The sequence below is a fragment of the Streptomyces sp. BA2 genome, from assembly GCF_009769735.1.
Taxonomy (GTDB): Bacteria; Actinomycetota; Actinomycetes; order Streptomycetales; family Streptomycetaceae; genus Streptomyces.
This window is the reverse complement of sequence record NZ_WSRO01000002.1, coordinates 3,686,687-3,915,907: the sequence shown is the minus strand read 5'-3', so window position 1 is coordinate 3,915,907 and position 229,221 is coordinate 3,686,687. Positions and strand designations below refer to the sequence as shown.

199 protein-coding genes, 4 tRNA genes, 1 other RNA gene and 2 riboswitches (2 of these 206 only partly in view) are annotated in these 229,221 nt (G+C 70.1%); of the genes, 133 read left to right on the top strand and 71 right to left on the bottom strand.

The window, feature by feature from the left end:
- Both hpf and E5671_RS20230 read left to right on the top strand, forming a co-directional pair.
- Window positions 1–633, top strand: partial view of a ribosome hibernation-promoting factor, HPF/YfiA family gene (gene hpf / locus E5671_RS20235; protein WP_443032660.1) — the 3' portion only. 60 nt of this gene lie to the left of the window's left edge; only the last 633 of its 693 coding nucleotides appear in the window; its start codon lies beyond the left edge, outside the window; the stop codon is at window positions 631–633.
- Between the two features lie 196 nt (window positions 634–829).
- Window positions 830–1,573, top strand: a complete 744-nt coding sequence (locus E5671_RS20230) for a response regulator (RefSeq protein ID WP_160505372.1) — start codon at window positions 830–832, stop codon at window positions 1,571–1,573.
- Window positions 1,574–1,601: 28 nt separating this feature from the next.
- Here E5671_RS20230 and E5671_RS20225 read toward each other — a convergent pair whose 3' ends face one another.
- Window positions 1,602–2,789 carry a winged helix-turn-helix domain-containing protein gene (locus E5671_RS20225; RefSeq protein WP_160505371.1) on the bottom strand — a complete coding sequence of 396 codons (1,188 nt, stop codon included), beginning with the start codon at window positions 2,787–2,789 and terminating at the stop codon, window positions 1,602–1,604.
- Between the two features lie 81 nt (window positions 2,790–2,870).
- Entirely contained in the window at window positions 2,871–3,443 is a 573-nt protein-coding gene (locus E5671_RS20220; RefSeq protein ID WP_160505370.1) for a GNAT family N-acetyltransferase, read from the bottom strand.
- A 223-nt stretch (window positions 3,444–3,666) separates the two neighbouring features.
- On the opposite strand from E5671_RS20220, the gene secA reads away from it, so the two are divergent.
- On the top strand, window positions 3,667–6,510 hold the full coding sequence (gene secA / locus E5671_RS20215) for a preprotein translocase subunit SecA (protein WP_160505369.1): 2,844 nt from the start codon (window positions 3,667–3,669) through the stop codon (window positions 6,508–6,510).
- A 71-nt stretch (window positions 6,511–6,581) separates the two neighbouring features.
- Here the strand turns inward: secA and E5671_RS20210 are convergent, their stop codons facing one another.
- A complete protein-coding gene (locus E5671_RS20210; RefSeq protein WP_160505368.1) occupies window positions 6,582–7,031 on the bottom strand; it encodes an Rv3235 family protein in 450 nt (149 codons plus the stop codon).
- 359 nt (window positions 7,032–7,390) lie between these two features.
- Here E5671_RS20210 and E5671_RS20205 point away from each other — a divergent pair, with 359 nt between their 5' ends.
- Entirely contained in the window at window positions 7,391–7,891 is a 501-nt protein-coding gene (locus E5671_RS20205; protein WP_160505367.1) for a DUF6912 family protein, read from the top strand.
- Window positions 7,892–8,201: 310 nt separating this feature from the next.
- Window positions 8,202–8,879, top strand: a complete 678-nt coding sequence (locus E5671_RS20200; protein ID WP_160505366.1) for an HAD family hydrolase — start codon at window positions 8,202–8,204, stop codon at window positions 8,877–8,879.
- Window positions 8,880–8,898: 19 nt separating this feature from the next.
- Here E5671_RS20200 and E5671_RS20195 read toward each other — a convergent pair whose 3' ends face one another.
- On the bottom strand, window positions 8,899–9,465 hold the full coding sequence (locus E5671_RS20195) for a DJ-1/PfpI family protein (protein ID WP_160505365.1): 567 nt from the start codon (window positions 9,463–9,465) through the stop codon (window positions 8,899–8,901).
- A 543-nt stretch (window positions 9,466–10,008) separates the two neighbouring features.
- On the opposite strand from E5671_RS20195, the gene E5671_RS20190 reads away from it, so the two are divergent.
- From E5671_RS20190 to E5671_RS20180, 3 genes are all read left to right on the top strand, one after another.
- Window positions 10,009–14,958 (top strand): NAD-glutamate dehydrogenase, encoded by a 4,950-nt coding sequence (locus E5671_RS20190; protein ID WP_160505364.1) that lies wholly within the window; start codon window positions 10,009–10,011, stop codon window positions 14,956–14,958.
- Between the two features lie 163 nt (window positions 14,959–15,121).
- Window positions 15,122–18,010, top strand: a complete 2,889-nt coding sequence (locus tag E5671_RS20185) for a bifunctional glycosyltransferase/CDP-glycerol:glycerophosphate glycerophosphotransferase (RefSeq protein ID WP_160505363.1) — start codon at window positions 15,122–15,124, stop codon at window positions 18,008–18,010.
- Window positions 18,007–19,182, top strand: coding sequence for a glycosyltransferase (locus tag E5671_RS20180; protein ID WP_336605796.1), 1,176 nt, complete (start codon window positions 18,007–18,009; stop codon window positions 19,180–19,182). Before E5671_RS20185 ends, E5671_RS20180 begins: the two co-directional genes overlap by 4 nt.
- 15 nt (window positions 19,183–19,197) lie before the next feature.
- Here the strand turns inward: E5671_RS20180 and E5671_RS20175 are convergent, their stop codons facing one another.
- Window positions 19,198–20,028 (bottom strand): ABC transporter ATP-binding protein, encoded by an 831-nt coding sequence (locus E5671_RS20175; protein WP_336606058.1) that lies wholly within the window; start codon window positions 20,026–20,028, stop codon window positions 19,198–19,200.
- 7 nt (window positions 20,029–20,035) lie between these two features.
- Complete coding sequence (locus E5671_RS20170) at window positions 20,036–20,947, bottom strand: ABC transporter permease (RefSeq protein ID WP_160505361.1); 912 nt, start codon at window positions 20,945–20,947, stop codon at window positions 20,036–20,038.
- Between the two features lie 115 nt (window positions 20,948–21,062).
- Between E5671_RS20170 and E5671_RS20165 the strand changes: the two genes are divergently transcribed.
- Window positions 21,063–21,695, top strand: a complete 633-nt coding sequence (locus tag E5671_RS20165; protein ID WP_160505360.1) for a TetR/AcrR family transcriptional regulator — start codon at window positions 21,063–21,065, stop codon at window positions 21,693–21,695.
- Between the two features lie 162 nt (window positions 21,696–21,857).
- On the opposite strand, the gene galE is transcribed toward E5671_RS20165, so the two are convergent.
- The 4 genes from galE to E5671_RS20145 all read right to left on the bottom strand — a co-directional run bounded on the left by galE (window position 21,858) and on the right by E5671_RS20145 (window position 29,709).
- Complete coding sequence (gene galE, locus E5671_RS20160) at window positions 21,858–22,841, bottom strand: UDP-glucose 4-epimerase GalE (RefSeq protein ID WP_160505359.1); 984 nt, start codon at window positions 22,839–22,841, stop codon at window positions 21,858–21,860.
- A 75-nt stretch (window positions 22,842–22,916) separates the two neighbouring features.
- Window positions 22,917–24,554: a glycosyltransferase family 2 protein gene (locus E5671_RS20155; protein ID WP_336605795.1), complete on the bottom strand. Its 1,638-nt coding sequence runs from the start codon at window positions 24,552–24,554 to the stop codon at window positions 22,917–22,919.
- Between the two features lie 35 nt (window positions 24,555–24,589).
- The gene (locus tag E5671_RS20150; RefSeq protein ID WP_237330201.1) at window positions 24,590–26,200 is read right to left on the bottom strand and encodes a hypothetical protein; all 1,611 of its coding nucleotides are present in this window, start codon (window positions 26,198–26,200) and stop codon (window positions 24,590–24,592) included.
- Window positions 26,197–29,709 (bottom strand): CDP-glycerol glycerophosphotransferase family protein, encoded by a 3,513-nt coding sequence (locus E5671_RS20145; RefSeq protein WP_160505358.1) that lies wholly within the window; start codon window positions 29,707–29,709, stop codon window positions 26,197–26,199. The genes E5671_RS20150 and E5671_RS20145 overlap by 4 nt, the downstream gene beginning before the upstream one ends.
- A 151-nt stretch (window positions 29,710–29,860) precedes the next feature.
- Here E5671_RS20145 and E5671_RS20140 point away from each other — a divergent pair, with 151 nt between their 5' ends.
- The gene (locus E5671_RS20140) at window positions 29,861–31,957 is read left to right on the top strand and encodes a bifunctional glycosyltransferase/CDP-glycerol:glycerophosphate glycerophosphotransferase (protein WP_160505357.1); all 2,097 of its coding nucleotides are present in this window, start codon (window positions 29,861–29,863) and stop codon (window positions 31,955–31,957) included.
- Here the strand turns inward: E5671_RS20140 and E5671_RS20135 are convergent.
- Window positions 31,942–34,767: a stealth conserved region 3 domain-containing protein gene (locus E5671_RS20135; protein WP_160505356.1), complete on the bottom strand. Its 2,826-nt coding sequence runs from the start codon at window positions 34,765–34,767 to the stop codon at window positions 31,942–31,944. The genes E5671_RS20140 and E5671_RS20135 overlap by 16 nt on opposite strands.
- Window positions 34,764–35,699: a hypothetical protein gene (locus tag E5671_RS20130; RefSeq protein ID WP_160505355.1), complete on the bottom strand. Its 936-nt coding sequence runs from the start codon at window positions 35,697–35,699 to the stop codon at window positions 34,764–34,766. Before E5671_RS20130 ends, E5671_RS20135 begins: the two co-directional genes overlap by 4 nt.
- A 133-nt stretch (window positions 35,700–35,832) precedes the next feature.
- Between E5671_RS20130 and E5671_RS20125 the strand changes: the two genes are divergently transcribed.
- The 7 genes from E5671_RS20125 (at window position 35,833) to E5671_RS20095 (ending at window position 48,137) form a co-directional block, all read left to right on the top strand.
- A complete protein-coding gene (locus tag E5671_RS20125) occupies window positions 35,833–37,581 on the top strand; it encodes a hypothetical protein (protein ID WP_160505354.1) in 1,749 nt (582 codons plus the stop codon).
- Window positions 37,578–38,741, top strand: coding sequence for an acyltransferase family protein (locus E5671_RS20120; protein WP_160505353.1), 1,164 nt, complete (start codon window positions 37,578–37,580; stop codon window positions 38,739–38,741). The genes E5671_RS20125 and E5671_RS20120 overlap by 4 nt, the downstream gene beginning before the upstream one ends.
- A gap of 59 nt (window positions 38,742–38,800) precedes the next feature.
- Window positions 38,801–39,541, top strand: coding sequence for a methyltransferase domain-containing protein (locus E5671_RS20115; protein ID WP_160505352.1), 741 nt, complete (start codon window positions 38,801–38,803; stop codon window positions 39,539–39,541).
- Between the two features lie 56 nt (window positions 39,542–39,597).
- Complete coding sequence (locus E5671_RS20110; protein WP_160505351.1) at window positions 39,598–40,422, top strand: TylF/MycF/NovP-related O-methyltransferase; 825 nt, start codon at window positions 39,598–39,600, stop codon at window positions 40,420–40,422.
- A gap of 187 nt (window positions 40,423–40,609) precedes the next feature.
- A complete protein-coding gene (locus E5671_RS20105; protein ID WP_160505350.1) occupies window positions 40,610–44,104 on the top strand; it encodes a bifunctional glycosyltransferase/CDP-glycerol:glycerophosphate glycerophosphotransferase in 3,495 nt (1,164 codons plus the stop codon).
- The gene (locus E5671_RS20100) at window positions 44,101–46,959 is read left to right on the top strand and encodes a bifunctional glycosyltransferase/CDP-glycerol:glycerophosphate glycerophosphotransferase (RefSeq protein ID WP_160505349.1); all 2,859 of its coding nucleotides are present in this window, start codon (window positions 44,101–44,103) and stop codon (window positions 46,957–46,959) included. Before E5671_RS20105 ends, E5671_RS20100 begins: the two co-directional genes overlap by 4 nt.
- Window positions 46,956–48,137 (top strand): glycosyltransferase, encoded by a 1,182-nt coding sequence (locus E5671_RS20095; protein ID WP_160505348.1) that lies wholly within the window; start codon window positions 46,956–46,958, stop codon window positions 48,135–48,137. The genes E5671_RS20100 and E5671_RS20095 overlap by 4 nt, the downstream gene beginning before the upstream one ends.
- Before the next feature lie 12 nt (window positions 48,138–48,149).
- Here the strand turns inward: E5671_RS20095 and E5671_RS20090 are convergent, their stop codons facing one another.
- The 6 genes from E5671_RS20090 to E5671_RS20065 form a co-directional block, all read right to left on the bottom strand.
- On the bottom strand, window positions 48,150–49,064 hold the full coding sequence (locus E5671_RS20090; RefSeq protein WP_160505347.1) for a class I SAM-dependent methyltransferase: 915 nt from the start codon (window positions 49,062–49,064) through the stop codon (window positions 48,150–48,152).
- Between the two features lie 39 nt (window positions 49,065–49,103).
- On the bottom strand, window positions 49,104–51,359 hold the full coding sequence (locus E5671_RS20085) for a bifunctional glycosyltransferase/CDP-glycerol:glycerophosphate glycerophosphotransferase (protein ID WP_160505346.1): 2,256 nt from the start codon (window positions 51,357–51,359) through the stop codon (window positions 49,104–49,106).
- 161 nt (window positions 51,360–51,520) lie between these two features.
- Window positions 51,521–52,402 carry a carbohydrate ABC transporter permease gene (locus E5671_RS20080; RefSeq protein WP_160505345.1) on the bottom strand — a complete coding sequence of 294 codons (882 nt, stop codon included), beginning with the start codon at window positions 52,400–52,402 and terminating at the stop codon, window positions 51,521–51,523.
- The gene (locus E5671_RS20075; RefSeq protein ID WP_160510298.1) at window positions 52,399–53,679 is read right to left on the bottom strand and encodes a carbohydrate ABC transporter permease; all 1,281 of its coding nucleotides are present in this window, start codon (window positions 53,677–53,679) and stop codon (window positions 52,399–52,401) included. The genes E5671_RS20080 and E5671_RS20075 overlap by 4 nt, the downstream gene beginning before the upstream one ends.
- 73 nt (window positions 53,680–53,752) lie before the next feature.
- A complete protein-coding gene (locus E5671_RS20070; RefSeq protein ID WP_160505344.1) occupies window positions 53,753–55,144 on the bottom strand; it encodes an ABC transporter substrate-binding protein in 1,392 nt (463 codons plus the stop codon).
- Window positions 55,145–55,299: 155 nt separating this feature from the next.
- A complete protein-coding gene (locus tag E5671_RS20065; protein ID WP_160505343.1) occupies window positions 55,300–58,440 on the bottom strand; it encodes an FHA domain-containing protein in 3,141 nt (1,046 codons plus the stop codon).
- A gap of 419 nt (window positions 58,441–58,859) precedes the next feature.
- On the opposite strand from E5671_RS20065, the gene E5671_RS20060 reads away from it, so the two are divergent.
- The 4 genes from E5671_RS20060 (at window position 58,860) to E5671_RS20045 (ending at window position 64,627) form a co-directional block, all read left to right on the top strand.
- Window positions 58,860–60,482, top strand: a complete 1,623-nt coding sequence (locus E5671_RS20060; protein WP_160505342.1) for a protein kinase domain-containing protein — start codon at window positions 58,860–58,862, stop codon at window positions 60,480–60,482.
- A gap of 141 nt (window positions 60,483–60,623) precedes the next feature.
- Window positions 60,624–61,859 (top strand): serine/threonine-protein kinase, encoded by a 1,236-nt coding sequence (locus tag E5671_RS20055; protein ID WP_160505341.1) that lies wholly within the window; start codon window positions 60,624–60,626, stop codon window positions 61,857–61,859.
- 707 nt (window positions 61,860–62,566) lie between these two features.
- Window positions 62,567–63,673 (top strand): peptide chain release factor 2, encoded by a 1,107-nt coding sequence (prfB, locus tag E5671_RS20050; RefSeq protein ID WP_160505340.1) that lies wholly within the window; start codon window positions 62,567–62,569, stop codon window positions 63,671–63,673.
- A 282-nt stretch (window positions 63,674–63,955) separates the two neighbouring features.
- The gene (locus tag E5671_RS20045; protein ID WP_160505339.1) at window positions 63,956–64,627 is read left to right on the top strand and encodes an LPXTG cell wall anchor domain-containing protein; all 672 of its coding nucleotides are present in this window, start codon (window positions 63,956–63,958) and stop codon (window positions 64,625–64,627) included.
- 143 nt (window positions 64,628–64,770) lie between these two features.
- Here the strand turns inward: E5671_RS20045 and E5671_RS20040 are convergent, their stop codons facing one another.
- On the bottom strand, window positions 64,771–64,962 hold the full coding sequence (locus tag E5671_RS20040) for a hypothetical protein (RefSeq protein ID WP_160505338.1): 192 nt from the start codon (window positions 64,960–64,962) through the stop codon (window positions 64,771–64,773).
- Between the two features lie 240 nt (window positions 64,963–65,202).
- Between E5671_RS20040 and ftsE the strand changes: the two genes are divergently transcribed.
- The 9 genes from ftsE (at window position 65,203) to dacB (ending at window position 73,370) form a co-directional block, all read left to right on the top strand.
- Complete coding sequence (gene ftsE / locus E5671_RS20035; protein ID WP_030788113.1) at window positions 65,203–65,892, top strand: cell division ATP-binding protein FtsE; 690 nt, start codon at window positions 65,203–65,205, stop codon at window positions 65,890–65,892.
- A gap of 43 nt (window positions 65,893–65,935) precedes the next feature.
- Window positions 65,936–66,847: a permease-like cell division protein FtsX gene (gene ftsX / locus E5671_RS20030; protein WP_160505337.1), complete on the top strand. Its 912-nt coding sequence runs from the start codon at window positions 65,936–65,938 to the stop codon at window positions 66,845–66,847.
- Between the two features lie 98 nt (window positions 66,848–66,945).
- Window positions 66,946–67,605, top strand: coding sequence for a hypothetical protein (locus tag E5671_RS20025; protein ID WP_160505336.1), 660 nt, complete (start codon window positions 66,946–66,948; stop codon window positions 67,603–67,605).
- A 116-nt stretch (window positions 67,606–67,721) separates the two neighbouring features.
- Complete coding sequence (locus E5671_RS20020) at window positions 67,722–68,903, top strand: S41 family peptidase (protein ID WP_160505335.1); 1,182 nt, start codon at window positions 67,722–67,724, stop codon at window positions 68,901–68,903.
- A gap of 18 nt (window positions 68,904–68,921) precedes the next feature.
- Window positions 68,922–69,443, top strand: coding sequence for an SsrA-binding protein SmpB (gene smpB / locus E5671_RS20015; protein WP_160505334.1), 522 nt, complete (start codon window positions 68,922–68,924; stop codon window positions 69,441–69,443).
- Window positions 69,444–69,575: 132 nt separating this feature from the next.
- Window positions 69,576–69,964, top strand: a transfer-messenger RNA (tmRNA) gene (ssrA, locus tag E5671_RS20010).
- A 188-nt stretch (window positions 69,965–70,152) separates the two neighbouring features.
- The gene (locus E5671_RS20005; protein ID WP_160505333.1) at window positions 70,153–70,425 is read left to right on the top strand and encodes a hypothetical protein; all 273 of its coding nucleotides are present in this window, start codon (window positions 70,153–70,155) and stop codon (window positions 70,423–70,425) included.
- Entirely contained in the window at window positions 70,422–71,222 is an 801-nt protein-coding gene (locus E5671_RS20000) for a collagen-like protein (protein ID WP_160505332.1), read from the top strand. The genes E5671_RS20005 and E5671_RS20000 overlap by 4 nt, the downstream gene beginning before the upstream one ends.
- A gap of 555 nt (window positions 71,223–71,777) precedes the next feature.
- Window positions 71,778–73,370, top strand: a complete 1,593-nt coding sequence (dacB, locus tag E5671_RS19995) for a D-alanyl-D-alanine carboxypeptidase/D-alanyl-D-alanine endopeptidase (RefSeq protein ID WP_202121189.1) — start codon at window positions 71,778–71,780, stop codon at window positions 73,368–73,370.
- On the opposite strand, the gene E5671_RS19990 is transcribed toward dacB, so the two are convergent.
- A complete protein-coding gene (locus E5671_RS19990) occupies window positions 73,294–74,574 on the bottom strand; it encodes an MFS transporter (RefSeq protein WP_160505331.1) in 1,281 nt (426 codons plus the stop codon). The two genes, dacB and E5671_RS19990, sit on opposite strands and share 77 nt — an antisense overlap.
- A gap of 105 nt (window positions 74,575–74,679) precedes the next feature.
- Between E5671_RS19990 and E5671_RS19985 the strand changes: the two genes are divergently transcribed.
- The 5 genes from E5671_RS19985 to E5671_RS19965 all read left to right on the top strand — a co-directional run bounded on the left by E5671_RS19985 (window position 74,680) and on the right by E5671_RS19965 (window position 81,838).
- A complete protein-coding gene (locus E5671_RS19985; protein WP_336605794.1) occupies window positions 74,680–75,702 on the top strand; it encodes a LysR family transcriptional regulator in 1,023 nt (340 codons plus the stop codon).
- A 154-nt stretch (window positions 75,703–75,856) separates the two neighbouring features.
- The gene (locus tag E5671_RS19980; RefSeq protein ID WP_202121188.1) at window positions 75,857–76,633 is read left to right on the top strand and encodes a hypothetical protein; all 777 of its coding nucleotides are present in this window, start codon (window positions 75,857–75,859) and stop codon (window positions 76,631–76,633) included.
- Complete coding sequence (locus E5671_RS19975) at window positions 76,630–78,903, top strand: glycosyltransferase (RefSeq protein WP_160505330.1); 2,274 nt, start codon at window positions 76,630–76,632, stop codon at window positions 78,901–78,903. Before E5671_RS19980 ends, E5671_RS19975 begins: the two co-directional genes overlap by 4 nt.
- Window positions 78,900–80,150, top strand: a complete 1,251-nt coding sequence (locus E5671_RS19970) for an acyltransferase family protein (RefSeq protein ID WP_160505329.1) — start codon at window positions 78,900–78,902, stop codon at window positions 80,148–80,150. The genes E5671_RS19975 and E5671_RS19970 overlap by 4 nt, the downstream gene beginning before the upstream one ends.
- A 224-nt stretch (window positions 80,151–80,374) precedes the next feature.
- Window positions 80,375–81,838, top strand: coding sequence for an RICIN domain-containing protein (locus E5671_RS19965; RefSeq protein WP_160505328.1), 1,464 nt, complete (start codon window positions 80,375–80,377; stop codon window positions 81,836–81,838).
- On the opposite strand, the gene E5671_RS19960 is transcribed toward E5671_RS19965, so the two are convergent.
- On the bottom strand, window positions 81,822–82,466 hold the full coding sequence (locus E5671_RS19960; RefSeq protein ID WP_160505327.1) for an NAD(P)-dependent oxidoreductase: 645 nt from the start codon (window positions 82,464–82,466) through the stop codon (window positions 81,822–81,824). The genes E5671_RS19965 and E5671_RS19960 overlap by 17 nt on opposite strands.
- A 47-nt stretch (window positions 82,467–82,513) precedes the next feature.
- Window positions 82,514–83,482, bottom strand: a complete 969-nt coding sequence (locus E5671_RS19955; RefSeq protein WP_160505326.1) for an EamA family transporter — start codon at window positions 83,480–83,482, stop codon at window positions 82,514–82,516.
- A gap of 128 nt (window positions 83,483–83,610) precedes the next feature.
- Between E5671_RS19955 and E5671_RS19950 the strand changes: the two genes are divergently transcribed.
- The 3 genes from E5671_RS19950 (at window position 83,611) to E5671_RS19940 (ending at window position 87,087) form a co-directional block, all read left to right on the top strand.
- Window positions 83,611–84,138 (top strand): MarR family winged helix-turn-helix transcriptional regulator, encoded by a 528-nt coding sequence (locus tag E5671_RS19950; RefSeq protein WP_160505325.1) that lies wholly within the window; start codon window positions 83,611–83,613, stop codon window positions 84,136–84,138.
- A 313-nt stretch (window positions 84,139–84,451) separates the two neighbouring features.
- On the top strand, window positions 84,452–85,798 hold the full coding sequence (locus tag E5671_RS19945) for a nitrate/nitrite transporter (RefSeq protein WP_237330200.1): 1,347 nt from the start codon (window positions 84,452–84,454) through the stop codon (window positions 85,796–85,798).
- Between the two features lie 131 nt (window positions 85,799–85,929).
- Window positions 85,930–87,087: a uroporphyrinogen-III synthase gene (locus E5671_RS19940; protein ID WP_160505323.1), complete on the top strand. Its 1,158-nt coding sequence runs from the start codon at window positions 85,930–85,932 to the stop codon at window positions 87,085–87,087.
- Here the strand turns inward: E5671_RS19940 and E5671_RS19935 are convergent.
- Entirely contained in the window at window positions 87,039–87,662 is a 624-nt protein-coding gene (locus E5671_RS19935; protein ID WP_237330199.1) for an anthrone oxygenase family protein, read from the bottom strand. The genes E5671_RS19940 and E5671_RS19935 overlap by 49 nt on opposite strands.
- 166 nt (window positions 87,663–87,828) lie before the next feature.
- On the opposite strand from E5671_RS19935, the gene E5671_RS19930 reads away from it, so the two are divergent.
- The 6 genes from E5671_RS19930 (at window position 87,829) to E5671_RS19905 (ending at window position 94,771) form a co-directional block, all read left to right on the top strand.
- Complete coding sequence (locus E5671_RS19930) at window positions 87,829–88,416, top strand: CGNR zinc finger domain-containing protein (RefSeq protein WP_160505322.1); 588 nt, start codon at window positions 87,829–87,831, stop codon at window positions 88,414–88,416.
- A 116-nt stretch (window positions 88,417–88,532) separates the two neighbouring features.
- Entirely contained in the window at window positions 88,533–89,117 is a 585-nt protein-coding gene (locus tag E5671_RS19925) for a sigma-70 family RNA polymerase sigma factor (RefSeq protein WP_160505321.1), read from the top strand.
- Complete coding sequence (locus E5671_RS19920) at window positions 89,114–89,905, top strand: zf-HC2 domain-containing protein (protein ID WP_160505320.1); 792 nt, start codon at window positions 89,114–89,116, stop codon at window positions 89,903–89,905. The genes E5671_RS19925 and E5671_RS19920 overlap by 4 nt, the downstream gene beginning before the upstream one ends.
- Window positions 89,906–89,998: 93 nt before the next feature.
- Entirely contained in the window at window positions 89,999–92,344 is a 2,346-nt protein-coding gene (locus tag E5671_RS19915) for a HelD family protein (protein ID WP_336605793.1), read from the top strand.
- A gap of 404 nt (window positions 92,345–92,748) precedes the next feature.
- Window positions 92,749–94,194: an NAD-dependent malic enzyme gene (locus E5671_RS19910; protein WP_160505319.1), complete on the top strand. Its 1,446-nt coding sequence runs from the start codon at window positions 92,749–92,751 to the stop codon at window positions 94,192–94,194.
- A 295-nt stretch (window positions 94,195–94,489) separates the two neighbouring features.
- Window positions 94,490–94,771, top strand: coding sequence for an HU family DNA-binding protein (locus E5671_RS19905; RefSeq protein ID WP_016645140.1), 282 nt, complete (start codon window positions 94,490–94,492; stop codon window positions 94,769–94,771).
- A 95-nt stretch (window positions 94,772–94,866) separates the two neighbouring features.
- On the opposite strand, the gene murA is transcribed toward E5671_RS19905, so the two are convergent.
- Complete coding sequence (gene murA / locus E5671_RS19900) at window positions 94,867–96,207, bottom strand: UDP-N-acetylglucosamine 1-carboxyvinyltransferase (RefSeq protein WP_160505318.1); 1,341 nt, start codon at window positions 96,205–96,207, stop codon at window positions 94,867–94,869.
- Window positions 96,208–96,460: 253 nt separating this feature from the next.
- Here murA and E5671_RS19895 point away from each other — a divergent pair, with 253 nt between their 5' ends.
- Window positions 96,461–97,066, top strand: a complete 606-nt coding sequence (locus tag E5671_RS19895; RefSeq protein WP_160505317.1) for a YqgE/AlgH family protein — start codon at window positions 96,461–96,463, stop codon at window positions 97,064–97,066.
- 134 nt (window positions 97,067–97,200) lie between these two features.
- Here the strand turns inward: E5671_RS19895 and E5671_RS19890 are convergent, their stop codons facing one another.
- Window positions 97,201–97,383 carry a hypothetical protein gene (locus E5671_RS19890; RefSeq protein WP_160505316.1) on the bottom strand — a complete coding sequence of 61 codons (183 nt, stop codon included), beginning with the start codon at window positions 97,381–97,383 and terminating at the stop codon, window positions 97,201–97,203.
- 225 nt (window positions 97,384–97,608) lie between these two features.
- On the opposite strand from E5671_RS19890, the gene E5671_RS19885 reads away from it, so the two are divergent.
- The 6 genes from E5671_RS19885 (at window position 97,609) to E5671_RS19860 (ending at window position 102,400) form a co-directional block, all read left to right on the top strand.
- Entirely contained in the window at window positions 97,609–98,259 is a 651-nt protein-coding gene (locus tag E5671_RS19885; RefSeq protein WP_336605792.1) for a hypothetical protein, read from the top strand.
- Window positions 98,256–99,281, top strand: a complete 1,026-nt coding sequence (locus tag E5671_RS19880; RefSeq protein WP_336605791.1) for a hypothetical protein — start codon at window positions 98,256–98,258, stop codon at window positions 99,279–99,281. The genes E5671_RS19885 and E5671_RS19880 overlap by 4 nt, the downstream gene beginning before the upstream one ends.
- Window positions 99,282–99,322: 41 nt before the next feature.
- Window positions 99,323–99,640, top strand: coding sequence for a hypothetical protein (locus E5671_RS19875; RefSeq protein WP_160505314.1), 318 nt, complete (start codon window positions 99,323–99,325; stop codon window positions 99,638–99,640).
- On the top strand, window positions 99,637–100,983 hold the full coding sequence (locus tag E5671_RS19870; RefSeq protein WP_160505313.1) for a putative T7SS-secreted protein: 1,347 nt from the start codon (window positions 99,637–99,639) through the stop codon (window positions 100,981–100,983). Before E5671_RS19875 ends, E5671_RS19870 begins: the two co-directional genes overlap by 4 nt.
- A 92-nt stretch (window positions 100,984–101,075) precedes the next feature.
- Window positions 101,076–101,693, top strand: a complete 618-nt coding sequence (locus E5671_RS19865; RefSeq protein WP_160505312.1) for a hypothetical protein — start codon at window positions 101,076–101,078, stop codon at window positions 101,691–101,693.
- Window positions 101,690–102,400 carry a hypothetical protein gene (locus E5671_RS19860; RefSeq protein WP_160505311.1) on the top strand — a complete coding sequence of 237 codons (711 nt, stop codon included), beginning with the start codon at window positions 101,690–101,692 and terminating at the stop codon, window positions 102,398–102,400. Before E5671_RS19865 ends, E5671_RS19860 begins: the two co-directional genes overlap by 4 nt.
- 41 nt (window positions 102,401–102,441) lie before the next feature.
- Here E5671_RS19860 and E5671_RS19855 read toward each other — a convergent pair whose 3' ends face one another.
- Window positions 102,442–103,329, bottom strand: coding sequence for a LysR family transcriptional regulator (locus tag E5671_RS19855; protein ID WP_160505310.1), 888 nt, complete (start codon window positions 103,327–103,329; stop codon window positions 102,442–102,444).
- A 118-nt stretch (window positions 103,330–103,447) separates the two neighbouring features.
- On the opposite strand from E5671_RS19855, the gene E5671_RS19850 reads away from it, so the two are divergent.
- The 7 genes from E5671_RS19850 to E5671_RS19820 all read left to right on the top strand — a co-directional run bounded on the left by E5671_RS19850 (window position 103,448) and on the right by E5671_RS19820 (window position 113,031).
- The gene (locus E5671_RS19850) at window positions 103,448–104,704 is read left to right on the top strand and encodes an MFS transporter (RefSeq protein ID WP_160505309.1); all 1,257 of its coding nucleotides are present in this window, start codon (window positions 103,448–103,450) and stop codon (window positions 104,702–104,704) included.
- Between the two features lie 471 nt (window positions 104,705–105,175).
- Window positions 105,176–105,484, top strand: a complete 309-nt coding sequence (locus tag E5671_RS19845; RefSeq protein ID WP_160505308.1) for a DUF3039 domain-containing protein — start codon at window positions 105,176–105,178, stop codon at window positions 105,482–105,484.
- 170 nt (window positions 105,485–105,654) lie between these two features.
- Entirely contained in the window at window positions 105,655–107,271 is a 1,617-nt protein-coding gene (locus tag E5671_RS19840; protein WP_160505307.1) for a beta-N-acetylhexosaminidase, read from the top strand.
- A gap of 297 nt (window positions 107,272–107,568) precedes the next feature.
- Window positions 107,569–108,471, top strand: a complete 903-nt coding sequence (locus E5671_RS19835) for an FAD binding domain-containing protein (protein ID WP_160505306.1) — start codon at window positions 107,569–107,571, stop codon at window positions 108,469–108,471.
- The gene (locus E5671_RS19830) at window positions 108,468–110,099 is read left to right on the top strand and encodes a 2Fe-2S iron-sulfur cluster-binding protein (protein WP_160505305.1); all 1,632 of its coding nucleotides are present in this window, start codon (window positions 108,468–108,470) and stop codon (window positions 110,097–110,099) included. The genes E5671_RS19835 and E5671_RS19830 overlap by 4 nt, the downstream gene beginning before the upstream one ends.
- On the top strand, window positions 110,096–112,408 hold the full coding sequence (locus E5671_RS19825) for a molybdopterin cofactor-binding domain-containing protein (protein ID WP_160505304.1): 2,313 nt from the start codon (window positions 110,096–110,098) through the stop codon (window positions 112,406–112,408). The genes E5671_RS19830 and E5671_RS19825 overlap by 4 nt, the downstream gene beginning before the upstream one ends.
- Window positions 112,409–112,482: 74 nt before the next feature.
- The gene (locus E5671_RS19820) at window positions 112,483–113,031 is read left to right on the top strand and encodes an AAA family ATPase (protein WP_443032658.1); all 549 of its coding nucleotides are present in this window, start codon (window positions 112,483–112,485) and stop codon (window positions 113,029–113,031) included.
- Between the two features lie 38 nt (window positions 113,032–113,069).
- On the opposite strand, the gene E5671_RS19815 is transcribed toward E5671_RS19820, so the two are convergent.
- From E5671_RS19815 to E5671_RS19805, 3 genes are all read right to left on the bottom strand, one after another.
- A complete protein-coding gene (locus tag E5671_RS19815; RefSeq protein ID WP_160505302.1) occupies window positions 113,070–113,432 on the bottom strand; it encodes a hypothetical protein in 363 nt (120 codons plus the stop codon).
- 104 nt (window positions 113,433–113,536) lie between these two features.
- Window positions 113,537–113,608, bottom strand: a tRNA-Cys gene (locus E5671_RS19810).
- Between the two features lie 1,620 nt (window positions 113,609–115,228).
- On the bottom strand, window positions 115,229–115,732 hold the full coding sequence (locus E5671_RS19805) for an ATP-binding protein (protein WP_160505301.1): 504 nt from the start codon (window positions 115,730–115,732) through the stop codon (window positions 115,229–115,231).
- A 162-nt stretch (window positions 115,733–115,894) separates the two neighbouring features.
- Here E5671_RS19805 and E5671_RS19800 point away from each other — a divergent pair, with 162 nt between their 5' ends.
- The 7 genes from E5671_RS19800 to E5671_RS19775 all read left to right on the top strand — a co-directional run bounded on the left by E5671_RS19800 (window position 115,895) and on the right by E5671_RS19775 (window position 122,671).
- Window positions 115,895–116,761 carry a helix-turn-helix domain-containing protein gene (locus tag E5671_RS19800; RefSeq protein ID WP_160505300.1) on the top strand — a complete coding sequence of 289 codons (867 nt, stop codon included), beginning with the start codon at window positions 115,895–115,897 and terminating at the stop codon, window positions 116,759–116,761.
- Window positions 116,758–116,967, top strand: coding sequence for a DUF397 domain-containing protein (locus E5671_RS19795; protein ID WP_160505299.1), 210 nt, complete (start codon window positions 116,758–116,760; stop codon window positions 116,965–116,967). Before E5671_RS19800 ends, E5671_RS19795 begins: the two co-directional genes overlap by 4 nt.
- Before the next feature lie 117 nt (window positions 116,968–117,084).
- Window positions 117,085–118,533 carry an MFS transporter gene (locus E5671_RS19790; protein WP_160505298.1) on the top strand — a complete coding sequence of 483 codons (1,449 nt, stop codon included), beginning with the start codon at window positions 117,085–117,087 and terminating at the stop codon, window positions 118,531–118,533.
- Window positions 118,534–118,719: 186 nt separating this feature from the next.
- Complete coding sequence (locus E5671_RS47435; RefSeq protein ID WP_336605790.1) at window positions 118,720–118,851, top strand: hypothetical protein; 132 nt, start codon at window positions 118,720–118,722, stop codon at window positions 118,849–118,851.
- A 116-nt stretch (window positions 118,852–118,967) separates the two neighbouring features.
- Complete coding sequence (locus E5671_RS19785; protein ID WP_160505297.1) at window positions 118,968–120,770, top strand: DEAD/DEAH box helicase family protein; 1,803 nt, start codon at window positions 118,968–118,970, stop codon at window positions 120,768–120,770.
- A 341-nt stretch (window positions 120,771–121,111) separates the two neighbouring features.
- Window positions 121,112–121,753, top strand: a complete 642-nt coding sequence (locus E5671_RS19780) for a helix-turn-helix domain-containing protein (RefSeq protein WP_160505296.1) — start codon at window positions 121,112–121,114, stop codon at window positions 121,751–121,753.
- Between the two features lie 111 nt (window positions 121,754–121,864).
- A complete protein-coding gene (locus E5671_RS19775) occupies window positions 121,865–122,671 on the top strand; it encodes a S16 family serine protease (protein ID WP_160505295.1) in 807 nt (268 codons plus the stop codon).
- 148 nt (window positions 122,672–122,819) lie between these two features.
- On the opposite strand, the gene E5671_RS19770 is transcribed toward E5671_RS19775, so the two are convergent.
- The 7 genes from E5671_RS19770 to E5671_RS19740 form a co-directional block, all read right to left on the bottom strand.
- Complete coding sequence (locus E5671_RS19770; protein ID WP_160505294.1) at window positions 122,820–123,419, bottom strand: winged helix-turn-helix domain-containing protein; 600 nt, start codon at window positions 123,417–123,419, stop codon at window positions 122,820–122,822.
- Between the two features lie 75 nt (window positions 123,420–123,494).
- On the bottom strand, window positions 123,495–123,632 hold the full coding sequence (locus E5671_RS19765; RefSeq protein WP_160505293.1) for a hypothetical protein: 138 nt from the start codon (window positions 123,630–123,632) through the stop codon (window positions 123,495–123,497).
- 52 nt (window positions 123,633–123,684) lie between these two features.
- Window positions 123,685–124,653: a glycine betaine ABC transporter substrate-binding protein gene (locus E5671_RS19760; protein ID WP_160505292.1), complete on the bottom strand. Its 969-nt coding sequence runs from the start codon at window positions 124,651–124,653 to the stop codon at window positions 123,685–123,687.
- On the bottom strand, window positions 124,650–125,549 hold the full coding sequence (locus E5671_RS19755; RefSeq protein ID WP_443032793.1) for an ABC transporter permease: 900 nt from the start codon (window positions 125,547–125,549) through the stop codon (window positions 124,650–124,652). Before E5671_RS19755 ends, E5671_RS19760 begins: the two co-directional genes overlap by 4 nt.
- Before the next feature lie 5 nt (window positions 125,550–125,554).
- Window positions 125,555–126,844: a betaine/proline/choline family ABC transporter ATP-binding protein gene (locus tag E5671_RS19750; protein WP_160505291.1), complete on the bottom strand. Its 1,290-nt coding sequence runs from the start codon at window positions 126,842–126,844 to the stop codon at window positions 125,555–125,557.
- Window positions 126,837–127,484 carry an ABC transporter permease subunit gene (locus E5671_RS19745; RefSeq protein WP_160510291.1) on the bottom strand — a complete coding sequence of 216 codons (648 nt, stop codon included), beginning with the start codon at window positions 127,482–127,484 and terminating at the stop codon, window positions 126,837–126,839. The genes E5671_RS19750 and E5671_RS19745 overlap by 8 nt, the downstream gene beginning before the upstream one ends.
- Before the next feature lie 141 nt (window positions 127,485–127,625).
- On the bottom strand, window positions 127,626–128,096 hold the full coding sequence (locus E5671_RS19740) for an Lrp/AsnC family transcriptional regulator (protein WP_160505290.1): 471 nt from the start codon (window positions 128,094–128,096) through the stop codon (window positions 127,626–127,628).
- A gap of 133 nt (window positions 128,097–128,229) precedes the next feature.
- On the opposite strand from E5671_RS19740, the gene hppD reads away from it, so the two are divergent.
- From hppD to nthA, 4 genes are read left to right on the top strand one after another with little or no spacing between them, the layout of a single operon-like run.
- Window positions 128,230–129,390 carry a 4-hydroxyphenylpyruvate dioxygenase gene (gene hppD, locus E5671_RS19735; protein ID WP_160505289.1) on the top strand — a complete coding sequence of 387 codons (1,161 nt, stop codon included), beginning with the start codon at window positions 128,230–128,232 and terminating at the stop codon, window positions 129,388–129,390.
- 59 nt (window positions 129,391–129,449) lie between these two features.
- Entirely contained in the window at window positions 129,450–129,779 is a 330-nt protein-coding gene (locus E5671_RS47055) for an SH3-like domain-containing protein (protein WP_160505288.1), read from the top strand.
- Complete coding sequence (locus E5671_RS47050) at window positions 129,772–130,062, top strand: SH3-like domain-containing protein (protein WP_160505287.1); 291 nt, start codon at window positions 129,772–129,774, stop codon at window positions 130,060–130,062. Before E5671_RS47055 ends, E5671_RS47050 begins: the two co-directional genes overlap by 8 nt.
- Window positions 130,062–130,649, top strand: a complete 588-nt coding sequence (nthA, locus tag E5671_RS19720) for a nitrile hydratase subunit alpha (protein WP_202121186.1) — start codon at window positions 130,062–130,064, stop codon at window positions 130,647–130,649. The genes E5671_RS47050 and nthA overlap by 1 nt, the downstream gene beginning before the upstream one ends.
- 714 nt (window positions 130,650–131,363) lie before the next feature.
- On the opposite strand, the gene E5671_RS19715 is transcribed toward nthA, so the two are convergent.
- A complete protein-coding gene (locus tag E5671_RS19715) occupies window positions 131,364–132,956 on the bottom strand; it encodes a tetratricopeptide repeat protein (RefSeq protein ID WP_160505286.1) in 1,593 nt (530 codons plus the stop codon).
- Between the two features lie 98 nt (window positions 132,957–133,054).
- On the opposite strand from E5671_RS19715, the gene E5671_RS19710 reads away from it, so the two are divergent.
- Window positions 133,055–134,434: an FAD-binding oxidoreductase gene (locus tag E5671_RS19710; RefSeq protein WP_160505285.1), complete on the top strand. Its 1,380-nt coding sequence runs from the start codon at window positions 133,055–133,057 to the stop codon at window positions 134,432–134,434.
- A 46-nt stretch (window positions 134,435–134,480) separates the two neighbouring features.
- Here the strand turns inward: E5671_RS19710 and E5671_RS19705 are convergent, their stop codons facing one another.
- Window positions 134,481–134,960, bottom strand: a complete 480-nt coding sequence (locus tag E5671_RS19705) for an SsgA family sporulation/cell division regulator (protein WP_160505284.1) — start codon at window positions 134,958–134,960, stop codon at window positions 134,481–134,483.
- Window positions 134,961–135,192: 232 nt separating this feature from the next.
- On the opposite strand from E5671_RS19705, the gene E5671_RS19700 reads away from it, so the two are divergent.
- Both E5671_RS19700 and E5671_RS19695 read left to right on the top strand, forming a co-directional pair.
- Window positions 135,193–136,695, top strand: coding sequence for an RDD family protein (locus E5671_RS19700; protein ID WP_160505283.1), 1,503 nt, complete (start codon window positions 135,193–135,195; stop codon window positions 136,693–136,695).
- 194 nt (window positions 136,696–136,889) lie between these two features.
- Window positions 136,890–137,540, top strand: coding sequence for an RDD family protein (locus E5671_RS19695; protein ID WP_160505282.1), 651 nt, complete (start codon window positions 136,890–136,892; stop codon window positions 137,538–137,540).
- Window positions 137,541–137,615: 75 nt separating this feature from the next.
- On the opposite strand, the gene E5671_RS19690 is transcribed toward E5671_RS19695, so the two are convergent.
- Window positions 137,616–137,909: a hypothetical protein gene (locus E5671_RS19690; RefSeq protein WP_160510289.1), complete on the bottom strand. Its 294-nt coding sequence runs from the start codon at window positions 137,907–137,909 to the stop codon at window positions 137,616–137,618.
- A 486-nt stretch (window positions 137,910–138,395) separates the two neighbouring features.
- On the opposite strand from E5671_RS19690, the gene E5671_RS19685 reads away from it, so the two are divergent.
- Together E5671_RS19685 and E5671_RS19680 are read left to right on the top strand one after the other, a co-directional pair.
- Complete coding sequence (locus E5671_RS19685) at window positions 138,396–140,810, top strand: immune inhibitor A domain-containing protein (protein WP_160505281.1); 2,415 nt, start codon at window positions 138,396–138,398, stop codon at window positions 140,808–140,810.
- Window positions 140,811–140,957: 147 nt separating this feature from the next.
- Window positions 140,958–141,311, top strand: a complete 354-nt coding sequence (locus E5671_RS19680; protein WP_160505280.1) for a hypothetical protein — start codon at window positions 140,958–140,960, stop codon at window positions 141,309–141,311.
- A 64-nt stretch (window positions 141,312–141,375) separates the two neighbouring features.
- Here the strand turns inward: E5671_RS19680 and E5671_RS19675 are convergent, their stop codons facing one another.
- Complete coding sequence (locus tag E5671_RS19675) at window positions 141,376–141,960, bottom strand: nicotinamidase (RefSeq protein ID WP_160505279.1); 585 nt, start codon at window positions 141,958–141,960, stop codon at window positions 141,376–141,378.
- 147 nt (window positions 141,961–142,107) lie between these two features.
- Window positions 142,108–143,436 (bottom strand): nicotinate phosphoribosyltransferase, encoded by a 1,329-nt coding sequence (locus E5671_RS19670; RefSeq protein WP_160505278.1) that lies wholly within the window; start codon window positions 143,434–143,436, stop codon window positions 142,108–142,110.
- A gap of 80 nt (window positions 143,437–143,516) precedes the next feature.
- Here E5671_RS19670 and clpS point away from each other — a divergent pair, with 80 nt between their 5' ends.
- The 10 genes from clpS to E5671_RS19625 all read left to right on the top strand — a co-directional run bounded on the left by clpS (window position 143,517) and on the right by E5671_RS19625 (window position 151,450).
- Window positions 143,517–143,831, top strand: coding sequence for an ATP-dependent Clp protease adapter ClpS (gene clpS, locus E5671_RS19665; protein ID WP_160505277.1), 315 nt, complete (start codon window positions 143,517–143,519; stop codon window positions 143,829–143,831).
- Window positions 143,832–143,842: 11 nt separating this feature from the next.
- Window positions 143,843–144,439 carry a DUF2017 domain-containing protein gene (locus tag E5671_RS19660; protein WP_160505276.1) on the top strand — a complete coding sequence of 199 codons (597 nt, stop codon included), beginning with the start codon at window positions 143,843–143,845 and terminating at the stop codon, window positions 144,437–144,439.
- 361 nt (window positions 144,440–144,800) lie between these two features.
- Window positions 144,801–146,273 (top strand): amino acid permease, encoded by a 1,473-nt coding sequence (locus E5671_RS19655; RefSeq protein ID WP_160505275.1) that lies wholly within the window; start codon window positions 144,801–144,803, stop codon window positions 146,271–146,273.
- A 100-nt stretch (window positions 146,274–146,373) separates the two neighbouring features.
- Window positions 146,374–146,796 carry a Mov34/MPN/PAD-1 family protein gene (locus tag E5671_RS19650; RefSeq protein WP_160505274.1) on the top strand — a complete coding sequence of 141 codons (423 nt, stop codon included), beginning with the start codon at window positions 146,374–146,376 and terminating at the stop codon, window positions 146,794–146,796.
- Window positions 146,797–146,914: riboswitch (cobalamin riboswitch) on the top strand. It begins immediately after the preceding gene.
- Window positions 146,915–146,959: 45 nt separating this feature from the next.
- Window positions 146,960–147,919: an ABC transporter substrate-binding protein gene (locus tag E5671_RS19645; RefSeq protein WP_160505273.1), complete on the top strand. Its 960-nt coding sequence runs from the start codon at window positions 146,960–146,962 to the stop codon at window positions 147,917–147,919.
- A 56-nt stretch (window positions 147,920–147,975) separates the two neighbouring features.
- Window positions 147,976–149,097, top strand: coding sequence for a FecCD family ABC transporter permease (locus E5671_RS19640; protein WP_160505272.1), 1,122 nt, complete (start codon window positions 147,976–147,978; stop codon window positions 149,095–149,097).
- Complete coding sequence (locus E5671_RS19635) at window positions 149,094–149,888, top strand: ABC transporter ATP-binding protein (RefSeq protein ID WP_160505271.1); 795 nt, start codon at window positions 149,094–149,096, stop codon at window positions 149,886–149,888. Before E5671_RS19640 ends, E5671_RS19635 begins: the two co-directional genes overlap by 4 nt.
- Before the next feature lie 69 nt (window positions 149,889–149,957).
- A complete protein-coding gene (locus tag E5671_RS47430; protein ID WP_336605789.1) occupies window positions 149,958–150,059 on the top strand; it encodes a putative leader peptide in 102 nt (33 codons plus the stop codon).
- Window positions 150,060–150,211: 152 nt separating this feature from the next.
- Window positions 150,212–150,490: a MoaD/ThiS family protein gene (locus E5671_RS19630; RefSeq protein WP_160505270.1), complete on the top strand. Its 279-nt coding sequence runs from the start codon at window positions 150,212–150,214 to the stop codon at window positions 150,488–150,490.
- A gap of 6 nt (window positions 150,491–150,496) precedes the next feature.
- Window positions 150,497–151,450: a PLP-dependent cysteine synthase family protein gene (locus E5671_RS19625; RefSeq protein WP_160505269.1), complete on the top strand. Its 954-nt coding sequence runs from the start codon at window positions 150,497–150,499 to the stop codon at window positions 151,448–151,450.
- A 67-nt stretch (window positions 151,451–151,517) separates the two neighbouring features.
- Here the strand turns inward: E5671_RS19625 and E5671_RS19620 are convergent, their stop codons facing one another.
- A complete protein-coding gene (locus E5671_RS19620) occupies window positions 151,518–151,979 on the bottom strand; it encodes a type II toxin-antitoxin system PemK/MazF family toxin (RefSeq protein WP_160505268.1) in 462 nt (153 codons plus the stop codon).
- A gap of 223 nt (window positions 151,980–152,202) precedes the next feature.
- Between E5671_RS19620 and E5671_RS19615 the strand changes: the two genes are divergently transcribed.
- Window positions 152,203–152,955 carry an MBL fold metallo-hydrolase gene (locus E5671_RS19615; RefSeq protein WP_160505267.1) on the top strand — a complete coding sequence of 251 codons (753 nt, stop codon included), beginning with the start codon at window positions 152,203–152,205 and terminating at the stop codon, window positions 152,953–152,955.
- A gap of 105 nt (window positions 152,956–153,060) precedes the next feature.
- Here the strand turns inward: E5671_RS19615 and E5671_RS19610 are convergent, their stop codons facing one another.
- Together E5671_RS19610 and E5671_RS19605 are read right to left on the bottom strand one after the other, a co-directional pair.
- The gene (locus tag E5671_RS19610; RefSeq protein WP_160505266.1) at window positions 153,061–154,326 is read right to left on the bottom strand and encodes a PTS transporter subunit EIIC; all 1,266 of its coding nucleotides are present in this window, start codon (window positions 154,324–154,326) and stop codon (window positions 153,061–153,063) included.
- Window positions 154,327–154,593: 267 nt separating this feature from the next.
- A complete protein-coding gene (locus tag E5671_RS19605) occupies window positions 154,594–155,907 on the bottom strand; it encodes a PTS transporter subunit EIIC (RefSeq protein WP_160505265.1) in 1,314 nt (437 codons plus the stop codon).
- Window positions 155,908–156,088: 181 nt separating this feature from the next.
- Here E5671_RS19605 and E5671_RS19600 point away from each other — a divergent pair, with 181 nt between their 5' ends.
- The 4 genes from E5671_RS19600 (at window position 156,089) to rdgB (ending at window position 158,383) form a co-directional block, all read left to right on the top strand.
- Window positions 156,089–156,391 carry a PTS glucose/sucrose transporter subunit IIB gene (locus E5671_RS19600; protein WP_336605788.1) on the top strand — a complete coding sequence of 101 codons (303 nt, stop codon included), beginning with the start codon at window positions 156,089–156,091 and terminating at the stop codon, window positions 156,389–156,391.
- Window positions 156,392–156,507: 116 nt separating this feature from the next.
- Window positions 156,508–157,239, top strand: coding sequence for a ribonuclease PH (gene rph, locus E5671_RS19595; protein ID WP_160505263.1), 732 nt, complete (start codon window positions 156,508–156,510; stop codon window positions 157,237–157,239).
- A 93-nt stretch (window positions 157,240–157,332) separates the two neighbouring features.
- A complete protein-coding gene (locus E5671_RS19590; RefSeq protein WP_160505262.1) occupies window positions 157,333–157,728 on the top strand; it encodes a hypothetical protein in 396 nt (131 codons plus the stop codon).
- 49 nt (window positions 157,729–157,777) lie between these two features.
- On the top strand, window positions 157,778–158,383 hold the full coding sequence (gene rdgB, locus E5671_RS19585; protein WP_160505261.1) for an RdgB/HAM1 family non-canonical purine NTP pyrophosphatase: 606 nt from the start codon (window positions 157,778–157,780) through the stop codon (window positions 158,381–158,383).
- Between the two features lie 56 nt (window positions 158,384–158,439).
- On the opposite strand, the gene E5671_RS19580 is transcribed toward rdgB, so the two are convergent.
- From E5671_RS19580 to bcp, 4 genes are all read right to left on the bottom strand, one after another.
- Window positions 158,440–158,524: transfer RNA gene (locus E5671_RS19580), tRNA-Leu, on the bottom strand.
- Between the two features lie 54 nt (window positions 158,525–158,578).
- Window positions 158,579–159,577: an HNH endonuclease signature motif containing protein gene (locus tag E5671_RS19575; RefSeq protein WP_160505260.1), complete on the bottom strand. Its 999-nt coding sequence runs from the start codon at window positions 159,575–159,577 to the stop codon at window positions 158,579–158,581.
- A gap of 135 nt (window positions 159,578–159,712) precedes the next feature.
- Complete coding sequence (gene proP / locus E5671_RS19570; RefSeq protein ID WP_160505259.1) at window positions 159,713–161,209, bottom strand: glycine betaine/L-proline transporter ProP; 1,497 nt, start codon at window positions 161,207–161,209, stop codon at window positions 159,713–159,715.
- A gap of 116 nt (window positions 161,210–161,325) precedes the next feature.
- Window positions 161,326–161,793 carry a thioredoxin-dependent thiol peroxidase gene (bcp, locus tag E5671_RS19565; protein ID WP_160505258.1) on the bottom strand — a complete coding sequence of 156 codons (468 nt, stop codon included), beginning with the start codon at window positions 161,791–161,793 and terminating at the stop codon, window positions 161,326–161,328.
- Between the two features lie 155 nt (window positions 161,794–161,948).
- On the opposite strand from bcp, the gene E5671_RS19560 reads away from it, so the two are divergent.
- From E5671_RS19560 to E5671_RS19550, 3 genes are all read left to right on the top strand, one after another.
- The gene (locus tag E5671_RS19560) at window positions 161,949–162,278 is read left to right on the top strand and encodes a DUF3618 domain-containing protein (RefSeq protein WP_160505257.1); all 330 of its coding nucleotides are present in this window, start codon (window positions 161,949–161,951) and stop codon (window positions 162,276–162,278) included.
- A gap of 43 nt (window positions 162,279–162,321) precedes the next feature.
- Window positions 162,322–162,678: a co-chaperone GroES gene (locus tag E5671_RS19555; protein WP_160505256.1), complete on the top strand. Its 357-nt coding sequence runs from the start codon at window positions 162,322–162,324 to the stop codon at window positions 162,676–162,678.
- Between the two features lie 60 nt (window positions 162,679–162,738).
- Window positions 162,739–162,800: riboswitch (guanidine-III (ykkC-III) riboswitch) on the top strand.
- Between the two features lie 49 nt (window positions 162,801–162,849).
- The gene (locus E5671_RS19550) at window positions 162,850–163,170 is read left to right on the top strand and encodes a DMT family transporter (RefSeq protein ID WP_160505255.1); all 321 of its coding nucleotides are present in this window, start codon (window positions 162,850–162,852) and stop codon (window positions 163,168–163,170) included.
- Window positions 163,171–163,222: 52 nt separating this feature from the next.
- On the opposite strand, the gene E5671_RS19545 is transcribed toward E5671_RS19550, so the two are convergent.
- Window positions 163,223–165,718, bottom strand: a complete 2,496-nt coding sequence (locus E5671_RS19545) for a transglycosylase domain-containing protein (RefSeq protein WP_160505254.1) — start codon at window positions 165,716–165,718, stop codon at window positions 163,223–163,225.
- Between the two features lie 196 nt (window positions 165,719–165,914).
- Here E5671_RS19545 and E5671_RS19540 point away from each other — a divergent pair, with 196 nt between their 5' ends.
- The 4 genes from E5671_RS19540 to E5671_RS19525 are packed head-to-tail and all read left to right on the top strand — an operon-like array spanning window position 165,915 to window position 169,351.
- Complete coding sequence (locus E5671_RS19540) at window positions 165,915–166,736, top strand: ABC transporter permease (protein ID WP_160505253.1); 822 nt, start codon at window positions 165,915–165,917, stop codon at window positions 166,734–166,736.
- Window positions 166,737–166,785: 49 nt separating this feature from the next.
- Entirely contained in the window at window positions 166,786–167,550 is a 765-nt protein-coding gene (locus E5671_RS19535; protein ID WP_160510288.1) for an ABC transporter permease, read from the top strand.
- A gap of 6 nt (window positions 167,551–167,556) precedes the next feature.
- Window positions 167,557–168,522: an ATP-binding cassette domain-containing protein gene (locus E5671_RS19530; RefSeq protein WP_160505252.1), complete on the top strand. Its 966-nt coding sequence runs from the start codon at window positions 167,557–167,559 to the stop codon at window positions 168,520–168,522.
- Window positions 168,523–168,532: 10 nt separating this feature from the next.
- Complete coding sequence (locus E5671_RS19525; protein WP_160505251.1) at window positions 168,533–169,351, top strand: DUF1707 SHOCT-like domain-containing protein; 819 nt, start codon at window positions 168,533–168,535, stop codon at window positions 169,349–169,351.
- Between the two features lie 19 nt (window positions 169,352–169,370).
- Here E5671_RS19525 and E5671_RS19520 read toward each other — a convergent pair whose 3' ends face one another.
- Window positions 169,371–170,690 carry an SGNH/GDSL hydrolase family protein gene (locus E5671_RS19520; protein WP_160505250.1) on the bottom strand — a complete coding sequence of 440 codons (1,320 nt, stop codon included), beginning with the start codon at window positions 170,688–170,690 and terminating at the stop codon, window positions 169,371–169,373.
- Between the two features lie 244 nt (window positions 170,691–170,934).
- Between E5671_RS19520 and E5671_RS19515 the strand changes: the two genes are divergently transcribed.
- The 4 genes from E5671_RS19515 (at window position 170,935) to E5671_RS19500 (ending at window position 175,568) form a co-directional block, all read left to right on the top strand.
- On the top strand, window positions 170,935–172,305 hold the full coding sequence (locus E5671_RS19515) for a DUF445 domain-containing protein (protein WP_160505249.1): 1,371 nt from the start codon (window positions 170,935–170,937) through the stop codon (window positions 172,303–172,305).
- Between the two features lie 121 nt (window positions 172,306–172,426).
- Window positions 172,427–173,884, top strand: coding sequence for an MFS transporter (locus E5671_RS19510; protein ID WP_160505248.1), 1,458 nt, complete (start codon window positions 172,427–172,429; stop codon window positions 173,882–173,884).
- 74 nt (window positions 173,885–173,958) lie between these two features.
- Window positions 173,959–174,951 carry a GlxA family transcriptional regulator gene (locus E5671_RS19505; RefSeq protein WP_160505247.1) on the top strand — a complete coding sequence of 331 codons (993 nt, stop codon included), beginning with the start codon at window positions 173,959–173,961 and terminating at the stop codon, window positions 174,949–174,951.
- 95 nt (window positions 174,952–175,046) lie between these two features.
- On the top strand, window positions 175,047–175,568 hold the full coding sequence (locus E5671_RS19500; RefSeq protein WP_237330197.1) for a hypothetical protein: 522 nt from the start codon (window positions 175,047–175,049) through the stop codon (window positions 175,566–175,568).
- A 39-nt stretch (window positions 175,569–175,607) separates the two neighbouring features.
- On the opposite strand, the gene E5671_RS19495 is transcribed toward E5671_RS19500, so the two are convergent.
- The gene (locus tag E5671_RS19495) at window positions 175,608–175,919 is read right to left on the bottom strand and encodes a hypothetical protein (RefSeq protein ID WP_160505246.1); all 312 of its coding nucleotides are present in this window, start codon (window positions 175,917–175,919) and stop codon (window positions 175,608–175,610) included.
- Between the two features lie 195 nt (window positions 175,920–176,114).
- Between E5671_RS19495 and E5671_RS19490 the strand changes: the two genes are divergently transcribed.
- From E5671_RS19490 to E5671_RS19480, 3 genes are all read left to right on the top strand, one after another.
- A complete protein-coding gene (locus E5671_RS19490) occupies window positions 176,115–177,404 on the top strand; it encodes an FAD-dependent oxidoreductase (protein ID WP_160505245.1) in 1,290 nt (429 codons plus the stop codon).
- 228 nt (window positions 177,405–177,632) lie between these two features.
- On the top strand, window positions 177,633–177,932 hold the full coding sequence (locus E5671_RS46315; protein WP_237330196.1) for a hypothetical protein: 300 nt from the start codon (window positions 177,633–177,635) through the stop codon (window positions 177,930–177,932).
- A gap of 212 nt (window positions 177,933–178,144) precedes the next feature.
- Window positions 178,145–178,561, top strand: a complete 417-nt coding sequence (locus tag E5671_RS19480; protein WP_160505244.1) for a hypothetical protein — start codon at window positions 178,145–178,147, stop codon at window positions 178,559–178,561.
- Window positions 178,562–178,800: 239 nt separating this feature from the next.
- Here the strand turns inward: E5671_RS19480 and E5671_RS19475 are convergent, their stop codons facing one another.
- Window positions 178,801–179,916, bottom strand: a complete 1,116-nt coding sequence (locus tag E5671_RS19475) for a DNA cytosine methyltransferase (RefSeq protein WP_160505243.1) — start codon at window positions 179,914–179,916, stop codon at window positions 178,801–178,803.
- Between the two features lie 246 nt (window positions 179,917–180,162).
- Between E5671_RS19475 and E5671_RS47425 the strand changes: the two genes are divergently transcribed.
- The gene (locus E5671_RS47425; RefSeq protein WP_160505242.1) at window positions 180,163–181,146 is read left to right on the top strand and encodes a YDG/SRA domain-containing protein; all 984 of its coding nucleotides are present in this window, start codon (window positions 180,163–180,165) and stop codon (window positions 181,144–181,146) included.
- Window positions 181,147–181,222: 76 nt separating this feature from the next.
- Here the strand turns inward: E5671_RS47425 and E5671_RS19465 are convergent, their stop codons facing one another.
- Window positions 181,223–182,248 (bottom strand): SEC-C domain-containing protein, encoded by a 1,026-nt coding sequence (locus tag E5671_RS19465; RefSeq protein ID WP_160505241.1) that lies wholly within the window; start codon window positions 182,246–182,248, stop codon window positions 181,223–181,225.
- A gap of 264 nt (window positions 182,249–182,512) precedes the next feature.
- Here E5671_RS19465 and E5671_RS19460 point away from each other — a divergent pair, with 264 nt between their 5' ends.
- Window positions 182,513–183,280 carry a class E sortase gene (locus tag E5671_RS19460; protein ID WP_336605787.1) on the top strand — a complete coding sequence of 256 codons (768 nt, stop codon included), beginning with the start codon at window positions 182,513–182,515 and terminating at the stop codon, window positions 183,278–183,280.
- 12 nt (window positions 183,281–183,292) lie between these two features.
- On the opposite strand, the gene E5671_RS19455 is transcribed toward E5671_RS19460, so the two are convergent.
- Entirely contained in the window at window positions 183,293–184,699 is a 1,407-nt protein-coding gene (locus E5671_RS19455) for an MFS transporter (protein ID WP_160505239.1), read from the bottom strand.
- A gap of 131 nt (window positions 184,700–184,830) precedes the next feature.
- Between E5671_RS19455 and E5671_RS19450 the strand changes: the two genes are divergently transcribed.
- The 4 genes from E5671_RS19450 (at window position 184,831) to E5671_RS19435 (ending at window position 187,637) form a co-directional block, all read left to right on the top strand.
- Window positions 184,831–185,361 (top strand): winged helix-turn-helix transcriptional regulator, encoded by a 531-nt coding sequence (locus tag E5671_RS19450; RefSeq protein ID WP_160505238.1) that lies wholly within the window; start codon window positions 184,831–184,833, stop codon window positions 185,359–185,361.
- 50 nt (window positions 185,362–185,411) lie between these two features.
- Window positions 185,412–185,732, top strand: a complete 321-nt coding sequence (locus E5671_RS19445) for a DUF6412 domain-containing protein (RefSeq protein WP_160505237.1) — start codon at window positions 185,412–185,414, stop codon at window positions 185,730–185,732.
- Between the two features lie 120 nt (window positions 185,733–185,852).
- Window positions 185,853–186,638: a YidC/Oxa1 family membrane protein insertase gene (locus tag E5671_RS19440; protein WP_202122090.1), complete on the top strand. Its 786-nt coding sequence runs from the start codon at window positions 185,853–185,855 to the stop codon at window positions 186,636–186,638.
- A gap of 141 nt (window positions 186,639–186,779) precedes the next feature.
- Window positions 186,780–187,637, top strand: coding sequence for a fumarylacetoacetate hydrolase family protein (locus E5671_RS19435; RefSeq protein ID WP_160505236.1), 858 nt, complete (start codon window positions 186,780–186,782; stop codon window positions 187,635–187,637).
- Between the two features lie 138 nt (window positions 187,638–187,775).
- Here E5671_RS19435 and E5671_RS19430 read toward each other — a convergent pair whose 3' ends face one another.
- Both E5671_RS19430 and E5671_RS19425 read right to left on the bottom strand, forming a co-directional pair.
- Window positions 187,776–188,243: a heme-degrading domain-containing protein gene (locus E5671_RS19430; protein ID WP_160505235.1), complete on the bottom strand. Its 468-nt coding sequence runs from the start codon at window positions 188,241–188,243 to the stop codon at window positions 187,776–187,778.
- Window positions 188,240–189,328, bottom strand: a complete 1,089-nt coding sequence (locus tag E5671_RS19425; RefSeq protein ID WP_160505234.1) for a Gfo/Idh/MocA family protein — start codon at window positions 189,326–189,328, stop codon at window positions 188,240–188,242. Before E5671_RS19425 ends, E5671_RS19430 begins: the two co-directional genes overlap by 4 nt.
- 122 nt (window positions 189,329–189,450) lie before the next feature.
- On the opposite strand from E5671_RS19425, the gene E5671_RS19420 reads away from it, so the two are divergent.
- The 13 genes from E5671_RS19420 to E5671_RS19360 all read left to right on the top strand — a co-directional run bounded on the left by E5671_RS19420 (window position 189,451) and on the right by E5671_RS19360 (window position 202,593).
- Entirely contained in the window at window positions 189,451–190,584 is a 1,134-nt protein-coding gene (locus E5671_RS19420) for an ROK family transcriptional regulator (RefSeq protein WP_160510285.1), read from the top strand.
- Window positions 190,585–191,106: 522 nt separating this feature from the next.
- Window positions 191,107–191,991, top strand: a complete 885-nt coding sequence (locus E5671_RS19415) for a hypothetical protein (RefSeq protein ID WP_160505233.1) — start codon at window positions 191,107–191,109, stop codon at window positions 191,989–191,991.
- Window positions 191,992–192,098: 107 nt separating this feature from the next.
- On the top strand, window positions 192,099–192,890 hold the full coding sequence (locus E5671_RS19410) for a UTRA domain-containing protein (RefSeq protein ID WP_160505232.1): 792 nt from the start codon (window positions 192,099–192,101) through the stop codon (window positions 192,888–192,890).
- Between the two features lie 147 nt (window positions 192,891–193,037).
- Entirely contained in the window at window positions 193,038–194,162 is a 1,125-nt protein-coding gene (locus E5671_RS19405) for a TIGR03364 family FAD-dependent oxidoreductase (RefSeq protein WP_160505231.1), read from the top strand.
- Window positions 194,163–194,179: 17 nt separating this feature from the next.
- The gene (locus E5671_RS19400; RefSeq protein WP_160505230.1) at window positions 194,180–194,872 is read left to right on the top strand and encodes a phosphonatase-like hydrolase; all 693 of its coding nucleotides are present in this window, start codon (window positions 194,180–194,182) and stop codon (window positions 194,870–194,872) included.
- Complete coding sequence (locus E5671_RS19395; RefSeq protein WP_160505229.1) at window positions 194,869–195,921, top strand: ABC transporter ATP-binding protein; 1,053 nt, start codon at window positions 194,869–194,871, stop codon at window positions 195,919–195,921. The genes E5671_RS19400 and E5671_RS19395 overlap by 4 nt, the downstream gene beginning before the upstream one ends.
- A complete protein-coding gene (locus tag E5671_RS19390) occupies window positions 195,914–196,849 on the top strand; it encodes a 2-aminoethylphosphonate ABC transporter permease subunit (protein ID WP_160505228.1) in 936 nt (311 codons plus the stop codon). Before E5671_RS19395 ends, E5671_RS19390 begins: the two co-directional genes overlap by 8 nt.
- A complete protein-coding gene (locus E5671_RS19385) occupies window positions 196,836–197,633 on the top strand; it encodes an ABC transporter permease subunit (protein ID WP_160505227.1) in 798 nt (265 codons plus the stop codon). The genes E5671_RS19390 and E5671_RS19385 overlap by 14 nt, the downstream gene beginning before the upstream one ends.
- 43 nt (window positions 197,634–197,676) lie before the next feature.
- Entirely contained in the window at window positions 197,677–198,759 is a 1,083-nt protein-coding gene (locus E5671_RS19380) for a 2-aminoethylphosphonate ABC transporter substrate-binding protein (RefSeq protein WP_160505226.1), read from the top strand.
- Window positions 198,760–198,917: 158 nt separating this feature from the next.
- Entirely contained in the window at window positions 198,918–200,414 is a 1,497-nt protein-coding gene (locus E5671_RS19375) for an alkaline phosphatase family protein (RefSeq protein WP_160505225.1), read from the top strand.
- Between the two features lie 71 nt (window positions 200,415–200,485).
- A complete protein-coding gene (locus tag E5671_RS19370; protein ID WP_160505224.1) occupies window positions 200,486–201,265 on the top strand; it encodes an HAD-IIA family hydrolase in 780 nt (259 codons plus the stop codon).
- A 71-nt stretch (window positions 201,266–201,336) separates the two neighbouring features.
- The gene (locus E5671_RS19365; protein ID WP_160505223.1) at window positions 201,337–201,888 is read left to right on the top strand and encodes a hypothetical protein; all 552 of its coding nucleotides are present in this window, start codon (window positions 201,337–201,339) and stop codon (window positions 201,886–201,888) included.
- A gap of 15 nt (window positions 201,889–201,903) precedes the next feature.
- A complete protein-coding gene (locus tag E5671_RS19360; protein ID WP_160505222.1) occupies window positions 201,904–202,593 on the top strand; it encodes a class F sortase in 690 nt (229 codons plus the stop codon).
- A gap of 301 nt (window positions 202,594–202,894) precedes the next feature.
- Here the strand turns inward: E5671_RS19360 and E5671_RS19355 are convergent, their stop codons facing one another.
- Window positions 202,895–203,650 (bottom strand): GAF and ANTAR domain-containing protein, encoded by a 756-nt coding sequence (locus tag E5671_RS19355; RefSeq protein WP_160505221.1) that lies wholly within the window; start codon window positions 203,648–203,650, stop codon window positions 202,895–202,897.
- Window positions 203,651–203,810: 160 nt separating this feature from the next.
- Between E5671_RS19355 and E5671_RS19350 the strand changes: the two genes are divergently transcribed.
- Window positions 203,811–204,842 (top strand): glycoside hydrolase family 6 protein, encoded by a 1,032-nt coding sequence (locus tag E5671_RS19350; RefSeq protein WP_160505220.1) that lies wholly within the window; start codon window positions 203,811–203,813, stop codon window positions 204,840–204,842.
- A 122-nt stretch (window positions 204,843–204,964) separates the two neighbouring features.
- On the opposite strand, the gene E5671_RS19345 is transcribed toward E5671_RS19350, so the two are convergent.
- The 4 genes from E5671_RS19345 to E5671_RS19330 all read right to left on the bottom strand — a co-directional run bounded on the left by E5671_RS19345 (window position 204,965) and on the right by E5671_RS19330 (window position 210,079).
- A complete protein-coding gene (locus E5671_RS19345; RefSeq protein WP_160505219.1) occupies window positions 204,965–206,905 on the bottom strand; it encodes a kelch motif-containing protein in 1,941 nt (646 codons plus the stop codon).
- Window positions 206,902–208,893, bottom strand: coding sequence for a glycosyltransferase family 2 protein (locus E5671_RS19340; RefSeq protein ID WP_160505218.1), 1,992 nt, complete (start codon window positions 208,891–208,893; stop codon window positions 206,902–206,904). Before E5671_RS19340 ends, E5671_RS19345 begins: the two co-directional genes overlap by 4 nt.
- A gap of 302 nt (window positions 208,894–209,195) precedes the next feature.
- Complete coding sequence (locus tag E5671_RS19335) at window positions 209,196–209,927, bottom strand: FadR/GntR family transcriptional regulator (protein ID WP_160505217.1); 732 nt, start codon at window positions 209,925–209,927, stop codon at window positions 209,196–209,198.
- Window positions 209,928–210,005: 78 nt separating this feature from the next.
- A tRNA-Lys gene (locus tag E5671_RS19330) sits at window positions 210,006–210,079 on the bottom strand.
- A 243-nt stretch (window positions 210,080–210,322) separates the two neighbouring features.
- On the opposite strand from E5671_RS19330, the gene E5671_RS19325 reads away from it, so the two are divergent.
- The 9 genes from E5671_RS19325 to E5671_RS19285 all read left to right on the top strand — a co-directional run bounded on the left by E5671_RS19325 (window position 210,323) and on the right by E5671_RS19285 (window position 219,081).
- A complete protein-coding gene (locus tag E5671_RS19325; RefSeq protein ID WP_160505216.1) occupies window positions 210,323–211,636 on the top strand; it encodes a peptidoglycan-binding protein in 1,314 nt (437 codons plus the stop codon).
- 70 nt (window positions 211,637–211,706) lie between these two features.
- Window positions 211,707–212,897, top strand: a complete 1,191-nt coding sequence (locus E5671_RS19320) for an SPFH domain-containing protein (protein WP_160505215.1) — start codon at window positions 211,707–211,709, stop codon at window positions 212,895–212,897.
- Window positions 212,884–213,570 carry a nucleoside/nucleotide kinase family protein gene (locus tag E5671_RS19315; protein WP_160505214.1) on the top strand — a complete coding sequence of 229 codons (687 nt, stop codon included), beginning with the start codon at window positions 212,884–212,886 and terminating at the stop codon, window positions 213,568–213,570. The genes E5671_RS19320 and E5671_RS19315 overlap by 14 nt, the downstream gene beginning before the upstream one ends.
- Before the next feature lie 125 nt (window positions 213,571–213,695).
- The gene (locus E5671_RS19310; RefSeq protein ID WP_160505213.1) at window positions 213,696–214,298 is read left to right on the top strand and encodes a lytic polysaccharide monooxygenase auxiliary activity family 9 protein; all 603 of its coding nucleotides are present in this window, start codon (window positions 213,696–213,698) and stop codon (window positions 214,296–214,298) included.
- Window positions 214,299–214,416: 118 nt separating this feature from the next.
- A complete protein-coding gene (locus E5671_RS19305) occupies window positions 214,417–214,935 on the top strand; it encodes a DUF3592 domain-containing protein (protein WP_237330195.1) in 519 nt (172 codons plus the stop codon).
- Between the two features lie 53 nt (window positions 214,936–214,988).
- The gene (locus tag E5671_RS19300; protein ID WP_160505211.1) at window positions 214,989–216,662 is read left to right on the top strand and encodes a long-chain-fatty-acid--CoA ligase; all 1,674 of its coding nucleotides are present in this window, start codon (window positions 214,989–214,991) and stop codon (window positions 216,660–216,662) included.
- A 117-nt stretch (window positions 216,663–216,779) separates the two neighbouring features.
- Window positions 216,780–218,084: a sensor histidine kinase gene (locus tag E5671_RS19295; protein WP_160505210.1), complete on the top strand. Its 1,305-nt coding sequence runs from the start codon at window positions 216,780–216,782 to the stop codon at window positions 218,082–218,084.
- The gene (locus tag E5671_RS19290) at window positions 218,045–218,722 is read left to right on the top strand and encodes a response regulator transcription factor (RefSeq protein ID WP_336605786.1); all 678 of its coding nucleotides are present in this window, start codon (window positions 218,045–218,047) and stop codon (window positions 218,720–218,722) included. Before E5671_RS19295 ends, E5671_RS19290 begins: the two co-directional genes overlap by 40 nt.
- Before the next feature lie 77 nt (window positions 218,723–218,799).
- A complete protein-coding gene (locus E5671_RS19285; protein WP_160505209.1) occupies window positions 218,800–219,081 on the top strand; it encodes a hypothetical protein in 282 nt (93 codons plus the stop codon).
- Here E5671_RS19285 and E5671_RS19280 read toward each other — a convergent pair.
- The 9 genes from E5671_RS19280 to ehuB all read right to left on the bottom strand — a co-directional run bounded on the left by E5671_RS19280 (window position 219,056) and on the right by ehuB (window position 227,644).
- Window positions 219,056–221,233, bottom strand: a complete 2,178-nt coding sequence (locus E5671_RS19280; RefSeq protein ID WP_160505208.1) for an MMPL family transporter — start codon at window positions 221,231–221,233, stop codon at window positions 219,056–219,058. The genes E5671_RS19285 and E5671_RS19280 overlap by 26 nt on opposite strands.
- 233 nt (window positions 221,234–221,466) lie before the next feature.
- Window positions 221,467–222,138 (bottom strand): response regulator, encoded by a 672-nt coding sequence (locus E5671_RS19275; protein ID WP_160505207.1) that lies wholly within the window; start codon window positions 222,136–222,138, stop codon window positions 221,467–221,469.
- Window positions 222,071–223,303, bottom strand: coding sequence for a sensor histidine kinase (locus tag E5671_RS19270; protein WP_160505206.1), 1,233 nt, complete (start codon window positions 223,301–223,303; stop codon window positions 222,071–222,073). The genes E5671_RS19275 and E5671_RS19270 overlap by 68 nt, the downstream gene beginning before the upstream one ends.
- A 146-nt stretch (window positions 223,304–223,449) precedes the next feature.
- Window positions 223,450–223,523 (bottom strand) — tRNA-Lys (locus E5671_RS19265).
- Window positions 223,524–223,584: 61 nt separating this feature from the next.
- On the bottom strand, window positions 223,585–224,343 hold the full coding sequence (locus tag E5671_RS19260; protein WP_160505205.1) for an IclR family transcriptional regulator domain-containing protein: 759 nt from the start codon (window positions 224,341–224,343) through the stop codon (window positions 223,585–223,587).
- Window positions 224,344–224,531: 188 nt separating this feature from the next.
- Window positions 224,532–225,302: an ectoine/hydroxyectoine ABC transporter ATP-binding protein EhuA gene (ehuA, locus tag E5671_RS19255; RefSeq protein ID WP_443032792.1), complete on the bottom strand. Its 771-nt coding sequence runs from the start codon at window positions 225,300–225,302 to the stop codon at window positions 224,532–224,534.
- 34 nt (window positions 225,303–225,336) lie between these two features.
- The gene (gene ehuD / locus E5671_RS19250; RefSeq protein WP_160505203.1) at window positions 225,337–225,984 is read right to left on the bottom strand and encodes an ectoine/hydroxyectoine ABC transporter permease subunit EhuD; all 648 of its coding nucleotides are present in this window, start codon (window positions 225,982–225,984) and stop codon (window positions 225,337–225,339) included.
- On the bottom strand, window positions 225,981–226,715 hold the full coding sequence (ehuC, locus tag E5671_RS19245) for an ectoine/hydroxyectoine ABC transporter permease subunit EhuC (RefSeq protein ID WP_443032655.1): 735 nt from the start codon (window positions 226,713–226,715) through the stop codon (window positions 225,981–225,983). Before ehuC ends, ehuD begins: the two co-directional genes overlap by 4 nt.
- A complete protein-coding gene (ehuB, locus tag E5671_RS19240) occupies window positions 226,715–227,644 on the bottom strand; it encodes an ectoine/hydroxyectoine ABC transporter substrate-binding protein EhuB (protein WP_160505202.1) in 930 nt (309 codons plus the stop codon). The genes ehuC and ehuB overlap by 1 nt, the downstream gene beginning before the upstream one ends.
- Before the next feature lie 97 nt (window positions 227,645–227,741).
- Between ehuB and E5671_RS19235 the strand changes: the two genes are divergently transcribed.
- The gene (locus E5671_RS19235; RefSeq protein ID WP_160505201.1) at window positions 227,742–228,242 is read left to right on the top strand and encodes a DUF3830 family protein; all 501 of its coding nucleotides are present in this window, start codon (window positions 227,742–227,744) and stop codon (window positions 228,240–228,242) included.
- A gap of 15 nt (window positions 228,243–228,257) precedes the next feature.
- On the opposite strand, the gene E5671_RS19230 is transcribed toward E5671_RS19235, so the two are convergent.
- Window positions 228,258–229,221: the 3' portion of an amidase gene (locus tag E5671_RS19230; RefSeq protein ID WP_160505200.1), read on the bottom strand. Its footprint extends 440 nt past the window's final position; 964 of the gene's 1,404 nt are visible here — the last part of the coding sequence; the start codon falls outside the window, past its right edge; the stop codon is at window positions 228,258–228,260.

The window sequence follows — 229,221 nt, the reverse complement described above, 5'->3', positions numbered from 1 at the left end:
GCCGAGAAGCTGAACCTGGAGAAGATCCAGAAGCTCGACGGCAAGGTGATCAGCCTGGACGTCGAGGTGTCCAAGGAGGCGAACCCGCGTCAGGCCGACCGTTCCGACCGCGTGGAGATCACACTCCGCGGGCGCGGACCCGTGATCCGCGCGGAGGCCTCGGCAACCGATCCGTACGCGGCGCTCGACCTGGCCACGGCCAAGCTGGACGCACGACTGCGCAAGCAGCACGAGAAGCGCCACAACCGGCGCGGCAACGGCAGGCTCTCCGCCGCCGAGGTCGCCGAGCGGGTGCCGGACGCGGCGACTCTCAACGGAGACGGCACCGTCGCACGTGAGGAAGAGCCGGACGGCATCCCCGTCAAGAGGATCGGCTCACTGGAGATCCAGGGCGAAGGCCCGCTCGTGGTCCGCGAGAAGACCCACGTGGCGGCCCCGATGTCGCTCGACCAGGCGCTCTACGAAATGGAACTCGTCGGGCACGACTTCTACTTGTACGTCGACTCGGAGACGAAGGAACCGAGTGTCGTCTACCGGCGGCACGCCTACGACTACGGCGTCATCCGCCTCAACACCGACCCCATGATCACGCGGCCCGAGTCCGCGGGCGGGGGCGGTGCGCTCGGCGGCTGATTCAGGCCGGTCGAGAGATGAGACGGTGCCCCTGGAGCGCGTGTGCGCCCCCAGGGGCACCATCATGCGACCCCTGTGCGCACCGCGCGACCGTCCGGGCATGAAATCATGGGCGGAGCCGGCCAACCGGTGTGCTGCTGCCTCGGGTTGGCGGCAGCCGACGCACAAGGGGCCATGGCCTTCAGGGGGAGGAACGATGGCGGACAGCTTCGGACCGATGCGGGATGCCGATGACGACGACGGCATCGGTATCGGCACGGACGCGGGCGCACCGCGCAAGGAGCCCATCAGGGTCCTTGTGGTGGATGACCACGCGCTCTTCCGCCGGGGCCTGGAGATCGTCCTCGCCGCCGAGGAGGACATCCAGGTGGTCGGGGAGGCGGGCGACGGCGCCGAGGCGGTGGACAAGGCCGCGGACCTGCTGCCGGACATCGTGCTGATGGACGTACGCATGCCTAAGCGCGGCGGCATCGAGGCGTGCACCTCCATCAAGGAGGTCGCGCCCAGCGCGAAGATCATCATGCTGACGATCAGTGACGAGGAGGCCGACCTCTACGACGCGATCAAGGCGGGCGCCACGGGCTATCTCCTCAAGGAGATCTCCACGGACGAAGTGGCCACGGCGATTCGCGCGGTGGCCGACGGGCAGTCGCAGATCAGCCCGTCCATGGCGTCGAAACTGCTCACCGAGTTCAAGTCGATGATCCAGCGCACCGACGAGCGCAGACTGGTGCCCGCGCCGCGGCTGACCGAGCGCGAGCTCGAAGTGCTGAAGCTGGTGGCCACGGGCATGAACAACCGCGACATCGCGAAGGAATTGTTCATCTCCGAGAACACCGTGAAGAACCACGTGCGCAACATCCTGGAGAAGCTGCAGCTGCACTCCAGGATGGAGGCGGTCGTGTACGCGATGCGGGAGAAGATCCTCGAGATCAGGTGAGGCCCCCGCCGCGGGCTCAGCCCAGGGCTCAGCCCAGGGCGCGGACCAGCTCGGCGGTCAGCTCGGGACGGTTCACCCGCTCGACCCGTACGGAATCGCAGTTCACCCACGTCGCCGCTTCACGCAGCGCCTGGGCCACCGCGGGCACGGACTTGGGGCTGTCCAGCGACACCTGCTTGGCGACCAGCGTGCTGCCCTCGCGGGCGGGGTCCACGCGGCCGACAAGGCGGCCCCCGGCCAGGACCGGCATGGCGAAATAGCCGTGGATGCGCTTCGGCTTGGGGACGTACGCCTCCAGGCGGTGGGTGAAGCCGAAGATCCGCTCCGTGCGGGCCCGCTCCCAGATCAGGGAGTCGAAGGGCGACAGGAGCGTCGTGCGGTGGCGGCCGCGCGGGGCCGTCGCCAGGGCCTCGGGGTCGGCCCAGGCGGGCTTGTCCCAGCCCTCCACCGTCACCGGAACAAGGCCCGAGTCCGCGACCACCGCGTCGAACTGCTCGCCCTTGAGACGGTGATAGTCCGCGATGTCCGCGCGCGTGCCGACGCCGAGAGCCTCTCCCGCCAGACGCACCAGACGGCGCAGGCACTCCCTGTCGTCCAGGTCGTCATGGAGCAGCGTGTCAGGGATCGCGCGCTCCGCGAGGTCGTACACCCGCTTCCAGCTGCGCCGCTCGGTGCAGACCACCTCGCCGTACATCAGCGCCCGCTCGACGGCGACCTTCGCGTCCGACCAGTCCCACCACTCGCCCTTGTTCTTCGCGCCGCCCAACTCCGTGGCGGTGAGCGGGCCTTCGGCGGTGAGCTGCTTGATGACCGTGTCGTACGCACCGTCCGGCAGGTCGTGGTGCCAGTGCGGGCGGGTGCGGTAGGCGCGGCGGCGGAAGGCGAAGTGCGGCCACTCCTCGATGGGCAGGATGCACGCGGCGTGCGACCAGTACTCGAAGGCGTGCGGCCGGGCGGGGCCTGTGCCCGATGTCCCGTCCCAGTACGCCGCCTCGATCCTGCCGCGGCCGACGGCGCCGAGGCGGGCGTACGGAACGAGCTCGTGGGAGCGGGCGAGGACCGAGATGGTGTCGAGCTGGACCGCCCCGAGATGCCGCAGCACGCCCCGCACACCGGACCTGCGGTCCGGCGCGCCCAGGAACCCCTGGGCGCGGAGCGCGATGCGGCGGGCCTCGTCGGCGGAGAGGTCTGTGGCGGGGCGCGGCAGGCTCGTCATGCCGGAAACGATAGGGGGCGGCACTGACAACGCCACCTGGCCTGCGGGAACACGTCGGCGGAGGAGCCGAGGGGCGCGCCTTCAGCCCCGGACCGGCAGGTACGGCTGGATCGACGGCAGGCCGATGTCGCCCGGCAGCAGGGCGCCCACCCAGCAGTCACGGAGCGTGGCCTTGTTCAGGAGGGCGCCGCGCAGGGTGCCCTCGAAGGTGAAGCCCGCCTTCTCCACCACCGCGCGCGACCCGGTGTTGCCGACCTCCGCGCGCCACTCCAGGCGGTTGCAGCCCAGGTCGGTGAAGGCCCACCTGGCCAGGCCGAGGACGATCTCCGTCATGTAGCCGCTGCCCCGGTGCTCCTTCGCCGTCCAGAAGCCGACCTCCCACGCGCCCGAGCGCGGGTGGTGGAGGCTGGCGGCGGCGATCAGCGGGCCGCCGCCCCGGGGACGTACGGCGAAGGTGTACTCCGTGTCGTGGCGCCAGCCGTCCGGCACCATGCGCGTGATGAAGCCCTCCGCGTCCGTGCGCGCGTAGGGCGAGGGGATCGTGGTCCAGCGCTGGATGTCGGCGTCCTGGCAGGCTTCGAACGTCTCGTCCGTGTCGGCGGGCGTGAAGGTGCGCAGAATCAGGCGTTCGGTGGTGAGTGTGACGGGCTCCATCCGGCGATTCTGCGGGGGTGAGGGCCTGTGGGCCAGTGCTTTTGGCCGAGCTTTCACCCGCATTTCGCCGAGCGCTGATCGGCACAACCCGGCACCTTCCAGGCCCCCCGGCCGTTGACGTATCGGCAGACCTCCCGGCGCGGCCCGCTCCTCGCTTACGATGGCCGTTGCCCTATGAGTAAACCGACCATGCCAGGCCCGACCGGCAAGGAGACCAACCCCCGTGTCCGTCCTCTCGAAGATCATGCGTGCAGGCGAAGGCAAGATCCTGCGCAAGCTGCACCGCATCGCGGACCAGGTCAACTCCATCGAAGAGGACTTCGTCAGCCTCTCCGACGCCGAGCTGCGCGCGCTGACCGAGGAGTACAAGGAGCGTTACGCCGACGGCGAGACCCTTGACGACCTCCTCCCCGAAGCCTTTGCCACGGTCCGTGAGGCCGCCAAGCGCGTCCTCGGCCAGCGGCACTACGACGTCCAGATGATGGGCGGCGCCGCGCTGCACCTCGGCTATGTGGCCGAGATGAAGACCGGTGAGGGCAAGACACTCGTCGGCACCCTCCCTGCGTACCTCAACGCCCTGTCGGGCAAGGGCGTGCACCTGATCACGGTCAACGACTACCTGGCCGAGCGCGACTCCGAGATGATGGGCCGCGTCCACAAGTTCCTGGGCCTGTCCGTCGGCTGCATCATCGCCAACATGACGCCGGCCCAGCGCCGCGAGCAGTACGCCAGCGACATCACGTACGGCACGAACAACGAATTCGGATTCGACTACCTGCGCGACAACATGGCGTGGTCGAAGGAAGAACTGGTGCAGCGCGGCCACAACTTCGCGATCGTCGACGAGGTCGACTCGATCCTGGTGGACGAGGCCCGTACGCCGCTGATCATCTCCGGCCCCGCCGACCAGGCCACCAAGTGGTACGGCGACTTCGCCAAGTTGGTGACCCGCCTCACCAAGGGCGAGGCGGGCAACACCCTCAAGGGCATCGAGGAGACCGGGGACTACGAGGTCGACGAGAAGAAGCGCACCGTCGCCATCCACGAGTCCGGTGTCTCCAAGGTCGAGGACTGGCTGGGCATCGACAACCTGTACGAGTCGGTGAACACCCCGCTCGTGGGTTACCTCAACAACGCCATCAAGGCCAAGGAACTCTTCAAGAAGGACAAGGACTACGTCGTCATCGACGGCGAAGTCATGATCGTCGACGAGCACACCGGCCGTATCCTCGCCGGCCGCCGCTACAACGAGGGCATGCACCAGGCGATCGAGGCGAAGGAAGGGGTGGACATCAAGGACGAGAACCAGACCTTGGCCACGATCACCCTTCAGAACTTCTTCCGCCTCTACAAGCGCCACGACCACGACGGCAAGGAAACCCCGGGCCTCTGCGGCATGACCGGTACGGCCATGACCGAGGCCGCCGAGTTCCACCAGATCTACAAGCTGGGCGTCGTGCCGATCCCGACGAACCGGCCCATGGTCCGCGCCGACCAGTCGGACCTGATCTACCGCACCGAGGTCGCGAAGTTCGCCGCCGTCGTCGACGACATCGCCGAGAAGCACGACCGCGGTCAGCCGATCCTGGTCGGCACGACCTCCGTGGAGAAGTCGGAGTACCTCTCCCAGCAGCTCTCCAAGCGCGGCGTCCAGCACGAGGTCCTGAACGCGAAGCAGCACGACCGTGAGGCGCCGATCATCGCCCAGGCCGGCCGCAAGGGCGCCGTCACCGTCGCCACGAACATGGCCGGACGAGGCACGGACATCAAGCTCGGCGGCAACCCCGACGACCTCGCCGAGGCGGAGCTGCGCCAGCGCGGCCTCGACCCCGTCGAGCACGTAGAGGAGTGGGCCGCCGCGCTGCCCGCAGCCATGGAGAAGGCCGAGCGGGCCGTCAAGGCGGAGTTCGAGGAGGTCGTCGACCTCGGCGGGCTCTACGTCCTGGGCACCGAGCGCCACGAGTCGCGCCGCATCGACAACCAGCTGCGCGGTCGTTCCGGCCGTCAGGGCGACCCGGGCGAGTCCCGCTTCTACCTCTCGCTGGGCGACGACCTGATGCGCCTGTTCAAGGCGCAGATGGTCGAGCGCGTGATGGCCATGGCGAACGTCCCGGACGACGTGCCGATCGAGAACAAGATGGTGACGCGCGCGATCGCGTCCGCCCAGTCGCAGGTCGAGCAGCAGAACTTCGAGACGCGCAAGAACGTCCTGAAGTACGACGAGGTCCTCAACCGCCAGCGCGAGGTCATCTACGGCGAGCGTCGCCGCGTCCTGGAGGGCGAGAACCTCCAGGACCAGGTCACGCACTTCATGGACGACACGATCGAGGCGTACATCGCGGCGGAGACCGCCGAGGGCTTCGCCGAGGAGTGGGACCTGGACCGGCTGTGGGGCGCCTTCAAGCAGCTCTACCCGGTGAAGGTCACCGTCGAGGAGCTGGAGGAGGACGCGGGTGACCGTGCGGGTCTGACCGCCGAGTTCATCTCCGACTCCATCAAGGACGACATCCACCAGCAGTACGAGGCGCGTGAGGAGCAGCTCGGCTCCGAGATCATGCGTGAGCTCGAGCGGCGGGTCGTCCTCTCGGTGCTCGACCGCAAGTGGCGCGAGCACCTCTACGAGATGGACTACCTCCAGGAGGGCATCGGCCTCCGCGCCATGGCGCAGAAGGACCCGCTGGTCGAGTACCAGCGCGAGGGCTTCGACATGTTCAACGCCATGATGGACGGCATCAAGGAAGAGTCCGTCGGCTACCTGTTCAACCTGGAGGTCCAGGTCGAGCAGCAGGTCGAGGAGGTTCCGGTGTCGGACTCGGCCGAGGCCGGGGCTTCCCTGGAGAAGAAGGACGCCGTTCCCGCCGGTGGCGGTCGTCCCGAGATCCGCGCCAAGGGCCTTGAGGCTCCGCAGCGGCCCGACCGTCTCCACTTCCAGGCGCCGAACGCCGAGGGCGGCGTCGACGAAGGGGACTTCGAGACCGAGGACGCGGGTGTGCGGTCCGAGTCGGACGGGATGACGCGGGCGGAGCGGCGTAAGGCTCAGAAGGGTGGGCGTCGCCGCAAGAAGTAGTGGCGTGACGCTGTAGCAGTGCGAAGGGGCCGGGCGCCGTTGGTGCCCGGCCCCTTCGCGTTGGCCTCTTGTCATCTGGCGGGCGTTCCCACTTCGACCGCCGTGCAGCGCCACCTCTGGTCCGCGCCGAGACTCAGCCGGAATGCCAGGGCCCTGAGGGCGGGGCCCGCGCCGATCCTCGCGAAGACCTCGTAGACGCCGGGGCGGGGTTCGTAGTGGCCGATCCGGTGGATCGTGGGACGCCGGTCGTTCACGTTGAAGGGGGCGAGTTCGGCGAGGCGGGCCACGTCGTCGAAGGCCGTGTGGGCGATGTGGCGGGCCGCCCAGTGGACCGGCTTCTGGCCGCTGAGCACCAGGAGCAGGCGTTCGGTGAAGAGCTCCGTGGGGTGCGGCGGGGGCTGGGGCGGAGTCCTGAGGGGGCGCGCCGGTGTACGTGCCGCCGAAGGGCGGCGGGGGTCTGTCCGGCCTGGTGGACGGGTGGTCGCCGGGCGGGAGCGGGGCCTGGTCATTACCTTGTGCATGCCGTGTCGCCTCCGGCTTCGCTGTCCCGGCCTTGGTTGTACCGGGGAGTAACTTCCGTCGGAGATCTTGTACGGGGGTGGAGGCGGGGGCTGCAAGGGGCTGCGGGGTGTGGGGGCGAGGGGCGGAGGAGTCACCTATCAGGGTGGCCGGGGGTGCGGTGTTCCTTGGGGGCGTTGGGGTGGGCCGGGTGAAGGGTGGGCGTTGCGGGTGACGTGGGGGGTGGGTGTGGGGCACAGCTCGAAGGGGGACGCCCGCACGTATTCTGGGGGTCTGTCGGGTTGCCTTCTGCGCGACCTTTTCGACTCCGAGACTCCGGCTGTGAATCCGACTGTGAATCCGACTGTGAAAGCGGGCCGTCATGCGCGTCTACGTTCCTCTGACCCTGAGCCGTCTCGCCGAGGTGCACAAGGCGGGCGAGCTGGGCCCTGGGCCGCTGACCGCCTATGCCGTGACGCCGGCTCTGCGTGAGTGGTACGTCTCGGACGACATCGAGGAGCTGGAGTACGCCGCCCTGGGCCGGGCCGCGCTTGCTTCGCTGCGGTTGATCGCGGGGGATCCGGGGGCGGCTCGGCGGCGCGTTGTGCTGGCCGCGGATGTGCCGGACGGGGCGCTTGAGCAGGGGCCGCGGTCGCCTGAGGGCGGGCTCGGTGAGGTGCGGGTCGCCGGGGTGCTGGGGCTGAAGAAGGTCGCGGCCGTGCATGTGGACGCGGGGGACGCGGAGGGGGACGTCGCCGCGGCGGTGGGGGTTCTGGAGGCCGCGGATCAGGGGGACGAGGATGCGCGGTTCACTGTGGACGGGGTCGAGGATCATGAGCTGCTGTGGTTCGCGACGCAGGAGATTCCCGGGCTGATCAGCTGAGGGGTCCCTGTGGGGCTTGGGCGGGGGTGGTGCTGGTGCGTGTGTGGGTGCGGGGCCGCGCCGGTATGTCCGTCCTCGCTATCGTCCGGTGGCCGCGGGGCTGCTTCGGCTCCGGAGCCTTCGGGAGCCGTGCTCCGGGCAGACATACCGGCACGTCCCCTCGCGAGCGCTCCCGACTGCAGCCAATCGCTGGTTGCTGCGGGGCAATCGGGTGGGTGGGTGGGTGGGTGGGAAAGGCTTGTTCGGCGCCGGGGGCTGTGGGGAGTGGGCCGGGGCCTTGGGGTGAGGGCGGTGCGGGTACCGTTTCTCCATGGGGAAGCTGACGCGCGGGGCGCATATCGTTTGGGACTGGAACGGGACTCTGCTGCATGACATTCATGCGGTGATCGAGTCGACGAACGCCTCGTTCGCAGAGCTCGGGCTCGAGCCCATCACTCTTGAGCGGTATCGCGATCTGTACTGCGTTCCCGTTCCGCTCTTCTACGAGCGGCTCATGGGGCGGCTGCCCACGGACGCCGAGTGGCAGGTCATGGACGCCGTGTTCCACAAGCACTACTGGGCGCGGGCCGAGGCATGCGGCCTCGCCGACGGTGCCGCCGAGCTGCTCGCGGAGCGGCGGGCGGCAGGGCGTACGCAGTCGTTGCTGTCGCTCGCGCCGCACGAGCACCTCGTGCCGATCGTGCGGCGGCACGGGATCGAGGAGCACTTCGTGCGCATCGACGGCCGCACGGACACCTCGCACGCGGGCAAGGCCGAGCGGATGGTGCTGCACCTCGCGGCTCTGGAAGGGGTCGCCGCCGCCGAGCGCATTGTCGTCATCGGGGACGCCGTTGACGATGCCGTCGCCGCGGCGCATGTCGGCGCCCAGGCCGTGCTCTACACCGGTGGGTCCCACAGCAGGGCCAGTCTGGAGGCGGTCGGCGTGGGGGTCCCGGTCGTCGACAGCCTTGCCGAGGCCGTGGAGGTGGCCGAGCGGCTGGCCGCCTAGGTCCCGCCCAGGTTCCCGCCTACGTCACCGGCGCCTTCGCCCGCAGCACCGTGAGGAACTCCCTCATCCAGCCCGAGTGGTCCGGCCAGGCGCGGGCCGAGACCAGCGTGCCGTCGACCACCACCTCCGCGTCACGGAACGTCGCGCCCGCCGTCTGCATGTCCAGTTCCAGGGCCGGATACGCCGTGACCCTGCGGCCGCTCAGGCCGCCGATCGCCGCCGTCAGGAGCGGGCCGTGGCAGATCTGCGCGACCGGCTTGTCCGCGTCGAAGAAGGACTTGAGGATCTTGCGGAGCTCCGGGTCGTTGCGCAGATACTCCGGGGCCCGGCCGCCCGGGATCACCAGAGCGACGTACTGGCCGGGATCGACCTCGGAGAAGGCGAGGTCGGCGGGCCAGGTGTAGCCCGGCTTCTCCGTGTACGTGTCGAAGCCCGGCTCGAAGTCGTGCACCACGAACTGCAGCTTCTTGCGGGCAGGGGCGGCGATGTGGACGTCGTACCCCTCCTCGCGCAGCCGCTGGAAGGGATACAGGACCTCCAGCGACTCCGCCGCGTCTCCGGTCACTATCAGGATCTTGGCTGCCATCGGTGCTCGCTCCCCAATCGTGGGCGGGCCCGGCCCGTCGTCGTGGGCGGACCGGGTCCGTCCGTCGCGCGCTGTCCGTCCGTCCCGCTCAACGTGCATCCGCCCGTCCGGTTTGCCAAGGGGGCCCACCGGTTTGCCGAGGGCATCCATCGCCGACAGATGGCGCGAAAGTCTCTGTGCAGAGTGTCAAAGTTCCACCCCTGCTTTTGTACACATACGGCTCATGACGACTCCCGGGTGGAGGGCGATAGCCTTGACCCGTGATCAGCGCGATATCCCGCGGGGGCGTGTACGCCCCCGCCCTGCGCCCGGGGAACACGGAGGACATCCGTGCCCGGGGCGTCGCTGACGCTTCTTCGCGGTGCGGCCAGCCACATCACCCCGGCCATCGGTCAGCGAAAGCGCTGAAAATGGCGGATAACCGCCCGCTCATCTCTCACCGCGGCATAACGTCGACTTCGACCGGAGACCCCGCGTCGCGGCGTTACGTCGGATCACTTCCTTCTACGTCACGCAACGGCGCGCGACAGGAGTCAGAGGACAATGCAGACCAAGCTGGACGAAGCCAAAGCCGAGCTGCTCACACGGGCGGCCCGGGTAGCTGAGAACAGCCCGGCAGGTGGCCGCCTACCGAATGGGGCACCGACCGGGTCGAAGGGCGACGGGGCCACTCCTGACGAGGACATGGCCCTTGCGTTCCTCCAGCGCTACTACCTGCACACCGCCCCGGAGGACCTTGCCGACCGTGACCCGGTCGACGTCTTCGGAGCAGCCTTCTCCCACTACCGGCTTGCCGAGAACCGCCCGCAGGGCACGGCCAACGTCCGCGTGCACACCCCGACCGTCGAGGAGAACGGCTGGACGTGCAGCCACTCCGTCGTCGAGGTGGTCACGGACGACATGCCCTTCCTGGTCGACTCGGTCACCAATGAGCTCTCGCGCCAGGGGCGCGGCATCCACGTCGTCATCCACCCCCAGGTCGTCGTACGACGGGATCTGACCGGCAAGCTCCTGGAGGTCCTCAGCAAGGACTTCGGCACCGAGCGCCCGCACGACGCGGTCACCGAGTCCTGGATCCACGTCGAGATGGACCGCGAGACCGACCGCGCGGACCTGAAGCAGATCACCGCCGATCTGCTCCGGATCCTCTCCGACGTACGCGAGACCGTCGAGGACTGGGAGAAGATGCGCGACGCCGCGCTGCGCATCGCCGATGAGCTCCCCACCGAGCCGACCGCCGACGACCTGCGCGACCAGGAGGTCGACGAGGCCCGCGAACTCCTTCGCTGGCTCGCCGACAACCACTTCACCTTCCTCGGCTTCCGCGAGTACGACCTGACGGACGAGGACTCGCTCGCCGCGGTGCCCGGCACCGGCCTCGGCATCCTGCGCGCCGACCCGAAGCACGAGGGCGAGGAGGACCACCCGGTCAGTCCCTCCTTCAGCCGGCTGCCCGCGGACGCGCGTGCGAAGGCACGCGAGCACAAGCTCCTGGTGCTGACGAAGGCCAACAGCCGTGCCACCGTGCACCGGCCCAGCTACCTCGACTACGTCGGCGTGAAGAAGTTCGACGCCGACGGCAACGTCATCGGCGAGCGCCGCTTCCTCGGCCTGTTCTCGTCCGCCGCGTACACCGAGTCGGTGCGCCGCGTGCCGGTCATCCGCCGCAAGGTCCAGGAGGTCCTCAAGGGCGCGGGCTTCTCGCCCAACAGCCACGACGGCCGCGACCTGCTCCAGATCCTGGAGACGTACCCGCGCGACGAGCTCTTCCAGACTCCGCCCGACGAGCTGCGCTCCATCGTCACGTCCGTGCTGTACCTCCAGGAACGCCGCCGGCTGCGGCTCTACCTGCGCAAGGACGAGTACGGCCGCTACTACTCCGCCCTCGTCTACCTGCCGCGTGACCGCTACACCACCGGCGTCCGGCTGCGGATCATCGACATCCTCAAGGAGGAGCTCGGCGGCACCAGCGTCGACTTCACCGCCTGGAACACCGAGTCGATCCTCTCCCGGCTGCACTTCGTGGTCCGCGTCGCGCCGGGCGGCGGCCTTCCGCAGCTCACCGACGCCGACACCGACCGCATCGAGGCCCGGCTCGTCGAGGCCGCCCGCTCCTGGGCCGACGGCTTCGGCGAGGCACTGACCGCCGAGTGCGGCGAGGAGCGCGCCGCCGAGCTGCTCCGCCGCTACTCGGGCGCCTTCCCCGAGGGCTACAAGGCCGACCACACACCGCGCGCCGCCGTCGCCGACCTCCAGCACCTGGAGCAGCTCAAGCACGGCCGCGAGGACTTCGCGCTCAGCCTGTACGAGCCGGTGGGCGCCGCCCCCGGCGAGCGACGGTTCAAGATCTACCGCTCGGGCGTCCAGGTCTCGCTCTCCGCCGTCCTGCCGGTCCTCCAGCGCCTCGGCGTCGAGGTCACCGACGAGCGGCCCTACGAGCTGCGCTGCACCGACCGCACGAACGCGTGGATCTACGACTTCGGCCTTCGCCTGCCCAAGTCCCAGAACGGCAACGGCGACTACCTCGGCGACGACGGCCGCGAGCGCTTCCAGGAGGCCTTCTCCGCCGCCTGGACGGGCGAGGCCGAGGTCGACGGCTTCAACTCGCTGGTCCTGCGGGCCGGGCTCAACTGGCGCCAGGCGATGGTCCTTCGGGCCTACGCCAAGTACCTGCGCCAGGCGGGCTCCACCTTCAGCCAGGACTACATGGAGGACACCCTCCGCAACAACGTCCACACCACCCGGCTGCTCGTCTCGCTCTTCGAGGCGCGGATGTCCCCGGACCGCCAGCGCGCCGGGACCGAGCTGACCGACGGGCTCCTGGAGGAGCTGGACGGCGCGCTCGACCAGGTCGCGTCCCTGGACGAGGACCGCATCCTGCGGTCCTTCCTCACCGTCATCAAGGCGACGCTGCGTACGAACTTCTTCCAGGAGGCGGAGGGCGGCAAGCCGCACAGCTACGTCTCCATGAAGTTCGACCCGCAGGCCATCCCCGACCTCCCCGCGCCGCGCCCGGCGTACGAGATCTGGGTGTACTCGCCGCGCGTCGAGGGCGTCCACCTGCGCTTCGGCAAGGTCGCCCGAGGCGGTCTTCGCTGGTCCGACCGGCGTGAGGACTTCCGCACGGAGATCCTCGGCCTGGTCAAGGCGCAGATGGTGAAGAACACCGTCATCGTGCCCGTCGGCGCCAAGGGCGGCTTCGTCGCCAAGCAGCTGCCCGACCCGACCGTCGACCGCGACGCGTGGCTGGCCGAGGGCGTGGCCTGCTACAAGACGTTCATCTCGGCGCTGCTGGACATCACCGACAACCTCGTCGCGGGTGAGGTCGTGCCCCCGGCCGACGTCGTCCGGCACGATGAGGACGACACGTACCTCGTGGTCGCCGCCGACAAGGGCACCGCGACGTTCTCGGACATCGCGAACGAGGTCGCCGAGTCGTACAACTTCTGGCTCGGTGACGCCTTCGCCTCCGGCGGCTCCGCCGGTTACGACCACAAGGGCATGGGCATCACCGCCCGCGGCGCCTGGGAGTCCGTCAAGCGGCACTTCCGGGAGCTGGGCACCGACACCCAGACCGAGGACTTCACGGTCGTCGGCGTCGGCGACATGTCCGGTGACGTGTTCGGCAACGGCATGCTGCTCTCCGAGCACATCCGCCTGGTGGCCGCCTTCGACCACCGGCACATCTTCATCGACCCGAGGCCGGACGCCGAGACCTCGTACGCGGAGCGCCGTCGCCTGTTCGAGCTGCCGCGCAGCTCCTGGGCGGACTACAACAAGGAGCTGCTCTCCGCGGGCGGCGGGATCTTCCCGCGCAGCGCCAAGGCGATCCAGCTGAACGCCCACATCCGCGAGGCCCTCGGCATCGAGAAGGGCGTCGGCAAGATGACGCCGGCCGACCTGATGCAGACCATCCTCCAGGCGCCGGTCGACCTGCTGTGGAACGGCGGCATCGGTACGTACGTGAAGTCGTCGGCCGAGTCGAACAGCGACGTCGGCGACAAGGCGAACGACGCGATCCGCGTCAACGGCGCCGACCTGCGCGTCAAGGTCGTCGGCGAGGGCGGCAACCTCGGCCTGACCCAGCTCGGCCGCATCGAGTTCGCGCGCGCCGGCGGGCACATCAACACCGACGCCATCGACAACAGCGCGGGCGTGGACACCTCCGACCACGAGGTGAACATCAAGATCCTGCTCAACGCGGTCGTCGCGAACGGCGACATGACCGTCAAGCAGCGCAACAAGTTCCTCGCGGCGATGACGGACGAGGTCGGCACCCTGGTCCTGCGCAACAACTACGCGCAGAACACCGCCCTGTCGAACGCGGTCGCCCAGTCCCCGTCCCTCCTCCACGCCCACCAGCGCTTCATGCGCCGCCTGGGTCGTGACGGTCACCTGGACCGGGCACTGGAGTTCCTGCCCACCGACCGGCAGATCCGTGAGCTCCTGAGCTCCCGCCACGGGCTCAGCCAGCCCGAGCTCGCCGTGCTCCTCGCGTACACGAAGATCACAGCGGCCGACGAGCTGATCCAGACGACGCTCCCGGACGACGAGTACCTGCGCGGTCTCCTTCACGCGTACTTCCCGGAGGCCCTGCGGGAGAAGTTCCCCGAGCAGGTCGACGGGCACGCGCTGCGCCGCGAGATCGTCACCACGGTCCTCGTCAACGACACGGTGAACACGGGCGGTTCGACGTTCCTGCACCGGCTGCGTGAGGAGACCGGGGCCTCCCTGGAGGAGATCGTCAGGGCGCAGCTCGCGGCCCGCGAGATCTTCGGTCTGAGCAAGGTCTGGGACGCGGTCGAGGCGCTCGACAACGTGGTGGCGGCCGACGTCCAGACCCGCGTCCGGCTGCACTCGCGCCGCCTCGTCGAGCGCGGCACGCGCTGGCTGCTCAACAACCGGCCGCAGCCGCTCCAGCTCGCCGAGACCATCGGCTTCTTCAGCGAGGGCGTCGCCGAGGTCTGGACCGAGCTGCCGAAGCTGCTGCGCGGCTCCGACCAGGAGTGGTACCAGAGCATCCGCGACGAGCTGACGGGCGTGGGCGTCCCCGACGAGCTCGCCCAGCGCGTCGCCGGGTTCTCCTCGGCCTTCCCGGCGCTCGACATCGTGGCGATCGCCGACCGCACGGGCAAGCAGCCGATGGCCGTCGCCGAGGTCTACTACGACCTCGCCGACCGGCTGCGGATCACCCAGCTCATGGACCGCATCATCGAGCTGCCGCGGGCCGACCGCTGGCAGTCGATGGCGCGCGCGTCGATCCGCGAGGACCTGTACGCGGCGCACGCCGCCCTGACGGCCGACGTGCTGGCCGCCGGGAACGGCGAGGACACTCCCGAGCAGCGCTTCAAGGCCTGGGAGGAGAAGAACGCGGCGATCCTGAGCCGGTCGCGGACGACCCTGGACGAGATCCAGAGCTCGGACGCGTTCGACCTGGCGAACCTGTCGGTCGCGATGCGGACGATGAGGACGCTGCTGCGGACCCACTCGTAGTCCTCGTACATCCGTCGTACGTCGATGGGGGCGCCCCGGGCCTGACGGCTCGGGGCGCCCCCTTTCGCGTATCTGGACTAGGCCGTTCACACCCCCCTGAAGAGCGCCAATCGGGCATTAGCGATAATTAGTAGGATGAGCTGGCATCTGACTGGAGGGACGCATGGGAGCGATAGGTGAGCGGGGGACGCCGGAGGCGCGACCCGATGTGTCCGTAGTGGTGATCGTCTACAACGACACCGAGCGGCTGCCGACCGCCGTGCAGTCGGTGCTCGACCAGACGCTGCGCGGCGTCGAGGTCGTCATCGTCGACGACTGCAGCACGGACGGTTCGTACGAGACGGCGCAGCGCATCGCCGCCGAGCACCCCGAGCGGGTGCGGGCCTACCAGCTGCCGGAGAACAGCGGCGCGGGCGGTGAGCCCCGCAACGTGGGCATCGGATACACCGTCGGACGCCACGTGATGTTCCTCGACAGCGACGACGTCCTGGAGCGCAACGCCTGCCGCAACCTCCTCGAAGCCGCCGAGCGCGACGGCTCCGACATCGTCTCCGGGCTCTGCGTCCGTCTTTCCATGGACACCCGCAACAAGAAGCGCGACCGGTGGTACCCCTGGCTCTACGCGACGACCCGCACCCTGGAGTCCGTCACCGAGCTGCCCGACCTGTTCGTCTGGGACACGCTCTCCACGAACAAGCTCTACCGCCGCGACTTCCTCGTCGAGAACGCCCTCCGCTTCCCCAAGGGGATGTTCTACGAGGACCTGATGTTCATCGCCGAGGCCTACCTCGCCGCCGAGCGCATCACCCTCATCCCCAACCAGGTCTACTTCTGGCACGTCCATGAGCGCGCCGCCGCGAAGTCCGTGACCAACCGGCGTCACGAGATGACCAACTTCGAGCACCGCATGGAGATCCACCGCCGGATCGACGCGCTGCTCGCGGAGCGCGGCCTCGACGAGCTGCGGCTCGCCAAGGACATCAAGTTCCTCAAGCACGACCTGGTGCTCCACCTGCGCGACCTGCCGTTCCGCGACGCCTCCTTCCGCCAGGAGTTCGCCGGCCTCGCCCGCGACTACCTCGCCGGGCTCGACCGCGCCGCCTACGACGAGGTGCAGCCCATCCAGGCCATCTGCGCCTACCTCCTGGAGCAGGGCGACTGGGACAACCTGCTGCCCGCCGTCGACACCCTCACCAACCGCGACAAGATCTCCTCGCCCCTCGCCGAGCGGGACGGGCGCGTGTACTGGTGCGCCGAACACCTCGACGACCCGTTCGGCCGCCAGGTCCTCGACGTGACCGAGCTCGGCTACCACGGCAAGCGTTTCGACCAGATGTTCCTGCGCAACGTCCTGACGCGGTACGAGGAGTCGGCGGGGACCGTCCGCATGGCGGGCCGCATCACCAACCCGCTCGGCGTCGTCGGCCCGGACGCCGTGCTCACCGCCGAGCTGGAATTCAGTGCGCGCCGCCGCAGCCTGCAGACCTTCCGCTTCCCGGTCTCCGCCGTGCGGTACGAGGGCGACGCCATCACCTGGGATGCCTCCGTCGACCTCGCGCGACGCCTTCGCCCGCTCGGAGTCGTCGACGCGGTCTGGGACGTGCGCCTGCACCTCACCGCCGACGGCGTGCGCACCAGGACACGGCTCACCGCGTGCGACCCGGGGCTCGCCGAGGGGAGGCTTCCGGTGCGGCCGAGGCTGACCCGCCTCGTCGCCGACCACATGGAGCCCGAGGTCTCGCAGCGCGGGCACCTCGCGTTCCGGCTCGTCACGCGGGACGCGGCGGCCGACCGGATCCAGGATCTGGTGGCCCGCGGGACGCAGGGCGTGCCGGGGCGCCTCGCCAAGACCGGCTTCCGCAAGGCCAAGAAGCTGCGCAAGGACCTCACATCCGGGCAGAGCAAACTGCGCGTGTACGACGAGGTGTTCAGCCGCCTGCCGGTGAAGAAGGGCACGGTCGTCTTCGAGAGCCACCTCGGCAAGCAGTACAGCGACAGCCCCCGGGCGATCTACGAGGAGATGCGGCGCCAGGGCCTCGACTTCGACGCCGTGTGGTCCTACACCGGGAATCCGCAGGGTTTCCCCGAGGACGCGACGCTGGTACGGCGCTGGTCGCTGCCGTACCTGAAGGCCCTCGCGCAGGCCGAGTTCTGGGTCGACAACCAGAGCTACCCGCTCAAGCTCACCAAGCGGCCCGAGACGACGTACATCCAGACCTGGCACGGCTCGGCGCTCAAGCGCATGGGCTTCGACGAGCCCGCGTGGAAGCTGCGCGGCAAGGCGGCCCAGGACGAGCAGCAGCGCGTCCTCGACCGCTTCGACCGCTTCCTGATCCGCTCCGAGCACGACGTGCGGACCCTGGCGAAGGCCCTGCGTCTGAAGGAGAAGGTGCTGCTCAGGGTCGGCTATCCGCGCAACGACGCGCTGGTGCGGGCCAAGCGCGCCGAGGACGCGACCGGCGTGCGCGAACGCGGGGCGCTGGCAGCGGAGTTGGGCATCCCCGAGGACAAGCGGGTGCTGCTGTACGCGCCGACCTTCCGCCGTCACGGCGGCCGGCACGGACGCTTTGAACTGCCCTTCGACGTGGAGCGGTTCGCGGAGGAGTTCGGCGACCGCTACGTGCTGCTCGTGCGCTCGCACTACCTGAACCACGTGGTGCTCCCGCCGTCCGTGCGCGGCCGCGTCATCGACGTCTCCGCACACCACGACGTCACGCCGCTCTACGAGCTCGCGGACGCGATGATCACCGACTACTCCTCCGTGATGTTCGACTACGCGCTCCTCGACCGGCCGATGCTGTTCTTCACGTACGACTACGAGGAATACGTGCACGAAGGGCGAGGGACGTACTTCGACCTGCGGGAGCGGGCTCCCGGCCCGGTCGTCGACACCGAGGACGAGCTGTTCGCGGCGCTGAAGGCCCTGGACGAGCAGGCCCTCGAATACGCGGGCGCCCGGCAGCGGTTCGTGGCCGAGTTCGGTGAGTACGACCGGGGCGACGCCGCCAAGAGCATCGTCGATCAGTTCTTCTCGCACTGGAGCGGCAAGTGAGTCAGACAGCAGCGATTCGGACGGCTCAGCGGACGCGGGACATATTCTTCGTCTCCAACAGCGTCAACGAGCTGGGCGGGATCACCAGTTGGTCCCACCAGATGGCCCGCCTCCTCGTCGAGCGCGGCCACCGCGTGCACGTCATTGGCATCACGGACCCCGGCGTCCCGCAGGACGTCGGCACGGACCTGCCGTACCCCACCACGACGCTGTACGACGAGCACCCGCCGCGCGTCGGCCCGGCGCGCGGCATCAAGGGGCGGCTCAACGTGGCCGAGCACCGGCTGCGCAAGCGGCGCGCGGAGGGCATGCACGAGCAGGCCGCCAAGCTGACCGCGCTCTTCGCGCAGGCAGGGCCCGGCGCCGTCGTCATCGTCACGCAGGTGTGGGCGATGGAGTGGGTGGAACTCGCCGACACCACCGGCATGTTGGTCATCGGCATGAGCCACGAGTCGTTCGCGTACTCGCGGGCGTGCTCGCGGTTCGGGCGGGTGCGCAAGCACTACAAGGACATCGACCGGATGCTCGCGCTGACCCGCGAGGACGCCGACTTGTGGATCAGGCAGGGCATGGACAACGCGTCCTTCATGCCGAACCCGCTGCCGTTCATGCCCGAAGTGCCCTCGCGGCGCACCGAGAAGATCGTCACGAGCATCGGCCGCCTGCACGACCAGAAGGGCATCGACATGCTCCTCGACACCTGGGCGGAGGTCGCGCCGCTGCACCCGGACTGGAAGCTGCGGATCTACGGCTCCGGCGAGGACGAGGAGATACTCAAGAAGCAGTGCACGTCCCTCGGCCTCGACGGCTCCGTTGAGTGGATGGGCCGCACGAGCGATGTGCCGGGGGCGCTGCGGGGCGGCTCGGTGTTCGTGCAGTCGTCGCGGGGCGAGGGTTTCCCGCTCGCGCTGATGGAGGCGATGGCCACCGCCGTGCCGTGCGCGGCCTTCGACTGCGCGCCGGGCGTGCACGAGATCGTCCAGGACGGCGTGGACGGACTGCTTGCACAGCTCGGGAACACGGCTGAACTGGCGCGCAGGCTGGACACGTTGATGTCCGACAAGGAGCTGCGGGACCGGATGGGGGAGCTGGCCAGGGTGAACATCCAGCGCTACACGACGGGTGAAGTCGTGCGGCGCTGGGAGGAGTTGTTCCTCTTCCTGGAGCGGTAGGGCGGGGCGGCTCGGCTATTTCTTGCCGCCCGTGAAGCGCTCGTACTCCTTCAGGACGTCCTCCGTCGGGCCGTCCATGCGCAGCTCGCCGTGCTCAAGCCAGAGCACGCGCTCGCAGGTGTCGCGGATCGACTTGTTGTTGTGGCTGACCAGGAAGACCGTGCCCGCGCGCTTGCGCAGCTCGCGGATGCGGGCCTCCGAGCGCTTCTGGAAGGAGCGGTCGCCGGTCGCGAGGGCCTCGTCGATGAGCAGTACGTCGTGGTCCTTGGCGGAGCCGATGGAGAAGCGGAGCCGGGCCGCCATGCCGGAGGAGTACGTACGCATCGGGAGCGTGATGAAGTCGCCCTTCTCGTTGATGCCGGAGAAGTCGACGATGTCCTGGTAGCGCTCCTGGATCTGCTCGCGGCTCATGCCCATCGCCAGACCGCCGAGCCGGACGTTGCGCTCTCCGGTGAGGTCGTTCATCAGGGCCGCGTTCACGCCGAGGAGGGAGGGCTGGCCGTCGGTGAAGATGCGGCCGTTCTCGACGGGGAGAAGCCCGGCGACCGCCTTCAGGAGCGTCGACTTGCCCGAGCCGTTCGTGCCGATCAGGCCGATGGCCTCGCCCTTGTGGGCGGTGAAGGAGACCTTCCTGACGGCGTGCACCTTGCGTACGCCGGGGGACTCGCCGCCCTTGCCCCCCTTGCCGCGCTTGAGGATGCGGCCGAGCGCGGCGGTCGCGCTGCCGCGGCCCGTCGTGGCGCCGCCGTGGACGCGGTAGACGATGTCCACCTGGTCGGCGATGACAGTGGGTGCGGGTGCGGGTGCGGGTGCGTGGGCGGGTGCGGTTTCAGCGAGGGGTGCAATCGTCGTCTCAGCCACGGCCGTACGTCTCCTCTGCCTTCCAGAAGTAGATGAATCCGCCGACTCCGGCGAGCAGCGCCCAGCCCACCGCCCACGCCCAGACGTGGTGCGGGAGCTGGTCCGCCTGGAAGCTGTCGATGAGCGCGAAGCGCATCAGGTCGATGTAGATGGCGGCCGGATTGCACTCCAGGAGGACCTGGAGGGCGTGCGGCAGGTGCTGGTCCTTGAGGACCGCGTCGATGCTCCACATCACCCCGGACACGTACATCCACGTACGCAGCACGAACGGCATCAGCTGCGCGATGTCGGGCGTCCTGCTGCCCAGGCGGGCCATCACCAGGGCAAGGCCCGTGTTGAACGTGAACTGCAGGAGCAGGACCGGGACCACCAGGAGCCAGGACATGCTCGGCGGGACGCCGAAGCAGAGCAGGATCACGACGAGCGCGCCCATGGAGAACAGGAGCTGCTGGAGCTGTTGCAGGCTGAACGAGACCGGCAGCGCGGCCCGCGGGAAGTGCAGGGCACGCACCAGGCCGAGGTTGCCGGCGATGGCGCGGGTGCCCGCCATGACCGAGCTCTGCGTGAACGTGAAGATGAAGACGCCGGTGACCAGGAACGGGACGTAGTCCGGGACGTCGTGCTTGGTGTTCATCAGCACGCCGAAGATGAAGTAGTAGACCGCCGCGTTCAGGAGCGGAGTCATCACCTGCCAGACCTGGCCGAGCTTCGCCTGGCTGTACTGGGCGGTGAGCTTGGCCGTCGCGAAGGCGGTGATGAAGTGGCGGCGCTGCCACAGCTGCCGGACGTACGCGGGGAGCGTGGGGCGGGCGCCGCTGACGGTCAGGCCGTGCCGGGCGGCGAGCTCGGCGGGGTCGGGCGCCGCGGCCCCCGTGCGGGGTGGTGCGTCGAGGACCTGAGTCACTGCCGCTGCTCCTTACTCGTTACGTCGGGACGGACCCGTATCGTCGCAACGTCGAGAGTAGGGTGTCGCTACGTCGGAACGCAACCGTATCGTCGTCACGTTCTATGCTGTTCGCATGACGACGAGCAGGCCAGGAGATGAACAGCCGCGTGAGCAGCCCCGCCGCAGGGCGCCCGCGGGGGCCGCGGTGCTCCGCGAGGATGTGACCGAGGCCATCAGGTCCGCCGTCTTCGCGGAGCTGGCGGCGGTCGGGTACGCACGCATGTCCATCGAGGGCATCGCGCGCCGCGCGGGCGTCGGCAAGACCGCCGTCTACCGGCGCTGGCGCTCCAAGCTGCACCTCGTGCTCGACCTGGTGTCGGCGATAGCGGTCCAGGGCCTGCCGATGCCCGACAGCGGCTCCCTGGAGGGCGACCTGCGACTCCTCTACGAGGTGACGTCGCGCGCCCTGCGGCACCCCGTGGCCTCGCAGGTCATCCCCGACCTCCAGGCGGAGGCGGCACGCAACCCGGAGATCGCGGAGGCCATGCAGAAGGCGCTGCGGGAGGGGCAGCACGGGGTGGCGAACGGCATCGTGCGGGCGGCCGTGGCGCGGGGTGAGGTGCGGGACGGGGTCGACGAGGACCTCGCGCTCGACCTGGTGTCGGGGCCGCTCTACTGGCGGTCCGTGGTGGTCCGGGCCGAGCTGCCCAAGGGGTACTTGGGCAGCCTCGCCTCGGCTACGGCGGCGGCGCTGCGGGCGTTGTGAGTGCGGCTGTTGTGAGCGCGGCTGGGGTGGGATCGGCGGCTGGGGTGTGACTGCAGGAAAGTCCCGCCGGGGCCGCCCCTCGCACGGCGTGTCGTGGGAATGCCGTGCAAGCCGCGGCCGACAGCCGCTTCACGAACCGCGGGAGCTCCGGAAACTCCGGGGCTAGCTCCTCGCCGCCTCCGGATGCGTCCGAACCCACCCCGCCCACGCCGACGTCACCATCTCGCGTACGTCCCGCTTGGCCGACCAGCCGAGTTCCGTGGCGGCGCGGGACGCCGATGCCACCACCCTCGCCGGGTCGCCGGGGCGGCGGGGGGCCACGGTGGGCGGTGCGTCGTAGCCCGTGACCTCGTTGATCACCTTCGTCATCTCCAGGACCGAAACCCCCTCGCCTCGGCCGATGTTGAGCGTCAGGTCGGTGCCGCGTGGCGCCTCGGCCAGCTTGCGGGCCGTTGCCACGTGGGCCTCGGCGAGGTCCGCCACGTGGATGTAGTCGCGTACGCACGTGCCGTCCGGCGTGGCGTAGTCGGCGCCGAAGACGCGCGGTGCCTCGCCGTCCGTGAGCTTCTCGAACACCATCGGGACCAGGTTGTAGACGCCCGTGTCGGCCAGCTCGGGGCTCGCCGCGCCCGCCACGTTGAAGTAGCGCAGCGACGCCGTCGACAGGCCGTGCGCCCGGCCCGTCGCGCGGACCAGCCACTCACCCGCCAGCTTCGTCTCGCCGTACGGACTCATCGGGAGGCAGGGGATCTCCTCCGTCACCAGGTCCACGTCAGGCATGCCGTACACGGCCGCGGATGAGGAGAGGACGAAGGACGCGACCCCCGCTTCCGTCACCGCCGACAGCAGGACCCGCAGTCCCTCCACGTTCTCGTGGTAGTACCGCAGCGGCTGCTCCACCGACTCGCCCACCTGCTTCTTCGCCGCCAGGTGCACGACACCCGTGACGGCGTGCTCCCTCAGCGTGCGGGACAACAGGTCCGCGTCGAGGGTCGAACCCGTCACCAGCGGTACGCCCTCCGGGACGCGATCGGCGATGCCCGTGGACAGGTCGTCGTAGACCACGGCCCGCTCGCCCGCCTCCGTCATGGCGCGGACCACGTGTGCCCCGATGTAGCCGGCACCGCCGGTGATCAGCCAGGTCATCGTCGTCAGTCAGCCTTCTGTGTGAGTTCGAGCGGGTGGGTGTGCAGTGTCGCAGAGGTGTGTGTACGGGCAGCGTCAGCGGCCGGCTCCGCTCACCCACCGCGCGAGCCGCCTTCGCGCCACCCCCAGCATCCCCCGCAACCCCGGCGCGAGCCGCACCGCCAGGTTCCCCGCCTGTGTCCTGTACGGCTGGGCCAGCAGGATTCCCCGGCGTGACGGCAGCGCCGTGCGCCGCAGCAGCCCTGGCCCCGCCACCGCCCGCGCCGTCGTCTCGCGCGCCGTCCCGTCGCCGAAGTGGAGGCGCAGCCGCAGGTCCCATACGCCGCCGCCGAGCGAGCCCAGGTCGAGGACCACCTCGGTCAGCCAGGTCCCGGGGTCCGAAGGGCTGAACGCCGCGGTGCGGCGCAGCACCGGGCCGTCGCCGCTCCTCGGCACGAGCTCCACGTCCACCGTCGTCGGGCCCGCGTCCGCCACCCGCCCGTACAGCTCGTGCAGCCGCAGCGTGAGGCGGCTGCCGCCCGCGCGCGGCCGCAGCTCCGCGTCCACCGCCAGCGGGAGGAGGCGGATGGGGCGTACGAGGAGGTGTTCCAGGGTCACCTGGGAAAGGTCCTGGGACCAGGTGGGCGTGGTGCCGTCGGGCGAGCGCGGGTAGGGCGGCGACAGGCGCGCGGGGCGGGCCGCCACCTCCTGGAGGCGGGTCAGGTCGCGCGGCTCGGGGGAGGCGAGGATCACGCGGGCGATGATCCGGCCCGGCGCGGGCGCCGCGTCCAGGTCGGCCGCGTCGAAGGTCGCGAGGTACGCGCGCGTGGCCGTCCACCACTCCCGGCGGTACTCCGGGCTCCGCGTGGTGAGCTCGCGCGCGTACATCCGCAGGCTGTGGTCGACGAACTTGGCGCGGGCGGCGCGCGCGAGCCGTTTGCCCGCGTCCCCCGACGCGCTCCGCGCCTCCTGGAGGATCTCGACCGACTGGCGGTGGGCCTCCAGGCGGGCCTGCCAGTTGGCGATGCCCGAGCGGTCCAGGGAGATCGAGAGCTTGGCCGCCGTGCGGCGCACGTTCCACACGTAGACGGGGTCCGTGATCAGCGCGATGCGCGGTCCTGCCGCGAGGACGCGGGCCGTGAAGACGAAGTCCTCGTACGTGAAGCGGCCCTCGGGGAAGCGGAGGGTGTGCTTGCGGAGGAAGTCGGTGCGGTAGAGCTTGTTGACGCAGAGGGTGTCGTGGACCAGGCGGGTGCGCAGCTCGGGACGGGCGATGAGACGGGGCTTCGTGTAGAGCATGGGCTGCCAGGTGCTCTCGCGTCCGGAAGGCAGTTCGCGGCGTACGCAGAGTCCGGTGACCACCTCGGCGTCGTGCCGCGCGGCGGCCTTGAGGAGGGCGTCGACCGCGCCCGGCGGCAGGACGTCGTCGCTGTCGAGGAACATCACGTACGCGGACGTCGTGGCCTCGATGCCGTCGTTGCGGGGAGTGCCGCAGCCGCCGCTGTTGACGGAGCGGCGGATGGGTTTGACGCGCGGGTCCTCCTGGGCGAGCGCCGCGAGCAGCTCGCCGCTGTCGTCCGTCGAGCAGTCGTCGACGGCGATCACCTCGCGGACGGCGGGGCCCTGGGCGAGGGCCGAGCGCACCGCGTCCGTGACGTGCGCGGCGTCGTTGTAGCCGATCACGACGACGCAGATCTGGGGCGACGGGGGCGAGAGAGACAGAGAGGGATCCACGGGGGAAATTTTAGAGGTTGCTAGTAATTATCCGATTAGGGGGTCTTCGGCTGGTTCGTGTTGCCCTCGTTCTGTGTCGCTCTTCCGTCGTCCGCCTCGGTTTTCCCGCCGCTCACGTTCGTGTGCCCGCCGCTCACCCGCGCAAGCACCTCACCCGTACGCGGCCCCCACGCCACCACCACGGCCTCGTCCGGAACCTTCTGGTCGGGCGAGAGCAGCAGCCAGCGCACGTCGTAGCGGCGGACGATCCGCGTGCGTTCCGCGCGGGTCGAATCGGGCGAGAGGTAGTCGCGCACCTTCTGGAGACGGTGGTTGCGCGTGTCCTCGGCGAGCGAGGCGTCAGGCCAGGCCGGGGCGACGAGATTGGCGCCGTACGCCGGGATGGAGCGGGTGGGGTAGTAGCCGTTGGTCAGGACGACGTCGCCCCGGTCGAAGTGGCGCACCGCCCAGCCGTAGCCCGGCCAGCGCGGCGGCTGGTCGAAGCCCACCGGGTCCAGGGCGCGCGGCACGACCGCGCCCGCCTGGAGCGTGAAGAAGCCGACGGCCGCTCCGGTGGCCGCGACTCCTCCCAGGGCCATGCGCCACCGCCGCCATGGGCGGGGCGCGGCCAGCTCGATCGCGAGGGCGAACTGGAGGGGGACCAAGGTCAGGCCCAGGATGCGGCCGTAGGTGTAGTGGCCGCTGAGCCAGCCGTACGCCACGACAGCGCAGTCCAGGGCGAACATCAGGACCAGCGGGTCGCGCCGGTTCTTGCAAAAGCGCAGCGCGAGCGCGGGCAGCCCGATCAGCGCGAGCCAGAAGCGCTGCGGCATCTCGGTGTAGAGCTGCCGGTGGATCCAGTCGACGCTCTCGTCACCGACGAGGGAGAAGACGGAGAAGTAGGGCCAGCTCGCCGCGATCACCGCCGCCGTCACGGCGGTCGCCGCCCACTTCCACAGCGCCCCGAAGGGCCGCCGGGCCGAGGCCGCGAACGCCACGACGCCGATCACCGCCGCCACGGACGAGATGGGGTGGACGAGCAGGACCACCCCGCAGAGCGCGCCGAGCCCCACGTACGCGAGGACACCCCGCGGTGACTTCGCGAGCGAGCCCGCCCACCCCCACGCCCAGAACGCCAGGCCGATCGCGAACGTCGACGGATAGGCGAGGTTCCCCGTCATCGACATCAGGCCCAGATAGCCGCTCCACCACGCCATCCGGGTGCCCCAGAGCACCACCATCGCCAACAGGGCGAGGACCGGCGCCCATTGACGTGGCGTCAGGACCTTCACGAACCGGCCCAGACCCGTGAGCAGCACCAGCAGATTCAGCGGCCCCGCCAGCTTCACGACCTCCCAGCCCGCGAGCCCGGTCACGCGCGCGAAGAGGCCCTGCGCCACCGCGTACGGCGAGTAGTACGGGCTGCCCGCGCCCGGCAGGTCCGCCATCGGGTGGCGCGGGTGCAGCAGGTCGGACTTGAGACGCTCGACGACCGCGGCGTGCTGCCCGAAGTCGCAGCACATCGGCACCCGCCAGAAGGCGAGCGACATGACGATCCAGAAGAGACCGCCGAACACGGCGTACGGGCTCGGGCGCCACCTCTTGCGCCGGTTCAGTGCGGTCGCGCCGTGGGCCTCCCGGTGGGGCCCGAGCGTGGCCGTGGTCATCGCATGAGCCTCTCCGCGACACGGGCCGACGCCCGCCCGTCGTCCAGATCGCAGTAGGCCTCGCGGAACGCCGCGTACGCCTCCGCGTGCCGGGCCGTGAGCGAGTCCAGGTCGCGCAGCGCCTCGACGACCTCGCCGGTGGAGGCGAGCAGCGGTCCTGGCGCGCTGGTCTCGAAGTCGAGGTAGAAGCCGCGGACCGTGTCGCGGTAGTGCTCCAGGTCGTAGGCGTGGAAGAGCATCGGACGCCCGGTGTGCGCGAAGTCGAACATCAGGGAGGAGTAGTCCGTCACCAACACATCGGAGATCAGGAGGAGTTCGGCCGTGCGGGGGTGGGACGACACATCGCGTACGAAGGGTGCGCGGGCGCCGGGCAGGCGGCCCGCCGTCAGCGGGTGCTTGCGGACGAGCAGGACGTGGTCGTCGCCGAGCACGTCCTGTGCCGCGGCGAAGTCGAGCGCGGGTTCGTAGCGGAAGCGGCCGGGGGAGTAGGCGAGGTGGTCCCGGAAAGTCGGCGCGTACAGGACGACCCGCTTGTCCGGGGCGATGCCCAGCTCGTGGCGCACGCGTTCGGCGACCTTGTCGCGGTCGTCGGAGAAGAAGACGTCGTTGCGGGGCGAGCCCGCCTCCATGACCTCGCCCTCGTAGGCGAGCGCGCGCCCCAGGTGGGGGGTCGAGAAACGGTTCGGCGACACGAGCACGTCCCACTGGCGCGACAGCTTCGGCAGGACGTCGAGGTGGCCGTGGTCGGCGTAGAGCGTGTCGGTGAGATCGGTGCCGATGCGCTTGAGGGGCGCCCCGTTCCAGGTCTGTACGACGGTCTGCCCGTCCCGCCGCTCGAAGAAGTCGGGCAGATGCCCTGCGGTGACGATGCGCCGGCAGCGGGCGAGTGCCTCGTACCAGGCCGCGCTGTGCTCCTCCACGCCCCGCGCCCCCGCCGGCACCCGCGTCTGCTGGTCCTGCGTCACCCACAGGTGCTCGACGTCCACGCCGCGCCGCACCAGCTCCTCGTGGACCGCGCGCGGCGAGTCACCGTCGAAGTAGAGGACCGCGTCCCGCAGTTGCTGCGTGCGCTGGCGCGGATAGTGCGCCGTACGCAGCCGGTGCTGCCGATAGGCCCCCCGCTCACCGCGCGCGAGCACGGACCCGGCTTCGAGCAGCAGCCGGTCCCCGAACCGCCGGTCGACGGTGAACTCCCGCCCGTCCACGGTCTGGTGGAGCGGAAAGCCGGCGGAGACGGAGGCGAGCAGCCGCACGGGCATGCCGTCCTCGCCGTGGGAGCCGTGCGCGGCGGTGCCACTCCCGGCACTCGCCGCGCCCCCCGCGCCCCCCGCCTCCCGCAGGAACGCGTACCAGCGTCCCTCCCGCAGCGCCCCGCCCCCGGGGGCCACCACCGCCCGGAAGCGCCCGGCGGAACGTTCCACCGGAACGGTCACTTCCTCGTCCCTGCCACTGTGCCGGAGCACCAGTTCCGCCGTGTCCCAGCCGGCGCCGGAGACCGTGCCCTCGACCGTCAGGGTGCCGTCCACGCTCCACGCCACCCGGTCGGCGATCGGCTGCCGGGTCAGCTCGACGACCAGCTGGCCCTGGTCGTTCGCCGAGGCGCACAGCTCGCGGTCGCCCGCGCGTGAGGCGTAGCGCCCGGGGGGCAGGTCGAGTGCCGCCGCCAGGGACTTGAGCTTGCCGTCGGGCAGGACCAGGTTGGCCTGCCAGCGGTCGCCGTGCGGGGGTTCGACCTCCTTGGGCGCCAGGTGCGGGGTCGGCGCGATGTCCTCCAGGTCCGCGAGGCGCACACGCACGTCGAAGCGGTCGTCGCCCGGCAGCGCCACGGGGTAGTCGAACTCCGCAGAGGAGTGCTTGTGCGTCAGGCGCAGGGCCGTCGGGAGCAGGTGGCTCGGCAGGTGGCCGCTGAGCACCATCTCGTCGCCGTCCCGGTGGTGGGCGTCGACCCGCGCCACGTACTCCTGGATCTTCAGCACCAGGCGGCCCTTGCTGAAGCCGAGCACCAGGCGGAGCCCGTCGCCCAGTTCGCGTACGACGGACTGGGCTGCCGACCCGTCCAGGGGGCGGACCGCGGCCCGGCGCACCGAACCGTGGCCCGCTACGACCACGCCGAGCAGCCAGTTGCCCGGCCGCCACCGGCCGCCGGTCTTCAGTCGCTCGGGGTCGACGGTCAGCTCGAACCCGGAGAGGTCGTAACAGTGCAGCTGCTGCCGGGAGTTCTCGGTGGCCTGCGGGGCGGCGACCGTCCGGGTGGGGACCCGCCTCAACTGGGCCCTGCTGTGGGCCGACTTGAGGATCGCGGCCTTGACGGAGTGCCCGGGACGCGTCGCCTCCATATTGCGCACGTACGCGTAACCGCTGATCCGCAGCAGCCCGTCGGAGCTCCAACTGGCCTCCCGCACACGGGCGATGACCGGCAGCTCGCCACGGCCGAGCCGGGCGAGCTCCTGCGGAACCCGGATGTGACCGCCCGAGCTCCGCGGGTACGCGGCGCTGCGCCGCACCACGCCGCGCACCTGGAAGGCGTTCTTGTTGTTGTGCTGCTCGAAGGTGAGCAGGTCGATCAGGTCGGCGGTGCGCCCTTCGCGTACGAGATGCCATTTCACGCGCAGGGACACCGGAAGCCCGGCGACGACCCCGGGATCCGCGCGGCGCAGGAACGCGGCGGCGCCCTTCATGAACGCGGCGCGGTACTCGGGCCCGCCCATCGGCAGGCCCTCCAGGAAGTACACGAAGTCGTCGCGCAGACAGGAGGTGTCGTACGTCCCCCGCATCTCGGGCGCGTGCTCGGCGAGGAACGCGCTGACGTGCGCGCACGCCGCGATCCGGTCGCGCACGCCCTTGACGTCCGTGCGCCGCCGGGTGATCGAACCCTCGCGCACCCGCCAGTAGTAGACGTGGTCGCTGAGCACGTCCACGGAGCCCGCGAGGAAGTGCGCGGGGATCATGACGGGCGTGTCCTCGTACAGCTTCCCCTCCGGGAAGGTGAAGCCGTGCCGGTCCCAGAAAGCGCGCCGGAAGACCTTGTTCCAGGCGACGCGGTCGGAAAGGAGGTCCAGGTCTCGGCTGATGTGCGTGCGTGAGCGCGGTTCGGTGAGCCACTTGTACTGCCAGGCCTGCTGGCGGCCGCGCTCGTTCAGGCGCCAGACGTTGCCGCTCGCGAAATCGGACCCGGTCGAGTCCAGACTCTCGGTCATCCGGGCGTACGCGTCGTGCGGCACGACGTCGTCGCTGTCGACGAAGGTCAGGTACTCGGCGGTGGGGGTCGCGTGCCGCACCCCGGTGTTGCGGGCGGCGCTGAGGCCCGCGTTCGGCTGGCGCACATAGACGAACCGCGGGTCCTTCGCCGCGAACTCTCGTGCGATCCGCGGGCTGCCGTCCGTCGAGCCGTCGTCGACGAGCACGGCCTCCAGGTCGGCCATGGTCTGCCCGGCGATCGACTCCAGGCACTCCTCCAGAAACTCTTCGACGTTGTAGATGGGCACGACGACGCTGAGACGGGGCTGCACGGCGACCGGCCTTTCACGGGGGAGCAATCATGGGAGTACGGGCGTATTCATCCCTTTTGCCCGATCCGGTCAATTTCTTTGCCCCCCTTCATCCCAATGAGTGATGCGGGGTCTTCGACAGGCCGTGTCCGGCTGGCTACGGTCGGTGTCCATGTCGCGCTTCTCGGTTGTCGTCCCCGCCCATCGCGTCCAGGGCTACCTGAGGGAATGCCTGGACTCCGTGCTCGACCAGAACCTCGGCGATCTGGAGCTGATCGTCGTGGACGACGCGTCGCCCGACGCCTCCGCCGCGATCGCCGCGGAGTGTGCGGAGCGCGACCCGCGCGTGCAACTCGTACGCATCCCGGCACACGCGGGCCCGGGTCCTGCCCGCAACATCGGCGCGGACCGCGCCACCGGCGACTACCTCCTCTTCATCGACGGCGACGACCTGCTCCTGCCGGGCGCCCTGGAGGCGATCGCGGAAGCACTCGACGCCGCGGAGAACCCGGACGTCCTGCTCTTCGCCCATGACCGCGTCGACTGGTGGGAGAACGTGCGCGCGGGCGGCGACGACCTGGCGGGAGACCCCCTGGCCGTCACCGTCGCCGCCTGGAACCGCGTCTTCCGGCGCGACTTCTGGCAGGAGCGACGCCTCGCGTTCAGCGACGGGCCGTACGAGGACGTGGTGCCGGTACGCCGCGCGACCATGGCCGAGGGCGCACGCACCGTCGTCCTCGACAAGGCCTGCGTCCGCTGGCGGGAGCGGCGCGGCGGCAGCTTCGCCAAGACTCCCGGCCGGGCGCACTTCGCGGTCATCGGCCGGTACGAGGAGCTGCTGGCCGCGGCCGACCCCGCCGACCGCGCCCGGCTCGTCCCGCACGCGGCCGCGCATCTCCTTGCCGTCCTCGACGACGCGGGGCGTATCGCGCCGGGCGACCGCAGGGACTTCTTCCGCGGGGCGGCCCGCCTCTACCGGACGTACGGCCCGACGGGCCCGGCGCCAACCGCGGGCGAGCGGGCCATCGCCACCGCCTCGTACGCCGCCTACGAAGCGCACCGCAAGAGCCGCTCCCGCAGGAGCAGCGTCACCCGCAAGCTCAAGGACCGGAAGAAGAAACTGCGCGCCCGCGTCATGCGCCTCACCTACCGCGCGGACCTGCGCCGCCCCCTCGACCCCCACCTCGCGGTGTACGGCGCGTACTGGAACCGCGGGATCTCCTGCAACCCGGCCGCCATCCACGCCAAGGCCCGCGAACTGGCCCCGCACATCAAGGGCGTGTGGGTGGTCTCAAGCCGCAACAAGCACAAGGTGCCCGCGGGCGTCGAGTACGTCATCGAGGGATCGCGCCGCTACTGGCAGACGATGGCGAGAGCGACGTACCTGATCAACAACTCCAGCTTCCCCGGCGGGTTCACCAAGCGCCCCGGCCAGGTCTACCTCCAGACCCACCACGGGACCCCGCTCAAGAAGATGGGCCTGGACCAGCGCCGCTACCCGGCAGGCACGCACGGCATCAGCTTCCAGAAGATCCTCGACCACACCGACCAGTGGGACTTCAGCCTCTCCGCGAACCCGCACTCCACGGAGGTCTGGGAGCGGGTCTACCCCTCGACGGCCTACCAGGCCCTGGAGGCGGGCTACCCGCGCAACGACGTCTACTTCACGGCGGGGGAGGGTGAGATCGCGGCCATCCGGGAGGGGCTGGGGGTCGGGGGTGGCCGGAGGGTGCTGCTCTACGCGCCCACGCACCGCGACTACCAGAAGGGCTTCCTGCCGCGGATCGACCTGGAGCGGTTCGTGCGCTCACTGGGCGAGGAGTACGTGGTCCTGGTGCGGGCCCACTACTTCTACGGCGCCGACGCGGGCCTGCGGGCCCACCCCCAGCTCATCGACGTGACGGGACACCCGCGCGTGGAAGACCTCTGCCTGGCCGCCGACGCCTTGGTCACGGACTACTCGTCACTGATGTTCGACTACGCCTGCCTGGACCGCCCGATCGTGACGTACGCCCCCGACTGGCAGGCGTACAGCCTGGCGCGCGGCACGTACTTCGACCTGCTGTCGGGGCGTGCGGGGGAGACACCGGGGGTCGTGGCCACCACCGAGGAGGAGCTCGCCGGGCTCTTCCTGAGCGGGGAGTGGGACACGGCCGAGGCGGCGGCGCTGCGGAAGGCGTTCCGGGCGCGGTTTTGTCCCTACGACGACGGGGCCGCCGCCGAGCGGGTGGTGCGGCGGTTGTTCCTGGAGGGTCAGCCCCGCTCGTAGGGGGAGCGGACCGGGAAGTACGCCGTCAGGAACGAGCGGATGGCCAGGGCCATTTCCTCCTCGGTCAGTTCGCTGTCCGGGGACTCGCCGATGCAGAAGGCCGTCTTGTTGCGGCCCTGGAGCAGCTGGCCCAGACGCGCGTGGTCGGCGCGGCTTCCGATGTCCACGAAGTCGTACGCGAGGGAACCCGGCACGGCACGCCTCGTGAGGTACGCGTAGTGGTGGTGCAGGGACGACACCAGGGCGAGGTCGCTGTTCGAGCGGAAGCGGCTGCGTGCGGTGGCTTCGAGTTCTTCCGGGAAGCGTTCGGTGAGCTCCGCCAGGACGCTGCGGTGCAGGGCGTAGGGGGCGTGGAAGAAGCTGTGGGTGGTTGTCCGGCCGAACTCCCTTTGCAGCAGCGCCCTGTTGTTCTTGGCCGCCGCCAGATACCCCTCGTCATCCGGTGACACGGGCAGCGCAGGCACGGACGCCGTCGACCAGAAGAAGCGGGCGGTGCCCGAGCTGAGGAAGAAGGTCTCCGGGGTGGTGGGGCGGCCCAGGAACATGTCGTCGTTCAGGTAGAGGAAGTGCTCCGACAGGCCCTCGATGCGGTGCAGTTGGCTCTCGATGGAGTGGGAGTTGAAGGTGGGCAGCGCGGTGTCCGGGTCGGCGAAGAGGTCGCGGTGGTCGATCACCGTGATGCCCGGGTGGTCCTCGTCCAGCCAGGACGGCGTCTGGCCCGCCGTGACGAGGTAGATGTGCCGGATCCAGGGCGCGTACATCGCCAGGGAGCGCAGCGAGTAGCGCAGCTCGTCACGGTTGCGGAAGCGGACGGCCCCGTGGTCCGGCGACGAATCGTCCTCAGGATGGCCGAGCGCCGCCGCGCGGCGTGCGCGCCACTCGGGGTCGGAGTCGTCGACCCAGGTGTAGACCGCGTCGATGGGGAAGTCGACGTCTCCGATGAGGACGTGGGAGAAGACGTCGAGCGTGGGGTACGTGCGGTCGCCGACCCGGAGGGTGGCCGTGGGCGTCAGCGAGGGAAGTTCCGCCCCGGCCAGCGTGGTGCCGAAGGGCGCGCGCCGGGCATCGGTCCCGTCCTCCGCGAGCCGCGGCCAGAACGCCACCGTGCAGGACTGCCCGACGCCGTGCCGCAGGGAGAGCGTCGTCGTGGTCACCGGCTTGAAGATCCGGACGCCCGCGACCTCCCCGATGCCGTCGAGCCGCTCCGCGAGCACGACTCCGGGGGCGGCGTCGCGGGGGTGGACCAGCTCGGCGTAGACGGGCTGGCCGTGCAGGGACTCGGCGAGTGCCTTGAGCGCGCCGTCGCGTTCGTCGTCGGCCACGGCGAGGGTGTGCGCGGTGCCGGACGTGCGGACGAGTACGTAGGGGATGTCCTCCGACTCCAGCGCGGTGGCGGTGAGTTCGAGGTTCCAGTCCGTCATGGCGGGCGCGAGGATGTCGTCGCGGCGCTCGGCCAGCCGGCCCACCGAGCGGATGAGCAGGCCGCTGGTGTCGGCGGCGGCGATCTCGTCCTCGCGAGCACGCTCCTCGCCGCTGGGCGCGGCGTCCAGGGTGTACGGCGTGGTCGGGCGGAAGCCGCTCCCGCCGGACGCGACGCCGAGCGCCACCCGGTCCGCGCGGTCGTCGAGCCGCTCGGGGGCGTCGCGCCGCGCCACGAGCCGGGAGTACAGCTCCTGCCAGCGCGCCGTGACGTCGGTGGAGGAGAAGCGGGCGTAGACGCCTTCGCGGGCGGCGCGGGCGTAGGACCGCCGGGTTTCCGGATCGCCCATCAACTCGCTCATCGCGGCGGCCAGTTCGCGCACTTCGCCGGGCGGCACGAGCAGCCCGTCGACGCGGTGCCTGACGATCTCGGCGGGCCCGGTCAGGACGTCGTACGCGACGACGGGCACACCCGCGGCCAGCGCTTCGAGCAGCACCAGCGGGAACGCCTCGTTGTGCCCGGCCGTCATCAGGGTGAGCCCCGCCTTGGCCCACTCGGCGGCCATGTCCTGGCAGGGGCCGAGGAGTTCGACGCGGTCCTGAAGGCCGAAGCCGTCGATCAGGCGGCGCAGGTGCTGCTCGCGGTGGCCGCCGCCGAAGACGCGCAGGGTCCAGTCGGGGTAGGCGTCGGCGACTTCGGCGAAGGCCCGCACGGCGTGGTCGACGCGCTTCTCGCCGGTGAGCCGCGCGGCCATGACGATGACCTTGCTCTCGCCGTCGGCGCGCGGCCTGAAGCCGTCCGGCACGGCGTTCGGGATGACCGCGAGCTCGGGGGCGGTGGCGCCCAGGGACTCCGCGATCCAGTCACGGGTGCGGTCGGTGAGCGTGACCAGGGCGTCGAGGCGCGGCGCGTGCAGGAGCAGGGGTTCACCGGAGGGGCCGCGGCGCTGGGTGGGGCGGTGCTCCTGGTGCACGGTGACGACCCTGGCAGGGACGAGCCCGACGGCGGCGGCCATCAGGGCGGGCGTCGTGGTGACCAGGACGTCGGTGTCCAGGGTGGTCAGGGCGGCGGCCATCTCGATGTCGGAGAGGCGGTCGAAGGCGGACTCCCAGGAGGGCTTGATCAGTTCGCTGGGCAGCGCGGCAAGCGTGCGGCAGGCGGACTCGTCCAGACGTGAGCCGCGCACCGGGCGCTCGGGGGACGCCGTGCGGTCGACGAGGTAGCGGACGGGGAGGCTGCGGGCCTCGGGGAAGAACGGTTCGGGACGGGTCCGGAAGACGGAGATGACCTCGACGTCGTGCCGGTCCGCGAGGTGCTGCGCCTGGGTGTACGTGGCCAGCTCGGTGCCGCCCATCTCGTCGCCCCAGCCGAGGAGGTACGTGATCTTCATGAGGTCTCCTTCGAGATGTCCCAGCACGTCAGGGCGAAGGCGCCGGACTTGGTGAAGTGGGCGTGCGCGCGGACCAGGGCGCCGCCCGGCAGGGCGAAGACACGGAAGGGCGTCGGACAGGCGGCCGAGGGGTCGCGTACGTCGGAGAGCCACCGCCCGAGAGGGAGCGAGGCACCGGAGGTCTCCCCCTCCACGTGGAAGTCCCACACCCACTGGCCGGGGCTCGCCCCGGCCATCTCCCGGAGGGGCAGCCGGAAGCTGAACTCGGCGCCGTCCCACACCGCCCCGACGGGCACGGTGACCCCGTCCCGCCGCCGCACGGCCTTCGCCCGCCACCGCCGCGACGCGCCCGCCATGACGAGCCGTCCGTGTACGACGATGCCGTCGCCGCCGGGCACGAACCGCACGAGCTCGGCGCGCGGCCGGGAGCGTGTCACCTGCAGCACCGCGCGCCCGCTGCGGCACCGGACGAGGCGGATGAGCGTGCCGGTGCGGGGGTCGGGGGCGTGGAGGAGGGTGGGCGTGGGCGGCAGTTCGGCGTCCCCGTCGACGCCGATGCCGCGCCGCCGGACGCGTCCGCGGACGTCGGCGGTGACGACCGTGAGCCGCCAGACGCCCTCGGCCAGGCCGCGCAGGGTGGTGGTCCCGGCGAGCAGCAGGCCGCCGTGGGCGTGCCGTTCGGCGGCGAGCGGGACGCGGAACCTGCGGTGGCCGCGCGAGACGACCAGCTGGGCGCCCTCGACCCGCTCGTCGGGGAGGGCGGCGACGGCGACGTTGAGCGTCCTGCTGTCCCGGATCGACAGGTGCACGGGCGCCAGGAGGCCCCGCGCACCGCCGCCGCCCCGGCCCGCCGCCGCGCGTTCCGCGCGGAAGCGGGTGGTCCGTGCGGTGGCGACGAGCCGCCGTACCGCGGGCGGCGGGGCCGGGGTCATGGCGTGAACCCAATGTGGTGCATTGGACCACTTTGACCGCAATCGACCCCGGCGAGGGGTGTGGCCGCGTACGGGTCACCCGCCTGGCGGACGAGAGGGTGACTTGAGGCGATATGTGTAAGTTAGCCCCTTAATGATCAGTCCCCTCGCGCAGTTCCAGCGCCGCAAGGAACCATCCGCACCGCTGTCCTCACGCCCAGCCGAAGCCCCCTCTCCGGCCCGCCCCCGTACCGCACTCGCCCTCTGTCACCGCTGGGCCGACCCCGCTGCCGTGGCCCTCGCGACCCTCCTGGTCGCCTGGCGTGCGAGCGCGCTCGGCCAGTGGATCGTCGACGACGCGGCCATCACCTTCGCCTACGCCCGCAGCGTCGACGAGGGCCTCGGCCCCGTGCAGCAGCCGGGCGCCGACCCCGTGGAGGGCTACTCCAACCCCTCCTGGCTCGCCCTGCTCCTCATCGGCCGCAGGCTCGGCCTCTTCGACCACGGCGCACTCCTCGGCGTCAGCGACCTGGTGCTCTACCCCAAGGCACTCGCGCTGCTCTGCACCGCGGGCACCCTGGCCTGCGTGGCCGCGGCGGCGCGGACCGTTCTGCCGGGCAGGGCCTGGGCGTTGACGCTGCTCACCGGCGGAGTACTCGCCGCGAACCTGTCGTACGTGGCGTGGTCCTTCTCGGGTCTTGAGAACCCGCTGTACGCGCTGACCGCCGCCGCGACCGGAGCGCTGCTCGTGCGGGCGGCCGTGCGCGGCACCCTGCTGCGGCCCGCCGTCGCCGCGACCGCCGGGGCCCTCGCGCTGCTCGCCGCCCTGACCCGGCCGGACGGCGCGGCGCTCGCGGCGGCCTACCCGGTGACCGTGCTGCTGTTCCTGCGCAGGGACCGCCTCGCGCGCGCCGTGCGGGCGGTGGCGCTGAGCTGCGCCACGTTCGCGCTGCCGTACGCGGTGTTCCTGCTCTGGCGCCGCGCGACCTTCGGGCTCTGGGTCCCGAACACGGCGGTGGCCAAGGCCCAGAAGCCCCCGCAGCTCGGCCAACTCGCCGCCACGGGAGAGCTGTTGACGTACGGCGGCTGGGCGCTCGCCCTGATCGGCGCGGCCTGCGCGGGCATCGCGCTCGCCCGTCCAGGGCCGTCCCGCGGAGCCCTGACCGCGCTGCTCGTCCCGCTGGCCCTGACCCTCATCGCGTACGGCGTGCTCGGCCGGGACTGGATGGCGCTGTACCGCTTCGCGACCCCGGTGTGGGTGCTCGCCGCGACGGCGTTCGCGCTGGCCGCAGGGACCGTCTGGCGTACGGAAGGCCCCCGCGCGCGTGCCCTGACCGGCTGCGCGCTCGTGGGTGCCCTGCTGCTCTCGGTCACCGGACAGGCCGCGCAGGACCGCAAGTTCATCGGCCGCCCGACCCTGTCCATGTGCTACGTCGCCGAGCGCTACGGCCACACCTTCAACGCGTACGCCGGGTATCTGGGCCTGCGCGACGCCACCGTCGCCCTGCCCGACCTCGGCGGCACCCTGCTGACCTCGCGGCTGCGCGTCCTGGACCTCGCGGGCCTGACCGACCGCCGCCTGGCCGACGCGTACGCGGCAGGCGACACCGCCGCCCTGCGCCACCACGTCCTGAACGAGGTGCGCCCCGAACTCCTCCACGTCCACGCGGCCTGGACGGGCAAGACGGGCCTGACCGAGGCCCGGCTCACGGCCGCGGGCTACGTCCCGCTCTACCACGAGGGCAACGGCGGCGACTACGTCCGAAGAGACGCCGTACGCGACCCGGACCGGATCACCGCACTCCGCGAGCGCGTGCGCCCGACCCTGGACGCGATGGTCGCCGAGATGCGCCCGGCAGGCTGCGGCCCGGCCCTGCGCGCGAGCCAGGGGGCCACCGCATGACGACGGCCCTCCCGCGGCAGACACGCCCCCTCCCCGGACCCGGCACCCCCGACGACCCCGCGCCCCGGGTCGACTCCCTCACCGGGATGCGCTTCCTCGCCGCCTTCGCGGTGTTCGTGCACCACTTCACCGGGCTCAGCGCGTACGGCGGCGTCGCCCACGCGCCGCTGCTCTTCCCGTACTCGAAGCTGGGCGCGACCGGCGTCGACTTCTTCTTCGTGCTCTCCGGCTTCCTGCTCACCTGGGGGCACCGCCCCGGCACCCGCGCCCGCCTCTTCTACTGGCGCAGGTTCGGCCGCATCTGGCCCGCCCACCTGGTCGCGACCGTGCCCTGCGTCTGGGTCTTCTACCTCTGGGGCGGCGTCCCGACGGACGCCCTCAGCTTCGTCGCCTCGCTGTTCCTCGTGCAGACGTGGTTCCCCGGCGTCACCCCGACGTTCCCCGGCAACGGCGTCGCCTGGACCCTCAGCGTCGAGGCGTTCTTCTACCTCCTCTTCCCGTTCGCGATCCGCTACGTCCTGCGCCTGCGCACCCGCACCCTGGCCCTGCTCGCCGTCGGCGGGCTCATCGCGATGTGGGCGCTCAACTGGTGGACCGCCACCCACCTTTCGCCCTTCGCCAGCGAATGGATCATGCGGCACCCGGTGACCCGCCTTCCGGAGTTCGGCGTGGGCATGGCCTGCGCCCTGGCCCTGCGCCGCGGACACCGGCTCCGCCTCAACCCGTCGGTGCTGTTCGCCTGCTTCGTCGCGTACGCCGTCATCCACAGCAACCGTGCCTCGCTGTTCGGCCCGTACGCGGCCGGCCAGCTCACCTGGGCCCTGCGGTCGGTCGCGGCCCTCTTCGCCGTCCTGTTCATCGCCGCCTACGTCCAGCGCGAACTGGCCGGACACCGCGGCTGGCTCCGCTCGCGCCCGATGGTGCTGCTCGGGCTCTGGTCGTACGCCTTCTACCTGCTGCACCAGACCCTCAACCGGCTGATCCTCGACACCTGGGGCCGCCCGCAGCCGGAGAACTTCGCGGTGTTCACGCTCCTGGGCGTCGGGGTCACCGTGGTCGCGCTGTCCTGGGCGATGTTCACCTACGTCGAGGAACCGGCGAGGAAGTGGTGCGCCCGGCGCACCCCGCGCAGGTGGCGCAGCTGTGTCGATACACGGTAAACGCGAGTGATGCGGAGAAGATCCCCGTTCAGGCTCTGTGTACCTGTGTAGGAGGAGACGTGCACCAGTCCGCGTACGAGCAGATGGAACTCTGCGTCGAGCAGTACATGCCCACGGGGAAGCGTCACCGGGTGGTCGACCTCGGGGCCCGGGTCTCCGACGGGCAGACCCGCACCCACAAGGCCCTGCTCGAAGGGCGCGACACGGAGTACGTGGGCGTCGACGTGCTCGACGGCCGCAACGTCGACGCCGTGATGACGAAGCCCTACCGCATCCCCGTGAAGTCCCGCAGCGCCGACTTCGTCATCTCCGGGCAGGCCTTCGAGCACATCCCCTTCTTCTGGGCGACGATGCTGGAGATCGCCCGCGTCCTGAAGCCGGAGGGCATCGCCTTCGTGACGGCTCCCTCGCGCGGCCACGTGCACGACGCGCAGGACTGCTGGCGCTACTACCCCGACGGGTTCCGCGCCCTGGCCGCGTACACCCGGCTCGAACTCCGCGAGGCCTACACGGACTTCCCGCCCATGAACGGCATCCGCCACGCCTACGGCAAGATCGACGCCAAGCACGCCTACTGGGGCGACTCCGTCGGCGTGTTCCAGCGGCCCAAGAACTACCCGGGCCTCACCATGGCCTTCGTGCGCGGAACGACCAACTGGTGGGCGAACAGGATCGGCGGGGTCGACGGCGTCCCGCTGCCCAAGCCCGTCGAGGGCCGCGCCGAGTGCGGCAGGCCGAAGGTGGTGGCGCCGCGCGAAGGGGACGAGCAGTCCGTTTCGGCGGCAAGTGACACCAGATGAACGCATGTTGACGAAATGTGGCACCAAGAGTGAGTTTGCGCGTACTGTCCGCTCCCATGGCATGGCGACGCGCTGTGAATGGCGCACTGAAGCAACTGACCGGATACCAGCTGACGCGCAAGCCGATGCCGGTCCAGCGCGCGGCGGCGGCCCCCGCGCCGAAGCCCGCCCCGGCATCGAAGCCGAAGCCCAAGCCCAAGGCGCTGAACCTCCCCGCCGACTACGACGACGAGGCGAAGGAGATCATCCGTGCGGTGAAGCCGTACACGATGACCTCTCCCGAACGGCTGAACGCCTTCATCCTGGCGACCCGGCACGTCGTCCGGCACGGCATCCCCGGCGACATCGTCGAGTGCGGTGTGTGGCGCGGCGGTTCGATGCAGGCCTGCGCCAAGGCGCTGCTCGCCGCCGGTGAGACCGAGCGCGACCTGTACCTCTTCGACACCTACGAGGGCATGACCCCGCCCACCGAGGAGGACCTGCGCCTCGACGGCAAGTCCGCCGCGGAGCTGCTGGAGACGCAGGGGAAGGACCGTCCGATCTGGGCGGTCGCCTCCCTCGACGACGTCAAGTCCGGCTTCGAGAAGGTGCCGTACCCCAAGGAGCGCGTCCACTACGTCCAGGGAATGGTCGAGGAGACCGTCCCGCGCGAGGCGCCCGAGCGGATCTCCGTCCTGCGCCTCGACACCGACTGGTACGCCTCGACCAAGCACGAACTGGAGCACCTGTACCCGCGGTTGGCCAGCGGCGGCGTCCTGCTCATCGACGACTACGGCTACTGGCAGGGCTCGCGCCAGGCGGTCGACGAGTTCATGGACAAGACCGGCGAACGGCTGCTGCTTCTGCGCATGGACGAGGGCCGCATCGCCGTGAAGCCCTGACCGGCGGCGGCACTTGAGCGGGCCCGGTGCCCGGCGGCCTCCAGCCGCCGGGTGCCGGGCCCGCTCGCGCGATCACTCGAATGGCTCTGTGCGGGTGACCCGGAAGGGCGGTCGTTGTTAACCGAGTGGCCCTCAGCAGGACGCGCAGCCGTGCCCGTCAGTTCTCCGGAAGGAATGTGCGCAGCGCATGACACCCCGACTCGCCGTCGTCGTCCCCGTCTACAACGTCGAGGAGTTTCTCGCCCCTTGCCTCCGGTCACTGGCCGAGCAGACCATGCCGGACCTCGAAGTCGTCATGGTCAACGACGGTTCCACCGACGGGAGTCCACGCATCGCCCGCGAGTTCGCCGACGAGGACGCCAGATTCCGGCTTGTCGAGCAGAAGAACGCGGGACTCGGGGCGGCCCGCAACGCGGGGGTGCGCGAGGCGCGGGGCACGTACCTGACGTTCGTCGACAGCGACGACGTCGTACCGCGGGACGCGTACGAGCGGATGCTGGCCGCGCTCGACGAGTCGGGCTCCGACTTCGTCACCGGCAACGTCCACCGGCTGCGCTCCGGCGACAGGAGCGAGCAGTCGCCGATGTTCCGCAAGATGATGGACACGGACCGCAGCGGCACGCACGTCACCCGCGACTGGGAGCTGCTCGGCGACCGCATCGCCTGCAACAAGGTCTTCCGCAGGGACTTCTGGGACCGGCACGCCCTCACCTTCCCGGAGGGCGTGCTCTTCGAGGACACCCCCGTCACGATCCCCGCGCACTTCCTCGCCGATTCCGTCGACGTACTGAAGGAGCCCGTCTACCTCTGGCGCGACCGCGACGGTTCCATCACCAGCCGCCGTGCCAAGCCCCGCGCCGTCCGCGACCGCACCGCCGCCGTCCTCGCCGCAAGCGGCTTCCTCGCGGCGAAGGCCGCGCAGACGGCGGACACACCCCGGGGGAAGGTATTCGCGGAGGCCAAGCGCCGCTACGACACGACGGTGCTCGCCGGGGACCTGTGGCTGTTCATGGAGGCCCTGCCGCACGGCGACTCCGCGTACCACGACGTCTTCATGGAGCAGGCCAACGCCTTCGTCGACACCGTCGACCCCACGGTCGTGGCCGCACTGCCGCTCGCCCTGCGCGTGCGCTGGCAGCTCATCCGCCAGCGCCGGGTCACCGACCTGCTCGCCTTCATGGCGTACGAGAAATCCCACCCCGACGCCTTCCGGGTGCGCGGCCTGCGCCGGCGCAGGGCCGACTACCCCGGGATCGGCGGGCTGCCGCGCGAGACCGTCGCCCTGAAACGGTCCGACCTGCCGCTCACCGCTCAGCTCACGCACATCGCCTGGGACGAGCGGGGCAGGCTGCGGCTCAAGGGCTACGCCTACATCCCCAACCTGCCCGCGGGGCGCGTCGGCGCGCGCGCCAGGGTCGCCTGGCTGCGGGCCGGACGGCGGCGCGTCCTGCCGCTGACGCTGCGCACGGTGCGAGCGCGCGAGGCGACGTACCGCTCCAAGCAGGGACTGCACAGCTACGACCGGTCGGGGTTCGAGACGGTCATCGACCCCCGCAGGACCGTCACCAAGCGGCGCAGCACCACCTGGAAAGTGGAGATGGGCGTGGTCAGCGGGCTCCTGCCGCGCACCGGTCCGGTCAGGACGAGCAGCCCGCCGCGGCTGCCCGTGCGGTATCTGGAGGAGTTCCTGCGGGTGGCCGTCACCCTCAGCAAGGGGCGGCTGAGGCTGCGCACGGAGCGGGTGGCGGCCCGGCTCGTCGCGCACGAGGGCTGCGGCGGCGCCGTCCGGCTGCACGGGCGGCTCGCGCCGGGGGAGTCGCAGGCCGTCGACGCGCTGCGGGTGGAGAACTGGGCCACCAAGGAGGCGCATTACGTCCCCGCCCTGGTCAACGGCCGCGACTTCAGCGCCGATGTGCCGCTCGGCCTCTTCCACGCCGGTGAGGACGAGCGCACCGGAGAGCCGCGCAAGGCCGACCCGTGGGGCGTCGCCCTGGTCCGCGAGGGCGGCGACCGCACACCGCTCGCCGCCTGCCCCGACGTGCCTTCGGGGCGGTACGGGCTGCTGCCGGGGCGTGAACTCCTCGTCCTCGCCAACGCGTCGGGGAACCTGGAACTGCGCGACCAGACCCTGCGGCCGCTCGTCGACGCCGTGACCTGGCAGGACGAGCTGATCGTCGAGGGCAGCCACCCCGACGCCGAGGCCCGCGCCGGGGAGCTGGTCCTCGTGCACGGCGGCCACGGCGACGAGGCCGTGGTGCCGGTGCTGATCGAGGGCGGGCGGTTCGCCGCGGCGCTGCGTCCCGAGGCCGTGCCAGGGCCCGGAGGCACCCTGCCGCTCGCCGAAGGACGCTGGAACCTCTTCCTGCGCGAGGCGGGCGCGAGCGACCCCGAGCAGTACACCCCCGTGTGCGTGGCGCCGGGCAAGGGCCGCGAACTGCCCCTCGTACGCACCAGGTCAGGCCGTGACATCAGCCTCAAGCGCCACGCCCACGACGGCCTCCACCTGCGCTCGGGCTCCGCGCTGCCCGTGGCCGACCGGGGCGGTCCGCGCCAGCGCAGGCTGCGCGAACAGTACGCGGCCCGGCGCGGCGGACCGCTGCGGGACGCCGTCCTGTACTGCAGCTTCGACGGACGGCAGTACTCGGACTCGCCCCGCGCCGTGCACGAGGAACTGGTCGGCAGAGGCGTGGAGTTGGAGCACCTGTGGGTGGTCCGCGACCAGCAGGTCGCGCTGCCCGAGAGCGCCACGCCCCTCGCCCTGTGGAGCGCCGAGTGGCACGACGCCCTCGCCCGCTGCCGCTACATCGTGACCAACACCCAGCTGCCCGACTGGTTCGAGCGCGCCGACGGCCAGTACGTCGTGCAGACCTGGCACGGCACCCCGCTCAAGCGCATCGGCCGCGACCTCGCGGGCCACGCCTCCGGAGACCGCGCCTACATGGCGACCCTGCCAGGACGCGCCGACCAGTGGAGCGTCCTCGTCTCCCCGAACCGCTTCTCGACGCCCGTCCTGCGCGGCGCCTTCGGCTACACCGGCGAGGTCCTGGAACGCGGCTATCCCCGCAACGACCTGCTGCACGCCGTCGACCGCGCCAAGGTCGCGGCATCCGTACGCGAAAGGCTCGGCATCCCCGAAGGCAGACGCGTCGTCCTGTACGCGCCCACTTGGCGCGAGAACCAGCCCAAGCAGGCCGGCCGCTACGCCCTCGACCTCCAGCTCGACCTCGCCGCCGCCGAACGCGCCATCGGCGACGACCATGTGCTCCTCGTCCGCAGGCACTACCTCGTCGGCGGCACCGTCCCCGGCTCGGACTTCGTGCGCGACGTCTCGCGCCACCCCGACGTCAGCGAACTGCTCCTGATCAGCGACGTCCTGGTGACGGACTACTCGTCCCTGATGTTCGACTTCGCGCAGACCGGCCGCCCGATGCTCTTCCACACCTACGACCTCGACCACTACCGCGACACCCTGCGCGGCTTCTACTTCGACTTCGAGGCGCAGGCGCCGGGACCGCTGCTCGGCACGAGCGACGAGGTCATCGAGGCGCTGCGCGACCCGGCGGCCGCCACCGCCGCGTACGCCGACGCGTACGACAGGTTCCGCGAGGTCTTCTGCGACCTGGACGACGGGAACGCGGCCGCCGGTGTCGCGGACGCGATGCTGGAAGGAGGCCGCGCATGAGCACGCCGGATCTGCACGACGTCAGCTGTGTCGTGGTCGCAGGCACGGACGTCGAGGCGCTGCGGGAGTCGGTGCGGTCCGTGCTCGACCAGACCATGGGCAACGTCGAGGCGGTCGTCGTCGACCCCGGCGCCGACGGCCCCGCCCGCGACGCGGCGCAGGCGCTCGCCGCCGACCAGCCGCACCGGGTGCGCCTGGTCCGTGCCGACCGCGAGATGCCGGTCGCCGCCGCGCGGAACCTCGGGCTCGACGCGGCACGCGGGCGGTACGTCATCGTGCTCGGCGAGGGCGAACTCCTGGAGCAGCACGCCTGCCGCAACCTCTTCGACGCCGCGCGCTCCACCGGCGCCGATCTGGTGGCGGGGCGCTGGACGCGGCTCACGGGCAGCGGCAAGAAGGAGCGCGGACCGGGATGGCAGGACGGACTGCACGCGAGGACGAGGAAGGTCGAGAACCTCTCCGACGCCCCCGAACTCGTCGCCAGGGACTCCCTGATCGCCGGGTTCTGCGTCCGCCGTGACGTCCTCGACCGCATGCGTCTGCGGTACGCGGAGGACCTCGACCACAGCGAGGTCCTCTTCGGCGTCGAGGCCGCCCTCGGGGTACGCGGCATCACCCTCGTACCGAACCTGATCACCACCCACCGTGCGGCGCCCGCCCCCGCCCGCGAGACCCCCGCGCTCGCCGCCGTCAACGACCGCGTCGCCGGGCTCCTGGTGAGCCTCGGCCGTCTCGACCTGGGCGACCGGCGCGAGCGGGCCTTCCTCGTCGACCACGTGCTGCCCTGCGCCCGTACGTTCCCGCAGCTCACCGCGGAGGAACGGCGCCGGACCACGGCGGGAATCGCCCCGCACCTCCAGGGCCGCGTCGACCTGCGCGCCCTGGACGCCCTCGATCCCGTGGAGCGGGTGTGCGTGCGGCTGCTCGCGGAGGGCGACACGGACGGCGTGCTCGCGGCCGCGTACGCGCTCGCGAGGCCGGGCACCGTCGTATCGGAACTGACCGAACGGGAGGGGAAGGTCTACTGGCGCGCGGACGGGCTCGACGACCCCCGCCTACGAGAAGTGCTCGACGTCAGTGAACTCGGCTACCAGTACCAGCAGTTGGGCGAGGCCCGCCTCCTGAACCGCCTCACCAGGTGCGACATCGAGGGCGGCAAGGCCGAGGGAGGCAAGGCGGTCCTCGAAGGGCGTGTCGTGCTGCCAGGCGGTCTGGTGCCCGACCGGCCGCCGCTCACCGCCTGGCTCGACGTGCGGGCACGCGGCGCGCGGCGGCGCGGCTTCCGCGTACCCGTGGAGGAGGTGCACTACGACGGCGGCGCGGTCGTCTGGCGGGCCGGCCTGACCCTCACCGCACGACTGCGGGACCTCGGCATCGGCGACCGAGCCTGGGAGCCCCGGCTCCAACTCGCCGCCGGCGGCCAGGACATGACCACCGAACTCGTCGCCGAGCCGGAGACCGTGGGAGAGAGCCGAGGAGCCGGCGTCACCGTCGGGAACAAGCTGGAGCTGCGCCTCGCACCCCGCCACCGAGCCGCCCGCACCCTGCGCGCGGCACTGCACTACGTCACGCACTTCCGCCCCGCGCGCAGGCTCAAGGTCCGGCTGCGCGCCCTGCGCAAGAGGTGGGACGCGCTCAGCGGCGTGCCGGTCAAGCTGCGCGTCTACCGGCGTGTGCTGCGGCGGCTCCCCGTCAGCAAGGGCTCGGTCGTCTTCGAGAGCCACATGGGCAGGTGCTACGGCGACAGCCCGCGCGCCGTCCACCAGGAGATCACCGACCGGGGGCTGCGGCTGCGCTGCACCTGGTCGTACGCCGCTTCGGCCGACGGATTCCCCGACTCCACCCGCCTGGTGGCCCGTTGGTCATGGCGCTACCTGTGGGCCCTCGCCCGCGCCGAGTTCTGGATCGACAACCAGGGCTTCCCGCACGCCCTGGACAAGCCGCGCCACACCACGTACCTCCAGACCTGGCACGGCTCCGCGTACAAGCGCATGGGCTTCGACGAGGCGCGCCTGAAGACGCAGAACGCCCCGCAGCGCGAGCGCCTCAAGCAGGCCGTCGACCGCTTCGACCACTTCCTTGTGCGCTCCGAGCACGACGTGAACACCCTGGCGCGCGCCTACAAGATCCCCGAGGAGCGGCTGCTGCGCTGCGGCTACCCGCGCAACGACCGGCTGGTCGCCGCGCGCGTCCGCGACGAGGCGTCGGGCCGTTTCCCGCGGCCGCCGGTGGCCGCCGACCTCGGCATCCCCGACCACAAGACGGTGGTCCTGTACGCACCGACGTTCCGCGGTGTGCCCAAGAACAGCAAGACGGTGCGACTGCCCCTCGACGTACGCAAGTTCGCCGACCGCTTCGGCGACACCCACGTCCTCCTGGTGCGCACCCACTACATGGAGACGGCAGGCCTCCCGGTCTGCCCGCCCGGCACGGTCCTCGATGTGTCGGACCACCACGACGTGAGCGAGCTGCTGTGCCTCGCCGACGTCCTGATCACCGACTACTCGTCGATCATGTTCGACTTCGCGCTCCTGGACCGGCCGTTGGTGCACTTCGCGCCGGACCTCGACGCGTACGCGGCCGAGCGCGGCAGCTACTTCGCGCTGCGGGACGAGGCGGGCGGACCCGTCGTCGAGACGGAGGAGGAACTGCTGCGCGTGCTCGCCACGCTCAAGCAGACCGACGGCGCGTGGGCGGAGCCCCGGCGGGCGTTCGCCGCGCGGTTCGGGGCGTACGACCAGGGGCGGGCCGCGGCCGACGTGGTGGACGCGCTCTTCGGCGAGCGGTTCGGGAACGGCGAGCGGTTCGGGAACGGCGAGCGGTTCGGGAACACGGAGAAGAGGGGCGGGGCATGACCACGACGTTCGCGACCACGAGGATCGCGACCGCGACGAAGAGCCGCGATCTCTTCCTCGTGGCGAACACCGTCGACGAACTCGGCGGCGTCACCGCCTGGGCCCACCAGATGGCCCGGCTCTTCCAGCGCAACGGCCACCGCGTGCACGTCATCGGCGTCCACGAGGCCGAGCTGAAACTGGAACTCCCCGAAGACCGCGGCTACCCCGTGACCAGCCTCTACCGCGAGCATCCGCAGACTCCGCGCCCGGCGCGCGGTCTCGGCCGCCTCAACGTGGTGGCGCGCCGTCGCGAATCGGCGCGGATCGCCGCCAAGCGCCGCACCGTCGACCGGCTCTCGGAGATCTTCCGTGCCGCGCGGCCCGGCGCGGTCGCCATCGTCACGCAGGTCTGGCCGATGGAGTGGATCAGGGAGGCGGACACCGCGGGCCTGCGCATCATCGGCATGAGCCACGAGTCGTACGCCTACACCCGTGCCTGCCACCGCTACCGAGCGGTCAAGCGCAGCTACCCCTCCGTGGACCGCTGGCTCGCGCTCACCCAGGAGGACGCCGACGACTGGATCACCGACGGCATGCACAACGTCGGCGCGATGCCGAACGCCCTCGCCCACCTCCCCGCGGTGCCCTCGCGGCGCGACCGCAAGGTGGTGTGCAGCATCGGCAGGCTCGCCGACCAGAAGGGCGTCGACATGCTCGTCGACACCTGGGCGCTCGTGGCCCCGCAGCGCCCCGACTGGACGCTGCGGATCTACGGCGCGGGAGCGGACGAGGCCGACCTCAAGCAGCAGTGCACGCGCCTTGGCCTCGACGGGTCGGTGGAGTGGCGGGGCCGCACCAGCGATGTGCCGGGCGTGCTCGCCGAGAGCTCCCTCTTCGTGCAGTCGTCCCGCGGCGAGGGCTTCCCGCTGGCCCTGATGGAGGCGATGGCCAGCGCGGTGCCGTGCGCGGCCTTCGACTGCGCGCCCGGCGTACGCGAGATCGTGCGCCACGGCGAGGACGGCCTGCTCGCCCCCGCCGGCGACATCGAGGCCCTCGCCGACCGCCTCCTGCGCCTCACCGGCAACCCACGGCTGCGGGACGCGATGGGGGAGCGGGCCCGCAGGAACGTACAGCGATTCTCCGAGGCGCGGGTGCTCGAGCGCTGGGAGGAGCTTTTCGATCTCCTTGAGCGCTGAGCTCTCCGGAGGTCAGGAACGCCCCGTGCGCGCGAGCAGCGACGACAGGAGGCCCCGGGCCCTGCCCCCGGCTGCTGCGGGCTCGGGCGTCCTTCCCGCCAGCTCCGGGACGGGCTCGTCCGCGTGCCGTGACACCGGGTGCTCCGGCTGCTTCGCCTTCTTGCCGCTGATCCGGATCATCGGGTAGCCCGCGACCTCCTCGGCGCCGTGCCACATGTCGTCCCGCTCCTTCAGGAACGCGGCGAGATCGGCGTGGATCGCGTCGTAACTCCCCCATGTCCCATAGAACTTGGTGGCCGTGATGGTCAGCGGTTTGAGCCCCGTGCTCGCCACGGCACCCCAGGTCGCCGCGGCCACGCCCGGACAGTGCTCGGCCCGGAAGTCGTCGAGCACGACGATCCCGTCCTGCCCGAGCAGCTTCTTGGCGGCGGTGATGTCGGCGTGGACGTGCTCGTACAGATGCGAGGCGTCGATGTGCACGAAGCGGCAGCTGTCCGCGTCCACGTGCGCGGTGATGCCGGAGGACGGCTCCTGGACGATCCGCGGCAGACCGTCGTGGAACGAGCCGTAGTTGGCCTCGAAGGCGCGGCGCGTCAGCGTGGCGTACGAGCGGCCCATCTCGGCGGAGTTGGCCTCGTCGGGGGCGGGCGAGTCGAAGAGGTCACAGACGGTGAAGGTCTCCTCCGCGCGCAGATACGCGCCCATGAAGATGGCGCTCTTGCCCAGATACGCGCCGAGCTCCAGCAGATCGCCCCGCTGCTCCAGGTCGCGCTGCCGGCTCAGGATCCAGTCGAAGAGCACCTGGTCGACCGGGTGGAACCACCCCTTCACATCGGAGAGTCGGCGCGGCCGCGGCAGCTGGCCGTTGTCCTGGCCGTTGTCCTGGCCGGTGGTGGTCGCGGGCGTGGTGGCGGAAGCGTGTCGCATATCTGGTCCCGGGGATGGGGGAAGGCGGACAGTGCGCGGTCAGAAGCGCGGCGCGGGCGGGGAGACGTCGGCCCGCGGCAGCGGCTCATCGGCCACCCCCGCGGCCGGCGCCGGGTGCCGGTCCGCGAGTGGCGCCACAGACGGTAGACCCCCTGCCTCACCGAGCACCACATGCCTCACAACTCGTTCAGCGGCCCGCCCGTCGTCGTACACGCAGAAGCGGTCTCGGAAGGCGGCGCGCAGCTGCGCCGAGCGCGAGCCGCGCCAGTGGCCGGTGGCGAAGATGTCGGTGAGCTCGTCCTCGCTGCGCGCGACCGCGCCCGGCGGGAACTCGCGCACGTCGAAGTAGGTGCCGCGGGCCGCTTCGTACGCCTCCCAGTCGGTGGCGTGCAGGACGACGGGGCGGTCGAGGTTGGCGTAGTCGAACATGAGCGAGGAGTAGTCGGTGACCAGGGCGTCGGACGCGAGGCAGAGGGACTCGACGTCCGGATGGTCCGACACGTCGATCAGGCGGCCCGAGCTGGGCGCCAGGGGCGCCCCGTACGAGTGATGGGCGCGGGTCAGGACGACGAAGCGCGGGCCGAGGTTGTGCAGCATCCGCTCCAGGTCGAGGGAGCGCAGCTGGGTGTGGCGGTAGTCGCGGTGGGTGGGCGCGTAGAGGATGGCGACGGCGCCCGGGGGGATGCCGAGGGACTCGCGGATGCGGGCCACGTCGGCGGAGCTCGCCCGCTGGTAGATGTCGTTGCGCGGGTAGCCGTACTCGAGCGTGGTGTACGAGGCGGGGTAGACGCGCTCCCAGACCAGCGTGGAGTGCCGGTTCGCCGACAGGACGTAGTCCCATTTGTCGGCGTTGCGCAGGAGGGCGGCGAAGTCCATGCCCCGGGCGGCGGCGGGCCGGTCCTGGAGGTCGAGGCCCATCAGCTTCAGGGGGGTGCCGTGCTGGGTCTGGATCATGATCTGGCCGGGGCGTTTGACGAGCCTGCGGTCGAAGTCGACGTTGTTCACGAGGTACTTGGAGCGCGCGAGGGCGCTCCAGTACGCGGCCGTGCCGGGGCGCAGCCTGCGGGTGGCCGTCGGCAGGGTGTGGTGGTGGGCGGGGTCCGCGATCCACGCGGTGCGGATGTGCGGGGCGTGCTCGCGCACCGCGGCCTCCAGGGCGCCGGGGTTGCAGCCGTAGCCGCGCCCCCAGTACGAGGAGAAGACCGCGCGGTCGGCGCGCAGCGGCAGGCGCAGCTGGATGCGGTAGTGCAGTTGCAGCACGGCACCCTTGGCGCGGTGCCGCGCTCTCGCCGCGTACCGCTTGGCCCGTGACCTGACCCGCAGCGCCGTCCACAGGGTCCGGTAGGTGCGGTGCGTGCCAAGGCGTACGAGGCCGTGCCGGACCCGGGCGCGGACGCGGGCGCGTGGGCGGGCGCCGGGGACGCGGTATCGGCGGTAGTGGGTGCGGGCTTTGCGCAGGAATTCGGCGCGGCTGCCGCGCGGGAGGCGGTCCCGCTTGCTGAAGACCGCCGAGAGGTGGTCGACCATCTTCCTGAAGAGGACGGGCCGCCAGGCCGCCGAGAGTTCCGGGTGCTCGTCGAGGAACGCGAAGACCCGCTCGTACTGGTCGAAGATCTCGAAGTGCCTGCGGGTCGTGGTGCGCAGGATGCTGCCGCGGCGGCGCTGGAGGTAGTGCACGCAGACCCGGTCGAGGGTGGCGATCGAGCCCGCCTTCATCAGGACCGGAGCGGTCCAGGGCGTGTCCTCGTAGAGGCCGGGCGGGAAGGTGAAGCCCTCGCGTTCGATGAAGTCGCGGCGGTAGGCCTTGTTCCAGGCGACCATCAGGAGGCGCAGCAGGCCGGGCCTCTCGCTCAGCCGGAAGGGGGCGGGGCCCTCCTCCTTCAGGAGGCTCGCGAACTGGTTGCGCACGGCCTCGCCCGACCAGAAGGTGCGCGCGTAGTCGTAGATCAGGACGTCCGGCTCGTCGGTCTCCTTGATGCGGTCGGAGATCGCGTGCAGGGAGTGGGGGGTGAGGGTGTCGTCGCTGTCGAGGAAGATCAGGTAGTCGCCGCTGGCGCGCTTCATGCCGGCGTTGCGGGCCGGGCCCAGACCGACGTTCTCCTTGAGGTGGACGGCCTTCATGCGGGTGTCACGGGCCGCGCGCTCGTCGATGAGGGCGCCGCATGCGTCGGGTGAGGCGTCGTCGACCACGATCAGCTCGAAGTCCGTGAACGATTGCTCGAGGACGGATTCGAGGCATGCGTGCAGATATGCCTGCACCTTGTACACGGGCACGATGACACTGAACCGGGGCAAGGCACATCCATGGGTCGGCGCGGGCATACTGCCCGGAAACGCCCCGGCGGCCGGTCGAGTTACGCCGTATGTGGCATATGGGGGATAGACGCGAGTGAGGCGGCCCCGGTGCTTGGCCGCCTCACTCGTCGAACTCAGGTTCCACTGTTACTCGTGATCGGTTACTTCACCGCGCCCGCCATCACGCCGGACACGAACTGCCGCTGGAACGCGAAGAACACGGCCAGCGGGATCACCATCGAGATGAACGCGCCGGGCGCCAGGATCTGCACGTTGTCGCCGAAGGACCGCACCTGCTGCTGGAGCGCGACCGTGATCGGCGGGCTCTCGGAGTCGGCGAAGATCAGCGCGATCAGCATGTCGTTCCAGACCCAGAGGAACTGGAAGATGCCGAGGGAGGCGATCGCGGGCGCGCCGAGCGGCATCACGACCCGGAAGAAGAGCCGCAGTTCACCGGCTCCGTCCAGGCGCGCGGCCTCCAGGAGTTCGCGGGGGATCTCCGCGAAGAAGTTCCGCAGGAGGAAGATCGCGAACGGCAGCCCGAAGGCCACGTGGAAGATGACCACGCCGATCGTCGTCTCGAAGATGCCGATCGCGCCGAAGATCTTCGACACCGGTAGCAGCGCCACCTGCACCGGCACCACGAGCAACCCGACGACGCCGATGAACCACCAGTCGCGGCCCGGGAACTCCATCCACGCGAAGGCGTATCCGGCGAGGGACCCGATGATCACGACGAGCAGCGTCGCCGGGACGGTGATCATGATGCTGGACAGGATCGAGTCGGTGATCGTCTCGTCCTTGAGCAGGTTCGTGTAGTTGTCCAGCGTCATCTGCGACGGCGTGGAGAAGACCTTCCACCAGCCGCTCTCCGCCATGTCGGCCGAGCTGCGCAGCGAGCCGAGCAGCAGACCGATCGTCGGCACCAGCCAGAAGAGCGCGACGACGGTGAGGAAGACGCGTACGGCGGTGCCGCTCAGGACGGAGGCGATCCGCCCGCCGAGCGACTGCTTCGCCTGCACCACTTCGACTTGGGTGGTCATCGCCGAGCCTCCCGCCGAAGTCGCCTGACGTTGAAGAGCATCACCGGGATCACGAGGAGGAAGAGCAGCACGGCGATCGCGCTCGCCACGCCCGAATCCTTGTCGAGGAACGCGGAGTTGTAGAGCTGGAGCGCCAGGACGTTCGCGTCGTCCTTCGAGGAGTTCGGCGCGATGATGAAGATCAGGTCGAAGATCTTCAGTACGTTGATCATGAGCGTGACCGTCACCACCGCGAGCACCGGCGCGAGGATCGGCACCGTGATCCTGCGGAACACCTGCCACTCGTTGGCGCCGTCCACGCGGGCGGCCTCCAGGAGTTCACGCGGCACGCTGGCGAGGCCGGCCGCGATCAGGACCATCGCGAAGCCCACCCAGATCCACAGGTACGAGCCGATCACCGCGGGCGTGATGAGGGAGGGGCCGAGCCAGTCCACTCCGTTGTACGGCTCACGGAAGTTGCTTGCGGGGAAGCGGAGTTGGGCGCCGTCCGCCTCCTTGGGGAGCGCGAAGGTGCCGTCGTCCGCCGCCTCGGCCGATGCCACCACCTTGCCGTCCTTGACGGCCTCGATCTTGATCCCGGGATAGCCGAACTCGGTCTTGTCCGGGGCGTTCATCTCGCCCCGGCCCTTGCCGCGGGTGAAGTCCTGCCAGGCCGTGCCGGTGACCTTGCCGGGGTCCGGCTTCGCGGCCGCGGCGGACTTGGCGCCGTCCGGCATGTTGTCCGGCGCGACACCGGTCAGGGGGAGGACGACGGGGGTGCCCGCGCTCACCGTCTTACGGGTGATGAAGGCGCCCCCGTCCGCCGCCTTCAGCGGCGACTCCGTACTGGGATGCGCCTGCGGGAAGGCGGACGACTCGGCGAAGGTGTCGTGCGCGGTCACGAAGATGGCGTTGGCGACACCCCGGTCGGGATCCGACTCGTACACGAGCCGGAAGATGATGCCGGCCGCGAGCATCGATATCGCCATCGGCATGAAGATGACCAGCTTGAACGCCGTTCCCCAGCGGATGCGTTCGGTGAGCACGGCGAAGATCAGGCCGAGCCCCGTCGCGACCGTCGGCGCGACCACCACCCAGATCGCGTTGTTCTTGATCGCGGTGAGGATGGTGTCGTCCGTGAACAGGGTCTTGTAGTTGCCGAACGCCGTGAAGTCGCCCGACTTGTCGAAGAAGCTGCGGAAGAGCGAGTACCCGATGGGGTAGAGGACGAGCGCGCCGAGCAGCACCAGAGCGGGCGCCAGGAACAGCACCGCCATGCCCTTGCGTGTGCCGGTCACGCTCTTGCGCGGTTTCGGGGCCGGGGGCAGCGCCACACTCGGCGTGTCCCCGGCGTTCGCGGACGCCACCGCGTCAGTCCTTGTAGGCCTTGGCGGCGGCCGTCTCCAGCGCCTTCTGCGTGCCCGCGACGTCCTTCGGGTTCTTCAGGAAGTCCTGCAACGCCTTCCACTCACCCTTGCCCGGCGTGCCGCCGAAGGCCTGCGGGGCCTGGTCGGACATGTCGAAGCGGATGTCGTCGCCCGCCGCGATCAGCGCCTTGGCGATGTCCCGCTGCACGTCGTTCGGGTACGCCGCCAGGTCGAGGTTCTTGTTCGGCGAGACGAAACCGCCCGACTCCGCCCAGATCTTGGCCGAGTCCGGCGACGCGAGGAAGGTGAGCAGCGCCTGGGCGCCCTTGCTGTCCTTCAGCGCCACGGCGGCGTCACCGCCGACGACCGCCGGGGACTCACCGCCGACCGCCGGGAACGGGAACACCTTGGCGTCCGTGCCGACCTTGGCCTTCGTCTCCGAGATCGGCAGCGAGACCATGTCGCCCTCGAAGACCATGCCCGCCTTGGGCTGGTCGCCGCCGGTGAACGTCTGCTTCACGGAGGCGGGGAACTCGGTCTGCAGCGCGCCGTTCGCGCCGCCCGCGACGAAGCCCTTCTTCCCGAAGAGCTCACCGAGCGTGGTCAGCGCCTCCTTCACGGAGGGGTCCGTCCACTTGATCTCGTGCTCGGCGAGGTCGTCGTACTTCTCCGGGCCCGCCTGCGAGAGGTAGATGTTCTCGAACCAGTCGGTGAGGGTCCAGCCGTCGGCGCCCGCGACGGAGATCGGCGGTACGCCGGAGTCGTACACGGTCTGGGCCGTCTTCAGGAAGTCGTCCCAGGTCTTGGGCGCCTTGGCGCCCGCGTTGTCGAAGACCTGGGTGTTGTACCAGACCAGGGACTTGTTGGCGGCCTTGAAGTACACGCCGTACTGCTTGTCGTCGACGGCTCCGAGGTCCTGCCAGCCCTGCGCGTAGTTCTTGTCGAGCTGCTTCTGCGCCTCGGGCCCGACCGGCTTGGCCCACTTGTTCTCCACGGCCTGCTCGATCGCGCCGACCTGCGGAAGCATCGCGACGTCCGGCGGCTGGCCGCCCGCGACCTTCGACTCCAGGAAGCTGATGATGGGGTCCTGGGCCGGTACGAAGGTGACCTTGGCGCCGGTCCGCTTCTCGAACTCGTCAAGAACCTTGAGGAAGACCTTCCGCTCCGAGCCGCCCCAAACCGCGGCGACGGACACGGTCTGCCCGTCCAGCTTGGGGAGTTGGACCGCGGCACCGCTCTCCTTGCCGCCGCCCTTGTCCCCGCTGTCCTTGTCGTCGCCGTCGTCCCCGCAGGCGGTGACGGTGAGCGCTAGCGCGCCCGCGACGACGGCCGCGGCGAATTTGGCTGTGGTACGCCTGTGTTGCGGTGCCCTGCGTGATCGAAGACTGCTGCGCATCACTGCCCCGTTTCTCTGCCATGGCGAGTCCCGTGCGGTCTGTCTACGCCCGCTCGGGGAGGGGCGGCAAGAGCGCAAACAGTGTCAACCAGGTGATCGTGATGGCGTTGTGACGTGCCGTCATGAGCTGCGCGGGTGCGCCCGCCGGGGGTGGGTCACAGGAGAGACGGCACCTGATCCGCGGAGACGGACCGAGCGGCCCGCTCCAGCGCACTGGCGAGCAGCGCCAAGTCCGTTGGGCCATTGCCAAGTTCACGCACCGGACGACGCGCGGGCGGATCGCCCATCCGCTCCCACTCCAGAGGAACAACCGTGGGCCGCAAAGTGGACGTACGGGGAATCCGCCCAGTAACCCGCCCCGCCTGGAAAGGGCTCACGCGCCCGTCGGCAGTACGAAGCACCCCCCGCCCGGGGGCGGGCTCCTCCGGCCCCGGAGACACGGCATCCAGGGAGACCCGCAGAGCAGCCCGCCGCCCCAGCTCCGTCTCAGGCGTCCGGTCACCGCCCGCCGTGGTGGCGACCAAATGCACCCCGAGCCGCTCCCCGTCCCGGGCCACCGCTTCAAGCGCCCGCACGACGGACCCCGCGGCAGGCCGCCCCGGCGACCCCAGCGCGGGCGAGAGCAGCGCGTCGAAGTCGTCGACGAGCACGACGAGCCGAGGCAGCGGAGGCCCGGGGTCGGCCCCCTTGCGCGCGGCAGCGACAGGCCGCAGCCGCATCGTGGAACTCGGCGGCGGGTCGAGATCACCCGCACCACCCCCGCCGAGCTGAGGCGCCTGCGCATGCCACTCGGCGAACCCGAGCCGCCCGAGCAACTCGGCCCGCCGCTTCAGCTCGGCGGTCAGCGACTGGGCGAACTCCCGCATCCGGACGGGGTCGTTGGCGGCGAGATGCGTCGTGACATGCGGCAGGTCCGTACAGACCGCGAGGCCTTCTACCAGCCTTACGTTCCCGCCGTTCGTCCCGCTGCCCACGCTTCCCGTGGTGTCCCGCCCGTCGATCAGCACCATGCCGAGGCGGTCCGGGCGCTCCGCCGCGGCCAGCGAGGCGGCGATGGAGCGCAGGAGCTCCGTACGCCCGCTGCCCGAAGGGCCCTCGGCCAGGACATGCGGGCCCTCGGCGGCGAGGTCCACGACCACGGGCCCGCGCGGGCCCGCACCGAGTACCGTCCAGGCGCGCCCGCCCAGCGCCTCGGAATCATCGGCGGCCGCTGCCCAGCGGGCCATGAGGGACGCCGGGGTGGCACGGGCGAGCCCCAACTCGTCCAGGAGCCGGGCCATTTGAGGCAGAGGAGCGGACACGCGCGCGTGCCCGTCGCCGGGCGCCCCGTCCGTGCGGAAAGGCGCGAGCGCGCGGGCGAACCGCTCGGCCCAGGCCTGCGACACCGCGTCCACCGCGGCGACCGTGCCGTGCCCCGCGGGCCGGCCGTCCACGGTCCGCAGCAGCCGCAGCGCGGTGGCCACGTCGCCGCTGAGCAGCGCGACGGCGCCGCACGCGCGGAAGGCGGGCGAAACTGAGCAGGCTGCTTCGTACGTGGCCGACACCGGGGAAGCGGGCGACGCGGCGGGGGTCTCCGCGAGGCAGACGACATGGATCCCGGCGGTGGCGCCTTCCCGCGTCAGCCGCACCACGGCTTCGCGCAGCCCTGCGGACCCGGGGTCGCCGTCCACCACGACGACGGTGCGGGGCCCGGTGTCCGGAGAAGTGTCGGCAGAGCTGTCGGCCGCGGTGGCGGACGCCCTGTCCGCCGCGTGGTCGTCGAGGCGCCGCAGCAGCTCTCCCGTGCGCGCCGCCGCCTGCTCGCGGTCGTAGGCCAGGAGGAGGCGGCAGTCCTGGCCGTGCATGGGCCGCAGATGCGGGAGCCAGCCGAGCCAGGACCACTCGGCGGTGCGCTCCGGCGTGGGCCGTGCGCGATCCGTGCTGAGCAGCACGATCTCCAGGGCGTCGGGGGAGTGCAGCGCGGCGAGCTGGGCGACGACGGCACGGGCGAGCCCCGTCAGGCGCTCACGCGGGCCCGCGAGGCCGAGCGCGCCCGCCTCCCGCAGGCTGACCGTCACGGGGACGGCGGGCAGCAGGCCACGCTCGTCCGGGGTCGCGCGGTCCACCGTGCCGAGCCGGACCGCGAGCGCCTCGGGGTGGCCGGGGCCGCGCTCCCAGAGCCGGGGGCCGGGGCCGAGCGCCGTGAGCAGCAGGGCCGCGGGGTCGGGCCAGGACTCCGGGGTCCGCGCGGCGGCGGCCACCGCGAGGTCTTCGGGGGTGGGGGCGGCCGGTTCGGGGGGCGCGGCGTGGCTTCCCGTCCCGTACGCATCGTCCTCGTGGCCCGCCGGTCCGTACGCGTCGTCACGGGCGCCGGTCAGCCGCCGGGCCCAGGCCGAGAGGCCGCCACGCTTGCGGAGCGTGCGCGGCACGGTCGTCCCGCGTGCGGGGGTGCCGAGGCGGGTGCTCTCGGCGTCCGGAGCGCCGCCCTGCTGCGGGACGAGCGGCACGTCGGTGAGGGACGTCTGCCCGACCGCCCCGCTCTGGCTTCCCTCGCCCGCGGCGCCCCACTCCGCGGAGCCGTACGCGTGGTGGGTGCCGCCGGAGGGCGTGTGGCCTCCTTCCGGGGGCGCACTGTGGGGGGCTTCGGCGCTCGCGGTGACCCGCACGCGCACGTGCCCCTCGCCGTCGGGGGCCGTGGGCAGCGCGCCGCCCGTCCCGTCCCTGGCGGTGAACCGCAGCGCGGACTCGCCGAGCCGCAGCAGGGAGCCGGGGGTCAGGCGCACCGGGCGGTCGGTGATCTCGCGGCCGTCCACCGTCGTGCCGTTCGTGGAGCCCAGGTCCGTGACGGTGACCTGGCCGTCCGGGGTGAGGGTCACCGCGCAGTGCAGCCGCGACACGTCCGGGTCGTCCAGGGGGACGTCCGCGTCCGCCGAGCGGCCGACACGGATCTGGCCGCCGTGCAGGAGGTGCACCCCGCCCGCGTCCGGGCCCGCGACCACGTGCAACTGGGCGGCGGCTCCCGCCAGTTCGGGTCCGGGCTCGGCGGGGGAGCCGAGCGAGAGCACCGCTCCGTCTATCAGCGGGGGCTCTCCGAGGGTGCAGCGCTGGGCGTCGAGGCGCTCCGACTCCGCGTACAGGACGAGGGGGCCTTCGCCGCCCGCGACGGCGGTGGCGAGGCCGGAGGCGACGGTGGCCAGAGCGGTCCCCGCGGGGGCGGTGACCAGCACGTCACAGGCGCCGCGCGGCACGACGGGGCGGCCATGGGGCTCGGCGGTCTGGCCGCTGCGCGGCCCGAGGACGGTCAGCCGGATCTGCATCGCCGTCAGCGGTCCCTTCTGCCCTTGCCGCCGGGCACGGGGACTCGCGCTGTGATTCCCCCCACCGCACACGGCCACGTCGGCCAGTAACAGATAAGCATCCTCGCACCTGCCACTGACAACACGCCCGGCGGCCACCCGTAAGTGATCTTGAATGGTCGGCTCTGCTCGGAAAAGTGCCTGCTTGGACTGTTGCGATCGCCGGTCGTCCCATCGTGACGAAGGTCAATTCGACGCCATTCGGCAACCAACGGCCCCCATGGGGCGTCTTTCCACCGAACAGCTGTCCGGGCACCCGGTGGCCGGGGTGGAATGTGACCGGCCAGTGCCCCGTTCGGCGGCACTACAGTGGGTCGGAACACCTTCCGGCGGGTAGCCGGGTCCGGACAGACCAGCCAGATCAGCAGGGAGCGCATGACGTGCGGCCGGTAGGCAGCAAGTACCTCCTCGAGGAGCCGCTCGGGCGCGGCGCCACGGGCACCGTCTGGCGAGCCCGCCAGCGCGAGACCGCGGGTGCCGAGGCGGCCGTTCCCGGCCAGCCCGGCGAGACCGTCGCGATCAAGGTCCTCAAGGAAGAGCTCGCCAACGACGCGGACATCGTGATGCGATTCCTCCGCGAGCGATCCGTCCTGCTCAGGCTCACGCACCCGAACATCGTGCGGACCCGTGACCTGGTCGTCGAGGGCGAGCTCCTCGCCCTCGTGATGGACCTGGTGGAGGGCCCGGACCTGCACCGCTACCTCCGCGAGAACGGCCCGCTCACGCCGGTCGCGGCCGCCCTCATGACCGCCCAGATCGCCGACGCCCTCGCCGCGAGCCACGCGGACGGAGTCGTGCACCGGGACCTGAAGCCCGCGAACGTCCTGCTCAAGCAGGATGCCGACGGCTCGATGCACCCCATGCTCACCGACTTCGGCATCGCCCGCCTCGCCGACTCCCCGGGCCTGACCCGCACCCACGAATTCGTCGGCACGCCCGCGTACGTGGCGCCCGAGTCCGCCGAGGGCCGCCCGCAGACCAGCGCCGTCGACATCTACGGCGCGGGCATCCTCCTGTACGAGCTCGTCACCGGACGCCCGCCGTTCGGCGGCGGCTCGGCCCTGGAGGTCCTGCACCAGCACCTGAGCGCCGAACCGCGCCGCCCCTCCACGGTCCCGGACCCGCTGTGGACGGTCATAGAGCGCTGCCTCAGCAAGAACCCCGACCACCGCCCCAGCGCCGAGAACCTCGCGCGCGGCCTGCGGGCCGTCGCGGACGGCGTGGGCGTGCACGCGTCCAGCGCGCAGATCGCAGCCGCGGAGGGAGTGGGCGCCCTCCTGATGCCCGACCCGGACCCCGCGATGGTGCCGGGGACGGCCGGAGCCGCCGACCCCACCCAGGTGCTTCCGAGCAACGCGGGCTCGTACGACCCGAACGCGGCGACGAGCGTCATGCAGAACACCGGCTCCGGCCCCGGCGCGGGGGGCGCGGGCAACCCTGGCGCGGCCGACCCGACGGCCGTCATGCCGCCGGTGCCGCCGAACCAGCCCGGAGACGACCCGAACGACCCGCACCCCTGGCAGAACCAGATGCGGGCGGCCCGGGACCGCAACGAACAGACGCAGGTCCAGTCGTACCTCGACCCGAACGAGGACCCGCTGCGCCGTCGCCGCCCCCAGCGCCAGGTGCAGCAGCCGCAGCCGCAACAGCGCCCCCAGCAGTACGCGCCGCAGCAGCAGCGCCCGCAGCAGTACGCGCAGCCGCAGCAGCGTCAGCAGTACGCGCCGCCGCCGCAGCAGACGCCGCCCCAGCAGCCGCCCGCGGGACGGCCGCCGCGTGAGCCCAGGCAGCGCAGCTCGAGCCCGAACCGGATGAAGATCCCGGGTCTCGGCTGCCTCAAGGGGTGCCTCTTCACTCTGATCATCCTCTTCGTGGCGAGCTGGCTCGTCTGGGAGCTGAGCCCGCTCCAGGAGTGGATCGGCACGACGAAGGGTTACTGGGAACAGCTGACGGACTGGTACGACACGGTTTCCGGCTGGATGGGCAAACTGAACGGCAATTAGCCGCCCGGTGGTCAGTGATGGCGAATCCCCTGCCGACTCTGGGGATTTGTCGACACCTGCGGGGTGATTTCTGCTCCTGGAGTGAAGGTTGGCGTCGAGGCCGCGTAGTTTTGTCGCCAACACGCATCCGTAGGAGCAGTCTTGGCACGCAAGATCGGCAGCCGGTACACCGCCCACCAGATCCTTGGTCGGGGCAGCGCCGGCACGGTGTGGCTCGGCGAGGGGCCCGAGGGTCCCGTCGCCATCAAACTGCTGCGCGAGGACCTGGCGTCCGACCAGGAGCTGGTCGGACGCTTCGTCCAGGAGCGCACGGCTCTGCTCAGCCTCGACCACGCGCGCGTGGTGGGCGTCCACGACCTGGTGGTCGACGGGAACGACCTCGCCCTGGTCATGGACCTCGTCCGCGGCACGGACCTGCGCACCCGCCTCGACCGTGAGCGCCGCCTCGCCCCCGAGGCGGCAGTGGCGATCGTGGCGGACGTGGCCGACGGCCTCGCGGCGGCGCACGGGGCGGGGATCGTGCACCGTGACGTGAAGCCGGAGAACGTCCTGCTCGACATGCAGGGTCCGCTGGGCCCCGGCGGCTCGCACCCCGCGCTCCTGACGGACTTCGGCGTCGCCAAGCTGATCGACTCCCCGCGCAGGACCCGCGCGACGAAGATCATCGGTACGCCGGACTACCTCGCCCCGGAGATCATCGAGGGCCTGCCCCCGCGCGCGGCGGTCGACATCTACGCCCTCGCGACGGTCCTGTACGAGCTCCTGGCGGGCTTCACCCCCTTCGGCGGTGGCCACCCCGGAGCGGTCCTGCGCCGCCACGTGACGGAGACGGTGGTCCCCCTCCCCGGCATCCCGGACGAACTCTGGCAGCTGATGGTCCAGTGCCTGGCGAAGGCCCCGGCGTCCCGCCTGCGCGCCTCGGAGCTCGCGGCGCGGCTGCGGGAGCTGCAGTCGCTTGTGGCGGGGATGCCGCCGCTGGACGTGGACGAGCCGGAGACGGAGCCGCTGCCGGATGAGGCAGCGGACGAGCCGGCTCCGGAACCATCTCCGGGCGCCCCCCGGCGCGGGGCGGTCCCCCTCGTCCCCGCCTCGTCCCCCGACTCGAACCGTGACACCCACACCTCCATGCGGGTCCCGGGCCCGGACGAGCTCGCCGGGGGCGCCCGCGGCACGGCCCGCGCGCCTCGCGCGTCCGGCTCGGCCCGCCCCGGCTCGGCCCGCCACCGCGCCTCTGCCCGCCGCCGCAGGATCACGCTGGGCGTGGCGGGGGCGGTGCTTGTGGCTGCCGCCGGGATCGGCACGTGGGCGGCCACGAGCGGCGACGACGCCGACGCCACGCCCCCGGACACAAAGAACTCGGCCCCTACGGCGCCGTAACCTCCCCGCCCTGCCCCGCCGCTTCGCGCCGGATCTCCCCCACCCACCCACCCGATCACCCCGCATCGGCCCGCCCCCCCCGGGGGGCTGAGCCCTGTGGTTCGGTGGCCCCTGTCCCGCCGCTTCGCGCCGGATCTCCCCCAGCCACCCACCCGTTCACCCCGCATCGGGCCGCCCCCCCCCGGGGGCTGAGCCCTGTGGTTCGGTGGTCCCTGTCCCGCCGCTTCGCGCCGGATCTTCCCCACCCGCCCACCCGCCCACCCGATTACCCCGCATCGGCCCGCCCCCCCCCGGGGCTGAGCCCAGTCGTTCGGTTGCCCCCGCCCCGCCGCTTCGCGCCGGAATTTGCCCGCCCGCCCACCCACCTGATTACCCCGGGTGAACGGGTGGGTGGGTGGGAGAGGTCCGCCGCGAAGCGGCGGGAAAGGACAGCCCGAACGCTGCGACGGCCGAGTCGTTAGGCGGGTGGCAGCGGCGTACGGCCTTCGGGCGGCGCAGGTGGTGCCGGGTGATCGGGTGGGTGGGAGACCCGCCGCGGAGCGGCGAAGAAGAGCCCCGGGCTGCGGGGCAAGGCCCCCGTAGAGATCAGCTCGGCCCGCAGGGCAAGGCCCCGTAGCGGCCCGCAGGGCGAGGTGCCCGGGGTCGTGGGTAGCCGCTTCCCCCGCCGGGAGGCCAGGCCGCTTGCGTCCAGCCGTTACGCTGGACCCGTGGCAGTCGTCGATGTATCCGAAGAGCTCAAGTCCCTCTCCTCGACCATGGAGTCGATCGAGGCCGTCCTGGACCTCGACAAGCTGAGGGCAGACATCGCCGTGCTCGAGGAGCAGGCGGCCGCGCCGTCCCTGTGGGACGACCCGGAAGCGGCACAGAAGATCACCAGCAAGCTGAGTCACCTCCAGGCGGAGGTGCGGAAGGCCGAGGCCCTGCGCGGGCGTATCGACGACCTCAGCGTGCTCTTCGAGATGGCCGAGGAGGAGGACGACTCGGACACCCGCGCCGAGGCCGAGACCGAGCTCACGGCCGTCAAGAAGGCGCTGGATGAAATGGAAGTCCGTACGCTCCTCTCCGGTGAGTACGACGCCCGTGAGGCGCTCGTCACCATCCGCGCGGAGGCCGGCGGCGTGGACGCCTCGGACTTCGCGGAGAAGCTCCAGCGCATGTACCTGCGGTGGGCCGAGCGCCATGGCTACAAGACGGAGCTCTACGAAACCTCGTACGCGGAAGAGGCCGGCATCAAGTCGACCACCTTCGCCGTCCAGGTCCCGTACGCGTACGGCACGCTCTCGGTCGAGCAGGGCACCCACCGTCTCGTCCGCATCTCGCCCTTCGACAACCAGGGACGCCGCCAGACCTCCTTCGCCGGAGTCGAGATCCTCCCGGTCGTCGAGCAGACCGACCACATCGAGATCGACGAGTCCGAGCTGCGGATCGACGTCTACCGTTCGTCCGGTCCCGGCGGCCAGGGCGTCAACACGACCGACTCCGCGGTCCGCCTGACGCACATCCCCACCGGCATCGTCGTCTCCTGTCAGAACGAGCGCTCGCAGATCCAGAACAAGGCGAGCGCGATGAACGTCCTCCAGGCCAAGCTCCTCGAGCGCCGCCGCCAGGAGGAGCAGGCGAAGATGAACGCCCTCAAGGGAGACGGCGGCAACTCCTGGGGCAACCAGATGCGTTCGTACGTCCTGCACCCGTACCAAATGGTCAAGGACCTGCGCACGGAGTTCGAAGTGGGCAACCCCGAGTCCGTGTTCAACGGCGAGATCGACGGTTTCCTCGAAGCCGGAATTCGCTGGCGCAAGCAGCAGGAGAAGTAAGCACCGCTTTATCGACAAGGCAACTGCCGCCCTTTGGGCGGCAGTTGTTTTTGTCGTGCCTCTTACGTCACAGTCACATCTCCGTACGCCGGTCAACTGATGCCATTTCAGACATCGCGCCCGCAACGACCTTGACGTGTCTGGGGAAACTGGAAAGGCTAGCGAGCGGCATGCGTATCTCTGGGGCGCGTGTGATCTGTGGGGGCGGATATCAGCGCTCCCGACGAACGCAGTCCCGGACGCTGCCTCACTGACGATTCAGCTACTGGGGGTAGCAGCCAGATGACCAAGAAGACGCGGATCCGCGTAGCGCGAATAGCGGCGGGTGCGGTGATCGCCGCCGGCGCTTCGCTGACCGCCGCCGGTGCCGCCTCGGCCCTCGACGTCGGTGTCGACCTCGGTGGTGCGAGCGCCAGCGCCAGCGCCGACGAGAACGGCATCGGCGTCGACGTCGGCCTGGGTGAGGACGACGACGAGCCCACCGAGGAGCCCACGGAGATTCCGACGGGCGAGCCCACGGAGCCCACCGAGGAGCCGACGGAGCCGACCGAGGAGCCCACCGAGCCCACGGAGGAGCCGACCGAGCCCACCGACGAGCCCACCGAGCCCACCGACGAGCCGACGGAGCCCACCGAGGACCCGACGGACCCCTCGGACCCGGGCACGCCCACCGAGGACCCGAGCGACCCCGGTAACGGCAACGGCACCGGTGGCAACGACAACGACCCCGACGGCGGCTCCAACCCCGTCGAGCAGGGCAAGGGCAAGGACAGCCTGACCGACACGGGCTCCACCCCGGTCGAGCAGGGTGACAAGGCCGACAAGGGCGAGCTCGCCGAGACGGGCGCCGCCGAGACCACGTTCCTGCTGATCGGCGCCGCGACGATGATCGCCGGCGGCATCGGCTTCCGCATCCTGCCGCGCTTCGTCGGCAACCGCGGCGCAGCCGCCTGATCCAGGGCGACGGCATCCGCGTACGGAGCGTACGGAGCGTACGGAGACGTATGCGGCGCATGACATGAGAGAAGGGCCCGGAGCATCCAGCTCCGGGCCCTTCTGGTGTCCTGGCACGCGCCTCAGGCGTACTGAGCGGCGCGCTAAGCGGTCTGGTGCGCCAGCAGGGCCACCGCCGCGATCAGCACGACGAGCACCCCTATCAGCGCCGCAGGGCTGAGGCCGCCGAACGGTCCCTCCTGCTGCAGGCGCTCGCGGCTGGCCCGGCAGACGGGGCAGCGGCCTTCACTCACGGGCCCCGCGCAGTTCGCGCATACCAACCTGTCATGGGTCATGCGCTTCTCCTCCCGCACAGTTACAGCCTGCCCAACGCTAGAGGGAACCCAACCGTTCCCCCTACCACTGTGCCAGCTTCCACGAATTTCGGCGCGGCCCGCCCATCCTCGTCGGTTTCCGACTGTTACGTTCCGTGGTATATCCGCGACAATTCGCGCAACTCAGGACGCTGACTGCGCTCGCGTACCCGCTTCGCGTATGGTCACGCTCACCTACCCCCGGCGACCCGTGGTGCATCCGTGATCCGATTCGACAACGTCTCCAAGGCCTACCCCAAGCAGACCCGGCCCGCCCTCCGGGATGTCTCTCTGGAGATCGAGAAGGGCGAGTTCGTCTTCCTGGTGGGCTCCTCCGGCTCCGGAAAGTCCACCTTCCTGCGGTTGGTCCTGCGCGAGGAGCGCACCAGCCACGGCCAGGTGCACGTCCTCGGCAAGGACCTCGCGCGCCTCTCCAACTTCAAGGTGCCCCACATGCGGCGCCAGTTGGGCACCGTCTTCCAGGACTTCCGCCTCCTTCCGAACAAGACCGTGGGCGAGAACGTCGCGTTCGCGCAGGAAGTCATCGGCAAGTCCCGTGGCGAGATCCGCAAGTCCGTGCCCCAGGTCCTCGACCTCGTCGGTCTCGGCGGCAAGGAGGACCGGATGCCCGGCGAGCTCTCCGGTGGTGAGCAGCAGCGGGTGGCGATCGCGCGAGCCTTCGTCAACCGTCCGAAGCTCCTCATCGCCGACGAGCCGACCGGCAACCTCGACCCGCAGACCTCGGTCGGCATCATGAAGCTGCTCGACCGGATCAACCGGACCGGCACGACCGTCGTCATGGCGACCCACGACCAGCAGATCGTGGACCAGATGCGCAAGCGGGTCATCGAGCTGGAGAAGGGCCGTCTCGTCCGCGACCAGTCGCGCGGCGTCTACGGCTACCAGCACTGACGACCCGTACTGATCCACTGCACTGATCCACTGAAAGGGAGCCATGCGCGCCCAGTTCGTCCTGTCGGAGATCGGCGTCGGTCTCCGCCGTAATCTCACGATGACCTTCGCCGTCATCGTCTCTGTAGCCCTCTCGCTCGCCCTCTTCGGAGCCTCGCTCCTGATGAGCGACCAGGTGAGCACGATGAAGGGCTTCTGGTACGACAAGGTCAACGTTTCGATCTTCCTGTGCAACAAGGGGGACGCCGAGCAGGACCCCGGGTGCACCAAGGGCGCCGTCACGAACGAGCAGAAGGAACAGATCCGCACGGATCTGAAGAAGATGCCAGTCGTCGACACGGTCCAGTACGAGACGGCCGACCAGGCGTACAAGCACTACAAAGAGCAGTTCGGCGACTCCCCGCTGTCCAGCTCCCTCACGCCGGACCAGATGCAGGAGTCGTTCCGGGTCAAGCTCAAGAACCCGGAGAAGTACCAGGTCGTCAACACGGCCTTCAGCGGGCGGCCGGGCGTGCAGAGCGTGACGGACCAACGCAGCGTCCTGGACAACCTCTTCAACCTGCTCAACGGCATGCGGTACGCGGCGCTCGGCGTCATGGGGCTCATGCTGGTCGTCGCGCTGATGCTGATCGTCAACACGGTGCGTGTATCGGCGTTCAGCCGACGGCGTGAGACCGGCATCATGCGGCTGGTCGGTGCGTCCAGCTTCTACATCCAGGTGCCCTTCGTCATGGAGGCCGCCATCGCCGGTCTGATCGGCGGGGCCTTCGCCTGCGTGCTGCTGGTCGCCGGCAAGTACTTCCTCATCAACAACTGGCTCGTGGACAAGATCGACATGGTCAACTTCATTGGCTGGGACGCGGTACTCGGCAAGTTGCCGCTGGTTCTTACGGTCAGCTTCCTCATGCCGGCGTTCGCAGGCTTCTTCGCCCTGCGCAAGTACCTGAAGGTCTGACCCCCCTTCATCGGATTTGACGACACAAGCCCTCCTGAATCAAGATCAATCTGCCCCTGACCAGGGCTTTTTGACAAAAAAATCGGGAGGGTTCCGTCGTGTCTATACGACGTTTCAAGCATGGCCGCACGGCCAAGAGGGCGGCGCGAGGAGTCCGGACGGCGGTGGTCGGCCTGGCGCTGTCCGCCGCCGTACTGGCCTCGGGAGCGCCCGCGCAGGCCACGGCCACGGGGGCCGGGCAGCCCGTGCGCACCGCCGCGGTGGCGGCCGAGCAGCCCGCCCCGGCGGCGGAGCTGGGAGCGCAGCCGCGGGCGGCGCGCGGTGGCCAATACGGCTACCACTACGAGTACTTCATCTCCCGGCGCACCGCGACCGCCCAGGTGTCGTTCCGCAAGATGAACCGCATCATGAACGCGGTCTTCCCGATTCCGGGGATGCCGAAGACCGTCAAGAAGGGGCAGAAGATCTGCCTCAAGGGCGGCGGCCGGTGCAACCCCGTGCGTGTGACGAAGGTGGGGAAGACGTACTTCCGTCTGAAGTCCCTTCCTGGTCACCTGGAAGGCGCGAACAAGCTCATCACCTTCACGCTGAAGAAGAAGAGCGGCGGCAGGCTCTATCTGGACGTGCGGGCCAAGGGGCCCAAGACCGCGTGGCAGCGGCACCCGCTGGGCGGCGGGGCCAACAAGCTGTTCGCCAAGGGCATGTGGGGGATGTACGCGACCAACCTCAGCAGTGCCGCTCAGTACAACCTGATCTGAGCTGCGGGTGAGTGCCTCGTGAAGCGGGGCGTGTGCCGCGAGGTGTGAGGTATGTCCGGGGCGCTGTACGGTTCAACCGACCGTGCGGCGCCCTTCGTTGTCCTAGACTCACCGGCATGTCAGGCCCCGACCCGTTCTGCGACAGCCTCTCCCGGCCCCGCCGTATCCGCCGCGGGGCCGCCCTGACATTGGTGTTCGCGAGTGTGCTCGCTACCGGGGCGGCGACCGGGTCCTGGAGCGAGGCGTCCGGCGAAGGCCGGAAGTCGCCTGTGCCGTCCACCCGTTCCGTCGCCTCGTCCGGTGACACCGCCGACGAAGCCGCCGATGCCGCCGCCGAGGCGATGGCCGACGGCAAGTCCGGCAAGAAGGCCGCGGAGGACGCCGTCAGCCGCAGTGGCGACCGCTGGGGATCGGTGTACTCCCCTGGGGAGTACCGGGAGTTCGAGCAGGCCCTCGACGGCGCGTACACCGGTGTCGGCCTCTGGGCCAGGCGCGCGGACGACGGGCGCATCGAGGTCTCGCGGGTCCAGCGAGGCGGCCCCGCCGAGCAGGCCGGCATCCGCGAGGGCGACCGGCTCAGGAGCATCGACGGCAGGCGCGTGGCGGGACTTCCCGTGACGGAGGTCGTGTCCCTGCTGCGCGGTGCCCGCGCCGGCTCCCCGGTCGAGCTCGGCCTGGAGCGGGGCACGCGCGCGTGGAGCGAGACACTGCACAGGGCCCGCCTCTCCACGGACTCCGTCGCGGTCACGCAGCTCGCGGGCGGCGCCGTCATGATCAAGGTCGAGGCTTTCACCAAGGGCACGGGCGAGCGCGTGCGGTCCGCGGTGCGTGACGCACCCAAGGGCGCCGGGATCCTGCTCGACCTGCGCGGCAACTCCGGGGGCCTGGTGTCGGAGGCGGTCACCGCGGCTTCGGGGCTCGTCGACGGAGGCCTGGTGGCCACGTACGACGTACGTGGTCGGCAGAAGGCCCTGCACGCGGAGCGGGGCGGTGACACCACCAGACCCGTGGTCGCGCTGGTCGACGGCGGCACGATGAGCGCGGCCGAGCTGCTCACGGGCGCCTTGCAGGACCGTGGCCGCGCGGTCGTGGTGGGGTCGAAGACGTTCGGCAAGGGCTCGGTCCAGATGCCGAGCCGGCTGCCCGACGGCTCGGTCGCCGAGCTGACGGTCGGGCACTACCGCACTCCTTCGGGGCAGGCGGTCGACGGCCGGGGCATCACCCCGGACCTGGAGGTCGAGGACGGGGCCGAGACGCGGGCCGAGACAGTATTGACTGGCCTCGGACCCCCCTCGTAGTGCGAAAATGGCCGCACTATGGCGAAGGAAAAGGTAAAGCGCAAGGCTGCTAAGGCCGCCGAGAAGGCCCCCAGCAAGAAGATGGTCGCGCAGAACAAGAAGGCGCGGCACGACTACCACATCCTGGACACGTACGAGTGCGGCCTCGTCCTGATGGGCACCGAGGTCAAGTCGCTGCGGATGGGCAGGGCCTCCCTGGTGGACGGCTTCGTGCACATCGACCACGGCGAGGCGTGGCTGCACAACATCCACGTACCGGAGTACGTGCAGGGGACCTGGACCAACCACTCCGCCACGCGGAAGCGCAAGCTCCTGCTGCACCGGGCGGAGATCGACAAGCTGGAGTCCAAGTCGCAGGAGACGGGTCACACGATCGTGCCCCTGGCCCTGTACTTCAAGGACAGCCGGGTCAAGGTAGAGATCGCCCTTGCCAAGGGCAAGAAGGAGTACGACAAGCGCCAGACGCTCAAGGAGAAGCAGGACCTGCGCGAGACGAACCGCGCGATCGAGGCGGCCAAGCGGCGCCAGCGCAGCGCCTAGCCCGCGGCTCCCCGTCGGGTCCCTGGTGGGTCCCTGGTGGGCCTCGCGGGAATTGGCTGGCCCCGTCGGGCGTTGGTCACGTACGATGGGCACTGCCCCGCACAGCCGGGGCGGCTATTGAAAAAACAACATGGGGATGATCGGTTTCGACAGCGGATGTCGAAGCAGGGGAAGCGAGCCGAGGAAGCGGCAATGATCTCGTAAACCATATGTCGCAACCAATAATCGCCAATAACAAGAGCGATTCCCAGTCCTTCGCCCTCGCTGCCTAATAAGCAGTGAGTGAAGGACCCTAAATGGGTGTCAGCCCGGGAGTGTTCCCGACCCGGATCCTGGCATAATCTAGGGAACTAAACCATCGAGCCCGGTCACGGGGTTCGATGGGAAATCAAACAGTGACTGGGCCCGTCGGAGACTTGTTCGCGAGATCTCCGGGGCCGAGAAAATCGAAGCGAACTGCGCTCGGAGAAGCCCTCCTTTTGCACCGTTGGACGCGGGTTCGATTCCCGCCATCTCCACAATTCCCATGTGAGGTTAAAGCCCTCTGGCCGGTGGCCAGGGGGCTTTTTCCGTGTGCGCGGCACGGAACGTACGGGCACATCCTCTGGGCATGTGACTCGTTACTGCATCCGAGTGCAGGTTCCCGAACGGCCGGGCGGCACGGAAGACGGAAGTCCGGCCGAGTACGCAAGGTGCAGGAGGCAGTCGCTTGGATGCCACCATCACTCTCTTAGGTTCCCTTTTCGCCAGCCTCGGGATTCTGGGCGCGGCCGTGGTGGCCTATCTCGGCAAGCGCGGTGAGAACGCGCTCACGGGCTACTCCAGCCTCACGGAGAGACTCCAGACCGAGCGTGACCGGCTGGAGCGGCAGGTCGCCGAACGCGACACGAAACTCGCTGAGTTGAATGCTCTCCACGTGCACGACCAGAGCGAGATCGCCCGGCTGCTCATCGACAACCAACGGCTCGGAGGCACTCCGTGATCCAGCTCGAGCGACTCCTGGCCCGCCGTTGGCGCACCGTGTTCCTCGTCTGTGTGCTGGTCGCGCTCTGCGGTGTCGCGGCGCTGCTCTGGGCCCGCATCGACGCAGGTGACCGCCGTGCAGACCGGCTCGCCGCCGAGGCGGACCGGCGCGGCGAGGCCGTGTCCACTTTGGCCCGCGACGTACGGACCCTGCGCGCGCAGGTCCGCTCCCACGGCGACACCCCGGCGGCGCCGGACCCCGCCGACGCCGTCGAGGATCTCCTGTCCCGGGTGCGAGTACGGGTGCCCGGTTCGCCCGGAGCCACCGGCTCGCAGGGCGAGAAGGGGACGCCGGGGGTGGGCGGCCGACAGGGGGACCAGGGCGAGTCGGGAGAGGCCGGTGAACCGGGCCCGGCCGGGGCGGAGGGCGCGGAGGGCGCGGACGGCGCGAATGGCGCGAATGGCGAGCGGGGCCCGGAAGGACCGGCAGGGGCGGCGGGCCCCCCGGGCTCCAACGGCGCTGACGGAGCCGACGGAGCTGACGGCACCAACGGCTCCGACGGCGCGGGCGGAGCTTCGGGCCCCGATGGCCCCGCGGGCCCCGCAGGGCCGCGCGGCGAGCGTGGGCCCAAGGGAGAGGCAGGCGACGCCGGCCCCAACTGCCCCGACGGCTACAGCCTCCAGCAGCCACCGGGCGACCCCGACGCCCTGGTCTGCCGCCGAACCGGCGCAACCCCGACAGACCCGGCCCCCGCAGTCCTACTCCTGGCCACGCTGCTACCTCGACGCCGCCGGACGCTGGAGGAGCCGAGCTGAGGACGGGCTGCCGGGCGCCTGCCCTTGGCTGTGTGTTGCTGGGCTGGGGGTGGGGTCGCCGTGCTGCCGCTCCCGGCGCCTTGCTCCGGGACGGGCGGTCGGCCGCCGTGTCCCCGCACTCGCCGTCCTGCCCTGCTGCCGCCGGACGTCGGAAGCCCCGGGCTGGGGGCGGGCTGCCGGGCGCCTGCCCTTGGCTGTGTGTTGCTGGGCTGGGGGTGGGGTCGCCGTGCTGCCGCTCCCGGCGCCTTGCTCCGGGACGGGCGGTCGGCCGCCGTGTCCCCGCACTCGCCGTCCTGGTCCTGGGCTGACGGCGTGACCCGCGCCTGCCCTTCCTGCCCTTGCCTGCCTGTTGTTGGGCTGAGGGTGGGGCGCCGTGCTGCCGTGCTCGCCCCCCTGCCCCCGGCCTGGCTGCGAGACCTCGCCGCCCCGCACCTGCCCCCCCCACGCTCCCAGCCCCACCGGGGGACCAAAAACCGCCAGGCGATCTGTCCCACGCCGTACGTGGCCGGAGTGGGGGCTGTTGTGGAGGGGTGGAGTCGGGGATGCTGCTGGGTCATGAGTAGACCCGTGAGACGCGTCAACGCCCGTATGCGCCACTGGATCTGGCCCGCCGTGCTCGGCGTCGCGGCTGCCACCCTCTCCGTCAGTTCGCCCGCCGGGGCCGACTCCGACCGCAGCGGCCTGCCCGAAGCCATCGACACCATCCTCGGCGATCCCCGGATGGAGGGCGGCGCGGCGAGCGTCGTCGTCGCCGATGCCGCGTCCGGTGACGTGCTCTACCAACACCTGCCCAGCGGGCGCCTGATGCCCGCATCCAACACCAAGCTGCTCACCTCCGCCGCGGCCATGGAGCAGCTCGGGCCCGACCATCGCTTCACCACCGATGTGCTCAGCGATGGCAAGCGGCACGGTTCCACCCTCTCCGGGAATCTGTATCTGCGCGGCACCGGTGATCCGACCACCCTCGTCGGGGACTACGAACGGCTCGCCGCGAAAGTCGCTGACTCGGGCGTCCGGCGGGTCTCTGGGCGCCTCGTCGCTGACGACACCCGGTTCGACGACAAGCGCATCGGCGACACCTGGGCCGGCGACGACGAATTCGCGTACTACGCCGCCCAGATCTCCCCGCTGAGCGTCGCCCCGGACACCGACTACGACACAGGGACCGTCATCGTCGAGGCCTCGCCCGGTGCGAAGGCCGGGGACAGGCCGAAGGTGACGGTGACCCCGAAGACGGACTACGTGGACGTCGACAACAGTGCGAAGACCGTCCCCGCGGGTGGCGAGGACACGCTCACCATCGAGCGCGAGCACGGGACGAACACCATCACGGTCACCGGGACCGTCCCCGTGGGAGGTGGTGCCACCAAGGAGTGGATCACCGTCTGGGAGCCGACCGGATACGCGGCCGCCATCTTCCGGGACGCGCTGAAAGGGCACGGGGTGCGCGTGAGCGGGCCCACCAAGGCCGGGATCGCCACCCCCAAGGGCGCGCGGCAGCTCGCGTCGCACGACTCCATGCCGTTGAAGGAGCTGATGATCCCCTTCATGAAGCTCTCCAACAACATGCACGCGGAGAACCTCACGAAGGCGATGGGGCACGAAGCGACGGGGCGGGCCGGAAGCTGGCCGGACGGGATCGCATCCATCAGCGCCTACTTGAAGACCGCCGGTGTCGATCCCGGCAAGCTGCGCCACGTCGACGGATCCGGGCTCTCGCGTAAGAACAACGCCCCCGCCGACCAGCTGATCAAGCTGCTGCTCTCGGCGAAGGGCGAGCCTTGGTACGCCGACTGGTACAAGTCGCTTCCGGTGGCCTGCGACCCGGACAAGTTCGTCGGCGGCACCCTGCGCACGCGGATGTGCGGGACGCCGGCGGCCCTCAACGTACGGGCGAAGACAGGGTCGTTGACCGGGGCGTCCGCTCTTTCGGGGTACGTGAAGGACGCGGGCGGGCGTGAGCTGGTGTTCAGCATCATCCTGAACAATTACATGCCTTCGTCGGTGAAGGCCCTGGAGGACGCGATCGTCGTGACGCTCGCCAAGTCGACCGAGGACGAGGCCGTGCTCGTCAGGCCGCGCTCGGAGCGTGGGGCCGAGCCGAGCGGGGATCTGGAGTGCTCGTGGCGCAAGCCTGCGCGATGCTGAGCAGCAGCGCGCAGCACGCGGCGGCGACCGGCACCGCGTAGCCCTGGGCGGCACCGAGGTGCTCCACCACCCAGCCGCCGCACGCGGCGCCGCAGGCGATGCCCCCGAGGAGACCGGTGACGGCGAGGGTCATGCCCTCGTTCAACCGGCCCTCGGGGGTGCGCTGTTGGATCAGCGACATGCCGGTGACCATCGTCGGGGCCGTTGCCATCCCGGCGACGAGGAGAGCCCCGGCGAGCACAAGGAGTGAGCCGGTGAGCGTGGCGGCCAGGAGCGGCAGCGTCATCAGGACCGCCATCGCCACGGCACACAGGACGTGGCGGCGGTGCGCGGGCCCGCCCGGCTTGACCGTCCCGTAGAGGAGGCCCGCCGCGCAGGAGCCCGCGGCCTGGAGCGCGAGGATCGCGCCCGCGGCGGCCTTGTGGCCCTGTGTGTCGGCGTAGGCGATCGTCACGACCTCCATCGAGCCGAAGACGGCGCCCGTGGCGAGGAACGCGGCGAGCAGGGTGGGCATCCCGCGCGCGTGGAGGGGCGACTTCTCCTTGACCGTCGTACGTCCACGGGGCGGCGGTTCCGTCCCGCGCTGGGCGGCGAAGAGCAGCACGCCGGTCAGGAGCAGCACGACTCCGATGAGGGTGCCCGCCTCCGGGAAGAGCGCCCCGCACAGGAAGGCCGCGAGGACGGGGCCGAGCATGAAGCACAGCTCGTCCGCGGCCTGTTCGAAGGAGTTGGCGGTGTGCACGGCCCGGTCGTCATCCTTCAGGAGGTGGGCCCAGCGAGCCCGGGACATGCCGCCGGTGTTGGGGGTGGTCGCCGTCGCGGCGTACGCGGCGAACAGGGTCCAGTCGGGCGCTCCGTAGTGCACGCAGAGCAACAGCGCGAGCGAGCCGAGCGCGGCGGCAGCGGTGGCGGGGACGGCGATCCGCGCCTGGCCGTGCCGGTCGACGAGCCGTGCCGTCCAGGGCGCCACGACGGCGGTCGCGGCGAGGCCCGTCGCGGTGACGGCACCGGCGAGCGCGTACGAACCGCGTGCTCCGGCGATCATGATGACGGCGCTCACGCTGAACATGCCCATGGGGAGGCGGGCGATGAGGTTGCCGATGGTGAAGGCGGTGGCTCCGGGTATCCGGAAGAGACGGGCGTAAGGGTTGCGGCGGCGGGGCGCACGGGGTTCGGCGGGCGGCATGAGTTCGGCGGGCGGCATGCGATCACCCTCACCGGGGCGGCGGTGTGGGGTCCAACACCTTCTGGAGTCCGACTCACGCACTTCCGTTGTAAGTCCCCGGGGTGATGGCTGTAAGTTCCCGGCGTGACAGCAGAGCCGCCAGCGCAGCCCCGCATACCCCGCGCACCCCGCGACCTGGAGCCCCGCCTCCTGCGCGCCTTCATGGCCGTCTCCGAAGAGCTGCACTTCACGCGGGCCGCCGCCAGGCTGTACGTCGCCCAGCAGGCGCTCAGCCGTGATGTGCGGCGCCTGGAGCGGGAGTTGGGCGCCGAGCTGTTCGTGCGGACGACACGGCAGGTCACGCTGACCGCCGAGGGGGAGCGGCTGCTGCCGTACGCGCGGCGCGTCATCGAGGCACAGGACGACCTGACCGCTGCCTTCGCGCGCGGCACCGGAAACGGCCGTGCGGCACGCCCGCTGCTCGTGGACCTGAACAGCCCGGGGCTCACCTGTGGGCGTGTCCTGGAGCGGGCCCGCGAACTCGCCCCGGACTGCGAGCTGATGGCCCGCTTCGAGAGCGGGCTCACCGGGGCCGCAGCCGAGATCCTTGCCGGACGGCTAGACGTCTCCTTCGGGCGGTACGCCGGGCTCGAACCGGCGCTGCGGGCGCGGCTCGCCCAGCAGCCCGTGCGGTACGAGCCGATGGCGGTGCTGCTGCCGCTCGGCCACCCCCTGGCCGAGCTCGACGCTGTGCCGCTCGGCGCGCTCGCGGGGGAGAGCGTGTACGCGGGGGCGGGAAACCCCCGGACGCTGGAGTGGACCGACCTGGCGCATCGCCTTTTCGAGGGACGCGGGATCGACGTGGCGGCGCCCGCGCCCCTCGCCGTGGGCCCCGAGGAGTTCGGGCGGATCATGGCCAAGAACCGGACCCCCGTCCTCACCGCGGTGGACTTTCCGGCCATGCCCGAGTCGGTCCTGCGGCCCCTGATCGACCCCATTCCGCTGTCACCGGTGTCATTGGTGTGGAGAAAGGGGCTCGCGCACCCGGGGGTGGACGCTCTGCGCGCGGCCGCGGCCGAGCTCGCCGCCGCAGAGGGGTGGCTGCGGAGGCCCGAAGACGGGTGGGTTCCGGCCACAGATGCACTCATCATGATGAGCCTGGACTGACGGATTAGTACGACTGTCACCGCCGTGCGCTACATTCATGGTCCGGGCGCGGTGTGATAGGGGGGCGCTCGGACCGGGTGGGGGCCCGGTCCGACGGCAAGTTGCCCGGAGTCGTGCGCGCCCGAGTCAGGTTATGTGGGGGTTGTGCGTACGCATGGAGAATTGGCGAGAAGATGCCCTACCAGAACACACCCATGATCCGAACGAGGTCACCGTTCAGATCGACGGGGTGGGGCGGCAGCTGGCGGACCTGTCCGCCGAGAGTGACCAGAACGCGCCTGACGGGCCGGTTTTCGTCGATGAGACGGGCCGCCGCAGCCGGAGGTACCGCCGGATAGGCGTGATCGTCGGCATAGCCTGCGCCGTCTACGCGGTGATCATCGTGAGCACCCTGCTCTCGGGCAACTCGAACGCGCCCTGGCTCCCGATCGACCCCAAGGACGAGAAGCCGGCGAGCAAGGTGGACACACCGAACCGCCCGGCCGACTCCCTCGACCCCTCGGCCTCACCCGGCGCGACCCCGTCGCCCGGAGCGTCGGAGAGCGACACCACCGCCCCCGCGACCGGTGACGACGGCGGGGCCGACCCGTCGAAGACGGACGACGGCAAGGTCGAGCCCGGCGATTCGCCCGCCCCCGGCCCCACGGGCGGCGACAAGCCCGACCCCGACCCCACGGACGACGGCGGGGACCCCGACCCGACCGACGACCCCACGAAGCCGGACCCGGACCCGGAGCCGACCGACGACCCCACCACGCCGGACCCGGACCCGTCGCCCGAGACCCCGGGCGCCGGCGGCGCGGGCGGAGGCGGCGAAGTCTCCGCAGTGCAGCCCGCCGCCGCCCCACAGTCCCCGCAGAGCGCCCAGGCGGTCGGTTACCTGTCCCCGCGAGGCGCCGGCAAGCAGCCCTCGGAGGGCGCACAGCAATGAACTCCCGCACCAACAGGGGCCGGCCCGCCGGCTCCCGGCACAGTCACGCCCAGCCCCGGAACACTCGCACCCAGACCCGCGGCGGCGGTGGCGGCGGCCGACGCCGCGCGCAGCCGGCCCGCGGCGCCAAGCGGCGCAGACTCCCCTTGCGCTATCTCCTGCCCCTGCTGCTCCTGGTCGCCCTGATGGCGATGCTCATGCTGCGCGGCTACACCCACAGCGAGATCCTCGCCGACCACCGCGTGCAGCCGCCCGCGGCCACCGACAAGGTCCCGAAGAAGGTCCTCGAAGACGGCGGCCCGGTCATCGACACCCGCGGCGGCCACGAGGACACGCTGAGCGTCCCCCACCACCGCCTCGTGCTGACCTTCGACGACGGCCCCGACCCGGAGTGGACCCCCAAGGTCCTCGACGTACTGAAGAAGCACGACGCGCACGGCGTCTTCTTCGTCACCGGCACGATGGCGTCGCGCTACCCCGACCTGGTCGAGCGCATGGTGGACGAGGGCCACGAGGTCGGCCTGCACACGTTCAACCACCCCGACCTGTCGTACCAGTCCAAGAGCCGCATCGACTGGGAGCTCTCGCAGAACCAGCTCGCCCTCGCGGGCGCCGCGGGCATCCGCACCTCCCTCTTCCGCCCGCCGTACTCCTCCTTCTCCGACGCCATGGACAACAAGTCCTGGCCGGTGACGAAGTACATAGGCAGCCGCGGCTATCTCACCGTCGTCAACAACACCGACAGCGAGGACTGGAAGCGCCCCGGCGTCGACGAGATCATCCGCCGCGCCACCCCCGAGGGCGGCAAGGGCGCCATCGTCCTGATGCACGACTCCGGAGGCGACCGCTCCCAGACGGTGGCCGCGCTCGACACGTTCCTGCCCGATCTGCAGGACAAGGGCTACCGGTTCACCAACCTCACCGAGGCCCTGGACGCCCCGAGCGCGCACGCGCCGGTCACCGGCCTCGATCTGTGGAAGGGCAAGGCCTGGGTCTTCCTCGTCGGAGCCTCGGAGAAGATCACCGGCGTACTCGTCGTCGCCCTCGCAGTGATCGGCTTCCTGGTCATGGCCCGCTTCGGCCTGATGCTGCTGCTCTCCGCGGTGCACGCGCGCAAGGTGCGCAAGAAGGGCTTCCGCTGGGGCCCCGACATCACCGAACCGGTATCGGTCCTCGTTCCCGCCTACAACGAAGCCAAGTGCATCGAGGCCACGGTCCGTTCGCTCATGACGAGCGACCACCCCATCGAGATCATCGTCATCGACGACGGTTCGTCGGACGGCACCGCACTGATCGTCGAGGGGCTTCGCCTGCCGAACGTACGCGTCGTGCGCCAGCAGAACGCGGGCAAACCGGCGGCCCTCAACAGGGGCATAGCCAACGCCCGTTACGACCTCATCGTCATGATGGACGGCGACACGGTCTTCGAGCAGTCCACCGTGCGCGAGCTCGTGCAGCCCTTCGGCGACCCGCGCGTGGGCGCCGTCGCGGGCAACGCGAAGGTCGGCAACAGGGACTCCCTGATCGGCGCCTGGCAGCACATCGAGTACGTGATGGGCTTCAACCTCGACCGCCGGATGTACGACATGCTCGGCTGCATGCCGACCATCCCCGGCGCCGTAGGAGCCTTCCGGCGTTCGGCGCTCGAACGGGTCGGCGGCATGAGCGACGACACGCTCGCCGAGGACACCGACATCACGATGGCGATGCACCGCGACGGCTGGCGGGTCGTGTACGCCGAGAAGGCGCGCGCGTGGACCGAGGCGCCGGAGACGGTGCAGCAGCTGTGGTCGCAGCGCTACCGCTGGTCGTACGGCACGATGCAGGCGATCTGGAAGCACCGCCGCTCGGTGATCGAGTCGGGTCCTTCGGGGCGCTTCGGCCGGGTGGGCATGCCGCTGGTGTCGCTGTTCATGGTCCTGGCACCTCTGCTCGCGCCCCTCATCGACGTATTCCTCCTGTACGGCCTGGTGTTCGGCCCCACCCAGAAGACGATCATCGCGTGGCTCGGCGTGCTCGCCGTCCAGGCGGTGTGCGCGGCGTACGCCTTCCGGCTCGACCGCGAGCGCATGACCCATCTGATCTCGCTGCCCCTCCAGCAGATCCTCTACCGGCAGCTGATGTACGTCGTGCTGCTGCAGTCCTGGATCACCGCCCTGACCGGAGGCCGCCTTCGCTGGCAGAAGCTCCGGCGCACGGGCGTCCTTGGAACTCCGCCCTCGATCCCGCAGCAGCGGACGGGCAGCCCTGACCGGAGGCCCGTCGCATGACCTACCCCACGCAGCCGATGCCGCAGGTGCCGGCGCCTTACGCTCCCGTGGCCCCCGCCCCGGCGGCTCCCGCTGCCGCCAAGAAGCCGGGCCGCGACCGCTACTTCGACGTACTGCGCTCGCTGGCCCTGGTCCGCGTCGTCATCTACCACCTCTTCGGCTGGGCCTGGCTGACGATCCTGTTCCCCTCCATGGGCGTGATGTTCGCGCTGGCGGGCGCACTGATGGCGCGCTCGCTGAAGCGCCCGGCATGGGGCGTGATCAGAGGCCGAATACGCCGACTGCTGCCGCCCATGTGGGCGTTCAGCGCGGTGGCACTCTTCCTCCTGTTCTACGGCGGGTGGAACGTGACCAAGGACCCGGACCACGGGGACACGTGGGGCCTGGTCAGCATGCTCAACTACGTGTTCCCGATCGGCGCCCCGCCCTTCCCCTGGCACATCGGGGACAAGGCGGGCCTCCTGGAGGACACCTGGCCCGCCCAGGCGGCGGGCCCTCTCTGGTACATCCGCGCGTACCTGTGGTTCGTGATCGCATCGCCGCTCCTCCTGTGGGCGTTCCGCAGGGTCCCGTGGGCCACGCTCTTCGCCCCCCTCGCCCTGACCGCGGTGCTCGCCACGGAGGTCGTCAAGATCCCCGGCGAGACGGGCAACGCGGTCTCGGACTTCGCGGTGTACGGCAGCTGCTGGGTCCTCGGCATGGCCCACCAGGAGGGCGTACTCGCCCGCGTACCGCGCTACGTGGCGGTGTCGGTCTCGGCCCTGATCATGGCCTTCGGCCTGTGGTGGGCCTCGGGCCATCTGGGCCCGGACGGCTGGGACCTGAACGACATCCCCCTCGCCCAGGCGGCGTGGTCCTTCGGCTTCGTGGTCATCCTCTTCCAGTACTCACCTTCCTGGCAGGAACTGCCGGGCCGCCTGAAGCGCTGGGACAAGCTCATCACCCTCTCCAACAACCGAGCGGTGACGATCTATCTCTGGCACAACCTGCTGATCATGGCCACGGTGCCGATCATCGACATGGCGTACGACCTGCCGTTCATGGAGGACGAGCGCTGGAGCTCGGCGCTGGACTCCACGTACATGCTGTGGATGACGGTCCTGGTCTGGCCGCTGATCGGTCTGATGGTGATGGCCGTGGGCTGGCTGGAGGACATCGCCGCGAAGCGGAGTCCGAGGCTGTGGCCGAACGGGGCGAAGTCGCGCCGGGCCGCGGTGCCTGCGCGAGGGGGTGCGCACCGGGGCTGAGACTCCCCAGCCGGGCGCTTGCAGAGGGCCGACCACCAACTGGTGGTCGGCCCTCTGCGTTTGCCGTGCGTTCAGTGTTGACGTAAACATCCGGCACATTTACGGTCCCTCAACAGACATCAACATGACCCAACAATTAGAGACGCCGGTGAGAGGTGCCGGTGACAGATGTCCGAGAGAACGCCCGCTCGCGTCCACCCCCACCTTCGAAGAAGGGACCTTCGATGTTCCGACGCGCCCGCAGACCCTTACTGGCCGCCATCCTGGCCGTGGTGTGGTTGGTTGCCGCCGGCCTCCCGGCGCATGCCGCGCCGGTCACCGTCACCAACGGGACCCAGTTCACGGACACCACGGGCGCAGGAGTGCACGCCCACGGCGGTGGAGCCGTCAAGGTGGGTGATTTCTACTACTGGTTCGGCGAGAACCGTCACGCGGACAACACCTTCAAGGCCGTCTCGGTCTACCGCTCCTCCGACCTGAAGACGTGGGAGTTCAGGAAGAACGTCCTGACGCAGGAGAGCGACCCGGAGCTCTCCGTCGCCAACATCGAGCGGCCCAAGGTCATTTACAACAGCGAGACCCGCAAGTTCGTCATGTGGATGCACAAGGAGAACGGCAAGGACTACACCGAGTCCCGCACCGCCGTGGCCGTCTCCGACACGGTCGACGGCGACTACAGCTGGAAGGGCAGCTTCCGGCCGCCGAGCGGGACCACGTCCCGTGACATGACGCTGTTCAAGGACGACGACGGCACCGCGTACCAGATCTCGTCCGGCAGCGAGAACGCCGACCTCTTCATCTACAGGCTGACGGACGACTACACGGCCTTCGACAAGGAGGTCGCCAACCCCTGGCCGAACCAACACCGTGAGTCCCCGGCCCTGTTCAAGCGCGACGGCGTCTACTTCATGCTGACCTCGGGCACCAGCGGCTGGTACCCCAACCAGCAGAAGTACGCGACCGCCGAGAGCATCACCGGCCCCTGGTCGGAGATGAAGGAGGTCGGCGACGCGACCGCTTACGGCTCCCAGACCGCGTACGTCCTGCCGGTGCAAGGCAGTTCAGGCACCTCCTACCTCTACATGGGCGACCGCTGGGGCAACTCCATGGGCGGCACGGTCAACGACTCCCAGTACGTCTGGCTGCCGCTGGCCTTCCCGACCAGGACCACCATGAGCCTGCCGTGGTACCCGGAGCTCTCCGTCGACACCGACACCGGAACCGTCAAAGGCGTGGGAGGCGGACCCCGCTACAGCCTCACCGCCCGGCACAGCGGCAAGTGTCTCGACGTCTCCGACGCCTCCTCCGCCGACGGCGCGGCCGTCGTGCAGTACTCCTGCGACGGCGGTCTCAACCAGCAGTGGCGCTTGGAGGACGCGGGCGACGGATACGTACGGGTCCTGGCGCAGCACAGCGGCAAGTGCCTGGACGTGGCGGACGAGGCCACCGGGGACGGGGCCTTCGTGAACCAGTACCGGTGCGGTTCCGGCGCGCACCAGCAGTGGCGCTTCGAGGACCGGGGGTCCGGGGGCCGGGGAGACGACACCTACCGGCTGGTCTCCCGGCACAGCGGCAAGTGTCTCGACGTGGCGGACGAGTCCACCGGCGACGGCGCCCGACTCGTCCAGTGGACGTGCGGCAACGGTGCCAACCAGCAGTTCAAGCGGGAGGTCAGTAGCCCGCGGTGAAGCGGGTGCGGCGGTGCTCGGGGCGCTCGGCCTCGTCCAGAAGGGCCGCCGCCAGATCCTCCATGGAGATGGATGACTTCCCCTCGGCGTCGACGATCAACTCGTCGGCGCCGAGCCGGTAGGTGCCGGTGCGGACGCCCGGTTCGAGCAGGGCGGACGGGCTCAGGTACGTCCAGTCGACGTCGGTGTCGGCGGTGCGGACGGCGTCGTACTGGGCGTTGGAGGCAAGGGCGATGTGCCGCCAGGCAGCGGGCACGTATGCGGGATCGTCGATGGCGAGGACGCCGCCGCTGCCGGGCACGGTCAGGCTTCCCGCCCCGCCGACGATCAGCAGACGGACGCCGGTTGCGGCAAGGCCGGCGAGCAACGCCCGGCTGATGGCGGCGTGTTCGGCCTCGCGGCCCGGTGCGGGTCTGGTGGCGTTCACCACGAGATCCTGCCCGGCGCTCAACTCGGCGACATGCTCGGGGACTCCGGCGTCGCCGGTGCGGTGGGTGGCGGCGGGGTGCAGGGAGGGGAAGCGGGCGGGTTCGCGGACGACGGCGGTGACTTCGTGGCCGCGGGCGAGGGCTTCGGTGACGACGCGGCTGCCGACGTTGCCGGCTGCGCCGAGGACGGTGATGCGCATGGGGGCTGCTCCTTGTGCGGGGCGGATGGTGCGGGGAGGGGGAGGGGCTACTGGCGTCGTTGTGCAGGGCGGCCTTGCCCGACCAGCACACTCGCTACGACGAGGACCAGCCCGCCCACCTGCCAGAGGGTGAGGGTCTGCCCCAGGAGGAGCAGCCCGGCGAGGGTGGCGACGACGGGGTTGGTCAGCCCGAGGAACGAGACGGACGACGCGGGGAGCCGCTCGATGCCGCGGAACCAGAGGGCGTAGGCGACGGCGGTGCCGATGATGCCGAGGTAGGCGTATCCGGCGAGGTTGGCACCGGTGAAGTGGCCAGGGAGACCTTCGAAGGTCAGGGCGACGGGAGCCAAAACCAGCCCACCCGCCGTGAGTTGCCACCCGGTGAGGGCAAGCAGCGAGACGCCTTCCGGCCGTCCCCATCGCTTGCTGAGTACGACGGCGAGGGCCATCAGCGTGGTGGCGGCCAGCATGGCCACGATCCCCGCGAGGTTGACGGATGCGCTGCCGCGCAGGACGAGCAGCCCGACGCCGACAACACCGACGAGCCCGGCGGCCAAGGTCCGCCGTGTGGGCCGCACCTTCAGAACCCCCACCCCGAAGCCCGCGACGAGCAGCGGCATGACGGCGCTGACGGTCGATGCGACGCCGCCGGGAAGGTGGTAGGCGCCGAAGAAGAGGAGAGGAAAGAACGCCCCGAAGTTGAGCAGCCCGAGCACCCCCGCCTTCCACCACCAGTCGCCGCTGGGCAGCCGCCGGGTGAGGGCGAGCAGGATGAGCCCGGCGGGCAGCGCGCGCAGGGCCGCGGCGAGCAAGGGGCGGTCCGGGGGCAGGAGTTCGGTGGTCGTGACGTAGGTGGTGCCCCAGGTGGCGGGGCCGATGGCGGCGAGGACGGCGGCGGCGAGAGCGCGGTTTCGCGGCGCTGGACCGGGGCGGCTTTGACCGGTGGGGCGGTGTGTGATGCGTGCGATGCGGCGTGCGGCGCTTGCTGTGCCTGCCTGCGGGCTGCTGATGGACATGGTGTGCTCCCCCTCGTTCCCCTGAACGCTGTTATTCTCAACGTTGAGATAAATATGAACCCTGGGTCTACGAACGTCAAGTATCTGAACGTTGAGAGATGCCCCAGGGCCCTGAGAGGAGTGCGGGAATGGCTGACCCTGAGGTGGTGGCCGACGCCATCGACGAGCTGCGCGCCCAGTGGCACCGCGAGCGCCCGGACATGGACGCGGCGGGCCTGGACGCGATGGCCCTGGTGGGCCGCATCAAACGGGCGGACCATCTGCTGAGCAAGGGAATGAAGCCGATCTTCGCCGAACACGGCTTGGAGTTCGCGGAGTTCGACGTCCTGGCGACGCTGCGTCGCGTCGGCGCCCCACACGAACTGACGGCGGGCGGCCTCATCAAGACGGCCATGGTGACCTCAGGCGCGATCACCAACCGCCTCGACAAGCTGGAACGCAAGGGCTTGATCGAACGCCACCCGGACCCGACGGACCGCCGCGCGATCCGCGTCCGCCTGACGGATGCGGGCCGGGAGTTGGTCGACCGAGCGGTGGTCGATCATGTGGCGAACGAGGAGCGGATGCTGGGGTCTTTGTCGGCGGATGACCGGCGGGCGCTGGATGGGGCGTTGCGGAGGCTGCTGATCTCACTGGGGGATACGCATCTGGGGTGAACCCGCGGTGGCCCCCCGGGGCCGGGGCTGGCCTTGAGGGTGCGTATCAGGGCGTGGAGGCGGCCGGGGGTGGTCGTGGCTACCCACCGCCCCCTCCGCCCAGCGGCAGCAGCGGCAGCGGCCGCGGCAGCGACAAGAACAAGGTCGCCCTCGACTGACCTGCCTCGACGCCCCCCCCGCGAGGGATCCTCACCGCCCGCCCCGCCCCCACGTGAGAGCAAAGTTCCCCGCCGGTCACCGCGTGCCACAGGGCTGAAACCCGTCCTCCCTACCTTCGGGTCATCAGCCGCAAGCCGTGGAGATGAGGCCTGTCATGTGGATCCAACGGTGGGACCCGGAGGACGAGAAGTTCTGGAAGGAGGAGGGAGGCGAGCGCGTCGCCCGGCGGAATCTGGTGTTCTCGATCCTCTCGGAGCACATCGGGTTCTCCATCTGGACCCTCTGGTCCGTGATGGTTCTGTTCATGGGGCCCGAGTACGGGATCGATCCCGCCGGGAAGTTCTTTCTCGTGTCCATGGCCACCCTGGTGGGGGCCGTTGTCCGCGTCCCTTACACCTTTGCCGTCGCCCGCTTCGGCGGGCGTAACTGGACGATCATCGCGGCCAGCGCGCTCCTCCTCCCGACCGTCGCGGCCTTCGTCGTCATGGAGCCCGGGACCTCCTACACCACATTCATGGTGTGCGCCCTGCTCACCGGCGTCGGTGGCGGAAACTTCGCCTCCAGCATGACCAACATCAATTCCTTCTTCCCGTTGAGGAAGAAGGGGTGGGCGCTCGGGCTCAATGCCGGGGGCGGCAACATCGGCGTGCCCGTCGTGCAGCTCGCCGGGCTCGGGGTCATCGGGGCCGGGGGCGGGCCCCGCGTGCTCCTGGGGATCTACATCCCCCTCATCTTCGTCTCCGCCCTCTGCGCCGCCCTCTTCATGGACAACCTCGCCACCGTGAAGAACGACACCGGGGCGGCGAAGGAGTCCGTCCGGGATGCCCACACCTGGATCATGGCGTTCCTGTATGTGGGGACCTTCGGGTCCTTCATCGGGTACAGCTTCGCGTTCGGGCTCGTCCTTCAGACCCAGTTCGGGCGTACGCCGCTGCAGGCCGCCGCCGTCACCTTCATCGGGCCGCTCCTCGGCTCGCTGATCCGGCCCGTGGGCGGGCGGCTCGCCGACCGGTTCGGCGGGGCCCGCATCACCCTGTGGAACTTCGTCGGGATGGGCGCGGCCACCGCCGTCGTCGTCATCGCCTCCATGCGGGAGTCGCTCGCCCTCTTCGTCGCCGCCTTCGTCGTGCTCTTCGTACTCAGCGGCCTCGGCAACGGGTCGACGTACAAGATGATCCCCGGGATCTTCCAGGCCAAGGCCCTCCAGAAGGGGCTCGACGGGGAAGCCGCCGCGGCCTACGGGCGGCGACTCTCCGGGGCCTCCATGGGGCTCATCGGCGCCGTCGGCGCGCTCGGCGGGCTCGGGATCAACCTCGCCTTCCGGCAGTCCTTCCAGACCGTGGGGTCGGGGACCGGTGCCTTCGTCGCCTTCCTCGTCTTCTACGCGGCGTGCTTCTGCGTCACGTGGGCCGTATACCTTCGCCGCCCGACGGCCGCCCCGGACTCCGGGCAGACCCCGGACGCGGAGACGAAGCCCCAGCTCACGTACGCGGAAGTCTGACGGAAGGGTGGTCGTACGCTGGTGTAACACGTACGACATCGTGATGATCCGGGGTTGTCACGGGCCGTTGGCAGGCTCGTCCAACCCCGGACCACCCATCGCGCAGTACTAGCGGGACGAGAGCAGCTGCCATGCACGCGACCCCTCAGAACGGTCAGCAGAACCAGAACGGCCCCCTCGCCGGATTCACCGTCGGCGTCACCGCCGCCCGGCGCGCCGACGAGCTCGGCGCGCTGCTCCAGCGGCGTGGCGCCACCGTCCTGCACGCTCCCGCACTGCGCATCGTTCCGCTCGCCGACGACAGCGAACTCCTCTCCGCCACCAAGGAGTTGATCGACCACGCGCCCGACGTGGTGATCGCCACCACCGCGATCGGGTTCCGCGGCTGGGTCGAGGCCGCCGACGGGTGGGGGTTCGGGGAAGCGCTCCTGAAGTGCCTGAGGGGCGTCGAGCTGCTTGCTCGTGGGCCCAAGGTCAAAGGCGCCATACGTGCCGCCGGGCTCACCGAGAAGTGGTCGCCCTCCTCCGAGTCCATGGCGGAGGTACTCGACCGGCTGCTCGAAGAAGGCGTCGACGGCAAGCGCGTCGCGCTCCAGCTGCACGGCGAACCGCTGCCCGGCTTCGTCGAGTCGCTGCGTGCCGGGGGAGCGGAGGTCGTCGGCGTGCCCGTCTACCGGTGGATGCCGCCCGAGGACCTCGCGCCCGTCGACCGGCTCCTCGACGCCACCGTCGCGCGCGCCGTCGACGCGCTGACCTTCACCAGCGCACCCGCCGCCGCGTCCTTCCTGGCCCGCGCCGAGGAGCGCGGCATGGCCATCGAGCTCTTCGCCGCACTCCAGCACGACGTCCTGTCCGCCTGCGTGGGACCCGTCACCGCGCTGCCGCTCCAGGCCCGCGGTGTCGACACGGTGCAGCCCGAACGCTTCCGGCTCGGCCCCCTCGTACAGATCCTGTGCCAGGAACTGCCCGCCCGCGCCCGTACGCTGCCCGTCGCGGGGCACCGCGTCGAGATCCGCGGCCACGCCGTCCTGGTCGACGACGAGCTGCGGCCCGTGCCGCCCGCCGGCATGTCGCTGCTGCGGGCCCTCGCGCGGCGCCCGGGGTGGGTGGTCTCCCGCGCCGAACTCCTTCGCGCGCTGCCCGGCACGGGGCGCGACGAGCACGCCGTGGAGACCGCGATGGCCAGGCTGCGTACGGCACTTGGCGTGCCGAAGCTCGTCCAGACGGTGGTCAAGCGGGGCTACCGGCTCTCGCTCGATCCGGCCGCTGAGTCGAAGTACGCGGACTGACGCGCACTGCCGCGCTCCCCGCTGTCCCGCCCCCGAGCCCCGTCCCGCCCCCGTACCCTGTCCCGCCCCCGCAGCACCAGCGCCCGCGCGAGCAGGCCGATCGCCACGGTGGAGAGCAGGGTCCGTACGGCGTTCCATGCCAGCCACGGGTCCTCGAAGTCCTCGCGCACAGCGGCCGGATCGCCGATCTTCGACGGATCGCCCGCGTCCGCGAGTTCGTCGTTCAGCGGCACGTTCACGACCGACGTGATCACGAAGGCCGCGAGATAGACGACGAGCGCGGCGAGGACCCACCGGTACGAGCTCGTGCCGCGCAGCTGCCACGCGGAGACGGCCGTGAAGAGCAGCGCGCCGAGGAAGCTCGCGAAGAAGACCGGGTTGTTGAACGCGTCGTTCATGTTCTGCATGACCTCGATGAAGACGCGGTCGTCGCTGCGCCCGAGGCCTGGCATGACACCGCAGGAGAAGATGTAGAAGGTTCCGGAGATCAGGCCCATCGTGACGATGGCGGCCCCGAGGACGGCCCCGGCGGCGCCCTGTCCCCGATGGTTCGTCTCGCGACTCTTGTCTTTCATGGGGCCAAGTCAACCGGGCGGCCGGATGCCGGACCATCGCTGCGAAGCGCACGCCCATAAGCGGGCGTCTCACCCCGCGCCCGGTGGCAGGGGTTCCGCCCCCGCCCAAGGCGAGGCACTGTAGGGGGAGCACTCACCGGTAACCCCACAAGGCGGTGACAGGCGCATGGCACTGGGCATGGACCCGGCCACGTACGAGCTGCGATTCGACTCCGGGCGGAGCTGTCTGGACCTCGTGGCGACGAACCATCCCGTGGAACGGCTCGACACCGTGGACCGGCTGCGCGCCTGGCTCGCGGGCGCCGGGCTCATCCCGGATCGCACGGCCCTGCCGGGGGCGGGCCCCGTCTGGCTCGTCGCCTTCCACGAACTGCGCTGCAACACCGGTCAGTTGGTGCTCGCCGAACTCGAAGGGCGGCCCGCCGACGCCGCGTTGGCCAGGGTCAACGCCCTCGCCGCGCCCGCGCCGCCGGCCCCGCGCGCCGTCCGGCGCCCCGACGGCAGCCTCGCCCGCGCCCTGGACGGCGATCCCGGCTGCGCGGCCCTGCTCGCCGCCGTCGCCCGAGACGCCGTCGACCTGCTCACCGACCCTGCCGCGCGCGCCCTGCTGCGCCAGTGCGAGGGCGACAACTGCCCCATCGTGTACCTGGACACGTCACGCGGGCGCCGCCGCCGCTGGTGCTCCAGTGAGGTGTGCGGCAACCGTGAGCGGGTGGCCAGACACCGGCGGCGGGCGGCGCTCGCGCGGGCCTGATCAAATTTCCGCGGGCCTGATCAAACTTCTTCGGCGCGCGGTTGAACACATCCGTTCCCGCCTACGTACATCCCCGGTGAGCCAGCCATGACGAAGAGCGGACACCGGAGGCAGACGTGCGCAAGGATTCCGCCGTGGCCGATGAGCGCCCGCAGGAACGTCCTCGCCGACATCGCCTGGTCCCCCAACGCAACGGACCGGACGAGGAGTTGATGCGCGCCCTCTACCGCGAGCACGCGGGTCCACTTCTGGCCTATGTGCTCCGCCTGGTGGCGGGAGACCGGCAGCGCGCCGAAGATGTCGTACAGGAAACGCTCATCCGTGCCTGGAAGAACGCCGGTCAGCTCAATCGTGCGACCGGTTCGGTACGCCCCTGGCTGGTGACGGTCGCACGGCGCATCGTCATCGATGGCCACCGCAGCCGGCAGGCCCGGCCGCAGGAGGTCGATCCGTCGCCGCTGGAGGTCATCCCCGCGGAGGACGAGATCGATAAGGCGCTGTGGCTGATGACACTCTCGGACGCGCTCGACGACCTGACTCCCGCGCACCGGGAGGTACTTGTCGAGACCTATTTCAAGGGGCGTACGGTCAATGAGGCGGCCGAGACACTGGGTATACCGAGTGGGACGGTGCGCTCGCGGGTCTTCTACGCGCTGCGCTCGATGAAGCTTGCGCTTGAGGAGCGGGGGGTGACGGCATGAACGAGTCCGACTACACCAGTCATGGCGCGCAGGGCGACGTGCACGAGACCGTCGGCGCCTACGCCCTCGGCATCCTGGACGACGCGGAGGCCACGGCCTTCGAGGGACATCTGGCGGGCTGCGAGTTCTGCGCGCGGCAGCTGGAGGAGTTCTCCGGCATGGAGCCGATGCTGGCCGCGCTCGCGGACTTCCCGGGGGCACACGGCGTACCGGCGATCGGCGAACAGCTCGCCGCGAGGCCGAGCCCGCGCCTCGCGGACCGGCTCGTGGACGAGGTCTCCGTGAAGCGTGCGCAGAAGCGCAGGCGCGGCATGTATCTGGTGGCCGCGGCGGCGGCGCTGATCGTGGGCGGGCCGCTCGCGGTCCTCGCGGTGAACGACGACGGCGGTTCGAAGGACGTGGCGGGCGAGCCGCACCCCACGAGCCCCGCCGAGGACGCTTTCTTCAACCACATGGACGACAAGATCAAGGCCACCGACCCGACGACCAAGGTCAGCGCCACGGTCGGCACGGAGAAGAAGGCCTGGGGCACGCACACGGTCCTGGAGCTGAAGAACGTGAAGGGCCCGCTCAAGTGCTCCCTGGTCGCGGTCGGCAAGGACGGTGAGAAGGAGACGGTGACCACCTGGTCCGTCCCGAAGTGGGGTTACGGCATCGAGGACAGCCCGAACAAGTGGGCGCGCAGCCCGTTGTACGTCCACGGGGGCGCCGCGATGGACCGGAACGACATCGACCACTTCGAGGTGACCACCCTCGCCGGTGACCGCCTCGTGGAGGTGGACGCGTAGGACAAGCGCACACGGAGGTCACACAGGGGCCCCCTTTCGCGTACGGTAGACGGCTGCTCGATTGGGCAGCTGCACGTCCGGAAAGGGGCCTCGGTGGCCGACGTACGCGACCGCGAGATCAGCGTCGAACAAGAACATCTCGACCAGGTCTACCGGCGTCTCGAGGAGAAGATCCACGAGGCCGAGTTCCTCATGACCGACGCGGCCAAGCGCTCCCAGGTCGGCACGCCAGGCGCGCTCGCCGAGCGGGACGCGCAGGTGTTCCGCGCGGGAGTGCATCTCAACCGCCTCAACAGCGAGTTCGAGGACTTCCTCTTCGGGCGGATCGACCTGCTGCTCGGCAAGGACGGCAAGAAGGGCCCGGACGGCGCGTACACGTCGGTCGAGCCGGCCGAGGACGCGGTGAGCGAGAACAACACCGCCCAGATCGCCGAGACCCTGCACATCGGCCGCATCGGCGTCCTGGACGCCGACTACTCCCCGCTGGTGATCGACTGGCGCGCCCCGGCCGCCGCGCCCTTCTACCGCTCGACGCCGGTCGACCCGGGCCGTGTCGTGCGCCGCCGGGTCATCCGCTCCAAGGGCCGCAAGGTCCTCGGCGTCGAGGACGACCTGATGCGCCCGGAGCTCAAGGCGACCCTGAACGGCGAGAGCCTGCCCGTCATCGGCGACGGCGCCCTGATGGCGGCGCTCGGCCAGGCCCGCAGCCACACGATGCGGGACATCGTGGCGTCGATCCAGGCCGAGCAGGACATGGTGATCCGCGCCCCCGCCGCCTCGGTGACGTACGTCGAGGGCGGCCCCGGCACCGGCAAGACCGCCGTGGCCCTGCACCGCGCGGCATACCTCCTCTACCAGGACCGCCGCCGGTACGCGGGCGGCATCCTCATCGTCTCGCCGACCCCGCTGCTCGTGGCCTACACGGAGGGCGTGCTGCCCTCGCTCGGCGAGGAGGGACAGGTCGCGATCCGCGCGGTGGGCGCGCTGGCCGACGAAGCCGCACCCGAGGGGGCGACTGTCTACGACTCTCCGGCGGTGGCCCGGGTCAAGGGCTCGTCCCGGATGCTGCACGTCCTGCGGAAGGCCGCGCGGGGCGCCCTGGAGAGCGGTACGGGCACGGCTGCCTCGCGGGGAGGCCAGCTCTCCTTCGGCGAGGACGACGAGGACGAGGGGCTCCAGACCCCCGCCGAGACCCCCACCCGCCTCCGCGTGGTCGCCTTCGGCCGCCGCCTGGAGCTGGAGGCCGACGCCCTGGGCCGCATCCGCCGCAACGCGCTCAGCGGCACCGCCCCCGTCAACCTGCTGCGCCCGCGCGCCCGCAAGCTCCTCCTGGACGCCCTGTGGTCGCAGTCCGGCTCCGCGGGCCGGCACAGCGACCCGGAACTGGCCGCCGAGCTGCGCTCGTCCTTCGACGAGGACATCACGTCCGAGGACGACTTCATCCGCTTCCTCGACGCCTGGTGGCCCGAACTCACGCCGCGCGCCGTGCTGTCCGCGATGGGCGACGAGCGGCGCCTGGGCCGCTGGGCACGCCGCGTCCTGAACCCGGGCGAGGTCCGCAAGGTCGCCCGCTCCCTCAAGCGCGACGCCCTGTCCGTGCACGACGTGGCGCTCCTCGACGAGCTCCAGTCGATTCTCGGTACGCCGCCCAGGCCCCGTAAGAAGAAGGACCTCGACCCCCTCGACCTGCTCACAGGCCTCGACGAACTGATGCCGCAGCGCGAGGAGTCCCAGCGCGAACGTGCAGAGCGGCTCGCCGCGGAGCGCACCGAGTACGCGCACGTCATCGTCGACGAGGCGCAGGACCTGACCCCCATGCAGTGGCGCATGGTCGGCCGCAGGGGACGGCACGCCACGTGGACGATCGTCGGCGACCCCGCCCAGTCCTCCTGGTCCGACCCGGACGAGGCCGCCGCCGCCCGCGACGAGGCGTTGGGCAGCCGCCCGCGCCGCCGCTTCACCCTGACCGTCAACTACCGCAACCCCGCCGAGATCGCCGACCTCGCCGCCAAGGTGCTCGCGCTGGCGATGCCCGGCTCCGAGTCGCCGTCAGCCGTACGGTCCACCGGTGTAAAGCCCCGCTTCGCCGTCGTACGCGACAAGGACCTCGGTGCCTCTGTGCGCGAGGAGGCGGCGCGGCTGCTCGACCAGGTGGACGGCACCGTGGGCGTCGTCGTGGCGATGAACCGCCGCGAGCAGGCGGCCAAATGGCTCGCCGGGCTCGGCGACCGTGTGGTGGCGCTCGGCAGCCTGGAGGCCAAGGGACTTGAGTACGACGCGACAGTCGTCGTCTCCCCGGCCGAGATCGCGGACGAGTCCCCGGCTGGCCTGCGCGTCCTGTACGTGGCGCTGACGCGCGCCACGCAGCAGCTGACGGTGCTGTCCGGCGAGCGCGACGACCCGGACGGGGAAGGCGTGCCGGACCTGCTCCGCGACTGAGGCGCAGGACCTGCTCCGCGAATGACTTCAGAGACTTGTCGGGACGGGAATTGCCTTACGGGGATCGTTTGTTACCGTTGATGTGGCACCGGCCCGATCCAAGCCCCCGGGCCCAACCATCGTCGCTACGAGCGACCACTTGCCGCGAGGCGAGCATGGCGGGTCGGTGTCATTAAGCGTTCGGAAGAGGCCCCCGTCACCACGTGACGGGGGCCTCTTCCGGTTTCAACCACCGGTTTCCGTTTCCCTCTACCGAGCGCCCCCAACTTCTCGTATGGTGGAAACTAGTTTCCGAAAAGCCAGTGAACGAAAAGTTCGCAATCCGAGGCGGCTACCACGTACTCAGTGGTAGGTGCGACGATCGGACGGCAAGAGCAACACGGTGAAAGCAGAGGAAGTCGGCCATGGCAACGGCGCCCAGCGTCTCCTACTCGAACACGGTCCGGTTGGAGGTGCCCGCGAGCGGCACCGCGGTCTCCCAGATCACCACGGCCGTCGAGTCCCACGGAGGCTCGGTCACCGGCCTCGACGTCACGGCTTCCGGCCATGAGGCACTCCGGATCGACGTCACGATCGCGGCGACCTCCACGACGCACGGCGACGAGATCGTCGCGCAGCTGCGCACCATCGAGGGCGTCACCGTCGGCAAGGTCTCCGACCGTACGTTCCTGATGCACCTCGGCGGCAAGATCGAGATGCAGTCGAAGCACCCCATCCGGAACCGCGACGACCTCTCCATGATCTACACCCCGGGCGTGGCCCGCGTGTGCATGGCGATCGCCGAGAACCCCGAGGACGCGCGCCGCCTCACCATCAAGCGCAACTCCGTTGCGGTCGTAACGGACGGTTCAGCTGTTCTTGGCCTCGGCAACATCGGCCCGAAAGCCGCGCTGCCCGTCATGGAGGGCAAGGCCGCCCTCTTCAAGCGCTTCGCCGGCATCGACGCCTGGCCGCTCTGCCTCGACACCCAGGACACGGACGCGATCGTCGAGATCGTCAAGGCGATCGCCCCCGGCTTCGCGGGCATCAACCTCGAGGACATCTCGGCGCCGCGCTGCTTCGAGATCGAGGCCCGCCTGCGCGAGGCCCTCGACATCCCCGTCTTCCACGACGACCAGCACGGCACCGCGATCGTCGTGCTCGCCGCGCTGACCAACGCACTTCGCGTGGTGGGCAAGGGAATCGGCGACGTACGCGTCGTCATGTCCGGTGCGGGCGCGGCCGGTACGGCCATCCTCAAGCTGCTCATCGCGGCGGGCGTCAAGCACGCCGTCGTCGCCGACATCCACGGTGTCGTGCACGCGGACCGCGAGGACCTGGTGGACGCCGCGCCGGACTCGCCGCTGCGCTGGATCGCCGACAACACCAACCCCGAGGGCGCCCGCGGCACCCTCAAGGAAGCGGTCGTCGGCGCCGACGTCTTCATCGGCGTATCGGCCCCGAACGTCCTGAACGCCGACGACGTCGCGGCCATGGCCGAGGGCGCCATCGTGTTCGCGCTCGCGAACCCGGACCCCGAGGTCGACCCCGCGATCGCCCGCCAGACGGCGGCGGTCGTGGCCACGGGACGCTCGGACTTCCCGAACCAGATCAACAACGTCCTGGTCTTCCCCGGCGTCTTCCGCGGCCTGCTCGACGCCCAGTCGCGCACCGTCAACACGGAGATGATGCTGGCGGCGGCGGGCGCCCTCGCGGACGTCGTCGCCGAGGACGAGCTCAACCCGAACTACATCATCCCCAGCGTCTTCAACGACAAGGTCGCGGGCGCGGTCGCCGATGCGGTGCGCAGCGCGGCGAAGGCCGCCGGGGTGACGGCCGGGGTCGCTGTGACAGGCGCCACGGCCCAGTAGTACGGCGCGTCGCGGAACGCAGGGCCCGTAAAGGCCCTCTAGGGTGGCGTGGAAGCGCGCCCCCGACTGCCACCTTCCAGGGGCGGTGAAGCTTTTCGTGTGACCCGCAAGGGGCCCGGATTGGCTTTCCCGCCGCAGGTGGGGGCAGGATGCCTTTCTGGGCGCGAGGGTCTGGATGACGGACCCGGGTCCGGGGCCTGACCGAGGACCCTGGCAGCATCGGCTTCGCTGTGCCCATCATGCGGCCCCGCCGCGTGGCACGCCTCAACGGCAAGAAGAACACGGGAGTACAAACATGAACCGCAGTGAGCTGGTGGCCGCGCTGGCCGACCGCGCCGAGGTGACCCGCAAGGACGCCGACGCCGTGCTGGCGGCGTTCGCCGAGACCGTCGGCGAGATCGTTGCCAAGGGCGACGAGAAGGTCACCATCCCCGGCTTCCTGACCTTCGAGCGCACCCACCGTGCCGCTCGCACCGCCCGGAACCCGCAGACCGGCGAGCCGATCAACATCCCGGCCGGCTACAGCGTCAAGGTTTCGGCGGGCTCCAAGCTCAAGGAAGCAGCTAAGGGCAAGTAGCCTTAAGCAGTACGTAGAAGGGGCGGTCACCCAGTGGGTGACCGCCCCTTCTATATGCCGTACAAGATGGCCTCAATCGCCGGCCGGGCTAAAAACTACAAGGTCGCCCTGCCCGGCAGTTCCACCTTCGCGCCGAGCTCCACGAGCTTGTCCATGAAGTTCTCGTAGCCGCGGTTGATCAGGTCGATGCCGTGGACGCGGGACGTGCCCTGCGCCGCGAGGGCCGCGATCAGGTACGAGAAGCCGCCGCGCAGGTCCGGGATGACCAGATCGGCGCCCTGGAGCTTCGTGGGGCCGCTCACGACCGCCGAGTGGAGGAAGTTCCGCTGCCCGAAGCGGCAGTCGGAGCCGCCGAGGCACTCGCGGTAGAGCTGGATGTGTGCGCCCATCTGGTTGAGCGCGGAGGTGAATCCGAGCCGCGACTCGTACACCGTCTCGTGCACGATCGACAGACCCGCGGCCTGCGTGAGTGCCACGACAAGCGGCTGCTGCCAGTCCGTCTGGAAGCCGGGGTGCACGTCCGTCTCCAGGGCGATCGCGTTCAGCGAGCCGCCCGGGTGCCAGAAGCGGATGCCCTCGTCGTCGATCTCGAAGGCACCGCCCACCTTCCGGTAGGTGTTCAGGAACGTCATCATCGAGCGCTGCTGGGCGCCGCGGACGTAGACGTTGCCTTCGGTCGCCAGGGCCGCGGAAGCCCAGGAGGCGGCCTCCAGGCGGTCCGAGAGGGCGTGGTGGTTGTAGCCGCCCAGGCTGTCGACACCGGTGACCCTTATGGTCCGGTCGGTGTCCATCGCGATGATCGCGCCCATCTTCTGCAGTACGCAGATGAGGTCTTCGATCTCGGGTTCGACGGCGGCGTTCGAGAGCTCGGTGGTGCCTTCCGCGAGAACGGCGGTCAGCAGGACCTGCTCGGTGGCGCCGACGGACGGGTACGGCAGCTTGATCTTCGTGCCGCGGAGCCGCTGCGGGGCCTCCAGGTACTGGCCGCCCTCGCGCTTCTCGATGGTGGCGCCGAACTGGCGGAGCACCTCGAAGTGGAAGTCGATCGGCCGGCCGCCGATGTCGCAGCCGCCGAGGCCGGGGATGAAGGCGTGACCCAGGCGGTGCAGGAGCGGCCCGCAGAAGAGGATCGGGATCCGCGAGGAGCCCGCGTGCGCGTCGATGTCCGCGACGTTGGCGCTCTCCACGTGCGAGGGGTCCATGACCAGCTCGCCCGGCTCCTCACCGGGACGGACCGTGACGCCATGCAGCTGTAGCAGCCCACGTACGACGCGCACGTCGCGGATGTCCGGGACATTGCGCAGCCTGCTCGGAGCGCTGCCGAGCAGCGCGGCGACCATGGCCTTGGGCACGAGGTTCTTCGCGCCGCGGACACGGATCTCGCCCTCCAGCGGGGTTCCGCCGTGGACAAGCAGTACATCGTCGGTGACGGTCATGAATCTCGCGTTCCGATTGGATGGACGGGTGGACCAAAGGGCAAGGGTAATGGGCGTGTACCCCCCTTCCGTAAGGCCAAGGGTGCGCGAAACACGTCAGGAGTTCGTGACAACACGAACCGTTCGGAACCGGACACTCCGGGTCACCGCCGAAAGTGTGCGCTCCAGCCGCTTCAGTGCGCCCTGAGCTGCATTCACTCCCGTAAGGGCATTGCCTCCCCGGATGGGGCAAAGATGCGGGATCATGTGGTCCATGACCGAGGTGTCCTCGCTCACAGGGCGGCTGCTCGTGGCCACACCTGCCCTGGCGGACCCGAACTTCGACCGCGCGGTGGTGCTGCTTCTCGACCACGACGAGGAGGGCTCGCTCGGCGTGGTCCTCAACAGGCCCACGCCGGTGGACGTCGCGGACATCCTGGAGGGCTGGGGCGAGCTGGCGGGCGCGCCGGGCGTGGTCTTCCAGGGCGGCCCCGTGTCTCTCGACTCGGCGCTCGGCGTGGCGGTGATCCCCGGGGAGGAGGGCACGGCCCCCGGCTCCCGGCCGCGGCCGCGGCCGGGCAGAGGGGAGCCCATCGGCTGGCGCCGCGTGCACGGCGCGATCGGCCTGGTCGACCTGGACACACCTCCCGAACTCCTGGCCCCGGCACTCGGCTCGCTGCGGATCTTCGCCGGCTATGCGGGCTGGGGCCCGGGCCAGCTGGAGGACGAGTTGGTCGAGGGCGCCTGGTACGTGGTCGAGTCCGAGCCGGGGGACGTGTCGTCGCCGGCCCCTGAGCGGCTGTGGCGAGCGGTGTTGCGGAGACAGCGGAGCGAGCTGGCGATGGTGGCTACGTATCCGGATGATCCGTCGTTGAACTGAGGGGGCGGCGGGGGACCCAACTGGGTTCGTCGACGTCCGAGTTCACCGTGGGATTCGTACTTCTGTACGTTGCGAACGTAATTCTTCTCGTTGTTTGGCTCAGAAGGGGCCTTGTCGATGGCGGACACGGCGACTCAGGTGTGACTGCTCTTCCGGCGCGTGCGGTCCGCGAGCTGCTGAAGGGGGAAGCGGCCCGCGCTCACTCGCCTCTTCGTCGGGCCGGCGTGCGCATGGGCGGCGTACTGGTCGGGCGGCAGCGCGGGGCGCTGGTCGTGCACGCTGACCCGTACGTGGTGAGAAGCGAGGCGTGCGAGCACCAGCACTTCTGGTGAACTCGGGCTGCATAGGTGGACGTTGGCGACAACGTCTGGCGTGAGCTAGGCAGTGGTGTCGGTGAAGTCCTCGCTGAGGCGGGGGTCCGGGTATCGGGCGTGGCTTGCCTCACCCCGTCGAGCTACTAACACAATCCGCCCTGGAGTCACCATGACGTTACGGATAGTGTCCGGTTGCTTCAGCTAACCCCACCCCTCCAGGAGACCAGAGTGAATCGCCCCGTCCGGCTCGTAGCAGCCATGCTCACCGCATCTGCGGCCCTACTGCTGACCGCGTGTGGTGGCTCGGACGACGGCAAGGACGACAAGATCGCCGGTGCTGGCGCAGGCAGTAGAAAGTCGGCATCTCCGTCGCCGTCAACGTCGGCCGACGGGATCGATCGGCCGGAGATCAAGCTGCCGGTGGATATGAAGAACGTCTTCGACGGCCAGAAGACTGGTGACGCGGTGAAGGACGCGGTCCTGGCGGACAGCGAGCGACGCATCAACGCCGTGGACGCGGCGCTCGCGTCGGGGGACCTGAAGCATTCGGCTCTCGCCTTCTATGCCACGGATCGGGCATTGACCGGCCTCTACGAGTACACCAAGGCCAACATCGACAAGAACACCAGCTGGGCGGGGACGGCTCGCTACTTCGACCGGCAGGTAACAGTGTTCAGCAAGACGTCGGCGGCGGTGACGTACTGCGTGGATGAGAGTCAGGCGAACCTCAAGAACCGCAAGACGAACAAAGTGACCAAGGCAGAGACGTCGCCCGACAGCTACGTTTTTTACAACACCGCGATGAAGAAGAACAAGGACGGCGTCTGGCAGACCCGGGACCTCAGCGAGGACCGGGGAGCACAGAAGTGCCAGCCGTGACCGTGAATCGGAGCGGGACGGCGGCGGTGCTCACCGCCGTGCTGTGCGTTCTCGGAACGTACGAGGCTCTGGCCGGCGGCCGTGGCGGCTCCGGATCCCAGGAGCCGGAACCATCGGGCCAGTCCTACGGGAAGAACCTGATGTCCCGGGTCGTCTTCAAGGCAGAGGGAGGCTCCGCCAAGGCCGGAGACACCGGCTCTCTGACTCCCGCTGCGGTGGACTGGAAGCCCCCTGCCTGCTGGTACGAGCCGTACTGGAAGGCCAAGGATTTCAAGACCTTCGTGGAAGCCCAGTGGTCCATCTACGAATCGGTCGGCGGGGACGCCGCAGGCATGGCGGGCGACAAGGAGCACTACAAGGGCGGGAAGCCCTACAAGGACTTCAACGTCGACAAGAACGACAAGGGCATGTGGTGGGTAGGCGTCAAGAACCCGGACATGGAGGGCGACCCAGCCACCGGCGCTTGTGAGCGCAAGACCTTCTGGGTGGACAACGGTGAGCCCGCGAACGCCCCCCAGGCCATCGGCCCCAAGATCCTCGCCGCCCTCGCCTACCAGCAGACCAGGGTGCCGGACACCGAGGTCGAGCTGAAGCCCGAGGCCAAGTCGACGGTCAATCTGCCCACTTGGGCCTGGTTGGACAAGGGAACGTTCAAGGACGTCGAGGTCCGCGCCGAACTGCCCGGCACAGGGCTGTGGGCGCAGACCACCGCGAAGCCGGCCAGCCTCCACATGGAGCCGGGCACGGGGGACGCGGAGACGTACCCGGCATCCGGCGAGTGCGAGTTCAACGAGGACGGCAGCATCGGGACGCCGTACACCCGGGGGGCTTCACAGCACGAGCCGCCGTGCGGGATCAAGTACCTGCGTGCCACGAGTGGTCAGCCGTATCAGCTGACGGCATCGGTGACCTGGGAAATCGAGTGGACCGGCACCGGAGGCGCAAAGGGCAACCTCCCGGACGGGACCTTCGAGACCACCCAAGCCATGAACGTCCAGGAAATCCAGTCCATCAACCGCTGACCGAGCCTCACGCGATGCGACGGCAGCCTCAAGGGGTGGGAATGGCCGACAAGTTGAAGGTCGACGGGGACGAGCTCGAGAACTTCATGAAGCTGCTCAAGAAGTCGAATGACTCGTTGAAGGGGCTGCACAAGGCGCTCAGTGAGTCAACCATCACCGGCCTTGGCACCGATGACCTCGACTCCGCGTGTGAGGACTTCCAGGACGACTGGAAGTACGGCACGGAGCAGATCGGTGAGCAGAGTGAAGACCTTGCCAAGATCATCGACAAGAGCAAGGACGCCTACCGCGAGGTCGACAAAGCCCTGGAGGAGAATTTGAAGGAGAAGGGTAAGAACCGGGGACGGGGCTCGAAGTGACGGTCACGCCGGGTACTGAGAGCGACCCCTTCGCTGGTTCGCCCGCCGCCAGGAACGGCCCCCTGCCACAAGGCCTGAAGTCTTCCCCGGACATCCCGAACCCCAACTATCCGGACCTGGGCTTCAATCCGGTTCCCGGCAACTGCGACATCGTCAAGGCGCTGCACAAGAAGCTGACCGGCTGCGCCAAAGTCCTCCATGAGACGCATGGCGTTGTCACGAAGCTGATGGACGGCAGCTACTGGGAGGGCGATGCGGCGGTCGCCTTTCGCGAGCAGATCGACGGCGGTCCGCTGCCGAAGAACCTGCAGAATGCGGCGAACTCCATCAGCAAGGCCGCCAAGCATCTGAACCGCTGGCACGACGAGCTCCACGAGTACCAGGGCCGCGCGAAACGCTTGAACGCGGACGCGAAGGAAGCGCGGGCCGCCCTTGAGGCGGCGCAGGGGCGAGCGGACACCGCGGGCAAGGACTCTGACCTGGACAAGAAGGGCGCCGGGCAGGATCAGGCGAAGAAGGCGGAGACGCGTACCAACAACAAGGTGGATGACGCCCAGGCGGAACTCGACCGGATCCTGAAGAAGGCCCGCGACCTCGCGTACGAGCACGAGGAGAGGTCAGGGTACCGGGCAGGCAAGATCCGCGATGCGACACACAAGCTGGCGCCGCACGAGCCGGGCTGGTTCGACGAAACGATGGACTGGGTCAAGGAGAACCTGCCCGACATTCTGAGCAGCGTGGCCGCCGTCGTCGGGCTTGCGGCGCTGTTCGTGTTGACGGGTGGGGCGGCTGCGGCGGTGCTGTTGCTGGCTGCGGCGGCGTTGAGCGCGACGGCGTTGAGTATGCGGGTGCTCGGTGACCCGACGTTGCGCGCGTCGCTGTGGGATGGCGTCACCAAAGGCGAGTTCGACACGGGCTTCTGGAGCAACGCAGTCACACTGGGTGGGGATGCCCTAGGCATGGTGCCCGGCGTCGGCGCGGCGTGGAAAGGAGGCGCTGCTGCCCTTCGTGGTGTCGGCGAGGCGGGTGAGGCTCTCACGCTCGGAGCGCGGCTGAGTACTGCCGGTGCGACCACCATGGAACACGCGAGGGCTATGACCCGCCTGGACAATTCCTTGCTCGGGCTCACGATCAGAGGGGCTCGGGCTGAACCAATCGCCAGGACGGTTGAGGTCACATCGGCTGCGGTTGGCGTAGGTACGGCTGGATTCGGGCTGGTGATGAAGATCGTGGATGCCGACGACGACGGCATCAAGGATGGTGCCGTAGCAGTTATCGATGGCACCAGGCTCGGCGTCGATGGCGGCAGTCTCGTCGATGTCGCCCGGCATCTCTTCCATTGATCCGCTGCAGACAGAAAGCTGCTTACATGCATTCCGCCGACTATCCGACCGCCTGGGACCACCCGCCGACTCGTCAGGCATTCATCTGGCACATGGCCACGACTGTCGGGCGGCTGGTCGGATGGGTTGCCGTCTGGTTCGGAACCCTCTTCCTGATCGTCGGCACGCCAGTCGCGATCGCCTGGATCTTCATCCCCCTGCTGGTGTACGCGACCTTCCGCGCCTTCCTCCAACTCGGCTACTTCCCCTGGTCTCTCAACATGCGGCGTGTCCTCGCCCAGTACCCCTGGCAGCACCTCAAGGACGTCCCCCGAGGCCGGAACAAGCACCCAGAGGCCCAGGAGGACGAGATGTGGTACGAGCTTCCCAATCCCGAGAAGCCGGATGAGCGGATCCCGCTGCTCTTCATGGCCAATATGCGCACCTTTTGGTGGATGCGGCGCTTCGGTACGAACAAGACCCAGCCCGAGCTGAAGGCTCAGATCGAGCCCCTGTGGTTCGCCGGCGATCCCCGTTTCTACGCTGTCATCGCGGCGCCGGGTCGAGGGGGTGACGTGCCCAAGCGGCTGCACTTCCTTTACCAGCGTCCGGCCCGGCCCAGCTGGAAAGCTGCCCCGGTCGGATGGGGCGCCAGTCCCGGCGCGCTCGAACGTGCGCGTCGGGCGGGGGCCAGGGTTCCCGACGGCGTGACGCAGGACGAGGTGCGATGACCGCCGCTCCCCATTTCGTGGTCGACGAGTCGGCCGAGGACCCCAGCGCTGACATCTGGTTCGCCGAACCTGCCGGGTTCACCGCGATCCCGCTGACCGCCCTGCTGAACCTGCCCGATGCCCCCGGCGCCGACGGGCTGCGTGCCGCCCTCGGCCCACTCCTGGAAACAGCTCCTGACGACACCACCCGCGAGCGTTTCGTCGCGCAACTTGGCGCGGCGCAGCAGATGTTGGCCGCCCTGTGCGAAATCGGCACCGTCCACTGCTCGATCGGCCTGCATCGTGACGACGTGGCCGATGCCGGTGGTGGCGAGGGCGGCGGGCGGCCCTTGCTCTCCTTCTTCACCCTCTCCTTGCGTGACACAGCCGTCGCACCCCCCGCCGTCACCGCCGCCCGCGCCGTCACCCCCGCCGAGCACCACACCCGTATCGAGTACCTCGAGCTGCCCTGCGGTCCGGCCACCCTCAGCGAGTCTGTACGCACCCCCACACAGGCCAGCGGCCTCCCTCCGGAGCCCCTCCTCCAGGTCCACGCCCACCTACCGCATCCGGACGGCAGGCGTCTGGTGGTGCTCGTCATGAGTACGACGGCCGTCGAGCGGCGCGACGACTACCGGCGTCTGCTCCACCAGATCGCCGAACTCGTCAGCTTCGACAACCCTCTGGACGAGGCGCTGACACAGTGGAACCAGGAGTCCCGTGGATAGTGTCCCGACGCGTACGTGACATGGCGGAGTTCGTGGGCCGACTACCGGGTTGGCTCCGGGGCGAGCAAGTATCGCTCCGCCAACGGATGTGCGTCCCGCGCCGGGATGGCCAGATGTACTGGCACCGGTGGGGCGTTCTTCAGGCGTACGTGGCGTAGGGCTGGGTGCGTGTTTCTGCGGGCCACCGGTTCTGGGGCCACTCCTACGCCGTGGCCTGCCGCTACCGCTTCCAGCCATTCGTCGAAGTTGTCGGCTGTGCAGGCCAGTTCGGGGCGATGGCCCTCGGGCCAGAGTTCGGGGCTTGTCGTCCCCGTGACCGTGTTCACGACCAGGGGCAGATCGGCCAGCTCCGTCCAGTCCACGACGCGGCGTCCCGCGAGTTCGGCCGCGCCGCGTGCCACCACCGCTATGCGGGGTTCGTGCAGGAGTACGCGGGTGCGTACCGCCGTGCCCGGCGGGATGTCTCCTCGTACGACCGCGACGTCGCAGGCCCCTGACGTGAGGCCCGCGAAGGGCGTGTCGCGCCGGACCAGGCGGATGCCCGCGCCCGTCGCGGCCTCGAAGGCGGAGTTCCGTGCGGCGCAGGCCTCCGGGAGGAGGGACGTGAACCCGAGGCGCAGGAGCGGGGGTTCGCTCCCGGCGGCCTCGCGCAGCGTGGCGTCCAGGCGGGCGAGGAGCGGGGCGATGCCGTCGCGGAGGCGGTGGCCCGCTTCGGTGAGTTCCACGTGACGTGTGGTGCGGGTGAGCAGGCGCGCGCCCACCGCTTCCTCCAGGGCGCGGATGGTGCGGGTCAGTGCGGGCTGGCCCGTACGGAGAGCGGCCGCGGCGTGCGTGAAGCTCAACTCGTCGGCCACGGCGAGGAATCCGCGCAGGTGGCGGAGGTCGACCGAGGCGAGGTCATCGGCCGGGACGCGAGCGATGTGATCCATGCCGGCCCAGCATAAATGTGCCTCCGCGGGCATTTCCCGGGGCGTCCGGGCGATGCCTACCTTTCCCACTCCGCGGCGGCTCGCAGGCCGCGCCGTACGAGGAGTGGGAGTTGTCGCTGTGCGCAAGATCTGGCTGCTGATCCTGGGGGCCTTCACGCTGGGGCTCGACGCCTATGTGATGGCCGGGCTGCTGCCGGTGGTGGCCCGGGACCTGGGAACGACCGTCTCGCTCGCCGGGCAGATGGTCACCGTCTTCACCCTCGCGTACGCGGTGAGCGCGCCCCTCGTCGCCGGGCTGATGTCCGGCGTACGTCCCCGGATGCTGATCATCGCCTCGCTGGGCGTTTTCACCCTCGGGAACGGGCTGACGGCCCTGGCGCCGTCCCTGGCCGTGCTTCTCGCGTCCCGCGCGGTGGCGGGGGCCGGTGCCGGGGTCTACTCCGCGCTCTCCACCGCGGCCGCCGCCTCCCTCGTCCCCGAGGAGCGGCGCGGGCGGGCGCTGGCCCTGGTGATGGGCGGGATGAGCTCGGGGACGGTGCTCGGCGTGCCGCTGGGGGTGCTTCTCGCCGAGAGTGCCGGGTGGCGCGCGACGATGTGGGCGGTGACCGGGCTCGGGGCGATCACGCTCGCGGGGCTCGCCGTGTGGCTGACACCGGTCCCGGCGGACCCGCCGGTGCCGGTACGGGCACGGCTCGCGGCGTTGACGGACCGCGCGGTGGTGCCGGTGGTGGGGGTTTCGTTCCTGGCGGCCGTGGCGAGCCTGGGCCTGTACACGTACCTGGCTCCGGTCCTGTCATCGGCGGGCGGAGTGGAGGAAGCGGGCGTCGCGCCCTACCTGTGGGCGTGGGGGATCGGCGGGATTCTGGGCAGCGTCGTCGCCGGCCCCCTGGTGGACCGCACGGGCCGGGTAATCACCCTGGTGGCGGGCGTGCTGCTGGCCCTGGTGCTCGCGGAGGCGGCCCTGCCGCTGCTCGGCGCGGCGGCGTTCCCCGCCCTGGTGCTGTGGGGCGCGGCGGGCTGGGCGCTCCAAGTCCCGCAACAGCACCGCCTGTTGGCGCTGCGAGCGGAGCGGGGCACGGTGGCTCTGGCCCTGAACAACTCGGCCCTGTACCTGGGCAGCGCGGTCGGCTCGGGTGCGGCGGGCCTCGCCCTCTCCATGGGCCTCCCGGCGAGCCACCTGCCGTGGGCCGCAGCCGCGGTGGCGGGGGCGGGCCTCGTGCTGCATCTCGCGGGGGCGCGGTCGCGACACCTCGCGGGGGCGCGGGCTCGGCATCTCTCGGGGGCGCGGTCGCGACGGGAGGCGGGCGCGACGGCTGCGGCGCCCGACGAGGCCAGGGGAGAGGCCGCCGACAAGGCCGGGTGCGGGGCGGCCTGAGGGCGCCCGGCCGGTACGGGCGTTGCGCGGCTGGGCGGGGTTGTTCCGGCGGCTCTGCGTCCGGGTGGTGTCGGTGGTTGGGGTGCGTGGGTATGGCGGGGTTGTTCCGTCGGCTCTGCGTCCGGGTGGTGCCGGTAGTCGGCGTGCGTGGGTCCGGGGCGGTTGTTCGGTCGGCTCTGTGTCCGGGTGATGGCGGTGGCCGCGGTGCGTAGGTTCGGCGCGGTCGTCCCGTCGCCCCTGCGTCCGGGTGGTGCCGGTAGTCGGCGTGCGTAGGACCGGCGCGGTTGTGTCGTCGCCCCTGTGCCCCGGTGATGCTGGTAGTCGGCGTGCGTAGTTACGGCGCGGTTGTTCCGTCCGCCCTGCGTCCGGGTGATGCCGGTAGTCGGGGTGCCTAGGTTCGGCGCGGATGTCCCCTCGACCCTGCGCCCGGGCGATGCCCGTAACCGGTGAGCGTAGGTACCCTTGGATGCCATGAGCACTCTTGAGCCCGAGCCCGAGCGCGGGGCAGGTACGGGGACCCTCGTTGAGCCGACGCCGCAGGTGTCGAGCGGTGACGGTGACCACGAGCGCTTCGCGCACTATGTCCAGAAGGACAAGATCATGGCGAGCGCGCTCGACGGTACGCCCGTCGTCGCACTCTGCGGCAAGGTGTGGGTGCCGGGTCGTGACCCGAAGAAGTACCCCGTCTGCCCCATGTGCAAGGAGATCTACGAGTCCATGAGCGCCGGTGGCGACAAGGACAAGGGCGGCAAGGACGGCAAGGGCGGCGGCAAGAAGTAGCCCCCGGTAGCTCCCCCCCCGGGTAGCTCCCCCCGGGTAGCTCCCCCCGGGTAGCCCCTCCCGGTAGCCCCCGGGCCCCCGGGCGCGGTCCATGGCCCTCCTCGCGGTGGGGCGTTGCGTGTACCGCAACGCCCCTTTTGCGTTGTGCAATCGCGTGGCAGATTCGCCGCATGACCTTTGAGCAACTCATCCCCGCGCCCGCACGCGCCGAGGGACCGCATTCCGAAGGCTTCATCCTCGACTCCTCCACCGCGCTCCGGGCCGGAATCGGCACCGAGTCGACCGAGCGCTGGCTGCGTGCCACCCTCGGCGCCGCGCTCGGCCTGCCCCTGGCGCCCGGCGAGGGCAGCGGCGTCTCGCTGGGCATCGATGACTCCCTCGCGCCCGAGGCGTACCGGCTCACCGTGGGGGAGAGCGGCGTCGAGATCCTCGGTGGCGCCGCACCCGGCGTCTTCTGGGGGGCGCAGACCCTGCGGCAGCTCATCGGGCCCGAGGCCTTGCGGCGCGCCCCGCTGCGGGCGGCGGGGCGGTACGCCGTCCCGGGGTGCCTGATCGAGGACAGCCCCCGCTTCGGCTGGCGCGGCATGATGCTCGACGTGGCACGGCACTTCATGCCCAAGGACGGCGTCCTGCGCTATCTGGACCTCCTCGCCGCCCACAAGCTGAACGTCTTCCACTTCCACCTCACCGACGACCAGGGCTGGCGCATCGAGATCAAGCGCTATCCGAAGCTCACGGAGTCCGGGTCGTGGCGGCCGCGCTCGAAGTGGGGGCACCGGGCGTCCGAGCTGTGGAACGACACCCCGCACGGCGGCTACTACACGCAGGACGACATCCGCGAGATCGTCGCGTACGCCCATGAGCGGCACATCACCGTCGTACCCGAGATCGACATCCCCGGGCACTCGCAGGCCGCCATCCACGCCTACCCGGAGCTCGGCAACACCGACGTCGTCGACACCTCCTCGCTCGGCGTCTGGGACACCTGGGGCGTCAACCCGAACGTCCTCGCCCCGACCGAGAACACCCTTCGCTTCTACGAAGGGGTGTTTGAAGAAGTGCTTGAGCTGTTTCCCTCCACCTTTATCCACGTCGGGGGAGACGAGTGTCCCAAGGATCAATGGAGGCAGTCGCCCACCGCTCAGGCCCGCATCAAGGAACTCGGCGTCGGTGACGAGAACGGGCTGCAGAGCTGGTTCATCCGGCACTTCGACAGGTGGCTCACTGCGCGCGGGCGGCGGCTCATCGGATGGGACGAGATCCTGGAGGGTGGTCTCGCCGACGGTGCCACCGTGTCCTCCTGGCGCGGGTACGGGGGCGGGATCGCGGCGGCCAAGGCCGGTCACGACGTCGTCATGTGCCCCGAGCAGCAGGTGTACTTGGACCACCGACAGGACGGCGGCCCCGACGAGCCCGCCCCCATCGGCTTCGTCCGCACCCTGGAGGACGTCTACCGCTTCGAGCCGCTGCCGCCGCAGCTCACCGCCGACGAGGCCCGGCACGTGCTCGGCACCCAGGCCAACGTCTGGACCGAGGTGATGGAGTACCACGCACGCGTGGATTACCAGGTGTTCCCGCGCCTCGCCGCCTTCGCCGAGGTCGCCTGGAGCCCGCTCCCGGCATCCGCCGAGCGCGACTTCGCGGACTTCGAGCGGCGAATGGCCCCGCACTACGCGCGACTTGACGCACTCGGCGTCGACTACCGCCCGCCCGGCGGCCCGTTGCCGTGGCAGAAGCGCCCGGGAGTGCTCGGACGCCCGATCGACGGGGCGCCCCCGAACGTGTGAGGCGCACCCCATAGTCCGTGTGTCGGGCCGCCCGCGCTGAGAGCGTGGGCGGCCGGACGAAAGCCGTACAAGAGTCACCGAAGAGTGGCAATTCCCGCTGACCGGTGAGGGCGTGTGAAACCGGCACATCCCCCAGGTCTGCGGACGAATGGCTCCTAGCGGACCCCCGCGCCGGGGGCCGGGGAAGATGTGCCAGAGTTGCCACGTCCGGGCTGTGAGCACGTACCGTACGGCGGAACAGGCGTAACGGTGAGAACGGCGAGAAAGCCGCCGGGCATCGGGAAGGGGCAGCCGGTTTTGACCACGCACGCACCGCAGGCGGCGCAGACCGCGCAGACGGCGAAGCTGCCTGGGACGTTGGACGAGGCCGTAGAGGCGCTCGCCGCGATGCCCGCCGCCGTGCCCGTAGCCGGCGGCACCGACCTCATGGCCTCCGTCAACGCGGGCCTCCTGCGCCCCGCCGCGCTCGTCGGCCTCGGCCGCATCAGCGAGATCCGCGGCTGGCAGTACCAGGACGGTCACGCACTGCTCGGCGCGGGCCTCACCCACGCACGCGTCGGGCGGCCCGACTTCGCCGCGCTGATCCCCGCGCTCGCCGCGGCCGCGCGCGCGGCCGGACCCCCGCAGATCCGCAACGCGGGCACTCTCGGCGGCAACATCGCCACGGCGGCACCGACCGGCGACACCCTGCCCGTCCTGGCCGCCCTGGAAGCCGTCCTCATCATCGCGGGCCCCGGCGGCGCACGCCGCGAGGTCCCCGTCTCGCACCTCCTCGCGGGGATGGACATGCTCCGCCCCGGCGAACTCATCGGCTTCGTACGGCTGCCGCTCCTGCACGCCCCGCAGGTCTTCCTGAAGGCCACAGGGCGCACGGGCCCCGGCCGCGCCATCGCGTCCGTCGCGCTCGTCCTCGACCCCGCTCGGCGTGGCGTGCGCTGCGCGGTCGGCGCCGTCGCACCGATGCCGCTGCGGCCCCTTGAGGCCGAGCAGTGGGTCGCCTCGCTGATCGACTGGGACGGCGAGCGGGCGATCGTGCCGGAGGCGCTCACGGCCTTCGGTGAGTACGTCGCCGCCGCGTGCATCCCCGACCAGCCTCCGGCGGACGATGGCTCCCCGCAGCCGCTGCCGCCCGCCGTACTGCACCTGCGGCGCACTGTCGCCGCGCTGGCCCGACGAGCACTGGGGAGGGCGCTGTCGTGAGGGACGACCAGACCGATGGCAACGCTGCGAACGCCGCGAACGGCGGTTGGCAGCCGCATCCACAGGGTGAGTACGACTCGGACGCCACGGCCTTCGTGCAGCTGCCGGAGGGCGCCCTGGACGCCTTCGACCACTCGCCGCTCGCCGCGCCCGGCCACGGTTACGTGCCGCCGCAGATAACGGTCACCCCCACCACGGCCGACGCGACGGACCCGGCCGCCACGGGTGTCTGGGTCATGCCGCCCGAGGTGACGGGCGCGGGCACCGGAGTCGCGGGCGTCGGCGTCCAGAACGTGCAGTGGCCGGACGCGGGCGGCGTGCCCGAGCCCGAGGCGCCGGTCCACGAGCCGGAGCACGCGTACGACCCCCGGGCCACCGGGCAGTGGAGCTTCCACGAGGCGGAGGGGCACGCGCCCGCCGCCCCTGCCCCGGCCGATGTCACCGGACAGTGGTCGATTCCGGTCGCCAACGGCGATCTTCCGGACGAATCGGGCGAGTTCACCACGTCTTCGCTCGCGGCACAGTGGGGCGGTACGCCGCCCGCGACGCTGCCGGGCGGCGCGGCGGCGCCGTGGGCGACCGGCGGTGCGGGCGCGGGCGCGCCGTGGTCGGAGCCGGCACGGGAGCCGCATGCCGAGCAGTATCCGCACGCCGGGCATGCGCAGCACTCCGGGCACGCCGAGACGCAGACGCAGCCGCAGCAGCACGTCGAGCCGCAGCATCACGAGCCCGTCGTGCCCCCGGAGCCGTTCGTCCCCGAGCCCCCGGTCGCCCCTGAGATGCATGTGGTGCCCGAGGGGCCTGTGGCGCACGAGGTGCCCGAGACGCCCGACGCCCCCGCAGAGCCGGAGCCGGAGCCCGGCCCGGAGCCCGAAGCCGAAGCCGAGCCCGAAGCGGACGTCGAAGCGGAAGCTGAAGCCGAGACTGAGGCCGAGGCTGAAGCCGAAGCCGAAGCCGAAGACCCCGAAGAGGCCGCAGCCACCACCCCCCTCTCCGACGAACACCCCCTCTGCTCCTACGTCCTGCGCGTCAACGGCGCCGACCGCCCCGTCACCGACGCCTGGATCGGCGAGTCCCTCCTCTACGTCCTGCGCGAGCGCCTCGGCCTCGCGGGCGCCAAGGACGGCTGCTCGCAGGGCGAGTGCGGTGCCTGCAACGTCCAGGTGGACGGCCGTCTCGTCGCGTCCTGCCTGGTGCCCGCCGCCACCGCCGCCGGGAGCGAGGTGCGCACCGTCGAGGGCCTCGCCACCGACGGCAGGCCCTCCGACGTGCAGCGGGCGCTCGCGGCCTGCGGTGCCGTCCAGTGCGGCTTCTGCGTACCGGGCATGGCGATGACCCTGCACGACCTCCTTGAGGGCAACCCCGCCCCGACCGACCTGGAGACCCGCCGCGCCCTGTGCGGCAACCTGTGCCGGTGCTCCGGCTACCGGGGCGTGCTCGACGCCGTGCAGGAGGTCGTCGCCGAGCGCGAGGCGTCCGCGGCCGCCGCCGAGCCGTCGGCGCAGGACGACCATGCGGGCGAGGCACGCATCCCGCACCAGGCGGGACCCGGCGCCGGAGGAGTCAACCCGGCGGCGCAGGGCGGATCGTACGAAGGACCTTACGGACAGGACGGAGGCCAGGCGTGAGCAACGAAGCCGCGGGGAACGGGACCACCGCGACCGCAGTGGAGCCGCAGCCCGGCCCCGAGCCGCTGCCGCACGGCATCGGTGCCTCGCTGCCGTCCGCGGAGTCCCGTGCCAAGACGGAGGGCACTTTCCCCTACGCGTCCGACCTCTGGGCGGAGGGGCTGCTGTGGGCGGCCGTCCTGCGCTCGCCGCACGCGCACGCGCGCATCGTCTCCATCGACACGTCCCAGGCGCGCGAGATGCCGGGCGTGCGCTCCGTCGTCACGCACGAGGACGTGCCCGGCGATGCGCTGCACGGCCGCAAGACCGCGGACCGCCCGGTCTTCGCGTCCGACGTCGTACGCCACCACGGCGAGCCCATCGCCGCCGTGGCCGCCGACCACCCCGACACGGCGCGGATGGCCGCCGCCGCCATCTTCGTCGAGTACGAAATCCTTGAGCCGGTCACCGACCCGGAGAAGGCCTTCGCGGCCGAACCCCTGCACCCCGACGGCAACTTGATCCGGCACATCCCGCTGCGGCACGGCGACCCGGAGGCGGCGGGCGAGCTCGTCGTCGAGGGTCTCTACCGCATCGGCCGCCAGGATCCCGCGCCGATCGGAGCGGAGGCGGGTCTGGCCGTACCCCGTCCCGACGGGGGCGTGGAGCTGTACATCGCCTCCACCGACCCGCACACCGACCGCGACATGGCCGCGTCCTGCTACGGCATCGACCCGGACATCGTGAAGGTCGTCGTGACCGGCGTCCCCGGCGCGACCGCCGACCGCGAGGACGCCAGCTTCCACCTCCCGCTCGGCCTGCTCGCGCTGACGACGGGCTGCCCGGTGAAGCTGACGGCGACCCGCGAGGAGTCGTTCCTGGGCCACGCCCACCGCCACCCCACCCTCCTGCGCTACCGCCATCACGCGGACGCCGAGGGCAAGTTGGTGAAGGTGGAGGCGCAGGTCCTGCTCGACGCGGGCGCGTACGCGGACACGTCGTCGGACGCGCTCGCCGCGGCCGTCTCCTTCGCCTGCGGTCCGTACGTGGTCCCGAACGCCTTCATCGAAGGCTGGGCGGTCCGCACGAACAACCCGCCGTCCGGACATGTCCGGGGCGAGGGCGCCATGCAGGTTTGTGCGGCGTACGAAGCCCAAATGGACAAGATCGCCAAGAAGTTGGGCATCGACCCGGCCGAGGTGCGGCTGCGCAACGCGATGGCCACGGGCGACATCCTGCCCACGGGCCAGACGGTCACGTGCCCGGCCCCGGTAGCCGAACTCCTCGCCGCCGTACGGGACTTCCCCCTCCCCGAGCTGCCCAAGGACACCCCCGAGGACGAGTGGCTGCTGCCAGGCGGCCCCGAAGGCGCGGGTGAACCGTCCGCAGTGCGTCGGGGCGTCGGCTACGGCCTGGGCATGGTCCAACTCCTGGGCGCGGAAGGCACGGACGAGGTCTCCACGGCCACGGTGAAGGTCCACGACGGCATCGCGACAGTCATCTGCGCGGCGGTAGAGACGGGCCAGGGCTTCTCGACGCTCGCCCGCCAGATCGTCCAGGAGACCCTTGGCATCGACGACGTCCGAGTGGCCCCCGTAGACACGGACCAGCCCCCAGCGGGCCCGAGCTGCCACGGCCGCCACACATGGGTGTCGGGCGGGGCGGTGGAGCGCGCGGCGAAGATGGTCCGCACGCAGCTGCTCCAGCCGCTGGCCCACAAGTTCGGCATGTCGACCGAGCTTCTCCAAATCACCGACGGCAAGATCACGTCGTACGACGGCGTGCTGAGCACGACGGTGACGGAGGCGATGGACGGCAAGGAGCTCTGGGCCACGGCCCAGTGCCGCCCGCACCCCACCGAGCCGCTGGACGAGGCGGGCCAGGGCGACGCGTTCGTCGGGATGGCCTTCTGCGCGATCCGCGCTGTGGTGGACGTGGACATCGAGATCGGTTCGGTACGGGTCGTGGAGCTGGCGGTCGCGCAGGACGTGGGCCGCATCCTGAACCCGACCCAGCTGAAGGTGCGTATCGAGGCGGGCGTCACGCAGGGAGTCGGCGCCGCGCTGACGGAGAACCTCCGTACGCCGCGGGGCTTGGTCCGCCACCCGGACCTGACCGGCTACGCCCTGCCAACGGCCCTGGACACCCCGGACATCCGCATCGTGAAGCTGGTGGAGGAGCGTGACGTGGTCGCGCCCTTCGGGGCGAAGGCGGCGAGCGCGGTACCGGTGGTGACGACTCCGGCGGCGGTGGCCTCGGCGGTGAGGGCGGCGACGGGCCGCCCGGTGAACCGCCTCCCGATCCGTCCGCAGGCGGCGGTGGCGCAGTAATCCGCGGGTCAGCCCAGGAGCCCGCACAGTAATCCGGAGGCGAGAGGACCGGCTCCCTTGGCACGATGGGAGCCATGACTACCTCTGATCCCGATGGCGTCATCGTCATCACCGGCATCATGGCGTCGGGCAAGTCCACGGTGGCGCAGGCCCTGGCCGAACGGCTTCCGCGCGCGGCACACGTGCGGGGCGACGTCTTCCGCCGGATGATCGTCTCGGGCGGCCAGGCGTACGAGCCCGGCGCATCGGACGAGGCCGAGGCCCAACTCCGGCTGCGGTACGGCCTGTCGGCGTCCACGGCCGACGCGTACGCGGCTGCGGGCTTCGTCGCGGTGGTCCAGGACGTCATCCTGGGCGAGGAGTTGAAGGCGTACGTGGATCTGCTGCGTACGCGCCCGGTACACGTGGTCGTGCTCGCCCCGAGGCCGGAGGCGGTCGCGGCGCGGGAGGCGGACCGCGGGAAGACCGGCTACGGGGCATGGACGGTGGAGGACCTGGACACAGGGCTGCGGACCACGACCCCGAGGATCGGGCTCTGGCTCGACAGCTCCGACCTGACGGTCGAGGAGACGGTGGACGCGATTCTCGCGGGGCTCGACGAGGCGCTGGTCCGGGACCGGTAGGTCGCCCGGCCCCGGACCGCGTCCCCCTGTGGTGCGGGTCAGCCTCGGTACTGCAGGCGGGTCAAGTAGATGAACTTGCCGCCGACGCCCGCGTTGAGGTCCGTGTCGTAGCGCTCCCACGGCTTGTCGGGCGTGGGGTCAGGGGTGAGCGAGATGATGACGTTGAGCCCTTCGAGCGGCTCGCCCGGCTCGCCCGGCTCGCCCTCCTCAGGGTCCGTGGTGAAGGCGGCGTGGATGGACTTGCGCTTGATCTGGGGATTCGTGCGGTGGGGGACGGGGTGCGGCTGACTGGGGGCGCGTGGGGACGCGCCGGGTCTGTCCGGCCTTCGGCCGGATGGCGGTGGAGGGGTATGGGTGGGGGGTATGGGTGGGGCGCGAGGGGGCCAGGGGGTGGCTGTCACGGTCGGGGCGCAGTGACTGGTGACGCGCGGATTGGCGCGCATGAGCGCGCATGACGGAAGAAGGTGACCCGGGGAGGGCCACCTTCTTCCTTGCCAATACTCGGAGGCCGTGGCGGGAATCGAACCCGCGTTACTGGATTTGCAGTCCAGCCCCTAAGCCACTCGGGCACACGGCCAAGTCGTTGATGACCTGACTCCTTGAACGTAGCCGTGGCCGACGGGTTGGCTCAAGGGATCTCCGGCCGCTGCAACGGGACTGCCATGCGGCGTTCATGAACCGGGGGTCACGCGGGCGTATTCACCTACTTATTAGCGTGGTTGCTGTGGGTGGGTGGCTGAGCGAGCCTCCATCCCGTGTGGGTGTGCGCGGCTCCGGTGGGGGCTGACTTTCGTCGGCTGATCTACGTACGGGCCCAGATTTGCCAACCCCTTTCCACAGCACACAACCAACGCCGCCGGTACCGCTTCCCCCTCAGCGACAACGCGCCGCCACGTGTGCCAGAGGGTCAAAAGGCAGCAGCAATAGGGGGGTGGGTGGGGGGATGGGGGGGGCGTGGGGTGGGTGCGGGGCGTGGGGTGGGTGGGGTGCAGGCGGGGTGTGCGGGGCATGCGGGGGGTGGTGGCGTGCTGGGCGTGGGTGGCGCGCGGGGCGAGGGCTTCGCGGATGGGGCCTGGGCTTTCGCGGATGGGGGCCTGGTCGGGCCGGGTGGGGCTCATTGCAGAGAAGTTGCACTTCTTTCCCGCGAAACCCCAGCTCACTGCCGAAGCAGGTGGGATTTTCCTGCAATGGGGGCTCATCGATGCCGAAAGGCGGTCGGGCGACGGCGAGCGATGGTCCGGCGACGAGGCGGGGTGGTTCGTGGCGGCGGTCGACTGGCGGCCGGTGGTGAGGGGTGGTTGGTGGCGGCGGTCGACTGGCGGCCGGTGGTGAGGGGTGGTTCGTGGCGGCGGCCGACTGGCGGCCGGTGGTGAGGGGTGGTTCGTGGCGGCGGCCGACAGGCGGCCGGCGGGGAGGGGCGGTTTGTGACGGGGGCCGACGGCGGCCGGTGGCGAGGGAGGGTTTGTGACGGGGGCCGACGGCGGCCGGTGGTGAGGGAGGGTTTGTGACGGGGACCGACGGTGACCGGTGGCGAGGGAGGGTTCGTGACGGCGCCCGATGGTCCGGCGACGAGGAGGGATGGTCCGTGATGGCGGCCGACAGCCGCCGGGCGGCGAGGGGCGGTCCCGTGGCGGTGGCTGACTGGCGGCCGGTGGTGAGGGGTGGTTCGTGGCGGCGGCCGACAAGCGGCCGGCGGCGAGGGGCGGCCCCGTGGCGGTGGCTGACTGGCGGCCGGTGGTGAGGGGTGGTTCGTGGCGGCGGCCGACAAGCGGCCGGCGGCGAGGGATGGTTCGTGATGGCGGCCGACGGCGGCCGGTGGCGAGGGGTGGTTCGTGGCGGTGGCCGACAGGCGGCCGGCGGCGAGGAGGGATGGTCCGTGATGGCGGCCGACAGCTGGCCGGCGGCGAGGGAGGGTTCGGTGGTGTTGAGCGAGGGGCGGGTGGCGGGCGTATCCCTCCGTTGGTGTCGCCGTTGTTGTTGCTGCGTCTTTGGGCTGTTGGTCGCCGCGCTTTGGGGCGGGCTCTGACGCCGCCCTCGGGGTCGGCCCTGCCCCGTCGTGTAAACCCCGGTGTCCAACTCCGTGGCCACGTTCGAACATCAGGCGGCGAAAGTCAGCCCCCACCGACCCGCGCACACCCACACGGGATGGAGGCTCGCTCAGCCACCCACCCACAGCAACCACGCTAATCGAAAATCCTCACTGCGTGGACCTCGCGGCTCCCTTCTGGCTCTGCAGGGGGTCCGGGCGGGAGGGGGCCGCCGGGGTGGGGCAAGTGGGCGTGGAGGTGGCGATTTCCGCCCAGATTGTTTTGCAGGGGGGCGAGCCCAGCTCCGTGCCCCAGCGGTCGGACAGCGCGGCGACCAGGAACAGCCCTCGGCCCGACTCCGCGTAGGCGGGCGGGAGTTCAACATCTACCGGTGTGCTGCGGTCCGCCCTCGCGTCCGTTACCTCGATACGGAGCGTGGCCGCCTCGGTGAGCCTGAGCGCCAGGCGGAAGCTTCTGCCCGGCACGTAGCCGTGCAGCGCCGCGTTGCTCGCCAGCTCGGCGACGATCTGCTCCGCCGCCTCGAACGGCAGTCCCCAGGCGCGGAGTTGCTCACCCGCCAACAGCCGTGCCAGGCGGGCGCCTCTGCGGGTGGCGGACAGCAGGATCGTGAACTGGCGCACGGGGGTGGGGGTGCGGGTGGTTTCTTGATTCACGTCACTCAGAGTGGCCGCGCGTGCGTACCGTGAACAGCGGCGCGGGCTGTGCGTACCGCGTTTGTCCCGCGCTTGTCCCGGCTTGTCCCGGCTGTCCCGGGTGACGTACGGGTACGAGTGCGCGTTGGGCTTGGACGGTACGTCGGAGGTGGCGCGGTGGGCATGGAACGTGGCGGCGATGGGTGTAACAGCGGGGCGGACGAGCCTGGTTGGGACGTCGATCCGGAGGACGAGATCAGCGCGGTGGTCGAAATGACCGGTCACCAGCTCAAGTTGTGGAGGGAAGCGGCGGGCCTTCGTGTGGCCGAGTTCGGGGAGGCCATCGGGTACGGGGAGGACCTGATTCGGAAGATCGAGCGCGGGGCGCGGATTCCTCGTCCCGAGTATCTGGACAAGGTGGACGAGGTCCTTAACGCGGGCGGGCTCGTCTCCGCGATGAAGAAGGAGATGCGGGAGGCCCGTTACCCGAAGAAGGTGCGGGAGCTGGCGAAGTTGGAGGAGCGGGCGGTTGAGGTTGCGCTCTACAGCAATCACAACATCCACGGGCTCTTGCAGGCGGAGGAGTACGCGCGGGCGCTCCTCGGTACGTGGCGGCCTTCGCTCTCTGAAAGCGAGTTGGAGCGGGCGTTGGCGGCGCGTATGGCTCGACGGTCCATCTTCGAGCGGTCTCCGGCCCCGGACCTCAGCTTCGTGCAGGAAGAGGTGACGCTCCGACGTCCGATCGGAGGGAGGATGGTGTTGCATCGGCAGCTCGAACGGCTATTGGAGCTAGGCCAGTTGCGAAACGTCGAGATCCAGGTGATGCCGACCGACCACGATGGTCACCCTGGAACGGCCGGCCTGATTGAGGTGCTCAAGTTCGGAGACGGGGCGGCCGTCGGGCGTTCCGAGGGGGCGTTCAACAGTCGCCCGGTCACCGAGCCGAAGCAGCTCCGTATCCTCGAACTGCGGTATGGAATTATCCGGGCCGAGGCTCTCTCACCACGGGAGTCGCTGGCCTTCATCGAGCAAGTGCTGGGAGAGACATGATCCGCAAGGCCTCTGCTGGGGACACTTCCGAGCTGAATTGGTTCAAGAGCAGTTACAGCAGCAGCAGTGACCCCAACGATTGCGTCGAGATCGCCACCACCCCCGCCACCATCCACCTCCGCGACTCCAAGAACCCCCAGGGCCCCCAACTGGCCTTCGCCCCAGCCGCATGGGTCGACTTCGTCACGTACGCATCCGAGAGCTGACCCGGGAGCTGACCCGGAAGCTGATCCGCACGCAGCCCGAGACGTAAGACCAAGGGACCAGAAGCCCCCCGACCCTGGACAGGGGTCACCAGTAGCCATGCCCCTTACGCTGGCCGCATGACCGCCCTGGACCCTCGCGACACCGGCGTCGCCGCCGCCCCGATAGCCCCGCCGTCCGAGCTCCGGGGCGGAGTCCTGCGCGCCCCCTATCGCGCCCTCAGCTTCGGCATCGTCTCCGTGGTTCTGCTCATCGCCTTCGAGGCGACGGCCGTCGGGACCGCGATGCCGGTGGCCGCCCGTGAGCTGGACGGTGTTTCCCTTTACGCCTTCGGTTTCTCCGCGTACTTCACCACCAGCCTCTTCGGCATGGTGCTCTCCGGGCAGTGGGCCGACCGGCGTGGGCCCCTCGGTCCGCTGGCCACCGGGATCGGCGCCTTCGCGGCGGGGCTGCTGCTTTCCGGGACCGCCGGGGCCATGTGGATGTTCATCCTCGGGCGGGCCGTCCAGGGGCTCGGCGGCGGACTCGTCATCGTCGCGCTGTACGTCGTCGTCAGCCGGGCCTATCCGGAGCATCTGCGTCCGTCCATCCTGGCGGCGTTCGCGGCCAGCTGGGTCGTGCCTTCCGTGGTGGGGCCTCTGGTCTCCGGGACCGTCACCGAGCACCTGGGGTGGCGCTGGGTCTTCGTCGGGATTCCCGTCCTCGTCGTCGCGCCGCTCGCCCTTGCTCTGCCCGCCATCCGCCGCACCGCCTCCGGGCCCGTCGACCCCTCAGCGCCCGTCGAGGCCTTCGACCGCCGCCGGGTCCGGCTCGCGCTCGGGATCTCGCTGGGGGCGGGGCTCCTCCAGTACGCGGGTCAGGAGCTGCGGTGGCTTTCGCTGCTGCCCGCGGCGCTCGGCGTGGTCGTCCTCGTGCCCGCCGTCCTCGGACTGCTGCCGCGCGGCACGTACCGGGCCGCTCACGGCCTGCCCTCCGTCGTGCTGCTGCGCGGCATCGCCGCCGGGTCCTTCATCGCCGCCGAGTCCTTCGTGCCGCTGATGCTCGTCACCCAGCGCGGGCTCTCGCCGACCTTGGCGGGGCTGTCGCTGGCCGTCGGCGGGGCGACCTGGGCGTTCGGGTCCTTCGTACAGTCGCGGCCTGCCATGGAGCCGCACCGGACGAGGCTCATGGTCGTCGGGATGTTCCTGGTCGCTGCCGCCATCGCCACCGCACCCACGGTCCTGATCGACGCCGTGCCCGTCTGGATCGTGGCGGTGGCCTGGGCCTTCGGCTGCCTCGGCATGGGCACCGTCATCGGGTCCACCAGTGTCCTGCTGCTGCGGCTCTCGCCCCCGAAGGACGCGGGCGCCAACTCCGCCGCCCTCCAGATCTCCGACGGCCTCTCCAACGCCCTGCTGCTGGCCGCCGGAGGCGCCGCCTTCGCCGCGCTGGGCGGCGGCATGATCGGCGCGCACGGCTCCGCCACGGGGGCGGGCGGCTCGCATCCGGGGGCGTTCGTCGCGGTGTTCTTGCCGATGGCGGGGGTGGCATTGGTGGGGGCCTGGGTGGCGACGCGGGTGCGGGAGTGATCGCTCTTCTGTTGATCGCCGAGCGGGTGGCCTGCGGCCCGCCCCCGCGTGTGCGTGACGTGGGTCTTGTGGCGTTCGCGGTGCACCGCCATGGGGCGGTGGTGTTCGGTCGGGATGCCGCATCTGCGCCGACTGCGCCGACGCAACAGGCGCACCGCATGGGTGTCCTGCGTCGTCCTCCTCGCCATGAACGACGTGCAGTTGCGGCCCGACATCGACGCGGCCGAACGCCTGGTCGTCGCCGTCGCCGCGGGTGAAGTGGACGACGTGAAGGTGATTTCCGAGGCGCCGCGCGAGCCGGCCGAACCGCCGGTGTGAGACCTGTCGCACCCGCCCGGCTCCCCGTGCCGGACTCCGCAGCGCGTCAACCTTCACCGGTAGGGTGGCCCGGTTGTCATACGTAGCCGAGCAGCCCGACCCAGACCACGGAGACCGTGACTACCACCGCCGCCTCAGCGTCCTCCGCCTCCCACCACCTCTCTCCCGCCTTCCCCGGCCGCGCCCCCTGGGGCACCGCCAACAAGCTGCGTGCCTGGCAGCAGGGGGCGATGGAGCGGTATCTCCAGGAGCAGCCGCGTGACTTCCTCGCCGTCGCGACACCCGGCGCAGGCAAGACGACGTTCGCGCTGACCCTCGCGTCCTGGCTGCTGCACCACCATGTCGTGCAGCAGGTGACGGTGGTCGCGCCGACCGAGCACCTGAAGAAGCAGTGGGCTGAGGCCGCGGCCCGCATAGGCATCAAGCTGGACCCGGAGTACAGCGCGGGCCCGCTCAGCAAGGAGTACCAGGGCGTCGCCATCACGTACGCGGGTGTCGGCGTGCGGCCCATGCTGCACCGCAACCGCGTCGAGCAGCGCAAGACCCTCGTGATCCTCGACGAGATCCACCACGCCGGTGACTCGAAGTCGTGGGGCGAGGCCTGTCTGGAAGCCTTCGAGCCCGCGACGCGGCGGCTCGCGCTCACCGGTACGCCGTTCCGGTCCGACACCAACCCGATCCCCTTCGTCGCGTACGAGGAGGGGAACGACGGCATCCGGCGGTCCGCCGCCGACTACACGTACGGATACGGCAGCGCGCTCGGCGACGGTGTCGTGCGGCCCGTCATCTTTCTTTCCTACTCCGGCAACATGCGGTGGCGTACCAAGGCCGGCGACGAGATCGCCGCGCGGCTCGGCGAGCCGATGACCAAGGACGCGATCTCGCAGGCGTGGCGCACCGCGCTCGACGCGCGCGGCGAGTGGATGCCGAATGTACTGAAAGCCGCTGACCAGCGGCTCACCGAGGTGCGGAAGGCCATCCCGGACGCCGGTGGCCTCGTCATCGCGTCCGACCAGGACTCCGCCCGCTCCTACGCCAAGCTGATCCGCGAGCTCACCGGGGAGAAGGCCACCGTCGTCCTCTCCGACGACACGGGCGCCTCCAAGCGGATCGACGACTTCACCGCGAGCACCGACCGGTGGATGGTCGCGGTCCGCATGGTGTCCGAGGGTGTCGACGTGCCGCGCCTCGCGGTGGGTGTGTACGCCACCACCATCTCGACGCCGCTCTTCTTCGCCCAGGCCGTCGGACGCTTCGTGCGTTCCCGGCGGCGCGGCGAGACCGCGTCGGTCTTCCTGCCCACGGTCCCCGACCTCCTCGGCCATGCCAACGAGATGGAGGTCGAGCGCGACCACGTACTCGACAAGCCGAAGAAGGAGGGGGAAGAGGACCCCTACGCCGAGTCCGAGCAGGAGATGGACGAGGCGAACAAGGAGCAGGACGAGGACACCGGCGAGCAGGAGCAGTTCTCCTTCGAGGCGCTGGAGTCCGACGCCGTCTTCGACCGTGTCCTCTTCGACGGCGCCGAGTTCGGCATGCAGGCGCACCCGGGGAGCGAGGAGGAGCAGGACTATCTCGGCATCCCCGGCCTCCTCGAACCCGACCAGGTGCAGATGCTGCTCCAGAAGCGGCAGGCCCGGCAGATCGCGCACAGCAAGAAGCGGCCCGACGAGGAGGCGGATCTTCTCGAACTGCCCGCCGAGCGGCGGCCCGTAGTCTCCCACAAGGAGATGCTTGAGCTGCGGAAGCAGCTCAACACGATGGTGGGCGCGTACTCCCACCAGAGCGGGAAGCCGCACGGCGTGATCCACACCGAGCTGCGGCGCACGTGCGGCGGGCCGCCGAGCGCGGAGGCCACCGCCGGGCAGCTGCGGCAGCGGATCGCGAAGGTCGGGGAGTGGGCCACCCGCATGAAGTGAGGGTGCCCTCCGGGGGCGCTGGAGGGGGTGCCGGAGGGGGCGCTGGAGTGGGGAGGAGTGTGTTCCGTGTGTGCGGGAGTCGTGCACACCTCTGCCGGAGTGCCCCGCGTATGGGGCATTGCGCCCCTAACAACCGGTCTCGTGCCCGGATTCTGGACGGAGTCTTCCGCTGAGCGGGACGGCCTCGCTAATGTCCCCGCAACGTACACGCCCCGTGGCAGCGCCGCCGCGGAGCGCAGCCGGAGTTCCGACCGGCGGCCTCTGACGCGCGTCGCCCACGGGACCGGCGACGCAACCGCCGCGTAAAGGGGCCGTCGACCCTCACCTAAGGAGTGGGCGTCGTGACCGCGGAGACTTCCCAGACCCTCGACCGAGGACTGCGTGTCCTCAAGTTGTTGGCCGACACCGATCACGGGCTCACCGTCACCGAGCTGTCGAACAAGCTCGGTGTGAACCGCACCGTGGTGTACCGCCTCCTCGCCACCCTTGAGCAGCATGCCCTGGTCCGCCGTGACCTGGGCGGCCGGGCCAGGGTCGGCCTCGGGGTGCTGCGCCTGGGCCGCCAGGTGCATCCGCTGGTGCGCGAGGCCGCGCTGCCCGCTCTGCGCTCCCTCGCCGAGGACATAGGCGCGACGGCGCACCTGACGCTGGTCGACGGCACCGAAGCGCTGGCCGTCGCCGTCGTCGAGCCGACCTGGACGGATTACCACGTGGCCTACCGGACCGGCTTCCGGCACCCCTTGGACCGGGGAGCCGCGGGCCGCGCGATCCTGGCCGCCCGGCAGGGCCTCGCCACCGACCCCGGGTACGCGCTGACACACGGCGAGCTGGAGGCCGGCGCGAGCGGGGCCGCGGCGCCTCTGGTCGGCGTGACCGGGATAGAGGGGAGCGTGGGCGTGGTCATGCTGGCGGACTCCGTGCCGGAGCGGGTGGGGCCGCGGGTGGTGGATGCGGCGCGCGAAGTGGCGGATGCGTTGCGCTGAGGCCGCGCGGGCGAGCCGCTTCTCTTGGGCGCCGTCGGTCACCGGCTTCGCCGCGTTCGTCCTCAAACGCCGGACGGGCTGATCCACTCCCTCGCACGTTAGATTGAACCCGTGTTCTCCCTCTCCAGCCTCACGCGCCCCAAGGCCCTCGCCGTCTGTGCCGCCCCCGTGGCCGCCCTGCTCGCCGTCGTCGGCCTTGCGCCGTTGCCGTTCGCCGTGGCCCAGCCGGGGTCGACGGCGAACGTACTCGGCGAGAGCAAGGGCAAGCCGGTCATCACGATCACCGGAGCGCCCACCCGCGAGACGGAGGGGCAGCTGCGGATGACGACGATCGTGGCCACCGGGCCCGACATGGACGTGAGGCTGAGCGACGTGGTGGACGGCTGGTTCCGTACGGACCGTTCCGTGATGCCCAAGGACTCGGTGTACCCCACCGGCGACAACGTCAAGGAAGTCGAGAAGCACAACCTCGGCGACATGAAGAAGTCGCAGGACACGGCCACGCGGGCCGCGCTCTCCTACCTCGACGCGAGCGGCGTCGACGGCACGGACAAGGTGAGGGTGAAGGTCGACCTGGGCAAGATCGGAGGCCCCAGCGCGGGCCTCTTCCTCTCGCTCGGCATCATCGACATGATCGACGGCAACGGGACCGGCGGGGACCTGACGGGCGGCCGGAAGATCGCGGGCACCGGAACGATCTCCGCCGACGGCAAGGTCGGCCCGGTCGGCGGTGTCTCGATGAAGACGCAGGCCGCGAAGCGTGACGGCGCGAGTGTCTTCCTGGTCCCGAAGGCGGAGTGCTCGGACGCCGAGGCGGAGCTGCCGAAGGGGCTTCAGCTGATCCCGATCACGACACTGACGGGCACGGTTGACGCGCTGCGTTCCCTGGAGCGGGGCGGGAAGGTTCCGAGCTGCTGACCAGGCGCAGGCCGAACTCGACCATCGTCCAGCCGAGTTGAGTACGCAGGTGGGGGCGGCGCTGCCGTAAGGGCGCCGCACGGTGGTGCTCGGTGGCTCGGGTGCGGTGCAGCAGCAGGTGTATGTCGGGATGCATGGCTGAGGCCTCTCACTCCGTGTAGTGCGTGGGGAAGACGTGGGTGTGCAGGCGCACCTTGGCGGAACCCGGAGTGCTCTCGTCGACCGCCGACGCGCGGTAGCTCTCGATGAGTTCGTTGACCTTGGCGGCCAGTTCGGCGGTGAGCTCGGGCGTCAGGCGCAGGGTGTAGTCGCTGATGTCGGAGCTATCCGTCCACTCCGTGGGCCATTCGTGCTGGGTGCCGATCCAGGTGGAGACCTCCGTGGCGTGGAAGGCCGCGACCTCGTGGAGGTAGACGGCGACAGCGCCGCGCACCGTCGGGTCCGGGTCCTTCATGAGCGACTCGTCCAGGCGCGTTCCCTGGTGTGCCGACTGCCACCACCGCTCCCGCCCCTTGCCCCGGTCCGGTGCGTCCTCGACGAAGCCGTGCGCCGCGAGCTGGCGCAGGTGATAGCTGGTCGCGCCGCTGGACTCGCCCAGACCGGCCGCCAGTTGGGAGGCGGTCGCCGGTCCGTCGCGCCGCAGCGAGATGAGCAGCTGCATGCGCAGGGGGTGTGCGAGTCCCCGCAGGGAGTGGGGGGTGAGGGTGTGGACCTTCCGACCCTCGGGATCCGTCGTGTCGTCCGTCATGCCTCGACTGTAGAGATGCAAAGACTCCGTTGCAACGGTTTCTCTGCAACGGAGTCTTTGCATGTCCGGATCTCGCTACTCCAGCACTTCCTCCCGCGCGAATGCCTCCCGCAGCGCGTCGGCGATCACGACGCTGACGGCGACGCCTCTGCGCGCAGCCCGCAACTCGGCTTCCTGGAGCAGGTCTTCAGGGAGATCGACGGTGATTCTCATGCGGCCCACCGTAGGTCCCCCGCCCCCTGGCAGGGCAGGGTGAATTCGAGCGTCACTCCTTGACGAACCCCTCCTCCACCAACCAGTCCAACGCCACCGCATGCGGATCCTGACCCTCCACATCCACCTTGGAGTTCAGCTCCTGGGCCACCGTGTTGTTCAGTTTCTTCGTGATGGGGGCCAGGACCTCCGCCATCTCCGGGTGCTCATCGAGCGCCTTGCTGTTGATCTCCGGGGCCGCGTTGTAGTTCGGGAAGAAGTGCTTGTCGTCCTCCATCACCGCCAGGTCCATCGCCTTGATGCGGCCGTCGGTGGTGAAGACCTCGCCGAACGTGCACGACCCCTTGGAGACCTGGGTGTAGATGATCCCGGTGTCCATCTTGGTGATGTTGGAGTTGGGGATCTTCATCCCGTACTCCTTCTGCATGCCAGGAAGACCGTCCTCACGCGAGGAGAACTCGCTCTCCACGCACAGCGTGACCGCGCCCGGGTCCTTCTTCGACAGGGCCGCCACGTCCGAGAGGGTCTTCGGCTTGTACTTGGCCTCGTTCTTCCGGTTGATCGCCAGGGCATAGGTGTTGTTGAGCTCGGCGGGCGGCAGCCAGGTGACGCCGTTCTTCGCGTCAGCCTTGCGCACCGCCTCCCACTGCTTCTGCGGGTCGTCGATGGGCTCGGAATTGCCGAGGTACGTGATCCAGGCGGTGCCCGTGTACTCGTACATGGCGTCCGCGTCACCGCCCTTGACGGCCTCGCGTGCGCCGATCGAGCCCTGGATGCCCGTCCGGTCCAGGACATCCGCGCCGGCCGCCTCGAAGGCGATGCCCATGATCGCGCCGAGGACAAGCTGCTCGGTGAACTCCTTGGACGTGACGGTGAGATCGGCGCCCTTCAGAGGCTCCCCCTTGCCGATCGTGCCCGGCTCGACGTCGTCCACCATCGGGCTGCCGCTGGTCAGACCGCAGCTCACGAGCAGGGCGCAGCCCACGACACCCACGGCCGCCGTACGCAACGTAACCCTCATGACCCGGCCTCCAACCCACGCGGACGCAGGACCAGTTCGGCCAGCGAGGCCAGCCAGTCCACCAGGAGCGCGAGCGCGATCGTCAGGATCGAGCCGAGCATGAGCACCGGCATCCGCTGGTTGGTGATCCCGGTGGTGATGAGGTCACCGAGCCCGCCGCCACCGCCGAACGTGGCGAGCGTCGCCGTGCCGACGTTCAGGACGAGCGCGGTGCGCACACCCGCCAGGATCAGCGGCACCGCCAGCGGGAGTTCGACCTTGCCGAGGACTCCCCACGCCGACATGCCGATGCCGCGCGCGGCCTCCAGGAGGGTCGGGTCATTGGCGTTCAGGCCCGCGATGGTGTTGGAGAGCACCGGCAGGACGGCGTAGATGATGATGCCGATCAGGGCCGCCTTCTCGCCGATGCCGATCCAGATCACCAGGAGGGCGAGGAGGCCGATCGCCGGCGTCGCCTGGCCGATGTTGGCCAGGGCCATCGCGCCGGGCGCGGCCTTGCGGAGCTTCTTGCGGGTCAGCAGGATGCCCAGCGGGATCGCGATGATCAGTACGAAGAAGGTGGAGATCACCGTCAGTTGGATGTGCTGGCGGAGCCTGAGCCAGACATTGCCGTCCGCCAGGGCGTTCTTGGAGATCGAGTCCAGGTCGGCCTGCTCGAACCACCACCAGGTGAGCACCAGGACGACGATGAGGAACGCGGGCAGGATGGTGAGCTTCTGCCACCCGATCCGCCGTGCCCGGTCTGTGGCCACCGCCGGGGCAGGCGGCTCCGGCTCGCCCTCGCCCGTGTCGCGGAAGTGATGGCCCTTGACGTCGTGCTCGCCCTCGGGCCGTGGGCCGGGCCCGTCGTCGGGGACCGGTGTGTGGTCGGGGATCCGGGGGTTGCTCCCGGGGATGCCTTTCACGCCTTCGCCTCCCCTCCGGGGCCTTCCTGCTCCTGGTGGGTCAACTCGGCGCGCTGCTCCTCCAGTTCGTGCTGGTGCTCCACCGCGTCGAGCCGGTCGGCCTCCAGCATTTCGTGGACGGAGTTCATCAGCGTCTCCATGTCCACCACGCCGGTGTACTCGCCGCGCCGCCCGGTGACCGCGACCCGCCCCGCGTTGTCCGTGAGGACCGCTTCGAGCGCGTCGCGCAGGGTGGCGTCACGGGTGACCGTGTCGTGGACGAGGGTGCCCGCGCGGGCCAGCGAGCCCCTGGCGCGCATCAGGTCACCGCGCCGCAGCCACTTGTAGGGGCGGCCGCGTTTGTCGAGGAGCAGCAGTTCGTTCGTGCCGCTGGCCCGCAGCTTGTCGAAGATGTCCTGGAGCGGGTCGTCGACGGTCACCGTAGCGAAGTCGGCGATCTCCACGTCGCGTACGCGGGTGAGGTTGAGCCGCTTCAGGGCCGCGCCCGCGCCCACGAAACCGGAGACGAAGTCGTCGGCGGGGTTGGTGAGGATCGCTTCCGGGGTGTCGAACTGCGCGATGTGCGAGCGCTCCCGCAGGACCGCGATCCGGTCGCCGAGCTTGATGGCCTCGTCGAAGTCGTGCGTGACGAAGACGATCGTCTTGTGCAGCTCGTGCTGGAGCCGGATCAGCTCGTCCTGGAGGTGGTCGCGGGTGATCGGGTCGACCGCGCCGAACGGCTCGTCCATCAGAAGTACGGGCGGGTCGGCCGCCAACGCCCTTGCCACACCGACGCGTTGCTGCTGGCCGCCGGAGAGCTGACGCGGATAGCGGCCGTGGAACTCGGCCGGGTCGAGGCCGACGAGGTCGAGCATCTCCTCGACCCGGTTCTTGATCTTCGACTTTCCCCAGCCGATCATCCTCGGCACGATGGCGATGTTCTGGGCGACCGTCATGTGCGGGAAGAGCCCGGACGACTGGATCGCGTAGCCGATCCTCCGGCGCAGCTTCACCGGGTCCATCTCGGTGACGTCCTCGCCGCCGATGCGGATGCGGCCGCTGGTCGGCTCGATGAGCCGGTTGATCATCTTCAGCGTGGTCGACTTCCCGCACCCGGACGGGCCGACCAGGATGACGATCTCGCCCGCCTTGATCTCCATGCTGACGCTGTCCACCGCGGGGTCGCCGCTGCCCGCGTACCGCTTGGTGAGGTGTTCCAGCTCGATCGTCGCGCCCGTGGGGGCGTTCGGGGCCGCCGCGCTCTCGGCCGTCGCCCCGTCGGTGGAAGTCGCGGTGGTCTCAGACACGGATACCCCTCGAAATGGTCAGGCGGCCGATCAGGACGTACGCGGCGTCGAAGAGCAAGGCCAGGACGATGATCCCGAGCGTGCCCGCGAGCACCTGGTTGAGCGCGTTCTTGCTGCCGAGTGAGCCGATGCCGCGGAAGATCTCGTTGCCGAGGCCAGGGCCCGACGCGTACGCGGCGATGGCCGCGATGCCCATCAGCATCTGCGTGGAGACGCGGATGCCGGTCAGGATCGGCGGCCAGGCGATCGGGAGCTCCACCTTCATCAGGCGTGCGGCACGCGACATCCCGATGCCCTTCGCCGCGTCGACCAGCGAGGGATCGACGCCGCGCAGGCCGACGATGGCGTTGCGCACGATGGGGAGCAGGCCGTAGAGGGTCAGGGCGATGACCGTCGGGGCGACACCGAGGCCGACGACGGGGATCAGCAGACCGATCATGGCGAGCGACGGGATGGTCAGGATGGTGGAGGTCGCGGTCGTGGCGAGATTGCCCGCCCACTCGCTGCGGTACGTGACGACGCCGATCAGTACTCCGATGACGGTCGCCACGACCATGCACTGGAAGACTGCGCTGGCGTGCTGGTACGCGTCCGTCAGCAACTGCTGGTGGCGGTTGCCGAGGTAGTCCCAGAAGTTCACTGAACTGCTCACCTGCCCAGGCGCGGTTCAGACGGCGGCGGGAGTCTCCCGTCGCCCGCGTGCGTCGTGCGTCGTGCGTCGTGCTGCGTAGGTCGTGCTTGCGGTACGTCGTGCGGCTGTTCGCAGTTCTACCTACCCGCGTCAGGTGTCCTCTGACGCCTGTTCGACCAGCGGGATGATCCGCAGCGGAACAGGGTTCTCCATGACGATCGCCGTGGAGGCCCGGACGATGCCATCAAAACCCACCACCCGGTCGATCACACGTTGGAGATCCGCGTTCGAACGGGCCACCAGACGGCAGAGCATGTCTCCGTGGCCGGTGATGGTGTGCAGTTCGAGCACCTCGGCGACGGTCGCCAAATGGGCCCGTACGTCGGCGCCCTGGCCCTGTTTGATCTCCAGCGTGGCGAAGGCGGTGACGGGGTAGCCCAGGGCCGCCGGGTCGACCTCCGGGCCGAAGCCGCGGATGACTCCGTTCGACTGAAGGCGGTCCATCCGGGCCTGTACGGTCCCGCGCGCGACACCGAGGCGCCGGGACGCCTCAAGGACGCCGATGCGGGGCTCGCGGGCGAGCAGCACGATGAGCCTGCCGTCCAGATGATCGATCGTCATGGTGCGCTCATCTCCGCTTCCGAGGTGGTCATCATGTACAGATAGCCAGCTGTTCCTGGCGCTCTGCTATGCAGATTGCCCACTGAATACGCAAACTATTGCGCACCTTGCGATACGGCGGGAGCCTGCGGATATGGCAGCTACCGCGAACACCCAGCACACGGCCACCACCCCCCACACCGCGCGTGAGGCAGACCCCTTCCCGGTCAAGGGAATGGACGCGGTCGTCTTCGCCGTGGGCAACGCCAAGCAGGCGGCGCACTACTACTCCACGGCGTTCGGCATGAAACTCGTGGCGTACGCGGGCCCCGAGACGGGCAGCCGCGAGACCGCCTCGTACGTCCTCACGAACGGCGGGGCCCGCTTCGTGCTCACCTCCGTCATCAAGGCCTCCACGGACTGGGGCCACTTCATCGAGAGCCACGTCGCCGAGCACGGCGACGGCGTCGTCGACCTCGCCATCGAGGTGCCGGACGCGCGCGCCGCGTACGCGTACGCCGTCGAGCACGGCGCCCGCGGCCTCACCGAGCCGTACGAGGTCAAGGACGAGAACGGCACGGTCGTCCTCGCCGCCATCGCGACGTACGGCAAGACCCGCCACACGCTCGTCGACCGCAGCGGCTACGACGGCCCCTACCTGCCCGGCTTCAAGGCCGCGTCCCCGATGGTCGAGCCGCCCGCCAAGCGCACCTTCCAGGCGATCGACCACTGCGTCGGCAACGTCGAGCTCGGCAAGATGAACGAGTGGGTCGCCTTCTACAACAAGGTCATGGGCTTCACGAACATGAAGGAGTTCGTGGGCGACGACATCGCGACGGAGTACAGCGCGCTGATGTCGAAGGTGGTGGCTGACGGGACGCTGAAGGTGAAGTTCCCGATCAACGAGCCCGCCATCGCCAAGAAGAAGTCCCAGATCGACGAGTACCTGGAGTTCTACGGCGGCGCGGGCGTCCAGCACATCGCGCTCGCCACGAACGACATCGTGGAGACCGTACGCACCATGCGCGCGGCCGGAGTCCAGTTCCTCGACACCCCGGACTCGTACTACGACACGCTGGGCGAGTGGGCGGGCGAGACGCGCGTCCCGGTCGATACCCTGCGCGAGCTGAAGATCCTGGTCGACCGTGACGAGGACGGCTACCTGCTCCAGATCTTCACCAAGCCGGTCCAGGACCGCCCGACGGTCTTCTTCGAGATGATCGAGCGGCACGGCTCGATGGGCTTTGGCAAGGGCAACTTCAAGGCGCTGTTTGAGGCGATCGAGCGGGAACAGGAGAAGCGCGGAAATCTCTAGAGCTAGCTAGTTAGCTAGCTCCAGGGGTGCCCCGAGGGGTTGCTGGCTAGAGTGCGGGCATGGCCAGGATCAACGACGTCGGCGGGATGACGGGCTTCGGGCCCATCGACACCACCGATGACACGGAGCCCTTCCACGCGGACTGGGAGGCGCGGGTGTTCGCGCTCAACAGTGCGCTGGTGCGTGAAGGCGTCTACAACCTGGACGAGTTCAGGGACGCCGTGGAGACGATGCCGCCGGGTGAGTACCTGGCGGCGTCGTACTACGAGCGGTGGTTCCATGCGATCCGGGTGCTGTTGGTGCGCAAGGGCGTGGTGACGGCGGCTGAGCTGGGCGCTGCGCTGGGCGCTGCGCTGGAGGGCGCGCTGGACGGTGAGTCGGATGGCTGACCGGTTCGCGCCGGGCGCCCGTGTCCGCACCGCCCACCACGACCCGGCCCACCACACCCGCCTGCCGCGGTACGCCCGAGGTAAGCGGGGCGTGGTGATCGAGCCCGAGGGCAGGCACCCGCTGGCGGACGTCAGCTCGCAGGGGCGGGGGGACGCGCCGGTGGAGCAGGTGTACGCGGTGCGGTTCGCTGCGCGGGAGCTGTGGGGCGAGGGGGAGCACGGGGTGGTGCTGGACCTGTGGGAAAGCTACTTGGAACTGGAACCGGAACCGGAGGGCAACTGATGTCCGGTACGCACTCGGATGCGCTGATCTCCCGTCAAGTGCGTGAGCTGGAAGCGCTGTTGGAGGGGCGGGGGATTGTGGCCGGGGCGGCTCTGGACGAGGCCCTGGACGCGTTCCTCGCGGGGTCGTCCCCGCTGAACGGGGCGCGGGTGGTGGCGCGGGCGTGGACGGACCCGGCGTTCAAGGAGCGGCTCCTTGCGGACGGTACGTCGGCGGTGGCGGAGCTGGGTTACGCGGCGGGCGGCGTCCAGCCTCAGCGCCTCCGGGTGGTGGAGAACACCGCCCGCGTGCACAACGTCATCGTCTGCACGCTGTGCTCCTGCTACCCGGTACGGCTGCTCGGGCCGTCGCCCAGCTGGTACAAGAGCGAGGCGTATCGCTCGCGCGTGGTGCGGGAACCGAGGGCGGTGCTTGCGGAGTTCGGCTTCGCGGTGCCGACTGACACGGAGATCACGGTCTGGGACTCCAGCGCGGAGACCCGCTACATGGTCCTGCCCCGCCGCCCTCCCTCCACGACTGCCCTCCCGGAGGCGGCCTTGGCCGACCTGATCACCCGCAACGCGCTGATCGGCACGGCTGAGCTGTAACTCGCCTGGGGCGGTGGGGGGGGGCTGCTCCTGCCCGGGGTGGGTTCTCTTGTCGTCCGCCTGCGGCAGGTGGGTGGCTGTCCCTGTCCCGGCGCTGCGCGCCGGATGCTCCCCACCCACCCGCCCGTTTGCCCGGTGGTGTGGTTGTGAACGGGCGGGTTCTGTCGTGGGTCGCTTGTGGTGGGGGTGGGTGGCTGTCCTGTTTCGGCGCTGCGTGCCAGGTCCTTCCCGCCCACCCGCCCGTTTGCCCTGCGGGGCGATTGGGTGGGTGGGCGGGGGAATCCGGCGCGGAGCGGCGGGCCTGGTTGGTCCGTGGTTTCCTACCCACCCGCGGCTGGTCGCGTCCGGGCGGGTCGGCCCGTGCCCCCCCGTGCTGCAGGGTGATCGGGTGGGTGGGCGGGGGAATCCGGCGCGGAGCGCCGGGCCTGGTTGGTCCGTGGTTCCCCACCCACCCGCGGCTGGTCGCGTCCGGGCGGGTCGGCCCGTGCCCCCCCCGTGCTGCAGGGTGATCGGGTGGGTGGGCGGGGGAATCCGGCGCGGAGCGCCGGGCCTGGTTGGTCCGTGGTTCCCCACCCACCCGCGGCTGGTCGCGTCCCGGCGGGTCGGCCCGTGCCCCCCGGTGCTGCGGGGCAATCGGGTGGGTGGGTGGGAGAGATCCGGCGCGGAGCGGCGGGACAGGGAAGCGGCGGCCCGCAGGTGAAGGCGCAGGCGGTCTCAGCTCTGGGCGGGGGGTTTGGTGGGGGAGGGTTTGGGGCTGGGGGAGGGGAGAGGGGCCGGTCGCTCGCCCGGCGGGGCGTACATCTGCTCCGGGCCGCCCTCCGGAGGCTCCCCCAGGGACTTCATCGCCTCCCGCGCCGCCGGACCCAGCAGCGGCGAAAAGTAGGGGTTGAGCAGGAGCGCCTCGCCGATGTGCCGGCGAGCCGCCCCGTACCGCTCCAGAGACCGCTCGATCTCCCCCCGGTGGTACGCGAACACAGCGACCCGCGGCCCCTTGTCCGTCGCCCGCGTCGCGTACTTCAAGGCCTCCTCATTCTCACCGGCCCGATGCAACGCCCAGCCCAGCGCATCCGCCACCTCCGGACTCCCGTGGCGCTTGAACTCCGCACGGAGCCGGTCAACCGCCGCCTCCGCGTCCCCGTGGTCCGCCTCGTACAGGCCCAGGATCCGTTCCTCGTTGACGCCGTTGACCCCCTCCTGCTTCACCCGGGCCCGCAGCACGTCGTACTGCGCCCGAGCAGCCGGGGCCAGCTTCAGCGACTCGTACAACTCGCCGAGCGCCAGGGCGTACTCCGGTGCGGGTTGTCTGACCAGCGCGCTCTGGTAGGAACGCAGTGCCTCCGATGTACGGCCGAGTGCCGCGAGCGCGCGGCCCTTTCCGGCCAGGGAAGGGTGGTGGTCGGGGTCGGAGACCAGCGCCGCCTCGTAGTAGCGGAGGGCCTCCGCCGGCTCGCCCCGCTCCCACGCCAGCTCGCCCACCCGGTACAGGCACACCGCCTTCTCCGCGGGCCCCTCCGCCAGCGCCGCTGCGTCCATCAGCTTCGAGGCCGCGTCCTCGCGCCAGCCGCGGTCCCGGTAGACCTGTCCGGAGCGCGCCATCACCGCGGAGGCGGCCGAGTTCAGCTCCCGGAGCGTCTCCAGGGCCTTCCCCACGCCCTTCGCGTCACCCAGACCGCTGTACGCGTCGATCAGTGCGGGATACGCCGACCACCGCTTCGGCGCCAGCTTCACCGCGCTCTCGGCCCACTTCTTCGCCCCGCGGAAGTCGTGCCGCGCGTTCGCGAGCGCCGCCATGCCCGTCAGGGCCTGCGCGTTCCCCTCCGGGCGGGTCTTGAGCGACGTACGCAGAGCCTCCTCCGCCTTGGGGTAGTACGCGGAGTCCGCGGTCCGAAGGCCCCGCTCGACGTAGGCGGCCCCGAGCACCGCCCACGACTCGTCGTCCCCGGGATGCTTCCGCAGATGCGCCTCCCGCTCCCCGATCAGCACGGTGAGGTCGGGCAGGGCCGCCGGAGCCCCGGCACCCGCCGCCGCCATCGCCCGCCCGGCCGGCCCGAGGGCGGGCGGTGCGCCCTTGCCGCCCGTGTCGAGCCGCAGCAGCGCCACCACGCCGCCGAGGACCACACACCCGGCGACGGAGACGGCAAGGGACCGCCGCACGGAGGGGGAGCGGCGCAAGCTCCGCGGCGACTCGCTCCAGATGGCGGGCGCGGACGGCAGATGCCGGCCCTTCGCGTCCTTCGGGCCCGTCGCGTCCTCCGAGTGCTTCGCGTCCTTCTGGGTCACGGACTCGGACCCGGTCTCGATCTCCATGGCGCTCACTGTGCGTCAATACGAAGAGCACATCCCGGCACGCGGACGGGCGTCGCACACGGGTTCACACCGATGGCCCCGGGTGCGAGGCTGTGATCATGAGCCGCACACTCATCGAACGCCTCTGTGTCGGTCGCGAGGCCCTCCCGGCCGACGCCGTCCTCACGGACCCCGACATCACGTCCTCGTACGCGAACGACATGGCCAGCTTCTGCGAAGCCGGCACCCCGGCCGTCGTGGTCCTGCCGCGCACCGTCGAGCAGGTCCAGCACGTCATGCGCACGGCGACCGAGCTACGGATCCCGGTGGTCCCGCAGGGCGCCCGCACGGGCCTCTCGGGCGGCGCGAACGCCAGCGAGGGCTGCATCGTGCTGTCCCTGGTCAAGATGGACCGCATCCTGGAGATCAGCCCCGTCGACCGGATCGCGGTCGTCGAGCCGGGTGTCGTCAACGCCGCGCTCTCCCGCGCAGTGAACGAACACGGTCTCTACTACCCACCGGACCCGTCCAGTTGGGAGACCTGCACCATCGGCGGGAACATCGGCACGGCCTCGGGCGGCCTGTGCTGCGTGAAGTACGGGGTGACGGCGGAGTACGTGCTCGGCCTCGACGTCGTACTCGCCGACGGAAGGCTCATGAGCACCGGACGGCGCACGGCCAAAGGCGTCGCGGGCTACGACCTCACACGCCTCTTCGTCGGCTCCGAGGGCAGCCTCGGCATCGTCGTCCGCGCGACCCTCGCCCTGAAGCCGCAGCCGCCCCAACAGCTGGCCCTGGCCGCGGAGTTCAGTTCCGCGCAGGCCGCCTGCGACGCCGTATGCAAGATCATGGAGGGCGGGCACGTCCCCTCACTCCTTGAACTGATGGACCGTACGACCATCAGGGCCGTGAACGCCCTTGCCCACATGGGCCTCCCGGAGACCACCGAAGCGCTGCTCCTCGCGGCCTTCGACACCTCGGACCCCGCCGCGGACCTCGCGGCTGTCGGCGCGCTCTGCGAGGCCGCGGGCGCCACCCAGGTGGTCCCGGCCGAGGACGCGGCGGAGTCCGAACTGCTGCTCCAGGCACGGCGGTTGTCACTCACCGCGCTCGAAGCCGTCAAGGGTACGACGATGATCGACGACGTGTGCGTGCCGCGCTCGAAGCTCGCCGACATGCTCGAAGGCGTCGACCGCATCGCCGATAAGTACAGCCTCACGATCGGGGTCTGCGCGCACGCGGGCGACGGCAACACCCACCCCACCGTCTGCTTCGACGCGGCGGACGCCGACGAGGGCCGCCGCGCCCGCGAGTCCTTCGACGAGATCATGGCCCTGGGCCTCGAACTCGGCGGCACCATCACCGGCGAGCACGGCGTGGGTGTCCTCAAGAAGGAGTGGCTGGCGCGCGAACTCGGCCCGGTGGGCGTGGAGATGCAGCGCGCCATCAAGGCGGCGTTCGACCCGCTCTCCCTCCTCAACCCCGGCAAGCTGTTCTGATTCCTGGTGCCGTGCGGCTCCGCTTTCGCCCCCGTGGCGGCGGAGCTCACTCACCGTCCTTGGACTCGTCCGAGGGCCAGGGGTCGCGCAGCCACAGCTCGTCGGCGCGGCCCGTGGTCGGCGTGAGCAGCTCGGCGAGGCCGTCGTCGATGCCGAGCCGCTCAGCCTCAGAGCCCGGAGGGACCACCCGCAGCGTGCGTTCGAGCCAGGCGGACACGGCGGGCGCCGGCGCCTCCAGGAGGGCGTCACCGTCGGGTGAACTCAGCGCCATCAGAACGACGCTGCGCCCGTCGACCTTGGTCGGCCAGACCCGGACGTCGCCGTGCCCGCAGGGCCTGAACACCCCCTCGACCAGAAGCTCGCGGGCGAACGTCCAGTTCACGGGGTGCTCGGAGCCGATGTGGAAGGCGATGTGGACGGCGTAGGGATCGTCGGTGCGGTAGGTGAGGCGGGCCGGGACGGGGATGGCGCGTTCCGGAGAGAGGACGAGTTTGAGCTCAAGCTCGCGTTCCACCACGGTGTGCATGTCGGTGCTGTTCCTTCCTCGTACGGGGCCCTGGAGCGGGCCCGTGCAAGGAGAGAGCGCGGCGGGCGCGGAGCATTACGCGGGTTCAGGAAACTTTTTCCGTACGAAGTCGATACGTGGTTGAACTGTGCCCGGAAAGTGGTCTGTAGGGCAGGAGCCGCACAGGCGGACGCGAGGGTCTGATAGATGTGGAGCCTCAAAAAGACCCCCGAGCAGATACGGGACGACGGACATGAGCGCCCCAACTCCGGCCCCAGGCGACGACAAGCCCCGCGAAGGCTACTACCCCGATCCGTCCATTCCCGGATATGTCCGGTACTGGAACGGCGCGGCCTGGGTGCCCGGGACCAGCCGTCCCGCCCCGACCGACGGTGAATCGCTCCCCGCGCCTCCGGGGGCGGGAGCGGCGGCGCCCGCGCCCGCGGAGGAGACCGGACCGCACTTCTTCGACGAGGAGCCCCTGCCGGCGGCCGAGGCGGCGGGCGGTGCGGTCGCTGCCGACGCCTCGCAGCACGGGTCGAGGCCTGAGCCCGCCTCCGCGTGGCAGGCGAACGCCGCTCGGCAGACGGGGCTCGGTGGCGAGCCGGAGCGGCGGATCTCCTGGGGCGGACCCGAGCAGGGGAGTGCTTCGGGAGCTTCGGGGGCCGCGGACCCGCGGGTGCCGAGCGAGTCGACCCCGGCGGAGACCTCTCCCGCCGCCTCCTCTCCCGCCTCCTCTCCCGCCTCCTCCTCTCCTTCGCCTCCTCCTCCGGGGGAGAACGGGCCTGGCACGGTGCAGATCCGTGCGATCAAGCCGGGTGGGTCGGGTACGCCGCCGAAGCAGGAGCAGCCCTCGACGGAGGGCACCGTGACGTTCCGCAGGCCCGCGGGGCCGGTGCGGCCGGCCGCGGCTCAGCCCGCCACCGAAGGCACCATGGCGATCCGGGCGCTGCGTCCGAAGTCGTCCGGCGCGGCGGCGCAGACTCCGGCGCCTCCGCAGGCCGCCGTACCCCCGCAGGCCGCCGCTCCCGCCCCTGCCCCCGCGCCGGCACCTGCGCCCGCGCCTGCCCCCGTTCAGCCCACCGTCCCGCAGCAGGGCGGTGCGCCGGGTGGCGCGGCCTCGCCCGTGACCTCGGGGCCCGGGGGCGGGTCGCCCTCGTGGGCGCAGCAGGTGCACCAGCTCGCCGAGGGGGACGGACAGCAGCAGCCGCCGGTCGTGCCGTGGAAGCCGGTGGCCAACGACCCGTTCCTCGCGATGGCGCAGAACCAGGCGGCGGGGCGGCCCGCGGGGCTCGGCAAGCGGTTCGCGGCGCGGCTCATCGACACGGTCGTCCTCGCCGCCGTGACCGGCGCCGCGGCGCTGCCGCTCGGCACGAAGGCCGCCGATCACGTCGACAGCAAGATCGATGCGGCGAAGATGTCCGGCGAGAAGGTCACCGTGTGGCTGCTCGACGGCACCACGGCGGGATACCTGGGGATGGTCCTGGGCGTCCTCCTCCTCTTCGGCGTCCTCTACGAGGTGCTGCCCACGGCCAAGTGGGGGCGGACGCTGGGGAAGAGGGTGCTCGGGCTTCAGGTGCGGGACATGGAGGAGCACGAGACGCCGTCGTTCGGGGCGGCGTTGAAGCGGTGGCTCGTCTATGCGGTGCCGGGGGTTGTGGTGGTGGGAGTCGTCGGGGCCCTGTGGTGCGTGTTCGACCGCCCGTGGCGCCAGTGCTGGCACGACAAGGCTGCGGGAACGTTTGTGGCGGGCTAGTTCTGGCCCCTGGGCCTTGGGCGCCGTTGATCACCGGCTCCGCCGAGTTCGTCCTCAAACGCCGGACGGGCTGAGATTTCCCCGGCGCGGGGAAATCTCAGCCCGTCCGGCGCTTGAGGACATCTTGTAGCCCCCTTAACCCAGACAGCCGCTCGCCGGATGCGAACCTCATCCCCCCGCGGTCCACTCGGCCCATGAGTACCGAACCGCCGCAGTACCCGCCGCCCCCCGACGACAACGACCCCTTCCGGAAGCAGCCCCCGCCGCCCCCGCAGGACAGCGGCGGCTCCCCGTACGGCGCACCCCCGCCACCCCCGCCGTACGGCGGAGGCGGGGACCCCTACGGCGGAGGCGGAGCCGGAGGCCCGTACGGCGGCGGGAACGACCCCCTCGCCGGCATGCCACCCCTGGCGGACAGCGGCAAGCGCGTACTCGCCCGCATCCTCGACATGATCCTCGTCGGCATCGTCGTCTGGCTGCTCTCCTGGGGCTTCGGCACGAGCGAGTTCGACGTCGACCCGGACAAGGTCGAGTACGGCAAGAGCTTCGGGCAGTCGTTGCTCGCCGCCGTGCTCTACATCGCGTACGACAGCTTCATGATCTCCAGGACGGGCCAGACCCTGGGCAAGAAGTGGCTGGGGCTGCGGGTCGCGAACCTCAACGACGGGGCGACCCCCACCCTGCAGACCGCGCTCGTCCGCGCGGCTGTCCTCTGGCTGCCGTTCGCGTTCTGCTGTGCCTGTATCTGGACAGCGATCTGCGGTGGCTGGAGCTTCTTCGACAAGCCCTACAAGCAGGGCCTGCATGACAAGGCGGCCAAGACGGTGGTAGTCAGCACCGGCTGACCACGGGAGACCGCTGCGGCGGCGGCAGAAGCGGTACAAGCAGCAGAAGCGGCAGTTCTGGTGGGCTCGTGAACCTCACGGGCCCGCCGGCTCGCGTACGGACTCGGCCAGTACGGGAGCGGGGGCACGCTGGACCGGGACGCGTTCGTCGGCGGCCCTGGCGGCGGGAGCGAGGCGTGCGGCCGGTGAGGCCGCGGGTTTCGGTTGGGGCACCGTCATCGCCACCAGTAATCCGAGGACGAGCGCGGCCGCGGCTATCACCGCGACCCCGATGCCCGAACTCGTCTGGGAGAGCAGCAGCATGGCGAGCGTCGAGAAGACGACGGTCAGCGTGCCGTAGGTGATCTGCGCGGGGGTCGGACGAGGCAGCGGCATGGGACGAGGCATGGCGTAATCCGTCCTCGGGACAGCGGATGCGGGGGTGGTCGAGCCCAATGTGAAGCTGTAATGCGAATCAAAGGGTGCTCGGCTGCGGCGACTTGAGATCTGCCGCCTCGCGCTGTAGCGCACCGTCGATTGACTCTATTCCGCTGCATGCCCGACGGGAACGGGCGGTAAGCGTGACCTAACCCACGGTGCGGCAGCACAGGGGGCGCACGGGTTCATGGCGTCCATCAAGTGGACGGTGGGACGCGCCTGTTGACCATGCCGACGGGCGGGCGTACGCGGCCGGGTCGCGTCCGGATAGCGGATCTCCGGGCCTGCATAGTGCACTTGGCCTGTTCAAGTCAAGGTCTGTCTTTTCTCCCGCATCTCCGGTCGAATGTCGTCACTTGTGACGCGTATCGCGCGCGGACCTCCTCCGACCGGGACCTCGGCCCGCCTTCGCGCGGACGCGGGGGAGGACAGCATCAAGTGACAGTCAGCAGACGGACGTTCAGAGCCACCGCGGCTGCCGTGGCGATGGCCGCGGCAGCCGCCACGTTCTCGGCAGCCACCGCATCGGCCGAGGACGGGGGGTCCACCGGAGCTCCCGCCATCGACCGGCAGGACCCGAGCCGGACCAAGGCGCAGGTCGACCACGACCTCGAAGGGCCCTTCAGCAAGGAGCAGGCCCAGCAGCGCAAGGCCGCCCTTCAGCAGGTCATCGAGGGCGACGCCAAGGTGCAGAAGCGCGGCGGCTCCCAGGTCGTGAAGCTCGACGACAAGAAGTACGTCGAGCTGGGCCGGGAGAAGACCGACAAGATCTTCACGATCCTGGTCGAGTTCGGGGACAAGGTGGACGACACCACCATGTACGACCCCGACGGTCCGGAAGGCCCCGAGGCGCCGGTCAAGAAGTACGGCGGCAAACCCGGCCCGGCGCACAACAAAATAGCCGAGCCGGACCGTGCGAAGGACAACAGCACGGCCTGGCAGAAGGACTACAACCAGAAGCACTTCCAGGACCTCTACTTCGGTGAGGGCAAGGACGCCAAGGGCAAGACCAAGCACTCCCTGAAGACCTACTACGAGAAGACCTCGTCCGGCCGTTACTCGGTCGACGGAGAGGTCTCCGACTGGGTCAAGGTCGACTACAACGAGGCGCGGTACGGCTCCAATTACTGCGGCGACACCAACTGCGCCAACGTCTGGGACGCGGTGAAGGACGGCGTCACCGCCTGGACCAAGGACCAGAAGGCCCAGGGCCGCACGGACGCCCAGATCAAGGCGGACCTCGCCAAGTACGACCTCTGGGACCGCTACGACTTCGACGGCGACGGCAACTTCAACGAGTCCGACGGGTACATCGACCACTTCCAGATCGTCCACGCGGGCGAGGACGAGTCGGCCGGCGGCGGCGCCGAGGGCACCAACGCCCTGTGGGCGCACCGCTGGTACGCGTACGGCAGCGACGCGGGCAAGACCGGCCCCGGCGAGAACAAGGCGGGCGGCACGCAGATCGGCGACTCGGGCATCTGGGTCGGCGACTACACGATGCAGCCGGAGAACGGCGGCCTCGGCGTCTTCGCCCACGAGTACGGCCACGACCTCGGTCTGCCCGACCTGTACGACACCACGGGCAAGGGCGAGAACTCGGTCGGCTTCTGGTCGCTGATGTCGGCCGGTTCCTGGCTCGGCACCGGCAAGGACGCCATCGGTGACCTGCCCGGCGACATGACCGCCTGGGACAAGTTCCAGCTGGGCTGGCTCGACTACGCCAAGGCCAAGGCCGCGACGACGTCCGAGCACAAGCTGGGCGTCGCGGAGTACAACACCCGCCACCGCCAGGCGCTCCTCGTCGACCTGCCGAAGAAGCCCGTGACCACCACGGTCACCAAGCCCACCGAGGGCTCCAAGCAGTGGTGGAGCGACCAGGGCGACGACCTCAAGAACACCCTGACGCGCTCGGTCGACCTGACCGGCAAGTCCAAGGCCGCGCTCTCCCTTGACGGTTGGTGGGACATCGAGGCCAACTACGACTACCTCTACACCGAGGTGTCGACGGACGGCGGCGCCAACTGGACGCCGGTGGACGGCACGGCGGACGGCAAGGCCATCCCGCGCGACGCCGGTGACAAGCCCGCGTTGACCGGTGCGTCCGGCGCGTACAAGAAGCTCGCGTTCCCGCTCGACGCGTACGCGGGCAAGAAGATCGACCTCCGCTTCCGGTACTCGACGGACGGCGGCGCGGGCGGCAAGGGCTTCGCGGCCGACGCCCTCGCGGTCACCGCGGACGGCGCCAAGGTCTTCGAGGACGGCGCCGAGGGTGACGACAACGGCTGGACGGCGAAGGGCTTTTCGCGCATCGGTGAGTCCTTCACCAAGAAGTACGACCAGTACTACCTCGCCGAGAACCGGCAGTACGTGTCGTACGACAAGACCCTGAAGGTCGGCCCGTACAACTTCGGCTTCTCGAAGTCGCGTCCGGACTGGGTCGAGCACTACGCGTACCAGACCGGCCTCATGGTCTGGCAGTGGGACACCTCGCAGAAGGACAACAACACCAGCGCGCACCCCGGCGAGGGTCTGATCCTTCCGGTGGACGCGCACGCCAAGCCGCTCAAGTGGGCGGACGGCACCCTGCTGCGGAACAAGATCCAGCCGTTCGACGCGCCCTTCAGCAAGTTCGCGACCGACAAGTTCTCGCTCCACAATGCGGACGTCGCGCTGAAGATCAAGTCCCAGAAGGGCGTCCCGGTCTTCGACGACCGCAAGGGCACCTACTGGTACAAGGAGAACCCCACGGGAAGTGTCAAGGTCACTGACACCAACACTCAGATCAAGATCGTCAAGCAGCCGAAGGATGGCTCGACGATCACGGTCCAGGTGGGTCCCTCGACGAAGTAGTTAGCGTTTTCGCAGGTCAAGCCATGATCGGCCGTCGCCCTCTAGCGGGCGGCGGCCGATCGTGTTTAGGTGCGTCCTGTGGATTTCTTATTGACACAGGGTCCGGCCAGGGGCCCTGTGCGACGTCTCACGGGGGTGTGACCAGCCATGTCCGCAGGAGGTTTCAGCAAGCTGCCGAACGGCAGCGTGGTGGTGGCCCTGACCCTGCCGAGCCCTGCCCTGGGCGGCGGCAATGTCCGCATGATCGTCCACGCGGTGAACCGCGCGAGGGCGCTGACACGCCTGCGGAACCTCGGCCTGCGAGCCGTCTATCTGCGGGGCAACGCGGAGCCGCCGACGCCGGACGAGATCACGGCGGTGCTGCATCACCCGGACGGGCTCATATGGCGTACGGCGCCGGACGCTGCCGCTGAGCTCTGGCATCCGATTCGCGCCCTGAAGCGGCAGGCGCTTCAGGGCCAGAGACCCGGGCGGCCGGAGGCCAGCACCTCGGGCGTGTGATCTTCCCTGCGGGCCGGTGGGGCTGGTCGCGCAGTTCCCCGCGCCCCTTACGGGGCCCGTGCCCCTACACGACCGGCTTGCCCGTCAGCTCGACCCCCGCCGCCTGCAGCTCCTCCACGGCCCGCTCGGTCGTCTCCTCGGAGACGCCCGCGGTCAGGTCGAGCAGGACGACCGCGCCGAACCCCTCACGCACCGCGTCCAGGGCCGTGGCGCGTACGCAGTGGTCCGTGGCGATACCCACCACGTCCACCTCGGTGATCTTCCGGGCCCGCAGCCAGTCGGCCAGCGAGACGCCGTTCTCGTCGACCCCCTCGAAGCCGCTGTAGGCGGCCGAGTAGGCCCCCTTGTCGAAGACCGCGTCGATGGCCCCGGACGCGACGACCGGCGCGAAGTTCGGGTGGAAGCCGATGCCCTCGGTCCCCGCCACGCAGTGCGGCGGCCAGGAGCGGGCGTAGTCCGGGTGGTCCGAGAAGTGGTCGCCCGGGTCGATGTGGTGATCGCGGGTGGCCACCACGTGCCGGTAGCCCGCGGGTGCCTGGCCGATCAGCTCGGTGATCGCGGCGGCCACGTCGGAGCCCCCGGCGACCGCGAGGCTGCCGCCTTCACAGAAGTCGTTCTGTACATCGACGACGATCAGAGCGCGGCGCATCGGGTGTCCTTCGGCTCGGCAAGACTCGTGGCGTGGGGGACTCGGCCGGATGAACCGAGCGTAGAGACTCCGCCTGCGATACGGGAGAGGGCGTTCGAACGCCCTGCCCTCCGCTCCGGCGCACACTCCAGGTGTCGTCCATCGGTATCAGACGTATTCCGTCGGAATGACGGCCTCGCCCTTGGACAGCTGCGTGGCCGACAGGGGAAGCCGCTCCCGCGCCGCCGCGTGCCGGTCGCGCACGGTGTCCAGCGGCTCGCGTGCCACCACCTCACCGCCCTTGATCAGCTCGACGAGGAGCTGGTGGTCGGCGAGCTCCACCGGCACCGCACCCGTGCCGATCACCTCGGCCTCGGCGACCCCGTGCTCGTCGGGCCGCCGCGCGGCCCACTTGCGGCCGCCCACCGACGACTTGGCGCCGAGCGACTTCTTGGCCACCGGCTCCAGGCGGGCGTGCGGGTCCGCCGAGTGGGCGCGGGCCACCAGCTTGTAGACCATGGAGCAGGTCGGGTGCCCGGACCCGGTGACGAGCTGCGTGCCCACGCCGTACGCGTCCACGGGCGCCGCCGCCAGCGAGGCGATGGCGTACTCGTCGAGGTCGGAGGTCACGACGATCTTCGTCTTGGTCGCGCCGAGCTCGTCCAGCTGGTCGCGCACCCGGTGCGCGACCAGGAGCAGGTCACCGGAGTCGATGCGTACGGCGCCGAGCTCGGGCCCGGCGACCTCGACGGCGGTGCGGACGGCCTTCGTCACGTCGTACGTGTCGACGAGCAGGGTCGTGCCGGGGCCGAGTGAGTCGACCTGGGCGCGGAAGGCGTCGCGTTCGTTGTCGTGCAGGAGGGTGAAGGCGTGGGCGGACGTGCCGACCGTGGGGATGTCGTAGCGGAAGCCGGCGGCCAGGTCGGACGTGGTGGTGAAGCCGCCGACGTACGCGGCGCGCGAGGCGGCGACGGCCGCGAGCTCGTGCGTGCGCCGTGCGCCCATCTCGATCAGCGGGCGCTCACCGGCGGCCGAGGCCATCCGGGACGCGGCGGCCGCGATCGCCGAGTCGTGGTTGAGGATGGAGAGGATCACCGTCTCCAGGAGCACGCACTCCGCGAAGGAGCCCTCGACGCGCAGGATCGGCGAGCCCGGGAAGTAGACCTCACCTTCCGGATAGCCCCAGATGTCGCCGCTGAAGCGGTACGAGGAGAGCCACGAGAGGGTTTCCTCGTCGACGACACGGCGCTCGCGCAGGAAGCCGATGACGTCGGCGTCGAAGCGGAAGTTCTCCACGGCGTCCAGGACACGGCCGGTTCCGGCCACCACTCCGTAGCGGCGTCCCTCGGGCAGTCTGCGCGTGAAGACCTCGAAGACGGAGCGCCGGTCGGCGGTGCCGGCCTTCAGCGCGGCCTGGAGCATCGTGAGCTCGTAGTGATCCGTGAAGAGCGCTGTCGACGGAACATCCACCGGCAGCCCAAGGTCCGCTGTGTTCATATGAAGGATGCTACCCCGCATCTCGTCACTCTGACGATTTCCTGAGTCCATTTGTGCGAGGGGCCCCTGCGGGTGGCAGCATGGGACAGGTGAGTACGGCTCCCGCAGAGATCACCCGCCCGGAATCGGACGAAGAGACCTTCGCCGTCCCGGAGCCGGATGTCCCATGGATCACGCTCGTCCATAACGACCCGGTCAATTTGATGAGTTACGTGACCTATGTGTTCCAGTCCTACTTCGGGTACTCGAAGGAGAAGGCCACGAAGCTGATGATGGACGTGCATCACAAGGGTCGCGCGGTCGTCTCCACCGGCTCCCGCGAGGAGATGGAGCGCGACGTACAGGCCATGCACGGATACGGTCTGTGGGCCACCCTCCAGCAGGACCGGAAGTAGCGACGCATCTGATGCCAGGACAATTCGAAGCCATTCCCGGGGGCGGCGCTGCCGTCGCGCTCGACGAGGTCGAGATCTCGATCATCCGGTCCCTGGCCGTCCAGCTCCTGGAGCTGATCGGTCCGGGCCCGGCCGAGGACGCACCCGACGACCCCCTCGCGGAGCTGTTCGCGGAGGGCCCGAGCGAGCCGCCCACCGACCCGGTCCTCCAGCGGCTGCTGCCGGACGCCTATGGCGGTCCCGGCAGCGAGAAGGCCGATGAGGACGAACTGCGGGCGTACTCCTCGGAGTTCAGGCGCTTCACCGAGAACGACCTGCGGGCCAAGAAGCGCGACGACGCCCTGGTGGTGATCCGCTGCCTGGACGCCCTGACGTCGAAGGGCGAGGGCGGCGCCGTCCTGAAGCTGTCCGCCGACGAGTCGCGGCACTGGCTCGGCGCGCTCAACGACCTCCGCCTCGCGATCGGCGCCCGCCTCGAAGTGACCGACGAGGACGACACGGACCTGCTCTACCAGCTGCCGGACTCCGACGCCCGCAAGCCGATGGTGATGGCCTATCTCTGGCTCGGGGGTCTGCAGGAGACGCTGGTCGGCACGCTCATCGGTTAGAAGTCACACCGACGCCGCCCGAGCCGACCGCCAAGTCGTTGTATGCAGCAGCGGTTACCCTCCGTTCGCTCATCGGACGCTCAAATCCGGATAACGATCACGTCACTTCAATGCCCTCTTTTGACGCGTCAAGGGAATTTTGTCCGGTTCTTCTCGTGGTGTGGGCCACACGTGCCGCGGCCGATCACTATTGCGGCCGTGATAAATCTTCACGACCACTCGGTGACGCCACCCATGTCACCGGTGGCGCTCGGGCCGGCAGACCGCCGGTAGCACTCCATCCATATCCGGGGGGATCAGGACCTGATCCGTGGCCATACGCAGACTGCGGGCACGGATCAGCGTGGAGAAAGGCGTCACCATGACCTCAGTGCAGGTCGAAGAGCATCACGACGGCAATGAGGCCGGCGGAGCGGGCGGTTCGTCCGGCACGTCAGGCGAGGGTTATCAGCGCGGGCTCGGTGCCCGGCAGATCCAGATGATCGCGATCGGCGGTGCCATCGGCACCGGCCTGTTCCTCGGCGCGGGCAAGGCCATTCACAAGGCCGGTCCGAGCCTCATCCTGGCGTACGCCATCGCAGGCCTCGTCATCTTCTTCATCATGCGGGCCCTGGGCGAGCTGCTCATGTACCGCGCCGTGTCGGGCTCCTTCTCGGAGTACGCGCGTGAATTCATCGGCCCGTTCTTCGGGTACGTGACCGGCTGGACGTACTGGCTCTTCTGGGTCGTCACCGGCATCACGGAAGTCACGGCCGCGGCCCAGTACATGCAGTACTGGACGCACAACTCCATTCCACAATGGGCCTACGCGCTGATCTTCACGGTCATCCTGTACGGCGCCAACCTGATCTCCGTGAAGCTCTTCGGCGAGCTCGAGTTCTGGTTCTCGATGGTCAAGGTCACCGCGATCATCGGCATGATCCTCATCTGCGCCGGCATCCTCACCATCGGCTTCTCCGACGCCGGTGACACCGCGTCCGTGAGCCACCTGTGGGACCAGGGCGGGTTCTTCCCGAACGGCATCGGCTCCACGCTGATGACGCTGCAGATCGTGATGTTCGCCTTCCTCGCCGTCGAGCTCGTCGGCGTCACCGCGGGCGAGTCCAAGGACCCCAAGACCGTCCTGCCCAAGGCCATCAACACCGTGCCGTGGCGCATCGCCGTCTTCTACGTCGGCGCGCTCATCATGATCCTCTCGGTCGTGCCGTGGACCACGTTCCAGCCGGGCGTCTCGCCGTTCGTGGCGGCCTTCGAGGAGATGGGCCTGGGCATCGGCGCCGCGATCGTCAACTTCGTCGTCCTGACGGCCGCGCTCTCCTCCTGCAACTCCGGCATGTACTCCACCGGCCGCATGCTGCGCGACCTCGCGCTCAACGGCCAGGGCCCGAAGTTCTTCACCAAGCTGACGAAGAACGGCCTGCCGCTGGTCGGCACCACCTTCTCCGCCACGCTGATGCTGGTCGGCGTCTGGATCAACTACCAGTGGCCGGGCGAGGCGTTCAACTACGTCGTCTCCTTCGCGACCATCTCCGGCATGTGGGCCTGGATCATGATCCTGATCTGCCAGATCAAGTACCGCCGCAAGGCCGACCGCGGCGAGCTGCCGCAGTCCACCTTCCGGGCGCCGGGCGCTCCGTTCACGAGCTGGTTCGCGCTGGCCTTCATCGGGATGGTCATCGTGATGATGGGCATCGACAAGGACGCGCGGATCTCGCTCTACGCGGCTCCGGTGTGGGCGCTGATCCTCGGCGTCGGCTACCTCGTCATGCAGAAGCGCAACGCGCAGCCGACGGGTGGCGGCGAGGCGGACCAGAAGGACGCGATCAAGTCCTGACCGCCGGGTCATCGCAGGTCATCACCGCTTGATTCCAGCATGTGGGCCGGTCCGTACCACTCTTCGGTACGGACCGGCCCTTCTGCTTATCCTGGCTGCCATGCTGACCCTGACCCAGGCCCTCCACGACCAGATCGTCGCGCACGCGCGCCAGGACCACCCCGACGAGGCCTGCGGTGTGGTCGCGGGCCCGGAGGGAACCGGCCGCCCCGAGCGCTTCATCCCGATGCTGAACGCGGCCCGCTCGCCCACGTTCTACGAGTTCGACTCGGGCGACCTCCTCAAGCTCTACCGCGAGATGGACGACCGCGACGAGGAGCCGGTGATCGTCTACCACTCGCACACGGCGACCGAGGCCTACCCCTCGCGCACCGACATCTCGTACGCCAACGAGCCCGGCGCCCACTACGTCCTGGTCTCCACGGCCGACACCGACGACGCCGGCGACTTCCAGTTCCGCTCCTTCCGGATCGTGGACGGCGAGGTCACCGAAGAAGAGGTGAAGGTCGTCCAGGCATACTGAGCCCACCGAGAGGCGGCAGGACCCAGGAAGCCGGTGCGAATCCGGCACGGTCCCGCCACTGTGACCCCACCCTCCGCGGGTGGGGCAGTCAGGAACTGACCTGCCGCCTTCTTCTCCCACGACGCAGGGGACGCGGAAATCCCCTGGAGGAGGCAGCTCAGCCATGTCCCGTCCCATACGCCTGCTCTTGGCCGCGGCCCTGCTGGCCCCGCTCGCCGCGTGTTCGTCCTCCGGCAGCACCGACTCGAAGCCGGAGGCCAAGACGCAGGGCTTCCCGTACACGGTCACGAACTGCGGCGTGAAGACGACGTACGAAGCACCCCCGAAACGCGCCGTGACGATGAACCAGCACGTGACGGAAGTGATGCTGGAGCTGGGCCTCAAGGACCGCATCGCGGGCACGGCCTACCTGGACGACAAGGTCCTGCCGAAGTACGCGAAGGCGTATGCGGACACCCCGGTCCTCGCCAAGGAATACCCCTCGTACGAGAAGCTCCTGGCCGCGAACCCCGACTTCGTCTACGGCGGCTACGCGTCCGCCTTCCTGGCGGGCGAGGGCCGCAGCCGCGGGGCCCTGGCGAAGTCCGGCATCGAGAGCCGCCTCAACGTCGAGGGCTGCGCGAAGCGGGCGGTGTCGATGGACGACGTCTACAAGGAGGTCCGCGAGGTCGGCAGCACGTTCGGAGTGCGGCCGCGGGCGGACAAGTGGGTGGCCGCGGCGAAGCGCCAACTGGCGGACGCCGCCGGGGACTCGAAGGGCCGCGAGCCCGTCCCCGTCTTCGTCTACGACAGCGGCGACAAGACCGCGTTCACGGCGGGCGGCCGGGGCATCGGCAACGACATCATCGAGCGGGCGGGCGGCCGCAACGTCTTCGCCGACCTGGACAAGGCCTTCGGCGACGCGTCCTGGGAGTCGGTGGTCGACCGCAAGCCCGAGGCGATCGTGATCCTCGACTACGGCGGCACGACGGTGGCCCAGAAAAAGAAGCGCCTCCTGGACGACCCGGTCCTGGCAGACGTCCCCGCCATCAAGAACAAGCGCTTCGCGGTACTGCCGCTGTCGGACGCGGTGGTGGGGGTGAGGGCACCGGGGGCGGTGGAGAAGCTGGCGGACCAGCTGTGAAGAGGCAGGGGGTTCAGCCCGTCCGGCGTTTGAGGACGAACTCGGCGAAGCCGGTGATGACGGCGACCAAGGCCCCCGCGCCGAGCGGGTTTGTGGGAAGGGGCGGGGTTGGGGAAAGCCCCGCCCGGGCCACACAGACCCGCAGACGACTGGGCTACGCAACAGTCATCGCGACGCTCTGCGCAGCCCTCGCGGCAGCGATCGTGGCCGGTTTGGCACTGGGCTCGGTCCGGATCCCCCCGGCAGACGTCCTGACGATCCTCGCCGGAAGGGCGGAACCCTCCCCGTTCCGCACCATCGTGCTGGACGTCCGCCTACCCCGGGTCCTGCTCGGCGCAGCCGTAGGCGCAGGCCTGGCAGTCATCGGCACCGTCCTCCAGGCCCTGGTGAGGAACCCCCTGGCCGACCCGTTCCTCCTCGGCGTCTCCTCCGGAGCATCCGCGGGAGCCGTCGCCGTCATCGTCCTCGGCAGCGTCTTCGGCCTGGGCGCGGGCCTGGCCACCACCGTCACCATCCCGGCCGCGGCCTTCGCCGGCGCCCTGCTCTCGCTGCTGGTCGTCTACACCCTGGCGAGATCCGGCGGCGGCGGATTCGCCACCGGCCGCCTGATCCTGGCCGGAGTGGCCGTCTCGTACATCCTCTCCGCCCTGACCAGCCTCATCCTGATCATGGCCGACAGCGCCGACCACCTGAAGGAAGTCCTGTACTGGACCCTCGGCGGCCTCGGCAGCGCCCGCTGGGACATGCTCGCCCTGCCCGGCGCATCCCTCGTCGTGGGCACGGCGCTGCTCGTCGCCCTGGCCCGCCCCCTCGACCTGCTCCTGGTCGGCGAGGAGGGCGCCACCGTCCTCGGCCTGGACACGGCCCGTTTCCGCGCCGCCGTCTTCGTCCTCGCCTCGCTCCTGACCGGCGTACTCGTCGCGTACAGCGGAGCCATCGGCTTCGTCGGCCTGATGGTGCCGCACGCGGCCCGGATGCTGGTCGGCGCCGCACACCGGGCGCTCCTGCCGGTGGTGGCCCTGATGGGCGCGGTGTTCCTGGTGGCCGCCGACCTCGCGGCGCGCACGCTCGCGGCGCCGCAGGACATCCCGGTCGGCGTCCTGACGGCGCTGACGGGCGGCCCGTTCTTCCTGTGGATGCTGCGCAAGAACCGTACGGAGGAAGGGGCATCCGCATGATGCTGCGTACCGAGAACCTCACGTACGAGACATCCGGCGGCCTGCGCCTCGTCGACGACGTCACCCTGCACGCGGCCCGAGGCGAGACCATCGGCCTCGTCGGCCCCAACGGCAGCGGCAAGACCACCCTCCTGCGCTGCGTCTACGGCACCCTCACGCCCACCGGCGGCCGCGTACTCCTCGACGGTGACGACCTGGCGGCCCGCTCGGCCAAGGACCGCGCCCGCCGCATCGCCACCGTCCCGCAGGACGGTCACACCGGCTTCGAGCTCACCGTCCGGCAGATCGTCGCCATGGGCCGCTCCCCGCACAAACGCTTCTGGGAGGCGGACACCGCGCAGGACGCCGTCCTGGTCGGCGACGCGCTGGAACGCGTCGGCGCGGCGGGCCTCGCGCACCGCGTCTTCGCCGGGCTCTCCGGCGGCGAGCGCCAGCGCGCCCTGGTGGCGAGGGCGCTGGTGCAGGAGCCCGCGGTCCTCGTCCTGGACGAGCCGACCAACCACCTCGACATCCGCTACCAGCTGGAGATCCTCGCCCTGGTCCGCGACCTCGGCACCACGAATCTCCTGGCTCTGCACGACCTCAATCTGGCGGCGTACTACTGCGACCGTCTGTACGTGCTCGACGCCGGCCGCCTCGTCGCGTCAGGCGCGCCGAAGGAGGTCCTGACCAGCGAGCTCCTCGCCGAGGTGTACGGGGTGACGGCGGAGGTGGCGGTGCACCCGGCCACGGGCGCTCCGACGGTCACGTACCTGCCCTCAGCTGCGCCCCGCCTCCCGTCATCCACGTGATGGACGCAAACCGTCCAGCATGTGAGATCACATTCCAGAACCCGGACCGGGAATCGATACGATGACCGCATGGTTCCCCACGACGTGAGCGACAAGATGCCGGGCATGCTGCTCGTTGCGCGTCTGCACGTCGATTTGTGCAGGCTCTCCAGCGCGATCTGTTCGCGCTGACAGCCGCCGCCGTACGGCCGTGAGCCGCGGCGCCACCTCCGCGTAACGCCAGACACCTGACACCTGACGCCTACGCATTCGAACTGACGCACCGCACGACCGGGCCGCCGCGCGCCCACCCACGTGACATCTCCCGACAGGAGCCCCCAGCCATGGCCATCGAGGTCCGCATCCCGACCATCCTCCGCACCTACACCGACGGCGCCAAGGCCGTCGAGGGCAGCGGGGACACCCTCGCCGAGCTCTTCACCGACCTCGACTCGCGGCACACGGGCATCGCCGAGCGCATTGTGGACGGCGACAAGCTGCGCCGCTTCGTCAACGTGTACCTGAACGACGAGGACGTCCGCTTCCTGGACGGCATCTCCACCAAGCTCACCGACGGCGACAGCGTCACGATCCTCCCGGCCGTGGCCGGCGGCATGGTCTGATCGCGGATGCCTCGCTACGACTCCCCGCTGGCGGCCGTGGGCAACACGCCCCTCGTCCGCCTGCCGCGCCTCTCCCCCTCCGGCGACGTCCGCATCTGGGCGAAGCTGGAGGACCGTAACCCGACCGGTTCCATCAAGGACCGCCCGGCGCTGCACATGGTCGAACAGGCGGAGAAGGACGGGCGGTTGACGCCCGGCTGCACGATCCTGGAGCCGACGTCCGGCAACACGGGCATCTCGCTCGCGATGGCGGCCAAGCTCAAGGGCTACCGCATCGTGTGCGTCATGCCGGAGAACACCTCGCAGGAGCGGCGTGACCTCCTCGCCATGTGGGGCGCGGAGATCATCCCGTCGCCGGCGGCAGGCGGCTCCAACACGGCGGTACGCGTCGCCAAGGAGCTGGCGGCCGAGCACCCGGACTGGGTGATGCTCTACCAGTACGGGAACCCGGACAACGCGGGCGCCCACTACGCGACGACCGGCCCGGAGATCCTCGCGGACCTGCCCTCCGTCACCCACTTCGTGGCGGGCCTCGGCACGACGGGCACGCTCATGGGCGTGGGCCGCTACCTGCGCGAACAGAAGCCGGACATCAAGATCGTCGCGGCGGAGCCCCGCTACGACGACCTCGTGTACGGCCTGCGGAACCTCGACGAGGGCTTCGTCCCCGAGCTGTACGACGCGTCGGTCCTGACCACCCGCTTCTCGGTCGGCTCGGCGGACGCGGTGACACGGACCCGAGAGCTCCTGCAGCAGGAGGGGATCTTCGCGGGCGTCTCCACCGGGGCCGCGCTGCACGCGGCGATCGGCGTCGGCAAGAAAGCCCTGTCCGCGGGGGAGTCCGCCGACATCGTCTTCGTCGTGGCCGACGGCGGCTGGAAGTACCTCTCGACGGGCGTCTACACCGCCGAGACGACCGAGGCGGCGATCGAGACGCTGCAGGGTCAACTGTGGGCTTAGAGGCAGACGCAGGAAAACGCCGGGCGGGCTGGACGCATCCAGCCCGCCCGGCGTTCTCCGTTGCCGCTCAACCCGCCAAGTACCGCACCTGATCCCACAGCGCCGGATCCACGATCCCCGCCCGCCTGCGGAACTCCCACACCGGCACGTCCCGCAGCTCGTCCGTCTCCAGGAAGCTGGGCCGCCCCCGCGCGTCCCCCACGGACCCGGGCGGCAGCGGAATCACCCCGGCCCGCTCGTCGTGGTACTTGCTGGTGATCTTCGCGACGACCGCGCGCTCGCCCCGCACGGACAGCACCAGACAGGGCCGGTCCTTGGTGCCGGGCCCGTCCTCGTAGGGCACCTTCGCCCACCAGATCTCCGCGGGCTTGGGCGCGGGCAGCCTCCGCCGCGGCCCACGTGGCCTGCCCGGCGGCCGGGTGGTCCGCCCGCGGGGCCCGCGGCCGCTGCGGCCCCGGCCGTCCACCAACGCGGCGACCGCCGCGAGCACCACCACGGCGGCAAGCGCGAGCCACCATGACGTATCCATACCGCAGACGGTACCGGGGCGCTCCCCGCCCCGCGCGCCCCCCGAACCGGTGACAGCGCAGGTGAGTTCTCCCACAACGGCCCACGACGGAGGAGCGACCTGACCTTTTGCGCCTTACGCTCAACGGACCGCAGAACTCCCTGGAGAGCCTCTCGCAGGCCCTTCGAGAACCCCCCGCAACGCCCCGCACAACCCCCGTTTCGCCCCCGGAGGTTTCCGCTCCATGAAGCTCACCGTCGTCGGCTGCTCGGGGTCGTTTCCGTCCGCGGACTCGGCCTGCTCGAGCTACCTCGTCGAGGCCGACGGCTTCCGGCTGCTTCTCGACATGGGCAATGGCGCCCTGGGCGAGCTGCAGCGCCATGTCGGTCTGTACGACCTGGACGCGATCTTCCTCAGCCATCTGCACGCCGACCACTGCATCGATATGTGCGCCTATTTCGTGGCGCGCTACTACCGGCACGAAGGCGGCCGCTGCGCCCCCATCCCGGTCTACGGACCCGAGGGCACCGAACAGCGCCTGACCACCGCGTACGCCGACACCCCATCGGCCTCCTCGATGAGCGAGGTCTTCGACTTCCACACCGTGAAGCCGGCCTCGTTCGACATCGGCCCCTTCTCGGTCCGTACGGAGAAGGTGTGCCACCCCGTCGAGGCGTACGGCATCCGCGTCGAGCACGGGGGCAAGTCCCTCACGTACTCGGGAGACACGGGTGTGTGCGGCGCGCTGGACGAACTGGCCGCCGACACCGACCTGTTCCTCTGCGAGGCGGCCTTCACGCACGGCAAGGAGAACATCCCCGACCTGCACCTCAACGGCCGTGAGGCGGGCGAGTCCGCCCAGCGCGCGCATGCCGGGCGCCTCCTCCTCACCCACATCCCGCCGTGGACGGACCCCCAGGTGAACCTGGCGGACGCGCGCGCGGTGTACGACGGCCCGGCCGAACTCGCGAAGCCCGGCCGGAGCTACGAGATCTAGCGCTCCTTTGTCGAGCGCCTGCCCATGTCGATCAGCCGACATGACGAAGCCCCTCGCCGTTGGTACCAACGGCGAGGGGCTTACGTCCCGAAGTGCGGCGGGAGGCTACTTGGCCTCGGCCTTCTGGAGCTCGGCGAGCTCCTCGTCGGACTCGCGGCCCGGCGTCGGGAGGTTCCACTTGGTGATCGCGAAGCGGAAGATCGCGTAGTAGACCGCCGCGAAGCAGAGGCCGACGAGCACGAGCATCCAGGGCTTGGTCGCGATGCCCAGGTTGAGGAAGAAGTCGATCGCACCGGCCGAGAAGCCGAAGCCGTCCTTCATGCCGAGCGCCCAGGTCAGCGCCATGGAGACACCGGTGAGCACCGCGTGGATCGCGTACAGCACCGGGGCGATGAACATGAACGTGAACTCGATCGGCTCGGTCACGCCGGTGACGAACGCGGTGAGCGCGAGGGAGAACATCATGCCGCCGACGACCTTGCGGCGCTCGGGGCGCGCGCAGTGGACGATCGCGAGGCAGGCCGCCGGGAGGGCGAACATCATGATCGGGAAGAAGCCGGTCATGAACTGTCCGGCGGACGGGTCGCCCTGGAGGAAGCGGGCGATGTCGCCGCTCTTGCCCTCGTACGAACCGGCCTGGAACCACGGGAAGGAGTTCAGCAGGTGGTGCATGCCGACGGGGATCAGCGCACGGTTGACGACACCGAAGATGCCCGCGCCGACCGCGCCCGAACCGACAAGCCACTCACCGAAGTTGTGCAGACCCGTGCCGAGGACCGGCCAGATGTAGCCGAAGATGATGCCGATGAACAGACCCGCGAAGGCGGAGAGGATCGGGACCAGACGGCGGCCACCGAAGAAGCCCGCCCAGTCGGGCAGCTTCGTCCGGTAGAACTTCTGGTACAGCAGCGCCACGACGATGCCCATGACCACACCGCCGAGGACCTTGGCGTCCACGGGCGCGTCCACCATGACGACCTTGCCGTCGACGGCGGTGGCGACCTTCGGCAGGTTCTTGTCCGTGAAGGTGCCGAGCACCTTCTGGAAGACCAGGTAGCCGGTGACGGCCGCGAGGGCTGTCGAGCCGTCCGACTTCTTGGCGAAGCCGATCGCGATGCCGACGGCGAACAGCAGCGCCATGTTGTCGATGATCGCGCTGCCACCGGCCGCCATGAACGTGGCGATCTTGGTGATGAACTCGGGGAAGGACTCGCGGCCCAGCATGTCGGGCTGGCCGAGGCGGATGAGCAGGGCGCCTGCCGGCAGCACGGCGACCGGGAGCATGAGGCTCCGGCCGATGCGCTGCATGACAGCCATCGCGCCTGCGCCCTTCTTCTTGTCGGCCGCGGGGGCGGCACTGGCCGTGGACACAACTTCCTCCAGTGGGCAAGGCGCCGCCTAGGACATGGAAGAGGGGGACGGCGGCGTCTCCGGGGGCCGCGGCGGGACGGCCGCGTGGTCTACACCATTAAGTGGTGTAGACCTGTTGTAGCACGGTGAAGGTGACGTAAGGAACCCACGAGTTTTGTGGGGTCGGCCATAACGTGAAATCAACGGCAAAAGACCCCCGGACCCGAGGGTTCGAGGGTCTTCCGCATGCGGCCGTGCGCGCGGGCGCAGACTCCGCCCCCGCTGGGGCTAAGCCTTGGTCTGCTCCGCGTCCTGTGCTTCCGCTTCTTCCTCCGGCTCGCGCCCCGGCGTATGCAGGTCGAACTTGCGGATCACGAAGCTGAACAGGGCGTAGTACACGATGGCGAAGACGAGCCCGATGGGAATGATCAGCCAGGGTTTGGTCGCCAGACTCCAGTTGATGACGTAGTCGATGAGACCCGCCGAGAAGCTGAAGCCGTCCTTGACCCCCAGCGCCCATGTCACCGCCATGGAGACACCGGTGAGGACCGCGTGGATCGCGTACAGCGCGGGCGCGATGAACAGGAACGAGTACTCGATCGGTTCGGTGATGCCGGTGACGAACGACGTCAGGCCGACCGAGAGCATCAGGCCGCCGACCACCTTGCGGCGCTCCGGACGGGCCGCGTGCGTGATCGCGAGAGCCGCGGCCGGCAGGGCGAACATCATGATCGGGAAGAAGCCGGACGTGAACTGACCGGCCGTCGGGTCGCCCGCCAGGAAGCGGTTGATGTCGCCGTGGACCATCGTGCCGTCCGGCTTTTCGTAGTCGCCGAACTGGAACCAGACGAACGTGTTCAGGAACTGGTGCAGGCCGACCGTGAGCAGCGCGCGGTTGGCCACGCCGAAGATTCCCGAGCCCAACCACCCAAGGTCCACCAGCCACTTGGAGAAGCTGGTCAGAGCGTCACCGATGGGCGGCCAGATCCACACGCAGAGCCCGGCGAAGACCAGACCGACGAAGGCCATGATGATCGGCACGAGACGTCGGCCGTTGAAGAAGCCCAGCCAGTCGACCAGCTTCACGCGGTGGTAGCGCTGCCAGAACCACGCGGCGAGCAGACCCATCACGATGCCGCCGAAGACCCCCGGATTCTGGTACGCGGCCTGCGCGACCGTCCCGTCCTCCGCGATGCAGACGCCGCTCCACATGCCCGCGGCGCCGAAGGTGGTGTCCGTGGGGCAGTCGTCGGGGAAGGCGCGAAGCACCGCGTAGTACACGAGGAAGCCCGCGACCGCGGCGAGCGCCGTGGAGCCGTCCGACTTCTTGGCCATGCCGATCGCGACACCGATGCAGAACAGCAGGGGCAGGCCGAGGGTGGAGTCCAGGAGGGAGCCGCCCGCCGCCGCGAAGACCTTGGCGACGTTGTCCCAGCCGAGGCCGTCGGCACCGAAGACGTCCGGCTGTCCGAGGCGGTTGAGGATGCCGGCGGCGGGCAGGACGGCGATGGGGAGCTGGAGGCTGCGGCCCATCTTCTGGAGACCCTGGAACAGCCCGTTCCACCACTTCTTCTGCGGCACCGCTGCAGCTTCGGAACTCATCGGCGTCCCCTCCGGAACAAGCCAGGTTTGGCGGTCGTTGAAAACTGGTGTAGACCAGTTGCGGAACGAGTAGTCGCGGAACGAGTGCGGTGCCGTCCCGGCAGGAATGGCGCGAGGGATGGCACCTTGATCGCCATCATTGGGTACGAGTGCCGTAGCCGCCCGCGAAGATGCTCCAACCGTGCGTTACCGTGACAAAGCGGACCTACGGTGTGGTGAGGCCGCGTCCTTTAAGAACAGGGAGAACACCATGGCCAGCAAGGCTGAGAAGATCGTTGCCGGGCTCGGCGGCATCGACAACATCGAAGAGGTCGAGGGCTGCATCACCCGCCTCCGCACCGAGGTCAACGACCCGAGCCTGGTCGACGACGCCGCGCTCAAGGCCGCGGGCGCCCACGGCGTCGTCAAGATGGGCACCGCGATCCAGGTCGTCATCGGCACCGACGCTGACCCCATCGCCGCCGACATCGAAGACATGATGTGAGCAGCAGCACCGCAGCACCCGGGGCATAACGCCCCAACCCCCAGCCATACACACGTACAGGCCCCGCTCCGGCAACCGGAACGGGGCCTGTACGCGTACCGGATAGGGTCGGCGTCATGTCTCGAATCGACGGCCGCACCCCCGAACAGCTCCGCCCGATCACCATCGAGCGCGGCTGGAGCAAGCACGCCGAGGGCTCCGTCCTCATCTCCTTCGGCGACACCAAAGTCTTCTGCACCGCCTCCGTCACCGAAGGCGTCCCGCGCTGGCGCAAGGGCAGCGGCGAAGGCTGGGTCACCGCCGAGTACTCGATGCTGCCCCGCTCCACCAACACCCGCGGTGACCGCGAATCCGTACGCGGCAAGATCGGCGGCCGCACCCACGAGATCTCCCGCCTCATCGGCCGCAGCCTCCGCGCCGTCATCGACTACAAGGCGCTCGGCGAGAACACCATCGTCCTCGACTGCGACGTCCTCCAGGCCGACGGCGGCACCCGCACGGCCGCGATCACCGGCGCCTATGTCGCCCTGGCCGACGCCGTCGCCTGGGCCCAGGGCAAGAAGCTCATCAAGGCGGGCCGCAAGCCCCTCACCGACACCGTCTCCGCCGTCTCCGTCGGCATCGTCGGCGGCGTACCGCTCCTCGACCTGCGCTACGAGGAGGACGTGAAGGCCGACACCGACATGAACGTCGTCTGCACCGGCGACGGCCGCTTCGTCGAGGTCCAGGGCACCGCCGAGGCCGAGCCCTTCGACCGCAAGGAGCTCAACGCACTGCTCGACCTCGCGGTCGGCGGCTGCGAGGACCTGGCCGCGTTCCAGCGCAAGGCACTCGAAGCGACCGCATAGGCAACCATCAGGCCCCTTAGGGGCGTTCTAACGAGTACGGGCGCGCGGGCCAAGCCGTGCGCCCGTCCGTACCCCCTGGGGAGGGACCGAACCATGGCCGCGCGCCACCGCCGTATCGCCACCGCTGTCACCGCCGTCCTGATCGCCGTGCCGGCGGGCATCGGCCTCGTCGGCTGCGACGCCGTCAACAAGGCCCTGGACTGCGTCCAGACCGCGGACGCCATCGCCGACAGCGTCACCGACCTGCAGCAGGCCGTCGAGAAGGCGGGCGACGACCCCACGCAGGCCGACAAGGCGCTCGACGACATCGACAAGAACATCGACGAGATCGGCGACAAGACCGACAACACCGATGTGAACAAGGCGGTCGACGACCTCGACAAGGCCGTCGACAACGTCCGCAAGTCCATCGACGGCGGCGACGCGACGCCCGACCTCAGCCCCATCACGGACGCGGCGGGCGAACTGACAAAGGTCTGCACGCCGTAAGGCCCGGGGGCTCGGGGCTCGGGGGCTCGGGGCTTGGATACTGGTCGGCATGACCCGCCTAATCCTCGCCACCCGTAACGCCGGCAAGATCACGGAACTCAAGGCGATCCTCGCCGACGCAGGTCTCACCCACGACCTCGTCGGCGCGGACGCCTACCCCGAGATCCCCGACGTCAGGGAAACCGGCGTCACCTTCGCCGAGAACGCCCTCCTCAAGGCCCACGCCCTCGCCAAGGCCACCGGCCTGCCCGCGGTCGCCGACGACTCCGGCCTCTGCGTCGACGTACTCGGCGGCGCGCCCGGCATCTTCTCCGCCCGCTGGGCGGGCAAGCACGGCGACGACACAGCGAACCTGAACCTTTTGCTGGCCCAACTCGGCGACATCGACGCGGACGCCCACCGCTCGGCCCACTTCGCCTGCGCGGCAGCTCTCGCCCTCCCGGACGGCACGGAGAGGGTGGTGGAGGGCCAGCTGCGCGGCGTACTACGCCACGCCCCGTCGGGCACGGGAGGCTTCGGCTACGACCCGATCCTCCAGCCGGAGGGCGAGACGAGGACGTGCGCGGAGCTGACGCCGGACGAGAAGAACGCGATCAGCCATCGGGGGAAGGCGTTTCGGGCGTTGGCGCCTGTGGTGCGGGAGCTGTTGGGCTGACGCAAACGGGCCGTGGGGCCGGTCTCCAGTTGACCGGCCCCACGGCCCGTTGAGAGTGCGGCCGGTGGGATTCGAACCCACACGGGTGTGAACCCACTGGGACCTAAACCCAGCATGACTGCCTAATTCCATCACGGCCGCTCAAAAATGGTCATTGCGTTTGACCGGCGGCGTTCAGTGTACGGGTAGGGCAGGCTACCCCGCGAGAGGCGTCTTGTTCTTCTGGCGGCACCACGTCTCCGTCAGCGCATGGCAGTTGGGGCACAGGTATCGCAGGTTCTTCCGCCGGTTGTCGCGCCAGTCCCCATTGACGTGGTCGATCTGCAGGGTGATCGGGTGTCCCAGCCATTCGCCGGTGCTGCCACACCGCGCGCACATGTACGGCATTCCGATCTCGGTCAGGGCACGGTGGAGCTGGGTTCTGTTGGTCCGCCCGGCGTGGTCCGGCAGGACGATCAGGACGCGGTGAGCGATGGGTGGGGGTGTGGGGCGCTCCGGTCGCCCCCAGGCCCGGCGCTTGAAGTGGCTGGTATCGAGGCTGAGGCGGGCTGCCGCGCGCCGAATGCGGCGGTGATTGGTGTCGTTGACCTCCATACCGAGGCCCCGCATCACATCGGCGTAGCTTGTGGAGCCCCGTACTAGGTCGCGGAGTACTTCCTCGGGGATCGGTAGGCGCTGGTGGGAGAAGTGCCCGGTGTCGATGTGCTGAGCGCGCAGCATGCGGCTCAGCGTCGCGCGGGAGCGGCTGTCGTCCGGCACTCCCAGTGCGCGTGCCACGCCGCGCATGCTGGTAGCCGCCGCGGCCGCTGTCCGGAGCTCCTCGGGGGTGAAGGGGAGGTCCAGTTCAGGGCGATCGATGCCGGGGAAGTGGCTGATGTCGATGCCTGCGGCGCTGATGCGGCGACGGATGTGGGAGAGCGTCCCGGTGGCTGGTGTGGCGCCCAGCTTCAGTGCTACTTCGCGCAGCGAGGACGACGAGGCGGCAGCTTCGGCAATGGCGGCGTCCGGGTACTTGCGCCATGGGCTGCGTTTGGCGAAGTGGCTCGTGTCGAGTCCGTGGCCGATCACCTTCTCCTGCAGCACACGCCGTTGCCCGCCGCTCGTCCCGAGACCGAGGCGCCGCATCAGGTCGGTCCAGTTGCGCGCCTCAGCGACGACCGACGTCAGCCGATCCCTGCTGTACGGGTCCGGCATCGTTCCCCTCCGCATCCGGCCGCGCGTTCGCAGCCTCGTACGGGCTAACGAACCGACAATCGGACCGTCACGTCCGGAATGCGGAACGGCCCGCCTCACTTTGTGTGGGGCGAGCCGTGAAAGGGGCGGGGAGGGTCAGAATCTCGGAGTCGGAGCCGCTGCTTCCACCATTTCCGCTGCCTCCTCCTTTGTTTCCACCGACGGCGGGGAGCCTGACAAAGGCTTCTGGGCCGTTTCCTTCATGCACGCCACCGCGATGATGCCGACCAGCGCCGCCGCCATCGAGTAGTACGCCGGGATCATGTCCGTCCCCGTGATGCTGATCAGGGAGGTGATGACCAGGGGAGCCGTGCCGCCGAAGAGGGACGCGGAGAGGTTGTAGCCGACCGACAGGGAGCCGTAGCGGACCGACGTGGGGAACAGGGCCGGGAGCGTTGCCGACATCGTGCCCAGGAGGCAGACCAGGGAGAGGCCCAGGAGCAGCATGCCGGCGGAGACCGCGATCAGGCTGCCCTGCTTGATCAGGAGGAACGCCGGGATCGAGATGACCAGGAAGCTGATCATGCCCGTCATCAGGAGCGGCTTGCGGCCGAAGTGGTCGGACAGTTTCCCCACCTGATTGATGATCAGCATCAGGATCACCATCGTGCCGATGAGGATCAGCAGGCCGTGCGAGTCGTCGTAGCCGAGCTCGTCCGAGAGGTACGTCGGCATGTACGAGAGGAGCATGTAGTCGGTGATGTTGTACGCGCCCACCAGGGCGATGCACAGGACCAGCATCGGCCAGTGCTCGCGGAAGATCTTGGCCAGGTCGCCCTTGGCCGTCGTCTCCACGGTGGACGCGCCCTCCGTCGCGGAGTGGAAGGTGGCGTCCTCCATCTTCTGGAACGCGGGCGTCTCGTCGAGCTTCAGCCGCAGGTAGAGGCCGACGAGGCCGAGCGGGCCCGCGACGAGGAAGGGGATGCGCCATCCCCACGACTCCATGGCGTCCGAGCCGAGCACGGTGTTGAGGGTGAGGACCAGGCCCGCCGCGCCGGTGTACCCGGCGAGGGTGCCGAGTTCGAGGAAGCTGCCGAAGTAGCCGCGGCGCTTGTCGGGGGCGTACTCGGCGATGAAGGTCGACGCGCCGCCGTACTCACCGCCCGTGGAGAAGCCCTGGACCAGGCGGAAGAAGATCAGCAGGACCGGCGCCCAGAAGCCGATGCTGGCGTAGGACGGGATCAGGCCGATGGCGAGGGTGCCGATGGCCATGAGGATCATGGTCAGGGCGAGGACCTTCTTGCGGCCGATCTTGTCGCCCATGGGGCCGAAGACCATGCCTCCGATGGGGCGCACCAGGAAGGACACCGCGAAGGTGGCGAACGAGGAGATCAGCTGGACCGTGTCGTTCCCGGAAGGGAAGAAGACGTGGCCGATGGTGACGGCGAGGTAGCTGTAGATGCCGAAGTCGAACCATTCCATGGCGTTGCCGAGCGAGGCGGCCTTGACCGCCCGCTTGACCGCCGCCTCGTCCGTGACCGTGATGTCCGTGCGGCGCAGCGGGGGATCCTTGCGCCGTTTGACGGCCCGGAAAAGCGTGCGGTGTCGCTTGATCGCGTCGGCGTCGGCCTCGGCTTCTTCGTGGGCCGCCATGAAATAGATCCTTCCGTTCTGCGAACAGTCCTCCAGGGATCACTTGCTCGAACATGGCCGACGCAAACGAAAGCCCCCTTGAAGGGGGCTTTCGTCACAGTCGTGGTGGCCGGGAGTCAGATGCCCAGGTCCTTGATGATCTTCGCTACGTGGCCCGTCGCCTTCACGTTGTAGAACGCGTGCTCGACCTTGCCCGCCTCGTCGACCACGATCGTGGAGCGGATGACACCGGTCACGGTCTTGCCGTACAGCTTCTTCTCGCCGAAGGCGCCGTACGCCTCCAGGGTCTCCTTGGACGGGTCGCCGACCAGGGTGACCTTGAGGTTCTCCTGCTCGCGGAACTTCGCGAGCTTCTCCGGCTTGTCGGGGGACACGCCGATGACGTCGTAGCCCGCGGTCGCGAGCACGTCGAGGTTGTCCGTGAAGTCGCAGGCCTGCTTGGTGCAGCCGGGGGTGAGGGCGGCCGGGTAGAAGTAGACGATGACCTTGCGGCCCTTGTGGGCGGCCAGGGAGACCTCGTTGCCGTCCGCGTCCGGCAGGGTGAAGGCCGGGGCCGTGTCGCCGGGGGTGAGTCGCTCGCTCATTCTCGGTCTCCTCGCACAGGATGCTCGTAAAACGTGTGGTGACGGAGTCGAGCGTAATAGGGGTGCCGTGGGGTGCGGTGCGCGTGGAGCTGACAGACTGTCGGCGACACGTACAGAAGGAACAGACAGCCGGATACGACCACGGAGGCAGCGCGGTGTCGGACACGTCGGACAGCAGGACCCCGGCGCAGATCGAGGCGGACATCAAGCGCCGCCGCGTGACGCTCGCCGAGACGCTCGACGAGATCGGGGTGCGGGTCCACCCGAAGACGATCGTGGGTGACGCGAAGGCCAAGGTCGTCGCCAGGGTGGACAACTCCCTCGGGCGGGCGTACGTCGGTGCGAACCGCGTGGTCTCCGATGTGCGGGGCCAGCTGGTGACCGAGGACGGTGCGCCGCGTCTGGAGCGCATCGTGCCGGTCGCGCTGGTGGTCGTGGGTCTGGTGGGGATGCTCGCGGTGAGCTCGCGGCGCCGCAAGGACTGACCCGGCATCGTCCGGACGGTCCTCCGGCAGGTAGGTTCGGGGCGTGAGCGCCAAAAGCCAGGGACACAGCCCCCACGACGACAAGCTGCCCATCCGGATGCTGCACGACCGCGTGCTCGTGCGGCAGGACACCGCCGAGGGCGAGCGCAAGTCGGGCGGCGGCATCCTGATCCCCGCGACCGCCGCCGTCGGCAGGCGTCTGGCCTGGGCGGAGGTGGTCGCCGTCGGGCAGAACGTGCGCGCGGTGGAGCCGGGCGACCGGGTCCTTTACGACCCGGAGGACCGGGCCGAGGTGGAGGTGCGGGGTGTGGCGTACGTGCTGATGCGCGAGCGCGATCTGCATGCCGTGGCCGCCGACCGGTTCGAGGGGTCTGAGGATTCGACGGGGCTCTACCTGTAGGCGCATGAGTGTCGGTAAGGGGCTGGTGACCATCGTCACCAGCCCCTTACTCGTGTCGTTTGCTACCTTTTAAGGACCCCGACGAGACGCGCCGTACCGGGTTTCCGCAAAGACGACGCACCCCCATTGAAGTGACGCGTTCTCGCGTCTCTACGTGTCGGAGGTGCCGTCGTGGCCTGGGTTCTGTTGATCGTCGCCGGTCTGCTCGAAGTGGGCTGGTCGATCGGGATGAAGTTCACCGAGGGGTTCACGCGGCTGTGGCCGAGCGTGTTCACCGGCCTCGGGATCGTCGCCAGCATGATGCTGCTCTCGCACGCCGCCAAGACGCTGCCCATCGGTACGGCGTACGGCGTGTGGGTCGGTATCGGTGCGGCCGGGGCGGCGGTGGTCGGGATGATGGTGCTCGGTGAGCCCGCCACCGCCGCCCGGATCTTCTTCGTCGTGCTGCTGCTGGTAGCCGTCGTGGGTCTGAAGGCGACTTCGGGGCACTAGTAGGACGCAGCTAGTAGGTCGACGCCAGTAGGCCGACGCTAGTAGGTCGGCACTAGTACGCCCCCGGCCACCCGGCGGTCTCCCCCTTCCGGCGGGCAGCCGCGCCTTCCGTCAGGCCGCCCATGGCCCCCGCGTCGTCGCCCGTTCCGCCGTCCGCGGTGGAGCCGTCGGTCTGGCCGCCCTGGGCGGTGCCCGGGTCGGTGGGAATGCCTCCGTCGGTCGCTCCGCCGTCGACGGTGGCACCGCCGTCCGTCTGGCCCTGCGTCTGCCCTTGGTCCTGCCCCTCGGTCTGGCCCTGGTCCTGGCCTTGCGTCTGGCCCTGGTCCTGGCCCTGGGTCTGGCCTTGGTCCTGCCCTTGGGTCTGGCCCTCGTCCTGGCCCTGCGTGTCGTCGTCGCCGCCCGTGGCCGCGCCGCCGGTGGCCGGGTCCTCCTCGACGTCCGAGGGGTCCGGGACCACCGGTACGTCGGCGCCCTCCTCCACTTGCAGGTCGAAGTCCTGGACGGGCTCGCCCTCCAGGGCCTCCCTGGTGAACTGCGCCCAGATCTGTGCCGGGTAGGCGCCGCCGTTGATGCGGGGCTGGCCGAGCGCCCCGTACAGCGGGGTGTGCGCGCCGGTGTCCGGGTTCTGGCCCATCACGGAGACCACGGTGGCGAGTTCGGGGGTGTAGCCCGCGAACCAGGCAGCCTTGTCCTCCTCGGCGGTGCCTGTCTTGCCCGCCGCGGGGCGGCCGGCGGCCTGGGCCGCCGTGCCGGTGCCGCCGTCGACGACGCTCTGCAGGATGGACGTGGTGGTGTCGGCGGCCTCGCGGCTGACGGCCTGCGCGGTCGTCTGCTCCGGCAGTTCGACCTCCTGGCCGTCCTTGGTGACCCGCTCGACCATCGTGTACGTGGGGTGCTTGCCGTGGTTGGCGAGCGTCGCGTACGCCTCCGTCATGTCCAGGACGGAGGCCGTGGACGGGCCGAGCGCGATGGAGGGGGACGCGGTCAGGTCGGGGGTGGACTCCGGGACGCCGAGGGCGACCGCCGTGTCCTTGACCTTGTCCGAGCCGACGTCGACGGCCATCTGCGCGTAGACCGAGTTGACGGACTTGTCGGTGGCGGTGCGGACGGTGATGTTGCCGTAGTCGACGTCGTCCTCGTTCTCGGGGGCGTACGTCCCGCCGTCCCAGCCCTGCACCGGGCGCTTGTTGGTGCCGTCGTAGATGGTGTTCGGGGTGATCGGGCGGCCGTCCTGGGTGACCGAGCCGTTCTCCACCGCCGAGGTGAAGACGAACGGCTTGAAGGTGGAGCCCACTTGGTAGTCGCGGCGTGTGGCGTTGTTGACGTACTGCTTCGTGTAGTCGATGCCGCCGTACATCGCGACGACCTTGCCGGTCTTCGGGTCGATCGAGGCGCCGCCCGCGCGGACGTTGCGGTCGACCTTGCGGGCGCCCTTGTCGACCTTGGACATCACCTGGTCGTCGACGGCCTTCTTGAAGGCGTCCTGGCGGCCCTTCTGGAGGGTGGTGGTGATGCGGTAACCGCCCTTGGCCAGGGTGTCCTCCTCGACGATGTCGTTGGACGTCAGATAGTCCTCGACGGCCTGCACGAGGTAGCCGCGCTGGCCGGAGAGGCCGGAGGCGCCCTTGGCCTCCTTCGGCGCGGGGAACTTGGTCTTCGCGCGGTCGGCGGCGCTGAGCCAGCCCTCCTTGACCATGCCGTCGAGGACGTAGTTCCAGCGGCCCACGGCGCGCTGCTTGTTCTCCGGGTGCGTCGCCACGTCGTACGCGTTGGGGGAGTTGAGGAGCGTCGCCAGATAGGCGCCCTGGGCGGTGTTCAGGTCCTTGACGTCCTTGCCGAAGTACGCCTGGGACGCGGCCTGCACGCCGTACGCGTTGCGCCCGAAGTAGCTGGTGTTCAGATACCCGGCGAGGATGTCGTCCTTGCTCACCTCGCGGTCCAGCTTGATGGAGATGAAGAACTCCTTGGCCTTGCGGGTGATCGTCTGTTCCTGGCCCAGGTAGTAGTTCTTCACGAACTGCTGGGTGATCGTCGAACCGGACTGCTTGCCCTTGCCGGTGACGGTGTTGTAGGCGGCGCGGATCATCGCCTTGGGGTCGACCGCGGACTCGCTGTAGAAGTCCCGGTCCTCGGCGGCGAGCGCGGCGTGCTGGACTTCCTTGGGGATCTGGCTCAGCGGGACGTTCTCGCGGTTGACCTCGCCGTCGCGGGCCAGTTGGCTGCCGTCGGCGTAGAGGTAGACGTTGCTCTGCGCGGTGGCGGACGCGTTGGCCGGGGGGATGTCGACGATCATGTAGCCCGCGGCGAAGCCGCCGACGCAGAGCAGGATCAGCAGGATGAAACCGCCGAGCACCATGCGCCAGGTGGGGAAGATGCGCCGCCAGCCCTTGCGCTTGGGGCGTTTCTTCTTGCCCTTCTCGCCTTCGGCGGCAGCTGCCGCCGTCCCGTCAGGGGTCTCATCGGGGGCCTCCGGGTCGTCCACGGGTTCGCGGGGCGCCCATCCCTCGGGTCCTTTTGCGCCCTGCTGCTGCGGCTCGTCGCTGCTCATGTCTCGTGGAACTCCCGGTTCGCGTCGTACGTCACGTACGCCTCGTACGACCCATTGCACACTGTCGCTTCATGCGTTCCCTGCCAGGCACGCGCCGTGCGCCGAAAATGCCTGGCACGAGCGATGACGACCGCACTAAGCTCCGTCCCTTTGGCCCGGACCGGGCAAGGTCGTCGTCAAGACTCTCTTAAAGGGGATGCGTGTGCGTACAGGACGGTTCCGCTTGTACGCGGCCGTCGCCCGAGCGGGCTTCCGGCGTTACGCCACGTATCGGATCGCCACCCTGGCGGGCGTGTTCACCAACACCGTCTTCGGGCTGATCCTGGCGTACACGTACATCGCGCTCTGGGACGAGAAGCCGGGGCTCGGCGGCTATGACCAGTCGCAGGCCCTGACGTTCGTATGGCTGGGGCAGGGGCTGCTCACGGTGATGTCGTTGATGGGCGGCGGTTTCGAGGGCGAGCTGATCGAGCGGATTCGCACCGGGGACATCGCGATCGACCTGTACCGGCCCGCCGACCTTCAGGCCTGGTGGCTGGCGACCGACGTGGGCCGGTCCCTGTTCCAGCTGCTCGGGCGCGGTGTGGCGCCGATGGCGGTCGGCTCCCTCGTCTTCGACCTGGCGCTGCCCACCGAGCCGCTGCGCTGGCTCGCCTTCCTGCTGGCCGTGTTCCTCGGCGTGGTGGTGAGCTTCGCGATCCGCTTCCTGGTGGCGCTCTGCGCGTTCTGGCTGATGGACGGCGCGGGCGTGACCCAGATCGCGATGCTCGCGGGCGTCTTCTTCTCGGGGATGCTGCTCCCGCTGAACGTCTTCCCCGGCGCGCTCGGCGAGTTCGCCCGCGCGCTGCCGTGGTCCGCGCTGCTCCAGGTGCCCGTCGACGTGTTCCTCGGCAAGCACACCGGCGTCGGCCTGCTCCAGACGTACGCCTTCCAGATCGGCTGGGCGGCGGCGCTCCTCACGGCCGGGCGGCTGCTTCAGGCGGTCGCCACGCGACGGGTGGTGGTCCAGGGTGGCTGATCTGGCACAGGCACGGGAGGGGCTGCGCGCCTACCGGCTGATCTCCGGCATGTGGATCCGCTCCCTGATGGCCTACCGCCTGTCCTTCGCGATGACGGCGCTCGGCAACCTGGCGGTGACCGCGTTCGACTTCGCGGCGATCCTGCTGATGTTCTCCCAGGTGGACCGGCTCGGCGGCTACTCGCTGCCCGAGATCGCCTTCCTGTACGGGGCGTCGGGCACCGCGTTCGGGCTCACCGACCTCGCCATGGGGTCCATGGACCGTCTTGGGAAGCGGGTGCGGGACGGCACGCTCGACACGCTCCTGGTGCGGCCTGTCCCGGTGATCGCGCAGGTCGCCGCCGACCGGTTCGGGCTGCACCGGATCGGGCGCGTGGTCCAGGGGGCGCTCGTCCTCACGTACGCGCTCGTCGTCCTCGACATCGACTGGACCCCGCTGAAGGTCCTGATGATCCCGCTGATGTTGCTCTGTGGAACGGGGATCTACGCGGCCGTTTGGGTGGCGGGCGCGGCCTTCCAGTTCCTGGCGCAGGACGCGGCCGAGGTGCAGAGTGCCTTCACCTACGGCGGCAATACGCTGCTCCAGTACCCGCCGACCGTCTTCACCAAGGACCTGGTGCGCGGCGTCACCTTCATCCTGCCGCTGGCCTTCGTGAACTGGATCCCCGCGCTGTACGTCCTCGGGCGGCCCTATCCGCTGGACCTGCCGGCGTGGGTGGCGTTCACGCCGCCGCTGGTGGCCGCCCTCCTTCTCGCGCTCGCGGGCCTCGCCTGGCGCACGGGCCTTCGTTCGTACCGCAGCACAGGGAGCTGAACTGCCGTGGAAACAGACCTCATTGAGCTGGACGGCGTCGAGAAGGTCTTCGACGTACGCAAGAAGAAAGGCTTCCTGCGGCGCGAGAAGCGCGAGGTGCGTGCCGTCGACGGCATCTCCTTCACCGTGCCGCGCGGCGAGATGGTCGGCTACATCGGCCCGAACGGCGCGGGCAAGTCCACGACGATCAAGATGCTGACGGGGATCCTCACGCCGAGCGGCGGGCGGCTGCGGGTCGCGGGTATCGACCCGTCCCGCGAGCGCACCCGTCTGGCCCGGCGCATCGGCGTGGTCTTCGGCCAGCGCACCACCCTGTGGTGGGACCTGCCGCTGATCGACTCGTACCGCCTGATGCACCGCATGTACCGGATCCCGGACGCCCGCTACAAGGAGAACCTCGACCGCTGCGTCGAACTCCTTGAGCTGGACGCCCTGTTGGACGTCCCCGTGCGCCAGCTCTCGCTCGGCCAGCGGATGCGCGGCGACATCGCGGCGGCGCTCCTGCACGATCCGGAGGTGCTGTACCTCGACGAGCCGACGATCGGCCTCGACGTGATCAGCAAGGCCAAGGTCCGTCAGTTCCTGCGGGACTTGAACGCGGAGGCGGGCACGACGGTCCTGCTCACCACCCATGACCTGACCGACATCGAGCAGCTCTGCAAGCGGGTGATGGTCATCGACCACGGCCGTCTGATGTACGACGGGGCCCTCGCCGGGCTGCACGAGGTGGGGGAGAGCGAGCGCACCCTGGTCGTCGACCTGGAGCGCGAACTGCCGCCCATCGAGGTGGAGTCGGCGCGGGTGGTGAAGGTGGAGGGCCCGCGGCAGTGGCTCGCGTTCCCCGCGGCGGAGTCCGCAGCTCCGCTTGTCGCCCTGGTCGCGGCCCGGTATCCGATGGTCGACCTCTCGGTCAGGGAACCCGACATCGAGGCCGTCATCGCCAAGATGTACGCGGAGAAGGCGACCTCGTAGGCTGCTTCGTATGACCGACGAGCAGCCTCATCTCCCGGACCTCCGGGCCGCCGACGCCGACCGCGAGCGCGTCGCCGAACGACTCCGTGAAGCCGTGGCCGAGGGCCGCCTGGACATGGAGGAGTTCGGGGAGCGCCTGGACGCGACGTACAAGGCGCGTACTTACGGCGAGCTCGAGCCGATCACGCGGGATCTGCCGGCGGCGGGCGCGAAGCTCTCCATGGTGAAGCCGAGCTCCGCGCGCGAGGGCGAGATCGACTGGTCGTCCCGCATGGGCGGCGAGGTTACCTCCACGGGCGGCTTCGCGTTCTGGAGCGGGTTCATGCGCAAGGGCGGCTGGACGGTGGGCTCGCGGTTCACCGCGTTCGCGATGTGGGGCGGCGGCGAGATCGACCTGCGCGAGGCGCGGTTCGCCGAGCGTGACGTCGAGATCCGCTGCTTCACGATCATGGGCGGCATTCAGGTCACCGTGCCGCCCGAGCTGAACGTCCAGGTCAAGGGCTTCGGGATCATGGGCGGCTTCGACGACAAGGCCACGGGCGAGGGTACGCCCGGCTCCCCGCGCGTGGTGGTCACGGGCTTCGCGCTGATGGGCGGGGTCGGCGTGGAGCGCAAGCTGCCGAGGGCGGAGCGCCTGCGGATCAAGGAGGAGCGCCGCCGCGAGAAGCTGGAGCGGCGCGAGGAGCGGCGGGCGGCGCAGCTGGAGCGGGGAGAGCGGGAGCGGGGAGAGCGAGGGGAGCGGCACCGGAAGCGGCACGGGGAGCTGCACCGCAGGTCCGACTCATCGCATCCGGCGCCGGGGGACTACGGCGCCGGAGGCGGCGAATAGCGGCGTACAGCGGCCGGGCCTAGAGCTCGGCGGCCGCGGAGCCCCGCAGGTGGGCCAGGTTGAACGTCTCCGCCATCTTCCGGTAGCCCGAGTCGCTCGGGTGCAGGTGGTCGCCGGAGTCGTACTGGGCGCGCAGCTTGCGGGGGTCGTAGGGGTCCCGCAGCGCACGGTCGAAGTCGACGAACTCGTCGAAGACCTTGCCGTCGCGGATCTGCTCGTTCACCGCCTGGCGCACGTTCTCCAGCTCGGGCTCGTACCCCCGGTGGCCGCCGAACGGCATCAGGGTCGCCCCGACGACCCGAAGACCGCGCGTGTGCGCCTGGCGCGTCAGCTCCCGCAGGCCCTCGACGATGCGGTCGGGGTTGTTCTGGTGCGGGTTGCGCAGGATGTCGTTGACACCGAGTGCGACGACGACGGCCTTGACGCCCGTCCGGTCGAGGACGTCACGGTCGAAGCGCGTGAGGCCGCTCGGGTTGTCCGCGGGGGTGCCGTTGCCGTCCGAGAGGATGCGGTTGCCGCTGATCCCCTCGTTCACGACGCCGTAGCGCGGGCCGCCCGACTCCTCGCGGAGGCGGTCGGAGAGGGTGTCGGTCCAGCGGGCGTTGGCTCCCATGGTGGAGGAGATGCCGTCGGTGAGCGAGTCACCGAAGACGACGACGGTGCCGTCCGACTCGTTGGACAGGACGTCCACGGCCGAGAGGTAGCGCCAGGAGGTGCTCTGCTGGGTGTACGCGGCGCCGTTCGGGTCCTCCGTACGGTCGCCCTCGGCGACGTAGCTGACCTGGCGTGCGTGCGGGTGGAAGGTGACCGGGCCCGAAGGGGTCGGCGAGAACGTCGTGACCAGGAGGTCGCCGTCGTGCGGCACGCGCAGCCGGACCGCGTCGCTCATCACCTGCTGGCCCGCGGGGATCACCACGGACGTGTTGCCGTTGAAGTTCAGGCGGCGCAGGGTGCCGGGTGCGGCGGCCGGGTTGTTCGCCCCCACGGCGACCGCGATGGAGGCGTGGGTGATGCTCAGCGGCTGCTGTCCGTACAGGTTCGACAGGGTGATGCGGGTGCTGTCGCCGCCGACGCTGGTGTGCACGACATTGCGGATGGAGCGGCCCGCGAAGCCGTTGCGGTGCGTGTTTGGTTCGGCGGCCGCGGGGGATGCGGCCCAGGAGCCGACCCACGTTCCGGCGGAGGCGGGAGCCGCGGAGTTGCGCGGGCTGCGGGGCCCCGCGCTGATGGTGTCCTGAGATCCGTCGTCGGTGGATACACCGAGGTATATGGCGGCGGAAATCACCACTATTACCGCGAGGACCGCGGCAAGCAGGGCATAACCGTGACGCTTGGTCATGCGGGCTGTGTCTCCTCGAGCAGGGGGAGCCTGATCGAGGCTCCGATGTGATCACCCCATGATGCGTCATGGGCCGTGAGGCGGCCGACACTGCCCCCCTCCGACCATTCAGACGCCGGGAACTTGTGGTCCGTTCCAGGAGTCGGTCAGGAAGGGACGCAGAGAGACGGGGACAATACGCATGAGGACGCCACGAACCACGCGAACGGGTCAGGTGGAGTGAGTGGAGCGCACGAATCGATCAATGCCGGAGAGCGCGGAGGGCGCGGCTGAAGCGGACTCTGCCGGGCAGCATGCCCGTGAGGTCCCTCCTTCAAGCGGCGCCCCTTCCGGCACGGGTGGCTTGGGCGGCGGCTTCACGTACAGCCCCGCCGACGAGGAGAAGCGGCGCGGCGTCCGCCGGATGAAGATCACCGCGACGGGCCTCCTCGTCTTCGTCGCGCTCGTCTACGTACTGGCGAAATGGGCGCAGAACTCGGGCGCCGGCGCCTGGGCGGGCTATGTCGCGGCGGCGGCCGAGGCCGGCATGGTCGGCGCGCTCGCCGACTGGTTCGCGGTGACGGCACTCTTCCGCCATCCCCTGGGCCTGCCCATCCCGCACACGGCGATCATCCCGAACAAGAAGGACCAACTGGGCGCCTCCCTCGGTGACTTCGTGGGCGAGAACTTCCTCTCCTCCGATGTCGTACGAGGCCGGCTGCGCGCGGTGGGCATCGGCAGCCGCCTCGGCACCTGGCTGGCGGACCCCGAACACGCCGACCGGGTGACGGCCGAGCTGGCCACGGCGCTGCGCGGCGCCCTGACGGTCCTGCGCGACTCGGACGTCCAGGCGGTCGTCGGCGAGGCCATCACACGCCGAGCCGACGCCCAGGAGATCGCGCCGGGCATCGGGAAGATGCTGGAGAAGGTCGTCGCGGACGGCGGCCACAAGCGGGTCGTCGACCTGGTCTGCGTCCGCGCCCACGACTGGCTGGTCGAGCACGACGAGTCGGTCATGGACGCGGTGCAGGGCGGCGCCCCCGGCTGGACCCCGCGGTTCGTCGACAAGAAGGTCGGCGAGCGCGTCTACAAGGAACTGCTTCGCTTCCTCGCCGAGATGCGGGACATGCCCCAGCACCCCGCCCGCGGCGCCGTCGACCGCTTCCTCGCCGACTTCGCCGCCGACCTCCAGTCCGACTCCGACACCCGCGAGCGCGTGGAGCGCCTCAAGCGTGAGGTGCTCGGCCGCGGCGAGGTGCAGGACCTGATCGCCTCCGCCTGGTCGGCGGTGCGCCAGATGATCGTGGCCGCCGCCGAGGACGAGCGCAGCGAGCTGCGCCTGAGGGTGCGGGCCTCGCTGCTCTCGCTCGGCGCGCGGATGGCGACCGACGCACGGCTCCAGCAGAAGGTGGACGGCTGGGTCGAAGGCGCCGCGGTGTACGTGGTGACGACGTACCGCGACGAGATCACCTCCCTCATCACCGACACGGTCGCGGGCTGGGACGCCGAGCACACGTCGAAGAAGATCGAGGCCCACATCGGCCGCGACCTCCAGTTCATCCGGATCAACGGCACGGTGGTGGGGGCGTTGGCGGGGCTTGCGATCTATACGGTGTCGCATGCGCTGGGCGGGTGATCCGCCGGCGGCGCATGCGCTGGGCGGGTGATCCGCCGGCGGCCGTCGAGTGCGGGGCGTGACCGCCGCCCGGCAGGGCACTCGTACGGCCGTCCGCCCGCCTCGGCGCTAGGAGGCCCCGATGCCGTCCCCCGGCACCGAAGCCACGGTCACCACCGCCGTGCCCGCCCGTCTCGACCGGCTGCCCTGGTCCCGCTGGCACTGGATGATCGTCATCGGCCTCGGCACGGTGTGGATCCTGGACGGCCTCGAAGTGACCGTGGTGGGCAACATCGCGGGGCGACTCTCCGAGGAGGGCAGCGGCCTCGCCATCAGCTCCGCCCAGATCACCGGCACCGCGGCCGCCCTGTACGTGGCGGGAGCCTGCGCGGGCGCCCTCTTCTTCGGCCGCCTCACCGACAAGTTCGGCCGGAAGAAGCTCTTCATGGTCACCCTGGCGGTGTATCTCGGCGCCACCGCGCTCACCGCGCTCTCCTTCGACGCCTGGTGGTTCTTCGTCTTCCGGTTCCTCACCGGCTTCGGCATCGGCGGTGAGTACGCGGCCATCAACTCGGCCATCGACGAACTGATCCCGTCCAAGTACCGCGGCCGCGTGGACCTGATCATCAACGGCAGCTACTGGCTGGGCGCGATCGGCGGTTCGCTGCTCTCGGTCGTCATGCTGAACACCAGCATCTTCCCGAAGGACCTCGGCTGGCGGCTCACCTTCGCCCTCGGCGTCGTACTCGGCCTGGTGATCCTGCTCGTACGGCGCCATGTGCCGGAGAGCCCGCGCTGGCAGTTCATCCACGGCCACGGGGAGAAGGCGGACGCCCTCGTCACGTCGGTGGAGCGGGAGATCGAGCAGGAGAAGGGCGAACGCCTGCCGCCGCCCGACCGCGAGATCACCATCCACCAACGCAAGAGCATCGGCTTCGGTCTCATCGCCAGGACCGTCTTCCGCGACTATCCCAGGCGTGCGGTGCTCGGCCTGTCCCTCTTCATCGGTCAGGCGTTCCTCTACAACGCGATCACCTTCGGCTTCGGCGCGATCCTCACCAAGTTCTTCGACGTCCCCTCGGGCAGCACGGGTTACTACTTCGCCGTCATCGCCGCGGGCAACTTCCTGGGCCCGCTCTTCCTCGGCAAACTCTTCGACACGGTGGGCCGCCGGATCATGATCTCCTCGACGTACATCGTGTCGGGCGTCCTGCTCTTCGGCACGGCCTGGCTCTTCGACCGTGGTTCGCTCAGCGCGGCGACGCTCACGGCCTGCTGGTGCGTGGTGCTCTTCTTCGCGTCGGCGGGCGCGAGCAGCGCGTACCTCACGGTCTCCGAGATCTTCCCCATGGAGACCCGCGCCATGGCGATCGCCTTCTTCTACGCCATCGGCACGGCGGCCGGCGGCATCAGCGGCCCGCTGATCTTCGCCAAGCTGACCGAGTCCGGCGTCGTCGGCGACACGGTGCTCGCCTTCCAGATCGGGGCGGGACTGATGTGCGCTGCGGGTCTCGTCGCGGCGGTGTTCGCGGTGAAGGCCGAGAGGCGGTCGCTGGAGGACATCGCGAGGCCGCTTTCGGAGGCGAAGGCGGAGGCGTAGGCGGGGGCGTAGGCGGGGGCGTAGGCGGGGGCGTAGGCGGGGCGGGGCCCGGCCGGGGGTGGGAAGATCCGGCCATGAGCGGAGAGGGAGTGTCGAACCCCCACAGGGTGGCTGTCCTGGTGAGGGACGGCGTCCTGCCCATGGAACTGGGCCTGATCCACCAGCTGTTCGGCAACGCACGCTCGCCCCAGGGCGCCCGCCTCTACGAGCTGACGACCTGCGCCCTGGCCCCCGGCAGGATCCGCACGGACGCGGACTTCCCCGTCTACGCCGAGCACGGCCCCGACGCGGTGGCCGCAGCGGACACGGTGGTCATCCCGGCCTCGCACGAGGAGGACGAGTCGCTGGGACCGGGCGGTCTTTCGCCTGCCCTGGCGGGCGCGCTGGAGTCCGCCACCCGCGCCCGTATCGCCTCCATCTGCACCGGCGCCTTCGTCCTCGCGGCAGCGGGCCTACTGGACGGCCGCAGGGCCACGACGCACTGGCTGTCGGCGGACCTCTTCGCCCGTACGTTCCCGGCCGTGACGGTCGATGCGGACGTCCTGTACGTCGACGAGGGCCCGGTCCTCACCTCCGCGGGCGAGGCGGCCGGAATCGACCTCTGCCTGCACATGATCCGCGGGGACCACGGCGCGGCGGTGGCCGCCGACGTGGCCCGCCGCAATGTCGTACCCCCGCACCGCGAGGGCGGCCAGGCCCAGTACATCCGGCGCCCGGTGGCGGAGCCCCGCCTGACGTCGACGGGCCGGGCCAGGGAGTGGGCCCAGCAGCGCCTGTCCGAACCCCTGACGCTGGCCGAGATGGCCGAGCGGGAGTCGATGAGCGTGCGCACTTTCAGCCGCCGCTTCCGCGAGGAGACGGGCCTGACGCCGATGCAGTGGCTGACCCAGCGCCGCGTGGACCGGGCCCGCGAACTGCTGGAGGAGACGGACCGCACGGTCGACCGCATCGCGGCGGACGCGGGCTTCGGCACGGGCGCGTCGCTGAGGCAGCACTTCCAGGCGGGGCTGGGGGTGTCGCCGGGGGCGTATCGGGTGACGTTCAGGGGGACGAGGGGCTCATTCTGAGCGGGCCTGAGCGGGCCTGATCGAGCCTGATCTGAGTAAGCCCTGAGTACGCGTACTCTGTCGCGCCCCCTGGCGAGGTCGGCAGGCTCGTACGCATGACGGCAAAGTCGATGAAGTCGATGCACATGAGCCCGCGGACGAGGCTGCGCATAAGCCCGCGCATGACCCCCCGCCACGACGTGAGCCCCATGAACCCGAGGAACCTGCTGACGCCCCTGCCCGGCACCCCGCCCCTGCGCCGCTGGACGACGCGCGCGGTGGGCGCGGGCCTCGCGGTGGCGGCGTACCTCCTCTGCCTGCCCTGGGACCTGCGCAACCGCCCCGAAACGCCCGGCGCGATCAACGAGACGTCACCGGTGACGGCGCTGGGGATCACCGGCCTGACCGTCGCGATGCTGTCCCTGGCCGCCTACTTCGGCTTCCGTGACCGCCTCGGCTTGGCGCTGCTGATCGTGGCGGGGCCGCCGGCGACCCTGATGTACGTCTCGTTCGACAGCCACCCGGAGCCGGATGCGGCGGTGTGGCCGCTGGCGTGGGGGTTCTTCGTGCTGGTGATGGGGGCGGGGGTGCTTGCGGTGGCGGGGTTCGCGCGCTTGTTCAGGGACAGCGAGGCCTGAGCGAGGCCTGAGCGAGGCCTGAGCGAGGCCTGAGCGAGGTCAGACGGACGCCTGGCGCCGATCGGCGAGCACCCAAGAGGCAAGCCCCACGCCCCCCGCGACCGCGAAGACGGCGGGCCAGGCCCCGACCTTCTTGGCGAGCGGATGGGACCCGGCGAAGGCGGCGACGTACGTGGCACTGAGCGCGGCGGCGGTCCTGCCCCCGGCCGTGGCACGCCATTGCTGCGCGGCGGCGGCTCCCGCGGCGGCGAGTACGACGCCGCCGAGCGGCCGCTTCTTGGTCCACCGGGCGACGGCGAACCCGCCGACGAGCCCACTGGCGGCCACTGCTGCTGCGGGTACTTGTGCCACGCCTGCCTCGCTTCCACTTCCACGGCTTCCAGCTGATGCTTGCAGCCGATACGTCCCTTGATGGTCCGTCGCCGAGGCTAACGCGCTGCCGGGAAGCCTTGCGGCGAGGGGGCCCGCGCCGCGTAGGTTGGTGAGGGTGCGCGCTGCGGCCGGCGGCGCGACCGAAGGCGCACCGACGAGGGACCGATAGTAGAGATGACCGCGCGAACCACGCGAACCACCGCTGCCAGCCGCACCCGAACAGCCCTGGTCATCGGGGGTGGTGTCGCAGGACCGGTGGCGGCGATGGCGCTGCGCAAGGCGGGCATCGAGGCGACGGTGTACGAGGCGCAGGCGCACGAGCCGCAGGCGCACGAGCCGTATGACGCCAAGTCGAGTGGCCGGGGCGGTGGGATGACGATCGCCCCGAACGGCATGCAGGCGCTGGAGGCGATCGACGCGGCGGAGCTGGTGAGCGAGATCGGCACCCCGGTGACGGCCCTTGGCCTGCGCAGCTGGACGGGCAGGGACCTGGCCCAACTGGCCCCGCCCGCTGACCTCCCCACCACACGCTTCGTCTGGCGGACGGAGCTGCACGAGACGATCGCCGCGGAGGCGGAACGCCGCGCGATCTCCATTTTCCGGGGCAAGCGCCTGTTGGACGCGACGGACACGGGCACGGGGGTGACGGCCCGCTTCTCGGACGGCTCACTTGCGAGGGCGGACATCCTGATCGGCGCGGACGGCTTGCGTTCGACGGTGCGAACACTGATCGACCCGTCAATCCCGAAGCCGCACTACGCGGGAACGCTCACCTTCACGGCACGCGTACCGAGAACTGAACTCCCTTCAACGGAGGGGGTGTTGTACATGTGCTACGGCAAGAGGGCGTACTTCGCCTACCAGATCTTCGACGACGGTTCGGCGGCCTGGTTCGCGAACCTGCCGCACCGTGAGCCGATGACGTCGACGGAGGCGCAGGCGGTGGGCGCGGGGGAGTGGCTGAAGCGCCTGGGAGAGGCGTTCACGGCCGACCGCACCGCGGCGCCGGACCTCGTGAGGGACACGCTCCCGGAGGACTTGCTGATCACGGGCCCGACGGAGACGATGCCGCCGGTCCGGACCTGGAGCAGGGGTCGCATGATCTTGATCGGCGACGCGGCGCACGCGACGTCGCCGACGTCGGGCCAGGGTGCGTCGCTGGCGTCGGAGAGCGCGGTGGAACTGGCCCGCTGCCTACGGGACTTGCCCCCGGGCAAGGCCTTCAAGGCGTACGAGACCCTGCGCCGCCCGAGGGTGGACCGCATCCTGAAACACACGACGGCTACGGCGACGGCCACGTCGGCAGCGGCCCGCACAGCTACGCCGAAGCCGGCGGGCCCCGTGAGCCGAGTCCTCCGAGACGCTCTGCTGCCGGTGGCGACGAAGGTGGGCGGGGCGGGGGGAGCGGTGTGGGGGGCGTGGCAGTTCGACCACCGGATCGATTGGGACGAGCGGATCGGATAGGCAGGCGGAGGGGGGCCTCCGAAGGGCGTCTGTCCGGGGCTGTCCGGGGCTGACCGGGGCCGACCGGGGCGCTCGGCGGCTGCCCGCGGCGGTCGGGCGGCGGTCGGGCGGCGGGCGGCGGCTGTCCGGGTGAATTGCGGTGGGGCAGGGTCTGTGCGGTCGGGGAAGAGGGCAGTCCCTTGGACACACCCCCATGATCGCGATGATCACGTACCTGAAAGGGACCCCATGCGTATTCGTACCGCCTTGGCTGTCACCGCTCTCGCGGCCACCGCAGTGTTGGGCGCCAGCGGCACCGCCCTCGCCGATGACGACCACGACAGGGGCTGGCGGGCAGGCTTCGCCTACGAGAACCTCGGCGGCCCCGCCGGAATCACCAAGGCCGCCGGCCACGGCGAAGGCGGCCACCACGACCGGGGCTGGCACCGAGGCTTCGCCTACGAGAACCTCGGCGGCCCGGCAGGGATCACCCATGCCGCGGGCTACGGCGCGGGCAGCCACGACGAGCACGACAACGACGACGACTGACGCACCTCAAGCACCACACGGAAGAGGGCCCGCCATGAGCGGGCCCTCTTCCGTGTGTCCGCACGCGTCCGGCATCGGATTGATCACCGGGTGGATTGGGATGGGCGGGCCGGGTAAGGCGAGGACCTGAGGGACCCACGGCTGCCTGCCTTTTGGGAAGTCGGCGGGGCACGCCACAAGCACCACAAGCACCACGGGTAGGGACTGAAGTAATGAAGAAGCTCAAGGCTGTGGGCAGGGCTGCCGGGGTGGCGCTCTGCGCCTCCGTGATGGTGGCCGCCGGCTCGGGCATAGCGAATGCCTCGGCCAAGTCGGCAGGTTGGGACCACGTAGGCACCAGCACATTCAAGCACCGCGACACCGACCTGCACTTGTGGTTCACCAGCTACGTCCACTCCACCGGCGGCAGCTTCATGGCGTGCGTCGACAAGACGCAGTTCAAGGAAACGGTCGCCCTCTGGGAGCACGACGCAAGCAACTCGAGGAAGGTGGCGTCGAAGACCACCTCAGGCGGCTGCCTCACCTTCAACAACATCGGGGACTACGTGGACGGCAACAACAACAAGGCGGAGTTCATGGTGTCGACGACGGACGCAGAGGGCGGCGGCACGGTCCTCTACTACGACTAACCCCGCCACTGCGCCTCGCCGCTCCGTGCCCCGGAGGGTCAGAGCTTCGGCTCCACGGGGAACGGCAGGGCGCCCGCCCACTCGCCGAGAGCGCCCGCGGCAGCGGAGCGCAGCTCGCCCGCCACAGGCACTTCGGCAAGCAGAGAGGTCTGTCTCGTATGGATGCCCCGAAATCGACCCAGGCGTCCGACTCGCCAGCCAGCAGTGGGAGGTGGGCGGGTGGGGGTGTTGACATGACCTCAGTGTGGGATGCCGGCACCGGCCTCGTGGCGGACCCGTGGGGACCAGTCGGCGAGGGCGCGCCATACGTCCTCACCGGGAGACGCAAGGTCGAGCGCGGCGCTGAGGATGTGGATGCCGAGGCGAGGAGGAACAGCGTTGCCGATCTGCTGGGGGATGTCGCCGCCGGACCAGGGGAACCGCTTCGGGAAGGTCTGGAGCTGACCCGCCTCGCTCGTGCTCAGCCGGGGTAGATCGTGCTCCATCGTGTCGTCGGAAACGATGCGGTTGCGGGAGACCTTGCCGGTCACCGTGGGCGCGGGTTCGCAGGAGCGGCGCCTGCCGCGGAGCTTGGGATCGCCGCCGGTGCCGTAGTTGGAGACGACCTGGAAGGGGCTGGTCCGCTCAGTTAGGACGTCCTCCATCGTCACCCAGCTCTGGAGCACGAGATCGCCGGCCGGGCGCGGGGCGCCCTTGCGGTAGCGCTGATGTGTGGGAGAGGGGAGGGCTGCCGTTTGTCCGTCACGTCGGGCGACGAGGATCGCGCGGCGGCGGGTCTGTGGGATGCCGAATTCCTCGGTGTGCAGGATGCCGTGGTCCACCGAATAGCCCTCCCCAGCGAGGGCTGCTCCGTACGCCTTCCAGACAGGGAGGGCCGCGGGCACCTGCTCGAGGACGATGGCGTCGTAGGGGCGCAGCTCGTCGCTGTCGATGGCGTTCAGCGCCCAGCGCAAGGGCTCCAGGACAAGCCCGGTGCGCTCGTCGTCCATGCCGGCGAGGTCCGCATCGATGTTGGCGCGTGCGTCACGGTCGACCAGCCGCTGGACAAACTTCAACACGTCGTCCAGGGCGCGACGATCAGCTCCGCGGCCGGCGACGGTGAAGCTCTGAACGGGCGGGCCCCCGGTGAGGACGTTCGCTTCGGGGATGTCCGCAGGACTGTGACTGCGCACGTCGCTGTGGATGGTCTGTAGACCTGCCGCCTCACGTGTCATGACGGCGTTCGCATCCCGTTCGATCCCCGTCGAGGGGATGCCCAGGATGGAAGCGGCCATGCCCAGCCCGCCGGGGCCAGCGAAAAGGTCCACGATGTGGAAACCCGCGAGTGGGAGTTGGTGAGGCGGGACGACGGTCATGGTGAGCGAGTCTATCGGCGGTGGGAGTCAAGGGAGCCGGAGAGTAACTGGCCGAGCCTAGCGATGTGTTCGCTTGTATGGGGGTGCGTTACAGGCGATGACTGGGGCGCGGTGCAGTCGTGCGTCGAGGTGGCGTCGAGAGTGCAGTGGTGAGGTTCGGTCAGATTGATCACGTCGTAGTGAAGAATCAGTCAACTTTCGACGTGGCTGCATCCGAGGTGATCGCTCGCGTTCCACGATGGGCGAGTGGAAAGTGTACGAGGTATAGGTCATATATCCGGCGTCGCACCTGGGGCGGTCTTCCATCGCCGTGCGGACGTCTTGCGAGCCAAACTGCACGGTGATCAGCAGCGAGGAATCTCCACGCTGCGGGATCCGGACGGCAGTAAGGTCGCCGACGCCATCGTCCTGAACGGTGGTTACGAAGACGACGAGGACCACTGGACGTGGGTGCGCTACACGGGAGCTTCGCCTGACAAGGACCGCGACGCGGTGACGAAGAAGCTCCTGCGGAGTCAATCTTGGTCGTATGCCGACAATGCGGCTCTCAACCTGAGCTACGAGCGGAAGCACCCCGTTCGGATCGTCCGCGGCTATAAGGGAGACGAGCGGTACTCCCTGCGTGATCAGTACAGGTATGACGGCTTGTACGAGATCACGGAGGTACGTACGGCTACGTCCAAGTCGCCTGCGCCTGACGGTACTTCCATCCAGATTTGCCAGTTCGATCTCCACCGACTCCCCGACTCACAGCAACAGGTGACTCCGGTAGAGAAGCGGATCGCCGAACTTTTGGAACAAGGGGAACTGGACGGCGACGATGCTGAGAAGATTCCCGAGTCCCGTACCACACAGGTGCAGAGATTGGTGCGTGATGCTGCAGCGGCACGGCGCATAAAGGATCTCTACGACGGGCGGTGCCAGGTATGTGACGTGCGCCTGGTGGGCCCGGATGAGAAGCCCTATAGCGAGGGCGCTCACATAAAGCCGCTGGGCAATCCGCACGGAGGGCCGGACGTCGAGCGAAACATCCTCTGCCTCTGCCCCAACTGCCACGTACGCCTTGATCTCGGCAGCATTCTCATCGAGGACGACTGGACGATCGTCGTACGCAGTGGTGGGGAAGGTGCAAGCGTGCTACCGAAATTGACGGTGAAGAGGGGGCACCAGGTGCACCTCGACTACGTTCGCTACCACCGCAAGTGGTGGGGGAGTGGGAGCAAGTCCTAGCTGCCCCTCTCCGTTGGGGGCATACCGGGTCGCTTGTCTGGTAGCCCCCCGTCGTGGTTAGGGAGTTCCGTCGTGGTTAGGGAGTTCCGCCCCCGTGACACTCCCCATAAGCCCGCCCCGACCCACACCAACACCCAGCCCCCGCCTCCGGCGGCCACCCCACAGCCCGGCCCCTTGCCGCCAGTGTCGTTGCGTACTGCGGGAGTAGGGAGACGTCCGTTGGTTCGGTGCCCTCTGAGGCTGCGAAGGCTTCGTAGGACGGGACCGTGCCTGTGACGATTCCCAGGTTGGGGGTGCCGGAGGCTGAGAGTTCTCTCAGTGACTCCTCTATCGTCGCCAAGTGGGCCTCGTGGGAGGGGTATTCCGATTCCAGGGCCGGGTACGCCGTCAGGAGTTCCCTAAGTTCCGTTGCCGGCCAGTGGAGTACTGCCACCGGGAAGGGGCGGGAGAGCGCTTCCCTGTATGAGCCCAGCTCTGCCTGGATTCTGGAGATCTCCGCTCGTAGTTCCGCCGGGTTGTCCGAGCCCAGGGACCAGATTCGTTTGGGGTCGTGCAGTTCGTCCAGGGGGACGGGGGACGACGAGACCTCGTCTGCCAGGGCGTCCCATGCGTCGTGCTCAGCGCCCAGCAAGCGGCGCACCCTGTGGCGGCCGAACAGCAGCGGGCGTTGGTCGTATGACGGGGTGCCCGCCCCACCCGAAGGGGGGAGGAGGAGTTCCAGGGCCTGGGTGAATGTTTCCTGCGCTTGCGTCAGTTCGTCGTGCGCCTCCAGCGACTCCGCCACGATCACCCACGGGGCCGGGTCGCGCGGCGCCGCCGCTCGGACTCCGTCGATGATCGCCCTTGCTTCCGCCTCGTGGCCGTACTCCCAGAGGTTCGACGCCTTCAGGGCTCGGATCAGGGTCGGGGCCGACGCCGGGTGGGCGGCGTCCGGGGCCAGCAGGCGGTCGTAGAGCGTGGTCGCGCGGTCGCGCTCGCCCGCCAGCTCCAGGTGGGCCGCGGCCTGGAGCAGCAGGTGCTCGGTGTCCTCGGGGTACAAGCCGGCAGTCCGCTCCAGGCGCTCGGCTTCGGCGATGTGGTCGGCAGGCGTGTCGGGGCGCATACGGGACACCGTACTGCCGAGTGGGGGCGTTACAGCAGGGTTGTCGTGCGGATACGGGGATACGGGGATACGGGGATACGGGGACACAGGGTTACGGGGATACCGCCTCGGTGCGGCGATGGTCCTTGCCCATGGCTACTTGGCGGGTCTGGCTTTATCGTGCGGGCGGCCCGGAGAGGAGTGGTAGCCGTGCGGGAGCGGGTTCCTGTTGTCGTGCAGGGGCGAAGGGGGCGAAGGGGGCGGAGGGGGCGGAGGAGTTCCCTTGTGCGAGGGCTGTGGGGTGCGGCCGAGGCCGCCGTCACCTGCGGGCTCGTGCTGCTGCTCCTCGTCGCCCATCAGCTCTGGTGGACCAATCGCCAGGCCCGCGAAGGCGCCGAGCGCCAGGTTCAGGCCCTTGAGGAGGAGTGGGGGAGCCCGTCCCCTTCCGCGCCGCCTGGAGCCGCTGCCGAGTCTCACCCCGACCCTGACCCTGACCCCGACTCCGACCCCGAATCGCGTACCTCCGGCTCCGGTGGACCCTCCGAGCAGCGCCCCGGCCGCCGTCAGCAAGCCGCCCCCGACCCCACCCCCGCGCCCCGCTGGGACCAGGCCTACGCCGTCCTCCGCATCCCCCGGATCGCGATCCGCGTGCCCGTCGCCGAGGGCGTCAGCAAGGGCGGCGTGCTGAACAAGGGGTACGTCGGGCATTACCCGCGCACCGCCCAGCCCGGCCAAGGGGGGAACTTCGCGCTCGCCGGGCATCGCAATACCCATGGAGAGCCCTTTCGCCGCATCAATCGGCTGCGGGGCGGTGACGAGCTTGTCGTCGAGACCCAGAAGGCCATCTACACGTACGTCGTCGACAAGACGCTGGCCCAGACTTCCGCCCGTGACAGCGGCGTCATCCGCCCCGTCCCCCGCAGCGAAGTGAAGGCGGGGCACGGGTACAGCTCTCCCGGGTACTACATCACCCTCACCACCTGCACCCCCGAGTACACCTCCAAGTACCGGCTCATCGTGTGGGGGAAGCTGCAGTCCATGCGGCCGAGGTGAGGCCCCCCGGGGTCAGCGCCGACGCTCCCGCAGCGCCCACACCAGCGCCGCCCCCACCACGGCCAGGACCGCCGACACCACCAGCGCCATCTGCGCCCCACGGGCCAGCGAGCCCCCCGACGTCGATATCGCGATCATCAGCGCCACTCCCGCCGCCGAACCGATGTACCGCGCCGTGTTGTTGGCCCCCGAGCCCATCGCCGCCCGGTCGGGCGGGACGGAGGTGACGGCCAGCAAGGGGAGCGCCGCGTTCAGGAAGCCGCTGCCCGCGCCCGAGATCACGAGGCCGGGCAGAAGCAGCGGCCACGGGCCCGCGTCCACCGCGGACAGCATCGTCAGGACCGCCGCCGCGTGCAGGGCGAAGCCCAGGGCCAGTTGGTGGCGGGGCGAGATCTTGCCCGCCAGGCGGCGCGCCTGCAAGGCCACCAGGAATGACGTGCCCGACCAGATCATGAGCAGGAGCGCCGTGGCCATCGCCGACATGGGGAGCGTCTGCTGCAGGAGTGTCGGGAGGTAGCTGAACAGCGCGATCACCGCGAAGCCCGTGAAGAAGCCGCCCGCCGATGACGCGAGGAACGGTGCCTGGCGGAGCAGGGCCAGGTCGAGCATGGGGGCCGCCGACCGCTGTTCCACCGCCGCGAACGCCGTGATCAGGACGGCTGCCGCCACGAGCAGTACCGTCACCGGCGTACGCAGCCAGCCGTCCCTGCCCAGCGTCAGCGCCGCCACCAGCGCCACCAGCGCGAGGCCCAGCGTCAGCGCCCCCGCGAGGTCCGGGCGGCCGCCGCGTGGGGCGCGCGATTCCGTCAGCGTGCGCGGGGCGAAGGCGGCCACCGCGAGCGCCGCCGCCCCCAACGCCACGTACGACCAACGCCAGTTCCACTGTGACGCTATGCCGCCCGCGAGGACCGGGCCCACAGCGATGCCGCCGCTCACGAACGCTCCCCAGATGCCGGTCGCCCTGATCCGGGCGGGCCCCGCCGGGAACGCGTGCACCAGCAGGCCGAGGCTGGCCGCCAGGATCGCCGCGCTCGCCGCGCCCTGGGCGACGCGGGCCAGCGTGAACAGCCAGGTCGACGAGGCGAGCGCGCCGAGCGCCGTGGTGATGCCGAGCGCGACCGTCCCGGAGAGGAAGATCCGGCGGCGGCCGTAGTCGTCGGCGAGACTGCCCGCCACCAGGAGCAGGGCGGCCAGGCCCAGCGGGGTGCCGTTGAGCAGCCAGGCCTGGGCGGAGAGCGGCGTGTGCAGGGAGGCCGCCGTGTCCGGGAGCGTGACCATCGGCGCGGTGTACGTCATCAGGGCCACGGCGGTGGCCGCGCTGGTGACGGCGAGTGTGGCGGCGGGGCGCGGGTGGACCGGCGGGGCCGTGGACGGTGCCGAGATGACGGCGGCTGCGGTGCGTTCTGGCCGTGGCGGCATGGCCTGCTCCTCCAGGGGGCATCAGAGTCCGAGAAGGCAGGTTCAGTCATTGAACCTGCCCTGCCCGATGACCGTAGCAGGGCGAGTTCATTCATTGAACCTTGGCAGTGGAAAGTCGTTAAGGTGGACCCATGGCTCTCGGCAAGGACTACGCGGCGCAGGAATGCTCCATCGCCCGCGCGCTGGAGGTCGTCGGGGAGCGCTGGACGCTGCTCGTCGTCCGTGACGCGCTCTACGGGGTGCGGCGCTACAACGACTTCCTCGTCCACCTCGGCATCCCCCGCGCGGTCCTCGCCTCGCGCCTCCAGTCGCTCACCGCGGCCGGCGTCCTGGAGAAGCGGCCGTGCGCGCAGGCGCCCTCGCGGCACGAGTACGTCGTGACGGAGCGGGGCCGCGCCCTCTGGCCGACCCTGCGCGCGCTCGGCACCTGGGGGCGCGACAACTTCTCGGAGACGAAGCCGCCGCGGTACTTCCGGCATGCGGAGTGCGGTACGGAGCTCGGGCTCGTCGGGGAATGTCCGGCCTGCGGAATCCTCGTACCCGTCGAGGACGTCGAGATGGTGCCAGGACCCGGGCTCGATCCGGACCCCTCCGATCCGGTCAGCCGGGCGCTGCTCGCGCCCCGAAGGCTCCTTACGGCCGTGGAGACGGATCCTGTATAACGGCAGTACGCGATAGGACGTATCAACGAGTGGCGAGGGAGGGCCGGTAAATGCAGGACGCGATGCGCAGCTGGAAAGCCGCCCTCCGCCCCACCGGTCTCCTCCTCTTCCTCCTCGTCGAGGTCGTCCTCCTCGACGCGAGCAGCCTCACCGCCGCCGTCGCGCTCGCCGCGACCGCCGCCGCGGGCTCCGCGCTCGCCGTCTGCTCGCTGATCGCCGCGCGCTGCGCTCCCGCCGTGCCCCGCACTCGGGTACGTACGGCCATCCGCGACCGCGAGAAGCGCACGGCGTTCCTGCCGCAGCGCGATCCCGACGCCGCCGGGCGCAGGCGACCCCGAGCACCGGGCCGTCTCGTCATGACGGCCGCGTAGGGAGCACCGGACCACCGGAAACCCGAAGCCCCCTTCGCGGGCCGTCACGCCGAAAAGAGCATCTGCCCCTTTTCCTCGGCACGACGAGACCCCCCGGAGGGCTCCTCCATGTTTGGCTTCCTGCCCGATTTCATGTCCCTTTTCGCCGACTTGGTCGGCTCCATCGCCGACCTCCTCGAACCCCTCTTCCACGCCTCCGCGATGGCCGCCGCCATCGTGCTCTTCACCGCGTGCGTACGACTCCTCGTCCACCCCTTGTCGCGGGCGTCGGCCCGTGGCCAGAAGGCGCGCGCCAAGCTCTCGCCGCAGATCGCCGAGTTGCGCAAGAAGCACGCCAAGAACCCCGAGAAGCTGCAGAAGGCGGTCCTTGAGCTGCACGCGGCGGAGAAGGTCTCGCCGCTCTCCGGGTGCCTGCCGAGCCTGTTCCAGCTTCCGGCGTTCTTCCTGCTCTACCACCTGTTCTCCAGCTCCAGCATCGGCGGGGAAGCCAACGCACTGCTCAAGCACAAGCTGTTCGATGCACCCCTCGGCGGGCGGTGGGCCGACGCGCTCGGCGACGGCGGGGTCTTCGGGGCGCAGGGCCTCGTCTACCTCGGGCTCTTCGCGATCGTCGCCGCCGTCGCGACCTTCAACTTCCGGCGTACGAAGCAGCAGATGGCCGCGTCGGCCGCGGCCACGCCCGTTGGGGACGCGGGACAGCAGGTGCCCGGCATGGGGGCGATGAGTGCGATGACCAAGGTCATGCCGTTCATGTCCTTCATGACGCTCTTCACCGTCGCCTTCGTGCCGCTCGCCGCCGCCCTGTACGTGGTCACCAGCACCACCTGGAGTGCGGTCGAGCGCGCCGTGCTCTACCGCGACATGCCGTACGGGGCCGGGGCGGGCGCGCTGGCTACCGCTGGGTAACGGTCCGATCTGTGAACAGGGTCTTGCGGAGTGGACCGCGAGATTGGAGGATCGGCCAAACCTCCGATGGCCGCAACCCATCGGCCGGGTACGCGGACGGTCACAGCGGACCGGCCGCGCTCGACCAAAGGGAGAATGACCATGAAGCTGCTGCGAGTCGGTACGGCAGGGGCCGAGCGCCCGGCGCTGCTCGATGCCGAAGGCACGCTGCGGGACCTTTCAGGGACCGTCACGGACATCGACGGGTCGCTGCTCGCCGACGCGGCGGCCCTCGACCGGATCCGGTCCGCAGCCGAGTCGGGCGAGCTGCCCGCGCTCGACGCGGCGGGGCTGCGGGTCGGGCCGCCCGTGGGGCGGATCGGCAAGGTCGTGTGCATCGGGCTCAACTACCACGACCACGCGCAGGAGACCGGGGCGACGCCGCCCTCCGAGCCCGTCATCTTCTTCAAGGCGGCGGACACGGTGGTCGGCCCGAACGACACGGTCCTGGTGCCGCGCAAGTCGGTCAAGACCGACTGGGAGGTCGAGCTCGCGATCGTCATCGGGCGCACCGCGCGCTACCTGGAGTCCGACGAGCAGGCGCTCGCGCACGTCGCCGGATACGCGGTGTCGCACGACGTGTCGGAGCGGGAGTTCCAGATCGAGCGCGGCGGCACCTGGGACAAGGGCAAGAACTGCGAGACGTTCAACCCGCTGGGCCCGTGGCTGGTGACGGCGGACGAGGTCCCCGACCCGCAGGCGCTGTCCCTGAAGCTCTGGGTCAACGGCGAGCTGAAGCAGGACGGGACCACCGCCCAGCAGATCTTCCCGGTGGCCGAAGTGGTGCGCTACGTAAGCCAGTTCATGACGCTGTACCCGGGCGATGTCATCAACACCGGTACGCCGGCGGGTGTGGCCATGGGACAGCCGGAGCCGAAGCCGTATCTGCGGGCCGGTGATGTGGTGGAGCTGGAGATCGAGGGGCTCGGCAAGCAGCGTCAGGAACTGAAGGACGCGTAGCCCTTCGGGGCGGGGGGCGCGGCGGATTCGTGGCGCCCCGGAGCGGCGTCGGCGGAGTGGGCCTCCGTCGACGCCGCTCCGCGGGTGCGTCGTGGCTGGGCGAGCTTCCCCGCGCCCCTGACGGGGCGTACCCGCGGCTTACGTGAACCGCTCCAGTGCCTCGACCACCATCGCGTGGTCCGCCGCCTGTGGAAGCCCGGACACCACCACCGTGCCGATCACGCCCGCGCCCCGCACCGCGATCGGGAACGCGCCGCCGTGCGCCGCGTACACGTCCGGGTCCAGGCGCGAGGACTCCTCGAACGTCGTCCCCTTGGCGCGGAAGCGCGTGCCGACCAGGAACGACGAGCAGCCGTAACGTTCGACGACGCGGCGCTTGCGGGCGATCCAGGCGTCGTTGTCCGGGGTGGATCCGGGCAGCGCCGCGTGGAAGAGCTGTTGGCCGTTCCGGGTGATGTCGATCGCGACTGGGGCCTGGCGTTCGCGGGCCAGATCGACCAGGAGAGTGCCGAGCGCCCAGGCGTCCTCGTGCGTGAAGTGGGGGAGTACCAGGCGGAGTTCCTGGGTCTCCAGCTCTTCCACTGTCGGTGCGGCAGGCGTCGTCATACGACCACCGTCACACCGTCGCGGGCCGAGCGGCGCGCCGCCTCCAGGACGTCGAGGGCCGCTGCGGCCTCGTGCGCGGAGACCGGGTTCTCGCCTGCGCCCCGGAGCGCGGCGGCCACGGCCGCGTAGTACGCGGGGTAGTCGCCCGGCAGCGTCCTGACCGGGTTGCCGCCGCCGGTCAGCGGGGACTCGCCGGAGCCGACCCGGCCCCACATGCCTTCGAGTTCCTCACCCCAACTGCCCTCGTCCGTGGGTCGCTTGCCGTCACGGAGTGCGGCTTCCTGCGGGTCGAGGCCGTACTTCACATAACCCGCCGCCGAGCCCAACGCGCGGAAGCGCGGGCCGAGTTGGGCAGTGGTGGCGCTCACGTACAGGTGAGAGCGGACGCCGTTCTCGTGCGTGATCGCGATGAACGTGTCGTCGTCGGCCTCGGCGCCGGAGCGGCGGACGTCGGACTCCGCGTACACGGACCGCGCCGGGCCGAAGAGTACGAGCGCCTGGTCGACGACGTGGGACCCGAGGTCGTAGAGGAGACCTCCGATCTCTTCGGGGTTCCCGGACTCGCGCCAGCCGCCCTTGGGCTGCGGGCGCCACCGCTCGAAGCGGGACTCGAAGCGCCATACGTCGCCGAGCTCGCCGTCGGCGATGAGCTTCTGGAGGGTGCGGAAGTCGTTGTCCCAGCGGCGGTTCTGGAAGACGGAGAGGAGAAGGCCGCGGTCGTCGGCGAGCGCCGCGAGCTCGCGGGCCTCGGCGGCGGTGCCCGCGATCGGCTTGTCCACGACGACCGGGAGGCCTGCCTTGAGGGCGGCGGTCGCGAGCGCGACGTGCGTCTTGTTCGGGGACGCGATCACCACCAGGTCGAGCTCGTCCGCGCGGGCCCAGAGGTCGTCGGCCGATGCGGCGAAGTTCAGTCCGTCACCGAACTCGGCGCGGGCCTGCGCCTGCCGCTCGGGGTTCGACGTGACGACCGTGTCGAGGGCGAGGCCCTCGGTGGCGGCGATCAGCGGGGCGTGGAAGACGGAGCCCGCGAGGCCGTATCCGATGAGGGCGACGCGTAGCGGGGAGCCTGAGCCTGTACCAGTCATGCCTGTCATCCCAGTCGTGCCTGTCATACCAGTCATGCGTTCCACTTAAGCAACGGTGTTGCCAAAGCGCAAGCGCGGGCGACAATGGGGGTGTGAACAGCACTGATAAGGCGAGGGCGGGTATGGGGAGCGGTGGCAGGACGGGCGCCGGGGTGAACCTGCCGGCGCTGCGCGGGCACAACGCCGCTCTTGTGCTCGACCTGCTGCGCACGGCGGGGGACGGCGGCATAAGCCGCCTCGAACTGGCCGAGCGCACGGGGCTCACGCCGCAGGCCGTCAGCAAGATCACCGCGCGGCTGCGTACGGAGGGTCTCGCGGCGGAGGCGGGCCGGCGCGCCTCGACGGGCGGCAAGCCGCGGACGCTGCTGCGCCTCGTCCCGGACGCGGGCCACGCGATCGGCCTCCACCTGGACCGCGACGAGCTGACGGCGGTCCTGGTCGACCTCACCGGCCACGTGGTCGCGGAACGCCGGGCGCCGCTGGATTTCGCGGCTGGTGCGGAGGCGGTGGTGGACGCGGCGGTGGGGGTGGTGCGGGACTTGGGGGCGGGCGAGGTGCCGCCGGCCGGCGGCGCGGGGCTGCTCGGCGTCGGGGTCGCGCTGCCCGGTCCGCTCGACCACTCCGACGGGGTGCTGCATCGCGTGACCGGTTTCCCCGCGTGGGACGGGTTCCCGCTGCGGGACGCGTTCGCCGGGCGGCTCGGGCTGCCGGTCGTCGTGGACAAGGACACGAACGCGGCGGCGCTCGGCCTCGCGCTGGGCGGGGTGGCGGAGTCCTTCGCGTATCTGCACCTCGGGACGGGGCTCGGCGCGGGCCTCGTGCTGGGCGGGGGCCTCTACCGCGGGGCGCGGACGGGGGCGGGCGAGTTCGGGCACCAGGTGATTCAGCTGGACGGCCCGGAGTGCGAGTGCGGCGACCGCGGCTGCATCGAGGCGCTGTGCCTGGCGGCGGTCGCGCGAGGTGATCTGGACGAGGCGGCGCGGGTCCTGGGGGCGGGGGCGGGGAACTTGGTCAGCCTGCTCGACATCGACCTCGTACTGCTCGGCGGCCGGGCTGTCCTGGCGGACGAGGAGTGCTTCGTACGAGGCGTGGGCGCGGTGGTGACCGAGCGAGCGAGGCGTGGCGGAGGCGGAACGGAGGTCCCGGTCGCCGTCGCGTCCGGGGGAGAGCGGGGCGTCGCGGAGGGCGCCGCGCAACTGCTCCTCGCGCCATTGTTCGGCCGGGCGGATGTGGCGTTTCCGGTGGGGCGGGGGTAGGGGGCTGGGGGTTGGGGCCTGAGGCCTGGGGTTTGGGGCCTGGGGTTTGGGTCTTGGTCTTTTGCTGCGGGTGTGTGGGGGTTGGGCGCGCAGTTCCCCCCGCCCCTGGGGAGGGCGGTGCTGCTCGGGGGTGCTTCTGGCGGGCCAGGGCTGGGGGCTCTGCTGGGCGGGTGGTGGCTCGCGGGGGGGGGTGTTGGGTGGGGGTGCGTCTGCGGGCTAGGGGGGGGTCGGCCTTTTGGCGCGGGTGTGTGGGGTTGGGCGCGCAGTTCCCCGCGCCCCTTTGGGGCGCGGTGCTGCTCGGGGGTGTTTTCGGTGGCTCGGGGCCAGGGGCTCGGCAATCGGGATCAGTGGAAAGTCGGCTGATAGGAGGAATTTGCGCGGGGCAGTCGGCGGTACGGGGTTGTGGCGTACTCGGGGGCGGCCTGGGGCGTGGCAAGGTCGCGGGCCATGAGCCGTGTCATATGGGCCTAGGCCCCGCCGCCCCCCAACGCCCCGCCGCCCCGCGCCCAGCAAAGGCCCCTCATGCGACTCCGCCGCTCTCTCGCCTCCGGCATCACCGCCGCTGCCGCCGCCGCGCTCGTGACCGGGGGCGGGGTTGCGGGAGGGGTGCCGACGAGCGATGCCGCGGCAGTGGCCGCGGTGGTGCAGCGGCCTCACGCGGCCCAGCCCCCCACCTGCTCCGACCCCAGCGGCGACGGCTTTCCCATCGGGACGCGGATCCGGGGAGGGCCCGCCACCTACGAGGCCGGAGGCGGCTACCGGAAGTGGTCCGTCGAGTTGGCCAACACCACCCGAGGCAGTTGCGGGAACATCCACCCGGTCGTCGTCATCGTCGACAAGGAGCGCGAACTGCGCGCCCGCCAGGTCCAGTTGGAGTTCCACGACGGCACGCGCTGGCGTCCCGTCGCGTTCGAGCGGACCGACCGGGACGAGAACGTCGGCGTCTTCGACGACGGATTCCCCGGGTTCACGGTCAAGGCGGGACGGACCCTCACCGTCAAGGTGCGGCTCTCGTTCACCTCCGAGGCCCGTTCCGAGCGTGCCGTCATCTCCGCCGCCGTCGTCCAGCGCCGTGACGACGACGGGGACTGGGTGGGCGAGTCGGAGGACTATCCCTTCGGTATCGGCATGGGTGATGGCGGTGGCGATGGGAGCGGGGACGGGGGCGGGGCCACCGGTACCGACAGCGACGAGAGCGGGGGCGTCGGGCCCGAGGGTCGTGACGTCCCGGACGGCGACGGCGGCCATGAGCGCTCCGACGCCGGAGGGTTCTCGTACGCCGATGAACTCGCCGCCACGGGTCCCCGAGCCCTGCTCGGCGTCAGTGCCGTCGCCGGCGCACTGTTCGCCGGGGGGTGGGCACTCGTCGCTGGGACCCGGCGGCTGCGGGGCGCGCGCAGGCGCTGAGCCCCGCACGCGAAGCCGCCGCCCACCACCCCCCCCTGGGGGGCCACCACCCCCCGCCACCCCCTCCGTTCACCCGCCCGTTCACATCCGTCTGCGAACATCCCTGGGTGGACAACCCGAACCCCCCGCACTCTCCCTCGCACCTGCTCGGCCAGGCCCCCGGCGCCCCCATCCGCTCCGGCATTCCCGAGCACGGCCGCATCCCGAAGTACTACGCGGTGAAGGCCCGGATCGCCGAGCTGATAGAGGAGTTGGGGGACGGGCAGACGCTGCCGACCGAGCGGGATCTCGCCGTGCGGTACGAGGTCGCGCGGGAGACCGTGCGGCAGGCGCTGCGTGAGCTGCTGCTCGAAGGGCGGCTGCGCCGGCAGGGGCGCGGCACCGTCGTCGCGGGCCCCAAGCTGGAGCAGCCGCTGTCCCTCGCGAGCTACACGGAAGGCGTACGGCGGCAGGGGCGTATCCCCGGGCGAAATCTCATCTCCCTCGATCGTTTCCCCGCCCCGGAAGCACTTGCCGCCGAGATCGGCGTCGATCACGGCGAGCCCGTCTGGCACATGGAGCGCGTGCTGCTCGCCGACGACGAGCGGGTGGGGCTCGAAAGTACGTACGTCTCCGTTGCCCGAGTCCCCGCTCTCGACCGGGAGTTCGAGCCCGACTCCTCCTTCTACGCCTACCTGCGCGACCAGCTCGGCATCTCCTTCGGCGACGCCGACGAACGCATCGAGACCGTCCTCGCCACCCCCCGCGAGGCTCTCCTCATCGGCACCCCTCCCGCGCTGCCCATGCTGCTGATCCACCGCGTCTCACGGGACACGTCAGGACACCCGCTGGAGCGGGTCCGCACCCTCTACCGCGGTGACCGGTTCTCCTTCACCACCCACCTGGGCAACGGCGGCTGACCCGTCGGCGGGCTCCTCGGGCTCCTCTTCCCACCGTCACCTTGATAACGAGAACATAACGGGTCTAGGCCAACCTTGGGTGGCCGTTCACCATCCCGTTGCCGACAGGACCGCAGCGGGTCACTCGTCCCCAGGAGCGTTGCCGGCGTGAGAGTCATCGTCGTAGGAGCCGGCGTGGTGGGAACCATGCACGCCTGGCACGCAGTGGAACGCGGCCACGAGGTCGTACAGATCGAGCGCGAGAGCGAGGCCCGCGGGGCCTCGCTGCGCAACTTCGGGCAGATATGGGTGAGCGGCCGCGCCGGCGGCGAGGAGCTGGACACCGCCCTGCGGGCCCGTGAGCTCTGGGAGGAGATAGGCGCGAGGGTGGAGGGCATCGGCTTCCGGGCCAACGGCTCCCTCACCCTCGTACGCAACGAACGCGAGCACGCGGTCGCCGAGGCCGCCCTCACCCGCCCCGACGCGGCGGCCCGCGGCTACAAGCTGCTCGACGCCGCCGAGGCCCGCGCCCTCAATCCGGCGCTGCGGGGCGACTTCATCGCCGGATTGTGGTGCGAGCGGGATGCGGCGGTGGAGCCGCGCACAGCTCAACTCCGGCTGCGCGAGGCACTTCGCGCCTCTCCCCGCTACACCTTCCTGCCCGGCCGCGAGGTCCGCGAAGTCGTCGGCGAGAACGCGGTGCGGGACGACCACGGAGACGTACACACCGGTGACGTCGTCGTGCTCGCCACCGGCGCCTGGCTCGGCGGTCTCGTGCGGGAGCTGGCCGGGCCCGACCTGCCCGTGCGGCGCGTGCGGCTGCAGATGATGCAGACGGAGCCCCTCGGTGAGCCGCTCACCACCTCCGTCGCCGACGCCGACAGCTTCCGCTACTACCCGGCGTACAAGTCGGACGCCCTCGACGCGCTCAACGCCGGACAGGCGCAGACGCCGACCGCCGCCGAGCACAAGATGCAGCTCCTGATGGTGCAGCGCGAGGACGGCGGCCTGACCATCGGCGACACCCACGAGTACGAGCACCCCTTCGCCTTCGACACCCTCGAAGACCCCTACGACCACCTGACCGAGGTCGTCGAGGGCTTCCTGGGCCGCCCGTTGCCGAAGATCAAGCGGCGCTGGGCCGGGGTGTACGCCCAGTGCGTCGACACCGCCCGTGTCGTGCACCGCCAGCAGGTCCGCGAGGGCGTGTGGCTGGTCACCGGGCCCGGCGGGCGCGGCATGACGTGTTCACCCGCGATCGCGGAGAAGACCGCCGACGAGTTGGGATGGTGAGGGAGTTGAAGTCGGACATGCGCATGCGCTGTGGGCTTGTCGTGCTCGACATGGCCGGTACGACCGTGGCGGACGGAGGGCTTGTCGAGCAGGCCTTCTCCGCCGCCGCGCGGGAACTCGGCGTCGAGCCCGGGTCCGCCGATCATGCCGAGAAGCTGGACTACGTACGCGCCACCATGGGCGAGTCCAAGATCACCGTCTTCCGGCATCTGTTCGGCGAGGAGGCCCTTGCCCAGCGGGCCAACGTCGCCTTCGAGAAGGCGTACGGGGAACTGGTCGACGGGGGCCGTATCGCGCCGGTCCCCGGGGCTCGGGAAGCCGTCGAGGAGCTGCGGGGCGAGGGGCGGACCGTGGTGCTGACCACCGGGTTCGCCCGGGTCACGCAGGACGCCATCCTGGACGCGCTGGGGTGGCGCGACCTGGTCGAGCTGACCCTGTGCCCCGCCGACGCGGGCGGTCGCGGGCGGCCCTACCCGGACATGGTGCTCAGCGCCTTCCTGCGGACGGGGGCGGTGGACGACGTCCGGCAGATCGCCGTCGTGGGCGACACGGCGTACGACATGCTCAGCGGCGTTCGCTCCGGTGCATCGGTCGTCGCCGGAGTGCTGACGGGAGCGCACGACGACGAGGCGCTGCGCGGCGTGGGAGCCACGCACGTCCTCGGGTCCGTCGCCGAACTGCCCGCTCTTCTCAGGGGTGTCGGGGAATGAGCAGCGGCATCCGCTTCGATCGCGTGTCGGTCGCCTACGGCAAGAACACCGTGCTCGACTCGCTCGACCTGACCGTCGAGCCCGGCGAGGTCATGGCCCTGCTCGGCCCTTCGGGCTCGGGCAAGACGACCGCGCTGCGGGCCGTCGCCGGGTTCGTGCGGCCGGCGTCCGGGCGGGTGTTCATCGGGGAGCGCGACGTCACCGGCCTTCCGCCGCATCAGCGGGGGATAGGGATGGTCGTCCAGCAGTACGCGCTCTTCCCGCACATGCGGGTCGCGGACAACGTCGCCTTCGGCATGAAGGCGCAGAAGGTCGCCAAGTCCGAGATTCCGGGGCGGGTCGCCGAGGCGCTGGAGATGACGGGGATGGCCTCGTACGCCAAGCGGTTTCCCCGGGAGCTTTCCGGAGGGCAGCAGCAACGGGTCGCCATCGCGCGGGCGTTGGCCATTCGGCCGGGGGTGCTTCTGCTCGACGAGCCGCTTTCCGCGCTCGACGCGCAGTTGCGGTCGGGGATGCTGGGGGAACTCGCCCGGTTGCACCGGGAGTTGCCCGACGTCTCGATTCTTTACGTCACCCATGACCAGGTCGAGGCCTTGACCCTGGCGGATCGGATCGCCGTCATGGACAAGGCGTGCCTCAAGGACTGCGGTACTCCTCAGGAGCTTTATCGGGCGCCTCGGACCGAGTTCACGGCTTCTTTTGTGGGGAATGCGAATTTGCTTCCCGTGCGGGTGGGGTCCGGCACCGTCTCGTTCGGCGGGGCCGATCTGAAGGTCGACACCGGGGAGGTGGCCGCCGGGGTGACGGCCACGTTGTGCGTGCGGCCGCATCTGGTGGGCCTGGGGGAGGGGCCCAACGCCCTGACGGGCAGCGTTGCCGAGGTGCAGTGGCGGGGGGCCACCCATCGGTTGTACGTCGATGTCGCTGGGCAGCGGGTCAAGGCTGACCTGCGGGAGCTTCGGACGCCGCCGTCGCTCGGTGACTCGGTCACGCTGCACTTCGCGCCCGAGGACGCGGTGTTGCTGGGGGCGGGGGTGACCGATGGATAGCCCTGGTGGACGCCTCGTTGAAAGTGCCCCGGCAGTGAGGGCTGTGCCCACCCGTTCCGCCCTGCGGAACGCCTGCCCACAGCCAGGACGGCCAGAAGGTGCGCGGCGACAGATACCCCGCTTCGTATGGGCCCTGCCCCCCATCGCTCTCCTCGCCCTCTTCTTTCTCTACCCCCTCGCCCTCGTCGTCCAGCAGTCCGTTCAGCCCGACACCGGGGGGACCTCCCTTCAGCCCTACTCCGACGTCTTCGCCTCCGAAGCGTTCCGGGAGGCGCTCGGGACCACCGTGTGGCTGGCCGTCGGGTCCACGGTCGGGTGTCTCGTGCTCGGGTTCGCGCTCGCGCTGATCATCGCCTTCGTGCCGTTCCCGGGAGGGAAAGCCGTCGCCAGGTTCATCGACGTCTTTCTCTCCTTTCCGTCCTTCCTGATCACCCTCGCCCTGCTGTTCATCTACGGCACCAAGGGCATGGCCAATGGGATGTGGACCGACGCCACCGGGGCCGCCGAAGGGCCTTTCCAGTTCCTGACCACCCCGTGGGGCGTTCTCCTCGCCGAGATCACGTACTTCACCCCCTTCGTGATGCGCCCCCTGCTCGCCGCCTTCTCGCAGATCGACACCGCGCAGCTGGAAGTGGCGTCGAGCCTCGGGGCGAAGTCCGGCCGCATCATCCGGCGGGTCATCCTGCCCGAGGCGCTGCCCGCCCTCGCCGCGGGCGGCAGCCTCGTACTCGTCATGTGCCTGAATGAGTTCGGGATTGTTCTCTTCACCGGAGCCAAGGGGGTCACGACCCTCCCCATGCTCGTCTACAGCAAGGCCATTCTCGAGTCCGACTATCCGGCGGCCTGTGTCGTCGCCGTGGTCAACATCGCGATCTCCGTGGGTCTTTACAGCCTCTACCGGGTGGTGAGCCGTCGTGTTGGTGCATAGCCGCAAGGGAAAATGGGCCACCTGGCTTCTTTTCCTCGTCTTCTTCCTGCCCCTCTTCGCGCTGCCTCTCCTCGTGATTCTGGCCGCCTCGTTCTCCTCGCACTGGTCCGGCGCCTTTCCCTCCGGATTCACCACGGGGCACTACGAGTCCGCCACCCGCGGGGAATCGCTCAAGGCGCTCACCACCAGCCTGGTCACCGCCGTCAGCGCCAGCCTGCTCGCGCTTGCCGTCGGGTCCTGGGCCGCGCTCGCCGCCGCCTCGCTGAAGAGGGGCGGCAAGCGTGTGCTCGACACCCTGTTCATGCTGCCGGTCGCCGTGCCCTCCGTCGTCGTCGGGCTCGCGATCCTCGTCGCGTTCAGCAAGCCGCCGATGATCCTCAACGGCACGCGCTGGATCGTGATCCTCGCGCACACCATTCTTGTCACGGCGTTCGCCTACCAGTCGGTTTCGGCTGCCATCGTCCGACTCGACCCGGCGTACGAACAGGCCGCCGCATCGCTCGGTGCCAGGCCCTCGTACGTCCTGTGGAAGGTGAAGCTGCCGCTCCTGCTGCCGTCGCTCAACGCGGCCGCGGGCCTCTGCTTCGCGCTCTCCATGGGCGAGTTGAGCGCCACGATGATGCTCTATCCGCCGGACTGGATGCCGCTTCCCGTGCGGATCTACGCGGCCACCGACCGCGGCTCCCTCTTCACCGGTGCCGCCGTCGCGGTGGTCCTGATGGCGGCGACGCTGCTCGTCCTCTTCGGCGTCTCCCGCATCCGCACCCGCGCCTCCTACCGCTGAGCCAAGACCTCACCCCCCAAGGCTTCAAGGAGTACGAAACGTCATGTCGCGTCACACCCGCATCAGCACCCGCACCCGCACGCTCGCCGCCGTCTCCGGCAGCCTCGTCCTCGCCGGATCCCTCACCGCGTGCGGCGGTGAATCCTCCGCGTCCGACGCGAAGGAGGTCACCGTCTACAGCGCCGACGGCCTCAAGGGCGAGAACGGCGACGGCTGGTACGACCAGGTCTTCAAGGACTTCGAGAAGAAGACCGGCATCAAGGTGAAGTACGTCGAGGGCGGCTCCGGCGAGATGGTGCAGCGCGCCGTCCGCGAGAAGTCCAACACGCAGGCCGACGTCATCATCACCCTGCCGCCGTTCATCCAGCAGGCCGACGACAAGGGCCTTCTTCAGGCCTACAAGCCCAAGGGGTCCGACCAGGTCGACGGCGCCGACAAGGCCACCGACGGCAAGTGGACCTCCGTGGTGAACAACTACTTCGGCTTCATCTACAACAAGAAGGAGCTCAGCGGCGGCAAGGCGCCCAAGACGTGGGAGGACCTCACGGACCCCTCGTACAAGGACAAGGTCCAGTACTCCACGCCCGGTGTCGCGGGCGACGGCACCGCCGTGCTCATCAAGGCGATGCACGACTTCGGCGGCAAGAAGCCCGCCATGGACTACTTGAAGAAGCTCCAGACGAACAACGTCGGTCCTTCCGCCTCCACCGGCAAACTCGCGCCCAAGGTCGACAAGGGCGAGCTCCTCGCCGCCAACGGCGACGTCCAGATGAACTACGCCCAGTCCAAGGACATGCCGAACCTCGGCATTTGGTTCCCGGCCAAGGAGGGCGGCAAGCCCACCACCTTCGCGCTGCCCTACGCCGCCGGCCTGGTCAACAAGGCCCCGCACAACGCCAACGCCAAGAAGTTCCTGGACTACCTGCTCAGCCAGAAGGCCCAGCAGCAGGTCAGCGAGGTCGGCGGCGGCTTCGCGGCACGCAAGGACATCAAGGCCACCGACCCCAACGCGGTCGCCCTCGACAAGATCGTCGACGGGGTCGAGGTCTTCGAGCCGGACTGGTCCGACATCTCCGAGAACCTCCAGACGTACGTCGAGGACTGGAAGTCGGCGACCGGTAGCTGAGAGTTCACCCGGTAGCTGAGAGTTCACCGTCGCACCTCTGGCCCCGGGGTGTTCGGTAGCGAAAAGATAACGGGTATGGACCCAACGCCCCTGGTTCTCCAGGGGCGTTGGTGTGCGCCAGACCCCTACGCATCCCCCTGTGAATCTCGGAGGACCACGTGTCGTCGCACGGCATATCCCGCCGCTCGCTCCTCGTCTCCACCGCGGCCGCTGCCCTTGTGGCGGGGCCCCTCGCCGCCGTCGCCAAAGCCGCTGCCAAGACCCCCAAGGTCCTGGTCATCGGTCTCGACGGCGCCCTGCTCGGCAGAATCAAGGACGCCGACGCGCCCGCGCTCAAGGGCCTGATGAGCGCGGGCCTGACCGCGCCCAGCAGCATCTACGCCAACCCGCTCGCCCCCACCTCATCGGGCCCCGGCTGGTCGACGCTCATCACGGGCGTCTGGCCCGACAAGCACAAGGTCGTGAACAACGACTTCACCGGCCACAACCTCGCCGCCTACCCGGACTTCATGACCCGGATCGAGGCCGCGAAGCCCAACCTGCGTACCTACGCGGTCTCGTCCTGGGCTCCGATCACCGACATCATCTTCTCCGCGAAGGTCGACACCCGGGTCTCCACGCCCAGCGCCGAGTACGACACCGGGACCACCGCCCGCGCCGTCGCCGAGGTGAAGAGCGGCAACCCCGACGCGGTCTTCGTCCAGCTCGACAACATCGACCACGCGGGCCACGACAGCGGCGCCGCGAGCCAGGCCTATCTCGACGCGATCCACGGCGCCGACACCCAGGTCGGCCAGATCGTCGCCGCGGTCAAGTCCCGTGCCACGTACGGCGAAGAGGACTGGCTCATCATGATCACCGCGGACCACGGGCACACCGACCCCGGCGGTCACGGCGGCTCCAGCTGGCCCGAGCGCCAGACCTTCATGATCGCCGCGGGCGGCACGCTCACGCCGGGTTCGGTCCGCCACGACGTCCGCATGCCCGACATCGCCGCCAGCGCGCTCGCCCACCTCGGCATCGCGATCGACCCGGCCTGGGGCCTGGACGGGCGCCCGGTTCAGCAGCCCACGCCGGACGCGTTCGACGCGCTGCGGGCCAAGCTGACGGGGCCCGTCGACGAGACCGGCATCGGCGCCGCAGTCATCGGCTTCACGCACACACCGCCGAGCGGCTGGAGCGTCGACAACTCCAGGATGGGCACGGGCGGCATCACCGAGTGGCGCGGCTGGTCCTTCACCACGGACGAGTTCTGGACGAAGACCCAGCGCGACCAGCAGCGCGAGAACAACATCCGCGCCCGGAACGTCTTCGCGGTCGCGGACGGCGACGAATGGACCGACAAGTCCTTCACGGGGACCTTCGACTCGATGCTGGTCAGCCCCTCGTACGCCGTGCGGGGCGGCGCGCGGGCCACCCTCACCTACACGACGTACTACCGCCAGGAGGCCCCGCAGAAGGGCGAGGTGCTCGTCTCGTACGACGGAGGGGCCCCGGTCGTGGTGAAGACGTACACCGCGGACACCCCCTCCGTCGTCGAGAACATCGCCCTCCAGGTGCCCGCGGGAGCCGAGAAGGCCCAGGTCCGCTTCCGGTACACCGGCGGCAACAACTGGTACTGGGTGATCGACGGGGTCACGATCACCGCTTCCTGATTAGGGTGGGGGCGTCGGCACAGCGCTGTCCCGGCGCCCCAGCCAACCCGTACACCGCAGGAGTGCACCCCATGGCAGAGCGCAAGCCCATCGAATCGTGGCTCACCGACATGGACGGCGTGCTCATCCACGAGGGCGTCCCGATCCCCGGCGCCGACGCCTTCATCAAGAGGCTCCGGGAGTCCGGCAAGCCCTTCCTGGTCCTGACGAACAACTCGATCTACACCGCGCGCGACCTCCAGGCACGGCTGACCCGCATGGGGCTCGAAGTGCCTGTCGAGAACATCTGGACCTCGGCGCTCGCCACCGCGAAGTTCCTGGACGACCAGCGCCCCGGCGGCACGGCGTACGTCATCGGCGAGGCGGGCCTCACCACCGCCCTGCACGACATCGGGTACGTCCTGACCGACCACGCCCCGGACTACGTGGTGCTCGGCGAGACCCGTACGTACTCCTTCGAGGCCATGACCAAGGCCGTACGGCTGATCAACGGCGGGGCCCGCTTCATCTGCACGAACCCGGACGAGACCGGGCCCTCCATGGAAGGCCCGCTGCCCGCGACCGGGGCCGTCGCCGCGCTGATCACCAAGGCCACGGGCCGGAACCCTTACTTCGCCGGAAAGCCGAACCCGCTGATGATGCGGACAGGGCTCAACGCCATCGGGGCGCACTCCGAGACCAGCGCCATGATCGGCGACCGCATGGACACGGACATCCTCGCCGGTCTCGAGGCCGGGATGGAGACGTTCCTGGTGCTCACGGGCCTGACGTCCCGCGGGGACATCGACCAGCACCCGTTCCGGCCGTCCAACATCGTGGACTCCATCGCTGACCTGGTCGATCGCGTGTGAAACCACCCGTTTGCCGCACACGGGAGGCGTGACCCGCCGCCGCGCGTGAACCTCGAAACAGGAGGTTCACGATGCGTAGAGGATCATTCACCCTGCGTGGCATAGCCGGGGCCGCTGTCCTCGCCGTGCTCCCCGTTGCCGCCACGGCGCCCGCGTACGCCCATGACCAGGGGAAAGTGCATGCCACCGTCACCCCGGCCAGCGCCGCGGCCGGGGCCAAGGTGGAGATCAGCGTCACGGGCTGCGAGGGGACGACCGGGTCCGCCGGGTCCGGGGCGTTCACGGGGGACGCGAAGCTCACGGGCAGGGACGGCGACAAGTACACCCTGAACGGCTCCGCCACGATCAGGGACGGCGTCGAGGGCTCGCACGATGTCACCGTCGTCTGCGACGGCCACCCCCACCAGGGCGTGGGCACCCTGCGCGTCGTCCAGCCGCAGGCCGAGCAGCCCGCCGAGCCCGTCTCGCCGGTCCGCGCGGGCGGCGGCGGCACCGCGCAGCTGGCCGCGCACGCCCAGGAGGCGGGCCCCGGCACCCGGCACGCGGTGATCGGCCTGATCCTCGCAGGGGTGGCGGCCGTGGCCGTGGCGTTCCGCAGCGTCCGCCGGCGCCGCTCCGAGTGACGGGCGACGACCGACATGTCGGGCCAGGAGTCGGGCCACGGGCCGGGCCATGAGGGGCCGGCAGGGCACGGGCGTTTCCTCACCGGGGTCGCCTGGGCGCTGGTCCTCGTAGGGCTCTGGCTGTGGGGCAGCGAGATCACCGACGTACGCGGCGGTGTCTCGGAGCCCACGAACGGCGACGTGGCGGCGGTGGGCCGGCCGTTCGCCGTCGAACTCCCCGACGCGCACGAGCCGTTGGGCGCCGCAAGGCCGCTGAGTATCGATGTTCCCTCGCTGAAGGTGCGGGCGCCCGTGATCACCCGCGGGCTCGACCAGGACGGTGCCATCGATCCGCCGCCCTTCGAGCAGGCGGGCTCCGTCGGCTGGTACGGCGGCGGTACGCACCCCGGCGCGGCGGGCACGTCCCTGTTCGTGGGCCACGTCGACACCGAGACGCGCCCCGCGGTCTTCTACGACCTCAGCGCGGTGCGCCCCGGCGAGAAGGTCAGGGTGACCCGGGAGGACGGCTCGGTCGCCGAGTTCACCGTGGACGACGTCCAGGTCATCAGCCGGGACCGCTTCGACGCGAAGAAGGCGTACGGCCCCCACGAGGAGGGCCGCGCCGAGCTCCGCCTGATCACCTGCGGCGGCACGTTCGACCGGGCGTCCAAGACGTACTCGGCGAACGTGGTGGTGTCCGCCTACCTCACCGGGGCGGGGTCGTAGGAGCGGCTCGACTGCCCCGGTCCGGACAACCCGGCCCGGTCGGCGGCCCGCTCCCCCCGGAGCCGTCGACCGGGCTGGTCCTCGACCGCGCGCGCACGAGCTGCGGGAGTAACCCGGCGCCGGCGCGGGAGGTTCGGTGGCCAACCCCGCTGTGCGGGATGGGCGATCAGGCCGGGGGCTTGGGCCGTTGTGACGACTCTAGAACGGATGAGCGCTGGGGCCTAGGGGTGGATTGACGCCAAGTCGTGCTTCGCTTCCTCTCCGTGATCACCGCAGGTGGCGGTGGTTCTCGCGATGACCTTCAGGAAGGTTCGGACCAACCGCCGCGCAGCGCCGCGTCGTCGAGCGATCCCTTGATCACTTCGGTGGCGACCATGTCGATGACCAGCCGTTCCCTGCGCGCGTACCGCCGCAGCGTGTCGAAGGCCTCGTCCACCCCGGTGTGCCAGCGTTCGGCGAGTATGCCCTTGGCCTGTTCGATGCGTACGCGGCTGGTCAGGGCGGTCTGGAGCTGTGTGGTGAGCGTTCGATACTCCGTGTAGGCACGGTGGTTGTGCAGGCCCACCGCGGCGGCGTCGGCGATCGACTGCGCGAGCCGCAACTCGCCGTCGGCGTACGGGCCCCGGGAGGTCTCGGGCACGAAGATGTTGAGCGCCCCGAGCAGGGTCTCGCGCTGACGCAGCGGAACCGCGTACGTCACCCCGATCCCGTGGCGCCGTGCGAGCGCCGTGAACTCCGGCCAGCGCTCGGCGGGTTCGGCCGCCGAGAGCCGCACCGGCGGCACGGGAAGCCCCGTGCCGAGGCTCTCCACGCAGGGCCCGCCGCTCCGCTGGGCCCCGAGCAGGTCGAGCGCGAGGTCCCGGGGGTGCCCACCGGTGGCGAGCGCGGGTGCGCCGGCGCCGTCGAAGACGACCCCGGCGGCGGACGCGTCGAGAAGTTCTACGCAGTGGCTCGCGACCCGGCTCAGGTAGTGCTCCGGATCGAAGTCGTCGTCCAGAGTGTTCGTGGTCTCCACCAGGACTTGGGCCAGCCGTAGTTCAGAGCTGCGATCCCGCATGGTCTCCTCCCCAACAGCGTCCCCGCTCACTGCGCCTACCCCGGGGCGCCGTGCTGTAACAGGTCTCCAACAGGTCTCCGCAGCGGACGGGCGGGCCTCGTGGGCCGGGAGTGCGTATGTCAGGATTGAGAAATCGGACAGTGCACCCAAGGGGGAGTGGATGTACCACAAAGGCACCGGCCGCGGTCATCGGATCGCGTCCCGGGGGGTGAAGGCTGCGGCGGCGTTTGCGGGGGCTGCGCTACTGCTGTCGGGGTGCTCCTCCGATGACGGCGGCGAGGAGGAGTCCTCGGGGCAGCCGGTCAAGCAGCAGCCCAAGGGCTCCGATCCGTACTGGGTCAACCCGGAGGGGAACGCGGCCAAGCAGGTCGCCGCGTACGAGAAGGACGACAAGAAGGACGACGCCAAGCTGATCCGGAAGATCGCCGAGCAGCCGGTCGCCGAATGGATCGTCCCGGAGAACGCGGAGGATCAGGCGCGCGGCTTCACCGAGGCCGCCGAGAAGGCCGACCGGGACGCCCTGTTGGTCCTCTACAACATCCCGCACCGCGACTGCGGTCAGTACTCGGGCGGCGGGGCGGCCGACGGCAACGAATACCGCAAGTTCATAGACCAGGTCGCCAAGGGCGTCGGCGACCGGAAGACCACGGTCATCCTGGAGCCGGACGCCGTGCTCCACATGGTCGACAACTGCACGCCGGAGGAGTTCCACGAGGAGCGGTACGACCTCCTCAAGGGCGCCATCACGAAGCTCAAGTCCCTGAAGAACACCAAGGTGTACCTGGACGCGGGCAACGCGGGCTGGAAGAACCCCGACTCGCTCTGGGAGCCCCTGAAGTGGTCGGGCGTCGAGCAGGCCGACGGCTTCTCGGTCAACGTCTCGAACTTCCAGACCACCGAGGCCAGCACGGAGTTCGGCAAGAAGCTCTCGGCGAAGATCGGCAACAAGCCGTTCGTCATCGACACCGCACGCAACGGCAACGGCCCGTACACCAAGGGCAAGGACCCCTGGTGCAATCCGCCGGGCCGGGCGCTGGGCGAGGCGCCCACGACGAAGACGGGCGATCCGCTCGTCGACGCCTACCTCTGGGTGAAGCGCCCCGGTGAGTCCGACGGCACGTGCCGTGGTGGCCCCAAGGCGGGGGAGTGGTGGCCCGAGTACGCACTGGGCCTTGCGAAGGCGGCCCGTTAGGGGCGCGGGGAACTGCGCGAGCAACCGCAGAAAAGCCGCAGTCGCATCTGCCGAGATACCTGGCAGATGCGACTGCGGCTTTTCGTGCGCTGAGCGCGCAGTTCCCCGCGCCCCTTACGGGGCTACGGCACGTGGACCCACTGGGCCTTACTGGGTGTGCCCTGATCGTCCGTCACGAAGAGCATGTACCAGCCGGACTCGACCAGGCTCTTCTCCTTCGGGATCGTCACCGTGACCCCGCCCGCGGACTTCTTCAGGTCCAGGGCGACGGACGTCTGGTCGATGTCGGTGACGTGCGTCGACGCGCTCGGCCTGATCAGACGGGCCGTCTTGATGGACGAGGCGTGCTGGGTCTTGAAGGTCCCGGACCCGCCCCGCTTGATCTCCTCAGGGCCGCCGCTGAGCGTGGGCTGCGAGCCCTGGTACAGATACGGCGGGGTGTAGATCTCGATGCGCTGCTCGAACTCGCCGGGCTTGGTGTTGGCCTTGTCGGAGTAGAGCGAGTCGGAGCCGAAGAACATCACGCGGCCGTCGGGCAGCAGGATCGAGCCCGAGTGGTAGTTCCGGCCGACCTCCGGGTCCGCGACCCGCCGCATGTCGCCGGTCTTGGCGTCGTAGATCCGCGCCTGCTTGATGTTCGAGTCACTGCGGCCGCGGTAGTCCTCGGAGCCGCCGGATATGAGCACCGTGTCGTCGGGCAGGGTCGACGCCTGCGGGTAACGGGTGCCCTTCTCCAGCTCGGGGCCGTCCTCGAACTTCGGGTTGTCTTCCAGGAGGTCGACGATGCGGGTCTTCTTGCTGGACTTCTTGGACTCGCCGACACCGCCGCCGCCGACGACCATGTACTTCTGGTCCTGCGCGGGCGGCAGTTCGACCGTGTTGGACGTCTCAAGGAGATCCGGGTCGCTCATCCCCGGGATCCCCTTCCAGCTGCCCTTCTTCTCCAGGTCCCAGGTGCCGGGCTTGCGGCCGACGTCGTCAGGGCCGTAGCCCGCGTTCGAGCCCGAGTAGAAGAGCCTGCCGCTCTCCAGCTGGAACACGGCGGGGTACGTGGGGAACTGGCGGACCTCCTTGGTGTAGGTCCACTTCTTGGTCTTGGGGTCGTAGATCTCGTTCTTGCCCGGGACCAGCTGGCCGATCTCGTCCAGGCCGGAGAGGCTGAGCACCTTGCCGTCCGAGAGCGTGGTCAGCGTGGGGTACCAGCGGGCCTCGTTCATCGGGTCGACCTTGATGTACTTCTCGGCGACCGGGTCGAACTCGAAGGCGTCCTTGATCCCCTGGAAGTCCTTCTTGTCCAGGGCGAGCTTCTGCGCGATGCCGTACGTGTTGCGGGTGGCGGCGCCCTTGAGGCCCTGCACGCGGTAGTTGTCCTGCGTGCCCGTCTCGTACTTCGAGCCGCTCTTCTGCGCCTCCACGTACACACGGCCGAGGCCCGGCTCGTTGCGTACGAACGCGCCGGTCTGCTTGTCGAAGACCTTCTTCGCGCGCTCGACGACGACCGGGTCCTTGGAGACGAACGTCTTGCCGTTCTTCTTGCCGGTGAACTTCGTGCCCGCGGGCAGCGTGATCGGCTTGTCCGGGTCTTCGTTGTGCACCACCATCAGGCCGCCGGCCTTGGTGATGTCGCCCTTGAGCTTCTCGTAGCGCTGGGTGCCGCCCGCGATCAGCAGGTTGCCGTTGGCGAGCTGGGTGTGGCCGGTGCAGAAGAGGTCGACCGGTGTCTTGATCTTCTTGATCGTGTTCTTGACCGGGTCCCACAGGCGGGTGTCGAACTTCTTGGCGTCGAAGTTCTTCTGGTTGTTGCCGGAGCCGGCCACCAGGAGGATCTTGCCGGTGTGCAGGAGCGCCGCGTGGATCGTGTTCTGGCGGTACTCCTCGGGGAAGTTCACGACCTGCCAGTGGCCGTTGTCGGCCTTGTACTCCGGCTTGTTGATCTTGTAGTCGTGGTACTTCTCCGAACCCACGCGCCACAGCCACGGGCCGTTCATGCCGGCCAGCGCTATGACCACCGCCGCGCCTATCGCGATGCGGCGGGCGCGGCGGCGGCTGGAGCGGTCCTTCATTTCTTACGTCCCCCAAGGGCGATCTGCATGGTCTGGTCGTTCGCTGCCCAGCTGGGCTTCTGCTGCGGCGCGTGTGGCGCGTGCGGCGTCTGCTGCGGAGGCTGCTGCGCCTGCGGCAGCTCCGCCGTGACGTCACGCTGCTGCGGCACCATCGGGTCCCCGCCGCCGGAAGGCGGCCCCGAAGCTCCCTGCTGGGATTTGCGCTTCTTCTTGTCCTGCCGCATCCCCCAGCGCCAGGCGAAGATCGGCGCCGCCGTGATCAGCAGGGCGAACGTGGCCCAGATGATCATCGCCGGGTGGACGTGGTCGTACACGAACGCGGCGGCCATCGAACCGGCGAAGACCAGGATGAAGAACAGGTGGATGCGGAACGTGCCGAACAGAGTGTCCGGGCTCGCCGAATCGCCCTTGGGAGTCACCACGAACTTGCTCTTGCGGCGCAGCACGGCGTCGAGCAGGGAGCGTGCGTAGACCGGCGCGGAGAGGGCCGACATCACCATGCCCGCGATACCGCCGGAGCCCTCGGGCTCGTGCGGCGAGACGTTGTGGCGGCGGTTCCAGATGTAGAGGCCGATCTGCAGCGCCGAAGCGTTGCCGTACAGCATCAGCCAGATCGTCGGGTCGATGTTCACGCCCGATGCGCCCATGCCGAGGAACAGCGCGCAGGAGAGCGCGGCCAGGATCCAGTTCATGGCGGACATCGGGTAGAAGATGACCATCATCGTGTAGTTGAAGAAGCGGCCGGGCGGCAGCGAGAACGGCGCCTTCCAGAACTGCTTCAGGATGGTCTCGTACGTTCCGCGCGACCAGCGCAGCTGCTGCGTGAAGAAGTCCGTCCAGGCGTTGGGGCCCTCACCGACCGCGAGCACGTCCGGGGTGTAGACCGACTTCCACTTCTTGCCGGTCCTCGGGTTCGTGGCGCGGTGGATCTCGAAGCCGGTCGCCATGTCCTCGGTGATCGAGTCGTACAGACCGCCGATCTGCTTCAGGGCGCTGATGCGTACTGCGTTGCTCGTGCCGACGAACATGGGGGAGCCGTACGCGTTGCCCGCGCGCTGGATCAGGGCGTGGAAGAGGAACTGCTGGGACTCGGCGGCCTTGGTGATGAAGTTGTCGTAGTTGCCGTAGACCTGCGGGCCGATGACGAAGCCGACGTTCTCGTCGCGGAAGAAGCCGAGCATCCGCTCGAGGTAGTTGGGCATCGGGACGTGGTCGGTGTCGACCGATGCGAAGTAGTCGTAGGCGTCGCCGTGCGCGTCGAGCCAGGCGTTGTAGTTGCCGTGCTTGGTCTTGGCGCGGTGCGGGCCCTTGGTCATGTTCCACTTCGCCACGCCCTTGCGGGAGAAGTGGTGCACGCCGAGCCGCTGGCAGACCTCCTTGACGGCGGGGTCGTCGCCCTCGTCGAGGAGCCAGACGTGCATCAGACCGCGGTGGCGGATCTTGACGGCCGCCTCCAGGGTCTTCGTCACCATCTCAAGGGGTTCCTTGCCGGGCACGAAGGAGGTGAGGAAGGCGACACGGGTGCCGGTCTCGGGCACCACGGGTATCGGGTCACGGGCTACGAGCGTGGCGTGCGCGTTCGACAGCACGTTCATGCAGCGGAAGAACTCGATCAGGCCGATGGATATGAGCATGACGATGTCGAGCGTCGGCAGCCAGTCGTTCGCGACGTAGTCGCGCTTCGTCCAGTGCGTCGGCTGCAGCAGCCAGGCGAGCAGCACGAGCGAGAGCAGCGGCGCGGCCCCCAGCATGAGCGCGGCTCTGATCCGGTGCGGTTCCTGCGAGAGCAGAGAGCGGTACTGCACCTTGTACGGCTTGGTCGGATCGGGCTGCGTGAGCGGCCCCGCGAGACGGCTGTAGTGCTCGTAGTCGTACCTCGGCAAGGCTTTCTTGATACGCCGGAACCCGCCTGTCCGGTGCGATGGCACCCGCAGCTGGGTCGTCTCTGACGGGTCGTTCGGCCGGGCGCCCGTCGGCGTCGACGTCATGAGTCATCCCCCCGCACGCGGTCGTCCGCGTGTTCGTTGGTCCTTCCGTCCGACCCGGTCCCCCGACCTTCACGGACGCATCAGTGGCAGGCCACCGTCCCCTTAGACATGGAACAGCTACCTTCCGGTTGCATGATGCCCCCCTCGGCATCCGGTTGTGAAAGGGGCCCCCGCCCCTTACCCCGTGGGCCTCGGCCGGCCGGGCCCCCCAACTGCCCCGCACCGCCTGCCTCATGAGAGCCAATGGCTCCAGCACAAGGTTCTACGCCCCTAGCCATGATCGCAAGAGCGAAACAAGGTGTTTACCGGTCATACGAGCGAATCGAGTTACCTGTTGGGACAGGAGCGCTCAATCGCGTTCGAATATTACCGAAGTGTTCCCGTATCGCCCGCTCGGCCCGGAGCACGTCGCCGGACCGGACCGCGTCGAGGATCTCCCGGTGCTGGCGGCAGGTGACCTTGGGATCCTGTGGAACGTCGACCAGATCGGTACGTACCTTGTGGAAGGCGTCCCAGAACGCCTCCAGTACCTCGCCGAGCAGTGGATTGCGCAGACAGCGGTAGAGGGTGGCGTGAAATGCACGGTCGGTTTCGGTGTGCACCGCCCCCGGCTGACCGCTCCGGCCGTCGCTCGCCGCCGCCTCGGTGTCCATGCGGTCCACGAGGGCGTCGAGTTCGGCCAGATCCGCGGCCGGAATACGGCCGGCGAGGCGCGCGATGAGCCCGGTCTCCACGGCCTCCCGCAGCTCCAGGAGCTGGAGCAGGCTGTCCTCGCCGCGGTAGTGGCCTGCCACCGTGCGGAAGGTGAGGCCCTCGATCATGGGAGCCATCGACATGGGCCCGACGTAGGTGCCGAAGCCGTGCCGGATTTCCACGATGCCCATCGCCTGCAGCGCCTTGAGGGCTTCTCGCACGGAGTTCCGACTGACGCCGAGGCGTTCCATCAGTTCGGGCTCGGTGGGCAGAGAGGCCCCGGAGGGCAGCCGCTGGTCGATGATGAGCTTCTTGATCCGCTCCTGAATGTCGCGCGCCATGGCGCAACGGTAGCGGTACCCGCGCCGGTGGCGGCATGACGAAAGCCCCCCGTGTGAACGGAGGGCTTTCGCTGTCTGTGCGCCGCCAGGGACTCGAACCCCGGACCCGCTGATTAAGAGTCAGCTGCTCTAACCAACTGAGCTAGCGGCGCGCGCTGACCTGGAGAACTCTACCGGACGCCGACGGGTGCTCCGGACCCTCCGGGAGCTTACGGGTGCCCGGGGTAGCTTTGGGCTGAGCTTCGAGCGGGCTTTGCTCGAGGGCGGGTCCCCGGGGGATGCGGGGCCTATCAATCATTCGGACCGTCAACATGCGATATCACCGGACAGTTGAGAAGCTGACGACTGTGCAGATGCGACGCAGGCATTCTTTCCTGGAGTGTGAGGGGAATCGCATGGACGTTGCTCCGGTATTCGAGGAATTCGACCCCGAGAGCGACTGCGACTGCCCCGGATGTATTCACCGGCGGCGAGCCATGACCCACGCACTCCCCGTACGACAAGGCGGCCACCCGGCGGCGCACGGTGCGCGCCGTGCCCTCGTCATCGCCGCGGCGGCGGGCACCGTGCTCGGCGGCGGCCAGGTGCTTCCCGTGGCGGCGGCCCCGGGAATCCAGGCTCCGTCGGACGAGGACCCGGGGGTGGGCGACCCGGGCCCCGGCAGCCCGCAGGGCGACACGAGCGCGCTGCACGGGGCGCCGGGCTCGCCGGGTTCCCCGGGCCCCGCGGTGTCGGCGGCGCGGGACACGACGCGGGCCGCGATCCTGGCCCGCGCCAATCTGTGGGTCGCGGCGAAGGTGCCGTACAGCATGAGCGCGTACTGGTCCGACGGTTACCGGCAGGACTGCTCGGGCTTTGTCTCCATGGCCTGGAATCTCGGCGGCAACGAATGGACGGGCAGTCTCCCCTCGTTCGCGGTGCGCATTACGAAGGACCAGCTGCAGCCCGGCGACATCCTTCTGTTCCACAATCCCGACAACCCCCAGAAGGGGTCGCACGTGACGATTTTCGGCGGCTGGGCGAACGCGGCGCGCACGCAATACACCGCGTACGAACAGGCCCGCCCGCACACCCGTAAGCAGACGACTCCCTATGCCTATTGGAGCAATGGGAGCCGCTATCTGGCGTACCGCTACAAAGGGGTGAGGGCCGGCGCTCCGGGCGGCTCGGAGCAGGGCACGGCGACGCGCTATCCCGGGGCGGGATCGTTCGGCCCCGGCGCCGACAACAAGTACGTCACCCAGCTCGGCAAGGCACTGGCCGGCCGGGGCGGCGCCCGCTTCTACACGACGGGTCCGGGGCCGCGCTGGAGTGACGCGGACCGCAGGGCCACGCAGGCGTTCCAGCGGGCGCAGGGCTGGACCGGCGGTGACGCGGACGGCCTGCCGGGCCCGGCGACCTGGTCGTACCTGATGACGGGCAAGGGGCGTGACATCCCCCGCGCGGGGGCGGGAGGCACCCAGGACAGGGCGCCCGCGTACCCCGGCAGGGGAGTGTTCCGCCCCGGCCAGTCGAGCCCGTCGATCGAGAAGCTCGGCAGGCAACTGGTGGCGAAGGGCTTCGGCCTGCACTACGCGCAGGGTCCGGGCCCGCGGTGGAGCGAGAGCGACCGCCGCAACGTCGAGGCGTTCCAGCGGGCGCAGGGCTGGCGGGGCGGGGCCGCGGACGGATATCCGGGCCCCGAGACCTGGCGGCGGTTGTTCGCATGAGCCGCATGAGCGGGCAGGAAGCCGACCGGGTTACGGATGAGATCGAGGTACGTATGAGGCGGAGGCAAGGATGAGTGCGACAGCGGCATCACGGTCACAGGCCCCCCAGCCCGAGGAACCGCAGACCACCGGCGCCCCGGACACGGCCGCCGCACGGCCGTCGCGTCTGATCCAGAGCGAAGCCACCACCGAGATCCCCATCCATCTGCTCTTCCGCGACGATCCCGGTGACCCCGGGGCCCCGTTGTCGCCCGCCGTGGTGGGGCGCCGGCACGGAACGGGCGAGCAGCCCCGCACCGCCCGGCGTCCCCCGGCGAGGGTGGCCGCCCGCCCGCTGCCCGAGGTGGACCCGTCGCTCGGCGAGCGGCCGGCCCGCGTGCTGCCCGGTGCGATCGGGGTGCTCGGCGGGACCGCGGGAGTCGCCGGGTGCGCGGCCGCGCTGTGGTGGGCGGGGGTGCTGCCCGAGCCGGTGGCGCGGGCAGCCGGGCTGCCCTGGCCCGACGGGTACGGCGGCTACGACGCGTACGCGGGGCTCGGCGCCGCGCAGTGGGCCTCGCTCGCCGGGTCGGGCGCGCTCGCCCTGTTCGGGTTCGGGGGCCTCGCCCGGGGCCGGGTCGGCACGGCGTGGGTGCTCACCCTCTTCGGGCGGTACCGCGGCAGCGTCCGCCGCACCGGCCTGATGTGGGTCAACCCGCTCCTCCTGCGCCGCCGTGTCGACGTACGTCTGCGGCACTGGCGCAGCGAGCCGATGCCCGCGGTTGACCGGGGCGGGGTCGCGCTGCGGGTCGTCGTCCTCGTGGTCTGGCGGGTCAAGGACGCGGCGCGGGCGACGCTCGGCGTAGCCGACCACCAGGAGTATCTGCGCGAGTGCGTCGAGGCGGCGACCGCCCGCGTCCTGTCCCGGCTGCCCGCCGACGCCTTCCACGACGACACCCCGACACTGCGCGACGCGGAGGCGGTGGGCGACATGCTGACCCGGATGCTCGCGGCGGAGGCCGAGCCGGTCGGCATCGAGATCTTCTCGGCCCAGCCGACCCGGATCGAGTACGCCCCCGAGATCGCCGACACGATGCGCCTGCGCAGGGTGGCCGCGCTGGACGCACGGCACCGCGACAGCGTGCTCACCTCGGTGGTGGACTCCGTCGAGGACACGGTGACCCGGCTGACCACCCGCGGCCTCGTCGAGCTCGACGACTACGAGCGCAAGGCCTTGGTCAAGGACCTGACGGTGGCGTTCTATACGGGACATGGAGAACGATGACCACGCCTCTGGACAAGCCACTGACGACACCCCCGGCCTCGCGGCCCTCGCCCGGGACGCCTGGAGGCTGACCGCGGACCGGCCCCGCGCCCTCCTCGGGATCGCGGGGCCGCCAGGCGCGGGCAAGTCGACGTTCGCGCGGGCGCTGGTGGATCGGATCGGCGAGGGGGCCGCGTATCTGCCGCTCGACGGTTTCCATCTCTCGAACGACCAGTTGGAGCGCCTCTTTCTGACCTCCCGCAAGGGCTCGGAGCCGAGCTTCGACGTGCGGGGGTACGGCGCGCTGCTCGACCGGGTCCTCTCCGACGCCGGCCACGACATCTACGTACCCGATTACGACCGCACCCTCCACGAGCCGGTGGCCGCCCGGCACCGGGTCCCGCCGTCCGCCCGGCTCGTCGTCACCGAGGGGAACTATCTGGCCTGCGATCTGCCCGGCTGGCGCGAGGCGCGGGAGCTGATGGAGGAGTGCTGGTACGTGGCGGCACCAGCAGAGGTACGCCAACGACGCCTGATCGAGAGGCAGTTGGCGGGGGGCCGGACGGTCGACGGGGCGGCCGCCTGGGTGGCGACCAACGACAGCCCGAACGGCGATGTCGTGGAGAAGTCGCGCCATCGCTGCGATCGGATCGTCTCCACTATTGGTATGGACATGTTCAACTACCGCCCATAATCTGGGCTTGGTCTAGACCGCAGTACTGATCGCGACTCACGCAACTCACTGCATCCCACTGCACCCGCAGTGCCGCGGCGCGCGCACGGCTCACGGAACCCCCACGTTTCCCCTGGAGCGGCAGCATGCGAAACAAGAAGTTGTACGCGGCCATGCTCGGCGCCACCACGGTCGGGGCCTTCGCGCTCTCGTCCGGTGGTGCGAGCAGTCACGGCTACACCGACCTGCCCGCAAGCCGCCAGATCAACTGTGCCAAGGGCACGGTGAGCGGCTGCGGTTCCATCCAGTACGAACCCCAGAGCGTCGAGGGCCCCAAAGGCTTCCCGGCGTCAGGGCCGGCCGACGGCAAGATCTGCTCGGCGGGCATCAGCGGCTTCGACACGCTCAACCAGCCGAAGGCACCGGGCGGCGGCGCCTGGCCGACGACCAGTGTCAGCGCCGGTCAGAACTACACCTTCCGCTGGCAGTTCACGGCACGCCACCGCACCACCGACTTCAAGTACTACATAACCAAGCAGGGATGGGACGAGAGCAAGCCGGTGACCCGTGCCGCCCTCGACACGACCCCGTTCCTCAACGTCCCCTACAACGGCCAGCAACCGCCCGCCACGCTCTCGCACTCCGGGACGATTCCCGGCGGCAGGAGCGGACACCACGTGATCGTCGCGGTGTGGACGGTCCACGACACGGCGAACGCGTTCTACGCCTGCTCCGACGTCAAGTTCTGAGCAGGGCTTGAGGCTCTGGCGCACTCCCCACGGGTAGGTTCCGCGTACGCCGTCCATGACCAGGGCGGCGTGCGCGGGGCAGTACCAGCGACAGCCATCGGGGGATGCAGTGGAGTTCATGTTCTACGCCGTGCCGGCGTTGATGTGCGTCGGGGTGATCGCGATGGCGGTCACGGTGATCAGCCGCTATGCGCAGGTGCGGCAGGCGTGGTCGAGCGGTCTGACGGCGGAGGCGCGCTGCCTGCGCACGTACACCACGACGAGCCGCCACAGCGACAGCAGCCGCATCAGCACCACGCTGCACCATGTCTACGAGTTCACTCCGCCCGCGGGCCGTCCCGTCCGGTTCGAGGAGGAGAACGGCCCCGCGACGACCATCGAGGGCGACATCGTCACCGTGTACTACACGGCGGATCGCCCCGAGAGGGCCACGGCGCACGCGCCGGACCCCGCCAAGGGTGCGGCGGCGATGATCGGCGTGCTCTGCTTCCTCGGCGTCGTGCTCGCCTTCTGTATTTTCTTCATGGCGACGGCGCACGACATGTTCGCTTCGGCCGACATGTTCGACTCGGGTGACCCGTTCGACTCGGGTGACCCGTTCGGCCCGGACGACGGCTTCGAGTCGGAGCTGCCCTAGTCCTGCCTCAAGGCCCTCCTCATCTGACGGGCCATCAATTATGGTTCGCGGCCATGAAGTCCACCGGGAGTACCGTCGCGGAACTCGTACAGGCGCGCTGGGGCGACCACCGCCCCGGCCTGCGCTTCGAGCGCCAGGAGCTGACTCACCACCAGGTCGCGGCGGGCGCGGCGGCGAGGGCGGCGCTTCTGGCCGATCTGCTGCCCAGAGGGGCCGAGCCGCACGTCGGCGTCCTGCTCGACAACACCCCTGAATATCCACTGTGGTTGAGCGCTGCCGCGCTGGCGGGAGCGGCGGTGGCGGGCATCAACCCCACGCGCAGGGGTGCGGAACTGGCCCGCGACATCGTGCACACCGACTGCCGGGTCCTGATCACGGAACGGGCGCACCTCGCGCTCCTGGACGGCCTCCAACTCCCGGGCGTACGCATCCTGGTGACGGACACGGATGCGTACGGGGAGCTGCTGGCCCCCTATGCGGGCGCGCATCCGGAGATAGCGAGGGCGGCGGTCCCTTCGAGCCGCATGCTGCTCTACTTCACTTCCGGCTCGACCGGGGCGCCCAAGGCGGCGATCTGCAGTCAGGGCCGGCTCGCGGCGGCGGGGCAGTCCCTGGTCACCCACTTCCGGCTCGGCCCTGACGGGGTCCACTACATCTGCATGCCCATGTTCCACGGCAACGCGGTGATCGCGGACTGGGCGCCCGCGCTCGCGGCCGGGGCGGGGGTGGCGCTGCGGCGGCGCTTCTCGGCTTCGGCGTTCCTGGACGACGTACGGGCTCATGGGGCCACGTACTTCACGTACGTGGGCAGGGCGGTGCAGTACATCCTGGCCACGCCTGAACGTCCCGACGACACGGAGAACCCGCTCCGGATGGGTTTCGGCACGGAGGCCGGGGCGGTGGACGCGGAGCGCTTCGAGAAGCGGTTCGGCGTGCGGCTGGTGGAGGGTTACGGCTCTTCGGAGGGCGGGGCGGCGATCCAGCGGACGCCGGGGACTCCGGCCGGGGCGATCGGGCGGGCGGCGCCGGGGGATGAGCTGGCGGTGGTGGATCCCGGCACGCGCGAGGAGTGCCCGTCCGCTGTCTTCGCGGCGGACGGGCGGCTGCTGAACGGCGAGGAGGCGATAGGGGAGTTGGTGAACAAGGGGCGCACACCGTTCGAGGGGTACTGGCGGAACTCCGACGCGGACGCGGCGCGGCTTCGGGACGGCTGGTACTGGACGGGGGATCTCTTCTACCGGGACGCGGAGGGGTTCCTCTACTTCGCGGGGCGTACGGATGACCGGCTCCGCGTGGACAGCGAGAACTTGGCGGCAGCGATGATCGAGAACATCCTCGCGCGGTGGGAGGGGGCCGCGGGGGTGGCGGTGTACGCGGTTCCTGACCCTGTGGCGGGGGATCAGGTGATGGCCGCGGTTTCCCTCCGGGAGGGGGTGGAGTTCGACCCCTTGGCCTTCGCGGAGTTCCTCCTCTCCCAGCCGGACCTGGGGACGAAGATGGCGCCGCGCTTCGTGCGGGTGGTGGAGCGGATGCCGGTTACGGCCACCAATAAGGTGGCCCGCTCTGCTTTGCGTCGGGAGGGGTTCCGCTGTGGGGGGTCTGTGTGGTGGCGCCCCGATGCTGGGGCGGGGGCCTATCACCGCCTCACGCCGGGGGCCGTGGCTGAACTGCTTGGCCAGTACCGGGCCCAGGGCCGCGAGGGGCTGCTGCCGGGGCTGCCGGGCTGAGCCCGTCTTCGCTGCCGAAAAGCCTCTCCCGCCCACCCGCCCGTTCACCCCGCGTCCGACCCTGGACGAACGAGCTTTCCCGCCCACCCACCCGATTGCCCCGCATACCGTGGCCCCATGGCCAGGGACAGTGTGTGGGTGGGGCTTCGGGGGCGGGCCTATCTGGGGAGTAGTGCGCCCTGGAGGGGCGTCGTGTACCTCCTCGGGGGTGTTCTCCTGGGGAGCTTCGTTCTCGTGGGTGGCGTTCTCGCCCTCGTACTCTGCGCTGCCCTCGCCCTCGTCCTCGTGGGGCTCCCCCTCCTTCCCCTCCTCGCCCTCACCGGCATCCCCGTCGCCGCCCTCGAACGCCGCCGCCTCCGCCTCGTCGACCCCGCGCCCCCCGCCCTCACACCCCACCGCACCCCCGAAGCCCCCGGCATCCCCGCCTGGTTCAAGCTGCGCGTCAAGGAGCAGGCCACCTGGCGCGAGCTCGCGTACACCGTCCTGCTCGCCCTCGTCCTGTGGCCCCTCGACCTCCTCGTGCTCGCCTGCACCGTCGGCGCTCCCGCCCTCCTCATCGGCGCCCCCGCCCAACTCGCCTTCGACGGCGGCGAGATACGTGCCGCCAAGTTGTGGCTCGTCAGTGACTATCCGCACGCCTTCGCCATCGCCCTCCTCGGGGTCGCCCTGCTCGCCCCGCTGCTCTATCCCCTCGGCGCCTACGCCTCCGCCCGAGCAGCCCTCGCCCACCTCCTCCTCGCGCCCCGCGAGGCCGAGTTGGCCACCCAGCTGGCAGAAGTGACCCGCTCCAGGGCCCGCCTGGTCGACGCCTTCGAAGCGGAACGGCGCCGCATCGAGCGGGACTTGCACGACGGGGCCCAGCAGCGGCTCGTCGCGCTGAGCATGACCCTGGGGCTCGCGAGACTCGACGCCGCCCCCGGCAGCCCCCTCGCGGACCGGCTCGCCACGGCCCACGACGAGGCGGGGAACGTCCTCACGGAACTGCGCGAGCTCATCCGCGGCATCCACCCCCAGGTGCTTGTCGACTACGGCCTTGCCGCCGCCATCGAAGACGCCGCCGACCGCTCCCCGATCCCCGTCGCCACCGACCTGGACGGCCTGCCCCGCCTCCCCGAACCCGTTGAGTCCGCCGGGTACTTCGCCACTCGGGAAGCACTTACCAACATCGCGCGTCACAGCAACGCGCCCCGCGCGCACATCAGGGCCCGCCACGAGCGGCAAGAAGCCCTCCGCATCGACGTGCGCGACGAGGGCGACGGCGGCGCGGACCCGGCCCGCGGCACCGGCCTGACCGGCCTGGCGGACCGGATCGCGGTGCTCGATGGCACACTGACGGTCACCAGCCCGCCCGGTGGCCCGACCGTACTGTCCGTGGAGATCCCGTGCCGAGCCCAGCACCCCCCGGCCCCCCTCAGCGACTGAGAATCGTCGTCGCCGAGGACAGCGTGCTGCTGCGCGAGGGACTCATCGGTCTGCTCGCCCGCTTCGGCCACGACGTACCGGCCGCGCTCGGTGACGCGGAAGGGCTGCGCGCCGCCGTCGAGGCGCACGAACCGGACCTCGTCCTCACCGACGTCCGCATGCCGCCCACTTTCCAGGACGAGGGCCTGCGCGCGGCCCTCGCCCTGCGCGCCGAACGGCCGAAGCTTCCGGTCCTGGTGCTCAGCCAGTACGTGCAACGTTCGTACGCCGCCGAGCTCCTGGACACCGGCGACGGCACCGGCGTCGGCTATCTGCTCAAGGACAGGGTGGGCCAGGTCGAGCAGTTCGCCGACGCGGTCACGCGGGTCGCGGACGGCGGCACGGTCGTGGACCCGGAAGTCGTACGCCAGTTGATCAGGCGCCGCCGCGACCCCCTCGAACAGCTCACGCCGCGCGAGCGCGAGGTGCTCGGCCTGGTGGCCGAGGGCAGGTCGAACGCGTCGATCGCCGCCGAACTCGTGGTCAGCGAGGCGGCGGTGGGCAAACACATCGGCAACATCCTCGGCAAACTGGACCTGCCGCCCGGAGACGGAACCCACCGCAGGGTGCTCGCGGTCCTTGCGTACCTGCGGGCCTGAGCCCGGAAGCGCTTGGCGGCGCCCGGAAGCATGCATCATGCACCGGCCACCGGTCCGGTCCATTACGATCCTGAACCATGAGCACGTCAGACCAGATACGGGCAGGCCTCACGCCGCGCCAGGCCCGGCGCATACGGATCGCCGCGGCCTCGGTGCTGATGGCCGCGGCGGCCGTAGTGCTCGCCGTACGCCTGGCGAGCCGGTCGTCCGTCCTGGTCGTGGGGGTGTACGGGCTGCTGCTCGTCCTCTGCGGCCTGGTGATCGAACTCAGCAGGCGCGGTCGGACCCGGCTCGGCAGCTATCTCCTCGCCGTCGGCCTGGTGGCCGCCCTGGTCATGGACTGGGTGGTGCTTGCCTGACCGCTTGGTCGACCGGTACGGGGCCGGCGGACGGAGCTTCCTCGCGGAGCCCGTACCGCTCATGGAGCTTCCGCATCCGCCGCGGCGCCCACCAGGCGCGGCGGCCGAGCAGCGTCATCGTCGCCGGGACGAGGAACATCCGCACCACGGTCGCGTCGATGAGCACCGCGAGCGTCAGGCCGAGCCCGATCTGCAGGATCGGTGAGAAGCCACCGGTCATGAAGCCGCCGAAGACGATCGCGAGCAGCAGCGCCGCACAGCTGACGACGCGGCCCGAGCGGCGCAGTCCCTCCACGACGGCGGCACGGTGGTCGCCGGTCTCCAGCCACGTCTCCCGCATCCGGGACAGGATGAACAGCTCGTAGTCCATGGCGAGCCCGAACGCGATCGCGATGATCAGCGGCGGCGCGGTCAGACTCAGCGCCCCGAGCTCCTCACCGCCGAGCAGCCCCGCGAGATGCCCGTCCTGGAACACCCACACGACGACGCCGAGCGCGGAGCCCAGGCTGAGCAGGGTGGTGGCGAGCGTACGCAGCGGGAGCAGCAGCGAGCCGGTGAAGGAGAAGAGCAGGACGAACAGGCCGGCCAGGACGGTGAGTACGGCCCAGGGCGCGCGCTCGGCGAGCATCGAGCGGAAGTCGACGAGGCTCGCGGCGTTGCCCGTGACCTGGATGGGCTCGTCGCCACGGAGGTCGCGCACCTGCTCCACGAGCCGGGTGGCGGTGGGGCCGTCGACCGAACCGTCCGGGGTCAGTTCGAGCAGGACCGTGCCGTCGGAGAGCCGCTCGCGGTCGGCCGCCCTGATCCCGGGCAGGGCCCGGATCTTGCCCTCGCAGTCGGGGTCGGAGCCCGACCCGATGAGCACCTGGACGGGGTCGGTGTCCGTCCCCGCCGGATAGTGCTCGCGCACGGTGTCGTACAGCTGCCGCGCCTCGGTGTCGTGCGGGAGCTGCCGGGCGTCCCCGATGTTGATCCGCATCCCGAAGGCGGGCAGCGCGAGGAGGGCGAGTACGGCTACGACGGCGGCGATCACGGCCAGGGGGCGCCGGGCGGAGAAGAGGGCGAGGCGGGCGAAGAAGGCGCCGGGTTCGGACGCGGTGCCGGACTTGCGTCGCCACCAAACCCCCTTACCTGTACGGTACTTGGCGCCCGAGGGCGCGATCTTCCCGCCGAACAGCGCGAGCAGCGCGGGCAGCAGCGTCAGGGCCGCCAGCATGTCGACGACGACCACCGCGCCGGCCGCGAGGCCCATGCTGCGCAGGAACGGGCTGGGGAACCAGACGAGCCCCGACAGGCTGATGGCCACCGTCAGGCCGGAGAACAGGACGGTGCGTCCGGCGCGGGCGACGGTCGCGTGCACCGCCTGCGCCACGTCGTCCGTCCTTCCTCGTTCCTCGCGGAAGCGGATCACCATCAGGAGCGCGTAGTCGACGGCGAGGCCGAGGCCCAGCATGGTGACGATCTGGACGGCGTAGACGGAGATCTCGGTGAACTGGCTGAAGCCGTAGAGGGTCAGGAAGGCACCGGCGACGCCGCTCACGGTGACCAGGAGCGGGAGCCCCGCGGCCCGCAGCCCGCCGAAGATGAGCAGGAGGACGACCAGCACGGCGGGCAGGGTGATCAACTCGGCCTGCGCCACATCCTCTTGGGCCCTGCCGCCCATCTGCTCACCGAGCAGCGGCCCGCCGCTCACCGCCACGTCACCGGCGGTGATCTCGCGGATGCGGTCGGCCGCGTCGCCGACGGCCTCTTCCTCGGCGTCGTCGTCGAGGCCGCCCTTGAGCGTGACCGGGATGAGCAGGGCCTTGCCGTCCTGGGCGACCAGGCCCCTGGTGGTGTACGGATCCGGCACCTGGGCGATGCCCGGATGCTTCCGTACGTCGGCCACCGCATCGCCCACCTGCGAGCGGATCTGCGGGGTGTCGACGGCGGGAGCCGACACGACGGCGCTGAAGTCGTCGCCGTCCGGGGTGAGTTCGGCGAGGCGTTCCTCGGCGACGACCGACTCGCTGCCGGGCACGTCTTCGACCGACGAGGTCAGGTCGCCGAAGACCCGGGTGCCGAAGCCGAGGCCCAGGACGAGGAGCAGAAGCCAGATGAGGACGACGGTCTTGGGGCGTTGGGTCGCTGTACGGGCGAGGGCGGCGAGCATGGCTGGCGCCTCCTTGGAGGATTCCGGGTTACCGCCCCTCAGAGTCGTCCTCGCCCGCCCGTGGCGGATCGCCGTGGTGGGTGGTCTTGCGGCCTCCCTCGCGTGGGCCAGGTCTCCGTCGCGCGGGGGAGTTTCAGCCTGTCCGGCGTTTGAGGACGAACTCGGCGAAGCCGGTGACTGACGGCGCGTGTAGGTCCGGTGCGCGTATACGACCGGGGCGCCCGCGCCAGGACCTAGCTCCCGGGAACCACGAGCCCCGTCTCGTACGCGCAGATGACCGCCTGCACCCGGTCCCGCAGCGCCAGCTTCGACAGGACGTTGCTGACATGCGTCTTCACCGTGTGCTCGCTGACCACGAACGACGCCGCGATCTCCGCGTTGGAGAGCCCCCGGGCAAGGAGCCGCAGCGTCTCCTCCTCGCGGGCCGTGAGCACCGCGAGGCGTTCGGAGGGCGACACGGCAGGCGCGTCGGCCTCCGTGCGGCGGCGCCGGACCACGTCCGCCACCAGGCGCCGCGTCACCGAGGGCGCGAGCAGGGAGTCCCCGGCCGCCACGACGCGCACCGCGTGCACCAGGTCGTCCCTGCGGACGTCCTTGAGCAGGAAGCCGCTCGCCCCCGCGTAGAGCGCCTCGTACACATACTCGTCGAGGTCGAACGTGGTGAGCATGACGACCCGGCAGCTGGACTGCGCGCACACCTGGCGGGCCGCCTCGATGCCGTCCATCCCCGGCATCCGGATGTCCAGGAGGATGACGTCGGGCGCGTGCCGGCGCACCGCTGCCACCGCCTCCGCGCCGTCACCCGCCTCCGCCACCACCTCGATGTCGGGCTGCGCCTCAAGGATCATGGAGAAGCCGCTGCGCACCAGCTCCTGATCGTCGGCGACCGCCACCCGGATGCTCATCCCCCAAGGATGCCGTGGGCAGCCGTACGGCGACACGGAATCCACCATCGGGTCCGTCACCGGCTTCGGCGGTGCCACCGCACGCGGCGGCGCGTTCATGGATGCCGACGAGGCCGTGACCCGCGCCGTCCGAGGCGGAGAGCCCGGTTCCGTCGTCCTGGACCAGAATGCTCAATTCGCTACCTGTCCAGCTGAGTTGAATGCTGACAGCGCTCGCCCCCGCGTGCTTCACACAGTTGGTCAGCGCCTCCTGGACGATGCGGTACGCGGCCACCTCGACGTCGGGGGCCAGCGGGAGAGGACGGCCTTCCTCCCTCAACTCCACGCGCGGACCCGTGCGTTCGACCAGCGCGGCGAGTGCCGGGAGCGCCGCGAGCGTCGGCTGCGGCACGCGTCCGCCGTCCGGGGGCGACGACTCCCTCAGTACGCCCAGGATCCGCCGCAACTGCTCCATCGCGTCGCGTCCCGCACCGGCGATCGCGTCGAACGCCCCCACCGCGCGGTCGGGGTCGCTGCGGACGACCACGGGGCCCGCCTCCGCCTGGACCACCATCAGGCTCACCGCGTGGGCGAGGATGTCGTGCATGTCGCGGGCGATCCTGGACCGCTCCTGGCTGACCGCTCGCGCCGTCTCGGTGGCGCGCTCCCGCTCCAGGCGCCGGGCCCGGTCCTCCAGGGCCGCGGTGTACGCGCGCTGCACACGGGCGAAGGCTCCGAGGGCGTACGCGCTGATGAGGCTGAGCAGGTGGAAAGGGTACTCGTACGGCTCCGCGTGCTCCTTGAAGGCCATCGTGACGGCGGCCCCCGTCAGCCACCCGGCGAGCATGACGCGCCGTTTCAGCGGGGTGCTCAGGGCGGCCACGGTGTAGAGGGCGACCATGCCGCCGAAGCAGACGTCGGGCGGCGGCCGGTGGTAGAGCGCCATGGCGGGCGTGAAGAAGGCGATCACGGCGGCGCAGGCGAAAGGCGCGAGGCGCCGCCAGATCAGCGGCACCGCGGTACCGGCGCCGAGGGCGAACCCGGCGGCGCTCAGCTCGTCGCCCCCCTCGTCGGGGAACAGGAACTGGAGCGACACGGCGAACAGCACCAGGGCGGCGAGAGCGGTGTCCACGACGTAGGGGTGGGTGGTGCGCAGCCGGGACAGCGCGGGGAAGGGACGTCGCATCGGGCGGCTCCTCGGGGCAGGAGGGCCGTGCCAGTATCGCGGCGGCCCCGCGGCGCTGTCCTCACCGGTGCGGGGGATATACGGAACGAAGGGGTATGCGGAACGAGAGAAGCCCCTCGCTTCCGCGAGGGGCTTCTCTCTGTCTGTGCGCCGCCAGGGACTCGAACCCCGGACCCGCTGATTAAGAGTCAGCTGCTCTAACCAACTGAGCTAGCGGCGCCTGCTGACTCGAAAATAATACCTGGTCCCGGAGGGTGCTCCGGACCGGCCGTGAGGTGTGCCTAGATCGCCAGCGAGAGCAGTACCGGCGCCGCCCCGCGGTTGAGCGTCTGGGCCGCCTCCCGGAGCCGGTGCGCGTGCTCCACCGGCAGGGAGAGCGCCAGGCAGCCGACCGCGGAGCCCGCGGTGATGGGGACGGCGGCGCAGACCGTGCCGACCGCGTACTCCTGGAGGTCGAGGACCGGGACCGTGGCGGGCTGGGCGGCGAGGCGGTTCAGGAGGACCCGCTCGTTCGTGATCGTCCGCGAGGTGAGGCGGGCCATCTTGTGGCGGGAGAGGTGATCCCTGCGGCCGTTCAGGTCGAGCTGGGTCAGCAGGCTCTTGCCGACCGCGCTGGCGTGCGCGGAGGAGCGGAAGTCCACCCACTCGTTGACCTTGGGGGTGCGGGGGCCGTCCGCGAAGTCGGTGATCTTGATTTCGCCGTCCTCGTACCGGCTGATGTAGACGGCGGCGCCGATCGAGTCGCGCAGGCCGTCGAGCGTCACCCTGAGCTTGTCCCGCAGGGCCTGGTCACGGCGGTGGGCCGAGCCGAGGCGGGTGAGGGATTCGCCGGTCACGTACGCACCGTCGGCGACCTGCTTGACGTATGCCTCGCGGCGCAGCATGCGCAGCAGGGGGGCGAGCTGGGGTGCGGGCAGTTTGGTCTGCCGGGCGAGCTCGACGTCGGTGACGCCGCCCTCGTGCCTGGCGACGATTTCGAGCACTCGCAGGGCGCTCTGCACAGAGTGCTGCGGCGTCGTCGGCTCGTGCTTCAGCGCCACGGCTTCCCCCTGCGTGGAACGGTTCCGGACAGCTGGGCTCCGTCCCACGATAGCCGCCAAGAGGTCGATATGGAGCGGCTGTTGACGAGATTGGCGGCGCGCCCCGGCTCTGTCAGCAGGAACGCGCCACCCTGGCATATGCCAGCGTCACCACCCAAGGCCATAGCCTGCGTGATTACGGAACGCGGTCACAGGACTGCGCTGAGGAACTCCCGGGTCCGCTCGTGCTCCGGCTCCGTGAAGATCTTCTCCGGCGTCCCGGCCTCGATGACCCGGCCCGAGTCGAACATCAGGACCTGGTCCGAAATGTCACGGGCGAAGTTCATCTCGTGGGTCACGCACAGCATCGTGATGTCCGTGGTGTGCGCGATGTCCCTGAGGACGTCGAGGACGCCCGCCACCAGCTCGGGGTCGAGCGCGGACGTGACCTCGTCCAGGAGCAGCACCTGCGGACGCATCGCCAGGGCGCGCGCGATGGCCACGCGCTGCTGCTGGCCGCCGGAGAGCTGCGTCGGGTAGGCGTCGCAGCGGTCCCCGAGGCCGACCAGGTCGAGCAGCTCGCGCGCCCGCTGCTCCGCCTCGTCCTTGGGCAGGCCGAGGACGTTGACCGGCGCCTCCATGATGTTGCGCAGGACCTTCATGTTCGGGAAGAGGTTGAACTGCTGGAAGACCATCCCGATGTTCTTGCGGACCTCGCGGATGTGCTTCTCGCCCGCCGGGACGAGCTTGCCGTTCTTCTCCTCGTGCATGAGGTAGTTGCCGCCCACCTTGATGGTGCCCTGATCGGGCTTCACCAGGGTCATCAGGAGGCGCAGGATCGTGGTCTTGCCGGAGCCGGACGGGCCGATCAGGGTGACGTGCTTGCCGGAGTCCACGGAGAAGTCCAGCTCGTCGAGGACGGTGTTCGAGCCGTAGCGCTTGACCACCTTGTCGAAGCGGATCAGCTCGCTGCCGTCCACGGCCGGGTTGGGGATTTCCTGGGAAGTGCTGCTGTCAGCGGACAAGACGACGCTCCAAAACTCGCAGAAGAAGAGAGGCCGGGTAGGCGATGACGATGAAGGCGACGCCGACGATGCTGATGGCCTCGTAGGTGAAGGTCGCCTGGCTGTACCCCTGGGCCTGGCCCAGCATGTCGAGCGCGCCGATGGCAGCCATCTGCGGCGACTCCTTCAGCATGACGATCACGTAGTTGCCGAGCGCGGGGACCACCCGGCGCACGGCCTGCGGCAGGATCACAGCGGTCCAGGTGCGCTGCTTGGTGAGGCTGAGCGCGGTGGCCGCCTCCCACTGCCCTTCCGGGACACCCTCGATGCCCGCCCGGTACACCTCGGAGGTGTACGTCGAGTAGTGCAGACCGAGCCCGACGATGCCCGTGACGAGCGGCGACATGGACGGGCCCCACTCCGGCACCACGTAGAAGAGGAAGAACAGCTGGACCAGCAGCGGAGTGTTCCGGATGAACTCGGTGAACACCGTCACCGGCCAGCGGATCCATTTCTTCTCCGACCGCTGCGCGATGGCCCAGACCATGCCGAGCGAGAAGGCGATCAGGGTGCCGAAGAACAGCGCCTTGAGCGTGATCCACACGCCGTCCCAGAAGAGGGGCATGAAGTCATCGACGTTCTGCCAATCCCAGTTCACTTGGCACCCCCCGCGCCGGTGACGACGTCGATCGACGACTTGGAGCGGATCCCGCTGAACAGGCCCAGCTTCTCGGGAGCCTGCCCCACGCCCTTCTTGGCGTGCCGCTCAAGGAGCCGCATGCCGCGCGTGAGGATGAACGCGAACACGAAGTAGAGCGCGAGCAACAGCGTGTAGATCGGCCCACTTTCGGTCGTGACGAGACGGAGCAGATCGCCGGCGAAGGTCATGTCGGCCACCGCGATGAGGGAGACGAGGGACGTGCCCTTGAGCAGCTCGATCAGCAGGTTGTTGAAGGGCGGCAGCATCTCGGGCCAGGCCTGCGGCAGTTCGATGCGGCGCAGCCGCTGCAGCGGCGTGAAGTTCAGGGCGATGCCCGCCTCGCGCTGCGCCTGCGGCACCGCGGCGAGCGCGCCGCGCACGATCTCGGAGGCGTACGCCCCGTAGGTGATGCCCAGGGCGATGACACCCGCGAAAAGCGGCTCGAAGCTGATCTGGAACAGCGCGGGCACCGTGAACGCGATCCAGAACATGAAGACCAGCGACGAGGTGCTGCGGAAGATCTCGAAGTACGTTCCGGCCAGGAAGCGCACGATCCAGAGACGGGACGTGCGGAGCACCCCGATGGGGAAGGCGATCACGAAGGCGAGGGCCGCGCTGAGGACGGTGACCTGCACGGTGATCCAGACGCCGGGCAGGAACCAGTTCTCGAGGAACTGTGACGACATCATCAGGAGGCTCCCTTCACAGGGGGGCACAACTTCTCGGCCGTCAGATCGGTCATCTCGGTCTCGGTGAACCCGAACGGCTTGACGATCCTGAGCAGTTCACCGCTCTCCTTGAGCTTGTGCAGCTCCTTGTTGAAGGCGTCCCGCAGGTTCTTCTCGTACAGCCTGAAGGCGAAACCACCCGCTCCGTAGGCCGGTTCGCCGTCGATGATCGGCTGGAAGGGCTTCGTCGCCTCCACCCGCGGATTGCCCTTGACCACGTCGCGCACGGTGACCGCGGTCCCGGCGAAAGCGTCGACCCGGCCGAGCGCGACGGCGTCGGCGCCCGCCACCTGGTCGGGCACCACGAGGACGGATTTCACGCCGTTCGCCTCGGCGGTGGCGATCTGCGCGTAGGCCGTACCGCTCGCCAGCTTCAGGCCCTTCTTGGCGATGTCCTCATATTTCTTGATGCCGTGCGGATTGCCCTTCTTCACGATGAAGGAGTCGAGCATCAGGTAGTCGGGGTCGGAGAACAGCACCCGCTCGCAGCGCGTCGGGTTGATGTACATGCCCGCCGAGACCACGTCGAACTGCCGGGCCTGGGTCAACCCGGGGATCAGCGCACCGAACTTGGTGGGCACCGCCTTGACCCTGGGCACACCGAGGCGAGGGAAGATCACCTTGGCGATTTCCGGTGCCTCGCCGGTCACCTCGCCGTTCTTGTCGATGTACCCGAACGGGACCTCGCCCGCGACACCGATCCTGACCTCGCCGGTGTCACGCAGCCGGTCCAGCAGATCTCCGCCCTCGACCTTCCCTTCCTCAGGCACCCGGCTGCAGGCCGCGCCCCCGAATACGCCCAGTGCCGCCACGCCCGCTCCGGTGAGCAGAGAGCGGCGGCGGACTGCTTTGCCGATGAATCCCTCGTTGTTCCCAAGTGGTGGAGCCATGGGCGCGCGGCTACCCGACTCGACACAAGATATGCGGGCCAATTTCAGCCCCTGATGCAATCGTTGTCCTCTTGACCCAGGGAGGAGCATGGGACACATGGCAGACCGATTCATCGAAGTCTCCCTCGCCAAGCGGGGAGTTCAGTGCACGGCAAAGCTGCTCGACGACCGGGCCCCGTTGACCTGTGCGGCGGTGTGGGAGGCGCTTCCGCTCAGCGAGGACGTCTATCACGCGAAGTACGCCCGCAATGAGATCTACGCCCTCTTTCCGGCTTTCGCGGACCGCGAGCCGCCCCTGGAGAACCCGACAGTCACCCCCATTCCCGGCGACCTCTGCTATTTCTCCTTCAACGGGACACAGCTGGGCACGCAGGCCTATGGGTACGAACCGGCCGCGGACGTCAAGGCGGGCGCCACGGTCGTGGACCTCGCCCTCTTCTACGAGCGCAACAACCTGCTGCTCAACGGAGACGTGGGCTGGGTCCCCGGCATCGTCTGGGGCCAGGTGGTCGACGGCCTCGACCGGATGGCCGAGGCCTGCAACGACCTGTGGCGCGGCGGCGCGCAGGGCGAGACGCTGAATTTCCGCAGAGCGTAGCTCCCGCCTGCGGGTTCAGACAGCGGCGGGCGGCGCGATCCCCGCGCTGCCCGCCTCGTACAGCGCGTGCGCGGCCCGCAGGACGAGTACGTCCGCGTGCCGCGCCGCCACGATCTGCACCCCGATGGGCAGCCCATCGCCGTCCACCCCGCAGGGGACGGTCGCGGCCGGCTGCTGCGTCATGTTGAAGGGGTACGTGAAAGGCGTCCATCCCGTCCACCGACGATGGCCGGAACCTTTCGGTACCTCCGCCCCCGCCTCGAACGCGGTGATCGGCAACGTCGGAGTGACCAGAAGGTCGTACGTCTGGTGGAAGCGGCCCATGCGACGGCCGAGCTCCATGCGTACGTCAACTGCGGCAAGGTAGTCGAGCGCGCTGTACCGTGCGCCCTGCGCACAGATCTCGCGCAGCCCCGGGTCGAGCAACTCCCGCCGGTCGGGCGGCAGATGCTGGGTCACCCGCGCGGCGCCGCTGAACCACAGCGTGTGGAAGGCCTCCACCGGATCCGTGAAGTCCGGGTCGGTCTCCTCGACGTACGCACCCTGCGCCGCGAGGGCCTCCACCGCATGCCGCACCGCGGCGGCGACCGCGGGCCGCACCGCGACCTGGCCGCCGAGCGAGGGCGAGTACGCGATGCGCAGGCCGCGTACGCCGCCTGCGATACCCGCCCGGAAGCCGTCCGTCACCGGGCCGAGCTGCGACCAGTCGCGCGTGTCGGGGCCGCTGATGACGTCCATCAGGAGCGCCGCGTCCGCCGCGTCCCGCGTCATGGGCCCGACGTGCGCCAGCGTGCCGAACGCGGACGCGGGGTACAGCGGCACCCTGCCGTACGTCGGCTTCAGCGCGAAGATCCCGCAGAAGGCACCCGGGATCCGCACCGAGCCGCCGCCGTCCGTGCCGAGCGACACCGGCGCCGCGCCGAGCGCCACGGCCGCCGCGCTGCCGCCGCTGGATCCGCCCGCGGTGCGCGAGGTGTCG

What these genes read in the sequence shown, in the direction of transcription:
- E5671_RS20230 (WP_160505372.1), top strand. Translation starts at nt 830, where the DNA reads ATGGCGGACAGCTTCGGACCGATGCGGGATGCCGATGACGACGACGGC.
- E5671_RS20225 (WP_160505371.1), bottom strand. Translation starts at nt 2,789, where the DNA reads ATGACGAGCCTGCCGCGCCCCGCCACAGACCTCTCCGCCGACGAGGCC.
- E5671_RS20220 (WP_160505370.1), bottom strand. Translation starts at nt 3,443, where the DNA reads ATGGAGCCCGTCACACTCACCACCGAACGCCTGATTCTGCGCACCTTC.
- E5671_RS20210 (WP_160505368.1), bottom strand. Translation starts at nt 7,031, where the DNA reads ATGCACAAGGTAATGACCAGGCCCCGCTCCCGCCCGGCGACCACCCGT.
- E5671_RS20205 (WP_160505367.1), top strand. Translation starts at nt 7,391, where the DNA reads ATGCGCGTCTACGTTCCTCTGACCCTGAGCCGTCTCGCCGAGGTGCAC.
- E5671_RS20200 (WP_160505366.1), top strand. Translation starts at nt 8,202, where the DNA reads ATGGGGAAGCTGACGCGCGGGGCGCATATCGTTTGGGACTGGAACGGG.
- E5671_RS20195 (WP_160505365.1), bottom strand. Translation starts at nt 9,465, where the DNA reads ATGGCAGCCAAGATCCTGATAGTGACCGGAGACGCGGCGGAGTCGCTG.
- E5671_RS20190 (WP_160505364.1), top strand. Translation starts at nt 10,009, where the DNA reads ATGCAGACCAAGCTGGACGAAGCCAAAGCCGAGCTGCTCACACGGGCG.
- E5671_RS20185 (WP_160505363.1), top strand. Translation starts at nt 15,122, where the DNA reads ATGGGAGCGATAGGTGAGCGGGGGACGCCGGAGGCGCGACCCGATGTG.
- E5671_RS20165 (WP_160505360.1), top strand. Translation starts at nt 21,063, where the DNA reads ATGACGACGAGCAGGCCAGGAGATGAACAGCCGCGTGAGCAGCCCCGC.
- galE (WP_160505359.1), bottom strand. Translation starts at nt 22,841, where the DNA reads ATGACCTGGCTGATCACCGGCGGTGCCGGCTACATCGGGGCACACGTG.
- E5671_RS20150 (WP_237330201.1), bottom strand. Translation starts at nt 26,200, where the DNA reads ATGACCACGGCCACGCTCGGGCCCCACCGGGAGGCCCACGGCGCGACC.
- E5671_RS20140 (WP_160505357.1), top strand. Translation starts at nt 29,861, where the DNA reads ATGTCGCGCTTCTCGGTTGTCGTCCCCGCCCATCGCGTCCAGGGCTAC.
- E5671_RS20135 (WP_160505356.1), bottom strand. Translation starts at nt 34,767, where the DNA reads ATGAAGATCACGTACCTCCTCGGCTGGGGCGACGAGATGGGCGGCACC.
- E5671_RS20130 (WP_160505355.1), bottom strand. Translation starts at nt 35,699, where the DNA reads ATGACCCCGGCCCCGCCGCCCGCGGTACGGCGGCTCGTCGCCACCGCA.
- E5671_RS20125 (WP_160505354.1), top strand. Translation starts at nt 35,833, where the DNA reads ATGATCAGTCCCCTCGCGCAGTTCCAGCGCCGCAAGGAACCATCCGCA.
- E5671_RS20120 (WP_160505353.1), top strand. Translation starts at nt 37,578, where the DNA reads ATGACGACGGCCCTCCCGCGGCAGACACGCCCCCTCCCCGGACCCGGC.
- E5671_RS20110 (WP_160505351.1), top strand. Translation starts at nt 39,598, where the DNA reads ATGGCATGGCGACGCGCTGTGAATGGCGCACTGAAGCAACTGACCGGA.
- E5671_RS20105 (WP_160505350.1), top strand. Translation starts at nt 40,610, where the DNA reads ATGACACCCCGACTCGCCGTCGTCGTCCCCGTCTACAACGTCGAGGAG.
- E5671_RS20100 (WP_160505349.1), top strand. Translation starts at nt 44,101, where the DNA reads ATGAGCACGCCGGATCTGCACGACGTCAGCTGTGTCGTGGTCGCAGGC.
- E5671_RS20095 (WP_160505348.1), top strand. Translation starts at nt 46,956, where the DNA reads ATGACCACGACGTTCGCGACCACGAGGATCGCGACCGCGACGAAGAGC.
- E5671_RS20090 (WP_160505347.1), bottom strand. Translation starts at nt 49,064, where the DNA reads ATGCGACACGCTTCCGCCACCACGCCCGCGACCACCACCGGCCAGGAC.
- E5671_RS20080 (WP_160505345.1), bottom strand. Translation starts at nt 52,402, where the DNA reads ATGACCACCCAAGTCGAAGTGGTGCAGGCGAAGCAGTCGCTCGGCGGG.
- E5671_RS20070 (WP_160505344.1), bottom strand. Translation starts at nt 55,144, where the DNA reads ATGCGCAGCAGTCTTCGATCACGCAGGGCACCGCAACACAGGCGTACC.
- E5671_RS20065 (WP_160505343.1), bottom strand. Translation starts at nt 58,440, where the DNA reads ATGCAGATCCGGCTGACCGTCCTCGGGCCGCGCAGCGGCCAGACCGCC.
- E5671_RS20045 (WP_160505339.1), top strand. Translation starts at nt 63,956, where the DNA reads ATGACCAAGAAGACGCGGATCCGCGTAGCGCGAATAGCGGCGGGTGCG.
- E5671_RS20040 (WP_160505338.1), bottom strand. Translation starts at nt 64,962, where the DNA reads ATGACCCATGACAGGTTGGTATGCGCGAACTGCGCGGGGCCCGTGAGT.
- ftsX (WP_160505337.1), top strand. Translation starts at nt 65,936, where the DNA reads ATGCGCGCCCAGTTCGTCCTGTCGGAGATCGGCGTCGGTCTCCGCCGT.
- E5671_RS20020 (WP_160505335.1), top strand. Translation starts at nt 67,722, where the DNA reads ATGTCAGGCCCCGACCCGTTCTGCGACAGCCTCTCCCGGCCCCGCCGT.
- smpB (WP_160505334.1), top strand. Translation starts at nt 68,922, where the DNA reads ATGGCGAAGGAAAAGGTAAAGCGCAAGGCTGCTAAGGCCGCCGAGAAG.
- dacB (WP_202121189.1), top strand. Translation starts at nt 71,778, where the DNA reads ATGAGTAGACCCGTGAGACGCGTCAACGCCCGTATGCGCCACTGGATC.
- E5671_RS19990 (WP_160505331.1), bottom strand. Translation starts at nt 74,574, where the DNA reads ATGCCGCCCGCCGAACTCATGCCGCCCGCCGAACCCCGTGCGCCCCGC.
- E5671_RS19980 (WP_202121188.1), top strand. Translation starts at nt 75,857, where the DNA reads ATGGAGAATTGGCGAGAAGATGCCCTACCAGAACACACCCATGATCCG.
- E5671_RS19975 (WP_160505330.1), top strand. Translation starts at nt 76,630, where the DNA reads ATGAACTCCCGCACCAACAGGGGCCGGCCCGCCGGCTCCCGGCACAGT.
- E5671_RS19970 (WP_160505329.1), top strand. Translation starts at nt 78,900, where the DNA reads ATGACCTACCCCACGCAGCCGATGCCGCAGGTGCCGGCGCCTTACGCT.
- E5671_RS19965 (WP_160505328.1), top strand. Translation starts at nt 80,375, where the DNA reads ATGTTCCGACGCGCCCGCAGACCCTTACTGGCCGCCATCCTGGCCGTG.
- E5671_RS19960 (WP_160505327.1), bottom strand. Translation starts at nt 82,466, where the DNA reads ATGCGCATCACCGTCCTCGGCGCAGCCGGCAACGTCGGCAGCCGCGTC.
- E5671_RS19955 (WP_160505326.1), bottom strand. Translation starts at nt 83,482, where the DNA reads ATGTCCATCAGCAGCCCGCAGGCAGGCACAGCAAGCGCCGCACGCCGC.
- E5671_RS19950 (WP_160505325.1), top strand. Translation starts at nt 83,611, where the DNA reads ATGGCTGACCCTGAGGTGGTGGCCGACGCCATCGACGAGCTGCGCGCC.
- E5671_RS19945 (WP_237330200.1), top strand. Translation starts at nt 84,452, where the DNA reads ATGTGGATCCAACGGTGGGACCCGGAGGACGAGAAGTTCTGGAAGGAG.
- E5671_RS19940 (WP_160505323.1), top strand. Translation starts at nt 85,930, where the DNA reads ATGCACGCGACCCCTCAGAACGGTCAGCAGAACCAGAACGGCCCCCTC.
- E5671_RS19935 (WP_237330199.1), bottom strand. Translation starts at nt 87,662, where the DNA reads ATGAAAGACAAGAGTCGCGAGACGAACCATCGGGGACAGGGCGCCGCC.
- E5671_RS19930 (WP_160505322.1), top strand. Translation starts at nt 87,829, where the DNA reads ATGGCACTGGGCATGGACCCGGCCACGTACGAGCTGCGATTCGACTCC.
- E5671_RS19920 (WP_160505320.1), top strand. Translation starts at nt 89,114, where the DNA reads ATGAACGAGTCCGACTACACCAGTCATGGCGCGCAGGGCGACGTGCAC.
- E5671_RS19910 (WP_160505319.1), top strand. Translation starts at nt 92,749, where the DNA reads ATGGCAACGGCGCCCAGCGTCTCCTACTCGAACACGGTCCGGTTGGAG.
- E5671_RS19905 (WP_016645140.1), top strand. Translation starts at nt 94,490, where the DNA reads ATGAACCGCAGTGAGCTGGTGGCCGCGCTGGCCGACCGCGCCGAGGTG.
- murA (WP_160505318.1), bottom strand. Translation starts at nt 96,207, where the DNA reads ATGACCGTCACCGACGATGTACTGCTTGTCCACGGCGGAACCCCGCTG.
- E5671_RS19895 (WP_160505317.1), top strand. Translation starts at nt 96,461, where the DNA reads ATGACCGAGGTGTCCTCGCTCACAGGGCGGCTGCTCGTGGCCACACCT.
- E5671_RS19875 (WP_160505314.1), top strand. Translation starts at nt 99,323, where the DNA reads ATGGCCGACAAGTTGAAGGTCGACGGGGACGAGCTCGAGAACTTCATG.
- E5671_RS19865 (WP_160505312.1), top strand. Translation starts at nt 101,076, where the DNA reads ATGGCCACGACTGTCGGGCGGCTGGTCGGATGGGTTGCCGTCTGGTTC.
- E5671_RS19860 (WP_160505311.1), top strand. Translation starts at nt 101,690, where the DNA reads ATGACCGCCGCTCCCCATTTCGTGGTCGACGAGTCGGCCGAGGACCCC.
- E5671_RS19855 (WP_160505310.1), bottom strand. Translation starts at nt 103,329, where the DNA reads ATGGATCACATCGCTCGCGTCCCGGCCGATGACCTCGCCTCGGTCGAC.
- E5671_RS19845 (WP_160505308.1), top strand. Translation starts at nt 105,176, where the DNA reads ATGAGCACTCTTGAGCCCGAGCCCGAGCGCGGGGCAGGTACGGGGACC.
- E5671_RS19840 (WP_160505307.1), top strand. Translation starts at nt 105,655, where the DNA reads ATGACCTTTGAGCAACTCATCCCCGCGCCCGCACGCGCCGAGGGACCG.
- E5671_RS19820 (WP_443032658.1), top strand. Translation starts at nt 112,483, where the DNA reads ATGACTACCTCTGATCCCGATGGCGTCATCGTCATCACCGGCATCATG.
- E5671_RS19800 (WP_160505300.1), top strand. Translation starts at nt 115,895, where the DNA reads ATGGAACGTGGCGGCGATGGGTGTAACAGCGGGGCGGACGAGCCTGGT.
- E5671_RS19795 (WP_160505299.1), top strand. Translation starts at nt 116,758, where the DNA reads ATGATCCGCAAGGCCTCTGCTGGGGACACTTCCGAGCTGAATTGGTTC.
- E5671_RS19790 (WP_160505298.1), top strand. Translation starts at nt 117,085, where the DNA reads ATGACCGCCCTGGACCCTCGCGACACCGGCGTCGCCGCCGCCCCGATA.
- E5671_RS47435 (WP_336605790.1), top strand. Translation starts at nt 118,720, where the DNA reads ATGAACGACGTGCAGTTGCGGCCCGACATCGACGCGGCCGAACGCCTG.
- E5671_RS19770 (WP_160505294.1), bottom strand. Translation starts at nt 123,419, where the DNA reads ATGACGGACGACACGACGGATCCCGAGGGTCGGAAGGTCCACACCCTC.
- E5671_RS19765 (WP_160505293.1), bottom strand. Translation starts at nt 123,632, where the DNA reads ATGAGAATCACCGTCGATCTCCCTGAAGACCTGCTCCAGGAAGCCGAG.
- E5671_RS19760 (WP_160505292.1), bottom strand. Translation starts at nt 124,653, where the DNA reads ATGAGGGTTACGTTGCGTACGGCGGCCGTGGGTGTCGTGGGCTGCGCC.
- E5671_RS19740 (WP_160505290.1), bottom strand. Translation starts at nt 128,096, where the DNA reads ATGACGATCGATCATCTGGACGGCAGGCTCATCGTGCTGCTCGCCCGC.
- hppD (WP_160505289.1), top strand. Translation starts at nt 128,230, where the DNA reads ATGGCAGCTACCGCGAACACCCAGCACACGGCCACCACCCCCCACACC.
- E5671_RS47055 (WP_160505288.1), top strand. Translation starts at nt 129,450, where the DNA reads ATGGCCAGGATCAACGACGTCGGCGGGATGACGGGCTTCGGGCCCATC.
- E5671_RS47050 (WP_160505287.1), top strand. Translation starts at nt 129,772, where the DNA reads ATGGCTGACCGGTTCGCGCCGGGCGCCCGTGTCCGCACCGCCCACCAC.
- nthA (WP_202121186.1), top strand. Translation starts at nt 130,062, where the DNA reads ATGTCCGGTACGCACTCGGATGCGCTGATCTCCCGTCAAGTGCGTGAG.
- E5671_RS19715 (WP_160505286.1), bottom strand. Translation starts at nt 132,956, where the DNA reads ATGGAGATCGAGACCGGGTCCGAGTCCGTGACCCAGAAGGACGCGAAG.
- E5671_RS19710 (WP_160505285.1), top strand. Translation starts at nt 133,055, where the DNA reads ATGAGCCGCACACTCATCGAACGCCTCTGTGTCGGTCGCGAGGCCCTC.
- E5671_RS19705 (WP_160505284.1), bottom strand. Translation starts at nt 134,960, where the DNA reads ATGCACACCGTGGTGGAACGCGAGCTTGAGCTCAAACTCGTCCTCTCT.
- E5671_RS19700 (WP_160505283.1), top strand. Translation starts at nt 135,193, where the DNA reads ATGAGCGCCCCAACTCCGGCCCCAGGCGACGACAAGCCCCGCGAAGGC.
- E5671_RS19695 (WP_160505282.1), top strand. Translation starts at nt 136,890, where the DNA reads ATGAGTACCGAACCGCCGCAGTACCCGCCGCCCCCCGACGACAACGAC.
- E5671_RS19680 (WP_160505280.1), top strand. Translation starts at nt 140,958, where the DNA reads ATGTCCGCAGGAGGTTTCAGCAAGCTGCCGAACGGCAGCGTGGTGGTG.
- E5671_RS19675 (WP_160505279.1), bottom strand. Translation starts at nt 141,960, where the DNA reads ATGCGCCGCGCTCTGATCGTCGTCGATGTACAGAACGACTTCTGTGAA.
- E5671_RS19670 (WP_160505278.1), bottom strand. Translation starts at nt 143,436, where the DNA reads ATGAACACAGCGGACCTTGGGCTGCCGGTGGATGTTCCGTCGACAGCG.
- clpS (WP_160505277.1), top strand. Translation starts at nt 143,517, where the DNA reads ATGGGACAGGTGAGTACGGCTCCCGCAGAGATCACCCGCCCGGAATCG.
- E5671_RS19660 (WP_160505276.1), top strand. Translation starts at nt 143,843, where the DNA reads ATGCCAGGACAATTCGAAGCCATTCCCGGGGGCGGCGCTGCCGTCGCG.
- E5671_RS19655 (WP_160505275.1), top strand. Translation starts at nt 144,801, where the DNA reads ATGACCTCAGTGCAGGTCGAAGAGCATCACGACGGCAATGAGGCCGGC.
- E5671_RS19650 (WP_160505274.1), top strand. Translation starts at nt 146,374, where the DNA reads ATGCTGACCCTGACCCAGGCCCTCCACGACCAGATCGTCGCGCACGCG.
- E5671_RS19645 (WP_160505273.1), top strand. Translation starts at nt 146,960, where the DNA reads ATGTCCCGTCCCATACGCCTGCTCTTGGCCGCGGCCCTGCTGGCCCCG.
- E5671_RS19640 (WP_160505272.1), top strand. Translation starts at nt 147,976, where the DNA reads ATGACGGCGACCAAGGCCCCCGCGCCGAGCGGGTTTGTGGGAAGGGGC.
- E5671_RS19635 (WP_160505271.1), top strand. Translation starts at nt 149,094, where the DNA reads ATGATGCTGCGTACCGAGAACCTCACGTACGAGACATCCGGCGGCCTG.
- E5671_RS47430 (WP_336605789.1), top strand. Translation starts at nt 149,958, where the DNA reads ATGGTTCCCCACGACGTGAGCGACAAGATGCCGGGCATGCTGCTCGTT.
- E5671_RS19630 (WP_160505270.1), top strand. Translation starts at nt 150,212, where the DNA reads ATGGCCATCGAGGTCCGCATCCCGACCATCCTCCGCACCTACACCGAC.
- E5671_RS19625 (WP_160505269.1), top strand. Translation starts at nt 150,497, where the DNA reads ATGCCTCGCTACGACTCCCCGCTGGCGGCCGTGGGCAACACGCCCCTC.
- E5671_RS19620 (WP_160505268.1), bottom strand. Translation starts at nt 151,979, where the DNA reads ATGGATACGTCATGGTGGCTCGCGCTTGCCGCCGTGGTGGTGCTCGCG.
- E5671_RS19615 (WP_160505267.1), top strand. Translation starts at nt 152,203, where the DNA reads ATGAAGCTCACCGTCGTCGGCTGCTCGGGGTCGTTTCCGTCCGCGGAC.
- E5671_RS19605 (WP_160505265.1), bottom strand. Translation starts at nt 155,907, where the DNA reads ATGAGTTCCGAAGCTGCAGCGGTGCCGCAGAAGAAGTGGTGGAACGGG.
- rph (WP_160505263.1), top strand. Translation starts at nt 156,508, where the DNA reads ATGTCTCGAATCGACGGCCGCACCCCCGAACAGCTCCGCCCGATCACC.
- E5671_RS19590 (WP_160505262.1), top strand. Translation starts at nt 157,333, where the DNA reads ATGGCCGCGCGCCACCGCCGTATCGCCACCGCTGTCACCGCCGTCCTG.
- rdgB (WP_160505261.1), top strand. Translation starts at nt 157,778, where the DNA reads ATGACCCGCCTAATCCTCGCCACCCGTAACGCCGGCAAGATCACGGAA.
- E5671_RS19575 (WP_160505260.1), bottom strand. Translation starts at nt 159,577, where the DNA reads ATGCCGGACCCGTACAGCAGGGATCGGCTGACGTCGGTCGTCGCTGAG.
- proP (WP_160505259.1), bottom strand. Translation starts at nt 161,209, where the DNA reads ATGGCGGCCCACGAAGAAGCCGAGGCCGACGCCGACGCGATCAAGCGA.
- bcp (WP_160505258.1), bottom strand. Translation starts at nt 161,793, where the DNA reads ATGAGCGAGCGACTCACCCCCGGCGACACGGCCCCGGCCTTCACCCTG.
- E5671_RS19545 (WP_160505254.1), bottom strand. Translation starts at nt 165,718, where the DNA reads ATGAGCAGCGACGAGCCGCAGCAGCAGGGCGCAAAAGGACCCGAGGGA.
- E5671_RS19540 (WP_160505253.1), top strand. Translation starts at nt 165,915, where the DNA reads ATGCGTGTGCGTACAGGACGGTTCCGCTTGTACGCGGCCGTCGCCCGA.
- E5671_RS19535 (WP_160510288.1), top strand. Translation starts at nt 166,786, where the DNA reads ATGTGGATCCGCTCCCTGATGGCCTACCGCCTGTCCTTCGCGATGACG.
- E5671_RS19525 (WP_160505251.1), top strand. Translation starts at nt 168,533, where the DNA reads ATGACCGACGAGCAGCCTCATCTCCCGGACCTCCGGGCCGCCGACGCC.
- E5671_RS19520 (WP_160505250.1), bottom strand. Translation starts at nt 170,690, where the DNA reads ATGACCAAGCGTCACGGTTATGCCCTGCTTGCCGCGGTCCTCGCGGTA.
- E5671_RS19515 (WP_160505249.1), top strand. Translation starts at nt 170,935, where the DNA reads ATGCCGGAGAGCGCGGAGGGCGCGGCTGAAGCGGACTCTGCCGGGCAG.
- E5671_RS19510 (WP_160505248.1), top strand. Translation starts at nt 172,427, where the DNA reads ATGCCGTCCCCCGGCACCGAAGCCACGGTCACCACCGCCGTGCCCGCC.
- E5671_RS19505 (WP_160505247.1), top strand. Translation starts at nt 173,959, where the DNA reads ATGAGCGGAGAGGGAGTGTCGAACCCCCACAGGGTGGCTGTCCTGGTG.
- E5671_RS19500 (WP_237330197.1), top strand. Translation starts at nt 175,047, where the DNA reads ATGACGGCAAAGTCGATGAAGTCGATGCACATGAGCCCGCGGACGAGG.
- E5671_RS19490 (WP_160505245.1), top strand. Translation starts at nt 176,115, where the DNA reads ATGACCGCGCGAACCACGCGAACCACCGCTGCCAGCCGCACCCGAACA.
- E5671_RS46315 (WP_237330196.1), top strand. Translation starts at nt 177,633, where the DNA reads ATGCGTATTCGTACCGCCTTGGCTGTCACCGCTCTCGCGGCCACCGCA.
- E5671_RS19480 (WP_160505244.1), top strand. Translation starts at nt 178,145, where the DNA reads ATGAAGAAGCTCAAGGCTGTGGGCAGGGCTGCCGGGGTGGCGCTCTGC.
- E5671_RS19475 (WP_160505243.1), bottom strand. Translation starts at nt 179,916, where the DNA reads ATGACCGTCGTCCCGCCTCACCAACTCCCACTCGCGGGTTTCCACATC.
- E5671_RS19465 (WP_160505241.1), bottom strand. Translation starts at nt 182,248, where the DNA reads ATGCGCCCCGACACGCCTGCCGACCACATCGCCGAAGCCGAGCGCCTG.
- E5671_RS19455 (WP_160505239.1), bottom strand. Translation starts at nt 184,699, where the DNA reads ATGCCGCCACGGCCAGAACGCACCGCAGCCGCCGTCATCTCGGCACCG.
- E5671_RS19450 (WP_160505238.1), top strand. Translation starts at nt 184,831, where the DNA reads ATGGCTCTCGGCAAGGACTACGCGGCGCAGGAATGCTCCATCGCCCGC.
- E5671_RS19445 (WP_160505237.1), top strand. Translation starts at nt 185,412, where the DNA reads ATGCAGGACGCGATGCGCAGCTGGAAAGCCGCCCTCCGCCCCACCGGT.
- E5671_RS19435 (WP_160505236.1), top strand. Translation starts at nt 186,780, where the DNA reads ATGAAGCTGCTGCGAGTCGGTACGGCAGGGGCCGAGCGCCCGGCGCTG.
- E5671_RS19430 (WP_160505235.1), bottom strand. Translation starts at nt 188,243, where the DNA reads ATGACGACGCCTGCCGCACCGACAGTGGAAGAGCTGGAGACCCAGGAA.
- E5671_RS19425 (WP_160505234.1), bottom strand. Translation starts at nt 189,328, where the DNA reads ATGACTGGTACAGGCTCAGGCTCCCCGCTACGCGTCGCCCTCATCGGA.
- E5671_RS19420 (WP_160510285.1), top strand. Translation starts at nt 189,451, where the DNA reads ATGGGGAGCGGTGGCAGGACGGGCGCCGGGGTGAACCTGCCGGCGCTG.
- E5671_RS19415 (WP_160505233.1), top strand. Translation starts at nt 191,107, where the DNA reads ATGCGACTCCGCCGCTCTCTCGCCTCCGGCATCACCGCCGCTGCCGCC.
- E5671_RS19400 (WP_160505230.1), top strand. Translation starts at nt 194,180, where the DNA reads ATGCGCATGCGCTGTGGGCTTGTCGTGCTCGACATGGCCGGTACGACC.
- E5671_RS19395 (WP_160505229.1), top strand. Translation starts at nt 194,869, where the DNA reads ATGAGCAGCGGCATCCGCTTCGATCGCGTGTCGGTCGCCTACGGCAAG.
- E5671_RS19390 (WP_160505228.1), top strand. Translation starts at nt 195,914, where the DNA reads ATGGATAGCCCTGGTGGACGCCTCGTTGAAAGTGCCCCGGCAGTGAGG.
- E5671_RS19380 (WP_160505226.1), top strand. Translation starts at nt 197,677, where the DNA reads ATGTCGCGTCACACCCGCATCAGCACCCGCACCCGCACGCTCGCCGCC.
- E5671_RS19370 (WP_160505224.1), top strand. Translation starts at nt 200,486, where the DNA reads ATGGCAGAGCGCAAGCCCATCGAATCGTGGCTCACCGACATGGACGGC.
- E5671_RS19365 (WP_160505223.1), top strand. Translation starts at nt 201,337, where the DNA reads ATGCGTAGAGGATCATTCACCCTGCGTGGCATAGCCGGGGCCGCTGTC.
- E5671_RS19360 (WP_160505222.1), top strand. Translation starts at nt 201,904, where the DNA reads ATGTCGGGCCAGGAGTCGGGCCACGGGCCGGGCCATGAGGGGCCGGCA.
- E5671_RS19355 (WP_160505221.1), bottom strand. Translation starts at nt 203,650, where the DNA reads ATGCGGGATCGCAGCTCTGAACTACGGCTGGCCCAAGTCCTGGTGGAG.
- E5671_RS19350 (WP_160505220.1), top strand. Translation starts at nt 203,811, where the DNA reads ATGTACCACAAAGGCACCGGCCGCGGTCATCGGATCGCGTCCCGGGGG.
- E5671_RS19345 (WP_160505219.1), bottom strand. Translation starts at nt 206,905, where the DNA reads ATGAAGGACCGCTCCAGCCGCCGCCGCGCCCGCCGCATCGCGATAGGC.
- E5671_RS19340 (WP_160505218.1), bottom strand. Translation starts at nt 208,893, where the DNA reads ATGACGTCGACGCCGACGGGCGCCCGGCCGAACGACCCGTCAGAGACG.
- E5671_RS19335 (WP_160505217.1), bottom strand. Translation starts at nt 209,927, where the DNA reads ATGGCGCGCGACATTCAGGAGCGGATCAAGAAGCTCATCATCGACCAG.
- E5671_RS19325 (WP_160505216.1), top strand. Translation starts at nt 210,323, where the DNA reads ATGGACGTTGCTCCGGTATTCGAGGAATTCGACCCCGAGAGCGACTGC.
- E5671_RS19320 (WP_160505215.1), top strand. Translation starts at nt 211,707, where the DNA reads ATGAGTGCGACAGCGGCATCACGGTCACAGGCCCCCCAGCCCGAGGAA.
- E5671_RS19315 (WP_160505214.1), top strand. Translation starts at nt 212,884, where the DNA reads ATGGAGAACGATGACCACGCCTCTGGACAAGCCACTGACGACACCCCC.
- E5671_RS19310 (WP_160505213.1), top strand. Translation starts at nt 213,696, where the DNA reads ATGCGAAACAAGAAGTTGTACGCGGCCATGCTCGGCGCCACCACGGTC.
- E5671_RS19305 (WP_237330195.1), top strand. Translation starts at nt 214,417, where the DNA reads ATGTTCTACGCCGTGCCGGCGTTGATGTGCGTCGGGGTGATCGCGATG.
- E5671_RS19300 (WP_160505211.1), top strand. Translation starts at nt 214,989, where the DNA reads ATGAAGTCCACCGGGAGTACCGTCGCGGAACTCGTACAGGCGCGCTGG.
- E5671_RS19295 (WP_160505210.1), top strand. Translation starts at nt 216,780, where the DNA reads ATGGCCAGGGACAGTGTGTGGGTGGGGCTTCGGGGGCGGGCCTATCTG.
- E5671_RS19285 (WP_160505209.1), top strand. Translation starts at nt 218,800, where the DNA reads ATGAGCACGTCAGACCAGATACGGGCAGGCCTCACGCCGCGCCAGGCC.
- E5671_RS19280 (WP_160505208.1), bottom strand. Translation starts at nt 221,233, where the DNA reads ATGCTCGCCGCCCTCGCCCGTACAGCGACCCAACGCCCCAAGACCGTC.
- E5671_RS19275 (WP_160505207.1), bottom strand. Translation starts at nt 222,138, where the DNA reads ATGAGCATCCGGGTGGCGGTCGCCGACGATCAGGAGCTGGTGCGCAGC.
- E5671_RS19270 (WP_160505206.1), bottom strand. Translation starts at nt 223,303, where the DNA reads ATGCGACGTCCCTTCCCCGCGCTGTCCCGGCTGCGCACCACCCACCCC.
- ehuC (WP_443032655.1), bottom strand. Translation starts at nt 226,715, where the DNA reads ATGATGTCGTCACAGTTCCTCGAGAACTGGTTCCTGCCCGGCGTCTGG.
- ehuB (WP_160505202.1), bottom strand. Translation starts at nt 227,644, where the DNA reads ATGGCTCCACCACTTGGGAACAACGAGGGATTCATCGGCAAAGCAGTC.
- E5671_RS19235 (WP_160505201.1), top strand. Translation starts at nt 227,742, where the DNA reads ATGGCAGACCGATTCATCGAAGTCTCCCTCGCCAAGCGGGGAGTTCAG.